The following is a 227258-nucleotide window of genomic DNA, read 5'->3' as shown; positions in this document are numbered from 1 at the left end:
ACTGACCCTGCGCGGCCTCGGCGTGGCGCCGGAGGAAGCGCGCAGCCTGTCCACCGGCGAGCTGCCGATGCTGCCGCCAGCGGACTGATCCAACCGAACCTGCCAACGCTCCTTCTCAGGGGCGATGGCGAAGCCTTGCCTGACGAAAGCCACGGAGAACAACAAACATGAGCCGTCAGCCCACCTCCGCCCCTCGCACCACTGCCCTGGCGACGCCGCAACCGGCGCGCCATCCGCGGCCGACGGTCAGGGCTCGCGCGCTGGCCCACCTGATCTTCGAGCGCCCGGACCTGGAGCAGGCCAAACGCTTTCTCGGCGACTTCGGCCTGACGCTCGCGCGCCGCGATGCCGACTGCCTGTACCTGCGCGGCACCGGCCCGGCGCCCTATTGCTATCGGGTGCAGCAGGCGGCGCAGGCGCGCTTCGTCGGCCTGGGCCTGGCGGTGGAAAGCCGCGAGGACCTGCAACGCCTGGCAGGCCTGCCGGGCGCCTCGCCGATCCGGGCTCTGGACTCGCCAGGTGGCGGCGAGAGCGTGACCCTGCGCGACCCTTCCGGCTTCGTCGTCGAGGCGATCCATGGCCAGCAGCCGGCCAGCGCGCTGGTGCACCGCCCGGCATTGCCGCTGAACCAGGTCGACGAGGCGCTGCGCATCAACGCTACCCAACGCCCGCCAGTGGCGCCGCCGGACATCATCAAGCTCGGCCACGTGGTGCTGGAAGTGGCGGACTACCAGGCCACCTGCGCCTGGTACACCGAGCATTTCGGCTTCATCCCCAGCGACGTGCAGGTGCTGCCGGACGGCTCCCCGGCCGTGGCCTTCCTGCGCCTGGACCTGGGCGACACGCCGGCCGACCACCACACCCTCGCCCTCGCCCAGGGCTTCATGGCCGCCTACAGCCACAGCGCCTACGAGGTGGTCGATGCCGACGCCGTGGGCATGGGCCAGCGGGTGCTGCGCGAACGCGGCTGGAGGCATGCCTGGGGCATGGGCCGGCACATCCTCGGCAGCCAGATCTTCGATTACTGGCAGGACCCCTGGGGCGACAAGCACGAGCACTACTGCGATGGCGACCTGTTCACCGCCGAGCGCCCCACCGGGCTGCACGCGGCCAGCCCCGACGCCATGGCGCAGTGGGGCCAGCGCATGCCCAGGAGCTTCACCAAGCCGCCGATGAACCTGCGCAACCTGCGCGCCTTGCTGCACAACCTGCGCCACAGCCCCGACCTCACGCTGCGCAAGCTGGTCACGCTGGCGCGGATGTTCGGCTAGGGCCGCCAGCGTGCACCGCCGCCGTCTGCTCGCCCGCGCCGCCCTGCTCATGGCCGGGGCGCTGCTGGCCCGCCCAGGCGCCGCTCGCCCGACAACGACAATCGCCGCGCCCACGCGGCCAACCGCTGTACCAGGAGTCGCTTCCATGCCCGTCCACGTAGTCCACTTCGAACACCAGAACGACCGCCACTGGGGCGTACTCCGCCAGGGGCGCATCAGCCTCATTCCGGGCCGCTTCGCCAGCACCGGCGAGCTGATCCGCCAGGTCCGCGTCGAGGAACTTGCCAAGCTGCAGGGCGGCGAACTGGCCCTCGACGAGGTGACGCTGCTCTCGCCGATCACCCGCGACCAGCAGTTCGTCTGCCAGGGCGCCAACTACCGGCAGCACATGATCGAGTCGGGCATGGACCCGGATGCCAAGCACTTCAACATGATCTTCACCAAGGCGCAGAGCTGCATCGTGGCCGCCGACAGCGACCTGATCAAACCGCGCCAGGTGCGCTTCCTCGATTACGAAATCGAGCTGGGCCTGGTGCTGCGCCGCGAGATCACCGGCAAGGTCGCGGTGACCGACGCCAACCTGCACGAGTTCATCGCCGGCGTGGTCATCGTCAACGACTACTCCGCGCGGGATATCCAGATCCCGCAGATGCAGTTCTACAAGGGCAAGAGCTTCCGCACCTTCGGCCCGGTGGGGCCGTACCTGTGCCTGCTGGGCCAGGCGGACATGCACTACCTCAAGGACCTGCGCCTGCGCCTGACGGTGAACGGCCAGGTGCGCCAGGACGACAGCACCGCCAACCTGGTGCACGGCCCGGCGGCGACCCTGAGCGAACTCTCCGGCGTGCAGGACTTCGCCGCCGGCGACCTGATCGCCACCGGCACCCCGGCCGGCTGTGCGCTATCGATTCCGTCGCCGGCCAAGCAGCGCATCGCCGCGCTGCTGCCGGAACGGGTCAAGTGGCAGGCCTTCATGAAGGCCCAGGAAGGTCGCAGCCAATACCTCAAGGCAGGCGACGTGGTCGAAGCCAGCATCCGCAGCACCGATGGCGTGATCGACCTGGGTGTGCAGCGCAACCGCGTGGTGGAGCAAGCCTGATGGCCGTGAAGGACCTCGCCGACATCCAGGCGCTCGAGGGCGTGCCGCTGGCGCAGCGCGGGCTGCCGGCCAGCACCTACGAGGCGCTGCGCCGCTGCGCCAGCGAACACGGCCGCTCGACGGCGCTGAGCTTCTTCCTCGAGGCGAAGCACTTCCGCCACACCCACGACTGGACCTACGCCGAGCTGTTCGCCAACATCACCCGCGCCGCCAACGCCTTCCACAGCCTGGGCCTCGGTGCCAGGGACGTGGTCGCCTTCCTGTTGCCGAACCTGCCGGAAACCCACTTCGTCATCTGGGGCGGCGAGGCGGCCGGCGTCGTGCTGGCGATCAACCCGCTGCTGGAAGCACCGCAAATCGCCGACCTGCTGCGCGCCGCCAACGCGCGCATCGTGGTGACCCTGGCGCCGACGCCAGGCAGCGACCTGTGGCCGAAACTCGCCAGCCAGCTCGATGGCCTGCCCAGCGTGCGCGACGTGGTCTGGGTGAGCATGGCGCCCTATGTGGGCACCCTGCCGGGTCTCGCGCTGCGCTGGATGGCGCGGCGCGAACGCAGCCGGCACAAGCGCCTGCGACTTCACGACCTGCGCCAGCTGATGCGCCGCGAAAGCGCCGAGCGGCTGACGAGCGGCCGGCAGATTCGCGCCGAGGAGCCCTCCTCCTACTTCTGCACCGGCGGCACCACGGGCCTGCCGAAGATCGCCCGCCGCAGCCACGGCTCGGAAGTCTTCAACGCCTGGGCCATGGCCGCCAACCTGCAGCCGCGCGAGGCCGGGCAGGTGATCTTCTGCGGCCTGCCGCTGTTCCACGTCAACGGCCAGCTGGTCACCGGCCTGATGCCCTGGACCCACGGCGACCGGGTGATCATCGGCACGCCCCAGGGGTACCGCGGCGACGGGGTGATCGCGAACTTCTGGGCCATGGTCGAGCACTTCGGAATCCAGTTCTTCTCCGGCGTGCCGACGGTCTATTCCGCCCTGCTGCAACAGCCCACGGCGGGCCACGACCTGTCCAGCCTGCAGTATGCGTTGTGCGGTGCGGCACCGATGCCGGTGGAGCTGTTCCGCGAATTCGAGCGCAGGGTGGGCGTGCGCATCCTGGAGGGCTACGGGCTCACCGAGGGCGCCTGCGTGTCGTCGAGCAACCCGCCGGCCGGCGAGCGCCCCATCGGCTCCATCGGCCTGCGCCTGGCCTACCAGGGCATGCGCGCGGTGATCCTCGACGACCAGGGCGCATACCTGCGTGACGCCGAGGCCGACGAAGTCGGCGTGATCGCCATCCACGGCCCGAACGTGTTCCTGGGCTACCTGGACGAGAACCACAACAAGGGCCTGTGGATCGACATCGACGGGCAGCGCTGGCTGAACACCGGCGACCTGGGTCGACAGGACGCCGACGGCTACTTCTGGCTCACCGGGCGCAAGAAGGAACTGATCATCCGCGGCGGGCACAACATCGACCCGAAACAGATCGAGGAGGCGCTCCAGGCGCATCCGGCGGTGGCGCTGGTAGCGGCCGTCGGCAGCCCGGACCCGCACGCCGGCGAGATACCGGTGGCCTATGTCCAGCTCGCCGCCGGCCAGCGCGCCGAGGGCAGCGAGCTGCTGGCCTTTGCCAACCAGCGGATCAGCGAGCGAGCCGCGGTGCCCAAGCGCATCGAGATCCTCGACGCCCTGCCCGTCACGCCGGTGGGCAAGATCTTCAAGCCGGCCCTGCAACAGCGGGAAATCGCCCGCGTGATCCACCAGGAAGCAGACAACCAGGGCCTGCCCGGCGTCGCCGTGGAGGTGGTGCAGGACGCTCGCCGCGGGCTGGTGGCGCAGGTGCGTGCCGGTGCCGGACGCGAGGCGCTGGCCCGCGCACTGGGGCGCTACAGCTTCGCGGTGGACTGGCACGGCTGACCCCTGGCGCCATACGCACAACGCTCGCACCCGAAACAACAATAAGACGAAGGAAGTGCCATGCGAACCCGATTGCCACGAGCCCTTGCCCTGCTGCTCGTCCTCGCCCTGCCCGGCTGCGAACGCATCCAGCAGGCCGCGCTGGATGCGATGGTGCGCGACCAGACCGACCGCTCCCTGCTGCAGGCCGGTTCAGGCCTGCGCGTGATCCTCTGCGGCACCGGCTCGCCGCAGGTGAATGCCACCCGCGGGCAGGCCTGCACCCTGGTGGCCGCCGGGGGCCGGCTGTTCCTCTTCGATGCCGGCGAGAACGCCATGCGCAACCTGGAGCACAGCCATGTGCCGGTCGAGGCGCTTTCCCAGGTGTTCATCACCCACTGGCATTCGGATCACTTCAACGGCCTCGGCGCGCTGATCAACCACAGCTGGATCAATGGCCGGCAAACTCCCTTCCTGGTCTACGGCCCGTCCGGTGTCGAGCAGGTCGTCGAGGGACTGGCCATGGCCTATGCCGCGGACGCCACCTACCGCAGCGCCCACGCCCTGCCCACGACGTCGCGCCAGCTGGCCTTCGCCGAGCCGCGCCGGGTGGAGATTGCCGAGGGCTCGGAATCGGTGCGCGTCTACAACCAGGCCGGGGTCACCATCGATGCCTACCGGGTCGACCATCGCCCCGTGGAACCGGCCTATGGCTATGTGCTGCGCTACCAGGGCAAGAAGCTCTTCATCAGCGGCGATACCCGCGTCAGCGAGCGCTACCTCGATGCCCTGCAGGACGCCGACCTGGTGGTGCACGAGGCGATCAATACGCAGCTGATCCACCAGGGCGCCGCCGCCCTCGCCCGCACCGGCCAGCCAGGTCGCGGCGAGCAGGCGCTGCGGGTGCTCGACTACCACGCCGACACGCTCGAACTGGCGCGCCTGGCCCAGCGAGCAGGCGTGCGTCACCTGGTGCTCACCCACCTGATTCCCGCCCCGGACAACGCTCTCACCCGGCGCCTGTTCGTCAGCGGCATGGCCGATGAGTATTCGGGCGAGATCACGCTCGGGGAGGATGCCCTCGACCTGAGCCTCTAGCGCCTCCACGCCACCACCTTCAGCAACTGGCCTGCGCCACGCGGGCCAGCGGGGACCCGCTGTGCCCGAAAAAGGCCCGGCAGACGACAGAACAACAACAAGAGGTCGTGTCAGATGAACCGCAGATTACCCGCCTTGCGTCTTCTCGCGTTACCCGCCGCCATCGCTCTGGCCCTGTACGGCGACGGCGCGCAGGCGTTCACTTTCTCCCTCGGCGAGATCGAGGGACAGTTCGACTCCAGCCTGTCGGTCGGCGCCAGCTGGGCCATGCGCAACGCCGACGCCGGCCTGTTGCACAGCGCAAGCTCCGACGACGGCAAGCGCAACTTTCGCGAAGGCGAGACCTTCTCCAAGGTGTTCAAGGGCATCCACGACCCGGAGCTGAAGTACGGCGACAGCGGCGCCTTCGTCCGCGGCAAGTACTGGTACGACTTCAAGCTCAAGGACGACGACCTGCACTTTCGAAACATCGACGACCACGGCCGCGAGGAAGGCGCCAAGGCGTCCGGCGCCGAGTTCCTCGATGCCTTCCTCTACCACAACTACAGCATCGGCGACCTGCCCGGCACCGTGCGCCTGGGCAAGCAGGTGGTGAGCTGGGGCGAGAGCACCTTCATCCAGGGCGGCATCAATGCCATCAACCCCATCGACGTCGCAGCCTTCCGCCGGCCAGGGTCGGAGATCAAGGAAGGCCTGATCCCGGTGAACATGTTCTACGTCTCGCAGAACTTCAGCGAGCACCTCTCCGCCGAGGCCTTCTACCAGTTGCAGTGGCAGAAGACGGTGATCGACAACTGCGGCACCTTCTTCTCCACCACCGATGTCATGGCCGACGGCTGCAACGGCCTGGCGGCGGGCCCGGTGATCAACCAGAACGCGCTGGCCGTGCAGGCGCTCGCGCCGCTGGGGGTGAACCTCACCGACGAGGGCATCGTCATTCCCCGCGGCAAGGACCGCGAGGCGCGCGACGGCGGCCAGTGGGGGACGGCGCTGCGCTGGTTCGCCCCGGAGCTGGACAGCGAATTCGCCGGCTACTTCATCAACTACCACAGCCGCCAACCCTACCTCAGCGTACGCGGCGGGCCGCACATCGCCGACCTCGGCTTCGCCCCGCAGCTGTGCGGCAACCTCGGCCTGCCCAACGGCCTCTGCGGCGCAGTGATGGGCAGCAGCGCCGGCCAGCAGCTCACCCAGGCCTACCGCCTGGGCAGCGCGCAGTACTTCGCCGACTACCCCGAGGATATCCAGCTCTACGGCCTGAGCTTCAGCACCAGCCTGCCCACCGGCACCACCCTGGCCGGGGAGATCAGCTACCGGCCGAACATGCCGGTGCAGATCAACCCGGTGGACGTGGTCACCGCCACCCTGGGCATTCCTGCGCTCACCCCGGTGTACGGCGATGCGCCGGCCCCGGCCAACGACGCGATCCTCAAGGGCTATCGGCGCAAGGAGGTGACCCAGGCGCAGGTCACCGCCACGCACTTCTTCGACCAGGTGATGGGCGCCGACCGCCTGACCCTGATCGGCGAGGTCGGCCTGACCCACGTCGGTGGCCTGGGCGGGAAGGATGAGCTGCGCTACGGCCGCAGCCCGGTGTTCGGCCAGGGGGCGCTGTACCCGGACAACAGCCTGTGTACCGGCAACAGCGCGACGCCGCAGTACTGCAACGATTCCGGCTTCGTCACCAGCAACGCCTGGGGTTACCAGGCGCGCGCCATCTGGGAGTACGCCGACCTCATCGACGGCGCCACCGTGCGCCCCAACCTGGCCTGGTCCCACGACGTCCACGGCTACGCCCCGGAGCCGGGGTTCAACCAGGGCGCGCGGGCAATCAGCGTCGGCGTCGATGGCACCTACCTCAACACCTACAACATGAGCCTTTCCTACACGAACTTCTTCGGTGGCGATTACAACGTGAACACCGACCGGGACTTCGTGGCCCTGAGCCTTGGCGTGTCGTTCTAAGCGGAGAAAACCCATGAACCAGAAACTTGCGTGCGCATCCCTGCTGCTCCTCGCCCTGCCCTTCAGCCTGCAAGCCGCCGTTCCGGAGTCCGAAGCGGCGAAACTGGGCAGCAGCCTCACCCCCCTGGGCGCGGAACGCGCCGGCAACGCCGACGGCAGCATCCCCGCCTGGGACGGCGGCCTACCCACCAACGCCGGTAGCCGCGGCGCCGACGGCCGCCTGAGCGACCCCTTCGCTGCCGACAAGCCGCTGTTCACCATCACCGCGCAGAACAGGGCGCAGTACGCGGCGAACCTCACCCCCGGCCAGCAGGCGATGCTCCAGCGCTACCCGGACTACCACCTCACCGTCTACCCGACGCACCGTTCGGCGACCTACCCCGCCAGCGTGCTGCAGGCGGTGGCCGGCAATGCGCGGCGCGCCAGCCTCGTGGAGGGCGGCAATGGCCTGAAGGACTTCCAGACGGCGATCCCCTTCCCCATCCCGCAGAGTGGCATCGAGGCCCTGTGGAACCACATCACCCGCTACCGCGGCGGCAGCGCCCAGCGCCTGCACGTGCAGGCGACGCCCACCGCCAACGGCACCTACACGCCCACCTACTTCCGGCAGCAGTTCAGCTACCGCGACCAGCTCACCGACTACAGCCCGGACAAGGACAACAACGTCCTCTTCTACTTCAAGCAACTGGTCACCGCGCCGGCGCGCCTGGCGGGCGATGTGGTGCTGGTCCACGAGACCCTCGACCAGGTCCGCGAGCCGCGCATGGCCTGGATCTACAACGCCGGCCAGCGACGCGTGCGGCGCGCCCCGCAGATCGCCTACGACGGCCCCTACCCGGCCTCGGACGGCCTGCGCGTGGCGGACAACCTGGACATGTTCAACGGTGCGCCGGACCGCTACGAGTGGAAGCTGCTGGGCAAGAAGGAAATCTACGTGCCGTACAACACCTTCGCGCTCGACTCCACCACCCACCGCTACGACGACCTGATCAAGCCCGGCCACCTCAACCAGGACCTGGTGCGTTACGAGAAGCACCGCGTCTGGCAAGTGGAAGGCACCCTGCGCGCCGGCGAGCGGCACATCTACGCACGCCGCGTGCTGTTCCTCGACGAGGACACCTGGCAGGCCGTGCTCGTCGACCATTACGACGGCCGTGGCACCCTCTGGCGCGTCGGCGAAAGCTTCATGACGCCGCTGTACGACAAGCAGATCCCCTGGCTGGGCGTGGAAGCGATCTACGACCTCATCAATGGCCGCTACCTGGTGTCAGGCCTGACGAACCAGGAAAAGTCCCAGGTGGAATTCGGCGTGAAGGCGAGCAGCGTCGACTACACGCCGACCGCCCTTCGCAATGCCGGGATTCGCTGATCCGGCGTCGCCGGCGATACGTGGGCAGGGTGCGCTCTGCCCGCGTTGGCAGGCGACGCCAGCGGGCGTACCGAGCCGTGGGAGAAGTATGATGGAGTGTTACGTCTGCAGAGCGCCGGCCACCTGCTTTCCAGCCGGCCACCTGCTGCGGGTGGTCTGCGCCCGCTGCGGTCCGTACCGGATTTCGCAGGGTTCGATCCAGCTGTTCGCCGCCGGCGCGTGCGTGGACGTCGAGCGGACCCAGCGTTGGATCAGGAGCTACGTGGGCAACACGGACCTGCCGCTGCTCTCGGTCAACATCGTTCGGATTCGGCTGCGCTGAAGGCGCCACGCGAAGGCAACGGCAGCGTTCACACCTTCGAAGGGGCATGGACGCCAGCTGTTCGGTTGCCTCGGGTTGACCGGCAACCGAACCTTCAATCATGGCCGCACGGCCAGCACGTCGGCCAGCACGTCGGCAGGCGTCAGGCGCTCAAAACCGAAATGACCCGTTTGGCCGTGACCTTGGCGGACTGGGGGTTCTGCCCCGTCACCAGGCGACCGTCGACCACCGCCTTGGGCGTGAAGGGCACCAGCGCTTTTTCGAACCGGGCGCCACGTCGTTTCATTTCGTCCTCGGCGTTGTAGGGCACCTGCTTGGCCACGCCGGCCAGGATCTCCTCCATCCAGGTAAAGCCGGTGACGCGTCGCCCTGCGACGAGCAAGGCGCCGTCAGACAGGCGGGTGTTCAGGAGGCCGCAGTAGCCGTGGCACACGGAGGCGACGACGCCGCCGTGCTCGTAGACCTCGCGGGTGAGTCGCTGCAGGCCCGCGTCATCGGGGTAGTCGTACATCACGGCATGGCCGCCGGTGAAGTAGATGGCATCGAAATCCCTGCCGTGGAGCGCCTGCGGCGAAGCCGTGTTGGCGAGCAGGGCCATGCGGGCCGGGTCGGCCAACCAGCCCTTGGCCGATGCATCGGCGTTCGGCCATTTCAGGGAGCGGGGCTCCAGCGGGACTTCCCCGCCCTTTGGGCTGACCAGCTGCTGCTCGTAGCCCTGGGCAGCGAAAAGATCGTAGGCGTGCGACAGCTCCGATAGCCACAGCCCGGTGGGCTCGGCGGGGTTATCGAAGTGAGCCACGTTGGAGACGACATGGAGAATACGACGGGGCATGGCGGCCTCCCTTTCAAACGTGATGGCGGCGGGACTCGGCCAACATCTGCTCGAGCCCTTGGCGATAGGTGGTCACCTGGAACTGCGGGAAGCGCTGCTTGAACTTGCCCGAGTCGAACAGGTTGTCGTGGGCATAGCGCGGCAGCAGCTCTCGAAGTTCGCGTACCTGGCGGGAGACGAGGCCCAGGGCCACCAACGTCCACTTGCCGAGCACCTGGTGGGACGGTTCACGGCCAACCTGTTCGCAGGCCAGCGCGACGAGCTCCCGGTAGGTCAGGCGAGCGTCGTCGCAGGGCAGGTGCCAGGTCTGCCCGAAGGCGTCCGCCGCGTTGCCCAGCGCCGCCAGCGCACGGCTGGCATCCGGCGTCCAGATGAGCGTGCGGCGGGTGTCGTCGCGCACCGGTACGCGGGCCGTCTGGCCGGCGTTGATCCGGTCGATGACCAGGGTGTTGGTAATGCTCTGCGTCTTGCCGGGACCGTAGAATTCCGGCGCGCGACCGATGAGCACGGGGATCTCGCCCCGCGCCATCTCCTCCAGCACCATCGATGCCATCGCCGCACGCACCCTGCCCTTGCGCCCAACGGGGGCGAACTCGGTGGCCTCGGTCAACAGGCGATCATCCTGCGGGTACATGTAGGTATTGTCGAAGTAGACGAACCTGGCCTTCGCTGCCCGGGTCGCCTCCAGGGCATTCCTCAGCATGGTCGGGAACTGCTGCTCCCACAGCTGCGTATCGGGCGGCAGGCCCGCCGTGAAGTAGACGATACTGCTGCCCTCCACCGCCCTGGCGGTCTGGCCGGCATCGAGCAGGTCGGCCGTCACCAGGGCGTCGGCGTCGTTGACCTTGCGGGGGTTGCGACTCACCAGGCGCAGGTCGGTCGTGTAGGCACGGTTCAGCTCCCGCGCCAGTTCCACCGCAATCTGGCCGGTGGCGCCCAAGATGGTTTGCATGCGTTCTCCTCATTCGGCCGGGCCGGCCCCGCTCACTCGCGCACCAGCATCGTCTGCAGCGGCGCCGGCGCATACAGCGCACTCTGGAACTGCGGCACGTACTCGTATTTCAGCAGCGAACCCAGTTTCAGCGACTGGATATAGGTCGACAGACTGCCGTCGCCCAGGGTCAGCTTGACGGCGTCCGAGCGCGTCGTGGAGGCGTGGCGCAACTGCCGGGAAACGGCGTAGCCGTAGCTGAGCTCGGCCTGGTGGTCGAGGTTGGTGAAGCTGTTGGTGACCAGCTCCACGTCCTGGGACAGGTCGTCGAGCTTTGCCGTCTCCAGGGTCACGTCGACCTTGCCGGTCTGGCTATCGCTGATGCTCACGACCACCGACGTGTCAGTCTCACGGTAGTCGATAGGGGTCAGCCACTTGGGCAGGTTGTAGCCCACCACGCCGCGCACCCGGGCCAGTTCGGTGTTCACCGGCAGTTTCAATACGTACCCCCACAGGTCCTTGCTCATCGACTGGCTGATCAGGCTGATGGGGCCCAGGTTGCTGGCGCCCGGCTTGTTGGTGACGATCGACAGGGCGATCTCGTTGTAACTGTCGTTGTCGCAGTAGTGATAGGCATAGGCCGTCAGGGCGACCACACCGCGCCCCGGCCAGATCTGCAGCGGTTGCACCTGTTCCAGCACCTTGGCCGGCATCAGCGCCCGGAGCCTGTCCAGGTCGGCCGTGAAAACCGCCGTGACCCGACTGTTGTTGTAGTAGAAATTCGGCGAATAGGATTCGAAGCCCATGTCGACCCGGGTCTTGGTCAGCGTCCTGAACCAGCTCAGGTCGATTTGCGGGGCTTCCTGGGCGATCACCGAGAGCGGCGGATTGGAGTGGTAGCGGGCGTACAACCCGCCCGCCACGACAGGGATCACTTGCCCGGCGATGGTCGTGGTGGCCTGGGCAGTGGTCGGCTCGGCGGGCTCGGAAGCCCAGGACGGCACAACGGCTGCGCCCAGGAAAAGGCCGGAAGCAAGAGCAAGTGAAGCGAGTTTCATATCGAGGGTCTCCGCGTCGTGGGCTGGCCCCGCGTGGGGGAACAGCGTCTGCACACCGAATCAGGGGGCGGTGTCTGTGCGGAACCCTAAGGTTAAAGTTAGCTTCAAGGTCAACAAGGACCGAGGCTTATTCACGGCGCGGTGGGCAGGAATAAGGACGATGAATGTGGCTCGCCCTGGCGGATCGCCGTGGGGGCGCGGCTCAATCGCTGCCGAGCATGTCGCCGGCCAGTTCTGCCAGCGCGCGCAGGCGGTCCAGGCGCCGCATGTCCTGGTGGTAGCCCATCCAGATATCCCGCGAGGGCGGCGCTTCGCTCAGTTCGATGCGGACAAGGGCCGGCAGCTGGTCGCCCAGCGGACGCGGCAGAACCGCCACCCCCAAACCCCGCGCGCACATCTGCGCCTGCACGGTGCGGCTGCTGCTGGTGAACGCCGTGGGCGCGGCGGGCAGCATGCGCTGCAGCCACAGCACATCGGGGTAGTAGGCCTGCGCGGTATTCATCAGGATCAGCTTGCAGCCCGCGCCCTCCCGTCCCGGCTCGAAGGGCACGGCGGCGCTGGTGTACAGGCCGTAGGGCATGGTCATCAGGCGGCGCTGCACGATGTCGGGCTGGTCGAAGGGCACGATGCGAAAGGCGATATCCGCTTCGCGGCGGGTGAGATCCGATAGGCGCTGCCCGGCCATCACCTCGGGCACCACGGCCGGGTAGCGACGCACCAGCTCGCTGAGCACCGGCGCCAGCACGTAGCCGGCAAACCAGTCGGCGGACGAGATGCGCAGGATGCCTTCGGGCTGCTCACTGCCATCGATGCGCCGGGCAATGGCGAGGGCGCTGCTCTCCATTTCCTCGGCAAGGTTGAGGATGCCCTCGCCCATCGCGGTCGGCACCAGGCCCTGGCTGGTGCGCCGGAAAAATGCCTGGCCGCTGGCCTGCTCCAGCGCCTGCAATCGCCTGCCCACGGTGGGGTGGCTGACGCCCAGCTGCCGTGCCGCCGCGCCCAGGGAGCCGGCGCGGGCGATCGCCAGGAAGAACCGCAAGTCGTCCCAATCCACCCCGCCACCCCCTTACAAAAATGAACGTGCAATGTGCAGCGATGGCAGTCCCGCCCACGCCTTCCGGCTTTCAAACTGCGCTCAGTCCAGCCTGGCAGCGTCGCCAGGCCAATTCCACACCGTTCAATAGTGTACGTAGCGTTGCGCTGACCCGGCCAGGGGCTGTTCGAACCTGGCGGCCACGTGTCGTTTCCCGGAGGTGTTGCCATGACCCTTTCCATCGCCGCCACAGCCACTGCCCCGTCGTCGCGACGCTGGCTGGCTTTTGCCGTCCTGCTGGCCGGTGCGTTCCTTCCGCCGCTGGATTTCTTCATCGTCAATGTCGCCCTGCCGTCCATGGCCCAGGGGCTGCAGGCGACGCCGGCGCAGATCGAGTGGGTGATCTCCGGCTATGCGGCCACCTATGCGGTGTTTCTGATTACGGGTGGGCGCCTGGGCGACCTGTTCGGTCGCCGCCGGGTGTTTCTGGCGGGCATGGCAGGCTTCGGGATGGCGTCGCTGATCTGTGGGCTGGCGGCCTCGCCAGCGGTGCTGATCGTGGGGCGGGTGCTGCAGGGGCTGAGCGCCGCCGCCATGGCGCCGCAGGGGTTGGCATCCATCCATGCCCTGTTTCCCGAGCAGGAGCGCTCACGGGCGCTGGCGGTCTATGGAGCGGCACTGGGCTTTGCCGCCGTGCTCGCCCAGGTACTGGGCGGCGTGCTGATTGCAACCGACCTGTTCGGGCTGCAGTGGCGGGCGATCTTTCTGATCAATCTTCCCATCGTGGCCGCCGTTTTCCTCGTCGGCATGCCCTTCTTGCCGGACACCCGCAGCGCGACGCCGGCGTCGCTGGATCGCCTCGGCGTACTGCTCTGCGCCCTGACGCTGGGTTTGCTGGTGGTGCCGCTGGTACAGGGCCGCGAGCTGGGCTGGCCGTGGTGGCTGTGCCTGATGCTGCTGGGCGCGCCCCTGGTCGCCGTGGGCTTCTGGCGTCATGAAGCGGCCCTTGAGCGGCGCGGCGGCACACCGCTGCTCAGCCCCCGGCTGGCGCGGTCGCCGCGCGTGCTGGCGGGCCTGCTCAGCGCGCTGTTTTTCTACGTGGTATCGGCGTTCTTCCTGAGCTTTTCGGTGTACCTGCAAGGTGCTCTGGGCGCGACACCGGTGGCCACCGGCCTGATGTTCGTGCCCTTTGGCGTGGGCTTTCTGATCGGCCCGCTGACCACTCCCCTGGCCATCCGCTGTGTCGGCCGCTGGGTGCCGGCGCTGGGAATGCTGCTGGAGGTGCTGGGCTGCCTGGTCCTGAGCGCAGCGGTGGGCGGCGCCGCGTCGGGTGAGCGCCCTGCGCTGGTGCCGCTGGTCCTGGGCGTCGGCCTGCTGGGGTTTGGCCAAGGCTGGGCGTTGCCCACCCTGATCCGCAGCGTGATCGACCGCGCCCCGGCCGGTAGCTCCGGCATGGTTTCCGGCCTGGTCAACTCGGCCTTGCAGATCAGCGCCGCCCTTGGTGTGGCGGTGCTCGGCGGCCTGTTCTATGCCGTCGCCGCGCCGGCCCTCAACCCGGCCACGCTCGCCCACGGCTTTATCGCCGCGCTGCTGGGCATCGCCCTGAGCCTTGGCCTGGCCGCACTGCTGGCGCTCTACGCATCGGCGCCCGACCGGGCCGTGTGATCGGCATCGGCCACGCAGGCTGGGGCAACCGCAGGAGGTGGGCCGGCAGTGGCCTTTCTGCAGGATGAGCGCAGTGCCTTCATCACCGGGCAGACGCTCTATGTGGATGGAGGCGCCTCCCTCGGCAGGCACCTGTTCTAGAGGCCGGGCGGCTCGCCTGGTGGCGAGCGAAACTGGCCGACTGTTGGTGGCCCACGCCTCGCTCGAAAGTAGCAGTCCGACCACGACTATCGACCCTTGGTCAGCGTCTCGGCTTGGTGTCAGGATCGATCGATCCGGAACGACAAACCGAGACAGGACGAATGTTCAAGTCACTCAGGACGTCATTGCTGGCGCTGGTGTGGATAGTGCTGGTCTCCGGCCTCGCCGGGGCCAGCGACATCGAAGGTGCGGAGCAGGACCTCCCGGCGCTGATCCAGTCGATCTTCCCGGAAGCGACCGACATCATGCCGCAGCTGGAGCATCCCCGCGTGTGGCCGGTGTACCAGGTCACGGAGCTGGTGGGTTATGCCTTCCTGTCCGGCGACTACGTGCAGCTGCCCGGCTTCTCCGGTGCCCCGTTCCAGTTGCTGGTGGGTATCGATCGTGAGGGTCGGTTCCGCGGCGTGCAGGTGCTCGAACAACATGAACCGATCTTCCTGCACGGGCTGGGAACCGGGCCGATGCACGAATTCACCCGCCAGTACCTGGGGCTGGACCTGCGCCACTCGATCAAACTCACCAGCGCCGCCGTGCACGACAAGCATAGCGGCAGTAACGTCTATATCGATGGCATCAGCAAGGCCACGGTGTCGGCGGTGGTGTTGAACGAGACGGTCATCCAATCGGCCCTGCAGGTGGCGCAGGAAACCGGGATCATCGCCAGACGCAAACCGCCGGCGCGGGTGCGCGAGGATCTGTTCGAAACGACGGACTGGCAGCAACTGCTCGAACAGCACTGGGTGGGCTCAGTGCAGATCCCGGAAGCAAGCGTGGAGGCGGCCTTCAAGGGCAATGCCGGCGACACCCCGATCCCGCACCGATACGAAGCCGGGGCGTATTTCGCCAACCTGCAGTTCGCCTATCTGAATGTGCCGACCATCGGCCGCTATCTGCTCGGCGATCGCCTCTACCAGCGCCTGATGGAGAACCTGGAACCGGGCGACCAGGTGATCGCCGTGATGAACCAGGGCCCCTACTCCGTGCTGGGCGATGACTTCACCCGCGGCACGCCTTCGGACCGACTCGCGCTGGATCAGGGCGGTGTGCAAATCGAGCTGCGCGACATGGACTTCTTCAACGCCCTGGAGCAGGACGAGCTCGACTCGCTGCAGCATGCTGGCATGCCCCGCTTCAACGAGTTCGTGCTGTTCCGCGTGAAGGCCGGCGCCGGCTTCGACCCGGCGTCGGGCTGGATACTGTCGCTGGTGGTGGCCCGCCCGCAAGGCTATCTGCGGCCCGACGAGATTCGTCGCTTCGGCCAGGATTACCGGCTGCCCGCGCGCCTGTTCAGTATCGAGGCGAACCACGACGAACCCAAGGCGCCCCTGTGGCTGCAGATATGGCAGGAGAATCTCGGCCGCATCGCGGTGTTGCTGCTGGGCCTGGCGCTGCTGACGACCATCATCCTGGCGCACCGCCGGGTGACGCAGAACGCCCGCCGCTTCCGGCTGATCCGCTGGGGGTACTTGCTCTACACGCTGATCTTCATTGGCTACATCACCCAGGGGCAGTTATCGATCACCAACGTCTTCGCCATCCTGCAGGTGATGGCGGGCGACGTCAGCGCATCGGTGCTGCTGCTCGACCCGGTGATCTGCATCCTCTGGTGCTACGTGCTGCTCACGCTGGTGCTCTGGGGGCGCGGTTACTTCTGTGGTTGGCTCTGCCCGTTCGGCGTACTGCAGGAACTGTCGGCCGAACTGGCGCGCCTGTTGAAGATTCGCCAGCGGCGAATTCCGTTCCGCCTGCACCGCAGGCTCCAGGGCCTCAAATACCTGATCCTCGCCGGGCTGGTCGCGACCAGTTTCTGGTCGATCAGTGGCGCCGAGCGCGCCGCCGAGGTGGAGCCCTTCAAGACCGCGATCACCCTCGGCTTCGTGCGGGACTGGCCGTTCGTGCTCTATGCCTCGGCGCTTCTGCTCGCCGGGCTGTTCGTGCACAAGTTCTTCTGCCGCTACCTGTGCCCGCTGGGTGCCTGCTTCGCGGTGCTGGGCCACTTTCACCTGCTGCGCTGGCTGCCGCGTCGCGCCGAGTGCGGCAGTCCCTGCCAGCTCTGCACGCGCCGCTGCGGCATCGGCGCGATCGAACCGGACGGACGCATCAACTACCGCGAGTGCATCCAGTGTTACGAATGCGAAGTGATCTACCGGGACGACCGGCAATGCGTACCCCTGATCAACGCGCGCAAGGGCAAAAGACGCGCCGCGGCCGTGATTGCCAGTCAGTGAGGGGATAACGCCGCTCGCGCTATGGGCAGGCGAGACCGGCACGCTGCGCAAGTGGAGTAGGGGTTCGCTTGATCAGGGGCGGCAAACGACAGCAGCGAACCTCACCGCTCGCCCATCATCCCTCTCATTTCATGACAGCCGATCGGCAGAGCAGAGTTCCAATCCTGTCAGCAGAGCCCTGCTCCTGGGGCTCTTGCGCAAGGCAGGCTTTTTTACGGATGCACTCTTCACGCTTCCCCGCCTGTCACCTGATACGTCTTGATCGATTATTAAGCCGAACGTGAGCTTGCACATCGCGATTGGCTATCTAGGCTGGTTCTCACAGTCGTCGATCCCCTGGGGGGAGCGTCAGCAGTCGTCTCCAGAGCGCAGTCGGAGCCAAGGTCTGTCGCGCAATGAGCTTGCGCGGCGGCATGTTGAGCAATAAGCAGGGGACGCTTGATGGCTTGGGTTCGCGCAGGGGCACAATACGTTTCGGCATCGGCAGTTTCGGCTGCGCTCTGCACGCTTTTGAGCGGCTACGCCTTCGCCGGCGGCATCATGATCTACGAGGCCGGCCAGGAAGGCATGGGCCTGGCCAACGCGGGTTCCGCCGCCCTGGCCAGCGACCCCAGCGTGCTGATGAGCAATCCCGCCGGCATCGCCCAGCTCAAGGGCACGCAGGTCAGCGCCAATGCCCAGGTCATCCTCGGCGACATCCGTTTCTCCCGCGACGCCGACAACCAGTTCGACGGCAACGAAGGCGGCAACGCCCTGCAATGGCTGCCCGGTGCCAGCGTTTTCGTCAGCCAGCAGATCGACGAGCGCTCGGCCATCGGCTTTGGCATGTACGGCAACTTCGGCCTGGCGCTGAATTACGACGACGATTGGGCCGGCCGCTACTTCAGCCAGGAGACGGCGATCATCGGCGTGTCCTTCCAGCCCACCATCGCGCACAGGTTCACCGACGACCTCACGGTCGGCATCGGCCCGCGCATCGTCTACGGCTACTACCGCACCGAGATGGCCATCAACAACAACCTGCTGGGCCTGCGCGACAACCCCGACGGCCAGCTGGAATACAAGGACACCGACGTCGGTGTCGGCGTCAATCTCGGCCTGCTCTACCGCCTGAGCGACAGCACGCAGGTAGGCCTCGCTTACACCAGCAAGGTGAAGCTGGAATTCGAAGACAGCCCGGACGTGAGCAAGGTCAGCAACCCGATCATCAACGCCGCGCTCAATCGCCTGGACGTCAGCTCGCTGGAGCTGGACGTGAACATCCCGCAGACGGCAACCCTGAGCATCGCCCACCAGCTCGACCCGCAATGGAAGCTGCTGGGCAGCCTCGGCTGGCAGGACTGGAGCGAGTTCGGCGAGGTCGGTGTGGACGTGGACGCCAACGCGGGCGGTGTCAGCCGCACCGTCGACCGCCAGTACAAGGACACCTGGCACGCCTCCGTCGGCGCCCAGTACCAGGCCACCCGGCAATGGCGCTGGAGCCTGGGCCTGGGCTACGACAGCTCGGCGGTGGACGACAAGGATCGCACCGTGGACAACCCCATGGCCGAGAACTGGCGCCTGGCAACCGGGGTGAACTACCAGGTCGAGGAAGGCCTGGACCTGCACCTGGCCTACACCCTGGTCTGGCTGGGCGACATGGACATCGAGCAAACCAAGTCGCGCTCCGGGGAAACCCTTTCCGGTACCTACCACAACGCCGCCCTGCACATCATCGGTGGCGGCGCGACCTGGCGATTCTGAGCCGTTTTCAAACAACCACGCGACGACAAGAGCGCGCCCGACAGCAACACCCACAAGGAGCACTTCCATGCACGTCAAACTCCTGGCCCTGTGCCTGGCTTCCTTCACCCTCGCCGGCTGCGCCAGCAAGTACGTGGAGCCCGAAAACTACTCCGGCTTCTTGAAGGACTACAGCGTCCTGAAGGAAGAGAAATCACCCTCCGGCGCACCGGTGATGCGCTGGATCAAACCCGGCATCGACGTCAGCCAGTTCACCAGCGTGTATGTCGAACCGAGCCAGCTTTACCCGCGGCCGCAACCCAGCGAGAAGATCCCGCAGAGTACCCTGGACGGCATCACCAAGTACTACGACCAGGCGCTGCAGACGCAATTCGCTAAAGCCCTGCCGCTGGCCACAGGCCCCGGCCCGGGCGTGCTGGTCGTGCGTCCGGCGATCACCGCCGTCAGTGCCTCCACCAAGGGACTGGCGCCCTACGAAGTAATCCCCATCGCCCTGATCGCCGCCGGGGTGAGCACCGCCACCGGTATTCGCGACCAAGACACCAATATCGCTACCGAAGCGGCGTTCCTTGATGGAAGCGACGGCAAGGTGGTCGCCGAGGTCGTGCGCAAGGGCGCCGGCACGGACCTGGAAAACTCCTCCCAGGTCATGACCGCCAACGACGCCAAGGCCGTGCTCGATGGTTGGGCGCGGGACATGCTCAAGTCCTACGAACAGCTCAAACACAAGTGATTCCGGACGTGGTCTGCCAGCCGGCAGACCACGTGCCCGAGGTCTCGACTTACCACCTCATGCACTGAGAACGTCATCGAAAAACAACGCTGGCAGTTGCCCCCCGCAGGTACAGCGCATTCCGCAAGAAGGAGCTTGAAATGAAAGCGATTGCCCGATCCACGAAGCCAACTAGCCAACTGCCAGGCCATGGCCTCTGGAAATTCAGTGCCTCGTTCGCCCTGGCCGCCGCCATCTCCATGACCACCCAGGCCTGGGCCGCGGAAACGCCCAAGGCCGCGTCGGAGGCAACCAAAACCGCCAACGACGCGCTGCTCAAGGAGCTGCCGTTCGACGACAAGACCTCGTTCGAGCAGGCGCACAAGGGCTTCATCGCGCCGCTGCCGTCCGAGCCGATCAAGGGCGAGAAAGGCAACCTGATCTGGGACCCGGCCAAGTACAACTTCATCAAGGAAGGCGAAGCCGCACCCGCCTCTACCAACCCCAGCCTGTGGCGGCAGTCGCAGCTGATCAACATCTCCGGTCTGTTCGAGGTCACCAAGGGCCTCTACCAGGTGCGCAACTACGACCTGTCGAACATGACCATCGTCGAAGGCAAGACCGGCATCACCATCTTCGACCCGCTGATCTCCGAGGAAACCGCCCGCGCGGCGCTGGAGCTGTACTACCAGCACCGGCCGAAGAAGCCGGTAGTGGCGGTGATCTATACCCACAGCCACGTCGACCACTACGGCGGCGTGAAGGGCGTGGTGAAAGAGGAAGACGTCAAGGCCGGCAAGGTGAAGATTTACGCGCCCAAGGGCTTCCTCGAACATGCCGTGGCCGAGAACGTGATGGCCGGTACCGCCATGAGCCGCCGCGCCAGCTACATGTACGGCAACCTGCTGCCGCCCAGCGAAACCGGCCAGCTCGGCGCCGGCCTGGGCACCACCACCTCCGCCGGCACCGTGACGCTGATTCCGCCCACCGACATCATTTCCCAGACCGGCGAGAAGCACGTCATCGACGGCCTGCACTACGAGTTCCTCTACGCGCCGGGCAGCGAGGCGCCGGCCGAGATGATGTACTACATCAAGGAGATGAAGGCTCTCAACACAGCCGAGGACTCCACCCACACCCTGCACAACACCTACTCGCTGCGCGGCGCGAAGATCCGCGAGCCGCTGCCGTGGTCGAAGTACCTCAACGAGGCGCTGAAGATGTGGGGCGACGACGTGCAGGTGATGTACGCCATGCACCACTGGCCGGTGTGGGGCAACAAGGAAGTTAACGAACACCTCGGCCTGCAGCGCGACATGTACCGCTACATCAACGACGAAACCCTGCGCCTGGCCAACAAGGGCCTGACCATGACCGAGATCGCCGAGCAGGTGAAACTGCCCAAGGCGATCGCCACGAAGTTCTCCAACCGTGGCTACTACGGCTCGCTGAACCACAACGTCAAGGCGACCTACGTGCTCTACCTCGGCTGGTTCAACGGCAACCCGGCGACCCTGCACGAGCTGCCGCCGGATGAGGAAGGCAAGCGCTACGTCGATATGATGGGCGGCGCCGACGCGGTGCTCAAGAAAGCCAAGGAGTACTACGACAAGGGGGATTACCGCTGGGTAGCTGAGGTGGTCAATCACGTCGTCTTTGCCGACCCGAACAACCAGGCGGCGAAGAACCTGCAGGCAGATGCCCTTGAACAGATGGGCTATCAGGCCGAGAGCGGCCCATGGCGCAACTTCTACCTGACCGGCGCGCAGGAGCTGCGCAACGGTGTGCAGAAACTGCCGACGCCGGACACCGCCAGTCCCGACACCGTTAAGGCGATGGACCTCGACCTGTTCTTCGACTACCTGGCCATGCGCCTGAAAGGCCCGGAAGTGGAGGACAAGAAGATCACCCTGAACCTCGACTTCACCGACCTCAAGCAGAAGTACCTGCTGCAGATGGAAAACGGTGTGCTCAACCACACCGAAGGCCTACAGGCCAAGGACGCCGACGCCACCATCACCTTGACCCGCGATACCCTCAATAAGCTGATGCTCAAGCAGGCGACGCTCAAGGATGCCGAGGCCTCGGGCGATATCAAAGTCAACGGTGACCAGGCCAAGCTCGAAGAGCTGATGAGCTACATGGACAACTTCGACTTCTGGTTCAACATCGTCACCCCCTGATGCTCCTTCCGATGCCTAACGGTATCGTCGGCAAGCCGCCAGTTTTTACTGACGGCTTGCCGCTTTTTTCGAGGGCTCTGGGTACGCCAGGGTTGCCAAAGGGAGTGATCAACTATGGACACGGTTCGCGGCACGGCATTCCTGCAATTTGGTGAACTGCTCGCCGAGCGCGGCGGCTCGTTGCGCACGCATCTTTCACCTCACCGTATCGGACTGGATGTGGTGGGGGATTACGAGAAAAAATTCTCCTACAGGAGTCTCGTACAGATATTCGAAGGTAGTGCTCACGCTCTGCAGATGCCTGAGCTGGGCCTGGAGTTGGCGACCCGGCAGAAATCAACGTTGCTCGGGCCGCTTCAGCATCTGGCCCAGACGGCGCCGACTGCCGGGGAAGGGTTGATCGCCGTCGTGCGATACATGCGGGTTTACAGCCCCTCGATCCTCTTTCACCTGGAGCGTCGTCCCGGCTGCACATTGCTTTGTTTCGACAACGCCTTGCCCTGTATCCAGGACATTCCACAGATCGTTGAAAAGTCGTTGCTCCACGGTCGCCTGTTGATGTCGGAACTGCTGGGAGCACCACTCAAGCCGACCCTGGTACTGCTGCGTCATCAGCCGCAATCCAGCCTCGAGGTCTACCAGCGATATTTCGGCTGCCAAGTGCTGTTCGGCCAGGATCACAACGCAATTGCGATCAGCCAACGTGACATGCAGAAGCCCTGCGCCCGGCACGACGCCATGCTCCACGCCATCGTTCGCTTCTACCTCGAAGCCCATACGAATCCCGATGAGAAGCTCGGGTTCGAAGTGGAGCGGCATATTCAAGCACTGCTGCCCAAGCAGGCCTGCAGCCTCGAGCAGGTGGCCAGGCTGCTGGATCTCAACCCCAGGACGTTACAGAGGCGACTGTCCAACGACGGCATCGACTTCGAGGAGCATGTGGATGAGATACGCCGCCGCCGGGCTGAGGAGTTGCTGGGTGAGTCGGCACTCAGCATTGGGCAGATTGCCCACGAGTTGGGTTACAGGAGAACGACCTCGTTCTGCCGCGCTCACCATCGATGGTTCGGAATGCCTCCCGTCGAGCGCAGGCGGCAGTTGAAAGAAAGCAAGGAGCAGTAACCTCCTCGAACATCCCGCATCGGCGCCTCTGTCGACGGGGCCTTATCCCGCATTCTGCTGCAGCCATTGCTTGGGACTTGCGCCGACCTTGCGGCGGAAGGTGCGGGCCAGCGCGGACGGGCTTTCATATCCGACCTCGTCGGCGATCAGGGCGATGGGGCGGCCTTCGCGCAGACGCTTCTGCGTCAGGCTGATGCGCCAGTTCGCCAGGTAGTCCGCCGGCGTGACCCCCACCGTCTGGCGAAAATGCGCGGCAAAGCTCGCCCGCGACATGCCCGAACGATCCGCCAGTTCCGCCACGGACCAATTGCGCTGCGGTTCGTTGTGCATCCCCACGAGCGCGCGGGACAGCTGAGCGTTGGCCAACCCCGCCATCATCCCGGAGGCGATGCTGCGGCTGGCGAGGAGGTGGCGCAGCAGCTGGATCACCATCAGCTCGAACAGGCGATTGAGGACGACGTCCCGCCCGCACTCGTCGCCGAAGGCTTCCTTGAACAGCCAGTCGAGGGTGCCATCCAGGCCATTCAGTTCACGCAGCGGCTTGATGATGAAATCCGGCAACGCCAGGGTCAGCGGATTGTTGGCGCCGCCGTCGAATTGCAGCGTGGCGCACACCAGCTCCGCGGCATCGGCCTCGCTCGCCACCAGTTGATGTTCCTGCGGACGCACGGCCAGGATCAGGCTGGGCTCGGTCAGCTCGGTGAGCTGGCCGCGCTTGTCCTTGACGCTCAGGCGTCCCGAGCGCAGCAGATGCGCGTGGCCGACGCGGTGTTGCCCCTGGAGGCTGGCGGTGCCACAGAACCCGCCCTGGTGGAACGTGGAAGCGTGCAGGTTGAAGTGTTTGAGCAGTGTCGACAGTCGGTCCATGGTGCGCTCAGGTTTAGACGATCTGTTGCATAACTTCGACGATCTGAAGCCGAAAGGAAAGCCTGCCTCCCTAGTATGAACTCCACACCTGATCGACAAACCCGTTGGTCAACCTACTGGAGAATCACCATGACTCGCATTGCCGCTCTCTCGCTGGACCAAGCCCCCGCTGCCTCACGCGCGGCCCTCGAAGGCCTCCGGAAAGGCCTCGGCTTCATCCCCAACGCATTCGGGACGCTGGCCCACTCCCCGGCCGCACTCAACGGCTACCTGGGCCTTGCCCAGGCCCTGGGTAAAAGCTCGCTGAGCGCCGCCGAGCGTGAAGTGGTTGCCCTCGCCACGTCGCAAATCAATGGCTGCGACTACTGCTTGGCCGCACACAGCTACTTCGGCGCCAAGGCGGGCCTGAGCGACGAGGCCATCAGCCAGGCCCGTCAGGGCACACTGAGTGCGGTTGCCGCATTGGCGCGCCAGATCACCGAAAGCCGCGGCCAGTTGCGCGACGAGGAGATCGCAGCGGCGCGCGAAGCCGGCCTGAGCGACAGCAAGATCGTGGAGGTGGTGGCCCAGGTCACGTTGTTGACCCTGACCAACTACCTGAACAACGTCGCCACGACCGACATCGACTTTCCTCCGTCGGCCCACTGAAGAGGACACCACCATGAACCCGGTGACGATCTACACCACCCAGCACTGCCCCTACTGCGTGAATGCCAAGCGCCTGCTCGCGAGCAAAGGGGTCACGCCCGTCGAAATCGATGTCGAAGCGTCGCCCGAACATCTGGCGGACATGCTGCAGCGATCCCGGCGCAGGACGGTCCCGCAGATTTTTGTGGGCGATGTGCACGTCGGCGGTTTCGATGACCTGGCCAGTCTCGATCACCAGGGCAGGCTCGATGTGTTGCTTCACGCCTGACGCGCAAGCGTGCTCCGGAACCTGCCCTATCCGGAGCACGATTCACCGTCATCCGCTGCCAGTGAACTGAGCCCCCGGCATTCCAGCGGCGCCCGAGTGGGCATCGGGACGGCCGGTCGACAAAGCGCTCGCGGCGTACCAAAGGTCAGCAACCGCAGGAGCGGTGGTCGGCGCCCCCATCGCGACACCTTCGGTTGCGCTGCAGCACAAGGTGATCCGCCGGGCGCCGCGAATCGGCTTTCGCACTCCGAAGAAAACCATCGGCAGGCCCCAGGTTTGAGCGCAGTTGCCATGCCGCAAAGGCATGAAAAGTATTCTCCGAAGGCAATGGCATGCCGGTACGGCAATGGTCTTAATGTGCTTCCCACCAGCACCGGCCATCCCCTTTTCTTCGCGAGTCGCCATGAGCAAACGCCCGAACTTCCTGCTGATCGTTGCCGATGACCTGGGGTTTTCCGACCTCGGCGCCTTCGGCGGCGAGATCCACACGCCCCACCTCGACGAACTGGCCTTCGCCGGCCTGCGCCTGACCGACTTCCACGCCGCATCCGCCTGCTCACCCACCCGCGCGATGTTGCTCACCGGCACGGATCATCACCTGGCCGGCATCGGGGCCATGGCGGAGTTCAGCGACGAAACCATCCGCCAGCACCCAGGCTACGAAGGTCACCTGAACCAGCGGGTAGTCACCCTCGCCGAACTCTTGCGCGATGCCGGCTACCGCACGCTGATCTCGGGAAAGTGGCACCTGGGGCGCACCGCAGAGACCTCGGCGGCGGCCCGTGGCTTCGAGCGGTCCTTCATCCTGGAAGGCGCCGCGCACAACCACTATGGCTGGTCGCCCGAGGTGCCCGCGCACAAGATGCCGCGCCTGCTGCACACCGTAGAAGGCACCTACCGGGAGGGGTTCGAGCCGCTGACTGCGTTGCCCGAGGACTTCTACTCGTCCGATGCCTTCACCGACCGCCTGCTCGACTATCTGCGCGAACGCCAGCCGGACGACAACCGCCCCTTCTTCGCCTACCTGCCCTTCTCCGCTCCGCACTTCCCGCTGCAGGCGCCGGACGAACTGATCGACCGATACCAGGGGCGCTACGACAGCGGCCCGGATGCGTTGCGCGAGCAGCGCCTGCGACGCCTGAAGGAACTGGGCCTGATCGGCGAGGACGTCGAGGCCCATCCTGTCATCGCCGACACCCCGAACTGGCAGGAGCTGGACGACGACGGTAGGCGGCAATCCGCAAAAGCGATGGAAGTCTACGCGGCGATGGTGGAACGACTGGACTGGAACGTCGGCCGCGTCGTCAGCCATCTGCGCGCGACGGGCGTGCTGGAAAACACCGTGGTCATCTTCCTTTCGGACAACGGTGCCGAGGGCGCCGCGCTCGAAGCGCTGCCCATCGTCGGCAAACGCGCCCAGCGCTTCATTGGCAAGCACTACGACAACCGTGTCGAGAATATCGGCCGCGCCAACTCCTATGTCTGGTACGGGCCGCGCTGGGCGCAGGCGGCCACTGCGCCGTCGCGCCAGTACAAGCTGTTCACCAGCCAGGGAGGGATTCGCGTACCCGCATTCATCACCTGGCCAGGCTTGCATCGGCAAGGCGACATCAGCCACGACTTCGCCACCGTGATGGACATCGTACCGACACTGCTGGAGCTGGCCGGAACCGCCCACCCAGGCAGCCACTACCAGGGCCGCGAAATACTGCCGATCCGTGGCCGCTCGCTGCTGAGTTATCTCCAGGGCAAGTCGCAGGCGCCGCACGCCGCCGACGAAACCACCGGCTGGGAACTATTCCGCGCCCGCGCCATTCGCCAGGGCAACTGGAAGGCGTTGTACATCCCCAAGCCGGATGGCCCCGGGCGCTGGCAGCTCTACGACCTGACCCGCGACCCCGGCGAGATCCACGATCTGGCGCAAGCGGAACCCGCGCGGCTGCAAGCGCTGAAGCAACACTGGCAAGACTATGTCGATGAAACCGGTGTGCGTGATTTCAGTTTTGCCGGCCGACTCTGCCGTGAGGTAGCACGCGCGCTGGTGCGCCTCGTCACCCGGCAGCCGAGAACACTCTGATTGCCCTTGGGCGACATCACTTCGTGCTGAGCCGCTTTCCGTGATGCTCGACAAGTTACCAATGGTAAGTTACTTTCGGTAAGTAGCAACTCGCTCTCACCTGAGGCCTCACGGCCGCTCGCCACGTCACTGGAGCTTCCACCATGCACAGCCTGATTGTTGTCGCCCACCCCAACCCCCATTCCCTGACGCACGCCATCGCCCAACAGGTCGCGCTGGGCATCGCCGCTGCGAACTCGCAGCACACCACCGAGATCGCCGACCTGGCGGCCGAAGGCTTCGATCCGCGCTTCAACCAGGCGGATCAGGCGCTCTTCACCGGCCAGGGAGGCGTTCCCGCCGATGTGGCGTTCGAACAGGAGCGCCTGGATCGCGCCGATGCCTTGGTGATCGTCTACCCGATCTACTGGTGGTCATTCCCTGCCTTGCTCAAAGGCTGGATCGATCGTGTGTTTTCGATCGGCTGGGCCTACGAGGACAGCGGCAACGGCAAGGTCGTGAAGAAGCTGCAGCGTCTGAATGTCCACCTGGTGGCGGTGGGGGGAGCCGATGAAGGCACCTTCACTCGCCACGGCTACGCGCCTGCCATGAAGACCCAGATCGACCACGGGATATTCGATTACTGCGGCGCCCGCGTGCACAGCTCCGCGTTTCTCCTCGCATCGGATGAAGGCTATCCGGCCGCTCACCTGGACACCGCATTCGGAATAGGCACTAACGTGTCGGCTTCCCAGCACTGAGGCGGAGTGGGACAATCCCCTGCATGACCTCACCTACGCCTGTGCCTTCGCGTCGACGCCTGACCCGAGAGGCACGCACTCGCCAATTGCTGGATGCGTCCTGGGCGCTGATCAGCGATGAGGGGACGGACGCCCTCACGCTGGGGCGCCTGGCCGATGTCGCCGGCATCACCAAGCCCGTCGTGTACGACCACTTCGGCACGCGCAACGGCCTGCTCGCAGCCTTGTACGAAGACTACGACGTCCGGCAAACAGCGCTGTTCGATGCCGCCATCGAAGGCGCCAAGCCGACCCTGGCGGACAAGACGCGCGTCTTCGCCGCTGCGTATGTCGACTGCGTGCTGACGCAGGGTCGCGAGATCCAGGGCGTCCTGGCAGCCCTGAGCGGCTCGCCGGAGCTGGCGGCCGTCAAGCGCCAGTACCAGAAGGCGCTGATCAAAAAGTGTGCGGAGATATTTGCACCCTTCACCGGGGCGCCGGGTCTATCGAGCGCCAGTCTCTGGGCGCTGCTGGGCGCCGCCGACGCGTTGTCGGATGCCGCGGTGGTGGGAGACATCACGGCGGAGCATGCAAAAGAAGAGCTGCGGCACACCCTCCTGGGGATGGTCAAACGCAGCAAGCTCAGCTCGGGCTGAACGGCGGTTGGCTCGATCGTTCCCTTCTGCCCTCCCCCAACCATGACGTTTTTTCCACGCTGGCTGCGAGCTTGCGCGCATTGCCACATCGGTAAATGCCGAGGCAACTGCGACCGCACGTGGGCGCCGTTCATGCGCAGCCCATCGGCCGCCTCTCGCAGGCCTTCGCCGAGGTCGCCTCTCTGCTCTGCCGGACAAAGGCTAGCGGGCACCTATCGAAACGCCACCGCACTTCACCCTGATCGTGCGCTGGCAATCACTCGCGGACCACACGCCCGGCTTCGGAGCGAGTGACGGCCATCGCCTGTTCACGGAAGGTCTGCAGGCCGACTTCTCGGGGAGCTACATCACATCGTGGGAGCGGGATTCACCCACGGTGCTCCCATCTTCTATGGCTTGGCTGCTGCAGTACCCGGCGGATTGCAGTCTCTTCTTGGGCTGCAATCGGTCAGAGGCTGCCGGTGAATGAAATGATGACTGATTAGTGGCTATGATTGACCGGATGCCGAAAGGGATGAGACAGAAATGGCTTTCAATCCACGGTGTCTATTAATTAACAGGTTGCGCGCACATGGAATGGACCGAGCACTTTAATGGTTGGCAGGAGGCAATTGGAAAGCCTGAATCAGACGCCCATTTGCGGATGGAGGCTGCGCGCAAGCGTGTCCGTACGAATACTTCTGAAGACTGGCAATGGCTCGCAAAGTCGCTGGCACACCCGAAGCAAAAGGTATTTGTCGCACTGGTTTTCAAAAGGCAGCCAGTGCCAAAACGACTCCTCGCTCCTTTTCTGCACGCGGCGGTGATGGATCACGATCCCTCTCGTAATCGCCTGTATATCGAACCATGCATACGATCATGGGGCGACAGAGAGGTAAACCAAAGACTACTGCGGTATCTAGAGACTGGATCAAACGAAGAAAAGGCGGGAGCCGCAAGCGCTTTTTACTGGGCGCGCGGAAACCCACGTGACGAAGACACTGCCTCACTGAATGCATTAATTCGCAGCGCACTCCTTCGTGAATTCGTACGCAACGAAGATCTGTCGGTCCGGCAACGCATAGCTCCGCTGCTGAACCTTGATACATCTGCCTATGCAATTGAAGACCGCCAGCTAATTTCCGAGGCAATTGAAATTGCTCGGAGACATACAGGTCAGTACATCCGGCACCGTATCGAAATTCAGATGGGAGCAGGCGGCCCATTCATGGCAATTCCAAAAATTCAATGATCTAAATTTCTCGTTTACAGACGTCAAAATGGCTGGCGGCAGCAGTTTTTTATGCGTGGTGAATGGCAGAAAAGGTTCGGTAGCTGCCTCTCACCAGAGGCAGCAAACGGCCAAAAGTGGACATTCGTCAGAGATTCCAGAGATAGCCAAGGGGGCGAACTTCGTCTTGGACGATATCTACACGTCAGCACAATTAAAAAGGGGTTTTACTCCTTTTTTACGAGCGAAAGACTCCACCATTGCCGTCAAATTTGACTAAGAGATAATGAATTCTGATTACCTCATCAACAATTGGCTGGATCTCGTATCGCTCACCTAGCACTTGAAATATACCTTCCTTCAAGTAGTAAGCCCTGAAAATGTGATGAGGCACATCCGAGTCTTCAGGTTCATGAAGAATGAGACTAGGAAAGATGTATCCGACTATTCCGTCTTGAAGATAAAGATCAAGCCGCTCGTCAAAGTGTTCAATCGAATTTCTTAACGCCCTATTCATCAGGGGGCTGTCGTCCTTTACACCAAAGACCTTTGATAGATACTGTCCGCGATCCTTGTGAACGGTCTTCTTGTACGTTCCCTTCACACCATCACGCGACGGGAAAAAGTATCGCGATATAGCTCCAGACTGGTTGACGACGTTCTGCAAACAGTCCAGTAATACGTCCTTCTTCTCTTGTGGATCAATCTCCCCATCTGAGATCTTCTTGATGATTTTTTCTGCAATGCTGCACGACTGGAAGGCAGAGGTCGTATTGAAGAGCATCGACTGAATGTAGAACGCCTGGTGCGGCGTCCAGATACTAAATGCCTCGTCCTCCATCCCTCATCTTCCCGTATTTATGTTCAAAATTTAGCAGTTCACATACCGAAGAATAGTGCCTAGAGAGGCACCGCTGGGGCAATCAAAGTCTCCTTTGGATCGCTTTCTGCCTCTCACGACCGACTTAGAACGGCCAAAAGCTGAAGGATCTCATCCTCGCTTTTTGATCCAAAGCCATTGGAGTGAGGGCAAACTCAATTAGTAGCCACTCAACTCGCGGAATTGCTGGCGGTTGTGGAGTTCGACCCACTCGATCACGTCGCAAGGAAGGTAGAGCTTCCGTTTTGCACGAGATATCGCAATGTATACAGCGCAGATTTGTTCATCGAACTCATCCGAATTTTTGAATTTTTCGTTTGTGAGTAGCTCAGGGGTCAGAAAGACTCCGTCGAACTCCATCCCTCCGGCCTCTCTCGCCATCATTACAGTGCAGCTTTTGCCTTGCTGGCCGAGCATCCATTTGAGCTGGTTCATATCGGCAATATTGAAGCCTTTTTCCAGTTCAGCCTCCACCCAAAGAAACGCCCCGTCATACTTGTTCGCCTCACGCACCTGCTGCCAGTTAGACATCTCACTAAAATACAGATGCGGTCCATCACTAATTTGATCGACCCTGTAGAAGTCCGGTTTGAACAGTGCTATGGCGGTGGCCATAAACTGCTTAAAATCCCTCAGCGCTTCTGCATTCCATAGACTTAGCGGTCGATCGACGGCGTTCATCTGGATGATCCACCTCATCGTATCCCAGTATGACGCAGTCAGTACTACGCAACCGTCTGAGGGCAGAAAGTCCTGGGGGTAATATCTGATAGCGACGTCATCTTCACTAGCGCCTTCGAAGGGAATTTTGCCTTTCTTCGAGTGTCGGTAGATTAGTGGATTGACCAGACTCTCGACGCTGCGACCTGAACGAACGGAATAGCTAATATCGCTTCGCCTAACTTCACGCTTTCTATTAACCATTGCGCCACCGGCTTGTTGATACTCATCACCAAGGGTAATTAGTACCTGTCGGCCACGCTCAATGATTTGAAGCAGCGATCCAGGGAGGTCCTGGCTTTCGTCGATGAGGACGTGGGAATAACGCGCCGGAATCACACAGCCCGCCAGACTTGCGCGCTTTATCGGCAGTAACGCCTCGAGCCCAACCAGTTTGTCCAAAGTTGGATTTGCCTCAACGTACATCCATAGGCGACTTGAATATTGCAGAAGTACCCTGGCATCTAAGTTAGACAGGGGGGTCTGGAACTTAGGTAGATGCTTGGCTGATAGCAAGACGTCTCTCGACTGGCAATAGCGCTCGACCACTTTCAAACAGATATTCAGCGTCGCAAGCTTATCGTATCCAGAAAGACCGAGGATGCTCAGCTCCTGCGACAATGCTAACTTGCTTGGGTTCCTGGCCGGCGCGCTCCCGGATTGAGGTCTGTATCCGGGCAGAAGGCTCTTTGCGAACCTCATGAAGGTAAAGCCCGTTTCCTTGGCGTGCGCTCCACCCATGCGCTTGCGAAGAGCTTCCAGCTTTCCCTCTGTGTGTGCCAGCACCAACGTGTTTTCGGGGCGCAGGCACTCTCTCAGGGCACCTAACAGATGGCTCTTGCCTATCCCTGCATAACCTTGAATATGCAGGTGTTCATCCAGATTAGCGCGGAAGGTCCTGATCAACTTATCCTGCGCAGGGGTCAACCATCGCTCGCGGTGCCAGGGCGTAACTACCTGCTCGCTAAACGGGCTTTTATTTCTGTAGTGACGTGCCTTGAATGCGACATCCCATTTTCCATTTGGTAACAAGTAATCCCGTGCTGAAACTTCATCAGGGAGGAGAAACCGCAGATTCAAACGTTTAGCAACCTTGCAGCCAGAGTAGAACTTACCCGGCTCAAAAAGTCGTTGTGCCTCCAACAATAATCCTGAGGATTCTGATTTTCGAGCGTCAACTGCCCAAGCAATGAGCTTGGCCAGAACACTCTCTGCCCAATGAGAAGTGAGTTGCTCTTCTGCCTCGCCCGCCAAGCTCTGGATAACCAAAATCGCAGCCAACTCTGGATCCGTCAGAGCGGGAAGATTTTTTGCGCCATTAGCACCTAGCAAACTTAAGCAGGTTTCAGCCGCGACCGGTAGGAATGGAGAGCTAGATAAATCAAAGTGTTCTGGGTGCATACGATCTCGCAGCCAAGGGAAGACGCGACCTGGGGTTAATCTCCGTCATATTGCTCGTCCATTTCGGGGTCATCCTCCCCTGGCTCATCCACCGCGCAGGATTCCAGATTATGAATGACACGCGCAGCACCGTCCCGGACATGCAAGACTCTACGGACATCGATGAGCCAACCCAACTCTATCAACCTAGAGCGAATCAGTTCTTTTGAAACGCCTAGGTAGGAACTCAAGTCCGCAAGAATTTGCTGAATGGTCACAATATTGTATTGTTCGTGGTCGACATAGATGACCCCATGCCCACGGTATTTTACATCGTAACGTTCAAGCAGAGGCTCCAGATGCTCAGCCAGCGTTTCCTTCTCCATCCAATTCGCAATCTTAGCTTCATTTGAGTCACTCATGGCTGGCCTCGCCGATAATGCTAAGCTCGAACTGGTAGTTACCCAGGGTTCCCGACATACCTCCAGGGTATTTCCTGTGCTCGTTCATTACCACAGTTCCATTCGTATTGATTTTCTCCTGTAACTCATAAACTGCCATTTCGAGCAGTCTGCGCAGGTCTCCAGAATCGCGTGCAGATATATGTAGCTGCAAATCAAACCTTCCCAAAGCTGGGCTCGGTTGTACAGCAGGTGCTGTTAGTTCAAGCGTCGCGCCTTGCTGCGCACTTACTGTTTGGCTACTCTTCGATCCACTAAGGATGTCGGCATGCTCCGAATCCATGAGGTCCAATACCTTCGAAAGCGCCAGAGTCTTCTCAGGATGTAAATGCATCTGGTCCTTGATCTCTAAGCGACGGATCTGCCATTCCCGAATCCTTTCCCTGGTCACGTTGTCTATTTCGCTCATTACCGCGTCCTCTCGATACTAAGTGTGAAAATTGCCACTCTTAGACCCCGTGGACTGAATGGCCAAGCGTAAACCCGGGGTATCGCCGATTGCTGACTCAAGTTACGCGGGGTACCTGTTCTATTTGCCGCCTTTACCGGTCTGTTACGTAACTGCAATTACAGCTGGCTTACCGCCGCGACTCTGATGAGTCACTGCCGCAAGTGTAGACGGGAGCCACGACGTCAGGTAAGGGCATTTTCGCGCCTTTGATTGATCCGCACTTGCGGGGGGCTCCTGAATGCGGCCGCGCGTCCGCAGCTACGAACCGAAACCAGACCAGCCTTTCGCGCATCATTGCATCAAGCCTCAAGAGCCGGCTGATCTCCGACCAATAGCCGGCCGGATCACTGCAGCGCTTCTCGTATATGCCGCGACGAGGATTCAATTCGGCTCACTCTGATAACGTGGCAACGGCCTCCTCTCCGTAGACGTAGCAGACCCGCTGCCCCAAAAGCTCGCCAGGAAACCTCTGGTTGCTGCGGGCGATGTCATCTACGGTAGCGACCCAGGATCGACCATGGGCCCAGCCATTGGCTTTGGCTGCCAGTAGACTGCACACGGTTCGGCGTTGCTGCGGTGGGGCTGCGAGCGATCGAAGCTGCCCGAACCGATGAAGCACTCCAGCCAGTGCAGGCACTTGGATACAACGGATAGGAGTGCTGGCGGCCATTTCAGCAATCAAGCGCAAGCCACCAGCCTCCTGATAGCGTTCGTCGTCTTCCAGGCATTCAGCCAAAGTAACCACGTCGATGGGAGAGCCTGTGCTTATCAGATCTTCCATGGCGAGGTAGATTCGGCAATGGAGGTACCCTAAGAAGTCACTCGGATTCAGCTCCTTGGCAGCTTCCCACCAGGCGTCGTGGTCGTTCATCAGGCATCCGAGCAGATGCCGTTCTGCAAGCTCTACAGCTGCGTCAAACACAGGGTTCGGGCCGTTTTCCCTTTCCATATCCACCTTCCAGGCCGCATCGTCAGTACTCGAGCGGTAACACTCAATCTCGCCAATAACGGCGCCCCGTGGAAGGGCATTGCATTTTACCGCGTCACCGGGGGCACTAGGGCTGACTAGCTGCCTATCACCAGAGCCAGCAATCGACCAGCAACGGACATGGCACGCTCGTTAGGACACACTGTCCAACCGAAAAATCGGTCATGACCGGCGCACATCGGCAAAGAGCGCTGACTTAATCTTGGATATCAGAAATCGAAGAGCTGAATATGAATGAATTGCCTGGGGCCGGCGCGGGCCATGATGACGCGACTCGTAAGAAAATTCATGCCGCGGTCATTGCGAGAAACTTGGCCAGTGCTTCGAACAATACCAAGTGGAATGAGTTGATTGATCATTTCCGCGAACGCCAAGGCTGGCGTCCATCCTATCGGTTCAAGTCTGTCACTGGGTATGTCTCAGGGTGGGATGTCGAGTGGATCTATCACCTACCGTTTCCATTTGCGTCGGTCGAATGGTTCGATATTGGCTTGTCGGAGGTCGCTCCGTCTGGCGGACGTCTGCTGCCACCGACCACCGTTGACCATACGGACGAAATTTCGGAGGTCATCGCACGGATTGGATTCGAGTTTGAAGTTCGCGCTGATGTACTAAGAGTCTGGGGATACCTCCCAAAATCGTACGAAGACTTTCACCTGCATAACAAATAAAAAGTGACTGCTCGGTAGCCTGTTCGCTCGGCTAATCTGGATATTCAGCCTTGCTTCTTGAACGTCCGCCTCCGGTCTGCAACTGCCTCTCCCCAGCAACTGACACAAGCCACCCCGGCGCCCCCCCCCCCCGAACTAGGCCCCAGACACCGTAGTTCTTCCAGGAAGAATTCCCACCAAGGAAATGCGCCGGCAGCCCTACGGCCGCCGGCGCGGTGGCGTCATGCGCCCAAGACGCGGCAGGCTTGCTCGGGGATGGTTACTGACACGGCCTGCCCCACGCGCAGCCCCATGTCGTGGCAGGGCATGCTGAGGGCCGTCAGCGAGATGCCGGAGCACTGGACGGTGGTCTCGACGGTGGCGCCGATGTCACGGATGAAGGTGACGGTTCCGTCCAGGCGATTCGCCGCCGGTGCCTGCGGCGTCGAGAGTTGCAGGTCTTCCGGGCGCACCAGCATGCGCACGCTGGCGCCCGGCTGGATGCTGGGGCAATGGTTGGCGCGCAACGCCGCGCCGCCCGGCAATTCGACCCGACCCTGGCCCAGCACGGTGGCCGGGAAGATGTTGCCCGAGCCGATGAAGTCGGCGACGAAGGCGTTGGCCGGATTGCGGTAGATCTCGATCGGCGTGCCCACCTGCTGGATGCGATGTTCGCCCAGCACCACCACGACATCGGCCATGGTCATGGCCTCGCGCTGGTCGTGGGTGACCATGATGGTGGTGATGTTCAGGCGTTGCTGCAGCTGGCGGATCTCCACCTGCATCGACTCGCGCAGCTTGGCGTCCAGCGCCGACAGCGGTTCGTCGAGCAGCAGCAGCTTGGGGTGCGAGGCGATGGCGCGGGCAATCGCCACGCGCTGGCGCTGGCCGCCGGACAGCTTGGCCACCGGCCGGTCGACCATCTGCTGCAGCTGGATCATCTGCAGCAGCTCGGCAACGCGCGCCTGCTGGTCGGCCTTGCCGACGCCGCGCAGCTTCAGCGGATAGGCGATGTTCTCGCCGACGGTCATGTGCGGGAACAGCGCAAGCGACTGGAACACCATGCCGAAGTTGCGCTGGTGCGCCGGGATGCGGCTGATGTCTTCGCCGTCCAGGAGGATTTCGCCGCCGCTGAGGCTTTCCAGGCCGGCGATCATGCGCAGCAGCGTGGTCTTGCCGCAGCCGGAGGGGCCGAGGAAGCAGACCAGCTTGCCCTGCGGCAGATGCAGGTTCACGTCTTTCACGGCGCAGGCGCTGCCGTAGTGTTTCTCGACGTTATGCAGTTTCAGTCCATTCATGTTTCACCTCGAATCAGAACGACACGCCACCTTCGCCGACCAGCTTCTCCAGCGCCCAGATGAGGACGAAGTCGATCAGCACGATCAGCACGGCGAACGAGAAAACGGTGGGATCCAGCGAGGACACGGTGCGGCTGTACATCCAGATCGGCACGGTCATCACGTCGATGTTGTAGAGGAAGTAGGTCACGGTGAATTCGTTGAACGAGACGATGAAGGCCAGCAGCATCCCGGCGAGAATGCCCGAGCGCATCAGCGGCACGACCACGTCGACGATGGCGCGCAGCGGCGCGGCGCCGAGCATCTGTGCGGCCTCCTCCACCTCGCTGCCGATGGCGACCATCGCCGCCGTGCAGTTCTTCACCACGAACGGCAACGCGAGGATCACGTGGGCGATGACCAGGCGCGAGGTGTCCAGGTGCAGCGGCAGGCTGTCGAACACCAGCAGCAGCGCCAGGCCCAGCACGACCATGGGGAACACCAGCGGCAGCGACATCAGTTGCAGGGCGACGGCCTTGCCGCGGAACTCGCAACGGGTCAGCGCGTAGGCGGCGGGGACCGCGACCAGGGTGGCGAGGACCATGGTCAGGCAGGACACCAGCAGGCTGGTGGTCAGCGCCTTGCCCAGGCTGAGCACGTCGCTGGCATCGGGCGAGACGAAGGTCTGCCAGGCCGCGCGGTACCACTGCAGGCTGTAGCTGCTGGGCGGAAAATCGAGGTTCGCGGCGCCGCTGAAGGACATCACGATCATGCTCAGGATCGGCAGCACGGCGAGCAGCAGGATGACGCCGGAGAGCATCAGGGCGAAGCGCCCGGTGTCGCCCGGCAAGGTGGGTTGGCGGCGGGTCATTGCGAGGCCTCCAGGATGCGCCGGCGGCGGCCGGTGACGACTTCCGACAGGGTCATGATGGCAAGGGTGGTGACGATCAGCACCACGCCGGCGGCGGAGGCGGCCGGCCAGTTCATCAGCGGGGCGATCTGGTCATGGACCATCACCGCGAGCATCGGCACGCGGCGGCCGCCCAGCAGCAGCGGAACCACGAAGCTGCTGGCGTTGTAGGCGAACACCAGGGTGGCGCCGGTGAGGATGCCCGGCAGGCTCATCGGCAGCACCACCTGGCGGAACACCTGGAAGCGGCTGGCGCCCAGGGTCGCCGCGGCCTCCTCGTAGCTGCGCGAGATGCCGCGCATGGCGCTGGCGATGGGCAGCACGGCGAGCGGGAAGGCAGTCTGCACCAGCCCCATGAGCACGCCGTTCTGGTTGTACAGCAGCATCACCGGGCGCTTGATCAGGCCCAGGGCCAGCAAGGCCTTGTTGAGCATGCCCGCGGGGCCGAGGATCACCAGCCAGCCATAGCTTTGCAGGAGCAGGTTGACCAGCAGCGGCAGCAGCACGGCAGCGAGGAAGATCCGCCGCAGCAACGGCGATTGCAGGCGCGACATGCTGTAGCCGACGGGGATCGCCAGCAGCACGGCGATCAGTGCGCTGACGAAGGCCAGGCGCAGCGTCAGCAACAGCGATTTGAGGTAGTACGGCTGCAGCAGCTGGGCATAGCTGGCCAGGCTGAAGCCGGACCATTCGGCGCCCTTCTCGCCGACGCTCATGCGCACGACCAGCAGGCTGGCGGCGATGAGCACGATGAGGAAGCACAGCGACGGCGTGAGGAAAAGCCAGGCACGCGCCGTCGGTGAAATCGCCCGGGCCGGGCGCACGGGCGCCACGCCGACCGGGCGGGTCGGATTGCTCGATTGCATAGTGCGTGTCTCGTCAGAACGGAGAATGTCCGCGTCGCGCGCAGGCGGGGCTGGCAGCCTGCGCACGACTGTTCATGACCGCCGTGGCGGCCACGGCTGCATCAGGAAGAGAAGATTTCCGTGTAGCGGCGGATCCACTGGTCGTGAACGGTGGCGAGGAAGGCGCTGTCGTGCATGATCGCCTTCTCTGCGATCTGCTCGGGGGTGAGGATGTACGGGCTCTTGCGCGCCTCGGCGGAAATGATCGCCTTGGCGTTGACCGGGCCGTTGAAGATGTCCTCGGCCATCTTGCCCTGCACGTGGGGGTCCAGGGAGTGGTCGATGAAGGCGTGGGCCAGGTCGATGTCGCCCGGACGGTTCTTGGGCAGCACCGAGAGCATCAGGTCGGTGTAGAAGCCTTCCTTCATGCCGAAGGTGGCGCCCAGGCCGTAGTTGGGATCGCGGATCTGCTTGGGGAAGAACGCCGGCGCATAGAGGCCGCCGATATCCAGCGAGCCGGTGCGGAACAGCTCGGCGATCTGGTTGGGGTTCTCGCCCAAGGTCATTACCCGGTCCTTGAGCTCTTCGAGTTTCTTGAAGCCCGGCTCGATATTGTGTTCGTCACCGCCGGCCAGCTTGGCGGCGATGATGATCAGGTCCATGGCCTCGGTCCAGTTCGGCGGCGGCAGGAACAGGCGCCCGGCGTAGTCCTCGTCCCAGAGCGCCGCGTAGCTGTCGGGCACATCCTTCACCGTGCGGGTGCTGTACACCAGGCTGTTGCACCACAGCAGGTAACCGATGCCGTGGCCGTCGGCGCCGGTCTGGTACTTGGCCGGTACGTCCTTGAGATTGGGCAGGCGGTTGAGGTCGGGTTTCTCCAGCAGCCCGGCGCTGGCCAGGCCCTCGGCGCCGACGCCGGCCAGGGTGATGACGTCGTACTGCGGGCGGTCGCCGCCGGCCTTGAGCTTGGCGACCATTTCCGAGGTGCTGCCGGTGCGGTCGGCGATCACCTTGGCGCCGGTCTTGGCCTCGAAGGTGGCGGCGATGTTGCGCAGCGCCGCAAGGCCGGTGTCGTCGGACCAGGTGAGCAGCCGCAGGGTCTTGCCCTGGAAGCGGTTGTCGCTGGCGCTGGCCCGGATGAACGGCATGGACAGGGCAGCCGCGGCTACCGAGGCCGCGCCGACCGTTTTGATGAATTGCCTTCTGCTGAAATCACGCTCGCCCATCGGGGACTCCTTTGCTCTTATCGCTTTTGTTTAGGAAGGTCACGGGTGTCTGGCGGGAGGTCGGGGCTGTCGCCCCCGCCTGCCGGATCCGCCTGGCGGCCCCGGAATCCGGGGGGATCAGGCTGTTCGGCGGGGTCATCCTGCGACCTCGGCGGGGTGCCAACAATCGAAAAAATGTCATCGAAGCCATGTCCTGCATGCATGGCTGGCGTGCGCCCATGAGCAGGCCGCAGACCTTCTCCGGAAGGCCCGCACTAGAGCGGTTCGAGAAAAAAAGACGCGCCGGGAGTCCGGCGCGTGAGGGGAAATGCTCCCCGGAAAAATCCCTGCCGCCCGGGTGCGTCAGGGAAAGGGACGGATCAGCGCTGGCTGTTCAGCCAGGTCGCCTGGTCGATCTCGATCAGGGTCGGCAGCGAGCTGGCGCTGGCTTCGCGCAACGCAGCGCGCAGGGCGGCCTCGTCGCTCGCTCGATGGGCCTTGCAGCCCAGCGCCCGGGCCGCGCCGACGAAGTCGGGGGTGTAGATGTCGACGCCCACCGGCTCGATGTCGCGGTTGACCATGTAGCGCTTGATTTCCTCGTAGCCGTGGTTGTTCCACAGCAGCACGATCAGCGGGACGTGCGCCTCCACCGCGCTGGCCAGTTCCGGCAGGGTGAACTGCAGGCCGCCGTCGCCGATCAGGCACAGCACCGGGCGTCGCGTGTCGTCGCCCAGCCAGGCGCCGATGGCCGCCGGCAGCGCATAGCCGAGGGTGCCGTAGCCGGTGGAGGAGTTGAACCAGCGGCGCGGCTTCTCCAGGTCCAGTGTCAGGTTGCCGGTGTACACCGGTTGTGTGGAGTCGCCCACCAGTACCGCGTCGGGCAACTCCTCCAGCGCCACCTGCAGGAAGCGGGTCTGGGCGCGCAGGTTGTCGTCCAGGGTCGCCAGCACGCCTTCGCGCACCCGGGCGGCGCGGCGGCTGCCCCACTGCACTGCATCGGTCGCGAGGCTCTGGTCTTCCAGCGCCTCCAGCAGGGCTTCCAGCGCCAGCCCGGCGTCGGCCACCAGGGCGGCGCGCGGCGGATAGTTGCGCACGGTCTGGTCGGGGTCGATGTCGATGCGCAGCAGCGCGCCAGGAATCTTGAAGCCACCGGCGAAGGTCACGTCGTAGTCTGTTTCGCCCAGTTCGGTGCCGACCGCGAGCACCACGTCGGCCTCGTTGACCAGTTCGCGGGCGGCGTCGGTGGACTGCGTCGAGCCGATCAGCAGCGGATGCTTCGAGGGCAGCAGGCCCTTGGCGTTGATCGTCAGCGCCACCGGCGCCTGCAGGCGCTCGGCCAGCCGCTGCAGAGCCGCCCCGGCGTCGACGGCGCCGCCGCCGGCGAGGATCAACGGGCGCCGCGCACTGGCCAGCAGGCCGGCCATCTCGGCCACTGCCGTCGGTGCGGCGCCGGCGCGGGCGACACGAACCGGCTGGCTCGACAGCAGCGCGTCGGCGTCCTCCACCAGCACGTCGAGGGGAATCTCGATGTGCACCGGGCGCGGCCGCCCGGCCTGGAACAAGGCGAAGGCGCGGGCCAGCACCGCCGGCAGTTCGGCGGCCGACATCAGTGTGTGGGAGAAGGCGCTGCAACCGGCCACCAGGCTGCTCTGCGACGGCAGCTCGTGCAGCTTGCCGCGGCCGCCGCCGAGCTGGCTGCGCGCCTGCACGCTGGAGATCACCAGCATGGGAATCGAGTCCGCGTAGGCCTGGGCCATGGCCGTGGCGATGTTGGTCATGCCCGGGCCGGTGATGATGAAGCACACGCCCGGCTTGCCACTGGTGCGCGCGTAGCCGTCGGCCATGAAGCCGGCGCCCTGTTCGTGGCGCGGCGTGACGTGGCGGATCGTCGAGCGGGCGAGCCCGCGATAGAGCTCCACGGTGTGCACGCCGGGGATGCCGAACACCTGCTCGACGCCGTAGCCCTCGAGCAATTTCACCAGTACTTCGCCGCATGTGGCCATGGACTTCATCCTTATTGTTGATCGTCGATCTGGCGCGCCGTCGGGTGTTTCCGCAGGGAAACCCAGGCCAGGCATGAAGAGGCGAGGCGCGTGCAGGGAGTCGGCATTGGACCTGCCGGCCGAGGGCGCTGACAAACCAAAATTTGTCATACTAGGCATGTCTTCACCTCATGCCTGAGCCACGATGAAGCGCCTACCGCCCCTGCCCGCCCTGCACACCTTTCTGATCACCGCGCAATGCTGCAACTTCACCCGTGCGGCCGGTCTGCTGCATATCACCCAGGGTGCGGTGAGCCGGCAGATCGCCGGCCTGGAGGGGCATCTGGGCTATCCGTTGTTCCAGCGCCAGGCGCGCGGCCTGACCCTCACGCCCCAGGGTCGCGATCTGCTGCCGCGCATCCAGCAGGTGTTCGCCTTGATCGAAGAAGCGGTGGAGGAAGTCGGCGGCAAGCGCGACGCGCTGCAGCTCAAGGCGCCGACCTGCATCATGCGCTGGCTGTTGCCGCGGCTGTTGCAATGGCAGGCCGAGCGACCCGACGTGCCCGTGGAGCTGACCACCACCGTGCAGCACTCGGTGGATTTTCGCAGCGAGGAGTTCGATGCCGCCGTGGTCTACAGCCTGCAGAAGAAGGAAGGCCCCGCCTGCCACCGGCTGTTCGACGAGCAACTGACCCCGGTGTGCGCCCCGCAACTGCTCGACGGCCCGCTGCCCCTGGGCGCGCTGGAGGACCTGGAGCGCCACATGCTGCTGCACCCGACCCGCGACCAGCGCGACTGGGAGGCGTGGCTGTCCGCGGCCGGCACACGGGTCAGCAACATGGGCAAGGGGCAGCACTTCGATACCCTCGACCTGGCCGTGTCGGTGGCTACCCAGGGCGCCGGCGTGGCGATGGGCGACTGGGCGCTGATCGGCGACGATCTTCGCGCCGGGCGCCTGGTCGCGCCCTTCGAGCTGAAGGTGCGCACCGGAGCGGCCTACTACCTGGTCTACCCCGAACGCCGCGAGACCTCGCCGCAATTGCGCGAACTGATGGACTGGCTGTTGCGCCAGGCGGCCGAGCCGCCGGCCGCCTGAGGCCGCCTGCGACGACGCGATGGCGTCACCCGCAGGGCCTTCGACGGTGCGTGTGCCTCCTGCTTTCAGGGAAAAATTACTTTCGAAAAATCTGAAGTAATTATTTGCGCCGGACTATTTTTTCCATCGCATCAAGCTGCGACAACTGCATTCACACCAAGCCACAGAGGTCTTGGTCTACGCGGACCGGAGCGCCTGAAAAGCTCCGGCCGCACTGTTGTTCCTTACTGCCAAAGCCGGCGACAACACGCCAGGCGCACAACAACAATCGGCGAGTACAGGCCCGCGCAGCAGCGGTCTGTCAGAGGAATACCACCATGTCCACGCGTGTGCAGTTCTCCCCTTCGACACCCTCCCCCACGTCCGCCGATTCGTTTCGCCGCCTGACGTTCTCAGTCGCCGCGCCCGTGCGCTGAACCTCCAGCCGAATCCTTCGCCGTGCCCGACGGCGCGGTTCACCCTGTCCGGAGTTCGTTCATGCGACTCGAGATCTTCCGCACCCTGTGGGGCTACACCCATGGCTGGCCGCAGGCCATCGCCGAACTGCGCGAGGCCGGTTTCGACGGCCTGGAAGCGCGCGTGCCCCAGGATCCGGCCCTGCGTGCGGAGTACGCACGGCTGCTGGCCGCCGAGGGCGTGCCCTACATCGCCACCCTGTTCACCGCCCATGACGTGCTGCCCGACCAGTCGGCCAGCCCGCAGGTGCACCTGGACGACCTGCAGCGCAAGCTGGGCGGCGCCGCCGAGCTGTCGCCGCGCCTGGTCAACACCCTGGCCGGCAACGACCGCTGGCCGCTGGCTGCGCAGGTCGACTTCTTCGGCCGCGCCCTGGAGCTCGCCGCCGCGCAGGAGCTGACCTGCCTCTTCGAGATTCATCGCGCCCGCTCGCTGTATAGCCCCTGGGTCACCCTGGAGCTGATTCGCCAGGTGCCGCAGCTGCGCTTCACCACCGACATCAGCCATTGGGTGGTGGTCTGCGAGCGCCTGCTCGACGACCCCGCCGACGACCTCTCGCCCTTCGTCGAGCGCGTGCAGCACATCCAGGCCCGCGTCGGCTACGACCAGGGGCCGCAGGTGCCGCACCCCGGCGCGCCGGAATACGCCAACGCACTGGCCTTCCACCAGAAGCACTGGGAAGCCGTCTGGCGCGCCCAGCAGGCTCGCGGCCAGCAGATCACCACCCTGACGCCGGAATTCGGCCCGGACGGCTACTTGCATCACCTGCCCTTCACCAATGCCCCGATCGCCGATCTGTGGGCGCTGAACCGCTGGATCGCCGACGAAGAGCGTCGCCACTTCCAGCGCTTCCTCCAATCCTGAATCCGAACCGGAGCCATCGAACATGCAGGAGCAAGCAAGCAGGGCCTTCACCTCCATTCCCGTCATCGACATCGGCGGGCTGTTCAGCGAGCGCCTGGACGAGCGCCAGGCGGTGGCGGCCGAACTGGGCAAGGCAGCCCGCGAAGTGGGCTTTCTCTACATCCGCAACCACGGCCTGGACCCTGCGCTGATCGAAGGCCTGCAGGCGGCCGCGCGGGACTATTTCGCCCAGCCGCTGGAGGCCAAGATGCGCCACTACATCGGCGTCTCGGAAAGCCACAAGGGCTTCGTCCCGGAAGGCGAAGAGGTCTATTCCAAGGGCAAGCCGGACCACAAGGAAGCCTTCGACGTCGGCTTCGAAGTGCCGGCCGACGATCCGCTGGTGCTGGCCGGCACGCCGTTGCTGGGGCCCAACCGCTGGCCGGACGTGCCCGGTTTCCAGCAGCAGGTCAGCGCCTACTACCAGGCGGTGTTCGCCCTCGGCCGCAAGCTGTTCGACGGCTTCGCCCTGGCGCTGGGCCTGGAGGAAGGCTACTTCGACCCGCTGGTGAGCCGGCCGCCGTCGAAACTGCGGCTGATCCACTACCCCTTCGATGGCGAGGCGCAGGATGCACCGGGCATCGGCGCCCACACCGACTACGAGTGCTTCACCATCCTGCATGCCACGCAGCCGGGCCTGGAAGTGATGAACGAAGACGGCCAGTGGATCGACGCGCCGCCAGTGCCGGGTGCCTTCGTGGTGAACATCGGCGACATGCTGGAGGTGATGACCAACGGCGCCTTCGTCGCCACCGCCCACCGCGTGCGCACCGTGCGCGAGGAGCGCTACTCGTTCCCGCTGTTCTATGCCTGCGACTACCACACGCAGATCCGCCCGCTGCCGCAGTTCGACAACGGCAGCCAGGACTACGAAACCATCGCCATCGGCGAGCACATGTGGAGCCAGGCGCTGCAGACCTACAGCTACCTGCGCCGCAAGGTCGCCGACGGTGAGCTGGCACTGCCGGAGCGGGCGCGCAAGCCGTCCAGCTTCGGCCACCTGAAAAAACAGACGCAGCCTTCCTGAAGCCGCGCGCAACCCTAGACTGGAGCAATCACCATGAAAACCACCCGCACCCTCCTGGCCGCCGCTGTCGTCGGCGCAGCCCTCCTGGGCACCCTGCAGACCGCCAGCGCCGCCCTGACCGCCACGCCGGGGCAGTTCAAGGTCGGCATGGAAATCACCTACCCGCCCTTTGAGTCCTATGACGGCGACAAGGTGGTCGGCTCGGACCCCGAGCTGGCGGAGCTGCTGGCCAAGCACATGGGCCTTACGACGAGCTTCGTCAACACCAAGTTCTCCGGGCTGATCCTGGGCCTGAACGCCGGCCACTTCGATGCGGTGATCTCCGGCATGTACGTCACTCCCGAGCGTACCGCCCAGGCCCTGGCCATCCCCTACGCGCAGACGGGCGCCGCCATCATGGTGCCGGCCGACAGCGCCGAGCGCCCGGCCAAGCCCGAAGACCTCTGCGGCAAGAAGATCGGCCTGGAGAAAGGCACCACCTGGGTGCCGAAGTTCGAGGAGCTGTCCAAGACCTACTGCGTTCCCAATGGCAAGGGCGCCATCAGCGTGAGCGAATACCCGTCCGCCCCGGAAGTGACCCAGGCGCTGCTGTCGAAGAACGTCCAGGCCCAGGTGGAGATCTCCGGCGCGGCACACATGATCGCCGAGCGTTCCAAGGGCCGCGTGGTCGTCAGCTCCAGCGAGCTGATCTACAAGCAGACCCTGGGCATGTATGTGAAGAAGGGCAATCAGGAGCTGTACGACGCACTCAAGACCGCCTTCCAGAAGACCAAGGACAGCGGCGAATTCGCTGCCCTGCTGAAGAAGTACGCTCTCGAAGAAGCCCCGGCGACCGAGTGATTCCGCGTTAACGCAACATGAAAGACGGGGCTGGCCTCGCGCCAGACCCCGCTCGCCGAGGTGCCCATGCAGTTCGACTGGTCCTACTTCTTCTCCCTCTTCTCCTTGCCGGATTTCTGGAAGGCCTGCGTCACGGTGATCGAGCTGAGCGCCCTGACCTGGCTGATCGGCATGGTCCTGGGCTTCTTCCTCGCCTGCGCCAAGCTCTCCGGCTCGCGCTGGCTGCGCGTGCCGACGGGGCTGTACATCTGGTTCTTCCGCAGCGTGCCGCTGCTGGTGCTGGTGGTCTTCGTCTACAACCTGCCGCAGCTGTTCCCGGCCAGCGGCGCCCTGCTGTCCAACCCGTTCATTTCCGGCCTGCTCGCCCTGGTGCTGACCGAAGCGGCGTACATGGCCGAGATCCATCGCGGCGGCCTGATCTCCGTCGCCAAGGGCCAGAAGGAAGCCGGCCGCGCCCTGGCCATGGGCAGCATCGGCATCCAGCGGCTGATCGTCATTCCGCAGGCGTTCCGCATCTCGCTGCCGACGCTGATCAACGAGTACGTCACCGTGGTCAAGCTGACCTCGCTGGTCTCGGTGATCTCCCTCACCGAGCTGCTGCAGGTCGGCGAGCGCCTCTATGCGCAGAACTTCCTGGTGATGGAAACCCTCTCGGCGGTCGCCATCTACTACGTGCTGATCGTCACCCTGTTCGGCTGGGGCCTGCAGTACCTCGAGCACCGCCTGGACCTCAACGCGCGCAAACCGGAAACCCTTTCCGACGAGCACCTGGACAGCCTGCGCAGGAGCCTTCCGGCCACCCCGGTGGCCAGCCGCGAGGCCGGCCCGGCCGGTGCCCCGCCCGCGCTGCAACTCAAGGGCATCCGCAAGCGCTACGGCTCTCACGAAGTGCTCAAGGGCGTCGACCTGAGCGTGGGCAACGGCGAGGTGGTGTCGATCATCGGCCCGTCCGGCTCCGGCAAGACCTCGCTGATCCGCACCGTCAACGGCCTGGAAGGCATCGACGGCGGCGCCACCGCGCTATTCGGCAAGCCCTACATCGAAGCCGGCAAGCCCGACCCGGCGCGCCTGCGCGACGGCGTGCAGCACATCGGCATGGTGTTCCAGAACTTCAACCTGTTCCCGCACCGCACCATCCTCGACAACGTCACCCTGGCGCCGCGCTTCCACGGCCTGGCCGGGCGCGACATCTGCGAGCAGAAGGCCCTCGCGCTGCTGGACAAGGTCGGCCTGCTGGCCCACGCCAACAAGTACCCGCACCAGCTCTCCGGCGGCCAGCAGCAGCGCGTGGCCATTGCCCGCGCGCTGGCCATGGCGCCGGCGATCATGCTGTTCGACGAGCCGACCTCGGCGCTGGACCCGGAGCTGGTGGGCGATGTGCTCAACGTGATCCGCGACCTGGCGAAGGAAGGCATGACCATGGTGATCGTCACCCACGAAATGGATTTCGCCCTGTCGATTTCCGACCGGGTGATCTTCATGGAGCACGGTCAGGTGCAGGTCGATGCCGCGCCGGCGCGCATCCGCAACGGCGACTGCGGCGAGCGGGTGATGCGCTTCATCGGCCTGGAGCGCCAGGCCCAGCAGGACGAGGCGCAGCACCGCGCCTTCCTCGCCGGCTGACAGCGGAGGACCAGGCGGCACAGGGCGTGCCGCCTGGACGTCCATTCACGGGGCCGAGGGCGGGCTGCCGCTGATGAGTCTCCCCAGAAGCGCCAGCCCTTCCCTCACCTCCTCCAGCGACGGGCCGCCCAGACACAGGCGAATGCCTGACGCCGGGTCGCCCGGGTCCACCATGACCGATTCGGGCGGCGTCACCCGGATGCCCACCGAGGCGGCCGCCGAGGCCAACTGATCGGCAGCCTCGCGGGGCATCGGCAGCCACAGGTGATAGGCGTCCGGGTGCGCGACGAGCTCGGCCGCGCCGAGCAGCGAAACCGCCAGGCTCGACCGCCGGCGCGCTTCGTGGCGCAGGTCCTGCGGGATGGAGGCGATGACACCGCTGGACAACCACTCCTCGACCACGGCACAGGACAGCGGCGACGGCGCCATCGGGATGTCCTGCAGGAAGTCCCGGGCCAGCTCGGTCATCGCCGCGGGCAGCGTGAGCAGGCCGATGCGCAAGCCGGGGCCGATGGACTTGGACAAGCCATTGACGTGCAGCACGCGCTCGGGCGCCAGGGTCACCAGCGCCGGCGCGGTGGACGGCCCCAGCGCGTAGACGCCGTCCTCGATGATCCAGGCTCCCGCCTGCCGACACACCTCGACAATCGCCTGCCGGCGCGCCAGGCCCATGGTGGCGGTGGTGGGGTTGTGCAGCGTCGGCGTGAGGTACACCGCGGTGCTGGCGCCGCCCGCGACACGTTCCAGCGCCTGGGCGAGCGCCTCCGGCAACATGCCCTCGGCGTCCATCGCGACGCCCTGCATCCGGTAGCCCTTGCGCCGCGCCAGTGCGATGGCGCCGGGGTAGGTGACCCGCTCGGTCAGAATCACCCCGCCAGGCCCGCAGGCCAGATCGAAGGCCAGTGAAATCGCCTGGCGGGCGTTGCTGGTCAGCGCCAGATTCTCGGGGTCGACCTCGATACCCAGCGACTGCAGCCAGCGGGCCAACAGGCGCCGATGCTCCAGATGGCCGGCGGGTGGCGAGTAGAGCGTGAGGTGATCGGCGTCGATCGTCCGTGCGACGCCGGCCAGGGTGCGCGCCAGCAGGCGTGCCGACAGCATCGCCGGCGGCACGTTGGAGGACAGATCGATCACCCGGTCCTCATGGGCCTGGCGGATCGCCACGAACATGCCGCGGCCCTTGACGCTGCGCACCAGCCCTCGACGCTCCAGGGCCGCATAGGCCTTCGTCACCGTGCCCAGGCCGATCCCCAGCTGCCAGGCGAGATCGCGATGGGCCGGCAGGCGGTCGCCGCCCTGCAGGCGCCCCTCGACGATGTCGTCGGCCAGTGCCCGTACCAGCCGCTCGGCGGCGCTTGCGTCGAGTTCCGCGAGGCGCGGTGTCCAGGGCGATTGAAGCAGCATGCGGAGCGTCCCGAGTGAGGAATAGTGTAGCGTGACACTATTTAAATAGATCAAAAGTGTAACGTGCATTAGGGTGACTGGCGACATCCAACCGTTTCGCCACAGCCCGCCGCCACCGCGGGCACTGGAGTGCTCGATGTTCAACAGCACCATCGCCCTCGCCTTCGGCTCCTACTTCCTGGCGGCGGCCAGTCCGGGGCCGAGCAACATGGCGATCATGGCCACGGCCATGCGCGACGGCCGCCTCCCCGCCCTCGCCCTCGCGGGCGGGGTCATGACGGGCTCGCTCACCTGGGCAGGGCTGGCGGCAACCGGTCTCTCCACCCTGCTGGCCACCTTTGCCGAGGCGCTCATCGTCATCAAGGTGGTGGGCGGCCTCTACCTGCTCTACCTGGCGGCGCGGGCCGGCAGGTCCGCCCTGCAGCCGATCCCGGCGCCCGCCCGCACCGAGGCGGCACGCACGCCACCGCGCTACCTGCCCCTGTACCGCCAGGGCGTGCTCATGCACATCAGCAACCCCAAGGCGATCATGTCCTGGGTGGCGATCATGTCGCTGGGCCTGCAGCAGGGCGCTCCCAGCGGCACCTTGGCGACCATCATCGGCGGCTGCGCCCTGCTCGGCATCGGCATATTCGGCGGCTACGCCCTGCTGTTCTCCACCGCCCGGATGATCGCTGTCTACGCCAGGCTCGGCCGCTGGATTCAGGGACTCTTCGCCACGCTGTTCACCGTCGCCGGGGTGAAGCTTCTGGTCGCGCCCGTTTGAGTCGCCATCCAACACTCACCCAAGCCAGGAGCGCTGTCGTGTCCCATGAATTCCAGATGATCGACGTGTTTGGCAGCCGGCCGCTGTCCGGCAATCCGCTGGCGGTCGTGCTCGGCGCCGATGGGCTGACCACCGGGGAGATGCAGCGCCTGGCGCGCTGGCTCAACCTGTCAGAGACCACGTTCCTGCTGCCGCCCACCCATCCGGAGGCGGACTACCGGGTGCGGATATTCTCGCTGGACAGGGAGCTGCCCTTTGCCGGGCACCCCACCCTGGGCAGTTGCCATGCCTGGCTCTCCACCGGGCGCGCGGCGAGCAAAGCGACGGAGATCGTCCAGGAGTGCGGCGTTGGCCTGGTGACCATTCGCCGTGAGCCCGGCCTGCTCTCCTTTGCCGCGCCACCGCTCATGCGCAGCGGGCCGCCCTCGCCGGCAGAGTTGAGCGAAGCGATTGCCTTCCTGCGGATAGCGCCGGGCGATATCGTCGATGCCGCCTGGGTCGACAACGGTCCGGGCTGGCTGGGCATCCGCCTGGCGTCGGCGCAGAAGGTGTTGGCGCTGGCCCCGCAACGCAGCTGGCCGCGCAGGATCGACATCGGCGTGGTCGGGCCGCATTCGGCTGGCGAGGCGGCGATCGAGGTTCGCGCGTTCTTCAACAATCACCTGGGCACCATCGTCGAAGACCCCGTGACCGGAAGCCTCAACGCCTCCCTGGCCCAGTGGCTGTTCTCCACCGGCGTGGTCGAGGGAGACTATGTCGCCGCCCAGGGAACCCGGCTCGGCCTGCACGGGCGCGTTCACGTATCGCGCGACAGTACCGGCCAGGTGTGGGTCGGCGGCAGGACCCACACCCAGGTCAGCGGCCGACTCCAGGGCCTGGCCTGAGCCTTGGGCAACGCGCCTGTCGCACGGCCATGCGCTGCCCGCCGGGCAAACGGCGAGGGTTACCCCCGTCGCCGGTACAGGCTGCGTGCCAGTGCATCCAGCGCGAAGCCCAGCACGCCGATCAGCAGCACCATGGCCATCAGCTCCGAGTAGGCCAGGCGGTCCCGCGTGTCGAGGATGTAGTAGCCGAGCCCGGCGCTGACGCCGAGCATTTCGCACGGCACCAGGACGATCCAGAGGATGCCGATGGCGAGCCGCACGCCGGTCAGCACGTGGCCGAGGACGCCGGGCAGGATGACCTTGCGCAGCGTTTCGTACGGTGTGGCGCTCAGGCTCCTGGACAACTGCAGCCAGCGCGGGTCGAGCTGGCGCACTCCGGCCGCGGTGTTGAGCAGGATCGGCCAGACGGCGGCGAAGGCCAGCAGGAAGTAGATCGGCGAGTCGCCCACGCCCATCAGCATCACCGCGATGGGCATCCACGACAGCGGCGAGATCATCCGCAGGAACTGGAACGCCGGCGTGGTGGCCGCCTCCAGTTGGCGCGACGCCCCCACCAGCAAGCCCAGCGGCACGCCCACGGCCAGCGCCAGGAGCAGGCCGAGCAGCACCCGCTTCAGGCTCACCAGCACGTGTTCGTACAGCTCCGGGCGTACCAGCAGCTCGCCCAGGCTGGTGAAAGTGGCCCGGGGCGAGAACAACTGCCCCAGGCCGTCGCCGCCGAACCACCGCACGCCGAGCCACCACAGGCCGAGCAGCGCGAGCAGCCCGGCCAGGCCCAACGCCCAATGGCGGCGCGTGGAAAGCACAACCGGTGTCACGTGGTGATCTCCTCGCGGCGTTCGAAGCTGTCCGGGTAACCGAAGGCGCCCAGGCCGCCGACGCCGGCCAGCGCCTGGCGCACGAAGCGGTCGTCCACCAGGTCCTTCGCCACCTGCGAAGGTTCCAGCGCGGCGAGGAAGCCTTTGTCGCCCTGGATCAGCGTGTCCTTCAGGCGGCGCACCAGTTCCTCGGTGTAGCTGGGGAACGGGTACGGCTGGAAGTCGATGCGCTCCTCGTGCCAGTCGGCATGGCGGATCGCCCCGTCGGCCAGGTACTGCTGGCGCTCGCCGGCCGCCGGGGCCAGCACGCGGCCGAGCACGTCCGGCGCATGGGGCGTGTAGCGGTTCTCGCCCTCCTTGGACAGCAGCCTGGCGGCTTCGGCGCGGTTGTCGCGCGTCCACAGCTGCGCCTTGACGATGGCGTTGACCACCTTCTGCGACCACTCCGGCCGGTTGTTCAGGTCGTGCTCGTGCATGAACACCACGCAGCACGCATGGTTGCGCCAGACGTCGCCAGTGAAGCGCTGGATGCGCCCGACCTTGAGGTTTTCCGCCAGGGCATTGAACGGCTCGGCGACGATGTACCCGGCGATGCGTTTGGACGCCAGCGCCGGCGGCATGTCCGACGGCGGCAGCACCACCAGGTTGACCTCGTTGGCGGCCAGCGCGGCGTTGGCCGGCTTGCTCACGGCCTGCAGGCCGTTGTCGCGCAGCAGCGATTGCAGCACCACGTTGTGGATCGAATACCAGAACGGGATTGCCAGCGTCTTGCCGCCCAGCTGCTTCACGTCGCTGATGTCCGGCGCCACGGTCAGGCCCGAGCCGCCGACGTGGTTCCAGGCCACCACCTTGGCCGGCACCTTGCTGCCGTAGCGCGCCCAGATGGTCATTGGCGACAGCAGGTGGATGACGTTGACCTGGCCGGAGATGAACGCCTCGATCACCTGCGCCCAGCTGCGCAGCAGTACCGGGCGTTCGGCCTTGATGCCCTCGGCGTCGAACAGGCCGTTGGCATGGGCCACCAGCAGCGGCGTGGCGTCGGTGATCGGCAGGTAGCCGATGCGCACCGGGGCGTCCGGTTCGCTGGCGGCGCGCGCCTGCAGGCTGGACAGCAGTGGCAGTGCGCCGGCGGCGGACAGCAGCGCGGCGAGTTTGAGGATGTCACGTCGGGAGTGTGTGGGGTCGTCCAGGCACATGGGCAGGCTCCTTCGCAGAGGGGATATTTGCGTGGGTGCGGCTTGCCCGCCGTAGGGTTAGGAGGATCTCGACCCGCAACGCGCCCAGTTCCTCGACCAGCTCCGCACGGGGTTGCGGCAGGTCGATGCACCACTCGCCCAACGTCCGCGCCGGGGTGTCGCCCAGTAGCAGGATGCGGTCGGAGAGCAGCAGGGCTTCGTCGATGTCGTGGGTGATCAGCACGGCGGCGGTGCGCCGCTGGTGGATCACGCCGAGCAGCAGTTGTTGCATGTCGGCGCGGGTGACTTCGTCCAGCGCACCGAAGGGTTCGTCAAGCAGCAGCACCTGCGGTTGCCGCGCCAGGCAGCGCGCCAGCGCCGTGCGCTGGGCCATGCCACCGGAGAGCTGCGCCGGCATGAAATCGCGGGCGTGGCTCAGGCCGACGGCGGCGATGGCATCGTCCACGCGCTGCTCCAGCGTGGCCTTGTCGAGTGTCGGCTGGCGGGCGAAGTCGAGGCCGAAGGCGACGTTCTTCACCAGGCTCAGCCAGGGCAGCAGGCTCGGGTCCTGGAAGGCCACGGCGACGCGCGGGTGCGGGCCGTCGATGGGCTGGCCGAGCAACTGCACGCGGCCGGCGGCAGGTTTCTGCAACCCGGCGAGCACGCGCAGCAGGCTGGACTTGCCGACGCCGCTGGGGCCGAGGATGGACACCACCTCCCCCGGCGCCAGCGCCAGCGCGAAGCCTTCGAGCACACTGCGCCAACCGTTGTCGCCGGGGTAACCCAGGGCAACGTCGCTGGCCTGCAGGATCACCTCGCTCATGCGCGCGCCTGCTTCTGCAGTTCGGCGCGCAGCTGCACCAGGCTGGGCGTGACGATGGGCACGAAGGCCGACTCGCGCCAGCGCCGGGCGAACGCCGCGCCGTACTCGCTGAGGTAGGCCTTGCCGCCGCTGGCCTGCAGCTCCAGCTGTACGGCCGCTGCCGCCCCCTCGGCCAGGCCGATGCGCAGTCGGAACAACCTCGCCGGCTCGCCGAGGAAGGCGCCACTGTGCAGCCCGTCGCGCAGCTGCGCGACGCGTTCGTCGAGTTCGGCGCTCAGGCGCTGTTCTTCCTCGCGCAGCACCGAGCGACGGTCGCTCAGGTGGTTGCGCACGGCTTCCAGGGCCTTGCGGGTGAGGCCGATGGTCATCGCGCATTGCAGGCCGAGAAACGCCGGGCGCACGGCCGGCAGGTACTGTCGGGCATCGTCGTGCAGCAGCCATTCGAGGGGCAGCTCGACGGCGGAGAAATCCAGCGCCGCGGTGTTGCTCGATTGCAGGCCGAGCAGTTGCAGATCGCCCGAGCGGGTCAGGCCGGCGCTGTCGGAAGCGATGGCCGCCACCAGCGGCGCCGCGCCCGGCCGTTCGATGGCGGCCGCCACCACGAAGCGGCCCTTGCGCAGGTTGGTGACCCAGTGCAGGCGGCCGTCCAGCGTCCAGCCATCGCCGGCGGGCGTGGCGGCCACCTGCAGGTTCTCGATGCCGGAGAGGAACTTCATGGCATTGGAAAGCCCCGTGGCGCCGGCCAGGCTGCCATCGAGCAATTCGCCCAGCAGGCGGTCGCCCAGTTCGCGATTGGGGCTCTGCAGCAGGTATTCGATGAAGGCGCGCTGGCCCCAGAAGACGAAGGCGGCGGTCAGGGAATGGCTGGCGACGTCGGCGATGGCATCGATCGCATCGAGCAGGTCACCGCCGCTGCCACCGCGCTCGGCCGGCACGCCAATGGCGAACAGGCCGGCAGCGGCGAGTTGCGGCAGTACACTCTGCGCATCGGTATGGCCGAGGTCGAGGCCCTCGGCGTGCTCGTCGAGCCAGCGGCTCAGGGTCGGGTCGAGCATGTCGCTCTCCTTGCAGGGGCGGCGCGGGCCGCCCGGTCACACGAAATCAGGCGGTGGCCTTTTCCCAGCGGTAGCGGCCCAGCTCCGGGTTCAGCGGCGTCTGCGCCAGCACGTTGGCGAAGTTGCACAGGGTCGCCAGGCTGATGCCCAGCAGCACTTCCAGGGCGTTGCCATCACTGAAACCGGCGGCGCGGAAGGCCGCCAGGCTCGCGTCGCTGACCGCGCCACGGGTGGCGATGGCCTCGCGGGCGAAGGTGGCCAGAGCTTCCAGGCGGGCATCGGGGAGTTCGCGCTGTTCGCGCAGGGCGGCTATCACTTCCTCAGGCAGCTTGGCCTTGTTGTAGGCCACCGCGGTATGCCCGGCGACGCAGAAGTCGCAGCCGTGGGTGGTGGCGGCGATCAACTGCACCACCTCGCGCTCCGCCAGGCCCAGGTCGGACTTGCCGTTGAGGCCGGAGACGGTCACGTAGGTTTCCAGCGCGGCCGGCGCGTTGGCCAGCACGCCCAGCAGGTTGGGGATGAAGCCGGAGCCCTTGAGGGCGTTCTCGAGGAAGGGTTTGGCGGCTTCAGGCGCGCTGTCGAGGGTCTGGATGGGCAGGCGGGACATGGTTCGACTCCGTTGAAATGGGGTGTCGAAAAAGTCTGTTGGTAATAAGAAATCCATTCAATATTCTAAAGTCGCTATCACTTGCTCATGAGTCTTTCCATTAGATGATTTCGTCCAGCCCCCTGGTTGATTGGTTATTAGACAGCCTTGAACTGAGCGCCAGCCTGTTCCACGTGGGCCGCTATTGCGGCGGCTGGCACGCCTCCACCCACGGGCTGGCGCGGGCGAGCTTCCACCTGGTGGTGCAGGGGCACTGCTGGCTGCACCTGGACAACGAGCCGCCGTGCCGGCTGGACAGCGGCGACGCGGTGTTCATCCTGCGCGACGTGCCGTATCGGCTCTCCAGCGAAGCCAGCGCCGAAGACGCGGCCTGCCAGCCGCGCCAGAGCATGACCGCGCTGGAGTGGCAGGCCGAGGACGGCGTGGGCCTGGTCTGCGGGTTCTTCCATTTCGATTCGGGGCTGTCGGCGCTGATCATCGACGCCCTGCCCGCCTTCCTCGTGCTGCGCGCCGGGGAGCCATCCCAGCGCGCCGCGCGCAGCCTGTTCGAGCTGATCCTGGAGGAGTGCCGGCGGCAGCCCGCGCCGTCGCAACAGATGCTCGAACGCCTGAGCCACCTGCTGTTCCTCTATGTGCTGCGCCAGCAGGTGGTGGCCAACCCGTCCCTCGGCGGGCTGGTCGCCCTCGCCCGCCAGCCGCAGTTCGCCGGCCTGCTGGAGCAGATGATCCAGCAGCCGCAACTGCCCTGGACGCTGGAAGACATGGCGGCCTGCGCCGGGCTGTCGCGCTCGGCCTTTTTCAAGCGCTTCAACGAAACCTGCGGACAGTCGCCCGGCCAGGTGCTGCTGGCCCTGCGCATGGGCCAGGCGTGCCGTCTGCTGAAGGCCGACCAGAGCGTGGCGGAAGTCGCCGCGGCGGTCGGCTACCAGTCCGTCGCCGCGTTCACCCGCGCCTTCCACAAGGCCACCGGGCAGCAGCCGGGCGCCTTCCGCCGGGCAGCGAACTAGGCCGCCCGGCGCCGGGCATAACCTTATGCCCGAATGATCTGCAAGATTTCCCCGCCTCGCGCCACAGATACGTCAGCGGACCTCTGTCCGAGCCCTCTGAATTGTCTGGAGCTGCCATGCCACCTGCCCCGCTTGCCGACGCACTGCCGGCGCCCGATTGGGCCCCCCTGCGCGCCGCCCTGGAACGCGACCGCCTGGGATCAGGCGAATGGCCCACCTGGCTGCTGCTGGTCGGCGTCCAGGCCGGCTGGTTCGCGCTGCTGCTGGCCAGCCCCTGGCTCGGCGTGTGGCCGACCACGGCGCTGCTGGTTCCCCTGGTGGCGCTGTGGATGTCGGTGCAGCACGAGCTGATGCACGGCCACCCGACGCGCCTGCCGCGGCTGAATGCCCTGCTGGGCTTCATGCCCTACGCACTCTGGTACCCCTACCCGCTGTACCGCGACAGCCACCTGGCGCACCACCGCGACGAGCACCTGACGCTGCCGGGCATCGACCCGGAAAGCCGCTACATCGGCCACGCCGGCTGGCACCGCTTGCCCGCGCCGGCGCGCGTGCTGCGCTGGGCGGACAAGACGCTGCTGGGGCGGCTGCTGATCGGCGCGCCCATCGCCCTGTGCGGCCTCGCCATCGAGGAAGGCCGCAAGCTGCGATGCGGGGATCGCCAGGCGTGGCGTATGTGGTCGATCCATGGCGCGCTGTGCGCGGCGCTGCTGGTCTTCGTAGCGCACTTCAGCGCGCTCTCGGCGCTGCACTACCTTGTCTGGGTCAGCGTGCCGGCACTGGCCCTGGGCATGCTGCGCTCCTTCTACGAGCACCGCCCCGCCGCCGCGCCGGAGCAACGCAGCGTGCTCAACGAAGCGGGCTGGCCGTGGCGCTGGCTGTTCCTCAACCTCAACCTGCACCTGGTCCACCACGACCTGCCCTGGGCGCCCTGGTATCGCCTGCCGCAGCTGTACCTCGCGCACCGCGACTACTGGCTGCAACGCAGTGGCGGCTTCCTCGTGCGCGGCTACGGTGAACTGATCCGCCGCCACGCCGTGCGGCCGGTGGACAGCCCCCGCCACCCCTTCGCCGCAACGGAGCCGAGCGCATGACCCGGGCCCTGGCCGAACTGCCGATGTACACGGCCCCGGACGTCGTCCGCGAGGCCAGCGACGCCTGGATCGCGCGCACCCTGGCGCTGCTAGGCGTGCACCGCGAGCCGTGGTCGGGCGATGATCTGCACGCCCTGTTCCTGAACCCGCAGCTGCTCTTCACCCAGACCTGCGGCTATCCCCTGATGACCGCCCTGCGCGGCCGGGTGCGGCTGGTCGGCCGCCCGGACTTCGACCTGCCGCACAGCGCCGGCGGTGAGCATTGCAGCCTGCTGCTGGTGCGCGAAGACGACCCGCGCCACCACCTCGACGCCCTGCGCGGCTGCCGCGGCGCGGCCAACAGCCCCGACTCCAACACCGGCATGAACCTGCTGCGCCACGCCCTGGCCCCCTGGCAGCGCGGCAGCCGCTACTTCGGCGAGTTGCACTGGAGCGGCAGCCATCGCCAGAGCCTGGCGTGGCTGCGCGAAGGCCGGGTCGATCTGGTCGCGATCGACAGCGTCACCTTCGCCTATCTGGCCCTGTATTCACCCGGGGAAACCAGCGGCGTCCGCCTGCTGCAACGCAGCGCGCCGAGCCCTGCCCTGCCCTACATCACCGGCGCCGGCGAGGCGCAGGCGGGGGAGATCCGCGAGGCCCTGAGCCTGGCCCTGGAGCAGCAGCCCGAAGTGCGCGCCGCGCTGCGCATCCGCCGCGTTCTGCCCGCTGCCGAGGCGGACTACGAGGTGCTGCTGGACTACGAGCGCGAGGCGGCCGAACGGGGCCTGGCGGCGCTGCATCCCGGCCAGTGAAGGCCGCTGCGCAGCAGCCGAGTTTTGGTTATAAATATCTATTACAAAGCTATTTTTAAAGAATAAGAGGCCTTGCTAGGATGGCTCCACCGGAACACCGGACTCCCCCGCATCACTCACGCTTCTGGAGCCGTCATGTCCGGTGCTGACAATTCCCATGGCCAGTATGTTGGCCTGCTGTTCCGCCAGCATTACGACTGGCTGCAAGGTCGCCTGCGCCGGCACCTGGAGTCCGGCGCCAGCGCCGAGGACCTGGCGGCGGAAACCTTCGTCCAGCTGCTCGCAAGCCCCGTACTGGCGCCGATCCGCGAGCCCCGCGCGCTGCTCACCACCATCGCCCGCCGCCTGCTGTTCCAGCTCTGGCGGCGCCGCGACCTGGAGCGCGCCTACCTGCAGACTCTCGACCCCGAGGCCGCCGACGAGCGTTCGCCGGAGCAGATCGCCGAACTGCTGGAGGCGCTGCAACGCATCGACCAGTTGCTCGACGGCCTGCCCGCCAAGGTCAAGGCGACCTTCCTGCTGTCGCAGATCGACGGCCTGACCTACCCGGAAATCGCCCGCACCCTGGGCATCTCCCAGCGCTCGGTGAGCGACTACATGACCCGGGCCCTGCAACGCTGCCTCAAGGCCAGCCTGTCATGAGCCCGGAAGAACACCAGGCCCTGCTGATCGAGCAGGCCACCCGCTGGTTGGTGCTGCTGCGCTCGGGCCAGGCCAGCCGCGAAGACTGGGAAGCCTTCAGCGCCTGGCGCGAACGCGACCCGCGTCACCAGCAGCTCTGCGAACGGCTGGAGCAGACCCTCGGCGCCTTCCGCGTGGCCCAGGCCCAGGGGGTGCGCGGCGAGCAATTGCAGCGCACCCTCAGCGCCGCCGGGGCCAGCCGCCGGCGTCTGCTGCGTGGCGCGCTGGTCGGCGCGGGCGTGATGCTTGGCGCCGGCTTGCTCGCCCAGCGGCAACTGCCCCTGGACGAGCTGAGCGCCGACCTGCACACCGCCACCGGCCGGCGCCAGCGCGTCAGCCTCGACGACGGCAGCGAGCTGGTGCTCAACGCACGCAGCGCCGTGGACGTCGACTTCACCGCCCAGCGCCGCGTGCTGCGTTTGCGGCGCGGGGAAATCCAGCTGCGGGTGGCCGGCGACCGCCGTCCGATGCTGGTCACCAGCCCCTTCGGCCAGGTGCTCAGCCAGGGCGGCCGGCTGCAGATGCGCCTCGGCGACGAGCGCTGCACCGCCCTGGCCCTGGACGGCACGCTGGACCTGGCCACCCTGGCCGGCGAGCGCCTGCAACTGCCGCGCCGCCAGCAGGTGAGTTTCGACCGCTACGCCTTCGCCCGACCCACGCCCCTGCTGGGTGGCGAAGGCGCCTGGGTGGACGGCCTGCTGGAGGTGCGCAACCAGCCCCTGGCGGAGGTACTCGATGCACTGCGCGCCTACCGCAGCGGCGTGCTGCGCGTCGATCCGGCGGTGGCCGGGCTGCGCGTCAGCGGGCTGTTCCGCCTGGACGACAGCGACCAGGCGCTGGATGTCCTCGCCCGCACCCTGCCGATCCGCGTCGCGCGGCGCACGGACCTGTGGGTCAGCGTCGGGCCGGCCTGACAGCGCCCTGCCCGAGCGGTTCTAACGACATAACCAATCGATCTGCAAGGTTCCCGCGGGCCGTTGCACAGAGATGACGTAAGCGCCGCCCTTTGCGGCGCATCCTCTGGGGGAGTCATGTCGCGTCATTTGAAGTTCACTCGCAAGGCCGGGGCCTTCGCCCTGGGTTCGCTCGCCGCCCTGTTCCTCGGCTCGGCGCTGGCCGCCGGGCCGTCGCAGGCCTACCACATCGCCGCCGGGCCGCTGGATGAAGTGCTGCTGTCGATCAGCCGGCAGAGCGGCCAGGTGATTTCCTTCACCCCGGACGTAGGCCGCTATTCCTCGGCGGCGGTCGATGGCACCTACTCCGCGCAACAGGCGGTGGACGCGGCGCTGCGCGGCACCGGCCTGCAGCTGCAGGTCAGCGAGGACGGCGCCTTCGTCATCCGCAAGGCGGCGGGCGGCGCTCAACGGGCCAGCGGCGCGGCGGCGGAATCGGCCGTGCCGACGCTGGACCGCGTGGTCGCCATCGGCACCCGTCGCCAGGACGCCACCGCGCTGACCAGCAGCGCGCCGGTGGACGTGATCGACGCCAGCGAGCTGGTGCAGACCGGCGCCACCAGCCTCAACCAGGCGCTGTTCCAGTTGCTGCCCTCGTTCAACTTCCCGCAGAACCAGAGCGCCACCCGCGGCCAGGACCCCAAGGGCGCATCGCTGCGCGGGCTGTCGCCGGACCAGACCCTGGTGCTGGTCAACGGCAAGCGCCGGCATGCCTCGGCGGTGGTGAACATCTCCGGCGGCGTGCCCTTCATCGGCGCGCAATCGGTGGACCTGGACATGATCCCCATCAGCGCCATCGACCACGTCGAAGTGCTGCGCGACGGCGCGTCGGCGCAGTATGGTTCCGACGCCATCGCCGGGGTCATCAACATCGTCCTGAAGGAGCGCGACAGCGGCGGCCAGGCCAACGCGCAACTGGGCAAGTACAGCCAGGGCGACGGCTTCGGCAAGTCCGCCGACGGCTGGTACGGCCTGGCGCTGCCCGGGGACGGCTTCCTCACCCTGAGCTTCAACGGGCTGAACAACAAGCCCGACGACATCGGCGAGACGTACTACGCCGACGGCCAGCGGCAGGACCCGCGCTGGGGCGGCGCGAGCCGGGAGAAGTTCAACCTGGCGGCCAACGGCGAGGTCGGCCTGAGCGATGCCTGGCGCCTCTACAGCTTCGGCACCTTCGGCCGCGACACCTCGTACAACAACACCCCGCCGCTGCTCGCCAGCAGCCCCAACAACGTGCCGCAGATCTACCCCAACGGCACCATCCCGCAGTACCGCTACCACTACGAGGACGCCTCGCTGACCTTAGGCTCGCGCTACGACGACGAAGCCCTCGGGCGCTTCGATCTGTCCGCCACCTATGGCCGCGACCGGCACACCGAGCGCGCCTCGGACACCGTCAACCCGAGCTACGGCGTGGCCAGCCCGACCAGCTTCGACGTCGCCACGCTGACCAACGAGCAGACCAACCTCAACTTCGACTACAGCCGCGACGTCCCCGTGGACTGGGCGTTCAAGCCGCTGACGCTGTCCGCCGGCCTGGCCTGGCGCGACGAGCGCTATCGCCTGGAGGACGGCGACTTCGCCTCCTACTCCTTCGGCGGCATCGATGGCGTGCAGGTCGGCGCGGTGCAGGCCTCGGGGCTGACCCCGGACGACGCCGCCACCTATACCCGGCAGGTCCGCGGCCTGTACCTGGGCCTGGAGAACCAGCTGACCGAGCGCTTCCAGTTCGGCCTCGCCGCCCGTACCGAGCACTACTCGGACTTCGGCGACACCACCACCGGCAAGCTCTCCGCGCGCTACGAACTGACCCCGCAACTGGGCCTGCGCGCCACCATCAACAACGCCTACCGCGCGCCCACCCTCGGGCAGATCGGCACCTCCTGGACCACCACCACCAACGTCGGCGCCGACGGCAACCCGGTGCTGACCCGCATGCTGCCGGTGGACAACCCGGCGGCGCGCGCCCTCGGCGCGCAGCCACTCAAGCCGGAGAAGTCCGACAACTACTCCCTGGGCGTGGTGTGGCGGCCCAGCGAGCAGGCGTCGCTGACCGTGGACGCCTACCAGATCGATATCCGCGACCGCATCCTCTACAGCGGCGGCATCTTCGGCCCCGAGGCCGAGCGCATCCTCACCGAAGCGGGCTACGGCCAGTACAGCTGGGCGCAGTTCATGACCAACGCCGCCGACACCCGCACCCGCGGCGTGGACGTGGTCGGCAAGTACAACCTGGAGCTGGGCGCCTACGGCAACCTGGCGCTCTCCGCCGGCTACACCAAGACCCGCACGCGGGTGCAGAAGATCCACGAGAACCCCAACGGCTTCGTCACCGTCACCCGCGAATCCGAGGGCTACCTGGAACACGGCTACCCCGAGGACAAGCTGGTGCTGGGCGCCGTGCACAGCGTCGGCCCCTGGACCTTCAGCCTCTACGAGACCCGCTTCGGCCGCTACCGCAAGTACGCCGCCGACGCCAGCGCGTCGCAGTACGACCAGACCTTCTCCGCGCAGTGGGTCACCGACCTCGACCTGAACTATGCGTTCAACCGCAGCCTGAAGGTCTCGGTGGGCGCCAACAACCTCTTCGACAGCCGCCCGGACAAGTACAACGACCAGCTGCGCCAGACCCCGGCCCAGCAATACAGCTACCTGTCGCCGGCCGCGCCGGAAGGCACCTTCTACTACACCAAGCTCACCTACGACTTCTGACCGCAACGGGCGTGCCCTGGCACGCCCGCACCATCACCTGCACGAGGAAACCCTGCATGCAATCGTTCAAACGCTGGTTCGGCGGCGCCGCCCTCGCCCTCGGCCTGCTGGCCGCCGGGGCCCAGGCCGCCGACGAGAGAGCCCCCATTCATTTCGGCGAACTCACCTGGGAAAGCGGCAGCCTGATCACCGAGGTGCTGCGCGTGCTGGTGGAACAGGGCTACGGCTACCCCACCGACACCCTGCCCGGCAGCACCGTCAGCCTGGAAGCGGCCCTGGCGCGCAACGACGTCCAGGTCATCGGCGAGGAATGGGCCGGGCGCAGCCCCGCCTGGGTCAAGGCGCAGGCCGAGGGCAAGGTGTTCGGCCTGGGCGACACGGTGAAGCACGCCGACGAAGGCTGGTGGGTGCCCGAATACGTGATCAAGGGCGACGCCGCGCGCGGCATCGCGCCCCTGGCGCCGGACCTGCGCTCGGTGGCCGACCTGCCGCGCTACCACGAGGTGTTCCGCGACCCCGAAGCGCCGGACAAGGGCCGCTTCCTCAACAGTCCCACCGGCTGGACCTCGGAAATCGTCAACTCGCAGAAGCTCAAGGCCTACGGCCTGACGGACAGCTTCACGAACTTCCGCACCGGCTCCGGCGCGGCCCTGGACGCCGAGATCGCCTCGTCGATCCGCCGTGGCAAGCCAGTGCTGTTCTACTACTGGTCGCCCACCCCGCTGATGGGCCGCTACAAGCTGGTGCGCCTGGAAGAACCGCCATTCGACGCCGAGGCCTGGAAGACCCTGAGCGATGCGAAGAATCCCAACCCGCGCGGCACCCGTTCGATGCCGGCGCGGCTGTCGGTGGGCGTCTCGGCCGCCTTCCACCGGGACTACCCGGAGCTGGTCGCGGTGTTCGAGAAGGTCGACTTCCCCATCGGTCTGCTCAACGCCTCCCTGGCGAAGATGAGCGAGACGCGCCAGCCGCCGCGCGAAGCCGCCCGTGACTTCCTCCGGGCCAACCCGCAGGTCTGGCACCCCTGGGTCAGCGACGACGTGCGCAGCAAGGTCGAGGCCGCGCTGTGAGTTCGAGCTTTCCCCAGGGGCTGCACCACTCCATCGCCGCGCCGGTGAACCAGTGGGTGGACAGCCTGGTACTGAACTACGGCGACCAGTTGCGGCAGCTGTCCGACAGCCTGCTGCAGCTGGTCACGCTGCTGGAGAACCTGCTGCGCCTGCCGCCGTGGTGGTTGCTGCTCACGCTGCTCGGGTTGCTCGCCTGGCACGCCGGGCGCAGCTGGAAGCGCGCCCTGCTGCTGGTGGCGCTGCTGTTCCTGATCGGCGTGGTCGGGCTCTGGGACAAGCTGTTGCAGACCTGCGCCCTGGTGCTGGTGGCCACCGGCCTGTGCGTGCTCATCGGCGTGCCGCTGGGCGTGCTGCTGGCGTACCGGCCCCTCGCCCGCCACATGCTGATGCCGCTGCTGGACGTCATGCAGACGCTGCCCAGCTTCGTCTACCTGATCCCGGTGCTGATGCTCTTCGGCCTGGGCAAGGTGCCGGCGATCTTCGCCACGCTGATCTACGCCCTGCCGCCGCTGGTGCGCCTGACCGACCTGGGCCTGCGCCAGGTCGACCCGTCGGTGCGCGAAGCCGCGCGCTGCCTGGGCGCCAGCCGCTGGCAGCGGCTGCGCCACGTGGAGCTGCCGCTGGCGCTGCCGAGCCTGATGGCCGGGCTGAACCAGACGGTGATGATGGCGCTGTCGATGGTAGTGGTCGCCTCGATGATCGGCGCGCGCGGCCTGGGCGAGGATGTGCTGGTGGGCATCCAGACCCTGGATGTCGGGCGCGGCGTGGAGGCGGGCCTGGCGATCGTCGCGCTGGCCGTGGTGATCGACCGGGTGACCCAGGGATACGGACGGGCGGCCCGCTAGCGGGCCCCGGGAAGGATTCCTCCGGCGGTCGTCACGCAGGACTGCCGGAGGATGGCTCGGTCAAAGGTGCGGTCAAAAAAGAGGTCAGTTGCTCGCCACGTCCGGCCGCCACACCGGCACCGCGCGGGCGTCCACCGGCTTGGGCAGCAGGCCTTCGGCGAAGAAGGCGTCGGCGATGCGCTGCTGCTCGTCGAGGCCGTCGGCGCGCACCGGCTGCACGTCGTAGCTGCGGCGGGCGTTGGCCTGCTCGACGGTGGCGACGTCCAGGTTGCCCCACAGCGGGCCGAGTACCTTGGCGGCATCGGTCGGGTGTTCCTTCACCCAGCGGCCGGTTTTCTGCAGCTGCGCGAAGACCTGCTTGAGCACTTCCGGGTGCGCCTTGGCGTAGGCGGTGGAGGCCAGGTAATAACGCTGGTAGCTGGCCAGGCCTTTCCCGTCGGCGAGCACGCGGGCGTTCTGCTGGCGCTGGGCGCTGGCGACGTACGGGTCCCAGGTCACCCAGGCATCGACCTTGTGGTTCTCGAAGGCGGCGCGGCCGTCGGCGGGCGTCAGGTACGCCGGCTGGATATCGGAAAACTTCAGCCCGGCCTTCTGCAGCGCGGCGATCAGCAGGTAGTGGCTGCCGGCGGCCTTGGTCACGGCCACGCGCTTGCCCTTGAGGTCGGCCAGTGACTTCAGCGGCGAATCCTGCGGGACGAGGATCGACTGCGCCGTGGGCGACGGGGTTTCGCGGGCGAAGTAGGTCAGTTGCGCGCCGGCGGCCTGGGCGAACACCGGGACGGTATCGGCGACGTCGGCGGACAGGTCGACGTTGCCCACGTTGAGCGATTCCAGCAGCGGCAGGCCGCTGGGGAATTCATGCCAGGTGACCTTGATGCCCTGCTTGCCCAGCTCGCGCTCCAGGCTGCCCTGCGCCTTGACGACGGTGAGCAGCGTGGAGGATTTCTGGAAGCCGATGCGCAGGGTCTCTTCGGCCTGCGCGGTCAGGGCACCGAACAGGGCGACGGAGGCGCTCAGGCCAATGGCGAAACGGCGCAGGAACAGGGGGCGGGACATGGATACGGCTCCTCGGAGACGGAGTGGCCGCTCGCTGAGCGAGGGCGGACCACAGGACAGGTCAGGTAAGGCGAGATGACTCCGGTGGTCCGGTCGGCTGAGATTACAGCTATAAAAAACAACGAATAAATAATTTCTGGTTCTTAAGTAATGCCGGCGTCGGCAGCGCCCGGCCAGCACGCAACCCGCGGCAGGAGGGGCCATGCCCCCTGCGCGCGGGTCGCTGATGGTGGGTGATTTCGCCCGTTAGTGGAAGGAACCGGCGAACGAGGTGTCGATCACGCTGGAGGTATCGAAGGCCTTGGGCAGCGCCCCGGTCTGCAGGAGGAAGTCGGCGGTGCCCTGGTAATCGGCGGCCGCCGGCGGGTCCACCGGGCCGACGCTCATCGCTGCCTGGCCGATCCAGTGACGCGAGACGGACTGGTCGAGGTTGGCCTTCTTCGCCCAGATGTCTGCGTACTGCTCCTTGTGCGCCTCGACCCAGGCACGGGCCTTCTGCAGGCGGCCGAGGAAGTCGGCGATCTGCGCGCGCTTGGGCTCGATGGAGTCGGCGTTGGCGGCGATGCTCGACAGACCCGGCATCAGGTTGCGGGCGGTGAGGATCGGGCGCGCGCCGGAGAACACGATCTGCTGCGAGATGTACGGCTCCCACACCGGGAAGGCGTCGATACTGCCCCGCGGCAACGCGGCGGCGGCGTCGATGGGCATCAGCTTGACGAACTCCACGTAGTCGCTGGGCAGGCCGGCCTTTTCCAGCGCGCGCAGGGTCAGCTGCTGGCTCCAGGCGCCAGGCCAGTAGGCGACCTTCTTGCCCTTGAGGTCGGCGATGGTCTTCACCGGCGAGTCCTTGGGCACCAGCAGCGCGATGGTGTCGGGGTTCTGCCGGGAGATGCCGATGAGCTTCACCGGCGCGCCCTTGGCGGCGAGGAAGATGAACCCCGAGTCACCGAGAAAGCCCAGGTCCAGCGCACCGGCCTGCAGGCCCTCGGCCACCGGCGCGGCGGACTGGAAATGCTTCCAGTCGACGGTATAGGGCGCGCCTTCGAGCACGCCGGACGCCTCCATCGAGGCGCGCACGTTGTAGTAGTTCTGGTCGCCCACCCGCAGGGTCGGCAGGTCGGCGGCCTGGGCCAGCGGCGCGCCCAGGATCAGCGCGGCGAACGTGGCGCGCAGGCGTTGCTTCAGGTTCATCGAAAGGCTCCTCAGCCGGCGCGCCGCAGTTGCGGCAGGCGGGCGATCTGTTCATGGATGGCGGGAATCAGGCCCTGGCCGTAGCGCACGGCATCGCCGAGCGGGTCGAAGCCACGGATCAGGAAGGTGGAAACGCCCAGGCGGTAGTACTCGCCCAGCGCGGCGGCGACCTGTTCGGGCGTGCCGACCAGGGCGGTGGAGTTCCAGCGGGCGCCGGTGAGGCGGGCCACGCCGGTCCACAGGCGGGTGTCGAGCACGTCGCCCTGCTGGGCAGCGGCCAGCAGGCGCTGGGAACCGACGTTCTCCGGCTGGTGGTCGTTGAGCGGCAGGCCCAGGCGCGTGCGGTTCTCGCGCACCTGTTCGAGGATGTCGGCGGCGCGCTTCCAGGCCGCCTCTTCGGTGTCCGCGACGATGGGCCGGAAGGACACCGAGAAGCGCGGGTCGCGCCCCTGCGCCCGGGCGGCGGCGCGCACGCGGCGGATGTGCCCGTCGACGGCCGCCAGCGGCTCGCCCCACAGCATGTAGGTGTCGGCGTGCCGCGCGGCGACCTCGATGGCAGCGTCCGAAGAGCCGCTGAAGTAGATCGGGATGTGCGGCTTCTGCCGTGGGCGCACCGCGGGCGAGGCGCCCTGGAAGCGGTAGAACTCGCCGCTGAAATCCACCGGGGACTCGGCGGTCCAGATCTGCCGCAGGGCCTGCAGGTATTCGTCGGTGCGGGCGTAGCGGCGGTCGTGGTCGAGGTAGTCGCCGTCGCGCGCCAGGTCTTCGTCGTTGCCACCGCTGACCACGTTGAGGGCCAGGCGGCCATCGCTGAACTGGTCGAGGGTGGCGAGTTGGCGGGCGGCCAGGGGCGGTGCGATCACGCCCGGCCGGTAGGCCAGCAGGATGCCCAGCCGGCTCGTAGCGGCGGCGACGAAGGAGCTGACCACCGCGCCCTCGGCGGCATTGCTGAAATAGCCCACCAGCACGCGGTCGAAGCCGGCGTCCTCATGGGCCTGGGCGAACCGCCGGACGAACCCGGCATCCACCGCCTCCCCCAACGGCTGATCCACCTCGGAACTCGGGGTGGCGGTGATCATGCCGAGAATTTCCACGCTCACTGTGTTGCCCTCGCCTGGGCCGCGGCATCGCACCGGCGGCTTGCGTTATAAGAAAAACGCCCTGTGTGGCGTCGTTCTTAGAAGCTATAGGCAAGTTCTTCATGATGGAAATTCATTTTTGTCATATCCTAATATGCTAATTGCGCATATTTTGATGCCACCAACTTGCGCGCCGAGCTTTTCGCTGTTTGCAGGAGCGAGCTTGCTCGCGAACGGGGCCGCGACGACACCATCCGGGTGAACCAGCGAGCGAACGGAGTTCGCGAGCAAGCTCGCTCCTACAGGCCCACCCGCGGCGTCACCTGACCGCAGACCGTAGGGCGCATAACGCGCCAGCGTTCTCCGCCACAAGGCAATCGGCGGATAACCCGTCCCGGGCTATGCGCCCTACGTGCGGATCGCCGCGCCCTTCTCCTTGGCGAAGGAGCAACTGTCTTCGGTCCGTGCCTGTGTTTCCCTCTCCCTAACCCTCTCCCTGAAGGGAGAGGGGACTGGATCGGTGCCGGCTGAAACTGTGGCGTCAAACCCGTAGGGCGCATAACGCACCAGCGTTATCCGCCACAAGGCAATCGGCGGATAACCCGTTCCGGGTTATCCGCCCTACGTGCGGATCGCCGCGCCCTTCTCCTTGGCGAAGGAACAACTGTCGTCGGTCCGTGCCTGTGTTTCCCTCTCCCTGAAGGGAGAGGGAACTGGATCGGTGCCGGCTGAAACTGTGGCGTCAGACCCGTAGGGCGCATCACGCCCCAGCGTTATCCGCCACAGGCAATCGGCGGATCGCCACGTCTTTCACCTTGGCGTAGGAGCGGACTTTGTCCGCGATGGGTTCGCGTCGCGCCGGACACCCTCGCGGACGGAGTCCGCTCCTACACACCTGCAGGCGCCCTAAGGGGCTCTTCGTAGGACCGAGGGGGACGCCTAGTCCTTGCTCGCGAACAGGGCCGCCACGGCGCATCCGGCCACACACCGAGCGGGGGCGGTTCGCGAGAATCGTAGCGGCGTCGGGCGCACAACGCGCCCAGGCCCGTCGGGCGGATAACGCGCCAGCATTATCCGCCGCGAGGTGATGGGCGGATTCAGGCCGGCGAAATATCCAGCCCGCTGGCCACTGCCGCGCCGAACAGCTGCGCCGGCGTTTCCAGGTTGCCGAGCAGGCGCGGGCGCACCAGCCAGAGCTGGATCAGCGGCTGGAAGTCCTCCAGTTGCAACACCCGCAACTGCTCGCGATAACGGCTGCGCCCCAGGGCCGGCGCGGGCACCAGGCCCAGGCCGCGGCCCTCCGCCACCAGCCCGAGCTGCAGTTCGCTGCCGAAGGTTTCCAGGTTCAGTTGCAGCCCCAGGCCCTGGTCGGCCAGGGCGCGCTGCAGGCCGGCGCGAAAGCCGCACCCGTCCGGGTTGAGCACCCAGCCATGCTGGTAGCAATCGAGCAGGCGGCGGGCCTGCACGTCGCTGTCCTTCGCCACCACCACGCACAGTTCGACGCGGCCCAGCGGCGTGGCGCCCAGGTCATCGGGGAATACCTTGCTCGGCGGGAACAGCACCACCGCCGCGTCCAGCTCGGCATTCTCCAGCCGCGCCAGCAGGTGGCTGCCCCAGCCGCTGCTGACCTGCGCGCGCAGTTCCGGGTACTCCTCGGCCAGGCGGCGCAGGGCGTCGAGCAGCACGACTTCGCCGATGCTCTGCGGCACGCCCAGGCGCAGCACGCCGCTGGGGGCGCTGTCGCTGGCCACCAGCTCGCGCAGGCCGTCCACCTCGCGCAGCACCCGCAGGCACTGCTCGAACACCCGGCGCCCGGCGGCGGTGGGCTTGAGCGGCTTGGTGTTGCGGTCAAGCAGTTCCACCGCCAGGGACTCCTCCAGGCTCTGCACCCGGCGGGTGATGGCCGACTGCGTCAAGCCGAGGCTTTCGGCGGCCTGGCTGAGGGAGGCGTTGCGGATCACGGCGACGAAGGCGTCGATGTCATCGATCTTCATGAAACGGGCACCAATTGCATTTCTTGCATATTAGCTTAGATTCAAAATGCATTTCAGGAATAAAAAACCGTTTGATACCGTAGCGCCAAACCCGACCGGAGTGAATCTTTGCGCATGCCAGCCCCTCTGCGCCTCGACCGCCTGCGCCAGTTCATCGGCGACCTCGCGGCCCTCATCGACAGCCAACCCGACGAAGCCGCGCTGCTCGCCCAGGCGACCCCGCTGCTGGCCGACCTGGTGCGCCACGACGACTGGCTGCCCGAGGACTACGCCCGTCCCGATCCGCAGCGCTACCAGCAATACCTGCTGCACGCCGACTCGCGGCAGCGCTTTTCCGTGGTCAGCTTCGTCTGGGGCCCGGGCCAGCGCACGCCGGTGCACGACCACCGCGTCTGGGGCCTGATCGGCATGCTGCGCGGCGCCGAGTATTCGCAGCCCTTCGCCTTCGCCGCGGACGGCAGCCTGCAGGCGGCCGGCGAGGCGCATCGCCTGGAGCCGGGCGAGGTGGAAGCGGTATCGCCGCGCATCGGCGACATCCACCAGGTGAGCAATGCCTTCAGCGACCGCGCCTCCATCAGCATCCACGTCTACGGCGCCAACATCGGCGCGGTGCGACGTGCCGTATTCAGCGCCGACGGTGAAGAGAAACCCTTCATCTCCGGCTATTCCAACAGCCAGTTGCCCAATATCTGGGACCTGTCGAAAGAGAACCCCGCATGAGTCAGATCACCCGCCGCTCCTTCCACGACATCCGCGCCGCCCTCCTCGCCCGCCAGGAATTGGCGCTGCTGGATGTGCGCGAGGAAGACCCGTTCGCCCAGGAGCACCCGCTGTTCGCCGCCAACATCCCGCTGTCCAAGCTGGAGCTGGAGGTCTACGCCCGCGTGCCGCGCCGCGACACGCCGATCACCGTCTATGACGATGGCGAGGGCCTGGCCGAGGTCGCCGCGCAACGCCTGCTCGCCCTGGGCTACAGCGACGCCGCCCTGCTCGAAGGCGGCCTCGCCGGCTGGCGCGCGGCCGGCGGCGAGCTGTTCAAGGACGTCAACGTGCCGAGCAAATCCTTCGGCGAGCTGGTGGAAGCCGAGCGCCACACGCCGTCGCTCGCGGCGGAGGAAGTGAAAGCGCTGCTCGACCAGCAGGCCGACGTGGTGGTGCTGGACGCCCGCCGCTTCGACGAATACCAGACCATGAGCATCCCCGGCGGCATCAGCGTGCCGGGCGCCGAACTGGTGCTGCGCGTGGCCGAACTGGCGCCGGACCCGGCCACCCGCGTCATCGTCAACTGCGCCGGGCGTACCCGCAGCATCATCGGCACCCAGTCGCTGGTGAATGCCGGCATCCCCAACCCGGTCTCGGCGCTGCGTAACGGCACCATCGGCTGGACCCTCGCCGGGCAACAGCTGGAGCATGGCCAGGCGCGGCGCTTCGCCGAGGTATCGGCCGACACCCGCCAGGCCGCCGCCCTGCGCGCCCGTGCCGTGGCCGACCGGGCGCAGGTGGCGCGCATCGACCGCGCCGGCCTGCGCCAGTGGCAGGCGGACGCCGCCCGCACCACCTACCTGTTCGACGTGCGCACCCCGGAGGAGTACGAAGCCGGCCACCTGCCGGGCTCGCGCTCCACCCCCGGCGGCCAGCTGGTGCAGGAAACCGACCACGTCGCCAGCGTGCGCGGTGCGCGCCTGGTGCTGGTGGACGACGATGGCGTGCGCGCCAACATGAGCGCCTCCTGGCTCGCGCAGATGGGTTGGGAAGTGGCGGTGCTCGACGGCGCAGGCGCTGCCGATTTCAGCGAGACAGGCGCCTGGAGCGCCCCGCTGCCGGCGAAGCCGCAGGCCGAGACCATCACCCCGCAGACCCTGGCCGACTGGCTGCGGGCGCCGGGCACCGCCGTGCTCGACTTCACCGCCAGCGCCAACTACGTGAAGCGCCACATCCCCGGCGCCGCCTGGGCCCTGCGCAGCCAACTGCGCCAGGCACTGGCCGCGCTGGGTGATGCCGACCGCTACGTGCTCACCTGCGGCACCAGCCTGCTGGCGCGCTTCGCGGTGCCGGACGTGGCGGCGCTGACCGACAAGCCGGTGTTCCTGCTCGAGGGCGGCACCAGCGCCTGGGTCGCCGCCGGCCAGCCGACCGAGGAAGGCGAAAGCCTGCTGGCGGCGCCCCGCATCGACCGCTACCGCCGCCCCTACGAAGGCACCGACAACCCGCGCGAGGCCATGCAGGGCTACCTCGACTGGGAGTTCGGCCTGGTGGAGCAACTGGGCCGCGACGGCACCCACGGTTTCTACGTGATCTGATGCGCCAGCGCTCGCCTGCCCGTTCGCGGGCGGGCGAGCCAGACAGTCGCCCTTCGCCTCAGCTCGCCAGCAACTCGCGCAGGTGCCGGTTGATGGCCTGGGGCTTTTCCAGCATCAGCTGGTGACCGCAGTGCTCCAGCACCTCGAAATGCGAGTTCGGCAGCCGCTCGTGCAGCGCCCGGGCGCGCTCGGCCGGCGTCAGACCGTCGCTGTCGCCGGAGACGATCCGCACCGGCAGCAGCAGGCGCTCCAGTTCCCCCTCCGGCAGCCAGGACGCCTGGCTGACCAGCGCCTTGAACACGTCCAGGCGGTTGTGGCGCGTCAGGCGCTCCTCGTATTCCACCAGCTCCGGGTCGGCGTCGGCGTGCCAGGCGCGCTCGCGAAAGCCCTTCGCCAGGACCGGCCGCAGCCACTCCAGCAGCCACGCCGGCAGCGACAACAGCCCGCCGCGTCCCAGCGGCCGCGCGAGCTGGGTGCCCAGCAGCAGCGCCGCGTCGATCAGTTGCCCCTGCCCTTCGGCCTGCAGCCGGAGCAGGCTGCTGATGCTCAGCCCGGTGCCGAACGAATGCGCGGCGAGGATGTTGCGCTCGCCGGCATGGCGCCGCAGCACCGCCACCTGGTCGGCCACCAGTTCGTCCCAGGCGTAGTCCGCCGCGCGCCGGGGCTTGTCGCTGGCGCCGTGGCCCAGCAGGTCCCAGGCCACCAGGCTGTAGCCGGCGGCCTGCAGTTCGCGCCACTGCTCGCGCCACTGGTCCTTGTTGCCGCCACCGCCGTGGGCGAAGAACACCACGGTGTGCGGGTGGCTGTGCCCCTGGCTGTACGCCAGGCTGATGCGCCGGCCGGGGCGGATTTCGATCGGCTCGCCGCGTACGCGGGGCAGTTCCTGGGTCCAGTGTTCAGCCATGCAGGGCAACCTCCTTCGAATGGGCCAGGCCCAGGTGATCACGCAGCGTGGTGCCGCTGTAGCGTCGGCGGAACACACCGCGCCGCTGCAACTGCGGCACCACCTGGGCAACGAAATCGTCGAGGCCGCCGGGCAGGTACGGCGGCATGATGTTGAAACCGTCCGCCGCACCGGACTCGAACCACGCCTGCAACTGGTCGGCGATGTCCGCGGCGGTGCCGGCGACCACGCGATGGCCGCGCGCGGCGGCGATCCGCTGGTACAGCTGGCGGATGCTCAGGCCCTCGCGCCGCGCCAGGTCCAGCAACAGGTGCTGGCGACTGACGCCGGACTCGGTGGGCGGCAGTTCCGGCAGCGGGCCGTCCAGCGGCCATGGCGACAGGTCGAAGCCGCCGGCCACGTCCGACAGCAGCGACAGCCCCACCACCGGCTGCACCAGCTCCTGCAACTGGGCGCGGCGCTCGTCGGCCTGCGCGCGGCTGGCGCCGAGGATCGGCAGCACCCCGGGCATCACCTTCAGCGCGTCCGGGTCGCGGCCGTGGCGCGCCACCCGCTGCTTGATATCGCGGTAGAACGCCTGGGCGCCGGCCAGTTCCGGCTGCGCGGTGAACAGCACCTCCGCCTGCCGCGCCGCCAGTTCCCGGCCGGCTTCCGACGCGCCGGCCAGCACCTGCACCGGCGCCACGCCGCGGGCCGCCCAGCGCTCGCGCACGCGCTGGAGGAAGTCCTCGGCCATGCGGTAGCGGCAGGCGTGCTCGTAGTGGCGGTCGCGGCCGAAGTTGCCGGCCTCCTCGGCGTTGCTCGAGGTCACCAGGTTCCAGCCGCTGCGGCCGCCGCTGAGGGACTCCAGGGTGGCGAAGGTGTCCGCCACGTTCGCCGCGTCGTTGTAGGACGACGTGACGGTGGCCACCAGCCCGATGTGCCGGGTGCTCACCGCCAGATTCGCCAGCAGCGTCAGCGGCTCGAAGTGCTCGGTGCGCGCCATGCGGCTCAGCGCGTCCAGGCGCCCCGGCAGCATGGCCAGGGTGTCTGAGAGGAAGATCGCATCGAAGCAGCCGCGCTCGGCGGTGCGCGCCAGCGCCCGGTAGTGCTCCACGTCCAGCCCGCCAGCGGCGTGCGCGCCGGGGTGTCGCCAGCCCGCCAGGTGATGCCCGGTGGCCATGAGGAAAGCGCCCAGCGCCATCTGCCGTGGCGCCGTCATGCGGGCTCCTCCACGTCGCGCAGCGGATGCGCGGCGAGCAGCCGGCGCGTGTAGTCGTGGCGCGGCGCGCGCAGCACCTGTTGCGCCTCGCCCAGTTCGACGATGCGCCCGCCCTGCATCACCGCGATACGGTCGCACAGGCGCGCCGCCACCTGCAGGTCGTGGGTGATGAACACCAGGCTCAGGCCCAGGTCGCGCTGCAGCCGTTCCAGCAGTTCCAGCACCTGCTGCTGCACCAGGGCGTCCAGCGCCGACACGCACTCGTCGGCCACCAGCACCTTGGGCTGCAGGGCCAGGGCGCGGGCGATGCCGATGCGCTGCCGCTGTCCGCCAGAGAAGTCCCGCGGGTAGCGCTCGAAGGCGGCGTCGGGCAGGCCGACCTGCTGCAGCAGCTCCCGCGCGCGGCGCTCCGCCTCGCTGGCGGAAACCCCATGCGCCAGCGGCCCGGCCATGATCTGCCGGCCAACGCGCTGGCGCGGATTGAGCGAGGCGAAGGGGTCCTGGAAGACCATCTGCACCTGCTGGCGCAGCGGGCGCAGGCGGCGCTGCGAGAGGGACGCCAGGTCCTCGCCACGCAGCAGGATCTGCCCGCCGTCCGGGCGCAACAGGCGCACCAGCGCCCGCCCAAGGGTGGTCTTGCCCGAACCGGATTCGCCGACGATGCCCAGGCATTCGCCGGGGCGCAGGTTGAACGAGGCGTCGGCCAGGGCGGTGACGCGGCGTCGGCGCCACAGGCCCTGGCGACTGTCGTAGTGCTTGTGCAGGCCGCTCACCTCCAGCAGCGGCGCGACGTCCGCCTCGAAGCGCCGAGGGCGGCGCTGGCCGGGCGCGAGCGCCGCCAGCAGCTGGCGCGTGTAGGGATGCTGCGGCGCGTCCAGCACCTGGCGCAACGCACCCTGCTCCACCGCGCGGCCCTTTTGCATCACCAGCACGCGGTCGGCGATGGCCTCCACCACGGCGAAGTCATGGGTGATCAGCAGCACCGCCATGCCCTTCTCGCGGCGGATGCGCCGCAGCAGGTCGAGCACCTGGGCCTGGGTGCTGACGTCCAGCGCCGAGGTCGGTTCGTCGGCGATCAGCAGGGCCGGCTCCAGCGCCAGGGCGATGGCGATCACCACCCGCTGGCGCTGGCCGCCGGAGAGCTGGAAGGGATAGGCGTGGTAGAGGCTGTGCGGCTCGGGCAGGCCGACGTAGCCGAGCAGGTCGAGCACCCGCTCGCGGCGCTTGGCCGCCGACGCCACGCCGTGGGCGCGCAGGCTCTCGTCCACCTGCCGGCCGACGCTCATCAGCGGGTTGAGCGCACTCATGGGCTCCTGGAACACCATGGCGATGTCCTTGCCACGCAGCTCGCGCATGCCCGCCTCGCTGCGCCCGGCCAGGTCCTCGCCGCGAAAGCGGATGCTGCCGGCCACCGGCGTCAGATGCGCCGGCAAGAGGCGCAGGATGGCGTTGGCCAGCATCGACTTGCCCGAGCCGGATTCGCCGACCACGCAGAGCACCTCGCCAGCCGACAGGTCGACGGACAACCCGTTCACCGCGCAGGCACGGTCGCCGCCGGCCGGCAGGTCGATGCGCAGGTCGTGTACTTCCAGCAGTTTCTCGCTCATGGGCGGCCTCCCTGGCTGCCGGTTGTCTGCACCGCTTCGCGCAGCGCCTCGCCGACACGCTGCACCGAGAGCACCGTGAGCAGGATCGCCACGCCCGGCAGCAGGCTCATCGACGGCGCCTCGCGCAGCAGGTTGCGCGAGGCATTGATCATGTAGCCCCAGCTCATCGCCTCCGGGTCGCCCAGGCCAAGGAAGGCCAGCGCGGCTTCGGTGAGGATGGCGGCGGCGAGGATGAAGGTGAGGCTGACCAGCAGCGGCGACAGCGCGTTGGGCAGGATCTGCACGAAGACGATGCGCACCGGCCGCTGGCCCAGCACCAGCGCCGCCTGGACGAACTCGCGCTGGCGCAGGCTGAGGAATTCGCTGCGCACCAGCCGCGCCACCGGCGGCCAGGCCACCAGCGCCAGGGCCAGCACCACCGAGCCCACCGAGGGTTCCATCAGCGCCACCAGCACCACCGCCAGCACGAGCTGCGGGATGATCTGGAAGCACTCGGCGATGCGCATCAGCAACTCATCGACCCAGCCGCCGAAATAGCCGGCGGTGGCGCCGATCAGCAGCGCCGGCAGCAGGGTCGCCAGGGTCGCCAGCAGCCCCACGGTCAGCGAGGTGCGCGCGCCATAGAGCAAGCCGGTGGCGATGTCGCGGCCGAGCATGTCGGTGCCCAGCCAGTGGCTGGCATCGCTGAACGGCGGCACCAGCGGCCGCGCCAGCATCTCCCAGGGCGAGGCCGAGCACAGCCAGGGCGCCAGCAGCGCCGAGGCGGCCAGCAGGACCAGGAACCCGGCGGCGAACAGCGCGCCGGGTCGGGCAAACGCATGACGCAGGCTCATCGCACCTCCCCCGCCGCGCCGATGCGCGGGTCCAGCAGGCGGCACAGCAGGTCGGCGAGGAAGTTGAACGCCACCACCAGGCAGGAGATCACCAGGAACACCCCCAGCAGCAACGCATAGTCGCGCTGGCTGAGCGCGTCGTAGAGCAGCCGGCCGATGCCCGGCCAGGCATAGACCACCTCGATCAGCAGGGCGCCGCTGGCCAGTTGGCCGAGCTGCAGACCGGCGAAGGTCACCACCGGCACCAGCGCATTGCGCAGCACGTGGGCCAGCAGGATGCGCCCCTCGCCCAGCCCCTTGGCGCGGGCCAGGCGCACGTGTTCCTGGGGCAGGATGTCGAGCATGGCGCTGCGCGTCAGGTGCACGTACATCGCCAGCGACAGGAAGCTCAGCGACAGGCACGGCAGCAGCAGGTGGCCGAGGCGGTCCGTCCACCAGGCCCAGCCGCGCAGGTCGGCGCCGACGCTCTGCATGCCGAACGCCGGCAGCCAGCCCAGCTGCACGGAGAACAGCAGCACCAGCAGCAGCGCGAGCCAGAAGGGTGGCGTGGCGAACAACACCCAGACCGCGCGGCCGATGAAGCGGTCCAGCCGGCCGCTGCCCTGCTGGCTGCGCGCGGCGAGCACGCCCAGGGTCACGCCGAGGGTGAGCGACACGGCAAAGGCCGACCCCATCAGCAGCAGCGTGGCGGGCAGGCGCTCGGCGATCAGTTGCCAGACGCCTTCCTGGTTGCGGTAGGAGTAGCCCAGGTCGAGGTGGGCGATCTGCGCGAGGTAGCGCCACAGCTGCACCGGCAGCGGCAGGTCCAGGCCCATCTGGCCGCGCAGCCGGGCGATGTAGTCGGCATCGTCGCTGCCCGCCTCGCCCGCCATCAGCAGCGCCGGGTCGCCCGGTGCCAGGCGCAGCAGCAGGAAGGCGCCCACCAGCACCGCGACGATCAGGGCCAGCGCACGCCCCAGGCGCGCGCCGGCGTACAGCAGCACATTCATTGCTTGGCAGGCTCCAGGTAGACCTCGGCGTAGCTGTCGTTGAGGCTGGTGGCGCTGCGGATCAGGTTGTGCACGCGCTGCTGGTAGAGCGTGGGGAAGCGCATCTCGAAGATCGGCGCGATCGGCAGGTCATCGTTGAGCTTGCGCTCCAGTTCGCCATACACGGCCTGGCGCTGCGGGCCTTCGGGCGTGTTGGCGACGCGCTGCCAGAGCGCGTCGGCGGCGGCGTCGCTGTAGCCGGTGATGTTGGCAAACGGCGAGGTCTTGAGGATGTAGTCGGTGCGGTACAGGTAGGCCGTGGTCAGGTACGGGTCGCCAACCTGGAAGATGAAGTTGTAGGTCAGGTCGAAGTCCCAGTCGCTGGCGCGCTGGTACCAGGTGGCGGCGTCGGAGGTCGCCACCTGCACCTTGATGCCCAGCGGCTGCAGCGCCTGCTTGGTGTACTCGGCCAGGCGCTCCCAGGCACCGCCCTTCTCGCCATTGAGCAGGCGCACCCGCAGCGTGCTGACGTCCACGCCGGATTCGGCGATCAGCGCCTTGGCCCGGGCCGGGTCATAGCCGTACTGCGGCAGCTTCGGATCGTGGAAGGCGCCGAGGAACGGCCCGGCCGCCACGCGGCCGGTGCCGAAGAAGATGTTGTCGACGATGAACTGGCGGTTCAGCGAATAGAGGATCGCCTGGCGCACCTTGGGGTTGTCCAGGCCCGGCTTGCGGGTGTTGATCTGCAGGAAAGCCAACCCTGGGTACAGCTCGTAGCCCTTCTCCGAGGCCTCGACGCCCGGCAGCTGCGACAGGCGCTTGAGGTCGGCGTAGTCGGCGTCGCCGCTGCGCAGCACCTGCACCTCGCCGCGCTCGAAGGCCGCGGCGCGGGCGGCGGCGTCGGGGATGACGTGGTAGACGATGCCGTCCAGGTACGGCAGGCCCTGGTGCCAGTACGCCGGGTTGCGCGCCAGGCGGATGTAGGCGCCGCGCTTCCACTCCTGGAAGACGAACGGCCCGGTGCCCACCGGCTTGAGGTTGTACGGGTTGCTGCGGTAGTCGGTGCCGGCATACAGGTGCTTGGGCACGATGGGCCGCAGCCCGCTGCCCAGGGCCGAGAGCAGCGGCGAGAAGGGTTTCTTCAGCTGGAACACCACCTGGTCGGTGCCCTTGGCCTGCACGCTCTGCACGTACTCGGCGAAGAGACTCGCCATGCGCTTGTCCACCTCCGGATAGAAGTCCTGGAAGCTGAACACCACGTCATCGGCGCTGAAGGGCTGGCCGTCGTGCCATTTCACGCCCGGTTGCAGCTCGAAGGTGTAGGTCAGGCCGTCCGCCGACACCGTCCAGCGGCGGGCCAACACCGGTTGCGGCTTCAGGTCGGTGTCGAAGGTGATCAGCCCTTCGAGGATCTTGCCGCCGACGTACTGGGTGGCGACATGGCTGACCACCGCGTGGGACAGCGACGGCGGTTCCGGTTGCGCCACCAGGTCGAGCTGGCCGCCGCGGGTCGGCTCCGCCACGGCGGCGCCTGCCATGGCCAGGCCGGCCGCCAGCAGGCCGGCGAGCAGCCGGGCATGGCGAGGGCGTCGGGGCGCGCGGCGGAAGGTGGGACTGGACATGGAAGCTCCTGCAGGATCAGCGCCGCGAATCGGCTTTGCAGGGGCTTGAGCAAGCGCTGTGCCATGGGCCCGCAGGCCCTTCGCTGCGGGCTTTGCGGCACGCCTGCGAAGGGCCGCTGGTGCAAATCACACAGTGCGGGCGGCGCATTGCCTGAAAAGCAGCAACCTGGCCGGGTGAACAGCGGCATGCAGGGCGCTCTCGGTTTTCTGCGAGCTGGCAAGAAGCGCTTCGCGAGCAAGACTAGGCGCCCCCTCGGTCCTACGAAAAGCGGGCGCTGTGGCGAACCGGAGCGCGCGACCAGGGCGACTGGCACAGGGTTTGCGACTAGTCTGCATCTTCTACGTGGAGCGGCAGCGCATGACCCAGGACTATCTCGGCAACCCCATCGACAGCGAGCGCGCGGATACCCGCCAGGCCATCGATGACTTCACCGGCGGCGTGCTGGCCTACCAGACCCGCGCGGAAAACATCCTCGCCGGCGCCGAGGCCGACCCGGCCTCGGTACTGGCCAACGCCTTCGCCGGTCTGCTGATGATGTTCGCCGAATCGCCGCAGGCACCCAGCCTCGCCGCGCGCTACCTGCAGCGGGCCTGGGCGGCCGGCCCCGGCATTCCCCGCGCCGAGCGCTATACCGCGCTGCTCGCAGCCTGGAGCGCGGACGACCTGCCCGAGGCGCTGCGCCTGAGCGAGCTGTTGCTCGACGAGCACCCGCGCGACCTGCTGGCGGCCAAGCTCAACCAGTACTTCGAGTTCAACCGCGGCAACGCGCCGGCCATGCTGCGCATCGCCCTGAAAGCCGTGAAAGGGGCCGAGGATGTACCCCAGGCCTACGGCATGCTGGCCTTCGCCTACGAACAGTGCCACCTGCTGGAGGAAGCCGAAGCCACCGCGCGCTACGCCCTGCAACTGCTGCCGAGCGAACCCTGGGCGCAACACGCCCTCGCCCACGTGCTGCTGACCCGCGGCCGCATCGAGGAAGGCACGCAGTTCCTCGAGGAGGCCAGCGCCGGCTGGCAGGGGCTCAACTCCTTCATGTACACCCACAACTGGTGGCACCTGGCGCTGTTCCACCTGGCGCGCGGCCACCAGCAGCGCGTGCTGGAGATCTACGACCGGCACGTCTGGGGCATCTTCCCCGAGTACTCCCAGGACCAGATCGGCGCGGTCTCGCTGCTGGCCCGCCTGGAGTTCGCCGGCATCGACGTCGGCCCGCGCTGGGAGGCCCTGCTGCCCTACCTGCGCGAACGCCGGGCGGATGTCGTGCAGCCCTTCCTCAGCCTGCAGTACCTCTACGGCCTGGCCCGCGCCGGGCAGGACGAAGCCGGCGAACTGCTCGATGCGCTCAGGCACCAGGCGCGGCAGGCGCCGGAGTTCAGCCGCGCCGCCTGGGCCGAGGTCACCCTGCCCGCCGCCGAAGGCCTGTACGCCCATGCCCGTGGCGACTATGCGCTGGCCGCACGACGCCTGGGCCAGGCCTTGCCGCGCCTGGGCGAGATCGGCGGTAGCCATGCCCAGCGCGACCTCTTCGCGCTCATCGAGCTGGACGCGCAACTGCGCGCCGGGCACTGGCTGGCGGCGCAACAGACGCTGGAACTGCGCCGCCGCTACGACGCCCAGGACGTGCCGGGCAACCGCTATCTGCAACGGGTCTACGACGCCCTCGGCCTCCCCCAGGAAGCCGCCCGCGCCGCCCGCCGGGTAAAGCGTGCGCTGGCGGAGAATCCGTATCTGAGCGCTCGCTGAAATCCGCTGTGGGGCCACAGTTTCCCCCGGATAGGCCTGTGTTTGCGCGTTCCCCTCACCCCAGCCCTCTCCCCGTGGGAGAGGGAGCAGATCGTGCCGGCGGGTGCTGCGGTTTCATCCTGCACCGCACCGTCCCCTCTCCCGCGCGCGGGAGAGAGTCAGGGTGAGGGGCTGTTGATCGTGTAGGAGCGAGCTTGCTCGCGAAGCGCCCTGCAGCAGGAGAGCGCCGACATTTCCGGGTAGGAGCGGACCTTGTCCGCGAAGTCTCACCCTTCACGCCAGCATTCAAGGATGCACGCCCCAAACGGAACGGGCGCCATGCCCGGTGCATGCCGAAACGTAACAGTGCCGCCGCGACGGATTTCGCGGACAAGGTCCGCTCCTACACTCTGCCCCTGCAGCGCCGGCGTTGACCTGCAGGAGCGAGCTTGCTCGCGAACCGCCCTGCAGCAGGAAAGCGCCGACATTTGCGGGTAGGAGCGGACCTTATCCGCGAAGTATCCCCCTTCACGCCAGCATTCAAGGATGAACGCCCCAAACGGAACGGGCGCCATGCCCGGTGCATGCCGAAACGTGACAGTGCCGCCGCGACGGATTTCGCGGACAAGGTCCGCTCCTACGCTCTGCCCCTGCAGCGCCGGCGTTGACCTGCAGGAGCGAGCTTACTCGCGAACCGCTTGGCACCGCGACCGGCCTGTTCGCGCGCAAGGACTCGGCGTCCCCCTCGGTCCTACAGGGTGCGGGCCAGGTACACACCCCGCGCAATCGCCCGCGCCACGCAGTCGGCGGCGGCCGAGCCGATGCGCGACAGCTCCACCTGGCGGCGCTGGCCGTCCACCAGTTCGACCGCGCCGGAAGCCATGGCGAACAGGCTGTCGCCATCGAACGGTAGGTGCGCCGGGCGCACCGCGCGGGCGATGCCGTCCTGGGCCATGATCGCCAGGCGCTTGCACTCGGCCGTGGTCAGCCGCGCGTTGCACGCCACCACCGCCAGCGTGGTGTTGGCGCCGGCCTGCAGGCGGCCCATGGAGTCCAGCCGCGACAGCTCCGGCATCGGCTCGCTGCAATCCATGCGCTGGGTCGGCACGCGTCCGCCGAATTCGCCGCCCTGCTCCCAGGGCCAGGCCCAGAAGGTTTCGCCGTCGGGCATGTAGACGCTGCCGATGGGATTGGCCACCACCAGCGCGCCCACCACCAGGCCGTCGCCCAAATCCAGCGAGGCCGAACCCAGCCCGCCCGGCAGCACGCCGGCCATGGCGCCGCGCCCGGCGCCCACCGCGCCGAGGGCGAACTCCACATCCAGGTTGGCCAGCGCCTCGCGGCCCAGCTCGCGGTACGGCGGGTCGATGCCCCAGCCCTTGTCGCCGCCATTGGCGAGGTCGTGCAGCACCGCTGCCGGCACGATGGGAATGGCCGGCGCGCCGGCCTTCAGGTGCAGGCCGACATCGCGCGCAGAGAGCTCCGCGCTCACCCCATCCGCCGCGCCGAGGCCGAACACCGAGCCGCCGGAAAACACCAGCGCATGCAGCTGCCCCACCATGTTCTGCGGCTCCAGCGCGGCGGAATCGCGCCCGCCCGGGCCGCCGCCGCGAATGTCGACGCTGGCGGTCCACACGCCGTCCGGGCGCAACACGGTGACCCCGGTGCGCACGCGCTCATCGGTGGCGTGGCCGACCAGCAGGCCGGGGATATCGGTGATCAGGTTGCGCGGGCCAGGTCTTGGCATGCGTCTCTCCAGGCAGCAAGGGAAAGCAGCCTCCGAGCAAGGCCTGTGCCAGTGCGCAGCCGGGCGGCCGAGCCCGCCCGCACGCCGGTTGCTGCAAATGCAGCATTGCCCCCTCGCGCACCGCCCCCTCGCCACCGGCTGGGAGAAAAGCAACAGCCTGGAACCGCGCTGCTGCAAACCCAGCAGGGAATTTCCGCCACCCTGTGCAAGCCCATGAAACACAAGGCCTTTCCGGGCTGGCACAGCGCTTGCCTTGTCAGCGCCATGAGCTTGAGCCTGCCTTCCGACTGAACGCGACCAGTCCCTCCCAGCAACAAGCCGTTCGCCAACGCGGCCCCGATGCCGTCGACACGATAACCCGCAGCGGCCACCCACACGGGCGCCAGCCGGGAGCAAACCTTGGAGCGTAACCATGAACCGAGTCACCCGTGCCCGGAGCGCATCGACCGCCCGCACGCTGTTCACCCACAGCCTTCTGTTCCTCGCCATCGGCCAGGCCCTGCCGGCGCTCGCCGCTGACGCTGACGTCGATAGCAGCAAGACCACCGCCGACAACCGTCTGAGCACCGTGGTGGTGGTCGGCAACCGCGGCCAGGCGCGCACCCTGGCCGACAGCCCGGCGCCGGTGGACGTCATCTCCAGCAAGCAGCTGGAGGCCACCGGCCAGGGCGACCTGACCCGCGCCCTGAGCCGCGTGCTGCCCTCGCTGAACCTGCCGGCCTCCTCCGGCTTCGGCTCCACCTCGGTGGTGCGCCCGATCAGCCTGCGCGGCCTCAACGGCGACCAGGTGCTGGTGCTGGTCAACGGCAAGCGCCGGCACAACAGCGCCCTGCTCAACAACGGCACCTACCTGAACTCCGGCTCGCAGCCGGTGGACCTGGACATGATCCCCACCGCCCTGGTGGACCACGTCGAAGTGCTGCGTGACGGCGCCTCCGCCCAGTACGGCTCCGACGCCATCGGCGGGGTGATCAACGTGGTGCTCAAGCAGACCGACCACGGCGGCCGGCTGGCCACCACCTATGGGCAGAACTACGAGAACGGCGACGGCGAGACCGCTCGCCAGAGCGGCAACATCGGCTTCGAACTGGGCAACGAGGGCTTCGTCAATTTCGCCCTGGACTACAAGCACCAGAACGTCTCCGACCGCTCCGACAACGCGCCCTACACCGACTCCGCCGGCCACACCAGCCTGGAGCACACCTACTACGGCACCGGCCTGCCGAAGGTGGAGAACTTCAGCCTCGGCTACAACGCCGAGCTGCCGGTGAACGACGCGCTGACCCTGTACTCCTTCTCCACCTACACCAACCGCGAATCGTCCAAGCCGCTGGCGTTCCACCAGCCGGCCAGCTTCAACGGCATCCCCACGCCGTACCCCGAAGGCATCGAGGACAACCTGCGGTTCATCGAGAACGACTTCCAGTTCGCCTTCGGCGGCAAGGGCGAGGCAGCCGGCTGGGACTACGACCTGTCCACCACCTACGGCCAGGACCATGCCCGCGCCACGCTGACCGACACCTACAACCTCAGCTACGGTCCGGACTCGCCGACCAACGTCGACACCGGCGTGAAGACCTTCAGCCAGTGGACCAGCAACCTGGACCTGACCCGCGCCTTCGACCTCGGCCTGGCCAAGCCCACGCAGATTTCCTGGGGCCTGGAGCACCGCTACGAGAACTACAAGATCGGCAAGGGCGAGTACGCCTCCTACGGCTACGGCGACTACCAGTACGGCGCCAACGGTGCGCTGATCGCCCCCGGCACCATCTCCGGCGCCGGCACCACCCCGGCGGACGCCGCCTCCAAGGGCCGCACCAGCTACGCCGGCTACGGCGAGATCGGCCAGGACTTCACCGACAAGTGGCACGTCGACCTCGCCGGGCGCTACGAGCACTACAACGACGGCTCGGGCGTGACCACCAACGGCAAGCTCTCCACCCGCTACCAGCTGACCCCGATCCTGGCCGTGCGCGGCACCGCCAGCACCGGGTTCCGTGCGCCCTCGCTGGCCCAGCAGATCTACAGCTCGACCTCGCAGAGCAGCGTCAACGGCAACCTGATCGACTACCGCAACGTGGCGGTGGATTCGGACGTGGCCAAGGCCCTGGGCGCCTCCACCCTCAAGCCGGAGAAATCCACCAACTACAGCATCGGCCTGACCCTGCAGCCGACCCCGGCCAGCAGCCTGACCATCGACGCCTACCAGATCAAGATCCGCGACCGCATCGCCCAGACCGGCTACCTGGGCGGCACGCCGGCCATCCAGGACATCCTCGCCGACGCCGGGCTCAACCCCAACCAGTACGTCACCTACTTCACCAACGCGCTGGACACCACCACCCGCGGCGTCGACATCGTCGGCGACTTCCGCCAGGAGCTGGGCGCCTACGGCAGCATCCGCTACAACGCCGGCTTCAACTGGAACACGACCGAGATCGACAAGATCCACGCCTCCTCCGTGGCCCAGTCCGCCCTCGGCCCGGACGGCGGCTACGACCGCCAGCGCCAGGGCAACCTCAAGCACGGCCAGCCGGAATCGCGCCTGCTGCTGGGCGCCGACTGGAGCATCGGCCAGTTCGACGTGAGCCTGAACCTGACCCGCTACGGCGAGTACACCCAGTACGGCACGGCCGAGGTCTACGACCGCACCTTCGACCCGCAGTGGATCACCGACCTCAACGTCGACTACCACCTGACCCGCAGCCTGACGCTCACCGCCGGGGCGAACAACCTGTTCAACGTCTACCCCGACCGCACCCACCTGCCCAGCACCTCCGGCGCCTTCCCGTACGGCAACTTCTCGCCCTACGGCACCACCGGCGGCTACTGGTACACGGGCCTGGCCTACAACTTCTGACCCGGCGCAAGCCAGCGGGCGCCCCGGCGGCGCCCGCCCGAACGGGAGACACGACATGACCCGCCGTACCGACCAGCTCAAGCTCGGCGCCTTCCTCGCCAACAGCGGCCACCACGTCGCCGCCTGGCGCCACCCCAAGGCCCAGGCCGACGCCAGCCTGGACTTCGACTACTTCAGGCAGGTCGCGCAAACCGCCGAGCGCGGCCGTTTCGATGCGCTGTTCGTCGCCGACGTGGTCGCCCTCTGGGGCCACCACCTCGATGCCCTGAGCCGCACCGCGCGCGGCGAGCACTTCGAGCCGCTGACCCTGATGGCCGCGCTTGCCGCCGTCACCAGCCGCATCGGCCTGATCGCCACCGCCACCACCAGCTACAACGAGCCGTACCACATCGCCCGCAAGTTCGCCTCGCTGGACTACCTGTCCAAGGGTCGCGCTGCGTGGAACCTGGTGACCTCGGTGGTCTCCGACGAAGCCTGGAACTTCGGCCGCGAGGCACACATCGACCACGCCGAACGCTACCGCCGCGCCGAGGAATTCCACGACGTGGTCAAGGGCCTGTGGGACAGCTGGGAAGACGACGCCTTCCTGCGCGACAAGGCCAGCGGGCAGTACTTCGACCCGGCCAAGCTCCACGTGCTCGACCACAAGGGCGAGTACTTCTCGGTGCGCGGCCCGCTCAACGTGGCGCGCCCACCCCAGGGCCACCCGGTATTGGTGCAGGCCGGCGCCTCGGATGCCGGCAAGGCGTTGGCTGCGCGCGTGGCGGAAGTCATCTTCGCCATGGCCGAGACCATCCCCGCCGCCCAGGCCTTCTACACCGACGTGAAGCAACGCGCCGCCGCGCTCGGCCGCGATCCGGACGGCATCAAGATTCTCCCCGGCGTCACGCCCTTCATCGGCCGCACCCGCGAAGAAGCCCGCGAGCTGTTCGAGGAATTCCAGAGCCTGGTGGACCCGGTGCTCGGCCTGCGCCTGCTGGCCGATACCCTCGGCGAGGACATCGACCTCTCCGCCCACGACCTCGACGGCCCGCTGCCGGACACCCCGGTCGGCCAGCGCGGCAGCCGCCGCGACAAGGTGCTGGAACTGGCGCGCAACGAGGGCCTGACGATCCGCCAGCTGTACCTGCGCCTGGCCGGCGGCAACCCGGTGATCGGCACCGCCGAGGACATCGCCGACACCTTCGACGCCTGGTTCCAGGCCCGCGCCTGCGACGGCTTCAACGTGTTCTTCCCGTACCTGCCCGGCGGCATCGAGGTGTTCGTCGACGAGGTGGTGCCGCTGCTGCAGGAACGCGGCCTGCTGCGCCGCGAATACGAGGGCGCGACCCTGCGCGAGAACCTCGGCCTGGCGCGCCCGGCCAACCGCTTCGCCGGGAGTGCGGCATGAGGTTCGCGCCGCTGCTGCTGGCCGCCGGCTGCACCCTGGCGCCGCCGGCGTTCGCGCTGAACATCCTGCTCAGCAACGACGACGGCTACCGTCACCCGAACATCCGTGCGCTGTACACCGCGCTGAAGGCCGACGGGCACACTGTGCGCATCGCCGCGCCCTACAGCGACCAGAGTGCGCGCGGCGGCGCGTTCTTCTTCGGCCGCGAGACGCAAATCGGGCGCGACGACGACCCGGCCTATCCGGACAGCTACTACCTCACCACCACCGAAAAGGGCCAGTGCGAAAGCGCCAGCTGTGCCGGCCAGCAGGTGGACATCCGCATCAGCGGCACGCCGGTCATGGCGCTGCTGCTGGGGTTGGAGAAGGTCCTGCCGCACCCCGACCTGGTCATCGTCGGGCCCAACCCCGGCAACAACCTCGGCGCCCTCAACAGCGCCTCGGGCACCTTCAACGCCGCCAGCGTCGCGGTGCTCGCCGGCGTCCCCGCGCTGGCGGTCAGCGCCGACCTGAAGGAACAGGACAGCCCGCGCATCGCCGCCATCGTCACCCGCCTGGTGGACGCGCTGGCCCAGCACCGACAAGCCGACGGCGCGCTGCTGCCCAAAGGCGTCGGCCTGAACCTCAACCTGCCGCCGCTGGAAAAGCTCCAGGGCGCGCGCCTGACCCGCATCGGCAGCTACGTGCCCTTCCACGCCATCTACACCGACGACCTCGGCAAGCTCGACGCGAAGCTGGCCGGCAAGCCGGGCATCGGCTTCGCCTGGTCGCCACCGGCGGACGCGAGCAACGCCGAGGACGAAGCGGTGTGGGTCGCCAAGGGCTACCTCACCCTCAGCCCGTTCAACGCCCTGCCCGGCGCGCCGGCCGCGAGCGACGGCCTCGGCGCCGCGCTGACGCCACTGCTCGGGCAGATCGACCAGGAGCGCCAACCATGAGCCACCCCACCCGGCATCGCACCTTCCGCCTGGGCTTTCTCAACCGCGTGTATGCCCCGCAGTTCGAGCCGCGCCTGTACCAGCAGACCCTGGAGCTGTTCGAGGCCGCCGAGGCACTGGGTTTCGACAGCGGCTGGCTGGCCCAGCACCATTTCGCCAGCGAGAACGGCCGCCTGCCCTCGCCGCTGGTGCTGCTCAGCGCTGCCGCCGAGCGCACCCGGCACATCCAGCTGGGCACCGGCATCGTCGTGCTCAACCAGGAAAACGCCCTGCGCCTGGCCGAGGACGCCTCGGTGCTCGACCTGCTCAGCCAGGGCCGCCTGCAACTGGGCCTGGGCGCCGGCTTCGACCCGGACAGCTTCGCCGCCTTCGGCCAGAGCCTGGAAGGCCGCCATGCCCAGTACGACCAGCGCCTGGAGCGCCTGCGCCAGGCCCTGGCCGGCGAGCCGCTGAACGCCGACGGCCGCGTGTTGCGCCCGGCCGCCAACGGGCTGGACCGCCGCCTGTGGGAGGCCACCTCGCGCGTCGAGCAGGTCGCCGCGCGCGGCAACGGGTTGATCCTCGCGCCCAACCCCACCGCCGGCGCCGAACCGCGTTCGCACGTGATCGAGCGCTATCGCCAGGCCTGGAATCCCGACCATTCCGGCACACCCCGCGTCGCCCTGGTGCGTGCCGTGTTCCCCGGCGCCGATGCCGCGGCGCAGGGTTCGACCCTGCGCCAGGACATCCTCACCTACGTCGAACGCCAACGGCGCATCGGCATTGGCCACGCCGACCCGGCGCAGGGCTTCGAGACGGTGCTCGACGCCCTCGGCGTGCTCCATGGCGACCCGGCGAAGATCGCCGAACAGCTGCGCGCGGATGCGCCGCTGGGCGCCGATGACCAGTTGGTCGTCCAGGTGCAGACGACCTCCACCGGATTTGCCGAAGCCCTGCGTCATCTGGAAATCGTCGCCCGCGACATCGCCCCCGCGTTAGGCTGGCAACCACGCCCGCAGCGCACCCCAGCAAAGGAGGTCCCGGCATGAGCGCCCTGAAACCGCGACAGCCGTTCAAGCTCGGCTTTCTCACCCACGCCTTCGGCAGCGACCCCCGCCAGGTCTACCGCGACCTGCAGGAACAGTTCGAATTCGCCGAGGCGCTGGGCTTCGACGGCGGCTGGATCGCCCAGCACCACTTGAGCGGCGGCTTTGGCCAGTTGCCCTCGCCGCTGCTGCTGTTCGCCAGCATCGCCGCGCGCACCCGGCGCATCGAACTGGGCACGGCGGTGATCACCCTGCCACTGGAGGATGCCTTGCGCCTGGCCGAAGACGCCGCCGTGCTCGACGCGCTGTCCGCCGGTCGTCTGCAGCTGGGCCTGGGCAGCGGCGGCGCCAACCTGGACATGTTCAACGCCTTCGGCCGCAATGCGCAGCGCCGCCAGGACGATTTCCAGCAGGCCCAGCGCGCCCTGCAGGCCGCCCTGCTCGGCGCGCCGCTGCCCGGTGAGGCGCAGCTGCGCCTGCATCCGCCGGCCGCCGCGCTGCGCGAGCGACTCTGGCATTCCCACGGCAGCGCCGCTGGCGCGGTGTACGCCGCCGAACAAGGCAACGGCCTGCTGCTGGGCACGGCCACCCACGATCCGCTCACCGTGCAGAAGCCCCTGGCCGATGCCTACCTCGGCGCCTGGCAGGACGACACGCGGCGCCCGCGCATCGGCGTGGTGCGCGCGGTGTTCCCCGCGCAGGACAAGGCCCAGTCCCGCGCGGAACTGGCGCCGGACATCGAACTGCACGTGCCACGGCTGATCCGCGAGGGGCTGATCGACGAAGCCGCCGACCTGGAAAGCCACCTGCGCCTGCTCAACGTCCACCACGGCCACCCCGACGAGGTGATCGCCAGCGTGCGCAACGACCCGTCGCTGCTGCCCTACGCGGACTACTTCATCGCCGTGGTGCAGTCGGAAAGCTCCACCCAGGCCCAGGTGCTGCGGCGCCTGGAGCAACTGGCGCGGGACATCGCCCCGGCGCTGGGCTGGACGCCCGCCGGCCAGGCGCTCGCGGTGGCCGGATGAGCCTGCGCTTCGCCTGGAAACTCTGCGCCAGCAGCACCCGCCGCGGGCTGGACTGGCAGGCGCAGCCGGCGGAATGGGTGCAACTGGCCCAGGCCGTGGAGTACGCCGGTTTCGATGACCTCTACCTGCCCGGCGGGCCGAACCAGCCGGACAGCCTGATGGTCGCCGCAGCGCTCTGCGCGCACACCCGCCGGCTCGGGCTGACCCTCAGCCTGCCGGCGGAGGCCATGCTCCCCGCGGCGCTGGCGGCGACGCTGCAGAGCCTGCAATCGCTGTCCGCCGGACGGGTGCGCCTGCACCTGCCTGACAGCGATCGCGGCAGCCTGCGTCGGGCCTTCGGCGAGGTGCTCAACCGCGACCAGCGCCACGAACGCATCGACGAGTTCCTCGACATCCTGCAGCGCCTGCTGCACGCCCCGGCCACGCCGCTGGACCACAACGGTCGCTACTTCCACCTGGAGAACGCCGGCCTGGGCCTGCGCGACCTGCCGCCCACGCCCCTGCTGCTGGACGAGAGCCTGGGCGCCGAACGCATCGCCAGCCGCGCGGACCTGTGCGTCGTGCCGGCCACCGGTGTCGCGCAACTGGGCGCTACCATCGCCCGCCTGAACCAGGCTGCGCGCGGCGCCGGCCGTGTCCTTGGCCATGTCGCCAGCTTCGGCATCATCGCCCGTGACAGCGAAGAGCAGGCCTGGGATGAAGCCGCCCGCCAGGCGCAACCCTTCGCCGCCCCCGGCAAGGGCAAGCGCCGCAGCGATGCCGCCGTGGTCGAATTGCTGGCCGAGCGCGCCGAGCACCCCGCCCGACGCCATGAGATCCACCCCAACCTGTGGCTGCCCGCCGCCGACGAATCGCCCGTGCTGGTGGGCAGCTACGCCCAGGTCGCCAGCCGCCTGCGCGAGTTGCACGGTGCCGGCCTCGACCAGATCATCCTGCATGCACCCAACGCGGTGCGCGAGGTCCTGCGCTTCGGCGAACGGGTCCTGCCGCTGCTGCGCACCGAAGCTGAAAAGGACACCCGGATTGGCCGCTGAACCCAAACGCAAGCCCATCGAGATCGACTGGTTCCTGCCCACCAACGGTGACGGCCACCACCTCACCAGCAGCGGCCTGCCCAAGGTCGGGCTGTTCCAGCAGGGCGAACGCGCTCCGACCCTCGACTACCTGCGCCAGGTGGTGCGCGCCGCCGAGCAGGCGGCCTTCGACGGCATCATGGTGCCCACCGCCAGCGGCTTCGAAGACCCCTGGCTGATCGTCGCGCTGATGGTCCAGGAAGTGCGACGGCTGAAGTTCCTGTTGACCCTGCGCCCCGGCGTCGAGCTGCCCGCCTACACGGCGCACAAGGCCGCCACCCTCCAGCAGCTCAGCGACAACCGTCTGTTGCTGCACCTGGTCAGCGGCTCCAGCCGTTTCGAGCAGCGCGCCCTGGGCGACTTCCTCGAACACGACGAGCGCTACGCCCGCAGCGCCGAATTCCTCGACGTGTTCCGCGCCACCTGGGGCGGACGCGAGCACCATGGACGGTACTACCGCACCGGCAGCCCGGTGCCGATTCCCCGGGAAGCGGCGTTGCCGCCGATCTGCTTCGGCGGCGCCTCGGACGTCGCCGAGCGCATCGCCGCCAGCCACGCGCAGACCTACCTGATGTGGGGCGAGCCGCCGGCGATGATCCGCGCGCGCATCCTGCGCATGCGCGAACTGGCTGCCACTCACGGCCGTGAACTGCGCTTCGGCCTGCGCCTGCATGTGTTCGCCGCCGCCGATTCACGGCAGGCCTGGGCCCACGTCGGGCGCCTGCTCGACGAGATTCCCCGCGACGCCATCGAGCGGGCCCAGCAACAGCTGGCGGCCTACGAATCGGTGGGGCAATCGCGGCAGATCAGCCTCACCCAGGGCCGCGCGCACGGCGTGCGCGACCTGGAGGTTTCACCGAACCTCTGGGCGGGTGTCGGCCTGGTGCGCGGCGGCGCGGGCACGGCGCTGGTGGGCAGCTACGCGGAGGTCGCCGAGCGCATCGAGGAGTATCGCCAGCTGGGCGTGGAGACCTTCATCCTCTCCGGCTATCCGCACCTGGAAGAGGCGATCCACCTGGGCGAAGAGTTGCTGCCACTGCTGCGCCGCGACGCTGCCACCGCCACTGCCCGGCAGCGCCGCCGCGACTGATCAGGCCTTGGCGCGGCCCTTGAGCAGGCCGTGGTTGACCAGCAGCGTGCGCATGGCGTTGCGGCTGATGCCCAGCAGCGCGGCGGTGCGCAGCTGGTTGAAGCCGCAATGGGCGAAGGACTCGCGGACGATGAGGTCCTCGAGGTCGTGCAGCAGGGTGTCCCCCGGCACGTCGAACAGACGCTGCAACTGGTCGCGGATGATCTCCTGCGGCAACCCGGTCGGCGCGCCCGAGCCCATCCGCTGCCCCGACAGCGCGGCGGAAAACTTCAGGTGCTCGGGGCGCACCACCTTCTCTCCCGCCACCAGCAGGGCCAGGTGCACGACGTTCTCCAGCTCGCGGATGTTGCCCGGCCAGGCGTAGTCCAGCAGCGCGCTGACGGCAGCCTCGGAAAACATCGGCTCGGCGATCTTCAGGCGCTGGGCATAGAGCCGGCGGAAGTGCTCCACCAGCGGCATGATGTCCAGCGGGCGCTCGCGCAACGGCAGCACACGGGCCTGGGCGACGTTGATGCGGTAGAACAGGTCGAGGCGGAAATTACCGGCGTCGACCGCCTGCTCCAGGTCGACGTTGGTGGCGGTGACCAGGCGGATGTCCACCTTGATCGGCTTGCGCGAACCGACGCGGACGATCTCCTGCTCCTGCAAGGCGCGCAGCAGCTTGACCTGCAGCGGCATCGGCAGGTCGCCGATCTCGTCGAGGAACAGGGTGCCGCCATCGGCTTCCTCGAACCAGCCGGCGCGGCGCCCGGTGGCGCCGGAGAAGGCCCCGGCCTCGTGGCCGAACAGCTCGCTCTCGGCGAGGTTCTCGTTGATCGCGCCGCAGTTCACCGCGACGAACGCGCCCTTGCGCCCGCTGGCGCTGTGGATGTAGCGCGCCACCAACTCCTTGCCCGTGCCGGTTTCGCCATTGATCAGCACCGGCACCTCGCTGGGACCGACGCGATCAAGGAACTCCAGCAACTGGCGCGAGCGCGGATCGGCGAACACCAGCGCCTTGGCGCGAATGGACAGCGGCTGCTTCTCGCCCTGCGGCAAGGTCAGCACGGGCGTCGCGCCCCAGGGAGATTGGCTCATAGGTCCTGCTTGCCGGCTGGCTTAGATGTAGCCGTTACTGTATCGCCACCTTCTTATAACCATAAATATTTTAATCGCATGAGGTAATAACCCTCCGAGGCCCGCGCCAGAGCGCTCTGCTGCCAGTTCCGCAGAGCCGGAAAGGGGCCGCACCCCAGGGCGCCGCCAATCCGCCGGTTGAAAAACCGGCCGGCTTAAATATAGTAACTTTCACTACAAATATTGTTTGATTCTCTACATGAACAACTGGCTTCTCCTGGTGCTCGGCCTGCCGACCGCCAACGCAACCGAGCGCATGCGCGCCTGGCGCGCGCTCAAGGCGTGCGGCTCGGCCGTGCTGCGCGATGGCGTCTACCTGCTGCCCGAGCATGGCGCGGGCCGGGAGGCGCTCGAAGCGGTCGAGCGGGACGTGCTCGCCATCAACGGCACGGCGTATCTGCTGGAGGTCAAGGGCGAGGACGAGCGCTTCGTGCCGCTGTTCGATCGCAGCGAGGACTACGCCAGGCTGCGTGAGGACGTCGCCCAGTGCCGGGGCGAGCTGACCGGCGAAACCGCCCTGCGGGTGGCGCGGCAGGCGCGCAAGCTGCGCAAGGCGTTCGGCCAGCTCAGCGCGATCGACTTCTTCCCCGGCGAGGCGAAGCAGCAGGCCGACGCCGCGCTCCAGGAGCTGGAAACCGCCATCAGCCGCGCGCTGTCCGTGGACGAGCCCAGCCCCCATGAGGCGACCATCGAACCCCTCGCCCCCGGCGACTACCAGGGCCGCCGCTGGGCCACGCGCAAGCGCCCGTGGGTCGACCGCCTGGCCAGCGCCTGGCTCATCCGCCGCTTCATCGACCCGCAGGCGCAGATCCTCTGGCTGGACTCCCCGGCCGACTGCCCCGCCGATGCGCTGGGCTTCGACTTCGAGGGCGCCGCGTTCAGCCACGTCGGCCAGCGCGTCACCTTCGAAACCCTGCTGGCCAGCTTCCAGCTGGAATCCCCGGCGCTGACACGCATCGGCGCCCTCGTGCACTACCTGGACATCGGCGGGCTGCAGCCTGCCGAGGCCGCCGGCATCGAGCGCGTGCTGGCGGGGCTGAGGGAAAGCATCAGCGATGACGACCTGCTCCTGCAGGCAACCAACAACCTCTTCGATGGCCTTCTGATCGCGTTCGCGGACGACGAGAAAACCCATGACTGACGCCTCCACCCTGCACGACTCCGCCCCCGTCGCGAGAGCCCCCGTCGGCCTGTTCGAGGCCTTCCTGTTCTGGCTGAAGCTGGGCTTCATCAGCTTCGGCGGGCCGGCGGGGCAGATCGCGATCATGCACCAGGAACTGGTGGAGCGACGCCGTTGGATCAGCGAGCGGCGCTTCCTGCACGCGCTCAACTACTGCATGTTGCTGCCGGGGCCGGAGGCCCAGCAGTTGGCCACCTACATCGGCTGGCTGATGCACCGCACCTGGGGCGGCGTGATCGCCGGGGCGCTGTTCGTGCTGCCGTCGCTGTTCATCCTGATCGCTCTATCGTGGGTGTATCTCGTCTTCGGCGAGGTCCCGGTGGTGGCCGGCATCTTCTATGGCATCAAGCCCGCGGTGACGGCCATCGTCGTGCACGCGGCCCATCGCATCGGCTCGCGCGCGCTGAAGAACGGCTGGCTGTGGGCGATGGCGGCCGCCTCCTTCGTCGCCATCTTCGCGCTCAACGTGCCCTTCCCTCTCATCGTGCTGGCCGCCGGCGTGATCGGCTACCTCGGCGGACGGCTGCTGCCGGAGAAGTTCGTCATCGGCGGCGGCCATGGCGCGAAGCAGGCCAGCTACGGCCCGGCGCTGATCGACGACGACACGCCGACGCCTGCGCACGCGCGCTTTCGCTGGGCCCACCTGCTGCGCCTGGCGGCGATCGGCGCCGCGCTCTGGCTGCTGCCCATGGGCCTGCTGACCGCCAGCTTCGGCTGGAGCGGCACGCTGACGCAGATGGGCTGGTTCTTCACCAAGGCCGCGCTGCTCACCTTCGGCGGTGCCTATGCCGTGCTGCCCTACGTGTACCAGGGCGCGGTCGGTCACTATGGCTGGCTGACGCCGACGCAGATGATTGACGGCCTCGCCCTGGGCGAGACCACGCCCGGCCCGCTGATCATGGTGGTGGCCTTCGTCGGCTTCGTCGGCGGCTACGTGCACCCGATGTTCGGCAGCGAACATCCGTTCCTCGCCGGCGCCGTCGCGGCGAGCCTGGTCACCTGGTTCACCTTCCTGCCCTCGTTCCTGTTCATTCTCGCCGGCGGCCCGCTGGTGGAGTCGACGCACAACGAGCTGAAGTTCACCGCACCGCTGACCGGCATCACCGCCGCGGTGGTCGGGGTGATCCTCAACCTGGCGCTGTTCTTCGGCTACCACGTGCTCTGGCCGCACGGCTTCGACGGCGCCTTCGACTGGCCCTCGGCGATCATCGCCCTGGCCGCGGCGATCGCCCTGTTCCGCTTCAAGCGCGGCGTCATCCAGGTCCTGCTGGGCTGCGCCCTGGCGGGGTTGGCGGTGCATCTGCTGCGCGGGTGATTTTCGCAGGCGCGTGGAACACGGGTTGTTACGCAACATCTCGCAGGGCCGCCGGAGCACCGGTCAATGAGGATCGACGTGGACGGCAGTTGCCTTTAGCCCGCGACAGGAATCGCCGCCGCATCCGGCAACGCTTGCGCCGAACATATGGAAATCCGTATATTCGATTTTCCATATGTACGGCGCAGACCATGATCACCCCACCCGACGTCTTCAAGAGCCTGGCCGACGAGACCCGCGCTCGCGCCACCCTGCTCATCGCCAGCCTGGGCGAACTCTGCGTGTGCGAGCTGATGTGTGCGCTGGACGACAGCCAGCCGAAGATCAGCCGTCACCTGGCGCAGCTGCGCGGCAGTGGCCTGCTGCTGGATCGCCGCCAGGGCCAGTGGGTGTATTACCGCCTCAACCCCGACCTGCCCGCCTGGGTACACGCGATGCTGCAGCTCACCCTGCAGGCCAATGCGCAATGGCTGGCCGACAACACCCTCCGCCTGCAGAACATGGACGGTCGCCCCGTCCGTGACGCCGCCTGCTGCTGATCCCTTCCGAGCGAGTTTCCGATGCTGGTCGCCGTCGCTGTCTTCGTCTTCACCCTGGTACTGGTCATCTGGCAGCCGAGAGGCCTCGGCGTCGGCTGGAGTGCCGCACTGGGCGCGATCATCGCCCTGGCCGCTGGCGCGGTTTCACTGCAGGACATCCCGGCCGTGTGGGCGATTGTGTGGAACGCCACCGCCACGTTCATTGCCGTCATCGTCATCAGCCTGCTGCTGGATGAGGCCGGCTTCTTCGAGTGGGCGGCGCTACACGTGGCACGCTGGGCGAATGGCAGCGGTCGTCGCCTGTTCGCCTTCTGCGTGCTGCTCGGTGCCGCCGTCTCGGCGCTGTTCGCCAACGATGGAGCGGCGCTGATCCTCACCCCCATCGTCATGTCGATGCTGCTCGCCCTGCGCTTCTCCCCCGCCGCGACGCTGGCCTTCGTCATGGCCGCCGGTTTCATTGCCGATACCGCGAGCCTGCCGCTGGTGGTCTCCAACCTGGTGAACATCGTCTCCGCCGACTACTTCGGCCTGGGTTTCGCCGAGTACGCCGCGGTGATGCTGCCGGTCAACCTCGCCAGCGTCGCCGCCACCCTGCTGGTGCTGTTCCTGTTCTTCCGCCGCGATATCCCGAGCGAGTACGCAGTCGATGCGCTGAAGGAACCGAAGGCGGCCATCCACGACCGCGCCACCTTCATCGTCGGCTGGTGGACGTTGCTGGTGCTGCTGGTCGGTCTGTTCGCCCTGGGGCCGTTGGGCATCCCGGTGAGCGCCGTGGCTGCCGCCTGTGCGGCGATCCTGTTCGCGGTTGCCGCGCGCGGGCACCGTATCTCCACCCGACGCGTATTGCGCGAAGCGCCCTGGCAGGTGGTGATCTTCTCCCTGGGCATGTACCTGGTGGTGTACGGCCTGAAGAACGCCGGCCTCACGGACTTGCTCACCCTCCTGCTCGACCGTCTTGCCGAACAGGGCTTGTGGAGCGCCGCCATCGGCACCGGCCTGCTCTCGGCGCTGCTGTCCTCGGTGATGAACAACATGCCCAGCGTGCTGGTCGGCGCCCTGTCGATCCAGGCCAGCGGCGCGGAAGGGCTGGTGCGCGAGGCGATGATCTACGCCAACGTGATCGGCTGCGACCTCGGCCCGAAGATCACCCCCATCGGCAGTCTCGCCACGCTGCTCTGGTTGCATGTGCTGGAGCGCAAGGGCATGCGCATCACCTGGGGTTACTACTTCAGGGTGGGCGTCCTGCTGACATTGCCCGTCCTGCTGATCACCCTTTCGGCCCTGGCGCTGCGCCTGAGCCTCTGACGTCCGCATTCAGCCAGGGAGACCTCCATGCGAGTCCTGTTCATGTGCACGGCCAACAGCTGCCGCAGCATCCTCTCCGAAGCGCTGTTCAACCACCTGGCGCCGGAAGGCTTCGAGGCGGTCAGCTCCGGCAGCTTCCCCAGGGGCCAGGTGCTGCCGCGCAGCCTCACCACCCTGCAGCAGGCCGGCATCTCCATCGCAGGCTTGAGCAGCAAGGGCAACGACGCCTTCGAGGGCACCCCGCCGGACATCGTCATCACCGTCTGCGACAAGGCCGCCGGCGAAGCCTGCCCGGTGTACTTCGGCCCGGCGCTGAAATCCCACTGGGGGTTGGAAGACCCGTCCGATGTGGTCGGCGACGAGGCCGTCATCGACGCCGCCTTCCGCGCCACGCTGGGGCGCATCGAGCGGCGCTGCCGGGCCTTCTTCGCCCTCCCCTTCGACACCCTCGGCCGCGACGAACTCAGGCGCGAACTGGATCGCATCGGCGCGCTCTGAGCAGGAGGAACCCTGTCCGAGCCACTGCCCAACCCCGACCTCTCGCTGTTCGACCTGCCGCCAGCGGCAACCCGCAGCAGCGAGCACACGCCGCGCATCCTGCTGCGTGACCGCCAGGAGTTTCTGGTAGATCGTTATTCCGAAAGCCGAGCAGCTTTCCGCCCGCATGAACCAGCGCTCGATCTGAGGTCATCATGACAATCGAAATCCGAGAAGCCCGCCCCGAGGACGCTGCAGCGATCCAGGCGATCTATGCCCCTATCGTGGCCGGCACGGCGATCTCCTTCGAGGAGGTACCGCCGACCGTCGAGGAGATGCGGCAGCGCATCGTCGCGACCCGGCAGAGCTACCCGTACCTTGTCGCGGAGCGCGATGGCCGCCTGGTTGGCTACGCCTACGCCAGCCAGTACCGCGCGCGTGCAGCCTACCGCTGGGCAGTGGATGTGACCGTCTACATCGCGGAGAGCGCGCGCCGCGCCGGGGTTGGCCGCAGTCTCTACAGCGCGCTGCTTCCCATACTCGCCAAGCAGGGATTCAACGCCGCCTATGCCGGCATCGCGCTGCCCAACGCGGATAGCGTTGGCCTCCATGAGCACCTGGGCTTCCAGCACATCGGCACCTTCCCGCAGGTCGGTTTCAAGCTGGGCCAGTGGCACGACGTGGGTTACTGGCGCCTGGCGCTGGGTACACCGGACAACCCGCCCGCAGACCCTCGCCGCTACCCGGAAATAGCCTGCTGAATGCCTGCCCTGGAGCGCACGCGGCCCCAGGACGTGACATAACCGACGCACTGTACAGACCCTGAACAGGCGACAGGCGCGTCAACGACCCCGGAGCCTGACGCGCCTGGCGGAATGCGCCCCTGCTACTCCACCTTGCCGCTATCGAGCTGGCGCTCCTTCTCGGCCAGGCCGTTGGCGAGGGTGCTCAGCCGGGTGTCGGGGGCGTTGGTCGGAAGAGGGTCGACGCCAGCGGAGGCGAACACCTGGCCGTAGCTGTTGCGCAGTTCGGCGTAGGCCAGGTCTCGACGAAGGTCAGCCTGCAGCGCGTTGAGTTCGCCCTGAATCAGATCCAGTTCACCGATGCCCTGGGCCTGCCGGCGATTGCGCAGTTGGCCGACGATTTCGTTGTCCAGGCTGGCCAGCTCCTGCGTCGTGACGAATTGACGCCGCGCTTCGTTGTAGTTGGCATTGGCCACGTAGAGCTGCGCGAGGATGGCCATGGACATGGCCTGGCGACGCGCCACGTTGACGTCCTCGCCAGCCTTGGCGACATCGATGGCCGCCGGGGCGGAGAGCACGTTGAACAGGTTCCAGGTGACCTTCACGCCGTAGTCGGCCCAGCGGTTGTTGACCAGGAAGCTGTTGGAGTCGTAGTGCCCGCCGGCGGAGAATTCCAGGCCCGGCAGCAGGCGCAGCATGGCCTTGCGGGTTTCCGCAGCGCTGATGCGTGCCTGGTAGTCCTGCTCGCGCAGTTCCGGGCGGCTGGCCAGGGCTTGCTGTTCCAGTTGCTCCAGGCCCACCTTCAGCTCCGGCACGTCATAGCCTTCCGGCGCGGCCAGGGTCAGTTCGGTGCCCAGCGGCAGGTTGATCAGGGTGGCCAGTTCGGTCTTGGCCAGCGACAGCGCGCGACGTTGTTCCTCCAGCTGGCGGCTGGCCTCGATCAGGGCACGCTGGTAGCCCAGCGCCTGGACCGGGTCGCCGATACGCTGCTGGCTCATCTGCTGGCTGTCCTTGCGCGCGCCGTCGACCCGCGCCATCAGCGCATCGATACGGTCGAGGAGACGTTGCGCAGCGACCGCGCGCCAGTATGCCGAGCGCACGTCCTGGATGATGGTCTGCACCACCTTGCGCCGACGCTCCTGGACGATCAGGCGCTGGTCGGCCTGCTGCTTGGCGCTGACATAGCTGACACCGAAGTCCAGCACGTTCCACACCATGGTCAGGTCGGCGACGTCGCGGTCGCGGTCCTGGGAGGTGGAGGGTTCCAGCGACTGGGTGTTGGTCAGTACACTCTGGCTGCTGGAAGCGCTCTGGTTGTTGCGCCCGGCGTATCCCGCCTCGAGCGCCATGCGCGGCAGCATGTCGAAGGTGGCGAGGTCGAGTTGCCGGCGCGACAGCGCCTCCTCCATCACCTTCAGGCGAGACTCGAGGTTGTACTTGACCGCGCGGGCCATGGCCTCGTGCAGGGTCAGCGGGCCGCTGAGCGGCTCCTGATCCTTGAACATCGCCCGCAGGTCGTCGCGGGCACGCTGCTCGCTGACGCTGCGATCGATGGGTTGCGTGGTGACGGCGCAGCCGGACACGGCAAGCGCCAACAGGCTGATCCCTAGCAAGGTCGTTTGTTTTTTCATCCCTGGCCGTCCCCCTCGTTACGGCTTCGTTCTTGTGCTTCTTCTACTGGGCGATGTGGTGCTCAGGATGCGTCGCGGCCATGGGCGACTTGCCCCAGCGCCCAGGCCAGCTCGCGCACGGGTTGTTGTTCGGATTCGTGGATCTGCTGCAGTTGCTGCGCCAGGCTCGGCGCGCCGAAGATGCCGCGGATACCCTGGTCGATGTCTGCGCCGCGGCGCTCGAAGGCTTTCAGCGGCTGGCTCTGGTCGAAGCCATCGCGGCTGAACATGCTCGCCAGCGTACTGCTGCCGAAGACGCCGCCATCGCCGCCGCCGAAGCCGAGGAAGCCCTTGCCGCTGCCATCGCCAACGCTGGAATCGGCAAATACCTGGGCGATGAAGCTCTGCGACGGTGCGCCGTTCTGGATGAAGATTTGCCCCAGCGGCGGCAGGCCGCCTACGCCTTCAGGCTGGAACAGCGACGGCGGGATCACCGGCGAGCTGGTCAGCGGCTGTCCCACCACCGGTACCGCCGGCTGCAGCGGCGCGCGCGGCGGCTCGGGCACGACCGGAGCCTCCACGCGGAACTGCGGGTCGCCATCGGACAGCGAGCCGATCACATAGCTGTCGCCGCGCAAGGCGTTGGCCAACGCATTGCCCGCCGCGTCACTGATACCGCCGGCGTTGACCGCCAGGCCCAGGCTGCCCTGCCCGCTCACGCTGCCAACGGTCACTTGGTAGGTACGCGCGTCCAGCTGCACGACGGAAACAATGCTGCCCTTGGCGGAATTGCTGGTGAGCAGGGAGAAGTCGCCGGCATCGACGCCGCTGACGTCCTCGTCGAAGGTCACCCGGAAGTTCACCGTGCTCGCGCCGGTGGGCGACGGGTCCAGCCGCACGACGCCGGTGGCGGTGGGCGCGCGGGTATCCACCAGGACGCCATGGCTGTCGCCGATGCCGTTCAGGGAGGTATCCAGCGCGTTGCCGGTGGCGTCGCGCAGGGAACCACCGTTGGAGGAAAGCCCGCTGACCTGGATGCCGTCGGCGTCGTTGTCGCCGGCCTGGACGGTGTAGCGGAACACCAGGCTGTTGCTGCCCGAGCCGCTGACGTAGTCGGCGTAGACAGTGCGTCCGCCCATGTCGATGGCCAGCGTCGGCGAGCCATCGACCACCACGGCTTCGCTGGTTTGCACCACGAAGTCGAGGGTATCGCCCGCATTGTTGAGACTGCCCGCAGGCACGCTGACCGCGGTAACGGTGGGTGCGTCGCGGTCGACGCTGTACACGGGGCCTGCCAGGCCTCCGCTGAGAGCATTGCCCGCCCCGTCGACAATGCCGGTGGCGCTGCCGTTGAGGCTCAACCCCAGGGTGCCGGTCCCCGAGACGCCGCTGACAGCGATCTGGTAGGTGCGCGCGTCGATCTGCTGCAGGCCGCTCAGGCTACCCGCAGCGGTACCGGTGCCGACCAGGGTGAAGTCGCTCAGGTCGACGCCGCTGACGCCTTCGCTGAAGGTCACGGTGTAGCGCACGGTGCCAGCATTGGTCGGCGTCGGATCCAGGGTGACGATGGCGCTGGGCGTCGGCGCCACGGTGTCGACGATGACACCACTGGTCGAGCCGACATTGTTCAGCGTCAGGTCCATGCTGTTGCCGACGGCATCGCGCAGCGTGGCGCCGTTGGCCGACAGACCGCTCACGCTGATGCCGTCGGCGTCGTTGTCGCCAGCCTGGACGGTGTACTGGAAGACGAGCGTCGACGTGCCGGAACCGGCGACGAAGTCGGCAAATACCGTGTGGCCGCCGATATCCAGGGACAACCGCGGGGCACCGTTGACCAGCACGGCTTCGCTGGTGTTGACCACGAAGGTCAGGGTATCGCCGGCGTTGTAGGGAACGCCCACCGGCACACTGACGCTGCTGACCGTGGGCGCCACGGCATCGACCAGCACGCCGCTGGTGTTGCCCACATTGTTCAGAACGGGGACGAGATCGTTGCCGGCGGCATCGCGCAGGGTGCCGCCGTTGGCCTGGATGGACGAGCCGAGGCTGATGCCGTCGCTATCGCGATGACCGTTGGCGACCACCAGGCGGAACGTCAGGGCGCTGGTGCCGCTGCCGCTCAGGTACTGCGCGAGCGCAGTGCCGCCGTTGTCCAGCGTCACGGTGAGGTGCGGTATGCCGCCGCTGGTGTCCACCGTGACGTTCTCGCTGAAGTTGACGACGAAGTCGAGGTTCTGCCCCGCCACGTAGGTGCCATTGACCGGCACGCTGACGCTGGTGACCGTGGGCGCCACGCCGTCGACGACCAGGGCGGCACGGCTTGCCAGGCTGTCGCTGTCGGCCAGGCCGGGCAGCGTGAGAAACGCCGTGTCGCTCGTGCCGTTGCGGATCTGCGAACCATTGAGCGACAGCGCGCTGGTGCTCGCGTAGTTGAGGTCGGCGCTCAGATCACCGGCCTGCACGACATAGAGGAACGTGAGGGTGTTGCTGCCGCTGCCACTGGCGTAGATGGCGCTGCGATCGATAGCGCCGGTCTCCAGCAGCAGAGTCGGTATACCGCCGCTGGTGTCGACGAAGACGCTCTGGTCGAACTGGACCTGGATCTGGATCTGATCGCCGACCCTGTAGCTGCCGTCGGGCGAGCTGGTGGCGACGCCGAGAACCCGGGGATTGGGCTGCTCGACCGAAATCTGGACGGTGTCGGTGTCGCTCTTGGCGCCGCCGGCCCCGGACAGGCCCAGGTCGTTGCTGACGATCTGCAGCGACGCAGTACCGAAATAACCCGCCGTTGGCTGGTACGTCAGGCCGTTGAGGGCCGCGTTGATATCGGCCAGGGTGCCGCTGAAGGTCATGGTGGCGTCGCCGGTGCCGGAGCCCACCACAAACACCAGGCCGCTGATGCCGCCCAGCGAGATCAGTCCGTGCTGGGCGGTGAGGGTCACCTGCATCACGCCGCCACCGGCATCCACGTCGCTGATGGAGATCGCATTGCCCTGCCCTGCGCTGAAGACCAGGGTGCCGTCGCGCAGCACGGTCTGGGTCGCGGGAATGCTGTTCACCGGGGCGTCGTTCACCGCGCTGATGGCCAGGTTGAAGGTGGCCGACGAAGTCTTGGCGCCGCCAGTACCGGTATTGCCATTGTCATCGAGGCTCACCGTCACGGTGACGGTGCCCGAGGCATTGGCGGCGGAAAGGTAGCTCACCGCGCCGCTGGCGACGAAGGCGTTGATATCGCTCAGGGTGCCGCTGAGCACCAGTTGGCTGGTGCCCGAGCCCGTCAGCGTCACGCCGGCGCCTGCAAACGCGCTGAAGGTTCCGTTGCCGACGGGTACGCCGAAGGTCGCCTGGACCACGCCCGACCCGGCATCGATATCGCTGAAGCAGATGCCACTCAGCACCAGCGGCACATCCTCGCTGGCGAACACCGGGAACAACGGCACCACGGGGGCGTTCGGTGCATCGTTCACCGCATTGACCTGCAATGTCAGGGTGCCGCTGTCAGTCCTCGCCGGCCCACCGCTGTTGCCCAGGTCACTGATGGTGACACTCAAGGTGAGGTTGCCGTTGAAGTTCGCCGCCGGCGAGTAGGTCAGGTTCTGCCCGGCGAGGTAGGCGTTGATGTCGGCGACTCGGCCGGTGAGGATCACGATGTTCGCCGCCGCGGTGGCGACGACGCCGCCGCTGCTCGCCGCTGAAAGGGTGCCGTTGCCCGCCGGAAGCGTGAAGGTGACCTCCACGTTGCTGGCACCCGCATCGACGTCGGAGACGCTGATGCCGGTAATGGCGCCGGAAACGTCCTCGTCGAGGCTGATCACAGCGGGCAGGCTGAGTTGCGGAGCATCGTTGACGGCGGTCACCGTCACCGTGCGCGTGGCCGCCGTGCTGTCGAGCTCGCCGTCGTTCACGCTGAAGCTGATGGTCCGGGTGGCAGTGTTCGGGGTCTCCGAGCCGTTGCTGTAGGTCACCGAACGCAGCGCGGCCTGCCATTGTGCGAGGCTGGCGCCGCTGGCGGAGGAAAGCGTCAGCACGCCGGTTGCGGTGTTGTAGCTGCCACTGATATCGCCCATGGTGGCCGGATTATTGAGGAAACCCAGCACATCCTCGGCGCTGATGAAGTTGCCAGTGATACGCACCGCAGCACTGGAGAGCAGTGGCGAATCGCTGTCCGACACGGTCAGGCCGCTATCGACCACCACCGGGGTGGAAGCCACGTTCGCCCCTTCGACGAAAGCCGCGCTCCCCCCACTGCTGGTGACCAGCGGAGGATCGTTGACCGCGACGACCGTAATGCTGGCGGTGTCGCTGGCCGCGGAGAACGGCGTGCTGCCGCCGCTGCTGGAAACATCGACCCTGCTGCCCTGCTGGCCGGCCGTGCTACCACTCTGGTCCCAGGCCTTGAAGGTGAAGGTGGCATAGGTGCCGTGGACGCCATCGGGCACGAAGCGCACGCGGTCGTTGCTGCGCAGTAGCAACGCCGAGGCAGTGGAAACCGCACCGACGTCCTGCCAGCTAGCACCAGCGTTCAGACTGTACTGCCAGGTGCCGGCAACGCCCGGGTCCACCCCGGTGATGGCAATGCCCTGCACCGCGCCCGCGTCCACGTCGCTGACGTGGCCGTTGATGAGACTGGTAACCGCCTGCCCGACATGGTTCACAACACTGTCGGGAATGCTGTTGAGCGCCGGGTTGTAAGGGGTCAACAGGGGCGCATCGTTGACGCTGCTGACGCTGATCGTTGCCTGCGCAACCCCCGCCGAGAACGCCGTGCTGCCGCCATTGCTGCTGGTATCCGCGGTGGAGCGAATGCCGTTGATGGAGGCGGTGCCAGCGCTCTGGTCCCAGGCGCGGAAGGTCAGTGCGGCCGCCCCGCCGTTGGCGCCATCGGGTACATAACGAAGCTGCGTACTGCCCGCCAGCAGCAGCGCGCTGGAATTGGACAGCGCGCCGACATCGGTCCAGGTCACGCCATCGGTGGAGTATTGCCAGGCGCCGTTGCCGCTGCTGGCCGTCAGGGCGATACCGGCGCTGGGGCCGTCGCCGTCGCCGTAGCTGACGCCAGCCAGCAGGCTGCTGACCGTGACCGCCTGGGAGCTGGTGTCTTCGTCGGTAGCCGCCCAGGTATAGGGGCCGCCGGACAGAGTCGGGGCGTCGTTCACCGCGGTCAGCGACACCTGCGCGGTGGCTACGTTGGAAGCCAGGCCGCCGCTGTCCTTGACGCTGAAGTTGATCTGCCGCGTCTGGTCGGAACCGCCGAAGGTGGGATCGTCCGAAGAAGACGAATAGCTCACCGAGCGCAAGACGGCCTGCAGCTCGGCCGGCGTGCCGCTGCCGCTGACCACCATCACGCCGGTGCTGCTGTTGTAGCTGGCGGAGAAGCCAGCAGATGTGACCACCGACAGGATATCGCCAGGGCGGAAATCGCTGATGCTGACCGTGGCCTCCTGCAGGGCCGGGCTGTCGACGTCGGCCACCACCAGCGTGCTCATCAGCACCGCAGAGCCGCCTTCGGTGTAACTGACGGTGCTGTTGCCGGGGCTCAGCGTCGGCGCATCATTCACCGCGAGAACGGCGACGTTCGACGTGATGCTCGGCGACGCGCTGTTGTTGTTCGGCCCGCTGTCCGTCACTGTCAGGAGGGTCACGGCGCGGGTGGCGTTACCCGGGTTATCGCTGCTGTTGCGGTAGGTGATGGCGTCGATCAGTTGCGCCATCTGCGTATTGTCCCGCGACAGTCCGCTGAGAACCACCTGCGCGGTACCACCGGAGAGCGTCACGCTGTAGTTGCCGATGCCGGCGATGGAACCACTGTTGCCATTGGTCAGCGCAACGTCGACGCCGCCGATGTTCAGGATTTCGCTGGCACCGTTGCTCACGTTGGTTACCCGCAGCGTCATGCCGGTGAAGGTCTCGCCAGCATCGTTGCTCGCGGCCACGACGCCGCTGAACAGGTCCACGGCCGTGCCGTTCTCGGTGAAGCTGGGGTTGCCGGCGGTGGCGGTCACCGTCGGCGCGTGGCTCGGCGGAACGGAGTCGCCGGCGAAACTGTCGATGTTGGTGTTGTAGAAATCAGCGCTGCTGATACGCACCTGGTCGACGCGGATGCCACCGAAGCTGAGGGTCCGCTGAGCCCCCGTGAGGACGGTCTGAGCGGTTCCGACGAGTACACCATCGAGGTACCCCGCGACGGTGATGGTGTCGCCGTCGGTATTGTTCAGGTAGATGCTGGTGAACGTGAAATCGGCACCATCGCTGCGGGCGATGGTGAACACCTCGGTGTTGGACGTGTTGAGCGCGGTGGACAGCAGGTTGATCGATGCGCTGCCGGCCTCGCCATTGGCGCCTTCCCACGCCGTGTCGCCACCGTCCCCGGCCGCGGTGAAGGTATAGGTGTAGCTGACGCCGCCCAGCATCCGGGTGAACGTGGTGGTTTGTCCGGAATTGGTGCTGAAGTCGTCATTGAAGCTCGCCAGCAGACCGCGGAAATCGCCCACATCGAGCGCCGCCGTCTCGACAGCACCGTGGCTGACCTCCAGCACCCAGTTGCCGCCCAGCGCTGTGGCGCCGGTCATGTCGTTGGAGGCGGCAACGTCGGCGCCGGTGGCATCGGCCAGTTGGTCGACGAAGGAGCGACCCGTGCCATCGGCGCCCACCAGGCATCCGTACAGGAGGATGTCGCCGTTCTTGTCCAGTGCCTGGCCGATGCGGGTGAGCAGGTCGCTGCGCAGGGCGATGCCCGAGCCATCCAGCCAGGTATTGCCCAGCTGGACCTTGCCCACGTCGCCGTGGCTGAGAATATGGATCGAATCGACGCCGGAACGATCCTTGAGGTAATCGGCGATCTGCTGGAGACCGTCCTTGCCGCCATCGAGCACCACCACTTCAGTGCCCGGCTTGAGGCCTGCCACCAGTTGCTGGTAACCCTTCACGCTGGCGTCGACGAACACGATTTCCTGGCGGTGGTCCGAGGTGCCGGCGGGCACGGCGGAAAGTGCGTCCTGGCTGCCCTGGTGAGCGCTGTTGTCCTGCGCCGGGTGCGCCTGGGCGTCCTTCGCGGCGGTGTCGGCGGCGGGCTTGGCGTCAGCCGCCTCGGCCACGGTGGCGGCTACGGCGCCGTCGAACAGCATGCGCGGTTCCAGTGCCATCGCCAGGGCCGGCTTGACCGCTGCCTTGGCTGCAACTGCACGCTTCGCCTTGCTCCACCACATGATCCACCCCCACGGTTTCCGGTCGGGAGCGGGGTTGCCCGCTCCACGCTGTGTTTCCTGCTCCGCCAGCCCGGCGGATCAGTTGCGCGACGGGAAGACCCCCTCCAGCGCAATGATGAAGTTGATGCCCAGGTACGGGTTGCGGACCGGGACCGGCTGGCTGCCGCCACTGAGGCCGACAGTCGCGGCCGGCACGTTGCCACTGCAGCTGATGTTGAACGGTGCGAGGGTGGTTTCCGCGGCACTGGTGGCGTACAGGGAACCGGGACGACCACCGGCGGCGATCGGGCCGAGCACGGTACCTGTGCCCGGTGCGGCCTGTGTGGTGGCGGTTGCGCTGGCGGTGGCAGGAATCGCCGCCTGGCCGGTGGCCGTCACCTGCCCGGCGAAGGTCACCGTATGGCTGTGAGTCGGCATTTGGTTGAGGGTGAGGGTGACGTTTTCGCCGCCCCCCACTTCGCCCAGAACGACGGGCGACAGGCCGCCTCCCGAGCCTTGGCCGACAGGCACACGGCCGCGCAAATCCGGCAGGCCGAAGGTAGTCTGGCCGTTGCCGCCGTAGGTGGTGCCCAGCAGGGAGAACAGCGCGCTGTTCTGTGCGATCGACAGGAGCTGTCCCTGGCAGAAAGCGTAGCCACGCGGCGCGAAGTTGCCGCCGAACATCTTGATCTCACCGAGAAATGGTTCCACGTATTGCCTCTCCTTGATGCCAATCGCTGGAAATGACGGCCAGGATCATGGCCGCCGGAATCGGTTTCTACGCCGCCTTGCGGGTATGGAAGACCGCCTGAAGCACCGCGCGACGGTCAGCGGCGGGCTGCACAGGGGTGAGCAGCAGGAGCCAACCCTCTTCGCCGGGCGGGGACAGGCGGTACACCGCCTGGGGCAGGTCCCATTGCACGGGCAAGGCGAACGCCGCACTGAAGCTCTCGTACTCGGCGCTCATCGGATTCCCCACGAGCACCTCGATCAATTCGACGTCCAGCGCCTGGTCCGGCGCGACCCACAACTGGAAGAGGGTTCCCTGCGCCTGCTGCAGGTCTTGCTGGGTGGGCATCGAATACATGGGACTTTTCCTCACGACAGGACTGCGGCAGGCGCGTTGGCCCGCGACGGGGCACCGGGCAGTCGACGCAGCTTGAGATAGACGCCGTTCTCGCCGACCACCGCGAAGCCGTGGCGGGCATAGAGACGCTGGGCCGGGTTGTAGTGCTCCACGTGCAGGCCGACGCTCAGGCCCTGGGCGTCGGCGCGCTCGAGCAACTGGCCGAGCACGCGGCCGCCGATCCCCAGGCCGCAATGGCTGGGCAACAGGGCGAGGTCGATGATCTGCAGGTGGGCGCTACCCCAGTGGAGATAGACGCGACCGACGGACTGGGCGTCCGCCTCGATCACCAGGAACTCGGCGTCGGGAAACTGCGCCTGGTAGTACTGGTGCTGAGCGTCGAATTGCTGGGCGAGAAAGGCGTCGATGGCGGCCGGTTCCCAGGCAACCTGGGCCAGCTCGGCGGAGCGTGTGCTCGCATAGAGGCGACGCAGGAACGCCAGATCGGCGTCCACGGCGGGGCGAAACCTCAACGCGAGTGAAGTCATGGTGCTCTGAATCCCTTCTACGGCAACCTAAGAAGCTGCCTACACCTTTTGTTATTAAATCACGCAAGCAATTTGCCACAAGCCTACCTGATGGTGAAGGCAAGTTGCCACCGGATCGAAGGCCGATGGTCGGTCTTTTCTCATCCGATGGTCTGAATCTGATTGGGCCAGCCCGCCCCCGCCCTCATGCCATGTCCAGGCGCAGAGCCTCCAGGTCCTCATAGGGCGCCCTCGCCCAGCACTCCACCGCCATTCGCACCGCATCGTCCGCAGCGGCGCGCTTGCGCTCGCCGTCCGGGCTGAAGGCCATGCCGGGCTGCTTGGCATCCGAACACGCCACCTCCTGCAGGCGCCCGCGGTCCACCGCCTCCACGCGCAACAGGCTCGCCAGTCGCTGCCATGCCGCGCCCGGCAACTCGCTGTAGTTCACCGGCACCGCCCCGTATTCCCGGCACAACTGCAGGCCACCCTGCAGAATCTGCCCGATGTGCCGCGCCACCCTGTCGACCCCACCGGGTGCACCGGTCGCCTCCAGCGAGGTCTCTCCGAGCAGCCCCGGCACCATGTGCATGCCAGGCTGGCGAAGGTGCGAAACGACGATTTCCAGTGGATCGCGATAGACAAACAGGCTCGGCGTCGCCGGGTACAGCCGTCGCAGGATCGATGCCTGGAAAACATTCCAGGCATCGAACTTCACCACCAGCGCCTGCTCGCTGCCCAGGCGCCGTTGACCATAGGCGCTGAGCAATCCGCGCAGACCTTCGTCGACTTTGAGGGCCAGCTCCGGAGCCTGCAGCCCGGCGCGCAGCAGCGTGTCCAGCGCCGGCGCCTCGGACACCACGATGTTCTTTTCGTCGCTGGCAAGCAGTTGCGCCAGCAGCGTCGAGCCACAGCGCGAGGCATGGTGAATGAACAGGCTCGGCGCCACGCCGGGGCTCGCCGCGTGCCATTGGTCCAAGGCGTCCAGCGAGCTTTCCCGGCGCATCGCCTGGTTGAACGGCAGGCGCAGCGCGCGACGCACGCTGTCGCTGAAAAAGGGTTCGCGCAACGGCGTATCGCCGAACCAGCACCAGTCGACGCGCCACTGATCGCCGGCCACGAACACCCGGATCGGCAGCCAGCCGCGCCAATCACCTTGGCTTTGCCTGACAGCCATCAGTAACTCCCCTGGTCCAGCCATGCCCGACGCCCCTGACGCATCGCCGCCCGCACGTCGTCGTCCTGGAAACGCAGCCCCATCCCGTCGCCCAGGGCGACCGCGCGAGCGCAGAAATCACGGGGGTCCTGGAGGTCGCACAGCGCTGCGGCGAGGTCGGGGCGACGCTCCACCTGGCGACGAAACTCGGCGAAGGCCAGGGTCGAACGCGCCGGCTGGCAGGCCGGGGTGTCCGTCAGGCCCGCCGCGATCTGCCGACGCAGCCAGTCGTTGCGCCGGGCATCGATCACCAGATGTACCCGCGCCTGCTCGCTGACGTTGTCCACCCGATGCGGCCGCGCCAGGTCGAGGAACCAGCACTCCCCCGGCGCCATCGGCACGACCTGGCCCTCGAGCAGGAACTCGACGCCCGGCCCAGTGAGAATGGGAATGTGCAGACGCACCTCTCCGTCGGGGTCGCCCAGGTCCGGGTCGCAGTGCTCGCGGATGCTGCTGCCCGCGTCCAGGCGCAGCAGGCGGGCGCAACCGACAGGCGTCTCGAAGCGCTGCAACAGCGCCTGCCAGAACGGGCCGTACCAGCGCGTCGCAGAGGGCGGCCGTGTGTCGTTCCCCTGCCCGGCGGACAGCGCGTGGTTCGACGCCTCCGGCGCCAGCAGGCTGACACCGCTCCAGCCTCCGCTATGGTAGGCCGTATTGAAATGAGTGACCCAGGCGCTGGCCGGCAGCGCCGCCACAGCGGCCTGCAGGTCCTGCGTCGGAAAACGCAACGGCAGCCGGGCGCAGGGCGGGAAGCGGAATTCAGAAGCCACTTTCACGTACGCCCAAGGCTGCCAGCCGCCGCCAGATGGCGCTCAGCGGCGACTCACCGCGTGCCGCCAGCAACACCTCTCCGCGCACCGGCTGCGGCAGTTCCCCCTTCAGGTCCGCACTCAGCCGCACCGCGTATTGCCCCTGCACGGGCTGGGCGCGCCCCTGGTCGTCACGCTGCACGGCGATCGGGCCCTGGCGGTCGGACGCCAAGGCCTCCAGGTCAAGGTGCGACGTCCCGGTGGCATCCACCGATTCCAGGCGTACCGCGAGCGCCGGGCGCGCCGGGTCGTCGGCGATGAAGCGGCCAACGGCCCCGGGCTCGACTCGCCACACCGCCTGCTCGGCGACGTATCCGCGCAGGCGAACCCCCGGTTCCACGACCCGAGCCAGCACCTGCCGCGGCGACAGCCACAGGCCGGAAGCGAGTTCCGCCGGCAGGTCCCGCACGACCCCGGCGTGAGGGGCGCGGATCTGCAGGCGCTCGCGTTGCGCGGCCAACCCGCGGTACTCGGCCACGGCTTCGGCCAGTCGCTGTTCCAGCACGCCGACATCGGCAGCCGTCTCGCTTCGGCCAGCCTGGCGGCGCAGCTGCAGTTGGGTGATATCGATGTCGCGACGGGTAATGCTCTGCCGCGCGTCAAGGTCTGGAGACTCCAGCTCGAGCAGCAGCTCGCCCGCGACCACAGGTTGCCCGTCGCTCACCATGACCCGTTCGAGCCTGGCCGCCACGGGCGCATGAAGTGCCGACGCACGGGTGGCTTCCAGCACTGCGGGGATTTCCACGCTGCCGCGCCAGGGCACCAGCAGCACCAGCAGCAAGGCCGCCAGGCCGGCGCCCCCCAGCAAGAGCCGGGCGGGCTGCGCCTGATCGCGGCGCTGCCACCACTCACGCCATTCGCGCCAGATCGGCAGGCCGATGAACCAGACCAGCTCCACCAGCATCAGGAAGATGCCCAGCACCTTGAAGAACAGGTGATAGACCGTCAGCGCAATGCCCAGGAACAGCGCCGCGCGCCACAGCCAGGAGCCGTACCCCCACAACAGCAGGCGTCGGCGCATGTCGTCCGGCCAGGGCTCGGGCATCGGATCGGCATAGCCGAACAATGCCTCGCGCAGGCGCCAGCGGCACAGGGCGAAGGCACGCCCCTGCAGATTCTCGACGCCCCACAGATCGCTGAGGAGGAAGTAGCCGTCGAAGCGCATGAACGGATTGAGGTTCACGAGTACCGTGGTGACCCAGGTCGCACTGGCGAGCAGGAAGGCCGAGGTGCGCAGCGGGCCGTCCGGCAACAACGACCAGGCCAGCAGCGCAACGCACGCCAGCGTCAGCTCGGCCAGCACGCCACCGGCACCGATCAGCAGGCGCGAGCGGCGGTCGGTCACTCGCCAGGCATCGCTGACGTCGGTGTAGAACAACGGCAACATCACCATGAAGGCCACGCCCATGCTCTGTACCCGGCATCCGGCGCGCTTGGCCATGAACGCATGACCGAACTCGTGGCACAGCTTGGCGAACAGCAGCGCGACGCCGAAAGCCAGGGCGCCGCCAACGCTGAACAGGTGCGGAAAGGTCGCCAGGAAGCGATCCCAGTCCCGCGCCACCAGCAACAGACCGAGACCGAGGGTCAGCGGCAGGCCGACCCGCAACAGTAGCCGCCCGTGGCGGGCCAACCAGGGCCAGGCGCGATTGAGGAAGGCATCCGGCCGCCACAAGGGGATACGGAAGAACAGATACTGATGCAGCAGCGACTTCCACAAGCCGTGGCGTTGCAACGCGGCCTTCTGCCCGTAGCTGCCGCGCTGCTCACCGTCCGCGGGGCTGATCAGGTCCTGCTGGCGGAGGAATACCAGCAACTGCTGCAAATCCTCTTCGGCCAGGTGCGCACCGCCTTCGGCGTTGGCCGCTTGCAGCACCCGCTGCGGATCACCCAGGGCCCAATGGCGCAGCAGGCGCATTGCCGCCACCCCCAGCTTGAAGTAGCGCCCGCGCAGTGGATCGGCCAGCGTCCATTGCGGCGAACCATCCAGAGCGGCGGCGCCCGGCGATAATTGCAGATCAGCGCGCAGCGCCGGCAGACGCATCTAGAACCCCACCGTCTGGCGCAGAGCGGCCAGGGGCCGGCGCAGCAAGTAGAGCAGGATCGGCGCTCGCTCGCCATACAGCTTGGCGGTGCCGCGCAAACCGATCCGCGGCGGCGCCGCGTCGAAACGTGCGTCCAGGCGGTACGCCAGTTGGCCGCCCGCGACCGGCTGAGCCTCGTAGGCGCTGCGTGCCAGGCGCGCGGAATAGCGATTCAGCGGATCACTGTCCAGAAACAGCTGCACCTCGGCCTGCGGCGCCAGGCGGATGGCATTGGCCACCGCCAGATCGATCCGCAGCTCGGCCTGTCGGGGATCGGCCAGTTCCATCAGGCGCTCGCCGGTCTGCACCGGCTTGCCGGTCCAGCGCTCGGCATCGGCGAATACCGCAATACCGTCACGGGGCGCCCGGACCTCGGCACGTGCCAACAGGTCGCGGGCATAGTCACGCTCGGCGCGCTTCTGCTCGACGCGCGCCGCCAGCAGATCGACCCGGGCACCGGATTCGGCGTCGGAGAAAGCGCGTTGGGAATTGGCCTTGAGCTCGGCCTCGGCCACGCCCAGGGAGCGCTCAGCCACATCAGCCTGCGCCTGCAGCGTGGTGGCGTCGAAACGCACCAGCAGGTCACCGGCCTTGACACCCTGGTTAGGCTTGACCAGCACCTGCTGGATCACGCCATCCAGCGGCGCGGCGATGACCTGACCATCAAGCGGGACGACTTCTGCCGGTGCCAGCACCGATTGGCGCACGGGCACGAGCAGCAGCAGGCACAGCCCGGCGGCGATGAGCGCCACCTTCTTCCGCGGCCAGCGCGCGCGCCAGGGTTTGCGCGGCTGAAGGGCTTTCCAGGCATGCGCGTAGGCATCCCCCAGTTGCACCAGCAACGCCTGTTCCGCTTCGCTCCAGGGCTGCTCGCGGGCGAGCCAGAGGCCGCCAAAGGGGGCTCCCTGCTGGTCCGCCAGCGGCAGCCAGAAAACGTCGCCTGCGGAAAGCGCCTGCCAATCGGCCTGCTGCTGCGCGCCCAGGCTCTGGAAATCGACGCGCTGCGGCTTGTCGAGGGCGCCGAGCCCACTCAATTGGGCGCACGCCTGTTCGACGAAAGCCACGAAGGGAGCATTGGGCTCCACCACGCTGATGCCGGTGAGTGCCCGGACCTTGCCCGCGATCAGCAACGCTGCGTGTCGATAGCCGAACAGCGTCTGGCCGTCATTGACGATGTGATAGGCCAGTTGCTCCACCGTCCGCGCCGCGCGGGCCTGGCGTTCCAGCCCTAGAAACTGCGCGAAGACCCGCTCGGCCAGCCCGGCCTGCGGTGCGTTCATGGCATCTCCGTAAAGCGGGCCGATCCGCTCATGCCCGCCAGAAGGCCCTTGGTGTCAGCCGGCAGCGAGGCAATCAACGGCAGCATCTGGCTGCCCTCGTCGATGCGCGCGCCCAGGCGCTTGATCTCCACCGTCAACGGCTGGCCGGTCTCATCGGGAACGAAGCTGAAAGACTGCCCCACCTTCAGCCGGGACACCCAGCGCGACGGCACCAGCAGGCGGATTTCCAGGCTGCGGTTGTCGACGATCTCCAGCAGCGGCGCGCCACCGGACACACTCTCGAAGGGTTGCGCCTTGCGCTGCACCACCTGGCCATCGAAGGGTGCGGCGACCACGCAGCGGCCGACCTGAACCTTGTAGACCTGCACCTGGGCCTGGGCTTCGGAAAGCTTGGCCTCGGCCAGTGCGACCTCGAAGCGCCCCACCGAGTTGAGCGCTGCCAACTGGCGGTTGTGCCCCAGTTGCTCGCCGGCCGCACGGGCGCCGGCCTGGGCCGCGTTGAGCTGGGCCTGGTAGGCCGAGCAATCGAAACGCACCAGCACATCGCCCTTGCGGAAGGACTGCCCGTCCGCGAACGGCATCTCCAGGATGCGCCCGGCCAGTTCGCTGGACAGCATTGCCTGGTCCCGCGCCCGCAGGATGCCGCGAACATCCCCGGCATGCCCGTTGGAAGAAGACGGGTTAGACAGCAATGGGTCGTCCAGAGCGGGCTCGGCGGCCTGCACCGCTCCTGCCATGCACAGCAACACGCCCAACCCCAGCCAAATCCCTTTATGCATTGTTCTTCTCCTGGCAGATCGTCAAAGTCTACGGGAGTCGATCGTTGTCGGAAATTGGCTACCCAAGATTTCCTTCATTCACTCGACCATCTCGGCTCGCGGGCAAGCATTCGCCACCGGAGCCGGCGACCGACGCCACCCGGTGACTGCCAACCAAGGACAAGAAGGACACCATGCCCGACCGCCGCGAACTCCATGCAAACGGCTACGCGATGCTGCGCAGCGCGATCGGACCCGACACGGTGGAAGCGCTTCGCGCCATCTTCGATGCCAACGTCCTGCCTTCCGACCAATGGCCCGTTCCCCGCGGGCAGGATTGGCGCCATGCGCAGCTCGACCTGGCGCCTGTGGTACAGGCGACATGCCGCCTGCCTGCGTTACTGGCGGTCGTCGGTGAACTGATCGGCGAACGCTTCTTCATTGCCCAGGCCGAAGGCCGGGAACCCCTGCCGGGCGGTGGGCACCAGCAACTGCACCGCGATCTCTCCGCCCGGCGCCCGGGGGACATGGTGAACGCCCTGGTCTTTCTCGACGATTTCGCTGCGCACAACGGCGCCACACGGATCATCCCCGGCAGCCATCGCCCCCAGCCGGACGCGCCACCTGAAGACCTCAACGACGAGTCCCGAGCCGTGCACCTGCAAGGTCGCGCCGGAGACATACTGGTGTTCGACGTCGACCTCGTGCATGGGGGCAGCTTGAACGCCAGCGGTGCCCGACGACGCTCCATGCTGATCAGCTATCGCTCGGAACAGCTCCATGCGACACACCTGGCCACCGCGGCGCTTCGCAACGTCCGGATGGACACGACGGAACGGTTCGCACCGACAGGTAATGCGCTGGCGACGGGCTAGTGCAGTTCCCGGAAGAGTCGGGTTAGGGCCATTAGCGGACTCTCATCTATGCTCAATGCCAGGCCCGCTGCTCAAGGATGAACAAAGATGCTTGCACCACGCGCTCGCGCTAGTCGCTTCTCGACTGGCCCCACCTTCTCGGCAGCGGTTCGCCGAATACCGCTGCTCTTGGTCGCAACGCTACCTCTTTACTCGACAGCAGAACCCGCCATGGTTGAGTACGCCAACGAAAGCTATCCAGCCTGGAAAAAGGCTAATGAGGATATGGATAAGAGATACAAACAACTCATGAAAGAAGCTGAACAGGAGCCAAAAAAAGACTCGGCCAGCCGGCTTGCATCGGCAAAAGATCAGTGGGAACGGTTCCGCGCTGATTTCTGCCGCTCCATGAGCGACACCTATGGTGGGGCTTGGTCCAGTGCCCACGAGTCAGAATGTCGAGTGAAGCTGGCAAATCAGTTCAAGAACATCATGGATGACTATGGATGGTGAGCGCCCACGCTTTGCCAGGTTCACTGCCGCAAGCCCCCACTGACTCGGTACCCGGCCAGAAGCGGATGTCTAAACGCACAATCATCCCCCAATCCACCGAAAAATCACGGGGACAACTCGGCCAGACATGTTTTTACTTCTACCACTCCCATCCGGAGAAGCATGTAACTGGCCGCCGCACGTAACGGCTGCCATGGCTGCTGCTCAAAGACATCTCGATCATGGCAAGGAAGGTTTAACTCGTTTATCGCGGAGCATAGCTCCCAGACTCGATCGAGTTGAATCCTGATCTCATCGGGCAAAGCAGCTCCACAGATACTGATCGCATCATGAACCAGCAACATGTGCGACGACCATGCCTCACATATGGGACAATCGGGAACAATATCTCTCTGCACCGCTGCGTCTGCTGCAAGAAACTCAAGCGCACCAACGAGCCTGGAAATTGCGGCAATTTTCCCCTCCTGCTCAGCGCCGTACCATTGCCATAACAGGTTTGAAAATCCCTCCATTTTCCTGCCCTTCCATACACGCGAAAATAGAAATCATATCTTACGGCATTGATCTGAAAGCACTCATTAGGCGTCCGCTATGGGTCGGTAGCCGCCTCTCGCAGCTCGATGAGTCACCCAATGGTTATTTACTAGCGCTCATCGCGGCGATCTCCTGTCCAGCGCCCCTCCGGTAGGCGGTGACCACCTCCTCTCGTGCTCCAATCCGCTTCAGATAACGCCGTACTCTGGGAAGCGCTTGAAGGTCGATGTCCAGCAGTTCATGGATTCGCAGCCAGGGATAAATCGCCATGTCGGCGATTGAATACGCCGAGCAGATGAAGTCCCGTCCCGCCAACGCTTGCTCCACGATGTGGAACAATCGGGACGTTTCTGTTCGGTAGCGCTCTTTCGCGTAGTCATCCGCCGTGTTTTCACGATGCATGAAGTGATGCCACTGCCCCGCCATCGGGCCAAGACTGCTGATCTGCCACGCCAGCCACTGCAGCACTTCGTAGCGCTCGGAACCCGATGGCGGCAAAAATCTGCCGTGGGTTTCGGCCAGGTACTGAAGGATCGCGCCTGACTCTGGAAGTGCTACCGACTGCCGATGATCCACCAGCACTGGAATCTTCTGGAAGGGAGTCAGCCTCGCGAACTCCGGTCGATGCTGTTCACCGTGAGAAAGATTCACGCGTTGAATCTGAAAAGGCACGCCGAGGGCTTCCAGCATGATCAATATCTTGAATCCGTTCGCCGTGGGCGCGAAGTGAAGTGTGTACATGGAATGCTTTGCCGAAGGAATAGAAAGACGCGGAGGAACCCTTGCTGGCCCGCGCAATGATCTGTAAACAAAACTCACACTATCGTGATGATCGGTCTTTAAATACCGATAATTTCTAAAGAATCTTGTTAGCTGAGCTTACATACCCATGCGCTACACCGGCAGGTTCAATGAACCTGCTACAGCGCCCGGTCGACATCCATTTCGTTTCGCCCACCGGCGACCAGCCCGCCAGGCGGCGGTGGCCACTCGGGGGTTACGGTGCGCGGCGCAGGGGGCGATCACCTCGCCCCCTCGCCGGGTGACAACCACGCCTACAGGCGCCTCACCCCTGGTAACGCGCGGCCGGCTCACTGCGCGACAGGTTGGGGAGCAGCCGCTGGCGCGCGGCTTCGTACTCGTTGAAATCGGCGATCTCCGGTAGCGCCGGAATGGTGACGAACTCGCCCTGGTCGAGGCCGGCCAGGGCGGCGTCCACCATGTCCTCCGCCGACATCACGATGGCGCCCGGCAGGTGCTCCAGCGGCGTGCCGGCGATGCCCCAGAAGTCGGTGGCGGTCGCCCCCGGCAGCACTACCTGGACCGTGACGTTTTTCTCCGCAAGCTCATGGCGCAGCGATTGGCTGAAGGCGAGCACGAATGCCTTGGAACCGCCGTAGACGCCGTTCAGCACCTCCGGGGCGATAGCAACGATGGAGGCAATGTTGATCAGGGTGCCGCCGCCGCGCGCCACGAAGCCCGGCACGGCGGCATAGGTCAGGCGCGTCAGCACATTCACGTTGAGCGTCAGCAGATCTTCCAGCGCGTCGACGTTCGATTCGAGCAACGGTCGCGTCGCACCGACGCCGGCGTTGTTCACCAGCAGGGAAATACTCGCGTCGGATCGCAGCACGTCCTCGACCTTGGCCAGGTCGGCCCTGTCGGCCAGGTCGGCGACGAGGACTTCCACCGAGCGCCCGGTTTCGTCGCTCAGGCGCTTGGCCAGGGCATCCAGGCGACTGCGATTGCGGGCCACCAGGATCAGGTCGTGGCCGCGACGGGCCAGACGTTCCGCGTAGATGGCGCCGATGCCGGAAGAAGCGCCAGTGATCAGTGCGGTACCGAGACGGGATTGAGTCATGTCGATGCTCCAGGGGGGTTGGGGAGGAACTGGGAATCAGCATGCCGCCGCTTGGCTGTATCTCAAATGACGTATAAGGTAGTGATTCAGGACATACGAGACGCCCGCATGCATCGCATCGGCTATGTGGTCACGGACGGATTCCAGGTGCTCTCCCTGGCCACCCAGACGGTCTTCGAGTTCGCCAACCTGGTCGCCGGCGAACCCGTCTACAGCATCGGCTACTACTCGCCGTCCGGCGGGCTCGTGCGCTCCTCGCTCGGGCTTGCCATGGACACCCGTGCGCTGCAGGCGCCGGGACTGGCCGACACCTGGATAGTGGTGGGCGTGAACGATCCGGTGGCGAGCGAAACCGCCCCCGCCGTGCTCGATTTCGTCCGCAAGGCTGGCCACCAGGCGCGCCGCACCGTCGGCATCTGCACCGGCGGTTTCGTCCTTGCCGAGGCCGGATTGCTCGCCGGGCGCCGCGCCACGACGCACTGGGCCTACGCCCAGGCGCTGCAGAACCGCCACCCGGAGGTCACGGTGGAGGCGGATCGCATCTACATCGTCGATGGCCCCTTCTGGACCTCGGCCGGAATGACCGCCGGCCTCGACCTCGCCGTCGGCATGGTGGAGAAGGACCTGGGCGCAGACGTCGCGCGCTCGGTGGCGCACAAGCTGGTCATGCACCAGCATCGATCCGGCGGCCAATCGCAGCACTCCGAAATGCTCGACCTCGCTCCCAAGTCCGACCGCATCCAGAGCTCCCTGAACTACGCCCGGCAGCACCTCAAGCAGCCGCTGGGCGTGGAAGACCTGGCCGCGGTGGCGCACCTCAGTCCGCGCCAGTTCACCCGCGTGTTCACCGCCGAGACCGGGCAGTCGCCGGCCAAGGCCATCGAGGGGCTGCGGCTGGAGGCCGCCCGCCTGATGATCGAACAGAGCCGCCACTCCCTCGACGTGGTGGCACGGGAGACGGGCTTCCGCGACCGCCGCCACCTGCGCGAAGCCTTCCTGCGCGGCTTCGGCGTGCCGCCACAGGCGGTACGCCGGGATGCGCGCCAGGTGCTGACGAGCCACGCCAGCCTCACCGATGCGACATGAAGGAAGGCCGCGGTGGCCGGATTCTTCGGCATGACGCCCCGCGCCAGCGCCTGTCGCCGGCCGAACCGGCCATCGAGAAGCGAGAGAATCCGCAGGGATTTGCACGGATTCAGGTGCTCCAGAAGGCGACTTCGAATACCCTTGGGCCAGGCAATCAACCAAGAAGCTGTGAATTGAACGATGGGTTTTGAACAACTAGCGGTGCTCCGTGACCGCCTCCGGGCTGAAAAAGAGCAGGCAAAGGCTGACAACGCAAAGCGCCCTCAACGCAAGTCCACGCCAAAGGCAAAGCCTCGCGACCAGGACCCTGCGGTGGAAGCGATCTGGAAACTGCAGAAGCACTTCCCCCTGGCCTTCCCGGTCAATCCGGCGCCCAAGGTTCCGCTCAAGGAAGGCATTCTCAAGGATGCCGAGCAGCACCTGGAGCAGCTTGGCCTCACCAGCGAACAGCTCAAGCTGGGCATCGGCACCTGGTGCAAGGGTGCGCGTTACTGGGGCTGCATGGTGGAGAATGCGCCACGCCTGGACTTGAACGGCCAGGTCGCCGGCACCGTGACCGCCGCCCAGGCACTGCACGCCAAGCAACAGGCGGCGCGCCAGCGCAGCCAGGAGCGACGCCTGCGAGCCAAGTCGAAAGCGCAGGCTGAGGCGGCAACCCCCGCTGCCGATGCGACGGTGCAGCCGGCCGAGGACTGAGCCGCTGCCGCGCCCCTCTGCGTGAGCGGCCGTCCCGCGCCTGCACTACCGGGCCCGCATGCTTCTACCTGGATAGTCCTGTACGGCTTCAGCCGGATCCAGGCCCCCCTCTCCCTTCCGGGAGAGGGGAATACAGGCACGGACTCACAGAAGAAGACCGTTGCTTCTGCCGCTTCTGCGCAAACGGCCTGCCGCCCGGCAGCGGTGCGCTAACCTGCCGGCTGCTCCTGATCGAGCGAGCCGCAGCCGACCGCACTCCCCCGCAATGCCGCCACGAAGCGCTGCAGCATTTCCCCCTGCCCGCGCCCGCAGGCCAGCGCCACCGTGGTGCTGCAGCCCTCATCGGCCAGCGGCACGAAGACCACCGATCCCGGGGCCAGGGCCCGCATGCTTTCCGGCAACAACGCCACGCCGAAGCCGGCCTGGATCAGTTGCAGCTGCGTGGTCTTGCGTGACACCACCTGGGCGGCGCGGGGGAAGAAGCCGGCCTGCATGCACAGGGCGGCGGACTGGTAACTCAGGCCACCGCGCTGGCCGTGGGGAATGGAAATGAAGCGCTCGTCGCGAAGCTCGGCCAGGTGCACGCAGGCCGCCTGCGCACGCGGGTGTTGCGCTGCCACGGCGAGGTACAGCGGCTCGTCGAACAGCGGGTGAACGTCCACCTCGTCGTGCTGGCGCAGCACCGGTAACCGCAGCAGGCCCACATCCAGATTGCCTTCGGCGATGTCCTGCAGCTGGGCTTCGGACGATTGCTGGGCGATCTCCAGCGAAACGTCGGCGTTGTCGCGCAGGTAGGCGCCGATGCGTTCCAGCAGCAGGCCGGCCAGGGGCACGGTGCTGGAATGGTTCAGACGCACACTGCCGCGCTGGCCGCGGCCGATGTCCTGGGCCAGGCGCTCGGCTTTGTCGAGGTCGGCCAGCAGTTTGCGCGCGCGCTGGTAGAAGGCCTGGCCGGCGGCGGTCAGCCGGGGCTGGCGCGCGGTGCGCTCGAACAGCGGCGTGCCCAGGTGCTGCTCCAGCTCCTTGATCTGCCGGCTCAGGGCCGACTGCGCGATGAACAGGTTATCGGCGGCGGCGGTGAAGCTCCCGCAGTCGGCAATGTCGACGAAGTAACGCAACTGGCGAACGGAGGTCATGCGTGCGATCTCGTTTCGAGATGGGTCAAGGCGATTTTCCATATTAGTCAGCATGGCTGGGTCTTGGCTAACCTGTGCCCACGTCCTTCGTTCCGGGTTCGCCATGCTGGAGTCCGCCGTCGCGCTATTGCCCTTTTCCGCCCTCGAATGGTTGCTGGTGCTGGCCGGTATCGCGGCGGCCTACGTGGTGTTCGGCATCGCCGGTTTCGGCACGGCGCTGGTCGCCGGGCCGGTGCTGATCCACTTCATGCCGTTGTCGCGGATCATCCCGCTGCTGGTCCTGCTGGATTTCGTCGCCGCCTTCGGCAACTGGCTGCCGGCGCGCAAGGCGGTGGTGCGCAATGAGCTGCTGCGGCTGCTGCCGTGCATGGCCGTGGGCTGCACCCTGGGCGTGGTGTTCCTGTTGCAGCTCAAATCCGACGTCCTGCTGTTGCTGATGGGGCTGTTCGTCACCAGCTATGCGCTCTACAGCCTGGCCGTGAAGGTACGGCCCGATCGCCTGGGCGCCGCGTGGGCGCTCCCGGCGGGCACGGTGGGCGGGCTGTTCGGCGCCCTGTTCGGCAGCGGCGGGTTTCTCTACGCGCTGTACCTGAATGCCCGGCTGGCCTCTACCGAGCAGGCCCGCGCCACCCAGAGCGCGTTGATCAGTTGCAGCACGGTGGTGCGCCTGGGGCTGTTCCTGCTGGCGGGCGTGTATGCCGACCGCGCGTTGCTGCTGCTCGCGTTGGTGCTGCTGCCGGTGATGGCAGCGGGCTTGTGGGTGGGCCGGCGCCTGACGCAGCGTCTGTCCCGCGATGCCTTCATCCGGCTGGTGACCTGGTTGGTGCTGGCCAGCGGCGTGGCCCTGATCGGGCGCTACTTCAGCTCATGAAGCGCCGGGGAACCGGCCAGCCGTTCAGGGCTGGCCACTCGACGCGCCGCTTCAGCCGCGCGCCAGCAGATGCCCATACCCCGCCGCGCGGGTGAAATCGGCCAGGTGCCAGAGGCTGCCGTTCGCGCCCCAGGTCCCGTCGGCGACCTCCTCCAGCTGGATCGAGGTCATCAGCAGACGCTCGTCCTGCGGCTCCACGCATTGCGCGATGGCCTGGTGCAGGGCCTGCACATAGTCCCTGCGCAACGGCTCGTCGAGCACGCCGGCCGGCACCTTGACCGTGACGATGCAGGGGATGGCCTGGGCGTGCAGGTTCCCGCCGCCGCAAAGCCAGTCGGCTGCGCGCACCTCCTCGACGAGCACCCAGCACAGGCTGCGCTGGCGCGGGTCGGGGCCGATCCGCTCGCAGGCGATGGCGGCCTCGCTGACCGCCGCCAGCAGGCGCTCGCGCTGCGGCTCGGGGAACGCTCCGGTGGGGACCTTGATCAGGATGTTGGGCATGTTGGATCACTCGTCGATGAAAGGAGGCGCTATTGGGCCAGCTCCCGCCATCGGCGCGACAGTGACCGATCCGTCTTCTTTCGCGCATAATCGGACAATGCATGATTTCACCCTGTTGGTCGTTCCGGGGGCCTTCGCCTCCAGCGTGACCGCCACCCTGGACATCCTCGCCACCGCCGCTACCGTCGCGCAACGCCGCGGCCTGGCTGCGCCACGCTGGCGCGTCTGCGGCCCGCAGCCCGGCGCCGTGCCGCTGGGGCATGGCCTGCAGCTGCACGTCGAGGCGCTGGAGCACAGCGCCGGTGACCATTCGTGCTGGGTCATCCCCGGAATCGGCGTGAGCGACGCCGCCCTGCTCCCGCAGCGCCTCGGGGAGCCGTGGGCGGCGCCCCTCCTCGCGGCGTTGCGCACGCACCTGGCCAGCGGCCGGGAAATCGCCGCGTCCTGTTCCGCGGTGTTCCTCCTGCAGGCAGCCGGGCTGCTGGACGGGCGGCGGGTGACGACCTCCTGGTGGCTGGCGCCGCACCTGCAGGCCGTGGCGCCGCACTGCCGGGTGGACCCGGATTTCATGGTGCTGGCCGATCCCCCGCTGACCACCGCCGGCGCGGCCTTCGCGCAGACCGATCTCATGCTGCACCTGCTGCGCCGGCGCCTGTCGCCGGACCTCGCCGATGCGGTGGGCAAGGCCCTGCTGCTCGACCGCCGCCGATTGCAGTCCCCCTTCGTCATCCCGGCCATGCTGGTGCAGGACAATGCCCTGGTCTCGCGCCTGACCGCACTGATCGAAGCGGCGCTGCCGGCGCTGCCCGGCGTGAGGGCGCTGGCGGCCAGCGTCGGCATGTCCGAGCGCACCCTCTCGCGCCACGTGCACAAGGCCACCGGGCACTCCACCCGGCACCTGATCCAGCGGGTGCAGGTGAACAAGGCGCGGGCGCTGCTCGAAGCCGGCGGCTGCTCGGTGGAAGCCGTCGCGGCGCAGGTGGGCTACCAGGACGCCACGGCCCTGCGCCGCCTGATGCGCCGCCTGCTCAACGCCAGCCCACGGCAATTGCGCCAGGGCTGATCGGCCGCCGGCGCCGCTACTCGCCCGGCACCTGCCGCAAGGTCTGCAGCAGCAGGCTGCGCAAGCTGTCGACCGCCCGCGAGCCCTGCGACGCACGGCTGCGGTAGACGGCCACCTGCATCGGCTCCAGCGGCCCCAGCCCGTGCTCCGCGCCCAGCACCTGGAAGTGCTCCGGCACGCTGCACTGGGTCAGCACCGCCACCGCCAGGCCGCTTTCCACGGCGGCGATCTGTCCCGCCAGGCTGGAACTGTTGTACACCACCTTGTAGTCCCGCCCCTGCAGGGCCAGGCAGTTGATCGCACTGCGCCGCGCCAGGCTGGTGTCCTCGTAGACCGCGATGGGCAGCGGTTCGCGGCGCCACAGTTCGAAATGCGGGGAGCCCACCCAGACCATGGGTTCATGGAACAACAGCGTGCCGCGTCGCCCGTGATCGCGGGAGACCAGCGCCAGGTCCAGGTCGCCGCTGGCGACCCGCGGGATCAGCGAGGTGGACTGCTCGCAGTTCAGCTCGATCTCCACTCCGGAATAGCGCTGGGCGAAGCGCTTGAGCACCGGCGTGAGGTACTTCGCGGCATAGTCATCGGGCACCCCCAGGCGCACCCTGCCGGTGAGGGCTTCGCCGTGGAACGCGGCCTGGGCCTGCGCCTGCAGGTCGAGCATGCGCCGCGCGTAACCCAGCAGGGTCTGGCCATCGGCGGTCAGTTCCAGGCTGCGCGGGCCGCGCACCAGCAGTTGGCGACCCAAGGCGCCTTCCAGCTTCTTCAACTGCATGCTGACCGCCGACTGCGAGCGATGAATCTCGCCGGCGGCGCTGGACAGCGAGCCGGCATCGACCACGCTGACGAAGCATTTCAACCAGTCCAGCTGCAGGTCATGGGGAGTCACGCCGGCCCTCTTCCACTTTCGATTATCGAATACTACGTGCCAGTATTATGCGCTTCTCGTGTTCAACCGCCAGCGCCACACTGGCGCCATGAGCACACATGAATCGACGGCAACCGCCGCCAGCCTGCCCCGCACCACCGCGCCCAGCGCCCGCGCCGGCGGAACGCTGCCCTTCGTCCTGGGCAGCGTGGTGCTGGGCACGATTGGCATCTTCCTGCACCAGTCCGGCGCCGATCCGCTGACCGCCACCTGGTTCCGCTGCGCCTTCGGCCTGCTGGGCCTGAGCCTCTGGGCGATCTGCCGCCGCCAGCTGGGCAGCCTGTTCCCTGCCCGCAAGACGCTGCTTGCCGTGCTGGTCGCAGGCGCGCTGATGGTGTTGGCCTGGGGTCTGTTCTTCGCCGCCATCGAACGCACCTCGGCCGGCGTGGCGACGGTGCTGTTCCACGTCCAGCCGCTGTGGGTGCTGTTGCTCGGCGGCCTCTGCCTGAAGGAGCCCATCGCCCGGCGGCGCATGGCCTGCGTGGCCGTCGCCATGTTCGGCCTGGTACTGGCGACCGGCATCCTCGAGCACCTGTCGCTGTTCGGCGCGCAGCAGGCCTACCCGGCGAGCTACTGGTGGGGCGTGGGCTTCTGTCTCGTCGGCGCCTTGTGCACGGCGTGCGTGACGCTGGTGGCGCGCACGCTGCAGCAGGTGCCCGCGGGCATCCTGGCCTGGTGGCAATGCGCGATGGGGACGCTGGTGCTGCTCGCCTGGCCTATCCTGCACGGCTGGCCGCCGCTCGGCGCGGCCTGGGGCTGGCTGGCCGGGCTGGGGCTGCTGCACACCGGGCTGGCCTACGCCCTGCTCTACGCCGGCATGGCGCGGCTGAACACCGACCGGATCGCCGTCTACCAGTTCATCTACCCGGCGGTGGCCATCGTCATCGACTGGCTGGTCTACGGCCAGCACCTCGGCCCGCTGCAGTTGGGCGGCATCGCGATCATGGCGATGGCCATCGGGTACGCCGAACGGGCCGAGTGAACGCGCCCATCGGCCAGGGTCGCGCTGGCTCAGCCACCCAGCGCGATGATCGCGAACAGCAGCGCCGTGCCCACCACCGCCAGGGCCAGGCCGCCGGCCCACGGGGAGCCGCCGGAGTAGCGCGCGAGCATCCAGCCGGAGAGGAACAGCATCACCAGCGCCACCGCGTTCGAGGCGCGGATCGCCGGCCCGGTCTGCGGGATCAGCAGGAAGGGAATCACCAGCGGAAAGGTCGCCAGCACCACCAGCAGGAAGGTCGCCAGCGCGCCCTTCAGGTCCGCCCAGCCGATCCGCGCCTGCACCGGCGTTCCCACGGTACCCAGCAGGCGCACGCGGAGCATTTCCAGCCCCTCCGCGCCGGCCGCCGTGGCGATGCGCGGCGGCAGCGCGGCGGCGATGAGGTCGTGCCCGTTGCGCGGGTCGGCGCCGCCCTGCAGTCGCTGCAGAAGCGTGCGGCTGCGGGTGCGCTCGGTCCAGGTGCGCATCAGAAAGATCACCGCGTCGGCCAGGCCCCAGGCCAGGTTGCAGCCCAGCGCGGCGATCAGCATGGTGCGCGCCTCCTCCCGCCCCGAGGTCGCCACGCTCAGCGAACCGATGAAGGTCATGGCCATCAGCAGCCCGAAGATCACTTCGGTAATGCGGTCCACCGGTTCCAGCACCCGCTGCCAGGTGCCCTTCTCCACGTTGTCCATCGCTTGCCTCCAGGCGGCTTTGCGCACGGTTCAGGTCGAATCGCCGGTCATCCCAGGCGGACGATATCCACCGAAATCTCCACCGCAGTCAGCGTGCCTCGGTTCTCCAGCCAGTGCACGGTGGCGTGGTCCTCCGGCCAGCCCACCCCCGGTCCGTAGTCGGTGGCGATGCCGTTGCGATGGTCGGTGATGGTGCCCTGCAGGATGAACACCGTGCCGGGCCGGTCCACGTGGTCATGCACCGGCCCGAACACGCCGCCGGGCTCGATGGTCACCCGGCGCATGCGCAACTGCCGGCCGGCCATGCCGTCGATCTCCGGACCGAGGTCGACCGAGGACAGCAGCTCCACCGTCACGCCCCGGGTTTCGGGTGCCACCTCTTGGCTGTTCATCACGCGCGCCTCGCTGTGCGACTGCCTCTCTGTGCCAGTAAAGACGCTGGATCGAGCGATTCGAAGCGAGGCGACAAAGGGTCGTTTCAGCCCGTCGCCGGCAGCGGGTCGAGGATCGCCACGGCGCGCACGAAGCCGGCGGAGGCGTGGCGGATCTTGTAGGGGAAGCAGCTGACCAGGAAGCCGTGGTCGGGCAGTTGCTCCAGGTTGGCGAGCTTCTCCATCTGCCCGTAGCCGATGTCGCGCCCGGCCTTGTGGCCTTCCCAGATGATCGACGCATCGCCGGAGGCGGCGAAGCGCTCGCGGGTGTATTTGAACGGCGCGTCCCAGCTCCAGGCATCGGTGCCCACCACCCGCACGCCGCGCTCCAGCAGGTAGAGCGTGGCCTCGCGGCCCATGCCGATGCCCGCCTCCAGGTAGCCCGGCTGGCCGAACAGGCTGCCGGCACGGGTATTCACCAGCACGATGTCCAGCGGCTGCAGAGCATGGCCGATGCGCGCCAGCTCCGCTTCGACCTCGGCGGCGGTGACCACGTGGCCGTCCGGCAGGTGGCGGAAGTCCAGCTTGACGCCCGGTTGCAGGCACCATTCCAGCGGCAGTTCGTCGATGCCGAAGGCCGGCTTGCCGCCATCGGTGGTGGACGCGTAATGCCACGGCGCATCCATGTGGGTGCCGCTGTGGGTGGTGATCTGCAGGCGCTCGGCGGCCCAGGATTCGTCACCGGGCAGGTCCTGCTTGCGCAGGCCGGGGAACATCGCGGCCATCTCCGGCCAGCCCTGCTGGTGGTCCATGTAGTCGATCCTGGGCAGCAGCGGCGGCGGGTCGGTGTAGGGGTTGTTGTCCAGGGTCACGGAGAGGTCGAGCAGGCGGCGCTGGTTGAGGCTCATGCGGAGATTCCTTTGCGGGCGGCCGCGCGATTGCGACGCGGCGGCAGGTCGAGGGCGTTGCGCAGCAGGCCGGCCACCGAACCGTCGTGGCAGAAGCCCAGCTCGCGGGCGAGCGGCGTGCGCAGCGGCGGATAGGCGCCGAACAGCGCTTCCAGCTGCGGATCGGGGTCGAAGGCGATGCGCGCGCGGTTGGCCTGGCCGAAGCAGGCGGTCAGCCCGTCGAGCACCTGGGCGATGGTCAGCTGCAGCACCGGCAGCTGCCAGACACGCTGGCTGCCGGGGTCCTTCAATTCGGCGGCATGCAGCAGGTTGTCCACGCAGCAGCGCGCCGACATCCACCAGGCGCTGGCCGCCGGCGATACCGGGCAGGTGTAGCTCTCCCCCGCCGCGAAGGCGTGCAGCAGGTCGCTCATGAACGCCGAGCGCAGGCCGTTGGGCTCGCGCGGGCGGGCGACGATGCCGGGCAGGCGCAGGGCGCGGCCGTCCACTTCGCCACGGCGGGCCAGGTCCTGCAGGGCGATTTCCACCATGCGCTTGTGCGCCGCATAGGACAGCTGCGGCGCCGCCGCCTGCTGCTCGTCCATCCGCGCCGGCAGCCCGCCGCCGTACACCGCCACGCTGCTGGCGTACACCAGCACCGGCGGTCGCGCGGTATGGCGCAGCTGATGCAGCAGTTCCAGGCTGGCCTGCAGGTTGACCTGGTAGCCCAACTCGTACTGCGCCTCGGCGGCGCCACCGGGCACGCTCACCAGGTGGAACACCACGTCCACGCCATCGGCCAGCACCCGCCGCAGCAAGGCCGGGTCGGTGACGCTGCCGTAGTGCCGGCGCAGGCGCGCATCGTCCGGCAGGCCATCGAGGGACTGGTCCAGCAGCAGCAACGCCTCGATGCGCCGCCCGCGCAGCTCGCCCGCCTCCATCAGGCGGCGCACCAGCAGGCGGCCGACGAAGCCATTGGCCCCGCTGACCATCACGCGCATGGCCAGCCCCCTTGCACCACGCGCTGGTCGATGGCGCCGAAGAGCACCTCGCCCCGCTCGCCGCGCGCCTCCATGCGCACGCGGTCGCCGAAGCGCATGAAGCCGGTGCGCGGCGCGCCGTGGGCGATGGTCTCGATGGCGCGGCGCTCGGCGATGCAGGCCGAGCCGACGGAGCGATCGGCGTTGGACACGGTGCCCGAGCCGATCAGCGTGCCGGCACTGAGCCGGCGCGTCAGGGCGGCGTGGGCGATCAGCTCGTGGAAGCCGAAGTGCATGGCGCCACCGTGGGGGTGGCCGAACCAGTCGCCATTCCACTCCACCGTCAGCGGCAGGTGCACGCGGCCGTCACGCCAGGCGTCGCCCAGCTCGTCCGGGGTCACCGCCACCGGGGCGAAGCTGCTGGCGGGCTTGGCCTGGAGGAAACCGAAGCCGGTCTTCATCTCCCGTGGCGCCAGTGCGCGCAGGCTCACATCGTTGAGCTGCAGCACCAGGCGCACGTGCTCCAGCGCGCGCTCGGCCGGGCAGCCCATGGGCACCTCGTCGAGCAGCACGGCGAACTCGCCTTCGAAGTCGATGCCATGGGCCTCGCTGGGCAACGGGATGTCCGCGCGCGGGCCGAGGAAGTCGTCACCGGCGCCCTGGTAGATCAGCGGGATGCGCTCGACGCCTTCGATGGGTTCCAGGTGGAAGGCCTTCTGCATCAGCTCGCCGTGGCTGAGGAAGCACGAGCCGTCCAGCCATTGCCAGGCGCGCGGCAGGGGCGCGGCGAGCTGCGCCAGGTCCAGCTCGAAGGCGCCGGCCACGGCGTGGTCGTTGAGCCGCCGGTACAGGCGCTGCAGGTCATCCACCAGCAGCGGCCAGTTGTCCAGCGCGGCCTGCAGGGTGGCGGCGATACCGCTGGCATCCACCGCCTGGGAAAGGTCGCGGGACACCACCAGCAGGCGGCCGTCGCGGCTGCCGTCGTCGAGGGTGGCGAGCTTCATGGCAGCAGCTCCTTCAGCGCATCGGCGTAACGGCCGTCGAGGAGGATGAAGGCCATCCGCGCCATCTGCTCGGTGCGGTTGCTCCAGGCGTGGTTGGTGCCGCGCTGCACCACGATGTCGCCGCGCTTCAAGTGCACCTCGCCATCGTCCAGCACCAGCCAGACCTCGCCTTCGGTGACGATGCCGTAGTCCAGGGTCTGGGTGCGGTGCATCAGCTTGTGCTTCGAATCGGCCTTGCCGGTGCCGGCATGGGATTGGCCAATTTCGGCGAAGACCGCCGCGGCGTCTTCGTCGCTGACCTGGTTCTGCACGCTGTCCGGCGGGATGTCCACCACGCGGATGACGCTGCCCAGGGGGCCGGGGCTGAGCTGCAGCGGCTGCGCGGTGGGGTCGTCGCCGTTGTCCAGCGGCGCCGGGCTGCCGAGGCTGTTCCAGACCTCGTAGAACAGCGTGCCGGGCACCGCCTTGAGCGGGAAGTTGTTCGGCGTCGGGCCACAACTGGCGACCACCGCCTGGCCCTGGGCATCGTGGCCGGTGACCACACGTTTGAAGGGGGGAAGCTGTTGCATGGTGTCTCCTTTCAATTGCCGTCGCCGATGGTCGTGCCACCGTCGACGATGAGGTTCTGTCCGCTGATGAACGCGCCGCCGGGGGCTGCCAGCAGCAGGGCCAGGGCTGCGACTTCCTCGGGTCGGCCGACCCGGCGCAGCGGCGTGAGGGCGAGGCGGCGCTGCATCACCTCGGGGTTGTCGGTCAGCGGGCGGGCGAAGTCGGTGTGGATCACGCCGGGGCTGATGGCGTTGACGCGGATGTTCGCCGGCCCCCACTCCACCGCCAGGTTGCGCGCCAGTTGCGCCAGGCCCGCCTTGGACAGCCCGTACAGGCCCAGACCCTTGTTGCCGCGCACCCCGGCGATGCTGGCCATCAGCACGACGCTGCCGCCGCCGTGTTCGGCCATGGACGGCAGCAGCGCCGTGGTCAGCCACAGCGCACTGCGCAGGTTGACGGTGAAGGTCAGCTCCCAGTCGGCCTCGCTGGCCGTGCCCAGGGGCCCCATGTGCGGCGCCACGCCGGCGTTGCAGACCAGCGCATCGACGCGGCCCAGATGCGCCAGGGCCTGCCGAGCCATGGCCTGCACGGCCTGGCCATCACGCAGGTCGGCGGGCACGGCGAGGGCATCGATGCCCTCCTGCGCCAGCGCCTGCACGGTTCGCGCACAGTCCTCGGCGCTCTCGCTGCTGATCGCCAGGCGCGCGCCGCAGCGGCCGTATGCGCGGGCGATGGCCAGGCCGATGCCACGGGTGGCGCCGGTGATCAGCGCGGTCTTGCCGGCCAGGGAAAACAGTTCGTTCATAGCGCCCCCGCCACCGATGCCACGCGGCGACCGCGCAGCAGCAACAGGCACAGCGGCGCCAGCACCAGCTGGACCACCGCCACCCGCAACAGGGCATGGGGGAGTTGCTCGGCGACCCCGCCGGTGAGCGCCAGCACCAGCAACGGGCTGACGAACTCGCCGGCGAAGATCGCCGCGGTGAAGCCGCCGGTGGCGCGCCCACGCTGCTCGAAACCGACCTGCTGCATCACCTGGGTGATCAGCGTCGGCAACAACAGTCCGACGCCGACCCCGTTCAGCAGCACGGCGAGGACTACCGGCGCATGGCTGGGCGAGAGCGCCATCAGCGCGCCGCCCAGCCCCGCCGTGGCAAAGCCCAGCGCCAGCAGACGGCGCGCCGGCAGGCTGGCGAGCAGGCGGAAGGTCAGCGCGCCGGCGAGCACGCCCAGCTGGTTGGCGCCCATGGTCAGGCCGATCTGCTGCGGGCCATCGACGTGCAGCAGCTGCAGCAGGTAGCCCGCCTGTACCGGCACGATGAACAGGCTGACGCCGGCCAGCACGGTGAGCAGGTACAACGGCGCCAGCGCGGCCCACGGGAATGCCCCAGCGCCCGGCGCCGCCTGCTCGACGCGACGCGCCTGCGGCTCCCACAGCAGCGCAGCCATCAGCGGCAGGCACAGCACGCCCACGGCGTAGAGCGTGAACGGCGTGCGCCAGCCGCTCTCCCCCAGCGCGCCGCCCACTCCCATGAACAAGGCCGCGGACAACGAGGTGGCGACCATCTGCAGGGCGAACAGGCGCTCGCGGCGCTGGCCGTCGAAGTAATCGCCCATCAGCGTGGTGCAGCAGGTCATGATCCCCGCTTCGGCCAGGCCGATGCCGGCGCGGCTGGCGACGATCAGCCCGAGCGAATCCAGCCACAATGGCAGCACCCCGCACAGGCTGTAGAGCAGCATGCTGGCCAGCAGCAGCGAGCGCCGGCCGACGCGGTCCGCCAGCACGCCGGCCAGCGGCGCGAGGAAGGCGATCACCAGCGCCGGCAGGGTCAGCGCCACCGGCACCAGCACGGCGGCGCCGGGGGTGTCGGCAAAATGTGCCTGCATGCGCGGCAACACCGGCGCGATGAGCACCGCGCCGAGCACCGGCAGGCAGCTGCCGAACAGCAGCAACAGGGCTTGTGCGCTGGAGGCTTGGCGTTCAGTGGTCATTGCGCACCTCCACACCGGCTCTTCATGTAAATCGCGGATGCGTATGACCGCGCCTGTAGGAGCGAGCTTGCTCGCGAACATGCTTCGCGGCGGGGTTGGTTCGCGAGCAAGCTCGCTCCTACGAAAAGCAGCTCGGCGCGGCTGGCGAATTCCCGCATCGCAGGCGCGCGGGGACAGCGCCATGGAATGATCAGGCAAGGCATCGGGCGGTCCTCTGGTTGTTGTTGGATTCGCAGCCATCGCTGTTGTGGTGGATTTCCTCCAGGTGGTGCGCCGGCTTGGCGCGCTGTGCCTGGCGCTGCGGCAAAAGGAAATACGCCAGAGCCGGCAGCAGGATCAGCGCGCCGACCATGTTCCAGACGAACATGAAGGCCAGCAGCACGCCCATGTCGGCCTGGAACTTGATGGGCGAGAAGATCCAGGTGCCGACGCCGATGGCGAGGGTCACGCCGGTGAGCATCACCACCTTGCCGGTGAACAGCAGCGCGCGGTAATACGCTTCGGACAGGCTGGCGCCCTGGCGCAGCTGCGCCAGCACGATGCTCATGACGTACAGCGCGTAGTCCACGCCGATGCCCACGCCCAGGGCGATCACCGGCAGGGTCGCGACCTTCACACCGATGCCCAGCGCCACCATCAGCGCCTCGCAGAGGATCGAGGTCAGCACCAGCGGCAGCACCGCGCAGAGCACCGCGCGCCAGGAGCGGAAGGTCACCAGGCAGAGCAGGATCACCGCGCCGTAGACCCACCAGAGCATGTCGCGGTTGGCCTGCTTGACCACCTGGTTGGTGGCCGCCTCGATGCCCGCACTACCGGCGGCGAGGAGGAAGGTCGCTTGTTCGCTGTCGTTGTCGCGGGCGAAGGCCTGCACGCTGTCCACGACCTGCGCGAGGGTGTCGGCCTTGTGGTCGGTGAGGAAGGCGTAGAGCGTCAGCAGGCTGCAATCGTCGTTGTACAGGCCACGGGGCGCGTTGGCGGTGACCATGTTCAGGGTCGCCTGGTTGTTCACCAGCTCGTACCACTTCGGGCTGCCTTCGGAGAGGCCCACCAGCACGCGGCGGTTGAGCAGCGCCAGCGAGTTGGTCGAGTCCACGCCCGGCAGGCCACGCAGTTGCCAGTCCAGGTCATCCACGCGCTTGAGGGTGTCGTAGGCCGAGCAGGCGCCGGGCGGGGTCTGCACCATCACCGCGAAGACGTCGCTGCTGGCGCCGTAGTGGGCGGTGACGAAGGCGTTGTCGCGGTTGTAGCGCGAATCCGGGCGCAGCTCGGGAGCGCCGGCATCGAGGTCGCCGACCTTCAGGTGCAGGCTCACCGCGTAGCCGCCAGCGGCCATCAGCGCGGCCACGGCAATGCAGGCGGCGGCCCAGCGGCGCCGGGTGAACAGGTCGAGGAAGCGCCACAGCGCATGCTTGTCCGCCCCGCTCGCCTCGGCCTCTTCGGCGCGCAGGCTGCGGCGCGCCGCGCGGGCGCTGACGCCCAGGTAGGAGAGCAGCACCGGCAGCAGGATCAGGTTGGTGAAGATCAGTACCGCGACGCCCAGGCTGGCAATCACCGCCAGGTCCTGGATCACCTGGATACGGATGATCATCAGCACGGCGAAACCCACGGCGTCGCACAGCAGCGCGGTGAGCCCGGCGAGGAACAGCCGGCGGAAGGTGAAGCGCGCCGCCACCAGGCGATGCATGCCGCGGCCGATGTCCTGCATGATGCCGTTCATCTTCTGCGCGCCGTGGCTCATGCCGATGGCGAACACCAGGAACGGCACCAGCACCGAGTACGGGTCCAGCTCGTAGCCCAGCAGCGGCAGCAGGCCGAGCTGCCAGATCACCGCCACCAGCGAGCAGATCACCACCAGCGCGGTGCTGCGCACGCAGCGGGTGTACCAGTAGAGCACCACGGCGGTGATGGCGATGGCGGCGGCGAAGAACAGCAGGATCTGCTTCAGCCCGTCGATCAGGTCGCCCACCACCTTGGCGAAGCCGGTGATGTGGATCTCCACGCCCTGCCCCTGGAAGCGCGCGCGCAGGTTTTCCAGCTCCCGGGCGAAGGCGCTGTAGTCCAGCGCCTGGCCGTCCGGGGTCTTCTCCAGCAGCGGCACGTAGACGATGCTCGAACGCTGGTCGAAGGCCACCAGCTGGCCGATCTCGTTGGAGCGCTCGACGTTGCGCTTGAGTTCTTCCAGTTTCGCGGCGCTGCCATCGTAGCCGTCGGGAATCACCGGGCCGCCTTCCAGGCCGTCCTCGGTCACGCCGGTCCAGCGGGTCGAGGGTGTCCACAGCGACTTCATCGCCGCACGGTCGACGCCGGGCAGCAGGTACACCGCATCGTTGAGCTGCTGCAGGCTGTGCAGGTAGTCCTTGTCGTAAAGGCTGCCGCGCGGGTTGGCCACCGCGATGCGCACGGCGTTGCCCAGCCCGGCCAGCTCCTGGCGGTGCTCCAGATAATGGTGGATGAAGGGGTGCTCGCGCGGGATCGTCTTCTCGAAGCTGGCGTTGAGCGTCAGGCGGGTGGCCTGCCAGCCCAGCAGCAAGGTCGCCGCCAGGCACAGCAGCAGGACCAGCGCGCGGTGGTTGAACAGCGCGCGTTCCAGCAGCGAGCCGGAGGTGCTGTCGAAGTCGTCGAGGCGGCCGCTGGACGGCGCAGGGGAAGTGGTGGCGTGCATGGCTCAGTCCGCGCGAGAAGGTTGGGAGGAAGGCGCCAGGCGGCGCGCACCGGCCATGCCGACGGCGACCAGGGCGCCATCGGCGGTAACGGTGGCGGCGGCCAGCGGCAGGCCGTCGGAGACCGGCAGCGGCTGCGCGGCGAAGTGCGCCAGGTCGCTGCGCAGCAGCATCCCGGCCTGGTTGGCGAGCAGCAGCTGGTCGCCGGCCACGCGGATGCCGTTGACCGAAGCGGGAATCGGGTTGACCAGCGGCTGGAAGCTTTCGCCGGCATCGTCGGAGGCGTACAGGGTGCCGCGCAGGCCGCCCAGCAGCAGGCGTCCGCCGGGCAGCACGGCGGCGGCGAAGTAGCTGCCGTCGTAGGGACTCTGCAGGGCATCGAAGTGGGCGCCGTCATCGCGGGAGCGCAGCAGCAGGCCCTGCTCGCCGGCGACATACAGGTCGCTGCCGTGACGGGCCAGGGCATACAGGTGCAGCCCGCGCCGATTCGGCAGGCGCTCCATCGCGGATTGCCAGCTGCGCCCGCCGTCTGCCGTGCTCAGCGCCAGGCCGTAGGCGCCGACCACCAGGCCGTGGCGGGCATCGGCGAAGCTCAGGGCCAGCAGCGGTTTGTCGGCGCCATCAGCGACCAGGCGCTGTGCAGCGGCGATACGCGCGGCGTCGCCGGAGGCCCCGGCGGCCTGCTGCTCCAGGTCCGCGGCGCGCCGGCCGTCGAGCTGCAAGGCCCAATGCTCGCCGCCGTCCTCGCTGTGCAGCACCACGCCGGCGTGGCCGATGGCCCAGCCCTGTTGCGCATCGATGAACTGCACGGCCGTCAGACCGGCGCTCACCGGCACCGCCGTGGCCTGTCGCCAGGTGGCGCCGTTGTCGTCAGAGAGCAGCACCACGCCACGCTCGCCCACCGCCACCAGGCGCTCGCCGGCGCGGGCCACATCCTGCAGCACCGCACGCAGGGCCTGCGGGCCGTGCACGGCGGGCTGCGCCAGGGTATCCGGGCCGTTACCGGCAAGGGCCGCCGGCACGGCGCAGCAGGCTGCCAACAGACAGGCGGAGAGAGTCTTCTTCATCGCACGCAACCTTTTTTTGTCATCGCTACAACGGTTTCGCTACGGAGCTTCCCTGTAGGAGCGGGCCGTGCCCGCGAATCGCGAGCATGGCTCGCTCCTACAACAGCCATGCGCCGGAGCCGGGCCGAGCCGCGGCGGGTTCGCGAGCAAGCTCGCTCCTACAGGTGCCCCTCAGCGCACGCCCTCGCCCGCCATGGCGTCGGCGGTGAACACCGAGTCCTTGTAGGGCGGCACGATGCGGTACTGCTCGCTCTTGCCGGCGAACAGGTCGCCGGCGAACCAGGCCCCGGAGAGCAGGTCGTAGAAGCCGTTGGTGAGGGTCACCACGCCGGGCAGGTCGGGCAGTACCACCGGCGATGTCCAGACCACCTTGGCCAGCTGGTTGCGGGCGTCGTAGCGCTCGCCGAGCACGGCGGCCCAGGTGTCCTCATCGAGGTAGTAGGTGCTCCTGGGCATGACATGGCGCTGGCCGTTCTTCAGGGTCGCCTCCACCACCCAGACGCGGTGCAGCTCCCAGCGGATGGCGTCGGACTTCAGGTGGTGCGCATCGAGCAGCGCCTCGCCGTTTTCGGCGGTGAAGACCTTGTTGACGTTGTAGGGGATGTACATCTCCTTCTTGCCCACCAGCTTCCAGTCGAAGCGGTCGACGCGGCCGTTGAACACGTACAGCTCGTCGAAGCTCATGACTCCGGCGGTGGCCGGCGTCGGGGTGTCGCAGCAGGCATTGGGCAGGCGACGCACGCGACGCTGACCGGGCAGGTAGGTCCACACCGCGGCCTTGTCGGCGTTGAGGTTTTCCAGGCCGGTGATGGCTTCGCCGGCGCGCAGCGGCGGGCCGTCGTTGGTCATGCGGATGGACCAGAACACGCCCTTGTCGCCGGTGCCGCCCGGCAGGTACCAGGGCATCTGCAGGTCGGCGCGGGAGTCGTTGGTCAGCACGTGCTTGCCGTCGGCGGTGGTCAGGTACTGGTTGAAGCTGGCGTGCCAGGAAGCGCCGCGCCAGCGCAGCAGGTGGTTCCACATGGCTTCCACGCCATTGGCCGGAATCGGGAACGGGATGCCCCCGGCGGCGCCCTCGGGCATCGGCCCGGCGGGGCCGTCCACCAGCTTGCCGCTGGTGGCGTTGGCGAAGGTGGCGTCGTACACCGACTGCGGCGCGGCGGCGCTGCGGTGGGTCGGGTAGACCTGCAGGCGGTAGCTGTCGGGGTACTTCTTCAGCATCGCCTGGATGCCGGGAGTCAGCTTGTCGGCGTACTGCGCCATGTTCTGCGCGGTGATGGTCAACTGCGGCTTCTCGCTGGCGAAGGGGTCGCCGCGCTTGCCGCCGTCCTGGTAGGCCGGGTCGACCTGGGTGTAGCCGCCGGTCCAGGCCGGGATGCTGCCGTCGGCGTTGCCGGCGCGCTCGCCGCCCAGCGGGGTCAGGCTGGTTTTCAGCTTGCCCGCCTCCTCGGCGGACACTGCGCCGAAGGCGCCATGGGCAAACAGCAGGGAGACACTCAGGGCGGTGAGCAGGGAAACGACTTTCTTGTTGTGTTTCATCGGGCAGTCCTCGGTCAGAAGGTGCGGCTGACGGTGAAGGCGATGAAGTCGCGGTCTTTCAGCGACTGTTCGTAGGTGTAGTGGTTGTCGGCGTCGAGGAAGGTGTTCTCCGGGCCGTAGTAATGCGTGTAGGTCAGGCCCAGGTTCCAGGTGTTGAGGTAGTTGCCCTTCAGGCCGATGTTCAGGTCGCCGCCGTGGTCGGTGCCAAAGCCGGTGCCCAGCGCTTCCGACGCGCCGTTGGTGTAGCTCGCGCCGATGGGCACCGAGAGGTCGAGGCCGGGGTAGATCTGCCGGTACATCGGTTCGAACACCAGGCGCAGGCTGGTGGCGTCGCGGTCGGCGTTGGGGTCCACGGCATCGGCGTTCTGGCTCACGCTCATCACGCGGTTCCAGGCGATCTCGCCGAGGAAGCTGGATTCGGCGGCGACGAAGTTCGGCTCCAGGCTCGCCAGCCAGGAGAAGTTGGCGTGCAGCGTGCGGCCGGTGGCGTAGACCGGGTCATCGTCGTTGTCGATCGCCTCGCCCGGCGCCAGCGCGTGCTGGCTGGTGGAGGCCAGCGGCTGGTTCCAGCGGGTGGACAGCTCGCCCGCCACGTTGAAGTTGCCCAGCGTGGTGGAGAAGCTCGCCCCCAGCGCCTCGATGCCCTCGGGGTAGACCCAGTAGTACTCGCCGGCCTTGCCGGTGACCGGATTGAGGTTGGCGAAGTCCGGGCGCACGTTGAGTTGCGGGCTCTTGTCGTGGAAGCGGATGGCGTAGACGCCCCAGTCCACCGTCTCGGTGCGCCAGCGCAGTTGCACGCCGCCCTGCCCCGAGTCCTTGGCCTCCTTGTCGTTGCCGCGGTAGAAGGCCAGCGGCTGGCCACCGGGCATCACCGGAGCGCCGACGAACATGCGCTCGCCGCCGTCGCCGAAGAAGTCGTCGTTGGAGAAGTAGCTGCCGGCGGCCGGCAGGCGGTTGGCTTCCCACTCGAACTGGTAGTAGGCGCCCAGGGAGACGTCCGGGGTCAGCTGCAGCTGACCGGAGACCTGCTGCACCGGGCGGATCAGTTCCTTGAACTGGGTGTTGGGCACCGACAGGCCCTTGACCACGTCGACCGGCGCCATGCCGCCGGCGATGCCGTTCATGCCGTAGAACAGGCTCTCGCCCCACTGCATGGCGTAGCGGCCCAGGCGCCCGGACACCGGCATCTCGCCGATCTCGGTCTTGCCGAAGACGAAGGCATCCAGCAACTCGCCCTTGCGCCCGTGCAGGGTGCGGGTGTCGTCGGTGAACTCGTCGTAGTCCACCGAGTAGCTGTTGGCGCGGCTGGGGTCGTTGTTGTCGGTGCCGCGGTTGTAGACATCGTCGTACCAGGCCGCGCCGCTGACCCGCGCACCGACGTTGCCGTAGGTGATGTCCAGCTCGGAGAGCAGGTCCAGGCGGTTGGAGATCAGGCCCTTGTCGAAGTTGCGGTCGCCATCGTCCAGGTTCAGCGCGGTCGAGCCTTCGGTGAGCTTGCTGCTGGGGTCCTGGGTGCGCCAGGCGGCGCTGTACTTCAGGGTGTTGTCCCAGCGCGCCCGCAGCTCGGGGTTGCCGGTGTCGAATTCGAAGGCCTGGGCGTGGCTGGCGGCCAGGGCGAATAGCGCCAGGGTGAGGGGCTTGAGCGGCGGCAGCGGCCGCGCGGTTGCACGCGTGCGAGTCAACATCGGGGTTTCCTCTTTCTTGTTCTTGTGCGTCGGTGTTGGCGGTGGTGAGCCGTGGCGCGCCGTCAAGGCAGGGCGCGCCGGGCACGGGATCAGATGGGGCGCGCGGTGACCTCCAGCATCTGCTTGACCAGGCCGATGCGGTCGAAGGTCGGGTCGCGCTGGATCTCCTTCTCGCCGGCCAGCAGGGACATCTCGCTGATGTATCTGCAGCGCTCGAAGCGACGGCCCATGAAGCGCTGCAGCTGGTCGTCGAGATCGCCGCCGGCGGTCAGTTCCTCGGCCAGCACCACGGCATCCTCGATGGCCATGCCGGCGCCCTGCCCCAGGTGCGGCGTGGTGGCGTGGGCGGCGTCGCCGATCAGCAGCACGCGGCCGCGGTACCAGGGTTCGTCGACGAACACCGCTTCCAGCGGCTTGTAGACGACCTCGGCGCTGTCGCCGATCTGCCCGCGCAGCTCGCCGATCAGCCCGCCGAAACCGGCCAGGCGCTCGCGCAGGCCGTCAGCCAGGCTGGCCGGGTCCATCCAGGGGTTGCCCGGTTCGTGCGAGGTGGTGAAGAGGTACATCAGGTCATCGGCCAGCGGCACCAGCCCGGCGTTGCCGGCCGGCCCCTGGTAGTTGGCCAGGTGGTCGATGCCGGCGGCGCGCGGGAAGTTGTGGCGCCACACCGACTGGCCGGTGAAACGCGGCTGGTATTTATCGCCGAAGAGCAGGCCACGGACCCGCGAGAACAGGCCGTCGGCGCCGACCACCAGCGCGTAGCGGCCCTGGCTGCCATCGCTGAACAGCACGTCGACGCCGCTGGCGTCCTGCTCGAGGCTTTCCACCGAGGTGCCCAGGCGTACCTGGGTGCCCAGCTCGATGGCGGTTTCGCTCAGCACCTTGTGCAGCGCACGGCGGGAGATGCCGACGTTGGCCGGATACTGCGGGCCGGCCAGGCGCTGGCCGGGAATGCGCGCCAGCTGTTCACCGTGGGTGGTGTAGATGGCGACGTCCTCGAAGGCGTAGGCGGCATCCAGGTAGGCGTCGAGCAGGCCGAGGCGGTGCATCTCGCGCACCACGTTGCTCTGCTGGATGATGCCGACGCCGTAGACCGTCCACTGCGTCTTCAGCTCGACCAGGTCGACCGCGATTCCCTTGCGGCGCAGGGCGATGGCGGCGCACAGCCCACCAATCCCGCCGCCGACGATCAGCACGTTGCTCACAGTATTCATGGCATCTCTCACGTCTTGTTCTTGTTGTCCGCCCCGCGCTGCGCGGCGGCCGTTGTGTGTGCCCGTGGCACAGCTTCCCGGCGGTGCCGGGCTTTGACTAATCGAGTCCGCGGATGCGACCTATCGCGCGGCGCGATACCTCAGGCGTCCAGTTGCGCCAGCGGCAATAGCAGCCAGCCGTCCGCTTCGTGGTGTTGCAGCGCCGGCAGCACCTCGCCGCGGCAGGGGCCGTGTACGCAGGCGCCGTCCTCCGGCCGGAAACGCGCGCCGTGGGCGTAGCAGATGACCCACTGGCCATCGGCGCTGAGGAAGCGGTCCTTGCGGTACTCCAGCGGCACCGACAGGTGCGGGCAGCGATTGCGATACACGCGCACCCGCCCCTGGTGGCGGAGGGCGAACAGGCTGTCCGCGCCCCTGCCCTGCGGGTCGAAGCCGCGCGACTGCCCCTCGCCCAGCTCGTCGAGCCGGCACAGCGCCACGCACTCCACGGCTCAGCCCTGCTTGGGCGGCGGGCCGCTCGGCGCCCACTTCTCCCGCGAGGTGAAGAGGAACAGCTGCGAGTTGTCCGCCGACATCGGCGCCTGGCGCTCGGCCCAGGCGTCGTCGTGCTTGTCCATGTCGGCGTCGTACTCGATGTGGCAGCCCAGCGGGCTGTTGAAGTACCAGAACCAGTTGGAACCCAGCAGGTGGCGGCCAGGGCCCCAGAAGCTGGTCCAGCCCTTGTGCTGGAAGCGCGTGCCGGCCAGCAGTACCTCGGTGCCGCTGCCCAGGTGGAAGGTGAAGTGCTCGCAGCCCTGCATGTGCGGCGGGGTCTGGATCATGAAGAGGCAGTGGTGGTCGTCCATGCCGGCGCTGCGCATGAAGGGGCCGACGCCGACGAAGCGGTCGGTGGTGACGAAGCCCAGGCGGTCGCGGTAGAAGGCCTCGCCCTTGGCGGCGTCGGGCACGAAGTACACGACGTGGGACAGGGTGCGCGGCAACGCCGGCATGTCCGGTGTGATGCCCAGCTGGTTGAGCGGGCGCTGCGGCGCGCTGCCGGGGGCGTTGGTGAGGTCGGCCGGGGCCTCGAAGGCGCGGCGCCAGGAGACCTGGAAGGCAATGGCGAAGCCCAGGTCATCGACAGTGTGCAGGGTGCCGTTGTCGTCGCGATGCACCGCGCGGTCGCGTCCCAGTTCGTCGGCGATGGCTTCCAGGTCCGCGGTCGAGGCCACGCCGTAGACGGTCTCGCGCAGCGACGGGGTCGGCCCGAGCGGCGGCGGCAGGCTCGGGTCGTCGCCACGGCGGATGACGATGGCGGTGCCGTCCAGGGCCTCGAAGCGGCCGCCGTCGGCGTCCAGTTGGGCGGCCGTGAGGCCGTAGTCACGCAGGCAATCGGCACAGGCCTGGATATCGTCGACGCCGAACACCAGCGCGTCGAGTCCAAGAATGTTCATGGCTACCACTCCATTGAAATTATGATTCGGCGCCAGGCAGGGGGTCGCCGGTGGTGGGTCGCCGCGGCTCGTCGGCCGCTCGACTGGAGCGCAGGTTGAGGGCACGCCCGGCGCGCTGACCAATCGCATGTGGGGATGCGAGGCATCGGCAATCGCGATACCTGCCCGGCGGCCCATGACGCGGGGCGTTAGCCGCACAGCGGCGGCGAAGTGGTATTGACGTAGCGGGAATGCAGCGGGAAGGTATCGCGAAAATAACTACAAGAACCGTGAGCCATCGCCATGCGTTTTCACCACCTGGACCTGAACCTGCTGGTGGCGCTGGATGTGCTGCTCGAAGAGCAGAACATCACCCGTGCCGCCGAACGCCTGCACATGACCCAGTCGGCCACCAGCGGCGTGCTGGGGCGCCTGCGCACCTTCTTCGAGGACGAACTGCTGGTGCAGGTCGGGCGCAAGATGCAGCCCACGCCCTACGCCCTGGAACTGGCCACCCCGGTGCGCGAAGTGCTGCTGACGATCCGCTCCTCGATCACCGCCAAGCCGGTGTTCGACCCATCCACCAGCAAGCGCCACTTCCGCCTGGTGACCTCGGACTACCTGATCAGCGTGCTGTTCGCCCAGGTCATCCAGAAGATCCACCAGGAGGCGCCGCACATCACCTTCGAGATGGTCAGCCCCGGCGACAACAGCGCCGAGCTGCTGATGCGCGGCGAGGTGGACATGATGATCGTGCCCGAGCGTTACATCATCGACGGCCATCCGGCGCAGCTGCTGTTCGAGGAGGACCACGTCTGCGTGGTCTGGCGCGACAACCCCGCGGTGGGCGATGCCCTGACCCTGGAGCAGTACATGCAGATGGGTCACATCTCGGTGGGCTTCGGGCGCAACCGGCACCTGAGCATCGAGGACTGGTTCATGAGCCAGTACGGCTTCAACCGCCGCCTGGAAGTGATCACCAACGACTTCAACACCCTGCCGCAACTGCTGGTGGGCACCCAGCGCGTGGCCACCATGCACCGCCGCCTCGCCGAGCTGTACGCCCACTACCTGCCCCTGCGCATCCTGCCGCCGCCGGTGAAAATCCCGGTGATGCGCGAGTTCATGCTCTGGCACCGCAGCATGGAGGGCGACCCGATGCACCGCTGGCTGCGCGAGCGCATCCGCGCCTTCATCCAGAGCGTCGACCAGCAGCCGGACACCCTGCGCGCCTCCGCCTGAGCCGGCCATCGCCCCGGCCGCCGCAACGGCGCCGGGGCATCGCGTTTCACGATACCTCGCATCCCCACTCGCGATTGGCCGCGCCCCGCCCGGCCTGCGTACCTTCCCTGCGAACCGCGCCCTGCGTGCCTGCCGCTGTTTCCGGGCGCCGGCCTCAACGACCGCAGAAGGACAAGAAGAATGTTCCGTTACTTCCCCACCAATTACGTCTGGAATCTCTCGGTGGACCTGGCCATCGAGATGGGCGCCCGCCTGGGCGAGATCGAGGAAATGTGCGCCCCGCTGCAGGAGGCCGCCAAGCAGCCCGACGCCGCCGGCACCCGGGCCTTCCGCGAGACCTGGGCGACAATGGCCGACAAGCTCTGCGGCCTCGCCGAGGAAGACGAAGCCGCCGGCCGCCGCCTTTCCGCTGGCGAGAAGTACAACCGCGCCGCCACCTACTACCTCACCTGCGAACGCCTGCAGGCCCACGGCGCGCCGGGCCGCGAGGCGCTGTACCGGCGCTTCCTCGAGACCTTCGCCCGTGGCATCGACCTGGCCAAGGAAAACTGCGAGCGGGTGGAAATCCCCTACGAGGGCAAGCACCTCTCCGGCCTGCTGGTGCGCGCCGAGGGCGTCGACGGCCCGGCGCCGCTGCTGGTGCAGGTCAACGGCCTGGACTCGACCAAGGAGATGAAATACCGCGTCGGCCTGCCGGCCTGGCTGGCCAGGCGCGGCGTGTCCTCGCTGATCATCGACCAGCCCGGCACCGGCGAGGCGCTGCGCCTGCACGGCCTGACCGCGCGCTACGACAGCGAACACTGGGCCAGCCGCGTGGTGGACTGGCTGGAGAGCCGCGCGGACGTCGACCCCAAGCGCATCGGCCTGGAAGGCGTGTCCCTCGGCGGCTACTACTGCCCGCGCGCGGTGGCCTTCGAGCCACGCTTCGCCTGCGGTGTGGTGTGGGGCGCCAACCACGACTGGCGCGACGTGCAGAAGCGCCGCCTGGAGAAGGAAGGCAACTTCCCGGTGCCGCACTACTGGGCTCACGTGCAGTGGGTCTGGGGGGCGAAGGACATGGACGAGTTCATGGCGATCGCCGAGAACGTGCACCTGGATGGCGTGCTGGACCGCATCCGCGTGCCCTTCCTGGTCACCCACGGCGAGAAGGACTCGCAGATCCCGCTCAAATGGGCGCAGCGCACCTACGAACAGCTGGTGAACAGCCCCAGGCGCGAGCTGAAGATCTTCACCGAGCGCGAGGGCGGCGTGCAGCATTCGAGCTTCGACAACAGCATCAACGCCGGCCACTACATCGCCGACTGGGTCGCCGAAACCCTGGGCGGCCGTACCGCCTGACATCCCTTGCGCCGCTGCAAGCGGCGCTGCTCCCGCGGGGTGTCGGCCCCGCCCTCCCACGGCGCCCACCGGCGCCGTTTTCTTGCTGCTCGCTCCCCTGCAGGAGCGCTCCCATGGGCGCGATCGCGGGCATGGCCCGCTCCTACAGTTATCGCCGACGCTACCCTGTAGGAGCTGGCCACGCCTGCGACGGCCCTTGCGCCGAACTCAGGCCATAGGCGTAGGAGCGGACTCCGTCCGCGATGGCTGACCGGCAGAAGCGGCGCGAGGCAAGGCATCGAGTGCTTCCGGGCGCGGACCCTGTCCGCGGATCGCGGGCATGGCCCGCTCCTACAGTGGGCGCCGAAGCTGCCCTGTAGGAGCTGGCCACGCCTGCGACGGCCCTTGCGCCGGAGCATCACGGACGCAGCCCGCCTTCGCCCCACGCCACCCAGGCCATGGGCGTAGGAGCGGACTCCTTCCGCGATGGCTGACCGGCAGAAGCGGCGCCAGGCAAGGCACTCGAGCGGTTCCGGGCGCGGACGCTGTCCGCGGATCGCGGGCATGGCCCGCTCCTACAGTTGGCGCCGACGCTGCCCTGTAGGAGCTGGCCACGCCTGCGACGGCCCTGGCACCGAACCATCGCAGAGGCAGTCCGCCTTCGCCCCACGCCACCCAGGCCATGGACGTAGGAGCGGACTCCGTCCGCGATGGCTGACCGGCAGAAGCGGCGCCAGGCAAGGCATTCGAGCGCTTCCGGGCGCGGACCCTGTCCGCGGGTCGCGGGCATGGCCCGCTCCTACAGGTTCAGGTCGGGTCAGACCGGTGCGCGGGTGCCGTGGAACGACGCGATGCGCCAACCCTTCTCGCCGTTCACCCACAGCTGCGTGGCAAAGCCCTCGGCACGCACCGGCTCGCCGCCGCCGCGCTTCTGCAGCAGGTTGCATTGCGGCCCGCTCATCAGCGCCAGGCTTTCGCCGAACAGGCGCACCCTCAGTTCGCCGCGCTCCACCGCCAGGTAGCGCACGGCAGCACGGGCATAGTCGAGATACTGCGCCTTGTCCTGCACAAGGCCGGTGGTGTGCACGTAGAGCAGATCGTCAGCGAACAGCTCATCCAGCCGCGCATGATCCTCCTCGACCAGCGCTCGCTGGCGTTCGGCTTCCAGGTTCAGCAAAAGATCACGAATATCGTTCATGGGGGCTTTCCTTGGTGGTTGTGAGGCCTCGGTGGTTGTTGGGCCTTGGTGGTTGTTGAGCGGTCGCATCCTCGCCCTCACCCACGGCCGGGGAAAAATCGCCGATCGCCATGCCAGGCATCGCCACTCCCGATACCCCCGGCTCCATCGGACCGGCACCGGCAACGCCACGCACCGCGCGGCGTCCCCGCCTATCGACGGCATCGATGCCTGCCCATCGACAACATCTGATGGTCCCCGCCGCCGCGCCGCCCTAGCCTGCCGGCAAACAACAAGACGAGGAGAGTCCGACCATGGGCGCCCTGCACCTGCACTGCTCCACCCTGTTCGATGGCACCGGCCTGGAAACGCGCCAGCGGCAGACGCTGATCATCGACAATGGCCTGATCCGCCATGTCGGCCCGACGAGCGAGGCGCCGCGTCCGGCCGCGGGCGATCGCGAAGTCCATGGCGACTTCGTCATGCCCGGCCTGGTGGACGTGCACACCCACCTGGCCTTCGGCAACGCCCAGAGCGAGGAAGACATCGATATCTGGACCAGCGACGAATTTCGCGCCCTGCGCGGGCTGTTCTTCGCCCAGCACGTTCTGGCCGCCGGCGTCACCTCCATGGTCTGCCCCGGCGACAGCGGCCAGCTCAGCATCGCGGTACGCAACACGGTCAACGCCGGGCTCTTCGAAGGCCCGCGCATCGCCGCCAGCAGCCGTGTGATCACCAACCGGCAGAGCCTCAACGACTGGTTTCCCAGCCGCGTGGGCGCGCCCGAATTCTTCACCGCCGCGCTGGTCACCAGCCGCACCGAGGCCATCGCCGAGATCCGCAAGCAGGCCAAGGACGGCGTCGATCTGATCAAGATCGCCATGGACGGCACCCACCGCCGGCCCGATGGCGAGATCATCGCCGCCTTCACCGCCGAGGAGACCCGCGAGATGGTCGAGGAAGCCCACCGCCTGGGTTGCCGCGTGGCCACCCATGCCTATGGCCGCGAGGCGGTGATGTACGCGGCCCGGGCGGGCGTCGACCTGGTCTTCCACGCCTTCTACATGGACGACGCCTGCATCGAGGCGCTGCTCGACGCCGGTAGCGTGCTCGCGCCGACCATGACCTTCCCGCAGAACACCGTGGACTTCTGCCAGCCCCACGATCCGGCCATCAGCACCGGTTACGCCGGTTACTGCGCGCGCACGCTGGAGCTGGGCACGCCGGTGCTCAAGCGCGCCAAGGCCGCCGGCATCCCCTTCGCCTGCGGCAGCGACAGCGGTTTCGCCGTGACGCCCTACGGCGAATGGCACGCCCGCGAGCTGGAGCTGCTGGTGCGGCGCCTGGACTTCACGCCCGCCGAGGCCCTCTACGCCGCCACCAACGTCGGCGCGCGGCTGATGCCCCGCAGCGACACCCTGGGCACGCTGGCGCCGGGCAAGCAGGCCGACCTGCTGATCCTCGACGGCTCACCGCTGGAGGACATCCGTATCCTCCAGGACCGCAGCCGCCTGCAAGCGGTGTACAAGGCCGGCGAGCCGGTGCGCCTGCAACGCACCGCGTACAACCCCAAGCAGGTGTCGGACTTCAACTCGCTGAAGTGGACCGACCTCTACACCCGCGAGCGCGTCGCCCAGTTGGGCAAATGGAGCCAGTGAGCATGACCCTTCTCGACGTCGAACTGGCCGCGCACCTCGCCGCCGCCACCCTGCGCCACGCCCGCGCCCTGGGCATGCGACCGCTGGCCGCCGCCGTGCTGGATGTTGCCGGCCACCCGCTGGCGGTGCTGCGGGACGAACAGGCCAGCTTCCTGCGCCCGCAGATCGCCACCGGCAAGGCCCGCGGCTGCCTGGGCATGGGGTTCGGCGGCCGCGAACTGGCGCGCCGCGCCCAGGCCATGCCGGCGTTCTTCGATGCGATCAACAGCCTCACCGCCGGCGAGGTGATCCCGGTGGCCGGCGGCATTCTCCTGCGTGACGAGGACGGTCGGCTGCTGGGCGCCATCGGCGTCAGCGGCGACACCTCGGACAACGACGAACGCTGCGCCCTGCTGGCCATCGCGGAACTCGGCCTGCACGGCGAGACGGGCGACCCTCAATCCTGATCGGGCAGCGCGCCCTGATCGAGCAGCGCGGCCTGCGCCGCCAGCACCTGGCGGAGCCAGGCCAGCGCCGGGTCGAAAGCCTGTTGCGGATGCCATTGCAGCACCTGCGACGCGGCAGGAAATTCGAGCGGCGCCGGCACCACCCGCAGCGGATAGCGCCGCGCCAGCGCCTCGGCCTGGCGGCGGAACAGCGTGGCGATGCGAGGCGTGCCGACGATGAACTCGGCCATCAGGGAAAAGCTCTGCACCGCCACCGCCACCCGCCGTTCGATGCCGATCTCGCGCAGGTGCTGGGTATCCAGGGACAGGTTCTGGCCGTCGGTGAACTCGCGCACCACGTGCTCGGCCGCGCAATAGGCATCGAGGCTGAGCGATGCCGGGTGCGCAGGGTGAGCCGCGCAGACGAGGCAGCACAGCTCGTCGTCGAGCAGGGCTTCATGGGGGTAGCGCGGGTTGATTCGCCGTTGCGGGACGATCACCAGGTCGCTGCGCCGATACTCCAGCGCCTCGGCCACCACATCGCCGTCGCGCGGCAGCGGCAGGTCGCGCAGCACCAGCGAGGCCATGGGCGCTCGTCGCGCCAGCTCGCGGCTGACCGCGGGCAACAGGGTCGCCGCGACATAGTCCGACGCCACCAGGGTGAAGCGCCGGTCGCAGCGGGCCGGGTCGAAGTCGGCGGACGTCTCCACCACCTCCCCCGCCAGGTTCAGTACCTCGCGCACCTTGGGCGCCAACTGGCGCGCCAGCGCGGTCAGCTCGAGGCCTCGGCCCAGCGGCACCAGCAACGGGTCCTGGAAATGTTCGCGCAGCCGGCCCAGCGCGGCGCTGGTGGCCGACTGGCCGAGGTTGAGGCGCTGCGCCGCCCGGCTGACGCTGCCCTCGTCGAGCAGCACATCCAGGGCGACCAGCAGGTTGAGGTCCAGACGTCGATAGCGCATGGGCGACTTATACCCAGGCGCTGCGCTCGCGATGAGCGTATTTCGCGCTGCCAGGTATCGCGCGGCGCGATACCTGGCGCTTGCCGGGCTTACTGCGCCGCGGTGGGCTTCCAGTCCAGCAGGTGGTGGGTGAAGCCGTAGCTCGCCGACTGGTAGTAGCTGATCGCGCGCTGCACCAGCGGGTCGTCGGTCTTAGCCGTCACTTCGGTGCTGGCGCCCAGCGCCTGGTTATGCCGGCGCACTTCGCCGCGCGGGCTGAGGATCGCCAGGTCGTGGCCGTCGAACAGGCCCAGGTGCTGGTAGTTGCCGATCACCACCCGCGGCGGCAGCGCGTTCGGCACCATCAGGTCGCGCCCGTAGAAGGTCGAGGTGTAGCCGAGATTGAGGATCGACAGCAGGCTCGGCGCCAGGTCCAGCTGGCTCGCCAGTTCGCTGCGCTCCCCTGCCGGCAGCAGCTTGGGCGCGTAGATGAACAGCGGGATCTGGTAGTTCTCCACCGGCAGGTCTTCCTTGCCGGCGCTGCCCGCGGTGTGGTCGGCGACGAACACGAACAGGGTGTTGTCGAACCACGGCTTGCTCTTCGCCGCCGCGAGGAACTGGCCGATGGCGTAGTCGGTGTACTTCACCGCGCCTTCGCGGCCCTTGCCCGAGGGAATGTCGATGCGCCCGTCCGGGTAGGTGTACGGGCGGTGGTTGGAGGTGGTCATCAGTTGCAGCAGGAACGGCTGCTGGCGCGCATGGTCTTCGTCCGCCAGCTTGATGGCCTGGGCGTACAGGTCTTCGTCGCTCATGCCCCAGGCGTTCTTGAAGTGGATGTCCGACTCCTGGACGCTGGACTGGTCGACGATGCGGTAGCCGTTGCCGCCGAAGAAGGCGTTCATGTTGTCGAAGTAGCCGCGCCCGCCATAGAGGAACACCGCGTCGTAGCCCACGTTCTTCAGTTGCTGGCCGAGGCTGGCGAAGCCGCTTTCGCGGCCGACGCGCTTGACGATGGAGCGCCCCGGCGTGGGCGGGATCGACAGGGTGATGGCTTCCAGGCCACGGTCGGTGCGGGTGCCGGTGGCGTAGAAGTTGTTGAAGTAGAGGCTGTTGCGGCGCAGCTCGTCGAGGTTGGGGGTGAGGTTGCGGCCGTCGCCATTGCTGCCCAGGTACTTGGCGCTCAGGCTCTCGATGGTCACCAGGACGATGTTGTAGCGCTTGGGCTCGCCCGCGCTGGCGATGCGGCGGCGGATGTCCATCGGCTCGCTGCCGGTGAAGCGCGCGTTGGGCTCGGTCAGCTCGGCGCGGATCTGCTGGGTCACCTGCTCGGCCGGCAGCGTGGCGTAGAACTGCGGGTAGTCCAGCTCGTTATTGCGGAAGGCGGCGAAGAACTGGTACGGCCCGTTGCTCGCCAGTTCGCGGGCATAGGTGTTGCCGCCCTGGCCACGCGGGGTTTCCTGGTCCACCAGCAGGCCGGCGAGCAGTGCCAGCAGCACCAGGCCGACGCAGCCCAGCAGGCGGCGCGGCAGGGAGACGCTCGGGGCGTCACGCAGGCGGCCGAGCACCTTGACCAGCGCGAGGGTCACCACCAGCGACACGGCGGCGAGGATGCTCAGCAGCAGGCCGATGGGATAGGACTCGAGGATGTTGTTCAGCACCTCGTCCGAGTACACCAGGTAGTCGACCGCGATGAAGTTGAAGCGCACCCCGAACTCGTCCCAGAACAGCCATTCGGCCACCGCGGTGAAGAGCATCACGTAGACGCTGACGAACAGCGTGGCCGTCAGCAGCCAGCGCCAGGTCGGGCTGCGCCAGACCCGCGCGGGCATCAGCAACAGCACCACGCCCATCGGCAACAGGGCATAGACGAGGAAGCTCAGGTCATACAGCAGACCGATGGCGAAGACCGCCAGGTGGCCCGAGCCGACCTCGGGCAGATGGCTGAACAGCAGGACCGATCGGGTGAGGAAGAAGACGATCAGCCAGAGCAAGGCGACCAGCGCCACGAAGCGCATCGCAGCCGAGCGGAAAAGTTGCATGGGGTGTCCCTTGTAGTCGTGCGTATTGGGGCGGAGCAAGGCAATCGGATAGGTGCCGCAGCGGGCAGTCGGCAGCACTGTACAAAGGCAAAGGAAAAGAATTCGTCAAAGGAGCGGATTTTCCCTGCCCGGCTCAAACAGCCCGTAGACAGAAGGGCAAAATCCGCCAGCCAACGTGCGGCGGGTCCGCTATCGGCTGTCACGACGTCTTTTTCACACGCCCTTGACGAGACCTTGATCGCGCAAACCGACAATGGCGGTAACTGACGAGTCCGCCCCCATGAACGAACCCCAACGCCTCTTGGCCACCCCTCCCCATCGCGACTGCGATGCCCTTGCCGGCAGGTCGCTCGGCGGCGGCATGGCCCAGCGCATTCGCCGCTGGCGGGAGAAACGCCTGCTGCGCCTGGCGCTGCGCATGGCCGAGGAGCCGATCCTGGTGCTGGAGGTGGCGCAGACTCCCGGCGCCGCCTGGCCGGTGTTGCTGGAGCACGGCAACCGCGTCATCGTGGCGACCTGCCCGTCCGGCGACGCGTTGGAGCAGGCCCACCAGAAGTTGCCGGAGACGCTGAAGCGGCGCATCCGGGAGCTGCCCGCCCCAGAGGAAAACGCCGAGCTGCGCAAGGGCTCGGTGGACTGCCTGCTGCTGCCGGAAATCCCCCGCACCGCCTGCAACCGGCAAAACATCCGCCTGCTCAACCAATGGATTCCGGTGACCCGCGACAGCGCCATCCTGTTCGCCCGAGTCGACCACTCCAGCCAGGCGCTCGGCGCCGCCGCGCCCTGCCCCTGCGATCCCGAACCCCACCCCGGCGGCCCGGACTTCGCCAACGCCCGTTCCCTGGAGCGCGAATTCCAGCGCCTCGGGTTCTCGCACATCCGCCACTACAACCTGATCCCCGGCGTGGACGGCGTGCGGGTCTATATCCTGCGCAAGTGAACGACTGACCTTCCATCGGTGAACCAGCGGGTGCCGGCACGCTCGCTATACTGGTTTTTTGCCATCACCGAGGACACAGGGGGACACCCCGATGCAGACCCACACGGTTTTGCGCTATCTCCCATGGCTCGCCCTGGCGCTGATCCTGGGCAGCCTCGCCGGCTGGCAGATCGGCAACCTCATCGGCCTGCACGGCAACCGCTGGTTCGCCGAACCGGAGTTCGGCTTCGAAATCCTCGTCGCCCTCAGCGGCATCCTCTGCGGCGCATTGCTCTCCTATGCCAGCGAGCGCGGCCTGGCGTGGCGATCCATTGGCGTGCTGGCCGGCGCCTGCTTCATCGTCGCCGTCCTGGCGTACTGCCGACACAGCCTCGGCGGGCTCTCCGTGGAGACCAACCTGCTCGCCTACCTCCGCCAGTTCGTCCTGCAGACGTTCGGCATCTGGTTCTCGCCGGTCTTCGGCGCGGCGGCGGTTTCACTGCTGCGGGTGATCCTGCGCTGAGGCGCCGCCATCGCCTGAACCTGCCGCAGCTGATTCGTCTTCCCTCGCCAAGCACCGCGGGAACCCCCGCTCGCCACGCGGCGCGTTCGGCGAGCGCTGGTCAATCGCCGGCGGGAAACGGCAGACTGTGCGCACCGCACCGAGGAACCTGCCATGGATTGCCCGCCTCCCCCCACCTTGCACACCGCGCGCCTGCTGCTCACGCCGATCGAGCTGACCGACGCCGAGGTCATCCAGCGCCGGTTCCCGCACTGGGAGGTGGTGCGCTACCTGGACAGCCGCGTGCCCTGGCCCTACCCGGACGACGGCGCCCTGGCCTACGTGCGTGACGTGGTCCTGCCGGCCATGGCGCGTGGCGAGGAGTGGCACTGGATGATCCGCCTCGCCAGCGAACCGGACGACGCCATCGGCACGATCTCGCTGTTCGATCAGCCAGACAACCATCGCGGTTTCTGGCTGGCGCCCGCCTGGCAGGGCCACGGCTACATGAGCGAGGCCTGCGAAGCGGTCAACCGCTTCTGGTTCCTGACGCTGGAAAAGCCGGCGCTGCGGGTGCCCAAGGCCGTACCCAACCAGGGTTCGCGGCGTATATCCGAACGCGAGGGCATGCGCCTGGTGGGCCGCGACGAAGGTCACTTCGTCAGCGGCGTGCTGCCACGGGAAACCTGGGAGCTGACGCGGGAAGAGTGGCTGGCGCGCCATGCAGCCGATTGAACAGGCCTGGCGGGGCGAACTCTGGCTCGGCGCGGATTTCTGCCTGGTCGCCGGTACCACCGGCCACGCCCGTGCCCACGCCCATTACGCGCACCAGTTGCTGATGGCCCGTGAGGGCGAGGTGAAGGCGCTGATCGACAACCAGCCGCAGCAGGCCGCGCTGCTGGTGATCGCCTCCAACCAGCGCCACGCGATCCTCCACGGCGGCCAGCACACCGTGACGCTGTTCGCCGAGCCGCTGGCCTTCGAGCTGGCCGATCTGCAGCGCCTCTGCCGCAGCACGGGCGCCGACCTGCCGCGCCTGGCGCAGGACCTGCGCCACCTGCCGCGTCGCCAGCTCGACCCGCGCCTGGAAAAAGCCCTGCAACGCATCCGCGCGCTGGACGATGGCGCCCTGCCCGCCCACGAACTGGCCGCGCAAGCCTCGCTCTCGCTGAGCCAGCTGGAACGGCTGTTCAGCGGTAGCCTGGGCCTGTCGGTGCGCCGCCTGGTGCTCTGGCAGCGACTGCGCCAGGCGCTGCGGCTGGCCATTGCTGGTGCGAGCCTGACAAACGCCGCCATCGCCGCGGGCTTCGCCGACTCCGCGCACTTCTCCCGCAGCGTGCGCAAGCAGTTCGGCATACGCGCCGACCTGACGCTACGGCAGCTCACGCTGCGGTTGCTCGACTAGCGGCGCTCCGCTACCGAGCAACTCTTGTGGGAGCCGTAACCTTCCGGGATATCGGCCCTACGCAGAAATGTCCCGTAGGAGCGGACTTCGTCCGCGATGGGTTCCGGCGCGATGCGGGCCTATCGCGGACAGAGTCCGCTCCTACGCGTCCTTCCAATTCTGCCGTTGCGCCATCAACGAACACTGACTCCCGCACGCTGCAACGCCGGCGGCAACGGCGCCGGCGGGTGCAGCACATCGGCGCGGCGGAACGGTTCGGCAAGCTGATCAAAGTACCCCACGGGATAGTCCGGGCGGTCGCCGATGCCCAGGTCATCCTCCGCCAGCGCGTAGTCCGGCAGGTGCAGCGCGGTGCCCAGCAGACGATCCCAGACGCTGAAGAACAGCGCGAAATTCACGTCCCCCGCCGTGCCGTATTTCAGGTGATGCAGACGATGCAGCGGCGCCCAGGCGAACAGATGGCGCAGCGCGCCGATGCGCATATCGACATTGCTGTGCTGCAGCAGCAACTGGATGGCGATGGCAAACGCCAGCAACGCCGCGACCTCCAGCGGGATGCCCAGCAACAGCAGCGGCAGCGTGCCGCCCAGGGCTTCGAGCATCTGGTGCAGCGGGTGCTTCATCAGCCCGTTGAAGCCATACATCCGCGTGACGCTGTGGTGCACCGCATGCAGGCGCCACAACAGCGGCGAACGGTGGCTGGCGACGTGCACCAGGGTGATGCCGAGGTCGGCGATCAGCAGCGCCACCAGCAGCTGCAGCGCCAGCGGCCATGCCGTCGGCCACAGGTCGAGATGCGGCAGCCACAGGGTCACCAGGGGAACCGCGGCAATGCCGAGGGCGTTCAAGGTTTCGTTGACCAGCGCATGGACCAGATCGCGGGCGCCATCGCCGTGGCTCTCGTTCCAGCCGGGTCGATAGGGCCACAGTCGCTCGGCCAGAAAGGCCAGCAGGATCGCCAGCGGCAACAGCGCCGGCAGGGCAATCAGCGAGACGCCTTCACCGACCAGGTACAGAGCCAGGCCGATGAAGCCGAAGAAGAACGCGGGGGCATAGAGGTATCGCATGGGGCCGCTCCAATCCAGGAAGAGCGGCCAGTTTTCCCGTAGCGCTGTCCGTCGCGCTTGAACAATCCGCGCATTCGGCGCCGGCACCGCGCGCGGTTTCCATGCCTTTACCGGCCGCCTCAACGGCTCTTCGAAATCACGCCGACCATGTACTGGTTCAGATCGCGCAGGTCATCGATGCTCCAGGCGTGCGGCGGTATCTTCACGCCGTTCTCGCGCAGGGTCCTGGGGATCAGGCTGCCGTTGGGGCGCAACACCACCGACGACACGATGACGCCCGGATAATCACTCAGCCGCTTCCTGAACGCGGGCGTCGTGAGGTCGGGCGTGGGCGGGTTGCTCTTGCGGGCCAGCGGCCCGGTGGCCTTGATGTCCGCGCCGTGACAAACGGCGCAGCGCTGGGTAAAGAGATTCTTGCCGTTGAGGTTATCCGCCAGGGCGGGCGCGCCCTGAGCCAGCGCCAGAATCCCGGTCATACCGATGAACACTGCTTTCACTTGCCTGCTTCCTTGCCATGGGAATTCGTCCCGGATCACTCAGCGTCGCCAGGCGCAGCCCAGCGCGCTGAGCGCCAGTATCGCAGCCGCCCCCGCATAAGCCCAGAGCGCGGGCACCTGCGGCAGCAGCACGCCGGCCAGGATAGGCCCGAGCCCAGCGCCGATGTCCCGCCACACCGCATTGCCCGCCAGCGCCTGGATGCGCCCCTGCGGGTTGCGCTGCGCGACCAGCGTGACCACCAGCGGCAGTTGCAGCGCGCGCAGCACGAGGACGAAGAAGGCCCCCACGAACAGCCAATAGCTGCCGAACATCAGCAGCGCCAGCGAGGTGGCCAGCGACAGGATGACCAGCATGCGCAGCGCGCCGAAGCGATCGGCCAGGCGCCCGCCGAACGGGCTGAAGAGCATCTCGCTGAGGTATCGCACCGCCATCAGCACGCCGGCCACCAGCACGCCGGTGCCGCCCAGGTGGGTCTGCGCGTAGAGCGACAGGCCGAAGATGAACAGACCGTCGAGGGTCACGCCTTCGATGAACGACCAGGTGGCGATGCTGTCCGGCAGGCGCAGACGGCGGCCGCTGTGCGCAGGGATGGGATGCCCTGTGTCGGGCAGCGCGCGGGCCCGCCACAGCCCGCACAGGGCACTGAGGCAGAGGACGAAGAAAATGCTGCGCGGCCCCAGCGCCTGGGCCATGACCGCGCCCAGCGGCAGGAACAGCATCGGGCCGATGGAAAGGGTCGCCCGCGAACGCCCGGCACGCCGTGCGGCCCCTTGTGCCTCGGCGGTGGCCAGGGTCTGGGTGCTGAGGTTGAAGGTGGCGAAGCACAGGCCCCAGACCAGGCGCAGCACCAGCAGCGCGGCGAAGCCGGAAAGCAACGCGTTGCCCAGGGCGCAGGCCGCTGCCGCGAAGGCCGCGAGGCTGCAGGCGGCGCGGTCGCCGTGGCGGCCGTAGAAGCGCACCACCCAGCCGTAGCCGACGATGCGCACCAGCCGGTTGGCCGCCAGGAGGATGCCCGCTTCCACCAGGGTGACGCCGAAATCCGCCGCGTACATCGGCAGCAGCAGGTACAGCAACACGTCGCTGGGCAGGCACAGGCTCAGCACCTGGGCGGAGTTGCGCGAATCCCGGTCGGCTCGCTGCAGGGCAGGCGCGGAAGCGGACGACATGACGACCTCGTGACAACGAAGGCCGCAGGATAACCCGCGCCCCGCCCGGCAGGGCAAGCTTTACGACCGCCTCGCGTGGAACCGGACTGCGCAAAACCATTGTTCATGCAGGGGTGCATGGCATCGGTACGCCAGGCGCTGCCGCAGGCCTGCTGATCACCCACCGGCTGAGCCCGACGCAGGATGGCGTGGAGCGCAGCGATAGCCATCACGCCCGTGCGCCGTCAGCATGGGTATCGCTGCGCTCCACCCGTCCTACAAAAGCGCCAGCGGGAACCGCCCCGCTGCTCATCCACTGGCTGACCCCATCCTGCAAACGGGCAGCCGGGAAGGGTCAGCGCGAATACGGTGGGTACTTGTCCCCCGGCACGCGCCGCTTACCTTGCGGGTCCGGGCCGTCCTGCGGGGCATGGGGCGGATGCGGCGGGTCGATCTGCGGGTCGGCGAGGTCCGGCGAGTCCGGGTCGAAACCCAGCTCCGGGTCCACCTTGCGCGAGCCGCCCGCCGGGCCCTGGCGCTGCGGATAGCCGGGCAACCCTCGCTTGTCGCCGGGGCCGGACCGGTCGGGCCAGCGCTCCGGGGCGACCGTGGGGCGTTGTGTGATTTCACCGTGGCCTTTCATGCTCACCTCCAGCGGTTGGGTCAGGGCATGGCGGTGGACGCACAGGGCTCACGAAGGTTTCAGCCAATCGCCCGACGGCGAAGGTTAGGGAGAGGGGAAATAGCCGGTACGGGGTTTCAGATGAAGACAGTCGCTCCTACGCGAACCGGAACGCCGGTGCTGACCTGTAGGAGCGCGCCATGCGCGCCGTCGCGGGCGTGGCCCGCTCCTACAGCGCAACGATGGCGCTTGGGTATGCGCCGGCTGACACCTGAAACCTCGGCGTCAGCGTGGTGGATTTCGCGGACAAGGTCCGCTCCTACCCGGATACTCCTGCGCTGGCCTCAGCCCTCTCCCCCGCCCTGGCTACGCGCCCCGCGCCGAAGGGAGAGGGAGCCGTGCGGCGTCGCCGGTTGGCTCAGTGCTCCGCTTGATGCCGGTCAGTCCCTCTCCCTGAAGGGAGAGGGTTAGGGAGAGGGAAATAGCCAGTACGGGGTTCCAGATAAAGACAGTTGCTCCTACGCGAACCAGAACGCCGGTGCTGACCTGTAGGAGCGCGCCATGCGCGCGATCGCGGGCATGGCGCGCTCCTACAGCGCAACGATGGCGCTTGGGTATGCTCACCCGAGCGACGGGTAAGACCTCGGCCTCGCCCGGCACGGTCTGCCCCCTCTCCCTGTGGGAGAGGGCTGGGGTGAGGGGCGAACCCTGGCGCGGAGTTGACCGGGACAAATCGGTTGCTTGGGAACGAGCGCCTGTGCCCCGGCTTGCGCCGGCAACCTCCGCGACCGCCGCCGGGAAATCGCGGAGGAAGTCCGCTCCTGCGCGAACGGAAGCGCGCCGGGCCGGCAGGGCTGCGCCGGCCCGGCGTGTGCCGTTACTTCTTGGCGGTCAGCGTGCTGTAGCTGGTGATCAGGTTGCGGTAATCAGGGATGTGGTTGGAGAACAGCGCGGCCAGGCCTTCGATGTCGTTGCGCCAGTCGCGGTGCAGCTCACAGGCCACGCCGAACCAGGTCATCATCTGTGCGCCGGCGGCTTCCATGCGGCGCCAGGCCGCGTCGCGGGTGACGTCGTTGAAGGTTCCCGAGGCATCGGCCACCACGAACACGTCGAAGCCCTCCTCCAGCGCGGACAGCGCCGGGAACGCCACGCAGACTTCGGTCACCACGCCGGCGATGATCAGCTGTTTCTTGCCGGTGGCCTTCACCGCCTTGACGAAGTCCTCGTTGTCCCAGGCGTTGATGTTGCCGGGGCGGGCGATGTAGGGCGCGTCCGGGAACAGGTCTTTCAGCTCGGGCACCAGCGGGCCGTTGGGGCCGCTCTCGAAACTGGTGGTGAGGATGGTCGGCAGCTTGAAGTACTTGGCCAGGTCGGCCAGGGCCAGGACGTTATTCTTGAACTTGTCCGGTTCGATGTCACGTACCAGCGAGAGCAGACCGGCCTGGTGATCGACCAGCAGTACGGCGGCCTGGGACTTGTCGAGACGGACGTAGGGCTTGCTCATGGCGTTTCCTCGTTGCAGTGAAGGCCCGGCCGGAGCCGGGCAAGGGGCGGTTCAGCGCTGGGAGTCCAGCACCTCGTGCTCGGTCACCACCTGCTGTGCCTTGGTGTAGCTTTCGATCAGCAGCCGGTAGTGCGGGAAGATCAGGCTGTAGGCCTCGGCCCACTGCGCGGCGTCGGGGCGGTTCCAGGTGCGCTGGATCTCCGAGGCCACGGCGGCGGTGTCCATGGGCACCACGCCGGCCTGGACGACACGGGCCAGGGTGATTTCCTGGGCCGCCTTGGAATAGGTGCCGGAAGCGTCGATCACGGCGAATACCTTGTAGCCGGCGTCGACCGCGGCAATCGCCGGGAAGGCCATGCACACGCTGGTGATGGTGCCGGCGATGACCAGGGTCTTCTTCCCGGTGGCTTGCACCGCGGCGACGAATTCCGGATTGTCCCAGGCATTGATCTCGCCCTTGCGCGCCACGTACCGCGCATGGGGCGCAGCCTCGTGGATCTCGGGAATCAGCGGGCCGTTGGGGCCCTGCGGCACCGAGGCGGTGGTGATCACCGGGATCTTCGCCAGCGTGGCGATTCGTGCCAGGGTGATGGCGTTGTTGCGCAGCTCGGTCATGGGCATGTCCTTGACCGTCTGGAACAGGCCGCTCTGGTGGTCGATGAGCAGCATGGCGGTATCGTCGGGGTCGATGACCGGGCGCTGGCCGTTGAAGTTGGCAACCTGGTTGAAGTGGCTCATGTCGGGGTCTCCACAAGGGGCATCCTGCCCGCAGAGCCCGCGCCTCCTGCGCGGGCGTTCATCCAGACTAGGCGACGCCTGAGTCCGGGGTATGACATCAGCGGGTCATCTGTCCGAAACGTCCGTTCTGGACGTCGGCGATCGCCTGCTGGATTTCGCTTTCGCTGTTCATCACGAAGGGGCCGTAGCCGACGATGGGCTCGTCCAGCGGCTCGCCGCTGAGCAGCAGCACCAGGGCGTCGCTCTCGGCTTCCAGCAGCAGGCTGTCGCCGCGCCGGTCGAACAGCGCCAGTTGGCCTTCGCGCAGCGTTTCACCGCTGCCCAGCCGCAGGTGGCCGCGCAGCACCACCAGGGCGGTGTTGCGTCCGGCCTTGACGGCCAGTTCCAGCGGGCGGCCGGGCTGCAGGCGCAGGTCCCAGACATCCAGCGGGCTGAACGTATGGGCCGGGCCGGCCTGGCCGGCGTAGTCCCCGGCGATCACCCGCAGGCTGCCGGCGCCATCGGCCAGTTCGACGCGCGGGATGTCGCCGGCGAGCAGCGTCTGGTAGGCCGGCGCGGTGCGCTTGTGGCGCGCCGGCAGGTTTACCCAGAGCTGGGCCATGTGCAGGTTGCCGCCGCGGCGGGCGAAGTCCGGCGCGTGGTATTCCTCGTGGAGGATGCCGTCGCCGGCGGTCATCCACTGCACGTCGCCGGGACCGATGCGGCCGCCACCGCCGCTGGAGTCGCGGTGTTCCAGTTCGCCTTCGTAGACCAGGGTCACCGTTTCGAAACCGCGATGCGGGTGCTGGCCGACGCCACGGCGCACCGTGCTGGGGCCGAACGCATGGGGGCCGGCATGGTCGAGCAACAAAAAGGGGCTGAGGTGCTCACCCAGGCTGTCATAGGAAAACAGCGTGCGAACCGGGAAGCCGTCACCGACCCAGTGCGGCCGGGCGGCGCTGTAGATGCCGAGAATCTGTTTCATGGGATGCCTCCTGTGATGCATGGAGGCCACGATACGGGCGGAACAATTGCCTCGGTAGACGGCAAAAACTACTATCAGTGTTCCATGAGAGGAACACCGAAATGGACGATCTCAACGACCTCTATTACTTCGCGCAGGTGGTGGAGCATGGTGGCTTCACCCCCGCCGGCCGCGCCCTGGACGAGCCCAAGTCGAAGCTCAGCCGGCGTATCGCCGCGCTGGAAGAGCGCCTGGGCGTGCGGCTGATCCAGCGCTCGACCCGGCACTTCTCGGTGACCGAGATCGGCCAGGTGTTCTACCGCCACTGCGTGGCGATGCTGGTGGAGGCGGCGGCGGCCACCGAGGCCGTCGAGCAGCACCGCTCCGAGCCGCGCGGCGTGGTGAACCTGAGCTGCCCCACGGCGCTGCTGAATTTCTGGGTCGGCCCGATGCTGGCGCGCTTCATGGTGCAGTACCCGCTGGTGGAACTGCATGTGCAGAGCACCAACCGCCAGGTGGACCTGATCCAGGAAGGCATCGACATTGCCCTGCGGGTGCGCTTTCCGCCGCTGGAAAGCAGCGATCTGGTGATGAAGGTGCTGGGCGAGAGCCGACAGCGCGTGGTGGGCGCCCCGTCCTGGCGCGAGCGCCTGCCGGCCAAGCCGAAGCCCGCGGACGTGGCGGCGCTGCCGACGCTGCACTGGGGCACGGTGCAACGCGACTATCACTGGCAGCTCGACGGCCCCAAGGGCGCCAGCGCCCAGGTGCGCTACCGGCCGCGCATGGTCACCGACGACCTGGTCGCCCTGCGCCAGGCCGCATTGGCCGGCGCCGGCGTGGTGCACCTGCCCGCCGTGGTGGTGTGCGAGGACCTCAACGACGGCAGGCTGGTGAACCTGCTGCCGGACTGGGCGCCGCGCACCGGCGTGGTCCACGCGGTGTTCCCGTCGCGGCGCGGCCTGCTGCCGTCGGTACGAACCTTGCTGGATTTTCTCGGGGAGGAGTTCGAGAAAAGCGACATGTCCTAGGTGAGGGCCCTTCAGGCGGGAAAGAAAGTTCGCACTTCACTCCCGGACGCCGGTCCATGAAGGACATACGAGTCGGGAATATGACGAGCCTTTCTTCAGAAAGCGCTGACATACCTTTCCAGCAGCCATTCCTTACCATTTGTCGAAATAAATGCCGTAACCAGTTCATCTGGTTAGGAATCTTTGGTTAATGTCTATCCTGAAGTCTGTACAAAGCGTGTCGAGGAGCCGCCGGTATGGCTAAGAACCTGAAAGAGCGTGCAACGGTCATCTGCCGCCTCGACGACAAGATCCTCTTCGTGCGCAAGTCCAAGTCGAAGTGGAACCTCCCCGGCGGCCGCATCGAGGCCGACGAACGCCCCGGCCAGGCCGCCGTGCGCGAGCTGATCGAGGAAACCGGGCTGACCATCGAGCAGATGAACTACGTGGCGCCGCTGGAGCTGTACCAGACGCTGCACTACGTGTTCGAAACGCCGGTGGACCCGACGCAGCAGCCCACCCCGCTGAACGAGATCGCCGACTGCCGCTGGTTCGCTCCCGACGAGCTGGAGCGCCGCCGGGTCAACAAATCGGCGCGCCGCCTGCTGCGCACCTGTCTGAACAAAGCTGGCTGACGGACTCCGCCGATCAGGGTATCTTCCGAAGCTTCTTACAAGATGCCCAGAAAGGATGCACCGCCCCATGCTTCGCGCCGCCCTGCTCTGCACCACCGCGCTCTTCACCACTGCGCTGGGCTCCAGCCTGGCCTTCGCCCAGGTCGAGGTGAAGCCGGTGCAGCATTCCAAGGTCGGCGAAGTGCTGGCGGTGCGAATCAGCGAAGACATTGCCCCGGGTGACTACGAGCGGCTGTTCAAGGGCCTGATCGCCAACCCTGGCAAGTTCGCGCGCAAGGTGGCCCTGCTGGACAGCATTGGCGGCAGCGCCGCCGAGTCGATCAAGATGGGCCGCCTGCTGCGCGAAGCCGGCTTCGAGACATTGGTGCCGACCAACAGCGTGTGCCAGGGCTCCTGCGTGTACCTGCTGGCCGCCGGCAAGCAGCGCACGGTGCGCGGCTACGTCGGCCTGCACCGCCCCTACTACCCTGCTGGCGATTCATCGCAGGCGGCGGGCAGCTACAACGCCCGCGCCTATCTGCGTGACATGGACATTCCGCTGGAACTGGCCGACACCATGCAGAGCATCGACCCCCAGCGCATGCTCGTGCTGACGCCGCAGGAACTGCAGCGCTACGGCCTGGGCGCAACGCCCAGCCAGATCAGCGCCCGCTGACGTTCAGCGGCCACTGGTCGGCGTCCAGGTAGCCCAGCAGACGCGGCGTCTGGTCCTTCTCACTGAGCACGAAGAGCGTCGAGGCGTAATCCGGCGTGGCCGGATCCTTCACGCTCACCGAGTGCTCCAGGTCCTCGATGCACTCACTGTGGGTCACCAGGATCAGGTTGCGGTGGGCGACCTTGTGCTGCAGCGCCTGCTCCAGCATCGAGCCTTCACACTTGTACAGCCAGGACTGCTCCTGCGGCGTCCGGCCGAACATCGACGAGGCGGTCTGCACGGCGCGCAGCTGGTCGCTGCTGAGGATGTCGGCGTTGGCCAGGCCGAGGGCGGCGAAATCCTGGCCGATCTCATGGGCGCTCTGCCCGCCACGCACGGTGATGCCACTGGCGTCGGCCAGGCATGGCGCGCTGGAGCGGTCGCAGCGTTCGGCATGGCGCACCAGCACGATCAGGTCGCCGTTCTGCCAATGCTCGCGCAACTCGGCCTGGCGCTGGGCATCGCCCACCAGCGGCGTCGGCCGGGAGAAGTCCAGCGGCAGGAAGCCGCTGAGCAGGGCGATCACCGGAAGAATCGCCAGCAGAGCCAGCCAACGGCGGGAGAGGACACTGATGAATTTCGGGATGGGCATGGTTTGGGCCGCTACAGGGAATGTTTCCGCATCCGTTTCCCCCGAAAAAGGAGGGAGGCCCGACCCTTCCCTGGGATGACCATCGCACTGCGGGGTTGTCAGATGGCGGGCGATCAAACCCTATCCCCGGTTTCGTGAAGAACCCGTTATGAATTGCTGAAGAATCCGTCTCTGTGAAATACGACCGTTTGTCGTCCCGACGCTTTCCGGCCTGCAGCGGGCGCGATTCAACGGTTTTCGGTCATCGCACTGTGATAGAACAAGGCACAGTGCCATCAGAGAGCCGCCGCCATGCCGTACGACGCCTCGCCGGAAAATCCCGTCTACCAGACCCTCCTCGAATCCACCCGCGCCATCCCGTGGAAGATCGACTGGAAAGCCATGACCTTCGCCTACATCGGCCCGCAGATCGAAGCACTTCTAGGCTGGAGCCAGGCCAGTTGGGTCAGCGCCAACGACTGGGCCGAACGCATGCACCCGGAGGATCGCGAGCGGGTGGTGAATTTCTGCGTGTCGCAGTCCCGCGAGGGCACCGACCACGAGGCGGATTACCGCGCCCTCACCGCCTCCGGGGACTACGTGTGGATTCGCGATGTGGTGCACGTGGTGCGCGACGATAACGGCGAGGTGGATTCGCTGATCGGCTTCATGTTCGACATCAGCGAGCGCAAGCGGGCCGAAGAGCAGCTGATCATGCTGCAGCGCCAGCTGGAGGAGTATTCGTACAAGGACGGCCTGACCGGCGTGGCCAACCGGCGCATGTTCGACTCGCTGCTGGAAACCGAATGGGGCAGCGCCCAGCGCAGTGGCCAGCCGCTCTCGCTGGTGCTGCTGGATATCGACTACTTCAAGCAGTTCAACGATCACTACGGGCACATCCGGGGCGACGACTGCCTGCGCAGCGTCGGCAAGGCGCTGGCCGGCGCGCTGCACCGCCCCCGCGACTTCATCGCCCGCTTCGGCGGCGAGGAGTTCGTGCTGGTGCTGCCGGAAACCGACAGCGAGGCCGCCCGGCAGATCGCCGAGCGCTGCCGCAGCGTGTTGCGCGAGCAGCGCATCTGCCACGAACAATCCGCCGTGTCCGGTCTGCTGACCATCAGCCTCGGCGTGGGTACCGCCGTGCCCTCCGCCAGCGACCGCCCGCTGGACTTAGTCGCGGCGGTGGACCGCCTGCTCTACCAGGCCAAGCAGGCCGGGCGTGATCGGCTGGTGGCGGGCCAGTGGAACCGTGGCGACGACCTGCGGCGCGATTCACCGCGCGCCATTCCCTGATGCGGCCGGCTGCGACGTCCTGACTCGACCAATCGCGCGGGCGCCGGCGCCAGAGCTGACTAAGCTCTATGCCACACGCGCGTGCCGGCGGCAGCGCGGCAGCCTCACGAGGGCTGCCGCCATTCCCGTCAAACTGGCGGAACACCTGGCCCGGAGGCCGGCATTGCGTAGAGCCGACCCCGTAACCAGGACCCCTGACCATGCACGACATCGACCCCGTCGAAACCCAGGAATGGCTGGACGCGCTGGAATCCGTACTGGAGAAAGAAGGCGAAGAACGCGCCCACTACCTGATGACTCGCCTCGGCGAGCTGGCCAGCCGAACCGGCACGCAACTGCCCTACGCCATCACCACGCCCTACCGCAACACCATCCCGGTGGGGCAGGAAGCCCGCATGCCGGGCGACCTGTTCATGGAGCGGCGCATCCGTTCGCTGGTGCGCTGGAACGCCCTGGCCATGGTGATGCGCGCCAACCACAAGGACCCGTCGCTGGGCGGGCACATCTCCACCTTCGCCTCGTCGGCGACGCTCTACGACATCGGCTTCAACTACTTCTTCAACGGCCCCACCGAGGAGCACGCCGGCGACCTGATCTACTTCCAGGGCCACGCCTCGCCGGGCTTCTATGCCCGCGCCTACATCGAGGGCCTGCTCAGCGACGAGCAGCTGGAGAACTTCCGCCAAGAGGTCGACGGCAAGGGCCTCTCCTCCTATCCGCACCCGCGCCTGATGCCGCAGTTCTGGCAGTTCCCGACGGTGTCCATGGGCCTGGGGCCGATCCAGGCGATCTACCAGGCGCGCTTCATGAAGTACCTGGAGAGCCGCGGCTTCATTCCCACCGGCAAGCAGAAGGTCTGGTGCTTCCTGGGTGATGGCGAGACCGACGAGCCGGAATCCCTCGGCGCGATCTCCCTGGCCGGACGGGAGAAGCTCGACAACCTGATCTTCGTGGTGAACTGCAACCTGCAGCGCCTGGATGGCCCGGTGCGCGGCAACGGCAAGATCATCCAGGAGCTGGAAGGCGTGTTCCGCGGCGCCAACTGGAACGTGATCAAGGTGATCTGGGGCCGCTTCTGGGACCCGCTGTTCGCCAAGGACCATGCCGGCCTGCTGCAGGCGCGGATGGACGAGGCCGTCGACGGCGACTACCAGAACTACAAGGCCAAGGACGGCGCCTATGTGCGCGAGCACTTCTTCGGTGCGCGGCCGGAATTGCTGGAGATGGTCAAGGACCTCTCCGACGAGGAAATCTGGAAGCTCAACCGCGGCGGGCACGACCCGTACAAGGTCTACGCCGCCTATCACGCGGCGGTGAACCACAAGGGCCAGCCCAGCGTGGTGCTGGCCAAGACCATCAAGGGCTACGGCACCGGCACCGGCGAGGCGAAGAACATCGCCCACAACATCCACGAGATCGACGTGGACAGCCTGCGCGCCTTCCGCGACCGCTTCGACATCCCGATCAAGGATGCCGACCTCGCCAAGCTGCCCTTCTACCGCCCCGAGGAAGGCAGCGCCGAGGCGCGCTACCTGAAGGAGCGCCGCGCCGCCCTGGGTGGGTTCATGCCCCACCGCCACGGCAACAGCCAGCGCATCCCGGCGCCCCCGCTGGAGACGCTCAAGGCGCTGCTGGATGGCTCGGGCGACCGCGAGATTTCCACCACCATGGCCTTCGTGCGGATCATCTCGCAGCTGGTCAAGGACAAGGAACTGGGCCAGCGCATCGTGCCGATCATCCCTGACGAGGCGCGCACCTTCGGCATGGAGGGCATGTTCCGCCAGCTCGGCATCTACTCCTCGGTGGGCCAGCTGTACGAGCCGGTCGACAAGGAACAGCTGATGTTCTATCGCGAGGACAAGCAGGGCCAGATCCTCGAGGAAGGCATCACCGAGGCCGGCGCCATGTCGTCGTTCATCGCCGCCGGCACCGCCTACAGCAACTACCGCCAGCCAATGCTGCCGTTCTACATCTTCTATTCGATGTTCGGCTTCCAGCGCATCGGCGACCTGGCCTGGGCCGCCGGCGACAGCCTGACGCGCGGCTTCCTGCTGGGCGGCACGGCCGGGCGCACCACGCTCAATGGCGAGGGCCTGCAGCACGAGGATGGCCACAGCCACGTGCTGGCCTCGGTCATTCCCAACTGCCGCACCTACGACCCGACCTACTCCTACGAGCTGGCGGTGATCATCCAGGAAGGGGTGCGGCAGATGATGGAAGAGCAGCAGGACGTCTTCTACTACATCACCGTGATGAACGAGAACTACCCTCACCCACCGCTGCCCAAGGGCGTCGAGCAGGGCATCATCAAGGGCCTGTACCTGCTCTTCGAGGACCGCCGCGCCGCCGCGCACCACGTACAGCTCCTCGGCTCCGGGACCATCCTGCGCGAAGTCGAGGCGGCGGCGAAGATCCTGCGCGAAGACTTCGGCATCGGCGCGGACGTCTGGTCGGCTCCCAGCTTCAACGAGCTGCGCCGCGATGGGCTGGCCGTGGAACGCTGGAACCGCCTGCATCCCGGCCAGAAGCCGAAGCGCAGCTACGTCGAGGAGTGCCTGGCCGGCCGCAAGGGGCCGGTGATCGCCTCCACCGACTACATGAAGGTCTACGCCGAACAGATTCGCCAGTGGGTGCCGACCAAGGAATACAAGGTGCTGGGCGCCGACGGCTTCGGCCGCAGTGACACCCGCGCGCGGCTGCGCCACTTCTTCGAGGTGGACCGCCACTGGGTGGTGCTCGCCGCGCTGGAGGCCCTGGCCGATCGCGGCGACATCGAGCCGAAGGTGGTGGCCGAGGCCATCGCGAGATTCGGCCTCGACCCGGAAAAAACCAACCCGCTGGACTGCTAGAACCTGCTCAAGGTCTTGCCGAACGCCGTTCAGGCCAGGCGAGAGCAGGCGAAAAAGCGCAGTTTACGAGCGACAAACGAGTATTTCGAGCCTGCTCTCAACGCCGCATGAGCCCATGCAGGCAGACATCGAGCAGGTTCTGAGGAGAGGCAGAGTGAGCGAGACTATTCGCGTACCCGACATCGGCAATGGCCAGGGCGAAGTGATCGAACTGCTGGTCAAGGTCGGCGACCGCATCGAGGCCGACCAGAGCCTGCTGATGCTGGAGTCCGACAAGGCCAGCATGGAGATTCCCGCGCCCAAGGCCGGCGTGGTGAAAGCCATCAAGGTGAAGATTGGCGACACCCTCAAGGAAGGCGACGAGATTCTGGAGCTGGAAGCCGAGGGCGCCACCACCGCCCCCGAGGCGGAGGAGCCCGCCCCACCGGCCGCCGAAGCGCCCCCGCCTGCCGCCGCCCCCGAGCCGCAACCGGCCCCGGCGGGCGCCACGGGGGGTGGCGTGGAAACCATCAGGGTGCCGGACATCGGTAACGGCCAGGGCGAGATCATCGAACTGATGGTCAAGGTCGGCGACGCCATCGAGGCCGATCAAAGTCTGCTGACGCTGGAGTCGGACAAGGCCAGCATGGAAATCCCCGCGCCGAAGGCCGGCGTGGTGAAGGCCATCAAGGTGAAGATCAGCGACACCCTCAAGGAAGGCGACGAGATTCTCGACCTGGAGGTCGCCGGTGCGGCGCCCGCTCCCGTCGCTGCAACGGCAACTGCCGAGAAGCCCGCCGCCGCCCCGGCCACGCCAGCCGAACCGGCGAGGACGGAAAAGACCGAGGCCCCGGCGGCTGCCCCGGTGGGCGCGCCAAGCCGCGACGGCACCAAGGTGCATGCCGGCCCTGCCGTGCGCAGGGTCGCCCGCGAGTTCGGCGTCGACCTGGCTGCGGTCACCGGCACCGGGCCCAAGGGCCGCATCCTCAAGGAAGACGTGCAGGCGTTCGTGAAGGAGCAAGTGCAGCGCAGCAAGGCCGGCGCGCCCGCGGGCGCGAGCGGTGGCGCGGGCATTCCGCCGATTCCGGAGATCGACTTCAGCAAGTTCGGCGACGTGGAAGAAGTGGCGATGACCCGGCTGATGCGGGTCGGCGCCAGCAACCTGCACCGCAGCTGGCTGAACGTGCCCCACGTGACGCAGTTCGAGTCCGCCGACATTACCGAGGCGGAAGCCTTCCGCATTGCGCAGAAGGCGGTCGCGGAAAAGGCCGGAACCAAGCTGACCATCCTGCCGATCCTGCTCAAGGCCTGCGCGCACCTGCTGCGCGAATTGCCGGACTTCAACAGTTCGCTGGCTCCCAGCGGCAAGGCGCTGATCCGCAAGAAGTACGTGCACATCGGCTTCGCGGTGGACACGCCGGACGGCCTGCTGGTGCCGGTGATCCGCGACGTCGACAGGAAAGGCCTGCTGCAACTCGCCCTCGAGGCTGCCGAGCTGGCGGAGAAGGCGCGGACCAAGAAACTCTCCTCCGATGCCATGCAGGGGGCCTGCTTCACCATTTCCAGCCTCGGCCATATCGGCGGCACCGGCTTCACACCGATCGTCAATGCGCCGGAAGTGGCGATCCTCGGGGTGAGCAAGGCGACCATCCAGCCAGTGTGGGACGGCAAAGCCTTCCAGCCGCGGCTGATGTTGCCGCTGTCGCTGTCCTACGACCACCGCGTGATCAACGGCGCGGCGGCGGCGCGGTTCACCCGGCGGCTCGGGGAAGTGCTGGGGGATATCCGCAGCTTGTTGTTATAGCGCGGCGCGGTTCGCGAGCAAGCTCGCTCCTGCAGGTGACGCCGCTCGTCGTAGGAGCGAACGTGCTCGCGAACCCATCACATCCGATCCAGCGGGATCCGCAGGTAGCGCACGCCGTTTGCTTCCGCCTGCGGCAGCTCACCCGCACGCATGTTCACCTGGATCGACGGCCAGATGAGCGCCGGCGCCTGCAGGGTCGCATCGCGTTCGTTGCGCAGGGTGACGAAGGCGTCCTCGCTGACGCCCTCGTGCACGTGCACGTTCTCCTGCCGTTCCTGCGCCACCGTGGTCTCGTGCCGATGCTCGTCGCGGCCGGGGGCCAGGTAGTCGTGGCACAGGAACACCCGGGTGTCCCCCGGCAGCGCGAATAGCCGCTGGATGGACCGATACAACTGCCGCGCATCGCCGCCGGGAAAGTCGCAGCGGGCGGTACCGTAGTCGGGCATGAACAGGGTGTCGCCGACGAACGCCACCTCACCGATCAGGTAGGTCATGCACGCCGGCGTGTGGCCGGGCGTGTGCAACGCCTGCGCCTGCAGCTCGCCAATCTGGAAGCGCTCGCCATCCTCGAACAAGTGGTCGAACTGGCTGCCATCGCAGGGAAAGTCCTCGCCCAGGTTGAGCAGGCCGGCAAAGGTGCGCTGCACCTGGGTGATGTTCGAACCGATGGCCAGCCGCCCGCCCAGCTCGCCCTTGAGCCAGGCGGCAGCGGACAGGTGATCGGCATGCAGGTGAGTCTCCAGCAGCCACTCCACCGTCAGCGCCTGCTCCCGCACGTAGTCGAGGATGCGCCGCGCGCCGGCATTGCCGACACGGCCGGAGGCGGCATCGTAGTCCAGCACGGGGTCGATGATGGCGCAGCGCCCGGTGCTGTGGTCCGCCACCACGTAGCTGTACGCGGACGTGTCCGGGTCGAAGAAATGCTGGATGGTGCCACTCATGCCCCGCTCCTATCTGGTTCCCGATGGCCAAGCGTCTTCTCGTAGCGCCAGGCGTCACTGCCGTCTTCGTAGAAGCCGGCCGTGCGGGCAAAACGGCGATAACCCTGGCGCTCGTACAAGGCGATGGCGACTGGGTTGTCCAGGCGGACCTCCAGGCGCAGCCGCGAGCAGTTCCGCGCCGCGGATCGCCGCTCGCCCTCCTCCAGCAATCCGCGCCCCACGCCCTGGCCCCGGGCCCGCGCCGAGACTGCCAGGGAGTATAGGCGCGCCACGCCGCTGCCCTGGCGAAACAGCAGCAAGGCGTAGCCCAGCAGCTCGCCCTCCTTCTCGGCCACGACCAGGTCGGCGCTCGGTGCGGCGATCAGGTGGCGGAAGCTGCGCGCGCTGAGACGGTCCTCGTTGAAGGTGCCTTCTTCCAGCGTCACCAGAGGCGGCAAATCGGCGAGCGTGGCAAGGCGATATAACAACGACATGGGGTCTCCGTAAAACTTTCGTAATGAACCGGGACATTTGCTGAAGTTGCTGCTTAATAGTCTTACGGCAACTTTCACACAGGCCAAAAGAGAATGTCTTCGTTACAGACTAACTTCCATGAAAAGTTCAACGCAAGTTCCCTCCAGATAATCGCCGACGCCTCTGCACAGCCACCTTCAGCCCGCTCCAGCCAAGTCCTGATCATCGTCGAACGCAAGGAAGACTGGGCCTCTTACCTTCCCAGCGAAGACATGCTGACCGCGCGGGAATATCTGGAAGATTCCCGTCAGTTCGACACGGGCAAGCGCCTGCAAGTGATCAACCTGTGCCGCCATTATAAATACCTCGGGCACGGTTATTATTGTTCGCTGCTGGCCGAGGCGCGCGGGCACAAGGTGATTCCTTCGGTACGCACCATCAGCGAACTGGCGAAGAAATCCCTCTACGGGCTGGCCCTGGATGGCCTGGAGAAGACCCTGGAAAAAGCCCTCGACCAGCATCCCTGCGCCAGCACCGACGGCTTCACCCTACGCCTGTATTTCGGCCACACGGACCTGGAACCGCTGCAATCCATCGCCCGCCAGCTGTTCGAAGCCTTCCCCTGCCCCATCCTGCTGGTGGACTTTCGCCGCACCGACGCCTGGCACATCGCCGGTGTGCGACCCGGCGCGCTGCACAAGCTGCGGGAGAACCAGGAAGACCAGTTCGCCGACGCCCTCGACCGCTTCAGCCGGCGCGTGTGGCGCCAGCCCAACTCACGGCGCCTGGCGCGCTACGACCTGGCCATCCTGCACAACCCGGCGGAATCCCTGCCGCCCTCCAATGCCCGCGCCCTGGAAAACTTCGTCCGGGTCGGCCGGCAGTTGGGCATCGACGTCGAACTGATCGAGAAGAAGGACTATGCGCGCCTGGCCGAGTACGACGCGCTGCTGATCCGCGAGACCACCCGTGTCGACGACCACACGTACCGCTTTGCCAAGAAGGCCGAGAGCGAGGGGCTGATCGTGATGGACGACCCGGCGTCGATCCTGCGCTGCACCAACAAGGTCTACCTCACCGACCTGCTGCGCAGCCACGGCCTGGGCATGCCAGACACGGAAATCCTCTACAAGGACAACCCCCAGGAACTGGAGCGCGTCGGCGCGCGGCTGGGCTTCCCGCTGGTGCTGAAGATTCCCGACGGCTGTTTTTCCCGCGGCGTGTACAAAGTCGAGGACGCCCAGCAGCTGCGCAGCGTCAGCGCCGAACTGTTCGAGCACTCGGTCCTGCTGCTCGCCCAGGAATACCTCTACACCGACTACGACTGGCGCATCGGCATCCTCAACCGCCAGCCGGTGTTCGCCTGCCAGTACTTCATGTCCCGCGGGCACTGGCAGATCGTCCAGCACAAGGCCGACGGCGAGGTGATCGGCGAATGCCGCACGCTGTCGGTGGAGAAAGCGCCGTCCGCCGTGGTGGAGCTGGCGCTGAAGACCGCCAACCTGATCGGCGACGGCCTGTACGGCGTCGATCTGAAGGAAGTCGACGGCGAGGTGGTGGTGATCGAGGTGAACGACAACCCCAACCTCGACGCCGGCATCGAAGACGCCTGCCTCAAGGACGATCTGTACCGCCGGGTGCTGGAAGAGTTCGTCCGCCGCCTGGAACTCAAGCGCCGCGGCCAGGCGCTCTGATCCCTCTCAAGGAGCATCCCATGCAAGCCACGCACATCGGCCTGACCATCCTCATCGCCATCGTCGTGTTCGGCAGCGCGATCAACTATTTCGACCGCCGCCTGAAGCCGCGCGAGGTGCGCGAGCAGGCCCGGCGCAAGGCTCAGCCAAAGCGCAGGCAGTAGATCGGCGGCAGGTTGGCCGACAGGCACTGCCAGTGGTCGCCGCCGTTCTCGGACAGCCACAGGCCGCCGGTGGTCGACCCCATGGCCAGGCACGCGCCATCGTCGTCCACCACCAGGCCGTGGCGGTACACCAGGTCGAAGGCCGCCCCCGGCGGCAGGCCACTGTCGAGCACCTCGAAACTGGCGCCGCCGTCACGGGTACGGGTAACGACGAAGCGGCCGTCCACCGGAACCCGGCAGCCGTCCTTCACGGCGGGAACGAACCAGGCGGTGTCCGGCTGGGTCGGGTGGACGGCGACGGCAAAGCCGAAGCTGGATGGCGTCACCGGCACGTCGCGCCAATGCTCCCCGCCATCAGTGGAGGTGAAGATGCCGTTGTGGTGCTGCACCCACAGACGCTGCGGCTGCGCCGGGCACTGCACCAGCCGGTGCGGGTCCTGGATGGCGCCTTCTTCGCGCAGCTCCGGCGGCATGTAGTCGGCATACATGCCGCGGGTGGTGACGCGCCAGCTGGCGCCGCCATCATCGCTCTGCCACACGCCGCCGCAGGACACGGCGACCGTCAGGTGCTGGCTGTCGCGCGGGTCGACGCTGATCGAATGGATGCCCGGCCAGTCGTAGCCGCCGCCCATCCAGCGCGCGCGTTCGGGGCGGTCCCACAAGGGGCGGTTCAACGCCCAGCTGTCGCCGCCATCGTCGCTGCGGAACAGGCCGCCGGGGATGGTCCCGGCCCAGAGCACGCCGGGCTCGGCGGCGCCACCGGTTTCCAGGCACCAGATCTGCTGCAGCACCCAGGGCGCACCTTCGCCCTCGCTGGATGCCGGCAACGGGTCGGGCTGCGGCGGATAGGTCGGCACGGCGATTTCCTGCCAGTCCTCGCCGACACGCTGGCGCCACAGCTTGCAACCGAAGTGGCCGAGGTTGAGGGCGGCGTAGAGGGTTTCGTCGCGCGGGTCGGCCAGCACCGCGCTGAGCGGTTCGCCGAGGAAGTCGCGGCGGGTTTCCTGCCAGCCGTTGGCGCCGCGCTGAAAGGTGAACAGCCCCTTGCGGGTCGCTACCAGTAATCGATCATCCATTTCTGCTCTCCTGAAATCCCGCCGGGTACTCAACCGCCGCTCAGGGCCTGGACCACGTACACCTCGCTGTCCGCCGCCAGCGCATCGCTGAGGCGGACGCGGTCACGCAGGCGCAGGCCGTCGATGAAGATCGTCAGGTGCCGGCGCAGCCCGCCCTGGTCGTCAAGCAGGTAGCCGCGCAAGGCCGGCGCCTGGGTGAAGACCGCTTCCAGCGCAGCGGCCAGCGTCGCCGCCGGCAACTCGCATTCCTCGATGGGAACGTGGCGCTGGATCGACGGGGCGAAGACGATGCGGCACATGGACGGCCTCGTGGCTGACACGGATGGACCCAGTCTAGGGCAGCGCCGAGGAGTGCTGCGTCTCGTTCGACAGGATGCGTCAGGGCCGCCCGAACGGCTCTGCGACGGCCATCGACGCGCTACCAGGAAGGCAATCAGTTTCGATTTGGCAAAACCAAACGTCTTGAAAATCACATTTAACAAACCCATACGCCGTGCGAGTCTGCGGAAATCGTCAGCCAAATCCTTCGACATGCACCTGCTCGTTTCGCCCGCACCGCTGGAATCCGTCGCCGCCCGCAAGGCCGGCAGCGTCGTCCGCCTGCCGCGCAAACACGCCCGCTGGCTCGAACTGCAACCGCTGACCCTGCCTCTGGAACTGGCTTTCTGGGCGCTCTGGCATTGCCGCCACGCGCGCCCGCCGGATCGCACCTCTCGCTGACCGGGCACCCCGCCCGACATCGCCCGACGGAACTACGCTCAGGAGTGGCGCCACGCCGTTCTCGAACAAGACGTAGCCCGTTGCATCGCTTGCCTGCCTTCAACCCCGCGTCCCCGGCGCGGCCCTGGCCTGCAGGTCGTCAGCGCATCCGCGTGGATGCTAACGAGAGCCCCATGAATTTCGCCTCCGTGCAAGAAGCCCAGTATTTCCTGGCCCAGAACCCCGATATCGAGATGGTCGAGCTGTTCATCCTCGACGCCAACGGCGTGCCGCGCGGCAAGCTGCTGCACCGCGAGGAACTGCTCGCGGTGTACCAGTCCGGCCGCCCGCTGCCCAGCACCATCCTCGGCCTCACCGTGCACGGCGAGGATGTGGAGGATTCCGGGCTGGTATGGGACGTCGGCGATATCGACTGCCGCGCCTATCCGCTGGCCGGAAGCCTGGTGCGCCTGCCCTGGCGGCAGATCCCCACGGCCGCGGTGCAGGTCAGCATGCATCCCGAACAGGGCAAGCCGGCGGACATCGCCGACCCGCGCCATGTGCTGATCCATGTGATCGATGGCCTCAAGGCTGCCGGCTACTACCCGGTGATGGCGTGCGAGCTGGAGTTCTACCTGCTGGATGCCAAGCGCGACGCCAACGGCCGCCCGCAGCCGGCGCTGGATGCCGACGGCGGCCGCCCGCGCGCCACCCAGGTGTACGGCCTGCGTGAACTGGAGCAGATCGAGCCGTTCCTCGCCGACCTCTACGCTGCGTGCAAGGCCCAGGGCGTTCCGGCGCGCACGGCCATTTCCGAATACGCGCCGGGCCAGGTGGAAATCACCCTGGAGCACGGCGACGCGCTGCTCGCCATGGACCAGGCGGTGCGCTACAAGCGCCTGGTGAAAGGCGTGGCGCACAAGCACGGCATGCAGGCGTGCTTCATGGCCAAACCGTTCGACGACCTGGCCGGCACCGGCATGCACATGCACGTGTCGCTGGCCGATGCCGAGGGCAACAACCTGTTTGCCAGCGAAGACCCGGCAGGCACGCCGCTGCTGCGCCAGGCGGTGGGCGGCATGCTGAAAAGCCTGCTCGACTCGCTGCTGCTGTTCTGCCCCAACGCCAATTCCTATCGCCGCTTCCAGGCCAACAGCTATGCGCCGCTGGCGCCGACCTGGGGCTGCGACAACCGCACCGTGAGCCTGCGCGTGCCCGGCGGCCCGGCCAACACCCGGCACGTGGAGCACCGCATCTGCGGCGCCGATGCCAACCCTTATCTCGCTGCGGCGGCCATCCTCGCCGGCATCCACCGCGGCATCCGCGAGCAGATCGATCCGGGCGCGCCGGTGGAAGGCAATGGCTACGCCCAGGCCAAGGAACTGCTGCCCACCGACTGGCTCACCTCGCTGCGCGCGCTGGAGCGCTCCAGCTGGGCGCGCGACGCGCTGGGGCATGAGTTCCTCGGCGTCTACCTGAAGGTCAAGCAGGCCGAGTACCGCCAGTTCATGGGCGAGGTCGGCGAGCAGGACTGGCGCTGGTATCTGACGCAGGCGTGAAGGTGGGTGCGCTCAAGAGCCCCGCTCCCCGGTCCTGGCTACGCGCCCCGCTCCTCAGGCGGTAGAGGGGCCGAGTGTGCCGAGACGGGTTCTTCGCTCATGGGAACCTCAGGCTGAAACCGAATTTGCAGCCCGCTCCGATCAGCCCCCTCTCCCTTCAGGGAGAGGGCTGGGGAGAGGGAAACCGAACAACGACAGGAACACCGAAATGAACGCTGCACTGAACCCCGCCACGCCCGCCCCCGAGCGCGCGAAGTCCTACTACTCCGCGAGCCTCAACGAAGAGACCAGTTACCCCACGCTGCAAGGCGAGGTGAACGTCGACATCGCCATCATCGGCGGCGGCTTCACCGGCGTGGCCACCGCCGTCGAGCTGGCCGAGCGCGGCTACAAGGTCGCCATCGTCGAGACCAACAAGGTCGGCTGGGGCGCCAGCGGGCGCAACGGCGGGCAGGTCACCGGCAGCCTCTCCGGCGACGCCGCCATGAGCAAGCAGATGCGCCAGTGGCTGGGCGACGACGTCGACGATTTCATCTGGCACCTGCGCTGGCGCGGCCACGAGATCATCAAGAGCCGCGTGGAGAAATACGGCATCGCCTGCGACCTGAAGTTCGGTCACCTGCACGCGGCGATGAAGCCCTCGCACATGGACGAGCTCAAGGCCTCCTATGACGATGCCAAGCGCCGTGGCATGGGCGACGAGATCAGCCTGCTGGATGGCGCGGGCGTGCGCGCGCATCTGGAAAGCGACCTCTACTGCGGCGCCATCAAGAACACCCGCAACATGCACCTGCACCCGCTCAACCTGTGCATCGGCGAGGCCAAGGCCGCCGCCAGCCTGGGCGCGCTGATCTTCGAACACTCCGAGGTGCTGGACATCATCCACGGCCCGCGCCCGGCGGTGGTCACGTCGGGCGGGCGGATCAACGCCGCCCAGGTGATGCTGGCCGGCGACGTCTACCACAAGCTGGAGCGCAAGCAGCTCAAGGGCATGATCTTCCCGGCCATGGGCGGCATCGTCACCACCAAGCCGCTGGGCGAGCTGGCCAAGCGCATCAACCCGCAGGACCTGGCGGTCTACGACTGCCGCTTCGTGCTCGACTACTACCGCATGACCGGCGACGGCCGCCTGCTGTTCGGCGGCGGCGCCAACTACTCCGGCCGCGACTCGCGCGACATCGCCGGCGAACTGCGCCCGTGCATCGAGCGCACCTTCCCGGCGCTCAAGGGCGTGGACATCGAGTTCCAGTGGAGCTGTGCCATGGGCATCGTGATGAACCGCATCCCGCAACTGGGCAAGTTGTCGGAGAACGTCTGGTACTGCCAGGGCTATTCCGGCCACGGCGTGGCGACCACCCACATCATGGGCGAGATCATGGCCACCGCCATGACCGGCGACCTGGAGAAGTTCGACACCTTCGCCCAGTGCAAGCACATCCGCGTGCCGATGGGCGACGTGTTCGGCAACCCGATGCTGGCGGCGGGGATGTGGTACTACCAGATGATGGAGAAGCTGCGCTGATAACTGGCTGAACTCTTCCGTAGGTGCGGGCCATGCCCGCGATGCGCCCGGGGGGCGCTGATGTAGATCAGCGCGGGGTTTCTGCTCTTGTAGGAGCGGAGCTTCTCCGCGATGCGTTGGGGTCAGGAGTCCTGCGCCGCCTCGGCGTCCGCGCGGGGTCCGTGTTTCGCCCCCTCGGGCGAGTTACTTTCTCAAACGCCAGAAAGTAACCAAAGGGCTTGCCCCTGCATCCGGTTTTTCGCTGAGGCGAAAAACCTGATGTCCGGGGCAAGCCTTCTTGGTTACTTCTAAGGCGTTTGGAAGAAGTGACTCGCCTGAGGGGGCGAAACACAGAGTTCGAGCTCACACCGAAGCGGCGCTGAATCACCCACGCCGAAGCAGCAATACAGGATCAACCTGGGAGCCAAGGCAGACGCCGGCCCTGCCGGCGGATCGCGGGCATGGCCCGCTCCTACAGGCCATGTTCAGTGCGGCTCTTCGTAGGACCGAGGGGGACGCCTGGTCCTTGCTCGCGAACCTGCCCAGTCCCGGCTCTGCCGGCAGGTCGCGGGCAGGGCCCGCTCCTACAGGGTTTCGGCAATCAGGGGGAACGCCCATCCTGCGCCCGTACCCGCAGCCACTCGACACCACCGCCCCACTCGGGGATAAAGGCTCCACTTCGCCGTATGGAGTGAGCCATGCGTTTCCCCTCGATGACCGCCCTGCGCGTGCTGGATGCCGTCGCCCGCCTGGGCAGCCTCTCCGGCGCCGCCAGCGAGCTGAGCCTGACCCGCAGCGCCGTCAGTCACCAGTTGCACAGCCTGGAAGATTGCCTGGGCATCGCCCTCACCGAGCGGGTCGGCCGCGGCATCGCGCTGACCTACCACGGCGAGTGCTTCGCCCGTGAAACCCAGCGCGCGCTGGCGATCCTCAACGAGGCGCGGCGCTTCGCCAATGCCGAGGAAGTCGCCGGCCGGCTGTGCGTCAGCTGCACGCCGGGCTTCGCCACCTACTGGCTGTGCCACCAGATCGGCAAGTTCCAGCGCGCCCACCCGCAGGTGGAGCTGAACCTGGTCTCGCCACGGGTGCCCGACGATGTCAGCGACCGCGACGTCGACCTGTTCATCGCCTATGGCGTGGGCGACTGGACCGACCTGCACGTGGAGCTGATCGCCACCCTGGACAGCTTCCCGGTGTGCAGCCCGTCGCTGATCAATGCGGTGGGCGGCCTGGACTCGCCGGAAGATCTTGCCAGCCTACCCTTCCTGCACATGGTCGATCACTCCGACTGGCTGCTGTGGACGGCGGCGGCCGGGGTGCGCGACCTCAACGTGCGCAACGGCATCGTCTTCTCCGACGCCCACCTGGTGCAGTCGGCCGCCATCGCCGGGCAAGGCGTGGCCATGGGCGATGCGCTGGTCAGTGGCGACGCCATGGCCAAGGGGCAGCTGGTGCGGTTGTTCAACGTCGCCATCGAGCCGCCCAACCGCTACTACTTCGTCACCGACCCGGCCAAGTCCGAACGCCCGGACATACGCGCCTTCAAGGCCTGGATGAGGGCCGAACTGCGAATGTCCGAGCAGTTCCGCCAGAGCGGCCGGACCGCCGTGATAGGTGAATGATTTCGAACAATGAGGGCGAAAAAACGCGATTGATGCGGAGAGGGATTTAACAATACTGCATTAAAAAAAGGCCGCTGATCTTTACCGATCCTCACCCGGCGGCCACTCGAACAAGAACAAGAAATCGAGGTAAGTGCAGTGCAGCCCCAGCCCCAACTACGTGCCATCGGTATCGGCAAGAGCTACGGCAGTTTCAACGCGCTGGACAACGTGTCCATCGACATCCGGCAGGGGGAGTTCCTCACCCTCCTCGGCCCGTCGGGCTCCGGCAAGACCACCTTCCTGATGATCCTCGCCGGGTTCCAGGACCCATCCCGCGGCACGCTCGAAGAGGGCGGCGCCGACATCACCCGGCGCCCGGCCGAGAAGCGCAATTTCGGCATGGTGTTCCAGGGCTACGCGCTGTTCCCGCACATGAGCATCGAGGACAATGTCGGCTTCCCGCTGAAAATCCGTGGCGTGAAGGCCGAGGAGCGCAACCGCCGCGTGCGCCACATGCTCGAAGTGGTGGGCCTGGGCGAACACCTGGGCAAGCGCCCCGGCGAGCTCTCCGGCGGCCAGCAGCAGCGCGTGGCCATCGCCCGCGCGCTGGTGTTCGAACCGGACATGCTGCTGCTCGACGAACCCCTCTCGGCACTGGACAAGAACCTGCGCGAGCAGTTGCAGGCCGAACTGCAACGCATCCACCGCCAGGTCGGCACCACCTTCGTCTTCGTCACCCACGACCAGAACGAAGCCCTTGCCCTCTCCACCCGCATCGCCATCTTCAACCGTGGCCAACTGGCCCAGGTCGACGACCCTCAGACCATCTACAACCAGCCCAGCAACCGCTTCGTCGCCGAATTCCTCGGCAAGATGAACCTGTTCCCGCTGAGCCAGGTGGGCCGCGCCGGCGAGCTGGCCTGCGGTCGCTTCGGCGACGCCGAGCTGCGCGCCGGCTACTCCAACGCCGTGCAGGCCGACGCGCCGCTGCTGGCGGTACGCCCGGAGCACATGCAGCTGCACAGCGCCCCGCCGCAGGTGAACGGCCACAACGTGGTACAGGCGGTGCTCACCGCCAAGACCTACCAGGGCGCCAGCACCGAGTTGTGCCTGGGCGCCGGCGTCGAGGGCAAGCAACCCATGAGCCTGGCCGTGCACGCCGACCACCAGGCGTCGCGCCTGGAACAGGGCGCGAAGGTCTGGCTGAGCTGGCCCATCGAGAAAAGCCTGCTGATCGCCTGAGTCGCCGCAAGCATTCGTCCCCTTTTCGCCATCCCACCCGATCGGGAGCTGCCCCCATGTTCAATCCGCACCAGCAAGACTGCATCGAAGTCCTCATCGAAAAGACCCGCCGCGGGCAGATCGACCGCCGCACCTTCCTCAAGGGCATGGGCCTGATGGCCGCCCTGCCGCTGGCGTTGCGCAGCGGCGTAAGCTTTGCCGCCGGCGACAAGCCGCTGGTGGTGGTGAACTGGGGCGGCGACGCGATCAAGGCGTTCGGCAAGGCCTGGACCGAGGGCTTCTCCAAGGCCACCGGCATTCCCACCAAGATCGACGGCAGCGGCCCCACCGAGGGCGCCATCCGCACCCAGCTCTCCAGCGGCCGGGTCAGCTGGGACGTGGTCGACGCGGAAAGCTCGGTCCTGCAGATTCTCGGCAAGGAAGGCCTGGTGCAGCCCATCGACTACAACGTCGTCTCCAAGGACAAGGTGCTGCCCGGCTTCGCCTACGAATACGGCATCGCCAACTACATGCTCAGCTATGTGATCGCCTACGACAGCGAGCGCTTCGGCGACAAGGCGCCCACGACCTGGGCGGACTTCTGGGACGTCAAGACCTTCCCCGGCAAGCGCACCCTCTACAAGTGGATGAACGGCATGCTGGAGGCCGCCCTGCTGGCCGACGGCGTCACGCCGGACAAGCTCTACCCGCTGGATGTGCCGCGCGCGCTGAAGAAGATCGAAGAGCTCAAGCCCCACGTCCTGTCCTTCTGGGGCTCGGGCGCGGAAACCCAGCAGTTGCTGATCGAGGGCGAGGTCTCCATGGGCGCCATCTGGAACACCCGCGCCCAGGTGATCACCGAGGACAGCGAGGGCCGCATCAAGTGGACCTTCGACAATGCCCTGCTGGGCTGCAGCAACTGGGGCGTGCTCAAGGGCAACCCGGCGGGTACCGAGGCGGCCATGAAGTTCATCGCCTACGCCCAGGACCCGCAGTCCCAGGTGGAGCTGTTCAAGATGTTCGGCAACGGCCCGGCCAACCCCGCCGCCGCCGCACTGATCCCGGACGACCGCAAGCACCTGAACTGCACCGATCCTGCGAACCTGCCCAAGCAAGTGATGCTCAGCCACGAGTGGTACACCGACCACTACGGGGCGACCCTGGAGCAGTACCTGACCCATATTTCCAAGTGACGCGGAGCGCAGGTCATGGCCGATAACGCCCCCTCGCGGCTCAAGCTGGGCGCCCTGCTGCTGCCGCTGCCGGTCGTGCTGATCGTGTTCTACGTGCTGCCCTTCCTCGGCGTGCTCGGCTGGAGCGTGACCCTCCCGGAGCCGGGGATCGAGCAGTACCAGCGGATCATCACCGACCCGGCGATCCACGACGTGCTCTGGCGGACCTTCCGCCTGTGCACCACGGTCAGTGTGATATCCCTGCTGATCGCCTACCTGATGGCCTACTGCTGGGTCTACAGCCCGCCATTCTGGCAGCGCGTGGTGGAAATCTGCGTGTTCATCCCGTTCTGGCTGTCGGTGCTGGTGCGCGCCTTCGGCTGGCTGATCGCCCTGCGCAGCAACGGTCTGCTCAACGACTGGCTGCAGTATCTGGGCATCACCAGCGAGCCGTTGCAGCTGACCCGCAACGAGCTGGGCGTGGTGATCGGCATGGTCCACTTCATGGTGCCCTTCGCGCTGTTCCCGCTGGTATCCACCATGCGCCGCCTCGACCCGCGCGTGCTGCTCGCCGCGCGCGGCCTGGGCGCCGGGCAGCTGCGCACCTTCTGGAGCATCTTCGTGCCGCAGACCATCCCCGGCATCCTGGGCGCCTTCATCATCGTCTTCGTGTTCTGCCTGGGCTTCTTCATCACCCCGGCGATCCTTGGCGGCGGGCAGACGGTGATGGTGGCCGAGTACGTCTACCTGCAGATGTTCCAGACCAGCAACTGGGGCCTGGGCGCGGCGCTCTCGGTGGTGCTGCTGGCGCTGGTCAGCGGGATGATCTGGGCGCTGCTGCGCATGACCCGCGTCGACAAGCTGGTGGGATAAGGAGCCGCATTCATGAATTCGCACGAAACCAAGGCACCGAGCCGCCTGCTGGCGACCCTGGCGATGATCTTCATGGTCTTCCCGCTGTTGGCGGTGATCCCGGTGTCCTTCACCGGCAAGCGCTTTCTGTCGATGCCCAACGGCAACTGGTCGCTGCGCCACTACCAGGCGCTGCTGGACAGCCCCGAATGGCTCTCGGCGATCGGCCAGAGCCTGATCGTCGCCACCGCCACCTGCATCATCGCGACCGCGCTGGCGGTGAGCTTCAGCCTCGGCATCTGGTACCTGCGCTCGCGCCTGGCCACCCTGCTGATCGGCCTGGTGCTGCTGCCGATGGCGATCCCGCCGATGATCTCGGCGATGGTCCTGTACTTCATGGAAACCAAGGTCAGCCAGTTCGCCCCCGGCCTGGGCTACGACACCCTGTTCGGACTGACCATCGCGCACATCGTGATGGTCGTGCCCTACGGCGTGGTGACCATGCTGGTGGCGCTGAGCCAACTGGACCGGCGCATCGAACTGGCGGCCCGCAACCTGGGCGCGAGCCTCGGCCAGACCACCTTCCTGGTGGTGCTGCCGAACCTCAAGCTGGGCGTGGCGAGCACGGCGCTGCTGTGTTTTGCGCTCTCCTGGGAAGAGATCGCGGTGACCCTGTTCGTCACCAGCACCGAGGTGAACACCCTGCCGCGGCAGATCTGGTCCGGCCTGCGCGACAACATCGACCCGGCCGTGGCGGCCATCTCTGTGGTGCTGATCGCCCTGACCTTCGTGGCGCTGGTGGGACGGATGATTGCCCAGCGCATCGCCGCACGGCCGGCGGGAAGCTGAGACGCCCCCTGTAGGAGCGGGCCACGCCCGCGACCTGCCTCAAACCAGCTCGTGAGGGAAAATACCGGTAGGCGCAACTGTCTTTCTCTGAAAGTCCGTGCCTGGGATGTTCCCTCTCCCTAACCCTCTCCCTGAAGGGAGAGGGGATTGGATCAGTGCTGGCTGAAACTGCGGCGTCAACCGGCTCGGATGGCTCCCTCTCCCTTTGGAGCGGGCGCGCAGCCAGGGCGGAGGGAGATGGCTGACGCCAGCGCAGGACTACCCAGGTAGGAGCGGACCTTGTCCGCGAAATCCGCGGCAGCGAAATCGGCAGGTCCCGATGTCAGCGCCGGCCCCGCCGACGGATCGCGGGCATGGCCCGCTCCTACACCGGCCGCATGAGGCGGATCACTCCGCCTTCTTGCGAATCCAGTACAGGTAGGTACCCGCCTCTTCCTGCTGTTCCACCAGCTCGTGGCCGAGGAAGACGCAGAACTTGGGAATGTCGCGGCGGGTGGACGGGTCGGTGGCAATCACCTTGAGCAGGCCGCCGGCCGGCAGGTCGCGCACCTTGTTGTGCAGCATCATGACCGGCTCGGGGCAGTTCAGGCCGGTGGCGTCGAGGATCGCATCGACAGGCTGGGACATTACGTCACTCCAGAAAAATCAATGGCGCATTGTCGCGCAAAGGGCACCGTGCGGTCACCCCGCGTCCGTCCGGGTCACCGAACCTTGGTTGGGGGTGGGCGCGGCGGACGCCGGGCATGCTGGCGCATCCGCCCTCTCCTGCATGGAATGCCGATGCGCGCCCTCCTCTGCCTGTGCCTTGCGCTGCTCGCCGGCTGCGCCGCCCGCGACCAGGTTCCCGACTTCAATGCCAGCGCCGGCCAGGACCTGCCAGCCACCTGGTTCGAGGCGGTGATCACCGCCCGGGACGGCACGAAGCTCTCCGCCACCGTGTTCCAACCGGCGCTGAAAGCCGGCGAGAGCGCCCCGCTGATCGTCCACACCCACGGCTGGGGCGGCTGGCGGGTCACCGGGCCGGACGGCTACTACGGCAAGAACATGATGTCCGGCCGCGCCGCGCTGCGCGCCTGGAAGGCCGGCTTCTGGGTGGTCAGCTATGACCAGCGCGGCTGGGGCGGCAGCGACGGGCGCATCGAGATGATGAACCCGCAGTTCGAGGTGCAGGACGCCAGCGCGGTGATCGACTGGGCCGCGACACACCTGGCCCGGCTGACCCTGGACGGCCCGAACGACCCACGCGTGGGCATGCTCGGCGAAAGCTACGGCGGCGCCGTGCAACTGCTGGCCTCGGCGGAGGACCCGCGCATCGACACCATCGTTCCCATCGCCACCTGGTACGACCTGGCCGACGCCCTGGCGCCGGACGGCCAGCTGAAGATCGGCTGGGGCGGCGTGCTGGTCAGCCTGGGCCTGGCCACCGGCTACGACCTGGGCAAGTTCGTCCAGGCCGACTACCTGCACACCACCGGCGGACGCATGGCCGCGCCGGTGCAGGCCGAACTGCACGCCAACAGCCTCGCCAGCTACTGCGCGGCCGGCCGCCTGCCCCATGCCGACGCCCTGCTGATCCAGGGCCTGCGCGACACGCTGTTCCCGCTGGACCAGGGCCTGCAGATCCGCCAGTGCCTCAAACAGGGGCCGGCCGATGTGCGCCTGCTGGGTATGCAGGGCGGGCACATCCTGCCGCCGCCCTTGCAGGCCTGGAGCGGCCTGCCTCCGTTCAACAACGAGCCGGTGATCCACTGCGGCTCGCGGGCAATCAACCTCTACACCGGCATCGTCGCCTGGTACGAGGAAAAGCTGCGCAAGCGCCCCGGCGCCGCCGACGGCGTGCCGGACCTGTGCATCAGCCTCGACCTGGACCAGGGCGTGGCGCTGGACGACCTGCCGCCGCCCGGGCCCACCGTGGCGCTGCCGGCCACCGCCCTCCGCCCGGCGGTCAGCGGCCTGCTGCAGCCTTCGCGATTCGTTCCCTTGCAGCGCGTCAGCGAACCGAGCGCGTTGCTCGGCAGCGCTCAGGTGCGCCTCGACCAACCGCTGGTCGAACGCCCGGATACGCAGCTGTTCGCCGCCCTGGCGATTCGCAGCGCCGACGGCCGCACCCGGCGCCTGGACGAACAGGTGAAACCGCTGGCAAACCGGGGCAGCACGCGGCTAAACGCCGTCAGCGCCAGCCTCGCGCCGGGGGATGAGATTGGATTGCTGGTGAGCGGCTTCAGCGGCCAGTACCTGTTCAACAGCTCCTGGCGCTTTTCCTCGGTGGAATTGCAGGGGGAGGTGCAACTGCCCAGCCTCGTGCCGCTGCAACCTCGCGTCGCCGCACGCCGCTGACTCCTCTGCCGTGCGGTTCGCGAGCACGCTCGCTCCTACAGGTGAGCGCCGGTGCGCTTTTCGTAGGAGCGAGCTTGCTCGCGAACAAAGCCGCAGCCGCTCGTCCCAGAGAAACGACTAGCGCAACGGCCCGTCCGGCGCCTCGTCCAACTGCGCCAGCAGCATGGGCTGGCCATCGCCGTCGGCGGGCAGCAGCGCCCACTGTTCCTTCTTGCCCAGGCGCCGGTAGCTCTGCTTCACCTGGCTGCCCAGCGGCAAGGGGGCCTTGAAGTGCGCGTCCAGGCGCACGTTCTCGGCCAGGCGGCGGCCGGTCAGGCTGCGCGCCAGGCCCCACATGCCGTGGGCGAAGGGCTTGCCGAAGCCATAGTGCGAGGCCATCAGCCGCGACAGGTGCAGCGGGTTGAAGTCGCCACTCAGGCCGGCGTAGCGCCAGCCGACGATCTTCGGCACGCGCCACTGCACGCCGGCATGCACCGGCGCTTCCAGGGTGTGCCACTGGGCGCGCTCCGGCAGCGGGTCAGGCTCGCTGCCGGCATCGAGGAAGTCGCCCCGGCGCAGGTAGGTGGTGATGGACTGCCAGTAGAGCATGTCGTGATGCCAGGCCTCGGTGACCACGTCCACCTCCAGGCCCAGCTCATTGCGGCGGCTGGTGAGGATGCGGCAATCGAACTGCAGCGGCTCGTGTTCGTCGAGCAGGCGGTAGCGCTGGATGTGGCTGCGCAGGTGGATCAGCCCCACCACCGATAGCGGCATGCGCGAGCGGCTGAGCAGGCGCAGGTGCAGCGGCAGGCTGATCACCTGCGGGTAAAGCAGCGGTACGCCCAGCGCCGGGTCGAGGCCGAAGTGCTGGCGGTACGCGCGCAGGTGGCGCAGGTCGAAGGTCAGGGTGCGGCTGTCCATCGCCAGGTAGGGCACGCGCTCGCCCTGGCCGAGGCCACGGCGCGGCAGCAACATGCGGCTGTAACTGCCCAGCAGCGAGGGCAACTTTCGCTTCACGAACGGCTCCGGGTGAATTCGCGCCGCCTAGCATGGGCAATGCCGGGCGACGCGACAAGCCACCAAAGGTCGGGTGGCGCTGCCAGGCGCGTGGGGGTCGCTAGCGCTCGCCCTTCTCGATGCGGCGCAGGTGGCAGGTCACTTCCTCGCGGTCGTGGTAAAGCTGCTTGCAGCCGATCTGCACCTTCAGCCCGCGCTCGCGGAAGGCCTCTCCCAGGCGATCGAGGATGCGCCGCACCTCGGCGTAGCGCTGCTTCATCGGCAACTTCAGGTTGACGATGGCCTCGCGGCACAGGCCTTCGCCGATCCAAGTTTCGATCATCGCGCCGGTGCGCGCGGGCTTCTCGACGATGTCGCAGACCATCCAGTCCATGCGCTGGCGCGGGCGGAAGGCGTAGCCGTCGACACGCTGGTGCTCGACCAGCCCGGAATACATCAGGTTCTCCGCCATCGGCCCGTTGTCCACGGCGACCACGCGCATCTCCCGATTCACCAGCTGCCAGGTCCAGCCACCGGGCGATGCGCCCAGATCCACGGCGAGCATGTCCGGCGCCAGGCGGCGGTCCCAGTCGGCGCGGGGGATGAAGTGGTGCCAGGCCTCCTCCAGCTTCAGCGTCGAGCGGCTGGGCGCCTCGCGGGGGAACTTCAGGCGCGGAATGCCCATCGGCCACATGGCGCAATTGCGCGACTCGGCCAGGCCGATGAAGGCCTCGCGACCGGAGCGGAAGGTCAGCAACAGGCGCGGCAGGCTCGGGTCTTCCACCAGCTTGCCGGCTTTTACCAGCGCGGCGCGCAGCGGCTTCTCGAACTTGCGGCAGAAGGTCGACAGCTCCTTGCCATCGTTGGTGTCGAACACCTCCAGCCAGAGGCTGCCGCACGCCGGAAAACCGGCCAGGGCCTCGAGGATCGCACCGATGCGGTCCGTTTCCGGCAGCGCGGTGAAGCCGTTCCCACGCGCCCACTGGCGCGGGAAGATCAGCTCGGCGAAGCGCAGCTGGCGCATCAGGCGCTCGGCGCCGTCGTCCTCGGTGCAGATGAACTCGGCGTAGGCAGTCGCCGGCTTGGCCCGGGCGTAGCCGGGGATGTCCAGGCGCGCGGCGTGTTCGGACAGCTCGGCGCAGACCTCGCTCTCGAAGCCCGGACGGCAGTGCAGTAAGAGGGTATTCATCGGGGTGTCTCCTTGGCCGCGCACTATAGAGGGTGCCCGCGAAGGTTTCATGCAGATTCGCCGGAAATCTCCCACGACAGAAGTCACTTGTTCTGAACCCTACGCCGGAGCCAAGGGTCCAGAACAGATGGCAATACCCGTTCGGGCGGTCTAGCTTGAGTGGTCTGGCCCAGCCCGCCAGACGACTGCCCGCCGATTGCCCCGCCTGGCAAGAAGGGCCGCCGACCGTGGTTCAGCGGCGATGGATCAGGACGTTCGCGCCCTCCCTCGCCCCGTATCGCCAGTGCGCCGCGGCCCCGGCCGCGCCGCCGAACACGAGCAGAATCCAAGCCTGAGGAGAATGTCATGCCCGCAGTGGATAGCCTGAACAGCCTGCGCACCCTCGAGGTCGCCGGCAAGACCTATCACTACTACAGCCTGCCCGACGCGGCGAAGAGCCTGGGAGACCTCGGCAAGCTGCCCATGTCCCTGAAAGTCCTGCTGGAAAACCTGTTGCGCTGGGAAGACGGCAACACCGTTACCGGCGACGACCTCAAGGCCCTGGCCGGCTGGCTGAAGACCCGCAGCTCCGAGCGCGAGATCCAGTACCGCCCCGCCCGCGTGCTGATGCAGGACTTCACCGGCGTGCCCGCGGTAGTCGACCTCGCCGCCATGCGCGACGCCATGGCCAAGGCCGGCGGCGACCCGCAGAAGATCAATCCGCTGTCCCCTGTCGACCTTGTCATCGACCACTCGGTGATGGTGGACAAGTTCGCCAGCCAGTCCGCCTTCGCCCAGAACGTCGAGATCGAGATGGAGCGCAACGGCGAACGCTACGCCTTCCTGCGCTGGGGGCAGAACGCCTTCGACAACTTCCGCGTGGTGCCGCCGGGCACCGGCATCTGCCACCAGGTCAACCTGGAATACCTGGGGCGCACCGTGTGGACCAAGGACGAGGACGGCCGCACCTACGCCTTCCCCGACACACTGGTCGGCACCGACTCGCACACCACCATGATCAACGGCCTGGGCGTGCTCGGCTGGGGCGTGGGCGGTATCGAGGCGGAAGCGGCCATGCTCGGCCAGCCGGTGTCGATGCTGATTCCCGAGGTCATCGGCTTCAAGCTCACCGGCAAGCTGAAGGAAGGCATCACCGCCACCGACCTGGTGCTGACCGTTACCCAGATGCTGCGCAAGAAAGGCGTTGTAGGAAAGTTCGTCGAATTCTACGGGGACGGCCTCGCCGACCTGCCGCTGGCGGACCGCGCCACCATCGCCAACATGGCGCCCGAATACGGCGCCACGTGCGGCTTCTTCCCGGTGGACGAGATCACCCTGGGTTACCTGCGCCTGTCCGGCCGGCCGGAAGCCACCGTGCAACTGGTGGAGGCCTACAGCAAGGCGCAGGGCCTGTGGCGCGAGAAAGGCCACGAGCCGGTATTCACCGACTCCCTGCAACTGGACATGGGCGACGTCGAAGCCAGCCTCGCCGGCCCCAAACGCCCGCAGGACCGCGTTGCCCTCGGCCACGTCAGCCAGGCCTTCGATGACTTCCTCGGCCTGCAGATCAAGCCCGCCGCCACCGAGGAAGGCCGCCTGCTCAGCGAGGGCGGCGGTGGCGCTGCCGTCGGCTCGGCGGAGTCCACCGGGGAAGCCGACTACCACTACGAAGGCCAGACCCACCGGCTGAAGAACGGCGCCGTGGTGATCGCCGCCATCACCTCCTGCACCAACACCTCCAACCCCAGCGTGATGATGGCCGCCGGCCTGCTGGCGAAGAAGGCGCTGGAAAAAGGCCTGCAGCGCAAGCCCTGGGTGAAGAGTTCCCTGGCCCCCGGCTCCAAGGTGGTCACCGACTACTTCCACGCCGCCGGCCTGACCCGTTACCTGGACGAACTGGGCTTCGATCTGGTCGGCTATGGCTGCACCACCTGCATCGGCAACTCCGGCCCGCTGCTGGAGCCCATCGAGAAGGCCATCCAGCAGGCCGACCTGACCGTCGCCTCGGTGCTCTCGGGCAACCGCAACTTCGAAGGGCGTGTGCACCCGCTGGTGAAAACCAACTGGCTGGCGTCGCCGCCCCTGGTGGTCGCCTATGCCCTCGCCGGCACCGTGCGCATCGACCTGACCAAAGAACCGCTGGGCACCGGCAGGGATGGTCAGCCGGTGTATCTGAAGGACATCTGGCCGACCCAGCAGGAAATCGCCGACGCCGTTCAGAAAGTCGACACGAAAATGTTCCACAAGGAATACGCCGAAGTCTTCCAGGGCGATGAGAAGTGGCGTGCGATCCAGGTGCCGGACGCCAAGACCTACACCTGGCAGGACGATTCCACCTACATCCAGCATCCGCCGTTCTTCGAACACATCGCCGAGGCACCGCCGCAGGTGGCAGACATCCGTGGCGCGAAGATCCTCGCCCTACTGGGCGACTCGGTGACCACCGACCACATCTCCCCCGCCGGCAACATCAAGAAGGACAGCCCCGCCGGGCGCTACCTCAGCGAGCATGGCGTGGCCTACGCCGACTTCAACTCCTACGGCTCGCGCCGTGGGAATCATGAGGTGATGATGCGCGGCACCTTCGCCAACATCCGCATCAAGAACGAGATGCTGGGCGGCGAGGAAGGCGGCAATACCCTCTATGTACCCACCGGGGAAAAGCTGGCGATCTACGATGCCGCCATGCGCTACCAGCAGGACGGCACGCCCCTGGTGATCGTCGCCGGCAAGGAGTACGGCACCGGCTCGTCCCGCGACTGGGCGGCCAAGGGCACTAACCTGCTGGGCGTGAAAGCGGTGATCGCCGAGAGCTTCGAGCGGATCCACCGTTCCAACCTGGTGGGCATGGGCGTGTTGCCGTTGCAGTTCAAGGAGGGCCAGGACCGCAAGGCCCTGAAGCTGAGCGGCAAGGAAGTGCTGAGTATCAGCGGCCTGTCGGGCGAGCTGAAGCCGCACATGCCCCTCACGGTCGCGGTGCAACGCGAGGACGGCAGCCAGGACAGCTTCGCGGTGCTGTGCCGCATCGATACCCAGAACGAAGTCGAGTACTTCAAGGCCGGCGGCATCCTTCACTACGTGCTGCGCAGCCTGATCTAGAGCGCTCCGGCGGCCCGCAACGGGCCGCCCTCTTCGACTTTCGAAAGGCTTCCGGTGACTCATGGCGATAGGCTATCGTCAGCCTACCGGCGTCACTCTTCTGTCATTTTTCTGTGATCGCTATCAAATTTTCGATCTGGCGGCCGATACGCTGGACAGACGTTCCAATTCGCCTTTCTCCAGGATTCCAGCCTGATGCGCAACAACCAGCCGATCACCCAGCGTGAACGCACCTTCCCCGCCGAACAGCGGCTGATCTCCACCACCGACGCACGAGGCGTGATCAGCTACGTCAACGATGCCTTCAGCGCCATCAGCGGCTTCTCCCACGAGGAACTGGTGGGCTCGCCGCACAACCTGGTGCGCCATCCCGACGTGCCGCCGGCGGTCTTCGCGCACATGTGGGCGACGCTGAAGAAGGGTCGACCGTGGATGGGTATCGTCAAGAACCGCTGCAAGAGCGGCGATCACTACTGGGTCAGCGCCTACGTCACGCCCATCTATGAACGCAACGAGATCGTCGGCTACGAGTCGGTGCGGGTGAAACCCAGCGCCGAACAGATCCGCCGCGCCGAGGCGCTGTACGCGCGGATCAACGCCGGCAAGTCGGCCGTTCCGGCCCGTGACCGCTGGTTGCCGGTGTTGCTGGACTGGCTGCCGTTCATCCTGATCGGCCAGATCGGTTTTCTCATCGGCGCCTGGCTCAATTCGCACTGGGGCTTCCTGCTCGCGGCCCTGCTGTCGATCCCGCTGGGCCTGGCCGGATTGGGCTGGCAGCAGCGCGGTCTCAAGCGCCTGCTGCGCCTGGCCGAGCAGACCACCTCCGACCCGCTGATCGCGCAAATGTACACCGACAGCCGCGGCGCCCAGGCACGCCTGGAAATGTCCATTCTCAGCCAGGAAGCACGACTGAAAACCTGTCTGACTCGTCTGCAGGACACCGCCGAAACCCTCACCGAGCAGGCTCGCGAAGCCGACTCCCTGGCCCATCACAGCTCCGCCGGCCTGGACCGTCAGCGCCAGGAGACCGAGCAGGTGGCTACCGCGGTCAACCAGATGGCCGCCACCACGCAGGAAGTGGCCGACAACGTACAACGCACCGCCGACGCTACCCGCCAGGCCAACGACCTGACCACCGAAGGTCGGCAGATCGCCGCGGAAACCCGCGAAGCCATGCAGCGCCTGTCCAGCTCCGTGGGCGAAACCGGCGAAGCAGTCAGCCAACTGGCCCGTGACAGCGAGCAGATCGGCGGCGTGGTGGATGTGATCAAGGGCATCGCCGATCAGACCAACCTGCTGGCACTCAATGCCGCCATCGAGGCGGCGCGCGCCGGCGAGATGGGCCGCGGTTTCGCCGTGGTGGCCGACGAAGTGCGCCAGCTGGCCCAGCGTACCGCCGAGTCCACCGGGCAGATTCACCAGCTCATCGCCAACCTGCAGAACACCGCCACCGAGGCGGTACGCGCCATGGATTCCGGCCGCCGCCAGGCCGACGAGGGCGTGGAGCGCGTGCTGCAGGCGGACAACGCCCTGGTGGGCATCAGCGATGCGGTGGCCAACATCACCGAAATGACCACCCAGATCGCCGCCGCTGCGGAGGAACAGAGCGCGGTGGCCGAGGAGATCAACCGCAACATCAGCACCATCGCCAACCTGGCCGATCAGACCTCCGGCGAGGCCCAGCGCACCGCCCTGCTCAGCGAAGAACTGACGCAGACCGCGCATCGCCAGTATTCGCTGGTGGAGCGTTTCAACCGCTGATCCAGAGACCACCTGTAGGAGCGAGCTTGCTCGCGAACGAACTGGCCGGCAGCCGCAATGGCGGATAACGCCTGAAGCGTTATTCGCCCTACGCCTCGTCTCGACCGGGTAAGGTTCGCGAGCAAGCTCGCTCCTACAAGGTTCAGGCCGGCAGCGTTCTAGTGGGTTACTTGAAATCCCACTGCATCTGAGCCGGGATGCTGACGTCCCGCGAGGAATGCACGCACACATCCACGTAATCGGTGAAGCGCGGCGGCGCGGCGATGCCTTCATCCAGCAGGCGCTGGTTGTCGAACAGGTAATTGAGGTCGGCAAAGCCGCTGTACAGGCGCAGCGCCCGCAGTACCAGGCGCGGGTTGGCCTTGCCGATGCGGCTCTCGAAGCTGCCAGCCAGCTCCCGCAGATCTTCGCTGCTGACCTTGCGGTAGCGCTCGCCGACGGGCTCTTCGCCGCGGGCGTCGGCATAGGCGCGGTCGATCTCGCCGAAGGTGCAGGACGAACCGTGGCCGGCGGAGATGTGGTAGAGGCTGTGGCTCAGTGTCGGCTTCAGCGCCAGGGCAACCAGCGCTTCGGCGCAGTAGTCCACCGGGATCACGTCGATCTGCTCGTCCAGCCCGCAGGTGAAGCTCTCCAGGGCAAAGCCCATGCGGAACACCCAGAAGATGCTGCCGGAAGCGCGGCAACCCAGCTCGCGATGCCCGACCACGATGGACGGCCGCGCCACCACCAGCGGCAATGACGGCAGCTCTTCGCGCATGCGCCGTTCGATCTCGGCCTTGGAAGCGGTGTAGTCGACCAATTGCTCTTCGCTATCGGGGAAATCCCAGGACTCGCGCACCGGCGACTCGCGTTGCGGCCCGCAGCACATGGCGGTGCCGACGTGAAGGAAACGCTTGAGGTTTCGCGACTGGCTGAGCAACCGGGCGAAGGCGAAGGTGCCCTCGACGTTCACCGGCCAGATGTTCGGGTTCTTCGAGAAGGAGGCCACTGCCGCGCAGTTGATCACCTGTTCCACGCGCATCAGGCGTGCGCGCTCACCCTGCATCCACGCGGTGTCCAGCAAGTCGCCGCACAGAATCTGGCTTTCCTCCAGGGATTCCAGCGCGGACTCGGGCACGCTGTGCAGGCGCAAGTTGTCGCATAGCCGCTCCAGCCCCTCGGCGGGTGACACGGCCCGCACCAGGAACAGCAGCGCCGCCGTGTGACCGCCGGCCATCAGGTGGGCGGCGACGGCGCCGCCCAGGAAGCCGGTGGCGCCAGTCAACAGCAGGCTGTGCGCGGCGCCGGAGGAGAATCGGGGGGAATGGATGGCAGTGCGTTCAGCGTAATCGGTGTTCATGGCAGCTCAGGGCCTATCGTCTGGAAACGGGGCGTCGGCTGTGGGGAGCCGACGCCGGCGAGGATAGGAACCCCTGCCTTAAGGGCCGATTAGCGCAATAGAAAGGCTTCGATTCTTGCCGCGGTGCTGTCGAGGTGCTGCTCATGGGTCAGCCCGGACGCCTTGAGCGGCTTGAGGTCGTGGTCGGCCGCCGCCAGCCACTGCAACTGGATGGCCGGTGACAACGTGTAGCCGTCGACCGTCGGCCGGTCTCCCAGCGCATCCCGCTCGCCCTGGACGATCAGCGTCGGTGTCTTCAGCTCGGCGAGGTGGGCCACCCGTGGTTTCTCCGGTTTGCCGGCGGCATAGAACGGGTAGCCCAGGCAGACCAGCGCATCGGCGCCCAGCTCATCGGCCAGCAGGCTGGCCATCCGCCCGCCCATGGACTTGCCGCCGATGGCCAGTGTGCCCTGTACCTCGGCACGCACCTGCGCGTAGACCTGCCGCCAGCACTCCAGCAATTGCTTCTGCGGATTGGGCGGACGGCGCTTCCCGTCCTCCCGGCGCATTGCCATGTAGGGGAACTCGAAGCGCACCACCGAGACACCTCGTTCGGCCAGCCGCGCGGCGATGCCGTCCATGAACGGGCTGTCCATCGGCGCACCGGCGCCATGCGCCAGAACCAGCGTCGGTGACAGTTCGCGCCGTGCCGGGTTCCTCAGCAGCGACAAAGGGCCGCACGCGCCCGCGACAGGGGTCTCAGGCGCCAATTGATCCGAATCAATATTCCGGGAAGTACCTTTATCCATCCTTCACTCCGCTAATTCCGAATTAGTACCTATCCCAAGGGGGAGGGGCGGCATACGCCGTAAGCCGTAAAAAACCTGCCGGGAAGGGCATTGCCCAAACCGTGGATGGAAGCCCATAAATGAGCACAACCAATCAGACCGCTTATAACTATAAGGTGGTCCGCCAGTTCGCCATTATGACAGTGGTGTGGGGGATCGTCGGCATGGCCGTCGGTGTCCTGATCGCCGCGCAACTGGTGTGGCCAGAACTCAACCTCGGCCTACCGTGGACGAGCTTCGGGCGCCTGCGCCCGCTGCATACCAATGCGGTGATCTTCGCCTTCGGCGGCTGCGCACTGTTCGCCACCAGCTATTACTCGGTGCAACGTACCTGCCAGACCCGCCTGTTCTCCGACGCGCTCGCTTCCTTTACCTTCTGGGGTTGGCAGCTGGTGATCCTGTGCGCCGCCATCACCCTGCCGCTGGGCATGACCTCCTCCAAGGAGTACGCCGAGCTGGAGTGGCCGATCGACATCCTGATCACCATCGTCTGGGTTTCCTACGCCATCGTCTTCTTCGGCACGCTGCTGAAGCGCAAGACCAAGCACATTTATGTGGGCAACTGGTTCTTCGGCGCCTTCATCCTGACCGTGGCGATCCTGCACGTGGTCAACAACATGGAAATCCCGGTCAGCCTGACCAAGTCCTACTCGCTGTACTCGGGCGCCACCGACGCCATGATCCAGTGGTGGTACGGCCACAACGCCGTGGGCTTCTTCCTGACCGCCGGCTTCCTGGGGATGATGTACTACTTCGTACCCAAGCAGGCTGAGCGTCCGGTCTACTCCTACCGCCTGTCCATCGTGCACTTCTGGGCGCTGATCGCCGTCTACATCTGGGCCGGTCCGCACCACCTGCACTACACCGCCCTGCCGGACTGGGCTCAGTCTCTGGGCATGGTGATGTCCCTGATCCTGCTGGCTCCGAGCTGGGGCGGCATGATCAATGGCATGATGACCCTCTCCGGCGCCTGGCATAAGCTGCGCACCGATCCGATCCTGCGCTTCCTGGTGGTGTCCCTGGCCTTCTACGGCATGTCCACCTTCGAAGGCCCGATGATGGCCATCAAGACCGTCAACGCCCTCTCCCACTACACCGACTGGACCATCGGCCACGTACACGCCGGCGCTCTGGGCTGGGTCGCCATGGTGTCCATCGGCTCCCTGTACCACCTGATTCCGAAGGTCTTCGGCCGCGAGCAGATGCACAGCGTGGGTCTGATCAACACCCACTTCTGGCTGGCCACCATCGGTACCGTTCTGTACATCGCCTCCATGTGGGTCAACGGCATCACCCAGGGCCTGATGTGGCGCGCAGTGAACGCCGATGGCACCCTCACCTACTCCTTCGTCGAAGCCCTGGCCGCCGGCCACCCCGGCTTCATCGTGCGGATGATCGGTGGCGCCATCTTCCTGCTCGGCATGCTGGTCATGGCTTACAACGTATGGCGCACCGTAGCGGACGCGAAGCCGGCGGAAATGCACGCCGCGGCGCAGATGGCCTGAGGAGACCGACATGAAACACGAAATACTCGAGAAAAACGTCGGCCTGCTGGCCCTGTGCATGGCGGTCGCCGTGAGCATCGGCGGCCTGACCCAGATCGTTCCGCTGTTCTTCCAGGACGTCACCAACACCCCGGTGGAAGGCATGAAGCCCTACACCGCCCTGCAACTGGAAGGCCGTGACGTGTACATCCGCGAGGGTTGCGTCGGCTGCCACTCGCAAATGATCCGTCCGTTCCGCGCCGAAACCGAGCGCTACGGCCACTACTCCGTCGCCGGCGAAAGCGTCTGGGACCACCCGTTCCTGTGGGGCTCCAAGCGTACCGGCCCGGACCTGGCCCGCGTCGGTGGCCGCTACTCGGACGACTGGCACCGCGCGCACCTCTACAACCCGCGCAACGTGGTGCCGGAGTCAAAGATGCCCGCCTACCCCTGGCTGGTCGAGAACAAGCTCGATGGCAAGGACACGGCGAAGAAACTGGAAGTGATGCGTGTCATGGGCGTGCCCTACACGGACGACGACATCGCTGGCGCCAGCGACGCCGTCAAGGGGAAGACCGAAATGGACGCGGTGGTCGCGTACCTGCAGGTCCTCGGCACCTCCATCAAGAACAAGCGGTGACAGCATGGATATCGGGACCATTCGCGGTATCGGCACCGTCATCGTGATGGTGGCCTTCGTCGGCGTACTGCTCTGGGCTTACGGCGGCAAACGCAAGGAGCGCTTCGACGACGATGCGCTGCTGCCCTTCGCGGATGACCCGGTGGCCAAGCGGCACGCTGAGAAAGAGCAAGCTTCTAGGAGCAACAACGCATGACTACCTTCTGGAGTCTGTACATCACCGTTCTAACAGTCGGCTCGCTGATCGCCCTGCTGTGGCTGGTATTCGCCACCCGCAGCGGGCAATCCTCGAACACCACTGACCAGACCATGGGTCACGCCTTCGACGGCATCGAAGAGTATGACAACCCGCTGCCCAAGTGGTGGTTCATGCTGTTCGTCGGCACCATCATCTTCGCTGCCGGCTATCTGGCCCTCTACCCTGGCCTGGGCAACTGGAAAGGCGTCCTGCCGGGCTATGACGGCGGCTGGACCCAGGCCAAGCAGTGGGAGCGCGAAGAAGCGCTGGCCCAGGAAAAATACGGCCCGATCTTCGCGAAGTATGCTGCCATGTCCGTGGAAGAAGTGGCGAAAGACCCGCAAGCCATGAAAATGGGCGAGCGTCTTTTCGCGACCTACTGCTCCATCTGCCACGGTTCCGACGCCAAGGGCGCCCAGGGCTTCCCGAACCTGACCGACGAAGACTGGCGCTGGGGCGGTACCGCCAAGGACATCGAGACCACCATCCTCGGTGGCCGCCACGCCGCCATGCCGGCCTGGGGCGAAGTGCTGGGCGACAAGGGCGTGCAGGATGTGGCCGCTTTCGTCACTACCAAACTGGATGGCCGCCAACTGCCCGAAGGTGTGACCGCCGAAAACGTCGACAACGGCAGCAAAGTCTTCGCCACCACCTGCGTTGCCTGCCATGGTCCGGAAGGCAAGGGCAACCCGCTGATGGGCGCACCTGATCTGACCCACCCGGCCGCCTTCATCTACGGTTCCAGCTACGCGCAACTGCAACAGACCATCCGTCACGGCCGCCAGGGCCAGATGCCGGCGCAGGAGCAGTACCTGGGCAAAGACAAAGTGCACATCCTCGCCGCCTACATCTACAACATTTCCGGCCAGGCGAAGTAACTTCCCTCCCCCAACTCGCGCCCCCTCGGGGCGCGAGTTTCTTCTCTCCGCAATATCGCGACGAAGTGTCGCACCCTCTCTAGCTCCTTTCTTCACACCCTTTCAGATCACGTCTAAGCTGGATTCCATTCGCAAACCGGCCATACGACTAACCTGACCCACTTCCCAGGTTGGTCCGTGCGACCCGAAAAAGGCGGCAAACAGCGGCGCAAAGCGCTTCGGAGCAGGCGGCAAACAGGCCATACGCCAAGTCTCGGCGCGTTGCAATGGCTAGTTGCTTTCTACATACTTGCCGCCGTTTTTTTGTCCATAAAATCCAAAAACCGTGGAACCTTAGAATGAGCACAGCAATCAGTCCGACTGCTTATAACTATAAGGTCGTCCGCCAGTTCGCCATCATGACGGTGGTCTGGGGGATACTTGGAATGGGGCTCGGTGTTTACATCGCCTCACAGTTGGTTTGGCCCCAGTTGAACCTGGACCTGCCCTGGACCAGTTTCGGCCGCCTCCGTCCGCTGCACACCAACCTGGTGATTTTCGCCTTCGGCGGCTGTGCTCTCTTCGCAACTTCCTACTACGTCGTACAGCGCACCTGTCAGACCCGTCTGGTTTCTGACAGCCTCGCGGCCTTCACCTTCTGGGGTTGGCAAGCGGTGATCGTGCTGGCCGGCATTACCCTGCCGCTGGGCTACACCTCCTCCAAGGAGTACGCCGAGCTGGAATGGCCGATCGACATCCTGCTGGCCGTCGTCTGGGTAACCTACGCCCTGGTGTTCTTCGGCACCGTGATGAAGCGCAAGACCAAGCACATCTACGTGGGCAACTGGTTCTACGGCGCGTTCATCCTGGTCACCGCCATGCTGCACATCGTCAACAGCATGGAAATCCCGGTTACCGCCTTCAAGTCCTACTCGATCTACGCCGGCGCGACCGACGCGATGATCCAGTGGTGGTATGGCCACAACGCCGTAGGCTTCTTCCTGACCACCGGCTTCCTGGGGATGATGTACTACTTCGTACCCAAGCAGGCCGAGCGTCCGATCTACTCCTACCGCCTGTCCATCGTGCACTTCTGGGCGCTGATCACCCTGTACATCTGGGCCGGTCCGCACCACCTGCACTACACCGCCCTGCCGGACTGGGCCCAGTCCCTGGGCATGGTGATGTCCCTGATCCTGCTGGCTCCGAGCTGGGGCGGCATGATCAACGGCATGATGACCCTGTCGGGCGCCTGGCATAAGCTGCGTACCGACCCGATCCTGCGCTTCCTGGTGGTGTCCCTCGCCTTCTACGGCATGTCCACCTTCGAAGGCCCGATGATGGCCATCAAGACCGTCAACTCCCTGTCGCACTACACTGACTGGACCATCGGCCACGTACACGCCGGCGCTCTGGGCTGGGTAGCGATGATCTCCATCGGCTCCCTGTACCACCTGATTCCGAAGGTCTTCGGCCGCGAGCAGATGCACAGTGTTGGCCTGATCAACGCGCACTTCTGGCTGGCGACCATCGGTACCGTGCTGTACATCGCCTCCATGTGGGTCAACGGCATCACCCAGGGCCTGATGTGGCGGGCGATCAACGCCGACGGCACCCTCACCTACTCCTTCGTGGAAGCCCTGCAGGCCAGCCACCCGGGCTTCATCGTCCGTGCACTGGGCGGCGCCTTCTTCGCCTCCGGCATGCTGCTGATGGCCTACAACACCTTCCGTACTGTGCGCGGTTTCAAACAGGCTGACGCCGATGCCGCTGCCCAGATCCCCGCTGTAGGAGCTCACTGATGAAGCACGAAGTAGTCGAGAAGAACATCGGCCTTCTGGCCTTCTTCATGGTCATTGCGGTGAGCATCGGCGGTCTGACCCAGATCGTTCCGCTGTTCTTCCAGGACGTCACCAACAAGCCGGTCGAAGGCATGAAGCCGCGCACCGCGCTGGAACTGGAAGGCCGTGACATTTACATCCGCGAAGGCTGCGTAGGCTGCCACTCGCAGATGGTCCGTCCGTTCCGCGCCGAGACCGAGCGCTACGGCCACTACTCCGTCGCCGGCGAAAGCGTCTGGGACCACCCGTTCCTGTGGGGCTCCAAGCGTACCGGCCCGGACCTGGCCCGCGTTGGCGGCCGCTACTCCGACGACTGGCACCGCGCGCACCTGTACAACCCGCGCAACGTAGTGCCGGAATCGAAGATGCCCTCCTACCCCTGGCTGGTGGAGAACAAGCTCGACGGCAAGGACACGGCGAAGAAAATGGAAGCCCTGCGTACGCTGGGCGTGCCCTACACCGACGACGACATCGCCGGTGCCCGTGACGCCGTCAAAGGCAAGACCGAGATGGACGCTGTCGTCGCCTACCTGCAAGGCCTCGGCACCATCATCAAGAGCAAACGGTGACAGTGATGGATATCGGGACCATTCGTGGTATCGGCACGGTAGTAGTGATGGTCGCCTTCGTTGGCGTCCTGCTCTGGGCCTATGGCGGCAAACGCAAGGAGCGCTTCGACGAAGACGCCCTGCTGCCCTTCGCGGATGACCCGGTCGCCAAAAAGCACGTCGAGCAAGAGCAAGCTTCTAGGAGCAACAAAGAATGACAACCTTCTGGAGTCTGTACGTCACCGTACTTACCCTGGGCACCATCTTCGCCCTGGCGTGGCTGCTGTTCGCCACCCGTCGCGGTCAGCGCAACGAAGCCACCGATGAAACCGTCGGCCATGCCTTCGATGGCATCGAGGAGTACGACAACCCGCTGCCCAAGTGGTGGTTCATGCTGTTCGTGGCCACCTTCATCTTCGCCCTCGCCTACCTCGCCCTGTACCCGGGCCTGGGCAACTGGAAGGGCCTGCTGCCGGGCTACCAGGACAAGGCCGAATTCGCCAACGGCGAAAAAGGCTGGACCGGTGTGCACCAGTGGGAAAAGGAAATGGCCAAGGCCGATGAGAAATACGGCCCGCTGTACGCCAAGTTCGGCGCCATGCCGATCGAAGACGTGGCCAAGGACGAGCAGGCCCTGAAAATGGGTAACCGCCTGTTCGCGTCCAACTGCTCCGTCTGCCACGGCTCCGACGCCAAGGGTGCCCACGGCTTCCCCAACCTGACCGACGAAGACTGGCGCTGGGGCGGCGAGCCGAAAGACATCATCGCCACCATCGAAGGCGGCCGCCACGCGGCCATGCCGGCCTGGGGCGAAGTCATCGGCGACCAGGGCGTTCACGACGTGGCTGCCTTCGTCACCACCAAGCTGGACGGCCGCAAGCTGCCCGAAGGTGTGACTGACGAACAGGTCGCCAATGGCCAGAAGATCTTCTCCACCAACTGCGTGGCTTGCCATGGCCCCGAAGGCAAAGGGACCGCCGCCATGGGCGCGCCGAACCTGACCCACCCGGCCGCGTTCATCTACGGCTCGAGCTTCGCTCAGCTGCAGCAGACCATCCGCTACGGCCGTCAGGGCCAGATGCCGGCTCAGCTGGAACGTCTGGGCAAAGACCAGGTGCACCTGCTCGCTGCCTACGTATACAGCCTGTCCCACGGCGAAGGTGAGAAGAGCGCGGAATAATCCTTCACGCTCCTACACCAACAGCAACACCCAGCGGCGCCGGTTTCTACACCGGCGCCGCTCTATTTCTGGGTCCATAATTCCTTGCGCGACCAACTGTCGCACCGTTGCAACACTGGCCACGCCGTATCATTGTTAGGCGTGCAAGCATATTTCTGACCCTCTCGGCATGTATCGACAGGGCGCCCTCCCGCTGCCGTGGAATGCACTGATGAGCAAACAGATTCCGGTCCAGGACGTCACTCCGCCCACCAAGGGCAAGGGTGAAAGCGTCGACCTTTATGCCTCCCGGGAAAAAATCTACACCCGAGCCTTCACCGGTTTCTTCAGAAACCTCCGAATGGTCGGAGGCGCCCTCCTCTTCCTCCTCTACTTCGGCACCGTCTGGCTGACCTGGAACGGTCGCCAGGCGGTCCTCTGGGACCTGCCCGAGCGCAAGTTCTACATCTTTGGCGCCACCTTCTGGCCGCAGGATTTCATCCTCCTCTCGGGCCTGCTGATCGTCTGCGCCTTCGGTCTGTTCTTCATCACGGTATTCGCCGGCCGTGTCTGGTGCGGCTACACCTGCCCGCAAAGCGTCTGGACGTGGATCTTCATGTGGTGCGAGAAAGTCACCGAAGGTGACCGCAACCAGCGCATGAAGCTCGACAAGGCGCCCATGAGCGGCAACAAGCTCCTGCGCAAGATCGCCAAGCACAGCCTGTGGTTGTTGATCGGCCTGGTCACCGGCCTGACCTTCGTCGGCTACTTCGCGCCCATCCGCGACCTGCTCAGCGACCTCGTCACCGGCCAGGCTGACGGCTGGGCCTACTTCTGGGTCGGCTTCTTCACCCTCGCCACCTACGGCAACGCCGGCTGGCTGCGCGAGCAGGTGTGCATCTACATGTGCCCCTACGCACGCTTCCAGAGCGTGATGTTCGACAAGGACACCCTGATCGTTTCCTACGACCCGCGCCGCGGCGAGAAGCGCGGCCCGCGCAAGAAGTCGCTGGACTACAAGGCCCAGGGCCTGGGCGACTGCATCGACTGCACCATGTGCGTACAGGTCTGCCCGACCGGCATCGACATCCGCGACGGCCTGCAGATCGAGTGCATCGGCTGCGCAGCCTGCATCGACGCGTGCGACAGCATCATGGACAAGATGAACTACCCGCGCGGCCTGATCAGCTACACCACCGAACACAACCTGTCCGGGCAGAAGACTCACCTCGTGCGCCCGCGCCTGATCGGCTACGCCATCGCGCTGTGCATCATGATCGGCCTGCTGATCACCGCCGTGGTCATCCGCCCGCTGGTGGGCTTCGACGTCAGCAAGGACCGCGTGCTCTATCGCGAAAACGCCGAGGGACGCATCGAGAACGTGTACAGCCTGAAGATCATGAACAAGGATCAGAAGGACCACACCTACGTGCTCGGCGCCAAGGGGATGGACGGCCTGATCCTGGAAGGCAAGAAGGAAATCTCCGTCGCCGCCGGCGACATCGTCAGCATGCCGGTGGAACTGTCCATCGATCCGGAGAAACTGCCCTCCACCACCAACGAAATCAGCTTCACCCTCCAGTCGGTGGACGACCCGTCGATCAGCAAGGAATCCACCAGCCGCTTCATCGGCCCGCGCGTTCGTTGAACCGCTGCTGAACGAATTGGCACCCCATGTTGCGCATGGGGTGCCAGTGCCGAGCGAAGCACGTAGAATTTGCCCGCCCCTTCACCGGGCAGCCCGCCCGGCGCGGCGCTGCCAGCGAGAGTAACGACAATGCAATCGGCCCTGAAAACGCCCGTGCAACCCTGGTACAAGCACCTCTGGCCGTGGATCATCATCGCCATGCTGGCCACCTCGGTTGCCCTGAGCCTGACGATGGTCAACATCGCCGTGAACAACCAGGACTCCCTGGTCAGCGACAACTATTACGAAGCCGGCAAGGGCATCAACCGCTCTCTGGACCGCGAGCACCTGGCCCAGCAGCTGAAGATGCAGGCGAAGATCAGTTTCGACGAACTGACCGGCGAGGTGGACCTGCGCCTGACCGGCGACAGCCGCCCGGCCACGCTGACCCTGAACCTGCTCTCCCCTACCCTGGAGTCCCAGGACAAGCACCTGGAAATGCGCGCCAGCCCCGCCGAGCCCGGCCGCTATACCGCCAGCCTGGATGCCGCCGTGAAAGGCCGCCGCTTCGTCGAACTGCTCGGCGAGGAGAACGGCAAGACCTGGCGTCTGTTCGAGGAAGAGAAAGTCGCCCCCGGCGGCGCCTTCGTCCTCGGCGACGAGCCCCTTAACGGAGACGAAGCCGAGCGCCCATGAGCGCCCCGCTGCTCTGTTACCACTGCGCGCTGCCGGTTCCTCCCGGCAGCCGATTCACCGCACAGGTTCTGGGTGAAGCCCGCGAATTCTGCTGCCCGGGCTGCCAGGCCGTGGCCGAGGCCATCGTCGCCGGCGGCCTGGAAGGCTATTACCGCCACCGCACCGAAGCCGCGCCCAATCCGGATGCCCTGCCCGAGCAACTGGCTGACGAGCTGAAGCTGTTCGACCGGCCCGACGTGCAGCAACCCTTCGTCCAGCACCAGGGCGACCTGGCCGAGACCACCCTGATCATGGAAGGCATCAGCTGCGCCGCCTGCGGCTGGCTGATCGAGAAACACCTCAAGGGCCTTCCCGCCATCGCCGAAGCCGGCCTCAACCTGTCCAACCACCGCCTTCACGTGCGCTGGTCCGACAGCGAACTGCCCCTGAGCGAACTGCTCGCGGAACTGCGCAGGATCGGCTACGCCGCCCACCCGTTCCAGCCCGACCGCGCCGCCGAGCAACTGCACCAGGAAAACCGCAAATCCCTGCGCCAGCTGGGCGTTGCAGGCCTGCTGTGGTTCCAGGCAATGATGGCGACCATGGCCACCTGGCCGGAATTCAATATCGACCTGAGCCCCGAGCTGCACGAGATCCTGCGCTGGGTGGCGATGTTCCTCACCACGCCCATCGTCTTCTATTCCTGCCAGCCGTTCTTCCGTGGCGCCGTGCGCGACCTGCGCACGCGCCACCTGACCATGGACGTGTCGGTGTCCCTGGCCATCGGCGGCGCCTACCTGGCCGGCATCTGGACGGCCGTCACCGGCCATGGCGACCTGTACTTCGACGCCGTCGGCATGTTCGCCCTGTTCCTCCTCGCCGGCCGCTACCTCGAACGCCGCGCCCGCGAACGCACCGCTGCGGCCACCGCACAACTGGTCAACCTGCTGCCAGCCTCCTGCCTGCGGCTGGACGACAGCGGCCAGAGCAGCCGTGTGCTGCTCAGCGAACTGAGCGTTGGCGACCGCGTGCTGGTGCAGCCCGGCGCGGTGATTCCCGCCGACGGCCTGATCCTCGACGGCCAGTCCAGCGTCGACGAATCCCTGTTGACCGGCGAATACCTGCCGCAGCCGCGCCAGAGCGGCGACAGCGTCACCGGCGGCACCCTCAACGTCGAGGGCCCGCTGACCGTGCAGGTCAAGGCACTGGGCGGCGACAGCCGGCTGTCCGCCATCGTCCGCCTGCTGGAACGCGCGCAGTCGGACAAACCCCGCCTCGCCGAGCTCGCCGACAAGGCGGCGCAATGGTTCCTCGTTGCCCTGCTGGTACTCGCCGCCGTGGTCGGCCTGTTCTGGTGGCAATACGACGCCTCCCGCGCTTTCTGGGTCGTCCTGGCGATGCTGGTGGCGACCTGCCCCTGCGCGCTGTCGCTGGCCACCCCAACCGCCCTGACCGCCGCCACCGGCAGCCTGCACAAGCTCGGCCTGCTGGTGACGCGCGGCCACGTGCTGGAAGGCCTGAACCACATCGACACGGTCATCTTCGACAAGACCGGCACCCTCACCGAAGGCCGCCTGACCCTGCGCGCCGTGCGGCCGCTGGGCGCCCTGGACAGCGATAGCTGCCTGGCGCTGGCCGCCGCGCTGGAGAACCGCTCCGAACACCCCATCGCCCGCGCCTTCGGCCGTGCGCCGCAGGCCGCCGAGAACGTCGAAAGCCACCCCGGCCTGGGCCTGGAAGGCCAGGTCGGCGAGCGCCGGCTGCGCATCGGCGAACCGTCCTTCGTCTGCGCCTTGAGCGGCAGCGCCGCGCCGGATCACCCCCAGGAACCCGGCCAGTGGCTGCTGCTGGGCGACGAGCGCGGCGCCCTGGCCTGGCTGGTGCTGGACGACCGCATCCGCGAAGACGCCGCCGACCTCCTCGACGCCTGCCGCGCCCGTGGGTGGCGCACGCTGTTGCTGTCCGGCGACAGCTCGCCCATGGTCGGACGCGTCGCCGCCGAGCTGGGCATCGACGACTGTCGTGGCGGCCTGCGCCCCGACGACAAGCTGGAAGTCCTGCGCCAGCTGCACCAGCAAGGCCACCGCGTGCTGATGCTGGGCGACGGCGTGAACGACGTACCGGTGCTGGCTGCCGCCGACATCAGCGTCGCCATGGGCTCGGCCACCGACCTGGCCAAGACCAGCGCCGATGCGGTGCTGTTGTCCAACCGCCTGGAAAGCGTGGTGCAGGCCTTCACCCTGGCCCGCCGCACGCGCCGGGTGATCATCGAGAACCTGCTTTGGGCAGGGCTGTACAATGGCCTCATGTTGCCTTTCGCCGCCCTCGGCTGGATCACGCCCGTCTGGGCGGCGGTGGGCATGTCGATCAGCTCGCTGACCGTGGTGCTCAACGCCCTGCGCCTGACCTGGCTGCCCAGGGGCGTGGGCGCCCCGCCAGCGACCACCGCCCTGCCGGCCGCGCCCCACGCGGCGCAGGCGCTGCCACGGAGTTGAAATGCCTGCTCTCTACATCATGATCCCGGTTGCCGTGGTGATCGTCGGCATCTGCATCGCGATCTTCTTCTGGGCGGTGAACAGCGGCCAGTACGACGACATGGACGGCCCGGCCCACAGCATCCTGTTCGACGACGAAGATCCCAAGCACCAGGCCGGCATCGACGAAGCCGAAGGCGACGAGGCCGCCCGCGCCAGCCAGCCGCAGGACCAGCGCGATGCCTGAACTGGCGCCCCTGCTGGCGTCTGCCGTGATCCTCGGCCTGCTCGGCGGGGGCCATTGCCTGGGCATGTGCGGCGGCCTGATGGGCGCGCTGACCATGGCCATCCCGCAGGAGCAACGCGGGCGCCGCCTGCGCCTGCTGCTGGCCTACAACCTCGGCCGCATCCTCAGCTACGCCTGCGCGGGCCTGCTGCTTGGCCTTGCCGGCTGGGCCGTGGCGCGTACACCGTTCGCCTCCGCCCTGCGGGTGATCGCCGGCCTGCTGCTGGTCGCCATGGGCCTCTACCTGGCCGGCTGGTGGAGCGGCCTGACCCGCATCGAAGCGCTCGGGCGCGGCCTGTGGAAGCACATCCAGCCCTTCGCCAGCCGCCTGCTGCCGGTGGCCACGCTGCCGCGCGCGCTGCTGCTGGGCGCGCTCTGGGGCTGGCTGCCCTGCGGCCTCGTCTACAGCACCCTGCTCTGGGCCACCAGCCAAGGCTCCGCGCTGGACAGCGCCCTGCTGATGCTCGCCTTCGGCCTCGGCACCTGGCCGGTGCTGCTGGCCACCGGTCTGGCCGCCGAGCGCATCACCGCCCTGCTGCGTAAACGCAGCGTGCGCATGGCGGGCGGCATCCTGGTGATCCTCTTCGGCCTGTGGACCCTCCCGGGCCCGCACCAGGCCTGGATCATGGGCCACGAGATGCACGCCAGCGCCGACATTCCCCACCATAATGCCGCTTGATACAGGTCAACAGGCCACTATCGGACTCTCCCTAGACTGCGCAGGCAAAGCTCGCCACCGGGGAACATCGGCATGCTCGACAACATTCGCTGGGACGCAGATCTGATACGCCGATACGATCTGTCCGGCCCGCGCTACACCTCCTATCCCACAGCCGTGCAGTTCCACGAAGGCGTCGGACCCTTCGACCTGCTGCACGCGCTGCGCGATAGCCAGAAGGCCCAGCGGCCGCTCTCGCTCTACGTGCACGTGCCGTTCTGCGCGAACATCTGCTATTACTGCGCCTGCAACAAGGTCATCACCAAGGATCGTGGCCGCAGCGCCCCTTATCTTGCCCGCCTCATCCACGAAATCGAGATCGTCAGCCGCCACCTGGGTCGCCAGCAGCAAGTCGAGCAGCTGCACTTCGGCGGAGGTACCCCGACCTTCCTGAGCCCCGGTCAATTGCGCGAGCTGATGGCGCAACTGCGCACCCACTTCCACTTCGTCGAGGGCGACTTCGGCGACTATGGCATCGAAATCGACCCGCGCGAGGCCGACTGGTCCACCATGGGCCTGCTCCGCGAGCTGGGTTTCAACCGCGCCAGCATCGGTGTCCAGGACTTCAACCTGGACGTGCAGCAGGCCATCAACCGCCTGCAGAGCCTCGACGAAACCCGCGCCATCATCGACGCCGCGCGCACCCTGCAATTCCGCTCGATCAACATCGACCTGATCTACGGCCTGCCCCGGCAGACCCCGGACACCTTTGCCCGCACCGTGGAGCAGGTCATCGCCCTGCAGCCCAACCGGCTCTCCGTGTTCAACTATGCGCACCTGCCCGATCGCTTCCCGCCGCAGCGCCGGATCAGGGCGGAAGACCTGCCCTCCCCCGCGCAGAAACTGGAAATGCTGCAGCGCACCACCGAGCAACTGGCGGCCGCCGGCTACCGCTACATCGGCATGGACCACTTCGCCCTGCCGGACGACGAACTCGCCATGGCCCAGGAAGACGGCACCCTACAGCGCAACTTCCAGGGCTATACCACCCATGGGCATTGCGACCTGGTGGGCCTTGGGGTTTCCGCGATCAGCCAGATCGGCGACCTCTACTGCCAGAACAGCAACGACATCGCCGATTACCAGAACACCCTCGACCAGGGCCAGCTCGCCACCCGCCGCGGCCTGCACTGCAACAAGGACGACCTGATCCGCCGCGCGGTGATCCAGCAACTGATCTGCCACTTCCAGCTGGACTTCGAAGACATCGAGGACCTCTACAACATCGACTTCCGCGGCTACTTCGCGGACATCTGGGACGACCTCGAACGCTTCGCCACGGACGGACTGATCACTCTCGGCCCGCGCGGCATTGACGTCAGTGCCGCCGGCCGGCTGCTGGTGCGGTCGCTGTGCATGCTGTTCGACCGCTACCTGCCGATGCAGAACCTGCAACGCTTCTCGCGGGTCATCTGACCCGCTTGCCGCGACAGACGGCACAGGGCCAACTGTCGCACCCATTGCAACAGGATATGTCGGTAAATTCTCATCCCTGAAACGGCCCTGAACCGGCCCTCTTCAGACGCACTTCGCCTCCCTCGACAAGCCTCGATATCTGCCCGCACAGCCGTCCAAGGGCCGATTCAGAGAGGTCGCCAACTGGCGCCATGGCCGCCGTCTGCGGTACCCTTGGTTTTTGTGTGCCATCCCATTCAAGGAACACTCATGGCCGAAACCATTAAAGTGCGCGCCCTGCCCCAGGCGCACTGCAAGGATTGCAGCCTGGCTCCGCTCTGCCTGCCCCTGTCGCTGAACACCGACGACATGGACGCCCTCGATGAGATCGTCAAGCGCGGCCGCCCCCTGAAGAAAGGAGAGTTCCTGTTCCGTCAGGGCGATGCGTTCGGCTCCGTCTTCGCCGTGCGCTCCGGCGCGCTGAAGACCTTCAGCATCACCGACGGCGGCGAAGAGCAGATCACCGGCTTCCACCTGCCCAGCGAACTGGTCGGCCTGTCCGGCATGGACACCGAGAGCTACCCCGTGTCAGCCCAGGCGCTGGAAACCACCTCGGTCTGCGAGATTCCCTTCGAACGCCTGGACGAGCTGTCCGAGCAGCTGCCGCAGCTGCGTCGCCAGTTGCTGCGAGTGATGAGCCGCGAAATCCGCGACGACCAGCAGATGATGATGCTGCTCTCGAAGAAGACTGCCGACGAGCGTATCGCCACGTTCCTGGTGAACCTCTCCGCGCGCTTCCGCGCCCGTGGCTTCTCGGCCCAGCAGTTCCGCCTGGCCATGTCGCGCAACGAGATCGGCAATTACCTCGGTCTGGCGGTGGAGACCGTTTCCCGCGTCTTCACCCGCTTCCAGCAGAACGGCCTGATCGCCGCCGAAGGCAAGGAAGTGCACATCCTCGATTCCATCGAACTGTGCGCCCTGGCCGGCGGCCAGCTGGAAAGCTGACAGACCTGGAAATCTGACCGACTGGTTGACTTTCCGGTCATCGAAAACGGGCTCGCCGATTGGCGGGCCCGTTATACTTTGGCCTCTGCAAAAACCGCATCAGGTGCACAGCCAGCATGATCCTCAACCCACTCGACCTGAAGTCCGTGATCCGTGCCGTTCCCGACTTTCCCAAGCCCGGCGTCATGTTCCGCGACATCACCCCGCTGTTCCAGTCGCCGCGAGCCCTGCGCTTCGTCGCCGACAGCTTCATCCAGCGCTACGTCGAGGCCGACTTCACCCACATCGGCGCCATGGATGCGCGCGGCTTCCTGATCGGTTCGATCATCGCCTACGAGCTGAACAAACCCCTGGTGCTGTTTCGCAAGCGCGGCAAGCTGCCGGCCGACGTGCTGGCGCAGGCCTACGAGACCGAATATGGCGAAGCCTTGCTGGAAGTCCACGCCGACAGCCTGTGCGAAGGCGACAGCGTGCTGATCTTCGACGACCTGATCGCTACCGGCGGCACCCTGCTGGCTGCCGCGCAACTGGTGCGCCGCATGGGTGCGAGCGTGTTCGAGGCCGCCGCTATCATCGACCTGCCGGAGCTGGGCGGCTCGGCCAAGCTCAATGACGCGCAAATCCCCACCTACAGCCTGACTGCCTTCGCCCTCGACGAGCAGTAACAGAGCACTGGCATCACGAAACGGGCGCCTCGGCGCCCGTTTTCGTTTCTGCGATCCGCATCAGATACCGCCCCATCCAATGGCTGGTCGGCACCCGCTTGGCCAGATTCGACCTGGCGACGGCCGGATATGACCTGGCGATTGTCCGACAAGACTCCGAACATGACATCAACCGATGACACATTCTCAAGTGGCATCGCGAACTAACGACAGGGCTTGCCCAGGGTCGCTGCACCTGCCACGTGCCAGCCCCCATCCACCCGGCGCCCGCAGAACAACAAGGAGTTAGTCATGAAGGCCAGTACCACGCCGATCCGCGCCAACTTCCCGGTCCGCCGCATGGATTTCAGCTTCAGCGAAACGCCGAAATACTGGTGGGACGGGCAACCCTTCATGACCCACTTCATGAATAACCTGTCCTCGCTGTTCCCCTACGGCGAGAAATTCTTCGTCGACAGCGTGCGCGCCGTGCGCGAACGTATCCAGGACCCGCAGCTGCAGAAGGACGTCAGCGCCTTCATCGGCCAGGAAGCCATGCACTCCAAGGAGCACGCGGCCTACAACGAGTACGCCGACGAGCACGGCATCGACCTGGAAACCCTTGAGCTGCGCATCAAGGTGCTGCTGGAATCCATCAGCAAGGTCACCACCAAAAAGCACCAGTTGGCGATCACCTGCGCCCTGGAACACTTCACCGCGACCATGGCCGAGCAGTTGCTCAAGCGCGAAGACCTGAGCAGCCAGATGAAGTCGGACAAGATGTACAAGCTGTGGATGTGGCACGCCATCGAGGAGAACGAGCACAAGGCGGTGGCCTACGACGTCTACCAGCAGGTGTACGGCGGCTACTTCACCCGCACCGCGGTGATGCTGTTGACCACGGTGATCTTCCTCAGCGTCATCGCCGGCTTCCAGATCAACCTGCTGCGCCGCGACGGCCAGCTGTTCAACTGGCGCAGCTGGAAGCACGGCCTTGGCGTGCTGCTGCATCCGCGCCGCGGCTACTTCGTCGCGCTGATCCGCCCGTGGCTGGACTACTTCCGCCCCGGCTTCCACCCCTTCGACCACGACACCAAGGCGCTGGAAACCCGCTGGAAGCAAACGCTGGATTTCGCCGGCTGATCGCTAGGGTGCAAAGAAAACGCCAGGCAATCGCCTGGCGTTTTCATTCAATCCAATGCACCAATGGCCGCATTTGTGTAGGAGCGGACCTTGTCCGCGAAGGCCCACCCTCGCAGAAGAGCATCGCGGAGAAGCTCCGCTCCTACGAAGGCAAGAGCGTCGCAGAGCGGACCGTTTCATCCTTCCTGCCGGCGCGGCAGATCATCCACGGTGTCGAACCACGACAGCTGCGACGAGCACCAGACATGGCATTGCGGCTGAATCAGCTCCGGATCGTCCAGGGTCACGGTATTGAGCCCGACCGTATCGCCGTCGCGCAGGCGAAACTCCAGCGGCGTGCCGCACTTCACGCAGAAGCGCCGCTCGCCGTCCTCACTGGAGCGCCACATCCCCAGCTCGCCAGCGATATAGGCAAAACCCGAGAGCGGAATCACCGCCCAGGGCACCGCCGGCGCGGCATTGGATTTCTGGCAGGTACGGCAGTGGCAATAGCCGGTTTCCTCAGGCTCCGCATCTACCCGGTAACGCACAGCGCCGCAGGCGCAGCCGCCAAACAGGGGTAAAGGCAACATGACGACTCTCCCGGAATGCCGAACAGGATTCAGGGACTAGCCAGCATGCCGAAGGTCTGTAGCACCGCCACGCCAGTGAAGAGCAACAGGATTTGTCGCTCGGCGAGAAGGCGGACCTCCTCGCGCTGCTGCGGCGGGCGCTCCAGATAGTCCAGCGATTGCTGGAACAGCTGCCGGCTGATCAGTCTGGACAGCTGGTTCAGCTCACCCTCGTCGACATCCGGCAGCAGGTGGAACTGGCGGATGTCCTCGGCCATGTCTTCGCCGAAGGCGTCCATCACGTGAGCCAGCGCCTCACGCAGCACCGGCGATGGTCCGTGCAGCTCGCGTACGCCGATGATGAAGGCCTGCGGGTTGCGCTCCACGAAATCGAAGAACAGCCGTACCGTCTCCCGCGTTACCCGCTGGCCGCGCTCCAGGTCCAGGCCGAAGGGTACGCTGGCGGCGCCCTTCCCCGGACTGGCGCGTTCGGCGGCCTCGCGGCGCAGGTCGCGCAGCGGCTGGCGCAGCTGGGTGGCGATGTCGCGGATGATCGCCAGGCCCAGGTCGTCCACGTCGCCGAAATGCCGGTAGAAGGTGTTCGGGTTCAGCCCCGCTTCCCGCGCCAGCTCCCGCAACCCGAGGCTGCTCAGGCTACGCCGGCTCGCCGCCAGGCGCAGCGCCGCCTCGATCAGCGCGCGCTTGCCGGCAGCCTCCACCGGTCGTTCTTCCTGTCCGATTTCCATGAGATTGGCGCCGACCCCACCTAAGGTTGGTTGTCCCGTAAGTATACAGATGTCTACATTTCAGCACGTAGACAGTTGTATACGCCAGCAACAATCATAACAGGAGCTTGGCAATGGGTACCCAACCAAAGACTGCCCCGCGACACTGCAAAGTCGCCATCATCGGCACCGGCTTTTCCGGGCTGGGTATGGCGATCCGCCTGAAGCAGGAAGGCGAGAACGACTTCCTGCTGTTCGAGAAGGACGCCGGCGTCGGCGGTACCTGGCGGGTCAACAATTACCCGGGCTGCGCCTGCGACGTGCAGTCCCACGTCTACTCCTTCTCCTTCGAGCCGAACCCGGACTGGACGCGCATGTTCGCCCGCCAGCCGGAAATCCGTGCCTACCTGGAGAACTGCTGGAAGAAGTACCGCCTCGAAGACAAGACCCTGCTCAACACCGAGATGGCGCGTTTCGAATGGGACGAGCAGCAGCAGCTCTGGCACCTGTTCGACGCCGCCGGCAACCACTACACCGCCAAGGCCGTGGTGTCGGGCATGGGCGCCCTGTCGATCCCGTCGATCCCGGCGCTCAAGGGCCTGGAGAACTTCCAGGGCAAGGCCTTCCACTCCCAGCAGTGGGACCACGACTACGACCTCAAGGGCAAGCGCGTCGCGGTGATCGGCACTGGCGCCTCGGCCATCCAGTTCGTCCCGGAAATCCAGCCGCTGGTGGCCAAGCTCGACCTCTACCAGCGCACCGCACCGTGGATCCTGCCCAAGCCCGACCGCGCCATCAGCGAGAAGGAACGCGCGCGCTTCCGCCACTTCCCCGCCGTGCAGAAGCTCTGGCGCGGCGTGCTCTACAGCATGCTCGAAGGCCGCGTGCTGGGCTTCACCTTCGCGCCCTGGGCGATGAAGTTGGTAGGCAAGCTGGCCGAGCGTTTCATCCGCCAGCAGATCAAGGACCCCGACCTGCGCCGCAAGCTGACTCCCGACTACACCATCGGCTGCAAGCGCGTGCTCATGTCGCACAACTTCTACCCCGCGCTGGCTGCCTCCAACGCCTCGGTGATCGTCGACGGCATCCGTGAAATCAAGGCCGGCAGCATCATCACCAGCGACGGCCGCGAGCGCCCCGTGGACGCCATCATCTTCGGCACCGGCTTTACCGCCAACGACCCGATCCCCCGCGGCGTGGTGTTCGGCAAGGGTGGCGTGGACCTGCTCGACACCTGGAAGAACGGCCCGGAAGCCTACAAGGGCACCATGACCCGCGGCTTCCCCAACCTGTTCTTCCTCATGGGCCCGAACACCGGCCTGGGCCATAACTCCATGGTCTACATGATCGAATCGCAGATCGCCTACGTGCTGGGCGCCATCAAGCTGATGGATCGCCGCGAGCTGCAGAGCGTCGAAGTCAGGGAAGAGGTCCAGGAGCGCTGGAACGAGAAGCTGCAACGCGGCCTCAACCACAGCGTGTGGAACACCGGCGGCTGCAAGAGCTGGTACCTGCACCCGGTGAGCGGGCGCAACTGCACCCTGTGGCCGGGCTTCACCTGGCGCTTCCGCGCGCTCACCAGCCAGTTCGACCCCAGCGCCTATCACCTGAAAGCCAAGCCCCTGAGCAGCCCTGTCGCCCAACCGCAACGCCACGCCGAGGAGGTGCCGGCATGAAGAACTTCGAGAACAAGGTCGCCGCCATCACCGGCGCAGGCTCCGGCATCGGCCGCGCCCTGGCCGTGGAACTGGCCGCCCGGGGTTGCCACCTGGCCCTGGCCGACGTGAACGCCGCGGGCCTGGAGGAAACCCGCCAGTTGCTCGCCTCCTCCGGCGTGCGCGTGTCCACCGACACGGTCAACGTCGCCGACCGCGACCAGGTGCATGCCTGGGCCGACAAGGCCGCCCGCGAGCACGGCAAGGTCAACCTGGTGTTCAACAACGCCGGCGTCGCCCATGCCGGCACCGTGGAGGCGAGCGACTACGAAGAGTACGAGTGGATCACCAACATCAACTTCTGGGGCGTGGTCTACGGCACCAAGGCCTTCCTGCCGCACCTGAAGGCCTCGGGCGACGGCCACGTGGTCAACGTCTCCAGCGTCTTCGGCCTGTTCTCCCAGCCGGGCATGAGCGCCTACAACGCGACCAAGTTCGCCGTGCGCGGCTTCACCGAGTCGCTGCGCCAGGAGCTGGACATGGAGCGCAGCGGCGTCTCCGCCAGCTGCGTGCACCCCGGCGGGATCAAGACCAACATCGCCAAGACCGCGCGGATGAACGACAGCATGGTCAAGGTCACCGGGCAGAACGCGGAAGCCGCGCGCACCCAGTTCAATGACCAGTTGCTGCGCACCACCCCGCAGAAGGCCGCGCAGGTGATCCTCCGCGGCGTGGAACGCGACTCGCGGCGCATCCTGATCGGCTCGGATGCCCATGCCATCGACCTGATGCTGCGCCTGCTGCCGGTGTGGTACCAGAAGGTGGTCACCGGCAGCATGAAGGTGGCCAAGCGCTTTGCGCCCAGGCCCAAGCGCAAGTCCGGCGCGGAGGGCTACGAGGCCAAGTAGCCCCTGCCGCTGTAGCGCAAAGCCCGCCCTGACCAGGCGGGCTTTGTGTTTCTCTGACAGCAAGATTACGGCTTATCCGGAGCCCTCCTACAGACCAGTGGCTGGCGTCTTCTTCTTTCACCTCCCCACAACACCGATAACCGGGGTGGGGCGTGGATGTCTCGCCCTCGCGTTGACAAACACATGGTGTGAACAAGGAGTGTCCTGATGGTCAGTAGCGTCAGTCTCATCAAGCTTTCGAAAAAACTCTGGGCAGGTCTGCCCGGTTCGGACAGCAAAGGTTATAGCGCCCCACCGGCGACGATGCAGTTCGCCTTCGGCGTCGTGGCGGCGGACATGTCCTTCGCGCAGATCAGCGGCGCCGACGGTTATCTCGACGAGAGCCGATTGATCACCGGCATCCACTGGGTCAGCGGCGACCAGACCACCGCCTTCTCCCTGCCGCCGGGCCGGTACCGCCTTTACGAATTCACCCTCGTGCGCGCCGCCGACAACGCCACGCTGAAGTTCGCCAAGATGGGCGGCTGGCAATTCAAGGCCGACATCAACGGGGTCGAAACTGCCGCCATCGATGACGAGAACGCCGTTCCGTTCGAGGTGGGCACTGACGGCCAGGACATCGCCATTGTCGGCATCAACAAGACCTACTCGGTACTGGTCGACAAGCTCGCTGGCGGTCGGCCGCAGGCGGGAGTGATGTTCTTCGGCAGCAGCTCCGGCTACGGGCTGTTCCCCCACGACTGGAACGGCCCCGCCATCGTGAGCGTCGGGGTGACCGATGCCACCGGCAGCCTGAGGCTGGACGGCTTCACCTCCGGCGGCAATGCCTTCCTCCATGAGGTCATTCCCAAGGCCGATTACGAGGCGGGCGTGCGAGCCAATCGAATGGACGTGCTGCACCAGGACGGCACGCCCTGGTTCAGCTGCGACTTCGCCGAGGGCCACGCCGTCACCCAGGCCGAGCTGGACCATCTGCTGCGCGAGCCGAAACTCAACGCCGCCGCGCGCGAGCTGATCCGCCAGAACCTGCACGTCGGCGACTACCTGTGCGCCGCCACCAATTACCTGTACGAGCGCCAGGGCATGCTCAAGGCGACGGTCCACAATGGCGGTACACCCAACGTCAAACTGTACAAGAAGCTGTGGGCCGGCGTGCCGGGCTCGGATGACAAGGGCTACTCCATCCCCGACGTCACGATGCAGTTCGCTTTCGGCATCGTCGGCGCGGACACCTCCTTCGCCCAGATGGTCGGCGCGGACGGCTACCTGGATGAAAGCAAGCTGATTGGCGGGGTGATCAGGCTCAGCGGCGAGCAGGTCGTCAGCTTCTCGTTGCCACCGGGCAAGTACCGCCTCTACGAATTCGAGCTCGTTCGCGCAGCCGACAACGTGACGCTGAAGCTGGCCAAGATGGGCGGCTGGCAGTTCAAGGCCGAGGTCAACGGGGTCGAAACCGCCGCCATCGATGACGAGAACGCCATTGCGTTCGAAGTGGGCAACGGCAATAGCGAAATCACCCTGATGGGCATCAACAAGTCCTTCTCGGTGTTGATCGAGAAACGCGCCGACGGCCAGCTGAAACCTGGGGTGATGATCTTCGGCACCAGCTCAGGCTCGGGGCTGTTCCCCCACGACTGGAACATCGCCGCCATCGTGCGTGTCGGAATAACGGACGCTCAGGGCAGCCTGAGGCTGGACGGCTTCACCTCCGGTTGCAATGCCTTCATCCATGAAGTCATTCCCAGGGCGGATTACGAGGCGGGGGTCCGCGCCACCCGGATGGATGTGCTGCATCAGGACGGCAGCCCCTGGATCAGCTGCGACTTCGCCGAGGGCCACGCCATCACCCAGGCCGAGCTGGACCACCTGCTGCACGAGCCGAAGCTCAATGCCGCCGCACGCGAGCTGATCCGCCAGAACCTGCACGTCGGCGACTATCTGTGCGCTGCCACCAACTACCTGTACGAGCGCCAGGGCATGCTCAAGGCCACGATTCACAATGGCGGCATACCCAACGTCAGGCTGTGCAAGAAAATCTGGGCTGGCGTCCCCGGCGCCGACGAGCAAGGACGCTCCGCTGCGGCTGAGACGATACGGTTCGCCTTTGGCATCGTCCCGGGGGATGTCACCTACAGCCAGATCATCGGCATCGATCGCTATGTCGACGAGGCCAGGCTGATCGGCGGCGTACGGTTCATCGACGGCGCCCAGTGCATCGACCTGCACCTGCCTGCGGGGCGCTACAAGCTCTATGAGTTCACCATGGTGCGCGACGCCGATGGCACCCGCCTGAAGTACGAACGCAAGGGCGGCTGGGACTTCACCGCTGACATCAACGGCAAGAACACCGGCCCGGTGGGCGACAACGATGGCATTCCCTTCGAAGTCGCTAGCAACGGCACGCTGATCGAACTGGTCGGGATCAACAAGGCGCTGTGCGCGCACATCACCCTGTTCGAAGGCCAGACGCCGAAGGCCGGGGCCCTGTTCCTGGGTACCAGCTCCTACCTGGGCCTGATACCCGACATCCAGGGCTGGAACGCGGGCGCCACGGTGCGCGTCGGCGTTACCGATGGCCACGGCCAGGTACGCCTGGACGGCTTCAGCTCCGGCAACAACGTCTTCATTCACCAGGTCATCGCCCAGGCTGACTACCGAGCCGGGGTGCGCCCTGGGAACATGGACGTCTACGGTATCAACGGCAGCCTCTGGCTCACCTACGGGTTCCCGGAGGTACGGCAGGTCACCGCTGAATATCGGGCGGCTCTATTGCGCGAACCCAAGTTCAACGTGGCGGCGCGCCAGTTGATCGACACGCACCTGCAGGTTGGCGATTACCTGTGCGGCAACAGCCAGCGCTACTTCTATGAGCGGCAAGGCGTCATGCAGCTGGTGATCCACAATACCCGCGGATGAAACCCGCACTCAGGCTCGCCGCACCGGCGGGCCTGAGGTGGCCGCAGTGTGCGACAAGAATCAGAGCCCCATCTGCTTGGCAATGATCTCGTTCATGATCTCCCGCGTGCCGCCGCCGATGGAGAGGATGCGGTTGTCGCGGTACAGCCGCTCCACCAGGCTCTCGCGCATGTAGCCCATGCCGCCCAGTACCTGCACCGCGTCGTAGGTCACGCGGTCGGCAACGTCGGTGGCGAAATTCTTGGCCATGGAGATTTCCCTGATCACGCTCTTGCCGGCCGCCATCTTCGCCGCCTGGCGGTAGGTGAACTCGCGGGACACCTCCACCTGGGTGGCCATCTCCGCCAACCGGTGCTTGAGCACCTGGAACTTGCCGATGGGCTTGCCGAACGCCTCGCGCTCGCGGCTCCACGCCAGCGCCTCGTCCAGCGCCAGTTGCGCGGTCATGTTGGCCATGATCGCCAGCGCCAGGCGCTCGCTCTGGAAGTTCGCCATGATGCAGGCAAAACCCATGTTCTCGGCGCCGATGAGGTTTTCCACCGGCACCTTGCAGTCGTCGAAGAACAGCTCGGCGGTGTCCGATGCCCACCAACCCATCTTCTTCAGCGTGCGGCTGACGGCGAAGCCGGGCGTGCCCTTCTCCACCAGCAGCAGGCTGACGCCGCCGAAGCCATCGCCACCGGTGCGCACCGCCACGGTGTAGTAATCGGCGCGCACGCCGCTGGTGATGAAGGTCTTGCTGCCGCTCACGCGGTAATGGTCGCCGTCGCGCACGGCGCGGGTCTTCAGGCTGGCCACGTCGGAGCCGCCGGACGGCTCGGTGACCGCCAGGGCCATGATCTTCTCGCCGGCCAGCACCTGCGGCGCGATGCGCTCGCGCAGCTCGGGGCGGCCCCACTTGATCAGCGGTGGCAGGCCGATATCCAGCGAGCCCAGCCCCGCCACCAGCCCGCCGGAGCCGCAGCGCATCAGTTCCTCGCTGGCCGCCACCTTGGCGAACAGGTCGCCCTCGTGGCTGCCGCCAAGCGATTCCGGGTAGCCGATGCCGAGGATGCCGGCCTCGCCCGCCTTGCGGTACAGCTCGCGGGGGAACGCTTCGGCCTCCTCCCAGTCGGCCACGTGGGGCAGGATTTCACGCTCGACGAAGCGCCGCACGCTGTCGCGGACCAGGCGGTGGCTGTCATCGAAGTATTCGGCGAACACGGACATGGCGAGGCTCCAGGCGATTTGCCTGAAACTTACCGAGCGCTTGCTTGGTTTTCAAGCAGAGACACCCGCCATCGGCTAGGACAGATGCGCCGCCCCGAATCGCTCGCGGTAGGTCGAAGGCGCCACACCTGCCGCACTGCGGAAGGCGTTGCGGAAGCTCTCCACGGTTCCGAAGCCGCATTGCTCGGCGATCCGCTCGACGCTCTCGCCGCTGCTTTCCAGCAACTCGCGGGCGCGGGCCATGCGCTCGTGCTGCAGCCAAGCCTTGGGCGTCATGCCGGTGGCCTCGCTGAAGCGGCGCAGGAAGGTACGTTCGCTCATCGCCACCCGGCTGGCCAGCTCGCCCACCGAAATCGACCGGTCCAGCCGTTGCCGGGCCCAGTCCAGCAGCCCGGCGAGATCGTGCCGGGGAGCCTTCGCCACCGGCGCAGGGATGAACTGCGCCTGCCCGCCGCCACGTTGCGGCGACATCACCAGGCGCCGTGCAACGGTATTGCCGACCTGCGTGCCGAAATCCCGCGCCACCAGGTGCAGGCAGGCATCGATACCCGCCGCGCTGCCGGCCGAGGTGATCAGTTGCCCGGCATCGACGTAGAGCACCTGGGCATCGACCTCGATGGCGGGAAAGCGCGCCGCCAGCTCGTGGGTGTAACGCCAATGGGTGGTTGCCCGACGGCCGTCGAGCAAGCCGGTGGCGGCCAGGACGAAGACCCCGGAGCAGATGGACAGCAGCCGTGCGCCTTGTTCATGGGCCCTGCGCAAGGCCTGCACCAGTTCGGCGGACGGCGCCTCGGCGCGGTCGCGCCAGCCCGGCACGATGATAGTGCCGGCCGTCTCGAGGGCTTCCAGCCCGCCATCGGCCAGGACCTGGATGCCGCCCAGCGCGCGCATCGGCCCCGCGTCGACGGCGACGACACGGTGGCGATACCACGGGAAGTCGAACTCGGGACGCGGCAGCCCGAACATCTCCACGGCGATGCCGAATTCGAAGGTGCACAGGCCGTCATAGGCAAGAACGGCCACATCCAGGGGATCGCGCTGCATTTGGCGGAAAACTTCCGATCACTGTCCAGGCCGCCACTGTAGCCGATTCAACCTGCCGCCTACAGTGCAGCCATCTTTCACAGGAGCCTTGCCATGCCCAGCCTCGTCAGCCAGTTCCCCGCCGCCCTGCCCGCCGACGCCCTCGCCCACTTCAGCCATCGCCTGGCCTTCGAGACCGATTGTTCGGACGTGAACCACGCCCTGCAGAACGGCGAGCAGGATTTCGTCCTGCTCGATGTACGCAGCGCCGCTGCCTTTGCCCGTGGCCACGTGCCTGGCGCGCTGAACCTGCCCACCCGCGAGATCGATGCGCGGCGCATGGCGCAGTTCACGTCGGGCACCTTGTTCGTCGTCTACTGCGCCGGGCCGCATTGCAACGGCGTGCACCGCGCCGCCGCGAAGCTCGCTGCCCTGGGCCTGCCGGTGAAGGAGATGATCGGCGGGGTGACCGGCTGGCTGGACGAGGGCCTGGCGCTGACCGGCGCGGCAGGCCACCCGCCAGTCAGCCAGGCAGACGGCATCTCGTGCGCCTGCTGAGCATTCGCGAGGCACGGCAGGACGATGTTCCCGCCGTGCTGGAGCTGATACGTGCCCTGGCAGCGTTTGAAGGCTACCTCGACGACTTCGCGGTGGACGCCGACGCCCTGCTCGCCCGCGCCTTCGGCACAGCGGCGCAATGCCAGGTATTCGTCGCCGAGCGCGAGACACTCTGCGGCTACGCCGTCGTGCAGACGCTTGCCTTCACCTTCGACCTACGCCCGAGCGTTCGACTCAAGGAGCTGTATGTCGTCCCGGCGCAGCGCAACGGCGGCGTCGGCGAAGAGCTGCTGCGGCGCGTCGCGCACTGGGCGCTGGAGCAAGGCGCGGGCCGCCTGCTGTGGGACGTGCTGGCCGGCAATGACGCAGCCGAACGCTTCTACCGGCGCCTGGGCGGTCGCCCTGACAGCAAGTGGATTGCCTACGGCATGGATGACCGGGCGCTGCAGCGCCTTGCCGGCGGTTAGCCGCTGATTGGCCGACGTCCCGCCAGGGCGTGGGCCAGGGTGCCACCGTCCACCAGCTCCAGCTCGCCCCCCAGCGGCACGCCGTGGGCGATGCGCGACAGCACCAGGTCGCCGCCGCCCAGTAGCTGGGCGATGTAGTGGGCGGTCGCCTCGCCTTCCACCGTGGGGTTGGTGGCAAGGATGATCTCGCTGAAGTTGCCGGCCTTGATCCGCGCTTCCAGCTCGGGAATGCCGATGGCTTCCGGCCCCAGGCCGTCCAGCGGCGACAGGTGCCCCTTGAGCACGAAGTAGCGGCCGCGGTAGCCGGTCTGCTCCACGGCGAACACATCCAGCGGGCCTTCCACCACGCACAGCAGGCTGTCATCCCGGCGCGGGTCGGTGCATTGCGGGCAGAACTCGTCCTCGGACAGGGTGCGGCACTGCTTGCAGTGGCCGACACCTTCCATCGCCTGGGTCAGCGCCTGGGCCAGGCGCAGGCCGCCACTGCGGTCGCGCTCCAGCAACTGCAGCGCCATACGCTGGGCACTCTTCTGGCCCACGCCGGGCAGGGTGCGCAGGGCATCGATCAGTTGGCGGATCAGCGGCGTGAAGCTCATGGGGCGGTCTCGGATTCGGGAGAATTAAAACGAAGGAACGCGCAGTTCACGCTCACATACTTAGCAAGTCGGACGGCAAGTGCGTTCGCTTTGGGAACAGGAAAAGAAGAGATCAGCCCACGGGCCGCTCAGGCCCAAGCAGGGCAAGGCGCTGTCGGGTGAGGAACCGGAGTGTGCTGCAGCACATGAGGATTCCGAACCCGACGGCAACGCCGCCATGCGCCGGGCATGGGCGGCACGATCACACTCAGAAGGGCATCTTGAAGCCGGGCGGCAATTGCATGCCAGCAGTCATGCCGGACATCTTCTCCTGGTTGTTCTGCTCGATCTTGCGCACGGCATCGTTCACCGCGGCGGCGATCAGGTCTTCGAGGATTTCCTTGTCTTCCTGCATCAGGCTGTCATCCAGGGAGACGCGCTTGACGTCGTGGCGACCGGTCATCACCACGCTCACCAGGCCGGCGCCGGATTGACCGGTCACTTCGGCGTTGGCCAGCTCTTCCTGCATCTTTTGCATTTTTTCCTGCATCTGCTGGGCCTGCTTCATCAGGCCAGCCATGCCACCTTTCATCATGTCGAGTTCCTCGATTCGTTCAGTCGTGGCGAAGTCAGGGTCTGGTCGCGGCTGCGCGAGCGAGCGCAGCAGGCCGCGGCCAGGGTCCTCAGGCCTTCGCCTCCAGGGGTTCAATAGTACCGTCGCGGACCACCGCGGCGAACTGTTGCTTCATCTGTAGCACATAGGGGTCGGCGGCGATGGACGCCTCGGCCTGGCGCTGGCGCTCGGCGCGCTTGCGCGCGGCAGCCTGGGCCGGGGTTTCCTGCTCAGGCTTCTGCTGGGTGACCTGCAGCGTCAGGGTACGCCCATGGTACTGGTTCAGCGCATCGTTCAGGCGGCGCTGCTGGGTGGCGTTGAACAGGGCGCTCTGGCCCGGGTCCAGGTGCAGGTGCCAGTTGTCGCCATCCACGGCCACCAGGGTGCAGTTGGCGCCGATGCTGGCGGTCAGGCCGGCCAGGCCCAGGCGCGGGAACAGCTCCAGCCACTCGGCGGCAAGGCCGGTGGCGGGCATGGCGGCAGGCTCGGGTTCCGGCTCGGCCTGCTCCTGCGGCGCCTCGTTCTCGAGGTAGCCGTAGGATTCCATGTCGACTTCGTAGTAATCCTCGGCGGGCGGCGGCTCGTCATCGCGATCGTCGTCTTCGGCCGGGGCCTCGGTTACCACCGGGGCGGGCATGTCCACCGGGGCCGGCGCGGCTGCTTGCACCACAGCGGGCGCAGCCGCGACAGGTGCAGGTGCAGGTGCAGGTGCAGGTGCAGGTGCAGGTGCAGGTGCAGCAGGCTCTGCCGGCACGGGCGCGACGGCAACCGGCGCCGCGGGCTCGTCCCATGGCAGATCCACCGGCACGTCGGCAACCGGCGGCGGTTCGACTACCGGAGCAGGTTCAGCCGCGGCCAGGGGTTGCGGCTGCGGCTCGACCGGAACCGGGGACGCTGCGACGACCGGAGCGGGAGCCACAACGGCCGCGGCCTCCCCGACCGGAGCCGGGGCAACCTGAGGCTGCGGCGCAGCAACGGCCGGAACAGTCTCGGCAACCGGCGCGACCGGAGCGGGCGCGGCGGGCGGCGCGGCAATGGCTGCAACCGGCGCCGCAATGGCGGCGCCGGCCACTGGGTTGGGGTTGGAATCAGCCGTGGCCTTGCTGATCCCCAGGTCCTTTAGTGGCGACCTGGGCGCGCCGTCGGCATCCGCCGGGCGGAACGCCAGCATGCGCAGCAGCACCATCTCGAAGCCGCCACGGGGGTCCGGCGCCAGCGGCAGGTCGCGACGGCCGATCAGGCCCATCTGGTAGTAGAACTGCACGTCTTCGGCCGGCAGCGCCTGGGCCAGTGCCAGCACGCGATCACGGTCGCCCTGGCCGTTGTCCACCGCCTCGGGCAGCGCCTGGGCGATGGCCACGCGGTGCAGCACGTTGAGTATTTCGGCCAGTACGCCGCCCCAGTCCGGGCCCTGCTCGGCCAGGTGGCGGACGGCTTCCAGCAGCGCACGGGCATCGCCTTCGAGCAACGCATGGAGCACGCCGTAGACCTGCCCGTGATCCAGGGTACCGAGCATGGCGCGCACGTCGGCGGCCAGCACCTTGCCTTCGCCGAAGGCGATGGCCTGGTCGGTGAGGCTCATGGCGTCGCGCATCGAGCCATCGGCCGCGCGGCCCAGCAGCCACAGCGCATCGTCCTCGAAGGGCACGTTCTCGGCGCCCAGGACGTGGGTGAGGTGCTCGACCACGCGCTCCGGCGGCATGTTCTTCAGGGAGAACTGCAGGCAGCGCGAGAGGATGGTCACCGGGAGCTTCTGCGGGTCCGTGGTGGCCAGCAGGAACTTCACGTGGGGTGGCGGCTCCTCCAGGGTCTTCAACAGGGCGTTGAAGCTGTGGCTGGAGAGCATGTGCACTTCGTCGATCAAGTAGACCTTGTAGCGCCCGCGGCTCGGCGAGTACTGCACGTTGTCGAGCAGCTCGCGGGTGTCCTCGACCTTGGTGCGGCTGGCGGCGTCCACTTCGATCAGGTCGACGAAGCGGCCCTCGTCGATCTCGCGGCACACCGAGCATTGCCCGCAGGGAGTCGAGCTGACGCCGGTCTCGCAGTTCAGGCACTTGGCCAGGATGCGCGCGATGGTGGTCTTGCCCACACCACGGGTACCGGTGAACAGGTAGGCGTGGTGCAGGCGCTGGTTGTCCAGCGCGTTGATCAGGGCCTTGAGCACATGGGTCTGGCCGACCATTTCGCGGAACGAGCGCGGACGCCATTTGCGGGCAAGAACCTGATAACTCATTGAAATCCATCGCGACAGGTGAGCAGAAGTGCGCTAATCCTAGCGAAGCGGACTGTAAATTGCACCCGATGTCCGCACCGGTCGTTGTCGCATCTTGGCAAGGGCCGGGCTGCACGGCATTGTGTCGTCGTTCTGCCATCAACGGAGCCTTGATGCGCTTCCTTGCCACCGCCCTGCTGCTGATCGCCACTCTCGCCCAGGCCGACGACCGTCCCCTGCGCTTCTCGGTGGTCGACAGCTGGGCGATGCCCCTGGCACAGATCGAGAATGGCGAACTGACCGGCGGCATCATGTTCGAGCTGTTCAACGAGGCGGCGCACGAACTGGGCCGGCCGGCCGCCTTCCACATCGTGCCCCGCGCGCGCATCGAACAGGCGTTGCTCACTCACACCGTCGACGTGCGCTGCTACGTGTCGCGCAGCTGGATCGAACACGAATTCAACGACTACCGCTGGAGCGCCCCGCTCCTGGTGCAGCGCGACCTGCTGGTGGTGCGCGACGCTCCGGCAGACAAGCTGGAAACCCTCCCCAGCCAATCCGTCGGCACCGTGCTGGGCTATCACTATCCGCGCCTGCAGCCGCTGCTGGACAGCCACTGGCTGACCCGCGACGACGCCCGCAACCAGGAGCTGGTGCTGAAGAAGCTGCGCATCGGCCGCTACCAGTACGCCATCAGCAGCGAGTTTGCGCTGAACTGGTTCAACCGCTCGCTGCCCGAGGCGGAGCGCCTGCGGATCGCCAGCGTGATCGAGGAAACGCCGCTGTCGTGCATGGTGCTGGATACGCCGGAGGTGCGCGCCGACGAGGTACTCGCGGTGCTGGCGAAGATCAAGGCGTCGGGGAAGATCGAGCAGATCCTGGATCACTATCGCTGAGGCGATTCGTGCATCGACAGGCGGGGGCGCGAGGTTTTCCTGGCCCCGAAATGGAGGCGGCCCCGCCAGCTCTCGGCAGAGTATTTCCCGCTGTATTGGCTGAGCATTTCCGAAGCCATGTAGATGCGGATATGCATCGCTGAAAGCCTTGTGGGCCATGGCTTTCAAGGAATTCCAAACCGAAATTTTCATAGAGAATCGGTCCTGAAAATCCTGGGTGTGGCTGCACTGTCACACTTTGCTGTACCACTCAGGTGTCATACCCATGGCCTTCATCATTCGTCGCGGCGCCGTCTACTACCTGAATCTGAGATTGCCCAAGTACCTGCATCGCCAACGCGACACCGTTCGAATTAGCCTCAACCTCAGAAGCAGAAGGGAAGCCTTGTTCATGGCAAGCGGTATTGCCCAACGGGTTTACCTGCATCTCACTGCTAATCCACTCAGCTCTCCCGAGGAGCTGCGTCAGCTATGTATCCAATGGCGAAACGAGGTTCGGCAGTCCGCAGCAATGCCTGACCAATCGCTCCGCATTACGCTTCCGATGCAGACCTCGGCGCAACTGCTACGGCCTACGACCGCACCTTCGGCAACCACTCCGTCACTGAGCACATTGTCAGAGCTCTATATAAAGGAGGGGAACAGTAGCGGAGCTTGGCGAGAGGCAAACACCATGGACGTGCGCCGGGCGCTTCGGGATTTTTTCGTACTGATGGGAGATATGCCTATCAGCGATTTCGACGCAGAGCAGGCACGAATTCTCAAGCACAGGCTCGGCAGGCTCCCCCAATACTTCTCTCAACGCCCAGAATTCGAGGGCATGACCTTGAGGCAGGTTGTCGAGTCAACGATGACCTACACGACCATCACCGCAGTAACGATCAACAACCGATTGCGGAAGCTGACTGCGTTCTTTAACTGGTGCAAATCTAACGCCTACATAACCCAGAATCCGCTTGCTGGCGTGAAGGTAATGGCTGGTGCTGCTAAGGAGGCTCGCCTGTCTTTCACTCCCGCCGATCTAGAAACGCTCCTGAACCTCGATACGCTTCGGCATGAGGCACGTAAGCATCCCTGTAGGTTCTGGCTCCCATTGCTAGCACGTTTCACAGGAGCACGGCTGGAGGAGTTATGCCAACTTCATATCGATGACTTCTGCTTGGTGCAAAACACACCATGCATTCGCATAGATGATCGCCGCGAAGGACAGCAACTCAAGAACCGCAGCAGCCGCAGAACTATTCCTATCCATCCCATCCTCTTGGATCTCGGCATCCAAACGTATATCGACTCGGTGCGAGCCTCTGGAGCCTCCCGAATCTTCCCTCAGCTTGAAGCTGTGAGAGGAAAATACGGTTACGGGCCCTCAAAATGGTTTGGCCGGTATCGGAACAAACTTGGGATCAGCGATCCGAAGAAAACATTTCATAGTTTCCGACACACATTCGTCGATGACTTACGTGAGGCTGGAGTACAAGACTCCATCATCAAGCAACTGCTTGGCCACGCCGATGATTCAGTGACATTTGGGATTTATGGCAGTCGAACTCCTATTAAGGAGATGGCTCGCGCAGTCAAAAAGATTCCTATCGCGAGCAACCACAAGAGCACAGAGCACCATTAAAGATGAACCAACCCACCTATTAACTTGAAACCAACCGCAAGCGTCGATTCAAACGGAAAGTTGCACTTTTATCAAACTTACTCATTGACAAAATGCAACTTCCGTGAGACAATAAAGGTAGTAAATAAGATATTATTCCCTTCCTTCTTTCTAGCAGCTTTCTCCTCCCTCTATTTGCTTCTAGTCCGCTGACTACTACAAACTACGATTACTTCCCTGTAGTAGTTCAACACCCTCTATTCAAGTATCACAACATTGATCACTGCTCCGGAAGAATTCGGTGATCAGCTTAGCAAGCTGCTTTCCGTGTGCGCAGGTGGTCAAACACACGGACTAATTCCTAATCCTTAATCTAGTTAGGATACTGCTCAAGGGTCTTGCAGCCCTACATAACCGTCTACCAGTACGGCGGGCAATTACTGGTGCCTCCTTCCGGGACGCTTCTTAGCGTGCTTCAGGCCGTTGTCTGTGCGGTGCGGGAAATACAGACCTTTTCCATGTTGAGCGGGCTTCGTGCCCGTTTTCTTTTATCCAAACAATTTTCTAACTCAATCCGTATCTCAATCATTGGAGGGACAACTATGTCCAGAAAAGTCTCAAAATGCATTTGCAAACATTGCAGTAAAGTTTTCTATGCTCGTTCGCCACTTGCAGAGCTATGCAGCAAGAAATGTGCTAACGCCCACTTCCGTTCGAAAGATGCACCCTCGCAAGCCGACCTTCAGCGACTGTACGAACTGCAACAGTTTCAGGAATCGGCGTAATGGCCTTTGAATCGCCCCGGCTTTCCTAGACACTTTCCAAGCTCTGGAAATAGCGTTTCTCAAACTCCACTGGCGATAGCTGCATAGCGCTGCTGTGCCGGCGTTTGGGGTTATAAAA

General features: G+C 66.9%; 199 protein-coding genes and 3 pseudogenes (1 of these 202 running past the window's edge). 112 read left to right on the top strand and 90 right to left on the bottom strand.

Annotated elements, in window-relative coordinates; translation table 11 throughout:
* The 8 genes from ACNFIA_RS08540 to ACNFIA_RS08505 all read left to right on the top strand — a co-directional run.
* Positions 1-88: the 3' portion of a TetR/AcrR family transcriptional regulator gene (locus ACNFIA_RS08540; protein WP_416784051.1), read on the top strand. Its footprint begins 527 nt before the window's first position; only the last 88 of its 615 coding nucleotides appear in the window; the start codon falls outside the window, past its left edge; it ends in the stop codon at positions 86-88.
* Positions 89-167: 79 nt separating this feature from the next.
* The gene (locus ACNFIA_RS08535; RefSeq protein ID WP_416784049.1) at positions 168-1271 is read left to right on the top strand and encodes a VOC family protein; all 1104 of its coding nucleotides are present in this window, start codon (positions 168-170) and stop codon (positions 1269-1271) included.
* A gap of 145 nt (positions 1272-1416) precedes the next feature.
* Complete coding sequence (locus tag ACNFIA_RS08530; RefSeq protein ID WP_416784047.1) at positions 1417-2370, top strand: fumarylacetoacetate hydrolase family protein; 954 nt, start codon at positions 1417-1419, stop codon at positions 2368-2370.
* A complete protein-coding gene (locus tag ACNFIA_RS08525) occupies positions 2370-4271 on the top strand; it encodes an acyl-CoA synthetase (RefSeq protein ID WP_416784045.1) in 1902 nt (633 codons plus the stop codon). Before ACNFIA_RS08530 ends, ACNFIA_RS08525 begins: the two co-directional genes overlap by 1 nt.
* A gap of 60 nt (positions 4272-4331) precedes the next feature.
* The gene (locus tag ACNFIA_RS08520) at positions 4332-5348 is read left to right on the top strand and encodes an MBL fold metallo-hydrolase (protein ID WP_416784043.1); all 1017 of its coding nucleotides are present in this window, start codon (positions 4332-4334) and stop codon (positions 5346-5348) included.
* Between the two features lie 114 nt (positions 5349-5462).
* Positions 5463-7313, top strand: a complete 1851-nt coding sequence (locus ACNFIA_RS08515) for a DUF1302 domain-containing protein (protein ID WP_416784041.1) — start codon at positions 5463-5465, stop codon at positions 7311-7313.
* 13 nt (positions 7314-7326) lie between these two features.
* Positions 7327-8682, top strand: coding sequence for a DUF1329 domain-containing protein (locus ACNFIA_RS08510; protein WP_416784039.1), 1356 nt, complete (start codon positions 7327-7329; stop codon positions 8680-8682).
* A 91-nt stretch (positions 8683-8773) separates the two neighbouring features.
* Positions 8774-9004 carry a hypothetical protein gene (locus ACNFIA_RS08505; protein WP_259755630.1) on the top strand — a complete coding sequence of 77 codons (231 nt, stop codon included), beginning with the start codon at positions 8774-8776 and terminating at the stop codon, positions 9002-9004.
* A gap of 142 nt (positions 9005-9146) precedes the next feature.
* On the opposite strand, the gene ACNFIA_RS08500 is transcribed toward ACNFIA_RS08505, so the two are convergent.
* The 4 genes from ACNFIA_RS08500 to ACNFIA_RS08485 all read right to left on the bottom strand — a co-directional run bounded on the left by ACNFIA_RS08500 (position 9147) and on the right by ACNFIA_RS08485 (position 12879).
* On the bottom strand, positions 9147-9836 hold the full coding sequence (locus ACNFIA_RS08500; RefSeq protein WP_416784036.1) for a type 1 glutamine amidotransferase domain-containing protein: 690 nt from the start codon (positions 9834-9836) through the stop codon (positions 9147-9149).
* A gap of 13 nt (positions 9837-9849) precedes the next feature.
* Complete coding sequence (locus ACNFIA_RS08495; protein WP_416784034.1) at positions 9850-10788, bottom strand: NAD-dependent epimerase/dehydratase family protein; 939 nt, start codon at positions 10786-10788, stop codon at positions 9850-9852.
* Positions 10789-10820: 32 nt separating this feature from the next.
* Positions 10821-11825: an acetoacetate decarboxylase (ADC) gene (locus tag ACNFIA_RS08490; RefSeq protein WP_416784032.1), complete on the bottom strand. Its 1005-nt coding sequence runs from the start codon at positions 11823-11825 to the stop codon at positions 10821-10823.
* Positions 11826-12027: 202 nt separating this feature from the next.
* Positions 12028-12879: a LysR family transcriptional regulator gene (locus tag ACNFIA_RS08485; RefSeq protein ID WP_416784030.1), complete on the bottom strand. Its 852-nt coding sequence runs from the start codon at positions 12877-12879 to the stop codon at positions 12028-12030.
* Between the two features lie 207 nt (positions 12880-13086).
* Here ACNFIA_RS08485 and ACNFIA_RS08480 point away from each other — a divergent pair, with 207 nt between their 5' ends.
* From ACNFIA_RS08480 to ACNFIA_RS08450, 7 genes and pseudogenes are all read left to right on the top strand, one after another.
* Positions 13087-14523 (top strand): MFS transporter, encoded by a 1437-nt coding sequence (locus ACNFIA_RS08480; protein ID WP_416784028.1) that lies wholly within the window; start codon positions 13087-13089, stop codon positions 14521-14523.
* Between the two features lie 16 nt (positions 14524-14539).
* Positions 14540-14664, top strand: a pseudogene (locus tag ACNFIA_RS08475) (SDR family oxidoreductase); the annotation flags it as partial.
* 161 nt (positions 14665-14825) lie between these two features.
* Positions 14826-16952, top strand: coding sequence for a 4Fe-4S binding protein (locus ACNFIA_RS08470; protein ID WP_416784026.1), 2127 nt, complete (start codon positions 14826-14828; stop codon positions 16950-16952).
* A gap of 441 nt (positions 16953-17393) precedes the next feature.
* Positions 17394-18695 carry an OmpP1/FadL family transporter gene (locus ACNFIA_RS08465; protein WP_416784024.1) on the top strand — a complete coding sequence of 434 codons (1302 nt, stop codon included), beginning with the start codon at positions 17394-17396 and terminating at the stop codon, positions 18693-18695.
* Positions 18696-18762: 67 nt separating this feature from the next.
* Positions 18763-19428, top strand: coding sequence for a DUF3313 domain-containing protein (locus ACNFIA_RS08460; RefSeq protein ID WP_416784022.1), 666 nt, complete (start codon positions 18763-18765; stop codon positions 19426-19428).
* 140 nt (positions 19429-19568) lie between these two features.
* A complete protein-coding gene (locus ACNFIA_RS08455) occupies positions 19569-21590 on the top strand; it encodes an alkyl/aryl-sulfatase (protein WP_416784020.1) in 2022 nt (673 codons plus the stop codon).
* 114 nt (positions 21591-21704) lie between these two features.
* Positions 21705-22712 carry an AraC family transcriptional regulator ligand-binding domain-containing protein gene (locus ACNFIA_RS08450; RefSeq protein WP_416784019.1) on the top strand — a complete coding sequence of 336 codons (1008 nt, stop codon included), beginning with the start codon at positions 21705-21707 and terminating at the stop codon, positions 22710-22712.
* Positions 22713-22754: 42 nt separating this feature from the next.
* Here the strand turns inward: ACNFIA_RS08450 and ACNFIA_RS08445 are convergent, their stop codons facing one another.
* The gene (locus ACNFIA_RS08445) at positions 22755-23579 is read right to left on the bottom strand and encodes an AraC family transcriptional regulator (protein WP_416784017.1); all 825 of its coding nucleotides are present in this window, start codon (positions 23577-23579) and stop codon (positions 22755-22757) included.
* A 129-nt stretch (positions 23580-23708) separates the two neighbouring features.
* On the opposite strand from ACNFIA_RS08445, the gene ACNFIA_RS08440 reads away from it, so the two are divergent.
* The 6 genes from ACNFIA_RS08440 to ACNFIA_RS08415 all read left to right on the top strand — a co-directional run bounded on the left by ACNFIA_RS08440 (position 23709) and on the right by ACNFIA_RS08415 (position 29178).
* The gene (locus ACNFIA_RS08440) at positions 23709-24227 is read left to right on the top strand and encodes a carboxymuconolactone decarboxylase family protein (protein ID WP_416784015.1); all 519 of its coding nucleotides are present in this window, start codon (positions 23709-23711) and stop codon (positions 24225-24227) included.
* Between the two features lie 13 nt (positions 24228-24240).
* The gene (gene grxC, locus ACNFIA_RS08435) at positions 24241-24495 is read left to right on the top strand and encodes a glutaredoxin 3 (RefSeq protein ID WP_416784013.1); all 255 of its coding nucleotides are present in this window, start codon (positions 24241-24243) and stop codon (positions 24493-24495) included.
* Positions 24496-24898: 403 nt separating this feature from the next.
* A complete protein-coding gene (locus ACNFIA_RS08430) occupies positions 24899-26572 on the top strand; it encodes an arylsulfatase (protein WP_416784011.1) in 1674 nt (557 codons plus the stop codon).
* 143 nt (positions 26573-26715) lie between these two features.
* Complete coding sequence (locus tag ACNFIA_RS08425; protein WP_416784009.1) at positions 26716-27312, top strand: NAD(P)H-dependent oxidoreductase; 597 nt, start codon at positions 26716-26718, stop codon at positions 27310-27312.
* Positions 27313-27335: 23 nt separating this feature from the next.
* Positions 27336-27947, top strand: a complete 612-nt coding sequence (locus ACNFIA_RS08420) for a TetR/AcrR family transcriptional regulator (RefSeq protein ID WP_416784007.1) — start codon at positions 27336-27338, stop codon at positions 27945-27947.
* Between the two features lie 571 nt (positions 27948-28518).
* Positions 28519-29178, top strand: coding sequence for a hypothetical protein (locus ACNFIA_RS08415; protein ID WP_416784005.1), 660 nt, complete (start codon positions 28519-28521; stop codon positions 29176-29178).
* A 217-nt stretch (positions 29179-29395) separates the two neighbouring features.
* Here the strand turns inward: ACNFIA_RS08415 and ACNFIA_RS08410 are convergent, their stop codons facing one another.
* From ACNFIA_RS08410 to ACNFIA_RS08390, 5 genes are all read right to left on the bottom strand, one after another.
* The gene (locus ACNFIA_RS08410; protein ID WP_416784003.1) at positions 29396-29998 is read right to left on the bottom strand and encodes a hypothetical protein; all 603 of its coding nucleotides are present in this window, start codon (positions 29996-29998) and stop codon (positions 29396-29398) included.
* A 198-nt stretch (positions 29999-30196) separates the two neighbouring features.
* On the bottom strand, positions 30197-32158 hold the full coding sequence (locus tag ACNFIA_RS08405; RefSeq protein ID WP_416784001.1) for a hypothetical protein: 1962 nt from the start codon (positions 32156-32158) through the stop codon (positions 30197-30199).
* A gap of 35 nt (positions 32159-32193) precedes the next feature.
* Positions 32194-32559: a hypothetical protein gene (locus ACNFIA_RS08400; RefSeq protein ID WP_416783999.1), complete on the bottom strand. Its 366-nt coding sequence runs from the start codon at positions 32557-32559 to the stop codon at positions 32194-32196.
* Positions 32552-33007 (bottom strand): hypothetical protein, encoded by a 456-nt coding sequence (locus ACNFIA_RS08395; RefSeq protein WP_416783997.1) that lies wholly within the window; start codon positions 33005-33007, stop codon positions 32552-32554. The genes ACNFIA_RS08400 and ACNFIA_RS08395 overlap by 8 nt, the downstream gene beginning before the upstream one ends.
* A gap of 433 nt (positions 33008-33440) precedes the next feature.
* Positions 33441-33998 carry a DnaB-like helicase N-terminal domain-containing protein gene (locus tag ACNFIA_RS08390; RefSeq protein ID WP_416783995.1) on the bottom strand — a complete coding sequence of 186 codons (558 nt, stop codon included), beginning with the start codon at positions 33996-33998 and terminating at the stop codon, positions 33441-33443.
* A 269-nt stretch (positions 33999-34267) separates the two neighbouring features.
* Here ACNFIA_RS08390 and ACNFIA_RS08385 point away from each other — a divergent pair, with 269 nt between their 5' ends.
* On the top strand, positions 34268-34708 hold the full coding sequence (locus ACNFIA_RS08385; RefSeq protein WP_416783993.1) for a DUF6678 family protein: 441 nt from the start codon (positions 34268-34270) through the stop codon (positions 34706-34708).
* 221 nt (positions 34709-34929) lie between these two features.
* On the opposite strand, the gene ACNFIA_RS08380 is transcribed toward ACNFIA_RS08385, so the two are convergent.
* The 5 genes from ACNFIA_RS08380 to ACNFIA_RS08360 form a co-directional block, all read right to left on the bottom strand.
* On the bottom strand, positions 34930-35985 hold the full coding sequence (locus ACNFIA_RS08380) for an ABC transporter ATP-binding protein (protein WP_416783991.1): 1056 nt from the start codon (positions 35983-35985) through the stop codon (positions 34930-34932).
* A gap of 13 nt (positions 35986-35998) precedes the next feature.
* Positions 35999-36835 (bottom strand): ABC transporter permease, encoded by an 837-nt coding sequence (locus tag ACNFIA_RS08375; RefSeq protein WP_259755676.1) that lies wholly within the window; start codon positions 36833-36835, stop codon positions 35999-36001.
* Positions 36832-37740 (bottom strand): ABC transporter permease, encoded by a 909-nt coding sequence (locus ACNFIA_RS08370; RefSeq protein ID WP_259755677.1) that lies wholly within the window; start codon positions 37738-37740, stop codon positions 36832-36834. Before ACNFIA_RS08370 ends, ACNFIA_RS08375 begins: the two co-directional genes overlap by 4 nt.
* Positions 37741-37841: 101 nt before the next feature.
* Positions 37842-38945 carry an ABC transporter substrate-binding protein gene (locus tag ACNFIA_RS08365; RefSeq protein ID WP_416783988.1) on the bottom strand — a complete coding sequence of 368 codons (1104 nt, stop codon included), beginning with the start codon at positions 38943-38945 and terminating at the stop codon, positions 37842-37844.
* Positions 38946-39304: 359 nt separating this feature from the next.
* Complete coding sequence (locus ACNFIA_RS08360; RefSeq protein WP_416783986.1) at positions 39305-40927, bottom strand: 5-guanidino-2-oxopentanoate decarboxylase; 1623 nt, start codon at positions 40925-40927, stop codon at positions 39305-39307.
* A 184-nt stretch (positions 40928-41111) separates the two neighbouring features.
* Between ACNFIA_RS08360 and ACNFIA_RS08355 the strand changes: the two genes are divergently transcribed.
* From ACNFIA_RS08355 to ACNFIA_RS08335, 5 genes are all read left to right on the top strand, one after another.
* Positions 41112-42002, top strand: a complete 891-nt coding sequence (locus ACNFIA_RS08355) for a LysR substrate-binding domain-containing protein (protein ID WP_259755681.1) — start codon at positions 41112-41114, stop codon at positions 42000-42002.
* 477 nt (positions 42003-42479) lie between these two features.
* The gene (locus tag ACNFIA_RS08350) at positions 42480-43322 is read left to right on the top strand and encodes a sugar phosphate isomerase/epimerase family protein (protein WP_416783983.1); all 843 of its coding nucleotides are present in this window, start codon (positions 42480-42482) and stop codon (positions 43320-43322) included.
* Between the two features lie 22 nt (positions 43323-43344).
* Positions 43345-44388 carry an isopenicillin N synthase family dioxygenase gene (locus ACNFIA_RS08345; protein ID WP_416783981.1) on the top strand — a complete coding sequence of 348 codons (1044 nt, stop codon included), beginning with the start codon at positions 43345-43347 and terminating at the stop codon, positions 44386-44388.
* Between the two features lie 33 nt (positions 44389-44421).
* The gene (locus tag ACNFIA_RS08340) at positions 44422-45228 is read left to right on the top strand and encodes an ABC transporter substrate-binding protein (protein ID WP_259755686.1); all 807 of its coding nucleotides are present in this window, start codon (positions 44422-44424) and stop codon (positions 45226-45228) included.
* Between the two features lie 66 nt (positions 45229-45294).
* Positions 45295-46851 carry an amino acid ABC transporter permease/ATP-binding protein gene (locus tag ACNFIA_RS08335; protein WP_416783979.1) on the top strand — a complete coding sequence of 519 codons (1557 nt, stop codon included), beginning with the start codon at positions 45295-45297 and terminating at the stop codon, positions 46849-46851.
* 45 nt (positions 46852-46896) lie between these two features.
* Here the strand turns inward: ACNFIA_RS08335 and ACNFIA_RS08330 are convergent, their stop codons facing one another.
* On the bottom strand, positions 46897-48408 hold the full coding sequence (locus ACNFIA_RS08330; protein ID WP_416783977.1) for a PLP-dependent aminotransferase family protein: 1512 nt from the start codon (positions 48406-48408) through the stop codon (positions 46897-46899).
* Here ACNFIA_RS08330 and ACNFIA_RS08325 point away from each other — a divergent pair.
* Together ACNFIA_RS08325 and ACNFIA_RS08320 are read left to right on the top strand one after the other, a co-directional pair.
* Positions 48392-49021: a LysE family translocator gene (locus ACNFIA_RS08325; RefSeq protein WP_416783975.1), complete on the top strand. Its 630-nt coding sequence runs from the start codon at positions 48392-48394 to the stop codon at positions 49019-49021. The two genes, ACNFIA_RS08330 and ACNFIA_RS08325, sit on opposite strands and share 17 nt — an antisense overlap.
* Positions 49022-49077: 56 nt before the next feature.
* Entirely contained in the window at positions 49078-49905 is an 828-nt protein-coding gene (locus tag ACNFIA_RS08320) for a PhzF family phenazine biosynthesis protein (RefSeq protein WP_416784612.1), read from the top strand.
* A gap of 59 nt (positions 49906-49964) precedes the next feature.
* On the opposite strand, the gene ACNFIA_RS08315 is transcribed toward ACNFIA_RS08320, so the two are convergent.
* From ACNFIA_RS08315 to ACNFIA_RS08295, 5 genes are read right to left on the bottom strand one after another with little or no spacing between them, the layout of a single operon-like run.
* The gene (locus tag ACNFIA_RS08315) at positions 49965-50711 is read right to left on the bottom strand and encodes an ABC transporter permease (RefSeq protein WP_416784610.1); all 747 of its coding nucleotides are present in this window, start codon (positions 50709-50711) and stop codon (positions 49965-49967) included.
* 8 nt (positions 50712-50719) lie between these two features.
* Entirely contained in the window at positions 50720-51919 is a 1200-nt protein-coding gene (locus ACNFIA_RS08310; protein ID WP_416783973.1) for an ABC transporter substrate-binding protein, read from the bottom strand.
* Positions 51885-52721 (bottom strand): ABC transporter ATP-binding protein, encoded by an 837-nt coding sequence (locus ACNFIA_RS08305; protein ID WP_416783971.1) that lies wholly within the window; start codon positions 52719-52721, stop codon positions 51885-51887. Before ACNFIA_RS08305 ends, ACNFIA_RS08310 begins: the two co-directional genes overlap by 35 nt.
* Positions 52718-53776 carry an acyl-CoA dehydrogenase family protein gene (locus ACNFIA_RS08300; protein ID WP_416783969.1) on the bottom strand — a complete coding sequence of 353 codons (1059 nt, stop codon included), beginning with the start codon at positions 53774-53776 and terminating at the stop codon, positions 52718-52720. Before ACNFIA_RS08300 ends, ACNFIA_RS08305 begins: the two co-directional genes overlap by 4 nt.
* Positions 53777-53822: 46 nt before the next feature.
* Positions 53823-54383 (bottom strand): carboxymuconolactone decarboxylase family protein, encoded by a 561-nt coding sequence (locus ACNFIA_RS08295; RefSeq protein WP_416783967.1) that lies wholly within the window; start codon positions 54381-54383, stop codon positions 53823-53825.
* A 104-nt stretch (positions 54384-54487) separates the two neighbouring features.
* Here ACNFIA_RS08295 and ACNFIA_RS08290 point away from each other — a divergent pair, with 104 nt between their 5' ends.
* From ACNFIA_RS08290 to ACNFIA_RS08255, 8 genes are all read left to right on the top strand, one after another.
* A complete protein-coding gene (locus ACNFIA_RS08290; RefSeq protein ID WP_416783965.1) occupies positions 54488-55390 on the top strand; it encodes an AraC family transcriptional regulator in 903 nt (300 codons plus the stop codon).
* Positions 55391-55506: 116 nt separating this feature from the next.
* Positions 55507-56484 carry a fatty acid desaturase gene (locus ACNFIA_RS08285; protein WP_416783963.1) on the top strand — a complete coding sequence of 326 codons (978 nt, stop codon included), beginning with the start codon at positions 55507-55509 and terminating at the stop codon, positions 56482-56484.
* Positions 56481-57275, top strand: coding sequence for a phosphate/phosphite/phosphonate ABC transporter substrate-binding protein (locus ACNFIA_RS08280; RefSeq protein WP_416783961.1), 795 nt, complete (start codon positions 56481-56483; stop codon positions 57273-57275). Before ACNFIA_RS08285 ends, ACNFIA_RS08280 begins: the two co-directional genes overlap by 4 nt.
* Positions 57276-57410: 135 nt before the next feature.
* Positions 57411-57917, top strand: coding sequence for a sigma-70 family RNA polymerase sigma factor (locus ACNFIA_RS08275; RefSeq protein WP_416783959.1), 507 nt, complete (start codon positions 57411-57413; stop codon positions 57915-57917).
* The gene (locus tag ACNFIA_RS08270; protein ID WP_416783957.1) at positions 57914-58870 is read left to right on the top strand and encodes a FecR domain-containing protein; all 957 of its coding nucleotides are present in this window, start codon (positions 57914-57916) and stop codon (positions 58868-58870) included. Before ACNFIA_RS08275 ends, ACNFIA_RS08270 begins: the two co-directional genes overlap by 4 nt.
* A 117-nt stretch (positions 58871-58987) precedes the next feature.
* The gene (locus ACNFIA_RS08265) at positions 58988-61621 is read left to right on the top strand and encodes a TonB-dependent receptor domain-containing protein (protein ID WP_416783955.1); all 2634 of its coding nucleotides are present in this window, start codon (positions 58988-58990) and stop codon (positions 61619-61621) included.
* Between the two features lie 56 nt (positions 61622-61677).
* Entirely contained in the window at positions 61678-62691 is a 1014-nt protein-coding gene (locus ACNFIA_RS08260; protein WP_416783953.1) for an ABC transporter substrate-binding protein, read from the top strand.
* Positions 62688-63536, top strand: coding sequence for an ABC transporter permease (locus tag ACNFIA_RS08255; RefSeq protein WP_416783951.1), 849 nt, complete (start codon positions 62688-62690; stop codon positions 63534-63536). Before ACNFIA_RS08260 ends, ACNFIA_RS08255 begins: the two co-directional genes overlap by 4 nt.
* Before the next feature lie 84 nt (positions 63537-63620).
* Here ACNFIA_RS08255 and ACNFIA_RS08250 read toward each other — a convergent pair whose 3' ends face one another.
* The 4 genes from ACNFIA_RS08250 to ACNFIA_RS08235 form a co-directional block, all read right to left on the bottom strand.
* A complete protein-coding gene (locus ACNFIA_RS08250; protein WP_416783949.1) occupies positions 63621-64592 on the bottom strand; it encodes an aliphatic sulfonate ABC transporter substrate-binding protein in 972 nt (323 codons plus the stop codon).
* 246 nt (positions 64593-64838) lie between these two features.
* On the bottom strand, positions 64839-65783 hold the full coding sequence (locus ACNFIA_RS08245) for an ABC transporter substrate-binding protein (RefSeq protein WP_416783947.1): 945 nt from the start codon (positions 65781-65783) through the stop codon (positions 64839-64841).
* A gap of 11 nt (positions 65784-65794) precedes the next feature.
* Positions 65795-66862 carry an LLM class flavin-dependent oxidoreductase gene (locus tag ACNFIA_RS08240; RefSeq protein ID WP_416783944.1) on the bottom strand — a complete coding sequence of 356 codons (1068 nt, stop codon included), beginning with the start codon at positions 66860-66862 and terminating at the stop codon, positions 65795-65797.
* Between the two features lie 1097 nt (positions 66863-67959).
* Entirely contained in the window at positions 67960-68856 is an 897-nt protein-coding gene (locus ACNFIA_RS08235; RefSeq protein WP_416783942.1) for a LysR family transcriptional regulator, read from the bottom strand.
* Between the two features lie 114 nt (positions 68857-68970).
* On the opposite strand from ACNFIA_RS08235, the gene ACNFIA_RS08230 reads away from it, so the two are divergent.
* Positions 68971-69576 carry a 3-mercaptopropionate dioxygenase gene (locus ACNFIA_RS08230; RefSeq protein WP_416783940.1) on the top strand — a complete coding sequence of 202 codons (606 nt, stop codon included), beginning with the start codon at positions 68971-68973 and terminating at the stop codon, positions 69574-69576.
* Complete coding sequence (locus tag ACNFIA_RS08225) at positions 69573-71156, top strand: rhodanese-related sulfurtransferase (protein ID WP_416783938.1); 1584 nt, start codon at positions 69573-69575, stop codon at positions 71154-71156. The genes ACNFIA_RS08230 and ACNFIA_RS08225 overlap by 4 nt, the downstream gene beginning before the upstream one ends.
* Before the next feature lie 58 nt (positions 71157-71214).
* Here ACNFIA_RS08225 and ACNFIA_RS08220 read toward each other — a convergent pair whose 3' ends face one another.
* The 6 genes from ACNFIA_RS08220 to ACNFIA_RS08195 are packed head-to-tail and all read right to left on the bottom strand — an operon-like array spanning position 71215 to position 78291.
* Positions 71215-72060, bottom strand: coding sequence for an alpha/beta fold hydrolase (locus ACNFIA_RS08220; protein ID WP_416783936.1), 846 nt, complete (start codon positions 72058-72060; stop codon positions 71215-71217).
* Positions 72053-73261 (bottom strand): LLM class flavin-dependent oxidoreductase, encoded by a 1209-nt coding sequence (locus tag ACNFIA_RS08215; RefSeq protein WP_416783934.1) that lies wholly within the window; start codon positions 73259-73261, stop codon positions 72053-72055. The genes ACNFIA_RS08220 and ACNFIA_RS08215 overlap by 8 nt, the downstream gene beginning before the upstream one ends.
* Complete coding sequence (locus tag ACNFIA_RS08210) at positions 73258-74868, bottom strand: ABC transporter ATP-binding protein (RefSeq protein ID WP_416783932.1); 1611 nt, start codon at positions 74866-74868, stop codon at positions 73258-73260. The genes ACNFIA_RS08215 and ACNFIA_RS08210 overlap by 4 nt, the downstream gene beginning before the upstream one ends.
* Positions 74865-75701 carry an ABC transporter permease gene (locus ACNFIA_RS08205; protein WP_416783930.1) on the bottom strand — a complete coding sequence of 279 codons (837 nt, stop codon included), beginning with the start codon at positions 75699-75701 and terminating at the stop codon, positions 74865-74867. Before ACNFIA_RS08205 ends, ACNFIA_RS08210 begins: the two co-directional genes overlap by 4 nt.
* On the bottom strand, positions 75698-76690 hold the full coding sequence (locus ACNFIA_RS08200) for an ABC transporter permease (protein WP_416783928.1): 993 nt from the start codon (positions 76688-76690) through the stop codon (positions 75698-75700). The genes ACNFIA_RS08205 and ACNFIA_RS08200 overlap by 4 nt, the downstream gene beginning before the upstream one ends.
* A complete protein-coding gene (locus tag ACNFIA_RS08195) occupies positions 76687-78291 on the bottom strand; it encodes an ABC transporter substrate-binding protein (RefSeq protein WP_416783926.1) in 1605 nt (534 codons plus the stop codon). Before ACNFIA_RS08195 ends, ACNFIA_RS08200 begins: the two co-directional genes overlap by 4 nt.
* Before the next feature lie 358 nt (positions 78292-78649).
* Here ACNFIA_RS08195 and ACNFIA_RS08190 point away from each other — a divergent pair, with 358 nt between their 5' ends.
* A complete protein-coding gene (locus tag ACNFIA_RS08190; RefSeq protein WP_416783924.1) occupies positions 78650-80035 on the top strand; it encodes a tetratricopeptide repeat protein in 1386 nt (461 codons plus the stop codon).
* Between the two features lie 730 nt (positions 80036-80765).
* On the opposite strand, the gene ACNFIA_RS08185 is transcribed toward ACNFIA_RS08190, so the two are convergent.
* Entirely contained in the window at positions 80766-81761 is a 996-nt protein-coding gene (locus tag ACNFIA_RS08185; protein ID WP_416783923.1) for a P1 family peptidase, read from the bottom strand.
* Positions 81762-82173: 412 nt separating this feature from the next.
* On the opposite strand from ACNFIA_RS08185, the gene ACNFIA_RS08180 reads away from it, so the two are divergent.
* From ACNFIA_RS08180 to ACNFIA_RS08150, 7 genes are read left to right on the top strand one after another with little or no spacing between them, the layout of a single operon-like run.
* Positions 82174-84621, top strand: a complete 2448-nt coding sequence (locus ACNFIA_RS08180; protein WP_416783921.1) for a TonB-dependent receptor plug domain-containing protein — start codon at positions 82174-82176, stop codon at positions 84619-84621.
* Positions 84622-84676: 55 nt separating this feature from the next.
* Positions 84677-86011: an LLM class flavin-dependent oxidoreductase gene (locus tag ACNFIA_RS08175; RefSeq protein ID WP_416783919.1), complete on the top strand. Its 1335-nt coding sequence runs from the start codon at positions 84677-84679 to the stop codon at positions 86009-86011.
* Entirely contained in the window at positions 86008-86949 is a 942-nt protein-coding gene (locus tag ACNFIA_RS08170) for a 5'/3'-nucleotidase SurE (protein WP_259755730.1), read from the top strand. Before ACNFIA_RS08175 ends, ACNFIA_RS08170 begins: the two co-directional genes overlap by 4 nt.
* Complete coding sequence (locus tag ACNFIA_RS08165) at positions 86946-87977, top strand: LLM class flavin-dependent oxidoreductase (protein ID WP_416783917.1); 1032 nt, start codon at positions 86946-86948, stop codon at positions 87975-87977. The genes ACNFIA_RS08170 and ACNFIA_RS08165 overlap by 4 nt, the downstream gene beginning before the upstream one ends.
* A complete protein-coding gene (locus ACNFIA_RS08160; RefSeq protein WP_416783916.1) occupies positions 87974-89002 on the top strand; it encodes an LLM class flavin-dependent oxidoreductase in 1029 nt (342 codons plus the stop codon). The genes ACNFIA_RS08165 and ACNFIA_RS08160 overlap by 4 nt, the downstream gene beginning before the upstream one ends.
* Positions 88999-90036 (top strand): LLM class flavin-dependent oxidoreductase, encoded by a 1038-nt coding sequence (locus ACNFIA_RS08155; RefSeq protein WP_416783914.1) that lies wholly within the window; start codon positions 88999-89001, stop codon positions 90034-90036. Before ACNFIA_RS08160 ends, ACNFIA_RS08155 begins: the two co-directional genes overlap by 4 nt.
* Positions 90026-91165, top strand: coding sequence for an LLM class flavin-dependent oxidoreductase (locus ACNFIA_RS08150; protein WP_416783913.1), 1140 nt, complete (start codon positions 90026-90028; stop codon positions 91163-91165). The genes ACNFIA_RS08155 and ACNFIA_RS08150 overlap by 11 nt, the downstream gene beginning before the upstream one ends.
* Here the strand turns inward: ACNFIA_RS08150 and ACNFIA_RS08145 are convergent, their stop codons facing one another.
* Entirely contained in the window at positions 91166-92242 is a 1077-nt protein-coding gene (locus tag ACNFIA_RS08145) for a sigma-54 interaction domain-containing protein (RefSeq protein WP_416783911.1), read from the bottom strand.
* 238 nt (positions 92243-92480) lie between these two features.
* Between ACNFIA_RS08145 and ACNFIA_RS08140 the strand changes: the two genes are divergently transcribed.
* From ACNFIA_RS08140 to ACNFIA_RS08110, 7 genes and pseudogenes are all read left to right on the top strand, one after another.
* Positions 92481-93422 carry a chromate resistance protein ChrB domain-containing protein gene (locus ACNFIA_RS08140; RefSeq protein WP_416783909.1) on the top strand — a complete coding sequence of 314 codons (942 nt, stop codon included), beginning with the start codon at positions 92481-92483 and terminating at the stop codon, positions 93420-93422.
* The gene (chrA, locus tag ACNFIA_RS08135) at positions 93415-94776 is read left to right on the top strand and encodes a chromate efflux transporter (protein WP_416783907.1); all 1362 of its coding nucleotides are present in this window, start codon (positions 93415-93417) and stop codon (positions 94774-94776) included. Before ACNFIA_RS08140 ends, chrA begins: the two co-directional genes overlap by 8 nt.
* A gap of 191 nt (positions 94777-94967) precedes the next feature.
* Positions 94968-95315, top strand: coding sequence for a metalloregulator ArsR/SmtB family transcription factor (locus tag ACNFIA_RS08130; protein ID WP_259755743.1), 348 nt, complete (start codon positions 94968-94970; stop codon positions 95313-95315).
* Between the two features lie 21 nt (positions 95316-95336).
* On the top strand, positions 95337-96620 hold the full coding sequence (locus tag ACNFIA_RS08125) for an arsenic transporter (protein ID WP_416783904.1): 1284 nt from the start codon (positions 95337-95339) through the stop codon (positions 96618-96620).
* A 27-nt stretch (positions 96621-96647) separates the two neighbouring features.
* The gene (locus ACNFIA_RS08120; protein WP_416783902.1) at positions 96648-97118 is read left to right on the top strand and encodes an arsenate reductase ArsC; all 471 of its coding nucleotides are present in this window, start codon (positions 96648-96650) and stop codon (positions 97116-97118) included.
* Positions 97119-97214: 96 nt separating this feature from the next.
* Positions 97215-97305: pseudogene (locus tag ACNFIA_RS08115) on the top strand (arsenical resistance protein ArsH); the annotation flags it as partial.
* A 7-nt stretch (positions 97306-97312) separates the two neighbouring features.
* On the top strand, positions 97313-97858 hold the full coding sequence (locus ACNFIA_RS08110) for an arsinothricin resistance N-acetyltransferase ArsN1 family B (protein ID WP_416783900.1): 546 nt from the start codon (positions 97313-97315) through the stop codon (positions 97856-97858).
* 125 nt (positions 97859-97983) lie between these two features.
* On the opposite strand, the gene ACNFIA_RS08105 is transcribed toward ACNFIA_RS08110, so the two are convergent.
* From ACNFIA_RS08105 to ACNFIA_RS08060, 10 genes are all read right to left on the bottom strand, one after another.
* Positions 97984-99471, bottom strand: coding sequence for a TolC family protein (locus ACNFIA_RS08105; RefSeq protein WP_259755748.1), 1488 nt, complete (start codon positions 99469-99471; stop codon positions 97984-97986).
* A gap of 62 nt (positions 99472-99533) precedes the next feature.
* A complete protein-coding gene (locus ACNFIA_RS08100; protein ID WP_416783898.1) occupies positions 99534-106655 on the bottom strand; it encodes a DUF4347 domain-containing protein in 7122 nt (2373 codons plus the stop codon).
* Between the two features lie 78 nt (positions 106656-106733).
* Positions 106734-107345 (bottom strand): phage tail protein, encoded by a 612-nt coding sequence (locus tag ACNFIA_RS08095; RefSeq protein ID WP_416783896.1) that lies wholly within the window; start codon positions 107343-107345, stop codon positions 106734-106736.
* Positions 107346-107412: 67 nt separating this feature from the next.
* Complete coding sequence (locus ACNFIA_RS08090) at positions 107413-107721, bottom strand: DUF6916 family protein (RefSeq protein WP_416783894.1); 309 nt, start codon at positions 107719-107721, stop codon at positions 107413-107415.
* A gap of 11 nt (positions 107722-107732) precedes the next feature.
* The gene (locus tag ACNFIA_RS08085; RefSeq protein ID WP_259755752.1) at positions 107733-108248 is read right to left on the bottom strand and encodes a GNAT family N-acetyltransferase; all 516 of its coding nucleotides are present in this window, start codon (positions 108246-108248) and stop codon (positions 107733-107735) included.
* 184 nt (positions 108249-108432) lie between these two features.
* Positions 108433-109404, bottom strand: coding sequence for a sulfotransferase family protein (locus ACNFIA_RS08080; RefSeq protein ID WP_416783892.1), 972 nt, complete (start codon positions 109402-109404; stop codon positions 108433-108435).
* Complete coding sequence (locus tag ACNFIA_RS08075; RefSeq protein ID WP_416783890.1) at positions 109404-110219, bottom strand: aspartyl/asparaginyl beta-hydroxylase domain-containing protein; 816 nt, start codon at positions 110217-110219, stop codon at positions 109404-109406. Before ACNFIA_RS08075 ends, ACNFIA_RS08080 begins: the two co-directional genes overlap by 1 nt.
* Positions 110203-112296 carry an HlyD family efflux transporter periplasmic adaptor subunit gene (locus ACNFIA_RS08070; RefSeq protein ID WP_416783888.1) on the bottom strand — a complete coding sequence of 698 codons (2094 nt, stop codon included), beginning with the start codon at positions 112294-112296 and terminating at the stop codon, positions 110203-110205. Before ACNFIA_RS08070 ends, ACNFIA_RS08075 begins: the two co-directional genes overlap by 17 nt.
* Positions 112297-113616: an efflux RND transporter periplasmic adaptor subunit gene (locus tag ACNFIA_RS08065; protein ID WP_416783886.1), complete on the bottom strand. Its 1320-nt coding sequence runs from the start codon at positions 113614-113616 to the stop codon at positions 112297-112299. It lies immediately after the preceding gene.
* On the bottom strand, positions 113613-114395 hold the full coding sequence (locus ACNFIA_RS08060; RefSeq protein WP_416783884.1) for an efflux RND transporter periplasmic adaptor subunit: 783 nt from the start codon (positions 114393-114395) through the stop codon (positions 113613-113615). The genes ACNFIA_RS08065 and ACNFIA_RS08060 overlap by 4 nt, the downstream gene beginning before the upstream one ends.
* A gap of 173 nt (positions 114396-114568) precedes the next feature.
* Here ACNFIA_RS08060 and ACNFIA_RS08055 point away from each other — a divergent pair, with 173 nt between their 5' ends.
* Positions 114569-115249 (top strand): phytanoyl-CoA dioxygenase family protein, encoded by a 681-nt coding sequence (locus ACNFIA_RS08055; protein WP_416783882.1) that lies wholly within the window; start codon positions 114569-114571, stop codon positions 115247-115249.
* A gap of 87 nt (positions 115250-115336) precedes the next feature.
* On the top strand, positions 115337-115741 hold the full coding sequence (locus ACNFIA_RS08050) for a lysozyme inhibitor LprI family protein (RefSeq protein ID WP_416783880.1): 405 nt from the start codon (positions 115337-115339) through the stop codon (positions 115739-115741).
* A 636-nt stretch (positions 115742-116377) separates the two neighbouring features.
* Here the strand turns inward: ACNFIA_RS08050 and ACNFIA_RS08045 are convergent.
* Both ACNFIA_RS08045 and ACNFIA_RS08040 read right to left on the bottom strand, forming a co-directional pair.
* On the bottom strand, positions 116378-117016 hold the full coding sequence (locus ACNFIA_RS08045) for a glutathione S-transferase family protein (RefSeq protein WP_416783878.1): 639 nt from the start codon (positions 117014-117016) through the stop codon (positions 116378-116380).
* 325 nt (positions 117017-117341) lie between these two features.
* Complete coding sequence (locus tag ACNFIA_RS08040; RefSeq protein ID WP_416783876.1) at positions 117342-118136, bottom strand: SDR family NAD(P)-dependent oxidoreductase; 795 nt, start codon at positions 118134-118136, stop codon at positions 117342-117344.
* Between the two features lie 108 nt (positions 118137-118244).
* Here ACNFIA_RS08040 and ACNFIA_RS08035 point away from each other — a divergent pair, with 108 nt between their 5' ends.
* Positions 118245-119222 carry a GlxA family transcriptional regulator gene (locus ACNFIA_RS08035; protein WP_416783874.1) on the top strand — a complete coding sequence of 326 codons (978 nt, stop codon included), beginning with the start codon at positions 118245-118247 and terminating at the stop codon, positions 119220-119222.
* Between the two features lie 180 nt (positions 119223-119402).
* Complete coding sequence (locus ACNFIA_RS08030) at positions 119403-119918, top strand: ProQ/FinO family protein (RefSeq protein ID WP_259755768.1); 516 nt, start codon at positions 119403-119405, stop codon at positions 119916-119918.
* Between the two features lie 209 nt (positions 119919-120127).
* Here ACNFIA_RS08030 and ACNFIA_RS08025 read toward each other — a convergent pair whose 3' ends face one another.
* Complete coding sequence (locus ACNFIA_RS08025) at positions 120128-121054, bottom strand: LysR family transcriptional regulator (protein ID WP_416783871.1); 927 nt, start codon at positions 121052-121054, stop codon at positions 120128-120130.
* A gap of 103 nt (positions 121055-121157) precedes the next feature.
* On the opposite strand from ACNFIA_RS08025, the gene ACNFIA_RS08020 reads away from it, so the two are divergent.
* Positions 121158-121925: a sulfite exporter TauE/SafE family protein gene (locus ACNFIA_RS08020; RefSeq protein WP_416783869.1), complete on the top strand. Its 768-nt coding sequence runs from the start codon at positions 121158-121160 to the stop codon at positions 121923-121925.
* A 51-nt stretch (positions 121926-121976) separates the two neighbouring features.
* Here ACNFIA_RS08020 and ACNFIA_RS08015 read toward each other — a convergent pair whose 3' ends face one another.
* The gene (locus ACNFIA_RS08015; RefSeq protein ID WP_416783867.1) at positions 121977-122426 is read right to left on the bottom strand and encodes a tautomerase family protein; all 450 of its coding nucleotides are present in this window, start codon (positions 122424-122426) and stop codon (positions 121977-121979) included.
* A gap of 97 nt (positions 122427-122523) precedes the next feature.
* Here ACNFIA_RS08015 and ACNFIA_RS08010 point away from each other — a divergent pair, with 97 nt between their 5' ends.
* On the top strand, positions 122524-123489 hold the full coding sequence (locus ACNFIA_RS08010) for a GlxA family transcriptional regulator (RefSeq protein ID WP_416783865.1): 966 nt from the start codon (positions 122524-122526) through the stop codon (positions 123487-123489).
* 16 nt (positions 123490-123505) lie between these two features.
* On the opposite strand, the gene ACNFIA_RS08005 is transcribed toward ACNFIA_RS08010, so the two are convergent.
* Positions 123506-124375, bottom strand: a complete 870-nt coding sequence (locus ACNFIA_RS08005; RefSeq protein WP_416783863.1) for a LysR family transcriptional regulator — start codon at positions 124373-124375, stop codon at positions 123506-123508.
* A gap of 88 nt (positions 124376-124463) precedes the next feature.
* Here ACNFIA_RS08005 and ACNFIA_RS08000 point away from each other — a divergent pair, with 88 nt between their 5' ends.
* Entirely contained in the window at positions 124464-125396 is a 933-nt protein-coding gene (locus ACNFIA_RS08000) for a DMT family transporter (RefSeq protein ID WP_416783861.1), read from the top strand.
* A 29-nt stretch (positions 125397-125425) separates the two neighbouring features.
* Here ACNFIA_RS08000 and ACNFIA_RS07995 read toward each other — a convergent pair whose 3' ends face one another.
* The 15 genes from ACNFIA_RS07995 to ACNFIA_RS07925 all read right to left on the bottom strand — a co-directional run bounded on the left by ACNFIA_RS07995 (position 125426) and on the right by ACNFIA_RS07925 (position 141469).
* Positions 125426-126088: a hypothetical protein gene (locus ACNFIA_RS07995; protein ID WP_416783859.1), complete on the bottom strand. Its 663-nt coding sequence runs from the start codon at positions 126086-126088 to the stop codon at positions 125426-125428.
* A gap of 47 nt (positions 126089-126135) precedes the next feature.
* The gene (locus tag ACNFIA_RS07990; RefSeq protein WP_259755778.1) at positions 126136-126480 is read right to left on the bottom strand and encodes a cupin; all 345 of its coding nucleotides are present in this window, start codon (positions 126478-126480) and stop codon (positions 126136-126138) included.
* Between the two features lie 86 nt (positions 126481-126566).
* On the bottom strand, positions 126567-127367 hold the full coding sequence (locus tag ACNFIA_RS07985; RefSeq protein ID WP_416783857.1) for a cyclase family protein: 801 nt from the start codon (positions 127365-127367) through the stop codon (positions 126567-126569).
* On the bottom strand, positions 127364-128347 hold the full coding sequence (locus ACNFIA_RS07980; RefSeq protein ID WP_416783855.1) for an NAD-dependent epimerase/dehydratase family protein: 984 nt from the start codon (positions 128345-128347) through the stop codon (positions 127364-127366). The genes ACNFIA_RS07985 and ACNFIA_RS07980 overlap by 4 nt, the downstream gene beginning before the upstream one ends.
* The gene (locus ACNFIA_RS07975; RefSeq protein WP_416783853.1) at positions 128338-129330 is read right to left on the bottom strand and encodes a fumarylacetoacetate hydrolase family protein; all 993 of its coding nucleotides are present in this window, start codon (positions 129328-129330) and stop codon (positions 128338-128340) included. The genes ACNFIA_RS07980 and ACNFIA_RS07975 overlap by 10 nt, the downstream gene beginning before the upstream one ends.
* Positions 129327-129899, bottom strand: coding sequence for a cupin domain-containing protein (locus tag ACNFIA_RS07970; protein WP_416783852.1), 573 nt, complete (start codon positions 129897-129899; stop codon positions 129327-129329). Before ACNFIA_RS07970 ends, ACNFIA_RS07975 begins: the two co-directional genes overlap by 4 nt.
* Before the next feature lie 11 nt (positions 129900-129910).
* Positions 129911-130684 carry an SDR family NAD(P)-dependent oxidoreductase gene (locus ACNFIA_RS07965; RefSeq protein ID WP_416783851.1) on the bottom strand — a complete coding sequence of 258 codons (774 nt, stop codon included), beginning with the start codon at positions 130682-130684 and terminating at the stop codon, positions 129911-129913.
* Positions 130681-131871: an MFS transporter gene (locus ACNFIA_RS07960; protein WP_416783850.1), complete on the bottom strand. Its 1191-nt coding sequence runs from the start codon at positions 131869-131871 to the stop codon at positions 130681-130683. Before ACNFIA_RS07960 ends, ACNFIA_RS07965 begins: the two co-directional genes overlap by 4 nt.
* 190 nt (positions 131872-132061) lie before the next feature.
* Positions 132062-134533 carry an efflux RND transporter permease subunit gene (locus tag ACNFIA_RS07955; RefSeq protein ID WP_416783849.1) on the bottom strand — a complete coding sequence of 824 codons (2472 nt, stop codon included), beginning with the start codon at positions 134531-134533 and terminating at the stop codon, positions 132062-132064.
* A gap of 3 nt (positions 134534-134536) precedes the next feature.
* Positions 134537-135598, bottom strand: a complete 1062-nt coding sequence (locus ACNFIA_RS07950) for a WD40/YVTN/BNR-like repeat-containing protein (RefSeq protein ID WP_416783848.1) — start codon at positions 135596-135598, stop codon at positions 134537-134539.
* A gap of 171 nt (positions 135599-135769) precedes the next feature.
* Positions 135770-137137: a DUF1329 domain-containing protein gene (locus ACNFIA_RS07945; RefSeq protein WP_416783847.1), complete on the bottom strand. Its 1368-nt coding sequence runs from the start codon at positions 137135-137137 to the stop codon at positions 135770-135772.
* Positions 137138-137151: 14 nt separating this feature from the next.
* Complete coding sequence (locus ACNFIA_RS07940) at positions 137152-138822, bottom strand: DUF1302 domain-containing protein (RefSeq protein ID WP_416783846.1); 1671 nt, start codon at positions 138820-138822, stop codon at positions 137152-137154.
* A gap of 89 nt (positions 138823-138911) precedes the next feature.
* Positions 138912-140036 (bottom strand): FAD-dependent oxidoreductase, encoded by a 1125-nt coding sequence (locus tag ACNFIA_RS07935; RefSeq protein WP_416783845.1) that lies wholly within the window; start codon positions 140034-140036, stop codon positions 138912-138914.
* A 140-nt stretch (positions 140037-140176) separates the two neighbouring features.
* Positions 140177-140524, bottom strand: coding sequence for a Rieske (2Fe-2S) protein (locus ACNFIA_RS07930; RefSeq protein ID WP_416783844.1), 348 nt, complete (start codon positions 140522-140524; stop codon positions 140177-140179).
* A 3-nt stretch (positions 140525-140527) separates the two neighbouring features.
* Positions 140528-141469: a VOC family protein gene (locus ACNFIA_RS07925; RefSeq protein ID WP_259755793.1), complete on the bottom strand. Its 942-nt coding sequence runs from the start codon at positions 141467-141469 to the stop codon at positions 140528-140530.
* A gap of 282 nt (positions 141470-141751) precedes the next feature.
* On the opposite strand from ACNFIA_RS07925, the gene ACNFIA_RS07920 reads away from it, so the two are divergent.
* Together ACNFIA_RS07920 and ACNFIA_RS07915 are read left to right on the top strand one after the other, a co-directional pair.
* Positions 141752-142690, top strand: coding sequence for a LysR family transcriptional regulator (locus ACNFIA_RS07920; protein ID WP_259755794.1), 939 nt, complete (start codon positions 141752-141754; stop codon positions 142688-142690).
* Between the two features lie 180 nt (positions 142691-142870).
* Complete coding sequence (locus ACNFIA_RS07915; RefSeq protein WP_416783843.1) at positions 142871-144028, top strand: alpha/beta hydrolase family protein; 1158 nt, start codon at positions 142871-142873, stop codon at positions 144026-144028.
* Positions 144029-144824: 796 nt separating this feature from the next.
* Here the strand turns inward: ACNFIA_RS07915 and ACNFIA_RS07910 are convergent.
* Entirely contained in the window at positions 144825-145205 is a 381-nt protein-coding gene (locus ACNFIA_RS07910; RefSeq protein ID WP_416783842.1) for a nuclear transport factor 2 family protein, read from the bottom strand.
* 293 nt (positions 145206-145498) lie between these two features.
* Here ACNFIA_RS07910 and ACNFIA_RS07905 point away from each other — a divergent pair, with 293 nt between their 5' ends.
* Both ACNFIA_RS07905 and ACNFIA_RS07900 read left to right on the top strand, forming a co-directional pair.
* Positions 145499-146842, top strand: coding sequence for an amidohydrolase family protein (locus tag ACNFIA_RS07905; protein ID WP_416783841.1), 1344 nt, complete (start codon positions 145499-145501; stop codon positions 146840-146842).
* A gap of 2 nt (positions 146843-146844) precedes the next feature.
* Complete coding sequence (locus tag ACNFIA_RS07900) at positions 146845-147288, top strand: GlcG/HbpS family heme-binding protein (protein WP_416783840.1); 444 nt, start codon at positions 146845-146847, stop codon at positions 147286-147288.
* On the opposite strand, the gene ACNFIA_RS07895 is transcribed toward ACNFIA_RS07900, so the two are convergent.
* Positions 147279-148226 (bottom strand): LysR family transcriptional regulator, encoded by a 948-nt coding sequence (locus ACNFIA_RS07895; protein ID WP_259755800.1) that lies wholly within the window; start codon positions 148224-148226, stop codon positions 147279-147281. The genes ACNFIA_RS07900 and ACNFIA_RS07895 overlap by 10 nt on opposite strands.
* 89 nt (positions 148227-148315) lie before the next feature.
* A complete protein-coding gene (locus ACNFIA_RS07890; protein WP_416783839.1) occupies positions 148316-150244 on the bottom strand; it encodes an LTA synthase family protein in 1929 nt (642 codons plus the stop codon).
* A gap of 280 nt (positions 150245-150524) precedes the next feature.
* Between ACNFIA_RS07890 and ACNFIA_RS07885 the strand changes: the two genes are divergently transcribed.
* The 4 genes from ACNFIA_RS07885 (at position 150525) to ACNFIA_RS07870 (ending at position 153070) form a co-directional block, all read left to right on the top strand.
* Positions 150525-151184, top strand: coding sequence for a hypothetical protein (locus ACNFIA_RS07885; RefSeq protein ID WP_416783838.1), 660 nt, complete (start codon positions 150525-150527; stop codon positions 151182-151184).
* 91 nt (positions 151185-151275) lie between these two features.
* The gene (locus tag ACNFIA_RS07880) at positions 151276-151686 is read left to right on the top strand and encodes a hypothetical protein (protein ID WP_416783837.1); all 411 of its coding nucleotides are present in this window, start codon (positions 151276-151278) and stop codon (positions 151684-151686) included.
* Between the two features lie 153 nt (positions 151687-151839).
* Entirely contained in the window at positions 151840-152400 is a 561-nt protein-coding gene (locus tag ACNFIA_RS07875; protein ID WP_416783836.1) for a GNAT family N-acetyltransferase, read from the top strand.
* Positions 152387-153070: a helix-turn-helix transcriptional regulator gene (locus tag ACNFIA_RS07870; RefSeq protein WP_416783835.1), complete on the top strand. Its 684-nt coding sequence runs from the start codon at positions 152387-152389 to the stop codon at positions 153068-153070. Before ACNFIA_RS07875 ends, ACNFIA_RS07870 begins: the two co-directional genes overlap by 14 nt.
* A 173-nt stretch (positions 153071-153243) precedes the next feature.
* On the opposite strand, the gene ACNFIA_RS07865 is transcribed toward ACNFIA_RS07870, so the two are convergent.
* The 7 genes from ACNFIA_RS07865 to ACNFIA_RS07835 all read right to left on the bottom strand — a co-directional run bounded on the left by ACNFIA_RS07865 (position 153244) and on the right by ACNFIA_RS07835 (position 159608).
* Positions 153244-154137: a sterol desaturase family protein gene (locus ACNFIA_RS07865; RefSeq protein WP_416783834.1), complete on the bottom strand. Its 894-nt coding sequence runs from the start codon at positions 154135-154137 to the stop codon at positions 153244-153246.
* 119 nt (positions 154138-154256) lie between these two features.
* On the bottom strand, positions 154257-154613 hold the full coding sequence (locus tag ACNFIA_RS07860) for a c-type cytochrome (protein ID WP_416784607.1): 357 nt from the start codon (positions 154611-154613) through the stop codon (positions 154257-154259).
* 60 nt (positions 154614-154673) lie between these two features.
* Positions 154674-155801 carry an MFS transporter gene (locus ACNFIA_RS07855; protein ID WP_259755811.1) on the bottom strand — a complete coding sequence of 376 codons (1128 nt, stop codon included), beginning with the start codon at positions 155799-155801 and terminating at the stop codon, positions 154674-154676.
* A 334-nt stretch (positions 155802-156135) separates the two neighbouring features.
* Positions 156136-156423 carry a DUF6021 family protein gene (locus ACNFIA_RS07850; RefSeq protein ID WP_416783833.1) on the bottom strand — a complete coding sequence of 96 codons (288 nt, stop codon included), beginning with the start codon at positions 156421-156423 and terminating at the stop codon, positions 156136-156138.
* Positions 156424-157279: 856 nt separating this feature from the next.
* Positions 157280-157906: an isochorismate family cysteine hydrolase YcaC gene (gene ycaC / locus ACNFIA_RS07845; protein WP_259755812.1), complete on the bottom strand. Its 627-nt coding sequence runs from the start codon at positions 157904-157906 to the stop codon at positions 157280-157282.
* Positions 157907-157957: 51 nt separating this feature from the next.
* The gene (locus ACNFIA_RS07840; protein WP_416783832.1) at positions 157958-158644 is read right to left on the bottom strand and encodes a hydrolase; all 687 of its coding nucleotides are present in this window, start codon (positions 158642-158644) and stop codon (positions 157958-157960) included.
* Positions 158645-158741: 97 nt separating this feature from the next.
* Entirely contained in the window at positions 158742-159608 is an 867-nt protein-coding gene (locus ACNFIA_RS07835; RefSeq protein ID WP_416783831.1) for a pirin family protein, read from the bottom strand.
* 101 nt (positions 159609-159709) lie between these two features.
* On the opposite strand from ACNFIA_RS07835, the gene ACNFIA_RS07830 reads away from it, so the two are divergent.
* The 3 genes from ACNFIA_RS07830 to ACNFIA_RS07820 all read left to right on the top strand — a co-directional run bounded on the left by ACNFIA_RS07830 (position 159710) and on the right by ACNFIA_RS07820 (position 161884).
* Entirely contained in the window at positions 159710-160615 is a 906-nt protein-coding gene (locus ACNFIA_RS07830) for a LysR family transcriptional regulator (protein ID WP_259755816.1), read from the top strand.
* 236 nt (positions 160616-160851) lie between these two features.
* Positions 160852-161229 carry an NUDIX hydrolase gene (locus tag ACNFIA_RS07825; protein ID WP_259755817.1) on the top strand — a complete coding sequence of 126 codons (378 nt, stop codon included), beginning with the start codon at positions 160852-160854 and terminating at the stop codon, positions 161227-161229.
* Between the two features lie 55 nt (positions 161230-161284).
* Positions 161285-161884 carry a hypothetical protein gene (locus tag ACNFIA_RS07820; protein ID WP_416783829.1) on the top strand — a complete coding sequence of 200 codons (600 nt, stop codon included), beginning with the start codon at positions 161285-161287 and terminating at the stop codon, positions 161882-161884.
* On the opposite strand, the gene ACNFIA_RS07815 is transcribed toward ACNFIA_RS07820, so the two are convergent.
* Positions 161871-162515, bottom strand: coding sequence for a histidine phosphatase family protein (locus ACNFIA_RS07815; protein ID WP_259755820.1), 645 nt, complete (start codon positions 162513-162515; stop codon positions 161871-161873). The genes ACNFIA_RS07820 and ACNFIA_RS07815 overlap by 14 nt on opposite strands.
* A gap of 291 nt (positions 162516-162806) precedes the next feature.
* On the opposite strand from ACNFIA_RS07815, the gene ACNFIA_RS07810 reads away from it, so the two are divergent.
* The 3 genes from ACNFIA_RS07810 (at position 162807) to aceF (ending at position 168419) form a co-directional block, all read left to right on the top strand.
* Positions 162807-163787, top strand: a complete 981-nt coding sequence (locus ACNFIA_RS07810; protein ID WP_416783826.1) for a GGDEF domain-containing protein — start codon at positions 162807-162809, stop codon at positions 163785-163787.
* Between the two features lie 200 nt (positions 163788-163987).
* Complete coding sequence (aceE, locus tag ACNFIA_RS07805) at positions 163988-166636, top strand: pyruvate dehydrogenase (acetyl-transferring), homodimeric type (protein ID WP_416783824.1); 2649 nt, start codon at positions 163988-163990, stop codon at positions 166634-166636.
* A gap of 154 nt (positions 166637-166790) precedes the next feature.
* A complete protein-coding gene (gene aceF, locus ACNFIA_RS07800) occupies positions 166791-168419 on the top strand; it encodes a dihydrolipoyllysine-residue acetyltransferase (RefSeq protein WP_416783822.1) in 1629 nt (542 codons plus the stop codon).
* A 77-nt stretch (positions 168420-168496) separates the two neighbouring features.
* On the opposite strand, the gene ACNFIA_RS07795 is transcribed toward aceF, so the two are convergent.
* The gene (locus ACNFIA_RS07795; RefSeq protein WP_416783821.1) at positions 168497-169360 is read right to left on the bottom strand and encodes an MBL fold metallo-hydrolase; all 864 of its coding nucleotides are present in this window, start codon (positions 169358-169360) and stop codon (positions 168497-168499) included.
* Positions 169357-169833: a GNAT family N-acetyltransferase gene (locus tag ACNFIA_RS07790; protein WP_416783819.1), complete on the bottom strand. Its 477-nt coding sequence runs from the start codon at positions 169831-169833 to the stop codon at positions 169357-169359. The genes ACNFIA_RS07795 and ACNFIA_RS07790 overlap by 4 nt, the downstream gene beginning before the upstream one ends.
* Positions 169834-169926: 93 nt before the next feature.
* Between ACNFIA_RS07790 and ACNFIA_RS07785 the strand changes: the two genes are divergently transcribed.
* Together ACNFIA_RS07785 and ACNFIA_RS07780 are read left to right on the top strand one after the other, a co-directional pair.
* Positions 169927-171507, top strand: coding sequence for a RimK family protein (locus ACNFIA_RS07785; RefSeq protein ID WP_416783818.1), 1581 nt, complete (start codon positions 169927-169929; stop codon positions 171505-171507).
* Positions 171508-171527: 20 nt separating this feature from the next.
* On the top strand, positions 171528-171671 hold the full coding sequence (locus ACNFIA_RS07780; RefSeq protein WP_416783816.1) for a hypothetical protein: 144 nt from the start codon (positions 171528-171530) through the stop codon (positions 171669-171671).
* Here ACNFIA_RS07780 and ACNFIA_RS07775 read toward each other — a convergent pair.
* Together ACNFIA_RS07775 and ACNFIA_RS07770 are read right to left on the bottom strand one after the other, a co-directional pair.
* Positions 171650-172747, bottom strand: coding sequence for a WD40/YVTN/BNR-like repeat-containing protein (locus ACNFIA_RS07775; protein ID WP_416783814.1), 1098 nt, complete (start codon positions 172745-172747; stop codon positions 171650-171652). The two genes, ACNFIA_RS07780 and ACNFIA_RS07775, sit on opposite strands and share 22 nt — an antisense overlap.
* A gap of 29 nt (positions 172748-172776) precedes the next feature.
* Positions 172777-173046 (bottom strand): MoaD/ThiS family protein, encoded by a 270-nt coding sequence (locus ACNFIA_RS07770; protein WP_416783812.1) that lies wholly within the window; start codon positions 173044-173046, stop codon positions 172777-172779.
* 232 nt (positions 173047-173278) lie between these two features.
* Here ACNFIA_RS07770 and ACNFIA_RS07765 point away from each other — a divergent pair, with 232 nt between their 5' ends.
* From ACNFIA_RS07765 to ACNFIA_RS07730, 8 genes are all read left to right on the top strand, one after another.
* Entirely contained in the window at positions 173279-173467 is a 189-nt protein-coding gene (locus tag ACNFIA_RS07765; protein ID WP_416783811.1) for a hypothetical protein, read from the top strand.
* Between the two features lie 173 nt (positions 173468-173640).
* Positions 173641-175005 (top strand): glutamine synthetase family protein, encoded by a 1365-nt coding sequence (locus ACNFIA_RS07760; RefSeq protein ID WP_416783810.1) that lies wholly within the window; start codon positions 173641-173643, stop codon positions 175003-175005.
* A 208-nt stretch (positions 175006-175213) separates the two neighbouring features.
* Entirely contained in the window at positions 175214-176527 is a 1314-nt protein-coding gene (locus ACNFIA_RS07755) for an NAD(P)/FAD-dependent oxidoreductase (protein WP_416783808.1), read from the top strand.
* 677 nt (positions 176528-177204) lie between these two features.
* The gene (locus ACNFIA_RS07750; RefSeq protein WP_259755842.1) at positions 177205-178128 is read left to right on the top strand and encodes a LysR substrate-binding domain-containing protein; all 924 of its coding nucleotides are present in this window, start codon (positions 177205-177207) and stop codon (positions 178126-178128) included.
* Positions 178129-178266: 138 nt separating this feature from the next.
* Positions 178267-179352 (top strand): ABC transporter ATP-binding protein, encoded by a 1086-nt coding sequence (locus ACNFIA_RS07745; protein WP_416783807.1) that lies wholly within the window; start codon positions 178267-178269, stop codon positions 179350-179352.
* A 56-nt stretch (positions 179353-179408) separates the two neighbouring features.
* Entirely contained in the window at positions 179409-180524 is a 1116-nt protein-coding gene (locus ACNFIA_RS07740) for an ABC transporter substrate-binding protein (protein WP_259755844.1), read from the top strand.
* 15 nt (positions 180525-180539) lie between these two features.
* The gene (locus tag ACNFIA_RS07735) at positions 180540-181376 is read left to right on the top strand and encodes an ABC transporter permease (protein ID WP_259755845.1); all 837 of its coding nucleotides are present in this window, start codon (positions 180540-180542) and stop codon (positions 181374-181376) included.
* 12 nt (positions 181377-181388) lie between these two features.
* Entirely contained in the window at positions 181389-182204 is an 816-nt protein-coding gene (locus ACNFIA_RS07730) for an ABC transporter permease (protein ID WP_259755847.1), read from the top strand.
* 387 nt (positions 182205-182591) lie between these two features.
* Here ACNFIA_RS07730 and tusA read toward each other — a convergent pair whose 3' ends face one another.
* On the bottom strand, positions 182592-182831 hold the full coding sequence (gene tusA / locus ACNFIA_RS07725) for a sulfurtransferase TusA (protein WP_015477744.1): 240 nt from the start codon (positions 182829-182831) through the stop codon (positions 182592-182594).
* 153 nt (positions 182832-182984) lie between these two features.
* On the opposite strand from tusA, the gene ACNFIA_RS07720 reads away from it, so the two are divergent.
* Positions 182985-184541: an alpha/beta hydrolase gene (locus ACNFIA_RS07720; protein ID WP_416783804.1), complete on the top strand. Its 1557-nt coding sequence runs from the start codon at positions 182985-182987 to the stop codon at positions 184539-184541.
* A gap of 117 nt (positions 184542-184658) precedes the next feature.
* On the opposite strand, the gene ACNFIA_RS07715 is transcribed toward ACNFIA_RS07720, so the two are convergent.
* Positions 184659-185537: a MaoC family dehydratase gene (locus ACNFIA_RS07715; protein WP_416783803.1), complete on the bottom strand. Its 879-nt coding sequence runs from the start codon at positions 185535-185537 to the stop codon at positions 184659-184661.
* Between the two features lie 100 nt (positions 185538-185637).
* Positions 185638-186705, bottom strand: a complete 1068-nt coding sequence (gene rlmM / locus ACNFIA_RS07710; protein WP_416783801.1) for a 23S rRNA (cytidine(2498)-2'-O)-methyltransferase RlmM — start codon at positions 186703-186705, stop codon at positions 185638-185640.
* A 345-nt stretch (positions 186706-187050) separates the two neighbouring features.
* On the opposite strand from rlmM, the gene acnA reads away from it, so the two are divergent.
* A complete protein-coding gene (gene acnA / locus ACNFIA_RS07705) occupies positions 187051-189783 on the top strand; it encodes an aconitate hydratase AcnA (protein ID WP_416783799.1) in 2733 nt (910 codons plus the stop codon).
* 195 nt (positions 189784-189978) lie between these two features.
* Complete coding sequence (locus tag ACNFIA_RS07700; RefSeq protein ID WP_416783797.1) at positions 189979-191544, top strand: methyl-accepting chemotaxis protein; 1566 nt, start codon at positions 189979-189981, stop codon at positions 191542-191544.
* Positions 191545-191710: 166 nt separating this feature from the next.
* On the opposite strand, the gene cprA is transcribed toward ACNFIA_RS07700, so the two are convergent.
* Both cprA and ACNFIA_RS07690 read right to left on the bottom strand, forming a co-directional pair.
* The gene (gene cprA, locus ACNFIA_RS07695; protein WP_416783795.1) at positions 191711-192883 is read right to left on the bottom strand and encodes a cationic peptide resistance protein CprA; all 1173 of its coding nucleotides are present in this window, start codon (positions 192881-192883) and stop codon (positions 191711-191713) included.
* Between the two features lie 89 nt (positions 192884-192972).
* Positions 192973-193671, bottom strand: coding sequence for an alpha/beta family hydrolase (locus tag ACNFIA_RS07690; RefSeq protein WP_416783794.1), 699 nt, complete (start codon positions 193669-193671; stop codon positions 192973-192975).
* Positions 193672-193790: 119 nt separating this feature from the next.
* Here ACNFIA_RS07690 and ccoN (ACNFIA_RS07685) point away from each other — a divergent pair, with 119 nt between their 5' ends.
* The 17 genes from ccoN (ACNFIA_RS07685) to ACNFIA_RS07605 all read left to right on the top strand — a co-directional run bounded on the left by ccoN (ACNFIA_RS07685) (position 193791) and on the right by ACNFIA_RS07605 (position 210444).
* Complete coding sequence (gene ccoN, locus ACNFIA_RS07685) at positions 193791-195215, top strand: cytochrome-c oxidase, cbb3-type subunit I (protein ID WP_259755859.1); 1425 nt, start codon at positions 193791-193793, stop codon at positions 195213-195215.
* Positions 195216-195225: 10 nt separating this feature from the next.
* Positions 195226-195834, top strand: coding sequence for a cytochrome-c oxidase, cbb3-type subunit II (gene ccoO, locus ACNFIA_RS07680; protein WP_259755860.1), 609 nt, complete (start codon positions 195226-195228; stop codon positions 195832-195834).
* Between the two features lie 4 nt (positions 195835-195838).
* Complete coding sequence (locus tag ACNFIA_RS07675) at positions 195839-196030, top strand: cbb3-type cytochrome oxidase subunit 3 (RefSeq protein ID WP_259755862.1); 192 nt, start codon at positions 195839-195841, stop codon at positions 196028-196030.
* Positions 196027-196950, top strand: coding sequence for a cytochrome-c oxidase, cbb3-type subunit III (ccoP, locus tag ACNFIA_RS07670; protein WP_416783792.1), 924 nt, complete (start codon positions 196027-196029; stop codon positions 196948-196950). The genes ACNFIA_RS07675 and ccoP (ACNFIA_RS07670) overlap by 4 nt, the downstream gene beginning before the upstream one ends.
* Positions 196951-197288: 338 nt before the next feature.
* Positions 197289-198731: a cytochrome-c oxidase, cbb3-type subunit I gene (gene ccoN / locus ACNFIA_RS07665; protein ID WP_259755864.1), complete on the top strand. Its 1443-nt coding sequence runs from the start codon at positions 197289-197291 to the stop codon at positions 198729-198731.
* The gene (gene ccoO / locus ACNFIA_RS07660; RefSeq protein WP_243804958.1) at positions 198731-199339 is read left to right on the top strand and encodes a cytochrome-c oxidase, cbb3-type subunit II; all 609 of its coding nucleotides are present in this window, start codon (positions 198731-198733) and stop codon (positions 199337-199339) included. The genes ccoN (ACNFIA_RS07665) and ccoO (ACNFIA_RS07660) overlap by 1 nt, the downstream gene beginning before the upstream one ends.
* A gap of 5 nt (positions 199340-199344) precedes the next feature.
* Entirely contained in the window at positions 199345-199536 is a 192-nt protein-coding gene (locus tag ACNFIA_RS07655; protein WP_024763940.1) for a cbb3-type cytochrome oxidase subunit 3, read from the top strand.
* Positions 199533-200498 carry a cytochrome-c oxidase, cbb3-type subunit III gene (ccoP, locus tag ACNFIA_RS07650; RefSeq protein ID WP_416783791.1) on the top strand — a complete coding sequence of 322 codons (966 nt, stop codon included), beginning with the start codon at positions 199533-199535 and terminating at the stop codon, positions 200496-200498. Before ACNFIA_RS07655 ends, ccoP (ACNFIA_RS07650) begins: the two co-directional genes overlap by 4 nt.
* Positions 200499-200709: 211 nt before the next feature.
* Positions 200710-202125 (top strand): cytochrome c oxidase accessory protein CcoG, encoded by a 1416-nt coding sequence (gene ccoG / locus ACNFIA_RS07645; RefSeq protein WP_259755867.1) that lies wholly within the window; start codon positions 200710-200712, stop codon positions 202123-202125.
* Positions 202126-202254: 129 nt separating this feature from the next.
* Positions 202255-202800 (top strand): FixH family protein, encoded by a 546-nt coding sequence (locus ACNFIA_RS07640; RefSeq protein WP_259755868.1) that lies wholly within the window; start codon positions 202255-202257, stop codon positions 202798-202800.
* Entirely contained in the window at positions 202797-205274 is a 2478-nt protein-coding gene (locus ACNFIA_RS07635; RefSeq protein WP_416783790.1) for a heavy metal translocating P-type ATPase, read from the top strand. The genes ACNFIA_RS07640 and ACNFIA_RS07635 overlap by 4 nt, the downstream gene beginning before the upstream one ends.
* A gap of 1 nt (position 205275) precedes the next feature.
* Positions 205276-205500 (top strand): cbb3-type cytochrome oxidase assembly protein CcoS, encoded by a 225-nt coding sequence (ccoS, locus tag ACNFIA_RS07630; RefSeq protein ID WP_416783788.1) that lies wholly within the window; start codon positions 205276-205278, stop codon positions 205498-205500.
* Positions 205493-206218, top strand: coding sequence for a sulfite exporter TauE/SafE family protein (locus ACNFIA_RS07625; protein WP_416783786.1), 726 nt, complete (start codon positions 205493-205495; stop codon positions 206216-206218). Before ccoS ends, ACNFIA_RS07625 begins: the two co-directional genes overlap by 8 nt.
* A gap of 72 nt (positions 206219-206290) precedes the next feature.
* On the top strand, positions 206291-207673 hold the full coding sequence (gene hemN, locus ACNFIA_RS07620; protein ID WP_416783785.1) for an oxygen-independent coproporphyrinogen III oxidase: 1383 nt from the start codon (positions 206291-206293) through the stop codon (positions 207671-207673).
* A 249-nt stretch (positions 207674-207922) separates the two neighbouring features.
* Positions 207923-208657 (top strand): transcriptional regulator Anr, encoded by a 735-nt coding sequence (gene anr / locus ACNFIA_RS07615; protein ID WP_259755873.1) that lies wholly within the window; start codon positions 207923-207925, stop codon positions 208655-208657.
* 116 nt (positions 208658-208773) lie between these two features.
* Complete coding sequence (locus ACNFIA_RS07610; protein WP_259755875.1) at positions 208774-209322, top strand: adenine phosphoribosyltransferase; 549 nt, start codon at positions 208774-208776, stop codon at positions 209320-209322.
* Positions 209323-209613: 291 nt separating this feature from the next.
* Entirely contained in the window at positions 209614-210444 is an 831-nt protein-coding gene (locus ACNFIA_RS07605) for a metal-dependent hydrolase (RefSeq protein WP_416783783.1), read from the top strand.
* A gap of 176 nt (positions 210445-210620) precedes the next feature.
* Here ACNFIA_RS07605 and ACNFIA_RS07600 read toward each other — a convergent pair whose 3' ends face one another.
* Entirely contained in the window at positions 210621-211016 is a 396-nt protein-coding gene (locus ACNFIA_RS07600; RefSeq protein WP_416783781.1) for a GFA family protein, read from the bottom strand.
* Between the two features lie 29 nt (positions 211017-211045).
* Positions 211046-211741: a TetR family transcriptional regulator gene (locus ACNFIA_RS07595; protein WP_416783779.1), complete on the bottom strand. Its 696-nt coding sequence runs from the start codon at positions 211739-211741 to the stop codon at positions 211046-211048.
* 75 nt (positions 211742-211816) lie between these two features.
* On the opposite strand from ACNFIA_RS07595, the pseudogene ACNFIA_RS07590 reads away from it, so the two are divergent.
* From ACNFIA_RS07590 to ACNFIA_RS07580, 3 genes and pseudogenes are all read left to right on the top strand, one after another.
* Positions 211817-213396: pseudogene (locus ACNFIA_RS07590) on the top strand (flavin-containing monooxygenase).
* Positions 213393-214283 (top strand): SDR family NAD(P)-dependent oxidoreductase, encoded by an 891-nt coding sequence (locus ACNFIA_RS07585; RefSeq protein ID WP_416783777.1) that lies wholly within the window; start codon positions 213393-213395, stop codon positions 214281-214283. The pseudogene ACNFIA_RS07590 and the gene ACNFIA_RS07585 overlap by 4 nt, the downstream one beginning before the upstream one ends.
* Before the next feature lie 207 nt (positions 214284-214490).
* The gene (locus ACNFIA_RS07580) at positions 214491-217199 is read left to right on the top strand and encodes a hypothetical protein (RefSeq protein WP_416783775.1); all 2709 of its coding nucleotides are present in this window, start codon (positions 214491-214493) and stop codon (positions 217197-217199) included.
* A gap of 60 nt (positions 217200-217259) precedes the next feature.
* Here ACNFIA_RS07580 and ACNFIA_RS07575 read toward each other — a convergent pair whose 3' ends face one another.
* Positions 217260-218408, bottom strand: a complete 1149-nt coding sequence (locus ACNFIA_RS07575) for an acyl-CoA dehydrogenase family protein (RefSeq protein ID WP_416783774.1) — start codon at positions 218406-218408, stop codon at positions 217260-217262.
* 75 nt (positions 218409-218483) lie between these two features.
* Entirely contained in the window at positions 218484-219452 is a 969-nt protein-coding gene (gene ftrA / locus ACNFIA_RS07570; RefSeq protein WP_416783772.1) for a transcriptional regulator FtrA, read from the bottom strand.
* Between the two features lie 93 nt (positions 219453-219545).
* Between ftrA and ACNFIA_RS07565 the strand changes: the two genes are divergently transcribed.
* Positions 219546-219989 (top strand): rhodanese-like domain-containing protein, encoded by a 444-nt coding sequence (locus ACNFIA_RS07565; RefSeq protein WP_416783770.1) that lies wholly within the window; start codon positions 219546-219548, stop codon positions 219987-219989.
* Positions 219977-220456 carry a GNAT family N-acetyltransferase gene (locus ACNFIA_RS07560; protein WP_416783769.1) on the top strand — a complete coding sequence of 160 codons (480 nt, stop codon included), beginning with the start codon at positions 219977-219979 and terminating at the stop codon, positions 220454-220456. The genes ACNFIA_RS07565 and ACNFIA_RS07560 overlap by 13 nt, the downstream gene beginning before the upstream one ends.
* On the opposite strand, the gene recR is transcribed toward ACNFIA_RS07560, so the two are convergent.
* From recR to dnaX, 3 genes are all read right to left on the bottom strand, one after another.
* Entirely contained in the window at positions 220453-221052 is a 600-nt protein-coding gene (gene recR / locus ACNFIA_RS07555) for a recombination mediator RecR (protein WP_259755892.1), read from the bottom strand. The genes ACNFIA_RS07560 and recR overlap by 4 nt on opposite strands.
* Positions 221053-221299: 247 nt before the next feature.
* Positions 221300-221626: a YbaB/EbfC family nucleoid-associated protein gene (locus ACNFIA_RS07550; protein WP_017516839.1), complete on the bottom strand. Its 327-nt coding sequence runs from the start codon at positions 221624-221626 to the stop codon at positions 221300-221302.
* An 88-nt stretch (positions 221627-221714) separates the two neighbouring features.
* Positions 221715-223877: a DNA polymerase III subunit gamma/tau gene (gene dnaX / locus ACNFIA_RS07545; protein ID WP_416783767.1), complete on the bottom strand. Its 2163-nt coding sequence runs from the start codon at positions 223875-223877 to the stop codon at positions 221715-221717.
* Positions 223878-224029: 152 nt separating this feature from the next.
* On the opposite strand from dnaX, the gene ACNFIA_RS07540 reads away from it, so the two are divergent.
* Both ACNFIA_RS07540 and ACNFIA_RS07535 read left to right on the top strand, forming a co-directional pair.
* A complete protein-coding gene (locus ACNFIA_RS07540; RefSeq protein ID WP_416783765.1) occupies positions 224030-224752 on the top strand; it encodes a substrate-binding periplasmic protein in 723 nt (240 codons plus the stop codon).
* A gap of 265 nt (positions 224753-225017) precedes the next feature.
* Positions 225018-226376, top strand: coding sequence for a site-specific integrase (locus tag ACNFIA_RS07535; protein WP_416783764.1), 1359 nt, complete (start codon positions 225018-225020; stop codon positions 226374-226376).
* Positions 226377-227258: the final 882 nt, after the last annotated feature.

The organism is Pseudomonas sp. NY15437 (assembly GCF_048068435.1).
GTDB classification, from domain to species: domain Bacteria; phylum Pseudomonadota; class Gammaproteobacteria; order Pseudomonadales; family Pseudomonadaceae; genus Pseudomonas; species Pseudomonas nitroreducens_B.
This window is presented reverse-complemented; position numbering and strand designations above follow the sequence as displayed.

Bases quoted from the DNA above. Each gene is read 5' to 3' on its own strand.
- ACNFIA_RS08265 (WP_416783955.1), top strand. From the start codon at position 58,988: ATGTCGCGTCATTTGAAGTTCACTCGCAAGGCCGGGGCCTTCGCCCTG.
- ACNFIA_RS08370 (WP_259755677.1), bottom strand. From the start codon at position 37,740: ATGCAATCGAGCAATCCGACCCGCCCGGTCGGCGTGGCGCCCGTGCGC.
- ACNFIA_RS08390 (WP_416783995.1), bottom strand. From the start codon at position 33,998: ATGGAAAGGGAAAACGGCCCGAACCCTGTGTTTGACGCAGCTGTAGAG.
- ACNFIA_RS08425 (WP_416784009.1), top strand. From the start codon at position 26,716: ATGCACAGCCTGATTGTTGTCGCCCACCCCAACCCCCATTCCCTGACG.
- grxC (WP_416784013.1), top strand. From the start codon at position 24,241: ATGAACCCGGTGACGATCTACACCACCCAGCACTGCCCCTACTGCGTG.
- ACNFIA_RS08035 (WP_416783874.1), top strand. From the start codon at position 118,245: ATGCATCGCATCGGCTATGTGGTCACGGACGGATTCCAGGTGCTCTCC.
- ACNFIA_RS08340 (WP_259755686.1), top strand. From the start codon at position 44,422: ATGAAAACCACCCGCACCCTCCTGGCCGCCGCTGTCGTCGGCGCAGCC.
- ACNFIA_RS07910 (WP_416783842.1), bottom strand. From the start codon at position 145,205: ATGAACGATATTCGTGATCTTTTGCTGAACCTGGAAGCCGAACGCCAG.
- ACNFIA_RS07625 (WP_416783786.1), top strand. From the start codon at position 205,493: ATGCCTGAACTGGCGCCCCTGCTGGCGTCTGCCGTGATCCTCGGCCTG.
- ACNFIA_RS07905 (WP_416783841.1), top strand. From the start codon at position 145,499: ATGGGCGCCCTGCACCTGCACTGCTCCACCCTGTTCGATGGCACCGGC.
- ACNFIA_RS08305 (WP_416783971.1), bottom strand. From the start codon at position 52,721: ATGAGCGAGGTGATCCTGCAGGCCAGCGACGTTGCCCTGGGTTACCCC.
- ACNFIA_RS08080 (WP_416783892.1), bottom strand. From the start codon at position 109,404: ATGGCTGTCAGGCAAAGCCAAGGTGATTGGCGCGGCTGGCTGCCGATC.
- ACNFIA_RS07595 (WP_416783779.1), bottom strand. From the start codon at position 211,741: ATGGAAATCGGACAGGAAGAACGACCGGTGGAGGCTGCCGGCAAGCGC.
- ACNFIA_RS08470 (WP_416784026.1), top strand. From the start codon at position 14,826: ATGTTCAAGTCACTCAGGACGTCATTGCTGGCGCTGGTGTGGATAGTG.
- ACNFIA_RS08085 (WP_259755752.1), bottom strand. From the start codon at position 108,248: ATGACTTCACTCGCGTTGAGGTTTCGCCCCGCCGTGGACGCCGATCTG.
- ACNFIA_RS07900 (WP_416783840.1), top strand. From the start codon at position 146,845: ATGACCCTTCTCGACGTCGAACTGGCCGCGCACCTCGCCGCCGCCACC.
- ACNFIA_RS08290 (WP_416783965.1), top strand. From the start codon at position 54,488: ATGATTTCGTCCAGCCCCCTGGTTGATTGGTTATTAGACAGCCTTGAA.
- ACNFIA_RS08530 (WP_416784047.1), top strand. From the start codon at position 1,417: ATGCCCGTCCACGTAGTCCACTTCGAACACCAGAACGACCGCCACTGG.
- ACNFIA_RS08125 (WP_416783904.1), top strand. From the start codon at position 95,337: ATGCTGGTCGCCGTCGCTGTCTTCGTCTTCACCCTGGTACTGGTCATC.
- ACNFIA_RS07605 (WP_416783783.1), top strand. From the start codon at position 209,614: ATGAAGGCCAGTACCACGCCGATCCGCGCCAACTTCCCGGTCCGCCGC.
- ACNFIA_RS07675 (WP_259755862.1), top strand. From the start codon at position 195,839: ATGGATATCGGGACCATTCGCGGTATCGGCACCGTCATCGTGATGGTG.
- ACNFIA_RS07825 (WP_259755817.1), top strand. From the start codon at position 160,852: ATGGCTAAGAACCTGAAAGAGCGTGCAACGGTCATCTGCCGCCTCGAC.
- ACNFIA_RS08410 (WP_416784003.1), bottom strand. From the start codon at position 29,998: ATGGAGGACGAGGCATTTAGTATCTGGACGCCGCACCAGGCGTTCTAC.
- ACNFIA_RS08400 (WP_416783999.1), bottom strand. From the start codon at position 32,559: ATGAGTGACTCAAATGAAGCTAAGATTGCGAATTGGATGGAGAAGGAA.
- ACNFIA_RS07865 (WP_416783834.1), bottom strand. From the start codon at position 154,137: ATGCGATACCTCTATGCCCCCGCGTTCTTCTTCGGCTTCATCGGCCTG.
- ACNFIA_RS07780 (WP_416783816.1), top strand. From the start codon at position 171,528: ATGCAAGCCACGCACATCGGCCTGACCATCCTCATCGCCATCGTCGTG.
- aceE (WP_416783824.1), top strand. From the start codon at position 163,988: ATGCACGACATCGACCCCGTCGAAACCCAGGAATGGCTGGACGCGCTG.
- ACNFIA_RS08175 (WP_416783919.1), top strand. From the start codon at position 84,677: ATGACCCGCCGTACCGACCAGCTCAAGCTCGGCGCCTTCCTCGCCAAC.
- ACNFIA_RS08040 (WP_416783876.1), bottom strand. From the start codon at position 118,136: ATGACTCAATCCCGTCTCGGTACCGCACTGATCACTGGCGCTTCTTCC.
- ccoP (WP_416783791.1), top strand. From the start codon at position 199,533: ATGACAACCTTCTGGAGTCTGTACGTCACCGTACTTACCCTGGGCACC.
- ACNFIA_RS07980 (WP_416783855.1), bottom strand. From the start codon at position 128,347: ATGCGCGTGATGGTCAGCGGGGCCAATGGCTTCGTCGGCCGCCTGCTG.
- ACNFIA_RS08055 (WP_416783882.1), top strand. From the start codon at position 114,569: ATGCCCGACCGCCGCGAACTCCATGCAAACGGCTACGCGATGCTGCGC.
- ACNFIA_RS08405 (WP_416784001.1), bottom strand. From the start codon at position 32,158: ATGCACCCAGAACACTTTGATTTATCTAGCTCTCCATTCCTACCGGTC.
- ACNFIA_RS07855 (WP_259755811.1), bottom strand. From the start codon at position 155,801: ATGTCGTCCGCTTCCGCGCCTGCCCTGCAGCGAGCCGACCGGGATTCG.
- anr (WP_259755873.1), top strand. From the start codon at position 207,923: ATGGCCGAAACCATTAAAGTGCGCGCCCTGCCCCAGGCGCACTGCAAG.
- ACNFIA_RS08205 (WP_416783930.1), bottom strand. From the start codon at position 75,701: ATGAGCCTGCGTCATGCGTTTGCCCGACCCGGCGCGCTGTTCGCCGCC.
- dnaX (WP_416783767.1), bottom strand. From the start codon at position 223,877: ATGAGTTATCAGGTTCTTGCCCGCAAATGGCGTCCGCGCTCGTTCCGC.
- ACNFIA_RS07920 (WP_259755794.1), top strand. From the start codon at position 141,752: ATGCGTTTTCACCACCTGGACCTGAACCTGCTGGTGGCGCTGGATGTG.
- ACNFIA_RS07755 (WP_416783808.1), top strand. From the start codon at position 175,214: ATGAACGCTGCACTGAACCCCGCCACGCCCGCCCCCGAGCGCGCGAAG.
- ACNFIA_RS08505 (WP_259755630.1), top strand. From the start codon at position 8,774: ATGGAGTGTTACGTCTGCAGAGCGCCGGCCACCTGCTTTCCAGCCGGC.
- ACNFIA_RS08185 (WP_416783923.1), bottom strand. From the start codon at position 81,761: ATGCCAAGACCTGGCCCGCGCAACCTGATCACCGATATCCCCGGCCTG.
- ACNFIA_RS08515 (WP_416784041.1), top strand. From the start codon at position 5,463: ATGAACCGCAGATTACCCGCCTTGCGTCTTCTCGCGTTACCCGCCGCC.
- ACNFIA_RS08295 (WP_416783967.1), bottom strand. From the start codon at position 54,383: ATGTCCCGCCTGCCCATCCAGACCCTCGACAGCGCGCCTGAAGCCGCC.
- ACNFIA_RS07655 (WP_024763940.1), top strand. From the start codon at position 199,345: ATGGATATCGGGACCATTCGTGGTATCGGCACGGTAGTAGTGATGGTC.
- ACNFIA_RS08480 (WP_416784028.1), top strand. From the start codon at position 13,087: ATGACCCTTTCCATCGCCGCCACAGCCACTGCCCCGTCGTCGCGACGC.
- ccoP (WP_416783792.1), top strand. From the start codon at position 196,027: ATGACTACCTTCTGGAGTCTGTACATCACCGTTCTAACAGTCGGCTCG.
- ACNFIA_RS07700 (WP_416783797.1), top strand. From the start codon at position 189,979: ATGCGCAACAACCAGCCGATCACCCAGCGTGAACGCACCTTCCCCGCC.
- ACNFIA_RS08535 (WP_416784049.1), top strand. From the start codon at position 168: ATGAGCCGTCAGCCCACCTCCGCCCCTCGCACCACTGCCCTGGCGACG.
- ACNFIA_RS07960 (WP_416783850.1), bottom strand. From the start codon at position 131,871: ATGACCACTGAACGCCAAGCCTCCAGCGCACAAGCCCTGTTGCTGCTG.
- ACNFIA_RS08355 (WP_259755681.1), top strand. From the start codon at position 41,112: ATGAAGCGCCTACCGCCCCTGCCCGCCCTGCACACCTTTCTGATCACC.
- ACNFIA_RS08490 (WP_416784032.1), bottom strand. From the start codon at position 11,825: ATGAAACTCGCTTCACTTGCTCTTGCTTCCGGCCTTTTCCTGGGCGCA.
- ACNFIA_RS08235 (WP_416783942.1), bottom strand. From the start codon at position 68,856: ATGAAGATCGATGACATCGACGCCTTCGTCGCCGTGATCCGCAACGCC.
- cprA (WP_416783795.1), bottom strand. From the start codon at position 192,883: ATGAACACCGATTACGCTGAACGCACTGCCATCCATTCCCCCCGATTC.
- ACNFIA_RS07580 (WP_416783775.1), top strand. From the start codon at position 214,491: ATGGTCAGTAGCGTCAGTCTCATCAAGCTTTCGAAAAAACTCTGGGCA.
- ACNFIA_RS08375 (WP_259755676.1), bottom strand. From the start codon at position 36,835: ATGACCCGCCGCCAACCCACCTTGCCGGGCGACACCGGGCGCTTCGCC.
- ACNFIA_RS07885 (WP_416783838.1), top strand. From the start codon at position 150,525: ATGAACGAACCCCAACGCCTCTTGGCCACCCCTCCCCATCGCGACTGC.
- ACNFIA_RS07640 (WP_259755868.1), top strand. From the start codon at position 202,255: ATGCAATCGGCCCTGAAAACGCCCGTGCAACCCTGGTACAAGCACCTC.
- ACNFIA_RS07635 (WP_416783790.1), top strand. From the start codon at position 202,797: ATGAGCGCCCCGCTGCTCTGTTACCACTGCGCGCTGCCGGTTCCTCCC.
- ACNFIA_RS08110 (WP_416783900.1), top strand. From the start codon at position 97,313: ATGACAATCGAAATCCGAGAAGCCCGCCCCGAGGACGCTGCAGCGATC.
- ACNFIA_RS08060 (WP_416783884.1), bottom strand. From the start codon at position 114,395: ATGCATAAAGGGATTTGGCTGGGGTTGGGCGTGTTGCTGTGCATGGCA.
- ACNFIA_RS07995 (WP_416783859.1), bottom strand. From the start codon at position 126,088: ATGGACAACGTGGAGAAGGGCACCTGGCAGCGGGTGCTGGAACCGGTG.
- ACNFIA_RS07600 (WP_416783781.1), bottom strand. From the start codon at position 211,016: ATGTTGCCTTTACCCCTGTTTGGCGGCTGCGCCTGCGGCGCTGTGCGT.
- ACNFIA_RS08130 (WP_259755743.1), top strand. From the start codon at position 94,968: ATGATCACCCCACCCGACGTCTTCAAGAGCCTGGCCGACGAGACCCGC.
- ACNFIA_RS08465 (WP_416784024.1), top strand. From the start codon at position 17,394: ATGGCTTGGGTTCGCGCAGGGGCACAATACGTTTCGGCATCGGCAGTT.
- ccoS (WP_416783788.1), top strand. From the start codon at position 205,276: ATGCCTGCTCTCTACATCATGATCCCGGTTGCCGTGGTGATCGTCGGC.
- ACNFIA_RS07835 (WP_416783831.1), bottom strand. From the start codon at position 159,608: ATGAAACAGATTCTCGGCATCTACAGCGCCGCCCGGCCGCACTGGGTC.
- ACNFIA_RS08345 (WP_416783981.1), top strand. From the start codon at position 43,345: ATGCAGGAGCAAGCAAGCAGGGCCTTCACCTCCATTCCCGTCATCGAC.
- ACNFIA_RS07940 (WP_416783846.1), bottom strand. From the start codon at position 138,822: ATGTTGACTCGCACGCGTGCAACCGCGCGGCCGCTGCCGCCGCTCAAG.
- ACNFIA_RS07950 (WP_416783848.1), bottom strand. From the start codon at position 135,598: ATGAAGAAGACTCTCTCCGCCTGTCTGTTGGCAGCCTGCTGCGCCGTG.
- ACNFIA_RS08240 (WP_416783944.1), bottom strand. From the start codon at position 66,862: ATGATCACCGCCACCCCGAGTTCCGAGGTGGATCAGCCGTTGGGGGAG.
- ACNFIA_RS07550 (WP_017516839.1), bottom strand. From the start codon at position 221,626: ATGATGAAAGGTGGCATGGCTGGCCTGATGAAGCAGGCCCAGCAGATG.
- ACNFIA_RS07810 (WP_416783826.1), top strand. From the start codon at position 162,807: ATGCCGTACGACGCCTCGCCGGAAAATCCCGTCTACCAGACCCTCCTC.
- ACNFIA_RS08440 (WP_416784015.1), top strand. From the start codon at position 23,709: ATGACTCGCATTGCCGCTCTCTCGCTGGACCAAGCCCCCGCTGCCTCA.
- ACNFIA_RS07720 (WP_416783804.1), top strand. From the start codon at position 182,985: ATGCGCGCCCTCCTCTGCCTGTGCCTTGCGCTGCTCGCCGGCTGCGCC.
- ACNFIA_RS07730 (WP_259755847.1), top strand. From the start codon at position 181,389: ATGAATTCGCACGAAACCAAGGCACCGAGCCGCCTGCTGGCGACCCTG.
- ACNFIA_RS07890 (WP_416783839.1), bottom strand. From the start codon at position 150,244: ATGCAACTTTTCCGCTCGGCTGCGATGCGCTTCGTGGCGCTGGTCGCC.
- ccoO (WP_243804958.1), top strand. From the start codon at position 198,731: ATGAAGCACGAAGTAGTCGAGAAGAACATCGGCCTTCTGGCCTTCTTC.
- ACNFIA_RS08395 (WP_416783997.1), bottom strand. From the start codon at position 33,007: ATGAGCGAAATAGACAACGTGACCAGGGAAAGGATTCGGGAATGGCAG.
- ACNFIA_RS07970 (WP_416783852.1), bottom strand. From the start codon at position 129,899: ATGCAACAGCTTCCCCCCTTCAAACGTGTGGTCACCGGCCACGATGCC.
- ACNFIA_RS08065 (WP_416783886.1), bottom strand. From the start codon at position 113,616: ATGAACGCACCGCAGGCCGGGCTGGCCGAGCGGGTCTTCGCGCAGTTT.
- ACNFIA_RS08210 (WP_416783932.1), bottom strand. From the start codon at position 74,868: ATGAGCGAGAAACTGCTGGAAGTACACGACCTGCGCATCGACCTGCCG.
- ACNFIA_RS07850 (WP_416783833.1), bottom strand. From the start codon at position 156,423: ATGAAAGGCCACGGTGAAATCACACAACGCCCCACGGTCGCCCCGGAG.
- ACNFIA_RS07575 (WP_416783774.1), bottom strand. From the start codon at position 218,408: ATGTCCGTGTTCGCCGAATACTTCGATGACAGCCACCGCCTGGTCCGC.
- ACNFIA_RS08385 (WP_416783993.1), top strand. From the start codon at position 34,268: ATGAATGAATTGCCTGGGGCCGGCGCGGGCCATGATGACGCGACTCGT.
- ACNFIA_RS08365 (WP_416783988.1), bottom strand. From the start codon at position 38,945: ATGGGCGAGCGTGATTTCAGCAGAAGGCAATTCATCAAAACGGTCGGC.
- hemN (WP_416783785.1), top strand. From the start codon at position 206,291: ATGCTCGACAACATTCGCTGGGACGCAGATCTGATACGCCGATACGAT.
- ccoN (WP_259755859.1), top strand. From the start codon at position 193,791: ATGAGCACAACCAATCAGACCGCTTATAACTATAAGGTGGTCCGCCAG.
- ACNFIA_RS08180 (WP_416783921.1), top strand. From the start codon at position 82,174: ATGAACCGAGTCACCCGTGCCCGGAGCGCATCGACCGCCCGCACGCTG.
- ACNFIA_RS08455 (WP_416784020.1), top strand. From the start codon at position 19,569: ATGAAAGCGATTGCCCGATCCACGAAGCCAACTAGCCAACTGCCAGGC.
- ACNFIA_RS08245 (WP_416783947.1), bottom strand. From the start codon at position 65,783: ATGAACCTGAAGCAACGCCTGCGCGCCACGTTCGCCGCGCTGATCCTG.
- tusA (WP_015477744.1), bottom strand. From the start codon at position 182,831: ATGTCCCAGCCTGTCGATGCGATCCTCGACGCCACCGGCCTGAACTGC.
- ACNFIA_RS08225 (WP_416783938.1), top strand. From the start codon at position 69,573: ATGAGTCAGATCACCCGCCGCTCCTTCCACGACATCCGCGCCGCCCTC.
- ACNFIA_RS07775 (WP_416783814.1), bottom strand. From the start codon at position 172,747: ATGGATGATCGATTACTGGTAGCGACCCGCAAGGGGCTGTTCACCTTT.
- ACNFIA_RS07895 (WP_259755800.1), bottom strand. From the start codon at position 148,226: ATGCGCTATCGACGTCTGGACCTCAACCTGCTGGTCGCCCTGGATGTG.
- ACNFIA_RS08100 (WP_416783898.1), bottom strand. From the start codon at position 106,655: ATGTGGTGGAGCAAGGCGAAGCGTGCAGTTGCAGCCAAGGCAGCGGTC.
- ACNFIA_RS08190 (WP_416783924.1), top strand. From the start codon at position 78,650: ATGACCCAGGACTATCTCGGCAACCCCATCGACAGCGAGCGCGCGGAT.
- ACNFIA_RS07915 (WP_416783843.1), top strand. From the start codon at position 142,871: ATGTTCCGTTACTTCCCCACCAATTACGTCTGGAATCTCTCGGTGGAC.
- ACNFIA_RS08320 (WP_416784612.1), top strand. From the start codon at position 49,078: ATGATCGACGTGTTTGGCAGCCGGCCGCTGTCCGGCAATCCGCTGGCG.
- ACNFIA_RS08070 (WP_416783888.1), bottom strand. From the start codon at position 112,296: ATGCGTCTGCCGGCGCTGCGCGCTGATCTGCAATTATCGCCGGGCGCC.
- ACNFIA_RS07880 (WP_416783837.1), top strand. From the start codon at position 151,276: ATGCAGACCCACACGGTTTTGCGCTATCTCCCATGGCTCGCCCTGGCG.
- ACNFIA_RS08170 (WP_259755730.1), top strand. From the start codon at position 86,008: ATGAGGTTCGCGCCGCTGCTGCTGGCCGCCGGCTGCACCCTGGCGCCG.
- ACNFIA_RS08250 (WP_416783949.1), bottom strand. From the start codon at position 64,592: ATGTCCCGCCCCCTGTTCCTGCGCCGTTTCGCCATTGGCCTGAGCGCC.
- ACNFIA_RS08460 (WP_416784022.1), top strand. From the start codon at position 18,763: ATGCACGTCAAACTCCTGGCCCTGTGCCTGGCTTCCTTCACCCTCGCC.
- ACNFIA_RS07750 (WP_259755842.1), top strand. From the start codon at position 177,205: ATGCGTTTCCCCTCGATGACCGCCCTGCGCGTGCTGGATGCCGTCGCC.
- ACNFIA_RS07760 (WP_416783810.1), top strand. From the start codon at position 173,641: ATGAATTTCGCCTCCGTGCAAGAAGCCCAGTATTTCCTGGCCCAGAAC.
- ACNFIA_RS07820 (WP_416783829.1), top strand. From the start codon at position 161,285: ATGCACCGCCCCATGCTTCGCGCCGCCCTGCTCTGCACCACCGCGCTC.
- ACNFIA_RS08285 (WP_416783963.1), top strand. From the start codon at position 55,507: ATGCCACCTGCCCCGCTTGCCGACGCACTGCCGGCGCCCGATTGGGCC.
- ACNFIA_RS08010 (WP_416783865.1), top strand. From the start codon at position 122,524: ATGCATGATTTCACCCTGTTGGTCGTTCCGGGGGCCTTCGCCTCCAGC.
- ACNFIA_RS08360 (WP_416783986.1), bottom strand. From the start codon at position 40,927: ATGGCCACATGCGGCGAAGTACTGGTGAAATTGCTCGAGGGCTACGGC.
- ACNFIA_RS08155 (WP_416783914.1), top strand. From the start codon at position 88,999: ATGAGCCTGCGCTTCGCCTGGAAACTCTGCGCCAGCAGCACCCGCCGC.
- rlmM (WP_416783801.1), bottom strand. From the start codon at position 186,705: ATGAATACCCTCTTACTGCACTGCCGTCCGGGCTTCGAGAGCGAGGTC.
- ACNFIA_RS07795 (WP_416783821.1), bottom strand. From the start codon at position 169,360: ATGAGTGGCACCATCCAGCATTTCTTCGACCCGGACACGTCCGCGTAC.
- ACNFIA_RS07735 (WP_259755845.1), top strand. From the start codon at position 180,540: ATGGCCGATAACGCCCCCTCGCGGCTCAAGCTGGGCGCCCTGCTGCTG.
- ACNFIA_RS08500 (WP_416784036.1), bottom strand. From the start codon at position 9,836: ATGCCCCGTCGTATTCTCCATGTCGTCTCCAACGTGGCTCACTTCGAT.
- ACNFIA_RS08325 (WP_416783975.1), top strand. From the start codon at position 48,392: ATGTTCAACAGCACCATCGCCCTCGCCTTCGGCTCCTACTTCCTGGCG.
- chrA (WP_416783907.1), top strand. From the start codon at position 93,415: ATGACTGACGCCTCCACCCTGCACGACTCCGCCCCCGTCGCGAGAGCC.
- ACNFIA_RS08445 (WP_416784017.1), bottom strand. From the start codon at position 23,579: ATGGACCGACTGTCGACACTGCTCAAACACTTCAACCTGCACGCTTCC.
- ACNFIA_RS08270 (WP_416783957.1), top strand. From the start codon at position 57,914: ATGAGCCCGGAAGAACACCAGGCCCTGCTGATCGAGCAGGCCACCCGC.
- acnA (WP_416783799.1), top strand. From the start codon at position 187,051: ATGCCCGCAGTGGATAGCCTGAACAGCCTGCGCACCCTCGAGGTCGCC.
- ACNFIA_RS08020 (WP_416783869.1), top strand. From the start codon at position 121,158: ATGCTGGAGTCCGCCGTCGCGCTATTGCCCTTTTCCGCCCTCGAATGG.
- ACNFIA_RS08420 (WP_416784007.1), top strand. From the start codon at position 27,336: ATGACCTCACCTACGCCTGTGCCTTCGCGTCGACGCCTGACCCGAGAG.
- ACNFIA_RS08045 (WP_416783878.1), bottom strand. From the start codon at position 117,016: ATGTACACACTTCACTTCGCGCCCACGGCGAACGGATTCAAGATATTG.
- ACNFIA_RS07585 (WP_416783777.1), top strand. From the start codon at position 213,393: ATGAAGAACTTCGAGAACAAGGTCGCCGCCATCACCGGCGCAGGCTCC.
- ACNFIA_RS08140 (WP_416783909.1), top strand. From the start codon at position 92,481: ATGAACAACTGGCTTCTCCTGGTGCTCGGCCTGCCGACCGCCAACGCA.
- ACNFIA_RS08380 (WP_416783991.1), bottom strand. From the start codon at position 35,985: ATGAATGGACTGAAACTGCATAACGTCGAGAAACACTACGGCAGCGCC.
- ACNFIA_RS08090 (WP_416783894.1), bottom strand. From the start codon at position 107,721: ATGTATTCGATGCCCACCCAGCAAGACCTGCAGCAGGCGCAGGGAACC.
- ACNFIA_RS07535 (WP_416783764.1), top strand. From the start codon at position 225,018: ATGGCCTTCATCATTCGTCGCGGCGCCGTCTACTACCTGAATCTGAGA.
- ACNFIA_RS08000 (WP_416783861.1), top strand. From the start codon at position 124,464: ATGAGCACACATGAATCGACGGCAACCGCCGCCAGCCTGCCCCGCACC.
- ACNFIA_RS07565 (WP_416783770.1), top strand. From the start codon at position 219,546: ATGCCCAGCCTCGTCAGCCAGTTCCCCGCCGCCCTGCCCGCCGACGCC.
- ACNFIA_RS07690 (WP_416783794.1), bottom strand. From the start codon at position 193,671: ATGGATAAAGGTACTTCCCGGAATATTGATTCGGATCAATTGGCGCCT.
- ACNFIA_RS08160 (WP_416783916.1), top strand. From the start codon at position 87,974: ATGAGCGCCCTGAAACCGCGACAGCCGTTCAAGCTCGGCTTTCTCACC.
- ACNFIA_RS07610 (WP_259755875.1), top strand. From the start codon at position 208,774: ATGATCCTCAACCCACTCGACCTGAAGTCCGTGATCCGTGCCGTTCCC.
- ACNFIA_RS07875 (WP_416783836.1), top strand. From the start codon at position 151,840: ATGGATTGCCCGCCTCCCCCCACCTTGCACACCGCGCGCCTGCTGCTC.
- ACNFIA_RS07925 (WP_259755793.1), bottom strand. From the start codon at position 141,469: ATGAACATTCTTGGACTCGACGCGCTGGTGTTCGGCGTCGACGATATC.
- ACNFIA_RS08105 (WP_259755748.1), bottom strand. From the start codon at position 99,471: ATGAAAAAACAAACGACCTTGCTAGGGATCAGCCTGTTGGCGCTTGCC.
- ACNFIA_RS07945 (WP_416783847.1), bottom strand. From the start codon at position 137,137: ATGAAACACAACAAGAAAGTCGTTTCCCTGCTCACCGCCCTGAGTGTC.
- ACNFIA_RS08015 (WP_416783867.1), bottom strand. From the start codon at position 122,426: ATGCCCAACATCCTGATCAAGGTCCCCACCGGAGCGTTCCCCGAGCCG.
- ACNFIA_RS08025 (WP_416783871.1), bottom strand. From the start codon at position 121,054: ATGACCTCCGTTCGCCAGTTGCGTTACTTCGTCGACATTGCCGACTGC.
- ACNFIA_RS07935 (WP_416783845.1), bottom strand. From the start codon at position 140,036: ATGAATACTGTGAGCAACGTGCTGATCGTCGGCGGCGGGATTGGTGGG.
- ACNFIA_RS08220 (WP_416783936.1), bottom strand. From the start codon at position 72,060: ATGGCTGAACACTGGACCCAGGAACTGCCCCGCGTACGCGGCGAGCCG.
- ACNFIA_RS07770 (WP_416783812.1), bottom strand. From the start codon at position 173,046: ATGTGCCGCATCGTCTTCGCCCCGTCGATCCAGCGCCACGTTCCCATC.
- ccoN (WP_259755864.1), top strand. From the start codon at position 197,289: ATGAGCACAGCAATCAGTCCGACTGCTTATAACTATAAGGTCGTCCGC.
- ACNFIA_RS08165 (WP_416783917.1), top strand. From the start codon at position 86,946: ATGAGCCACCCCACCCGGCATCGCACCTTCCGCCTGGGCTTTCTCAAC.
- ACNFIA_RS08275 (WP_416783959.1), top strand. From the start codon at position 57,411: ATGTCCGGTGCTGACAATTCCCATGGCCAGTATGTTGGCCTGCTGTTC.
- ACNFIA_RS07975 (WP_416783853.1), bottom strand. From the start codon at position 129,330: ATGAAGCTCGCCACCCTCGACGACGGCAGCCGCGACGGCCGCCTGCTG.
- ACNFIA_RS08510 (WP_416784039.1), top strand. From the start codon at position 7,327: ATGAACCAGAAACTTGCGTGCGCATCCCTGCTGCTCCTCGCCCTGCCC.
- ACNFIA_RS07815 (WP_259755820.1), bottom strand. From the start codon at position 162,515: ATGCCCATCCCGAAATTCATCAGTGTCCTCTCCCGCCGTTGGCTGGCT.
- ACNFIA_RS08450 (WP_416784019.1), top strand. From the start codon at position 21,705: ATGGACACGGTTCGCGGCACGGCATTCCTGCAATTTGGTGAACTGCTC.
- ACNFIA_RS07830 (WP_259755816.1), top strand. From the start codon at position 159,710: ATGGACGATCTCAACGACCTCTATTACTTCGCGCAGGTGGTGGAGCAT.
- ACNFIA_RS08430 (WP_416784011.1), top strand. From the start codon at position 24,899: ATGAGCAAACGCCCGAACTTCCTGCTGATCGTTGCCGATGACCTGGGG.
- ACNFIA_RS08230 (WP_416783940.1), top strand. From the start codon at position 68,971: ATGCCAGCCCCTCTGCGCCTCGACCGCCTGCGCCAGTTCATCGGCGAC.
- ACNFIA_RS08050 (WP_416783880.1), top strand. From the start codon at position 115,337: ATGCTTGCACCACGCGCTCGCGCTAGTCGCTTCTCGACTGGCCCCACC.
- ACNFIA_RS07540 (WP_416783765.1), top strand. From the start codon at position 224,030: ATGCGCTTCCTTGCCACCGCCCTGCTGCTGATCGCCACTCTCGCCCAG.
- ACNFIA_RS08030 (WP_259755768.1), top strand. From the start codon at position 119,403: ATGGGTTTTGAACAACTAGCGGTGCTCCGTGACCGCCTCCGGGCTGAA.
- ACNFIA_RS07765 (WP_416783811.1), top strand. From the start codon at position 173,279: ATGCACCTGCTCGTTTCGCCCGCACCGCTGGAATCCGTCGCCGCCCGC.
- ACNFIA_RS07990 (WP_259755778.1), bottom strand. From the start codon at position 126,480: ATGAACAGCCAAGAGGTGGCACCCGAAACCCGGGGCGTGACGGTGGAG.
- ACNFIA_RS07740 (WP_259755844.1), top strand. From the start codon at position 179,409: ATGTTCAATCCGCACCAGCAAGACTGCATCGAAGTCCTCATCGAAAAG.
- ACNFIA_RS08415 (WP_416784005.1), top strand. From the start codon at position 28,519: ATGGAATGGACCGAGCACTTTAATGGTTGGCAGGAGGCAATTGGAAAG.
- ACNFIA_RS08310 (WP_416783973.1), bottom strand. From the start codon at position 51,919: ATGTGCCTGGACGACCCCACACACTCCCGACGTGACATCCTCAAACTC.
- ACNFIA_RS08495 (WP_416784034.1), bottom strand. From the start codon at position 10,788: ATGCAAACCATCTTGGGCGCCACCGGCCAGATTGCGGTGGAACTGGCG.
- recR (WP_259755892.1), bottom strand. From the start codon at position 221,052: ATGAGCTTCACGCCGCTGATCCGCCAACTGATCGATGCCCTGCGCACC.
- ACNFIA_RS08520 (WP_416784043.1), top strand. From the start codon at position 4,332: ATGCGAACCCGATTGCCACGAGCCCTTGCCCTGCTGCTCGTCCTCGCC.
- ACNFIA_RS08215 (WP_416783934.1), bottom strand. From the start codon at position 73,261: ATGACGGCGCCACGGCAGATGGCGCTGGGCGCTTTCCTCATGGCCACC.
- ccoO (WP_259755860.1), top strand. From the start codon at position 195,226: ATGAAACACGAAATACTCGAGAAAAACGTCGGCCTGCTGGCCCTGTGC.
- ACNFIA_RS08330 (WP_416783977.1), bottom strand. From the start codon at position 48,408: ATGGTGCTGTTGAACATCGAGCACTCCAGTGCCCGCGGTGGCGGCGGG.
- ACNFIA_RS08145 (WP_416783911.1), bottom strand. From the start codon at position 92,242: ATGAGCCAATCTCCCTGGGGCGCGACGCCCGTGCTGACCTTGCCGCAG.
- ACNFIA_RS07870 (WP_416783835.1), top strand. From the start codon at position 152,387: ATGCAGCCGATTGAACAGGCCTGGCGGGGCGAACTCTGGCTCGGCGCG.
- ACNFIA_RS07790 (WP_416783819.1), bottom strand. From the start codon at position 169,833: ATGTCGTTGTTATATCGCCTTGCCACGCTCGCCGATTTGCCGCCTCTG.
- ACNFIA_RS08200 (WP_416783928.1), bottom strand. From the start codon at position 76,690: ATGAATGTGCTGCTGTACGCCGGCGCGCGCCTGGGGCGTGCGCTGGCC.
- ACNFIA_RS08260 (WP_416783953.1), top strand. From the start codon at position 61,678: ATGCAATCGTTCAAACGCTGGTTCGGCGGCGCCGCCCTCGCCCTCGGC.
- ACNFIA_RS07840 (WP_416783832.1), bottom strand. From the start codon at position 158,644: ATGAGCCACTTCAACCAGGTTGCCAACTTCAACGGCCAGCGCCCGGTC.
- ACNFIA_RS08525 (WP_416784045.1), top strand. From the start codon at position 2,370: ATGGCCGTGAAGGACCTCGCCGACATCCAGGCGCTCGAGGGCGTGCCG.
- ACNFIA_RS07785 (WP_416783818.1), top strand. From the start codon at position 169,927: ATGTCTTCGTTACAGACTAACTTCCATGAAAAGTTCAACGCAAGTTCC.
- ACNFIA_RS07985 (WP_416783857.1), bottom strand. From the start codon at position 127,367: ATGAGCCTCAACCAGCGCCGCCTGCTCGACCTCTCCGTGACCCTGGAC.
- ACNFIA_RS08300 (WP_416783969.1), bottom strand. From the start codon at position 53,776: ATGCTCGACCCGACCCTGAGCCGCTGGCTCGACGAGCACGCCGAGGGC.
- ACNFIA_RS08335 (WP_416783979.1), top strand. From the start codon at position 45,295: ATGCAGTTCGACTGGTCCTACTTCTTCTCCCTCTTCTCCTTGCCGGAT.
- ACNFIA_RS07965 (WP_416783851.1), bottom strand. From the start codon at position 130,684: ATGAACGAACTGTTTTCCCTGGCCGGCAAGACCGCGCTGATCACCGGC.
- ftrA (WP_416783772.1), bottom strand. From the start codon at position 219,452: ATGCAGCGCGATCCCCTGGATGTGGCCGTTCTTGCCTATGACGGCCTG.
- ACNFIA_RS08350 (WP_416783983.1), top strand. From the start codon at position 42,480: ATGCGACTCGAGATCTTCCGCACCCTGTGGGGCTACACCCATGGCTGG.
- ACNFIA_RS08120 (WP_416783902.1), top strand. From the start codon at position 96,648: ATGCGAGTCCTGTTCATGTGCACGGCCAACAGCTGCCGCAGCATCCTC.
- ccoG (WP_259755867.1), top strand. From the start codon at position 200,710: ATGAGCAAACAGATTCCGGTCCAGGACGTCACTCCGCCCACCAAGGGC.
- ACNFIA_RS07955 (WP_416783849.1), bottom strand. From the start codon at position 134,533: ATGCACGCCACCACTTCCCCTGCGCCGTCCAGCGGCCGCCTCGACGAC.
- ACNFIA_RS08195 (WP_416783926.1), bottom strand. From the start codon at position 78,291: ATGTCCAGTCCCACCTTCCGCCGCGCGCCCCGACGCCCTCGCCATGCC.
- ACNFIA_RS08280 (WP_416783961.1), top strand. From the start codon at position 56,481: ATGACCCGGGCCCTGGCCGAACTGCCGATGTACACGGCCCCGGACGTC.
- ycaC (WP_259755812.1), bottom strand. From the start codon at position 157,906: ATGAGCAAGCCCTACGTCCGTCTCGACAAGTCCCAGGCCGCCGTACTG.
- ACNFIA_RS07860 (WP_416784607.1), bottom strand. From the start codon at position 154,613: ATGACCGGGATTCTGGCGCTGGCTCAGGGCGCGCCCGCCCTGGCGGAT.